General features: G+C 42.8%; 218 protein-coding genes, 2 tRNA genes, 1 other RNA gene and 7 pseudogenes (2 of these 228 only partly in view). 31 read left to right on the top strand and 197 right to left on the bottom strand.

Going from position 1 to position 230,686, the window contains the following annotated elements; genetic code table 11:
* The 4 genes from ELZ47_RS01775 to ELZ47_RS01760 all read right to left on the bottom strand — a co-directional run.
* Positions 1 to 3,946: the 5' portion of a GH32 C-terminal domain-containing protein gene (locus ELZ47_RS01775; RefSeq protein WP_126435097.1), read on the bottom strand. The gene continues 272 nt to the left of window position 1, outside the view; only the first 3,946 of its 4,218 coding nucleotides appear in the window; the start codon lies at positions 3,944 to 3,946; its stop codon lies off the left edge, out of view.
* 282 nt (positions 3,947 to 4,228) lie between these two features.
* Entirely contained in the window at positions 4,229 to 5,167 is a 939-nt protein-coding gene (locus tag ELZ47_RS11850) for an ATP-grasp domain-containing protein (protein ID WP_002893738.1), read from the bottom strand.
* Positions 5,168 to 5,181: 14 nt separating this feature from the next.
* Positions 5,182 to 6,432: a dicarboxylate/amino acid:cation symporter gene (locus ELZ47_RS01765; RefSeq protein WP_126435095.1), complete on the bottom strand. Its 1,251-nt coding sequence runs from the start codon at positions 6,430 to 6,432 to the stop codon at positions 5,182 to 5,184.
* 217 nt (positions 6,433 to 6,649) lie between these two features.
* A complete protein-coding gene (locus tag ELZ47_RS01760) occupies positions 6,650 to 7,018 on the bottom strand; it encodes a hypothetical protein (protein ID WP_126435093.1) in 369 nt (122 codons plus the stop codon).
* Between the two features lie 488 nt (positions 7,019 to 7,506).
* Between ELZ47_RS01760 and ELZ47_RS01755 the strand changes: the two genes are divergently transcribed.
* Both ELZ47_RS01755 and ELZ47_RS01750 read left to right on the top strand, forming a co-directional pair.
* A complete protein-coding gene (locus ELZ47_RS01755) occupies positions 7,507 to 7,734 on the top strand; it encodes a hypothetical protein (RefSeq protein ID WP_126435092.1) in 228 nt (75 codons plus the stop codon).
* Complete coding sequence (locus tag ELZ47_RS01750) at positions 7,734 to 8,870, top strand: YcjF family protein (RefSeq protein ID WP_126435090.1); 1,137 nt, start codon at positions 7,734 to 7,736, stop codon at positions 8,868 to 8,870. The genes ELZ47_RS01755 and ELZ47_RS01750 overlap by 1 nt, the downstream gene beginning before the upstream one ends.
* A 140-nt stretch (positions 8,871 to 9,010) precedes the next feature.
* On the opposite strand, the pseudogene ELZ47_RS01745 reads toward ELZ47_RS01750, so the two are convergent.
* The 3 genes and pseudogenes from ELZ47_RS01745 to ELZ47_RS01730 form a co-directional block, all read right to left on the bottom strand.
* A pseudogene (locus ELZ47_RS01745) lies at positions 9,011 to 9,523 on the bottom strand (GNAT family N-acetyltransferase).
* 598 nt (positions 9,524 to 10,121) lie between these two features.
* Positions 10,122 to 11,069 carry an AEC family transporter gene (locus ELZ47_RS01735; RefSeq protein ID WP_126435088.1) on the bottom strand — a complete coding sequence of 316 codons (948 nt, stop codon included), beginning with the start codon at positions 11,067 to 11,069 and terminating at the stop codon, positions 10,122 to 10,124.
* Between the two features lie 83 nt (positions 11,070 to 11,152).
* Positions 11,153 to 12,778, bottom strand: a complete 1,626-nt coding sequence (locus tag ELZ47_RS01730; protein ID WP_126435087.1) for a malolactic enzyme — start codon at positions 12,776 to 12,778, stop codon at positions 11,153 to 11,155.
* Between the two features lie 370 nt (positions 12,779 to 13,148).
* Here ELZ47_RS01730 and ELZ47_RS01725 point away from each other — a divergent pair, with 370 nt between their 5' ends.
* Both ELZ47_RS01725 and ELZ47_RS01720 read left to right on the top strand, forming a co-directional pair.
* Positions 13,149 to 13,499, top strand: coding sequence for a helix-turn-helix domain-containing protein (locus tag ELZ47_RS01725; RefSeq protein ID WP_004185387.1), 351 nt, complete (start codon positions 13,149 to 13,151; stop codon positions 13,497 to 13,499).
* Between the two features lie 127 nt (positions 13,500 to 13,626).
* Entirely contained in the window at positions 13,627 to 14,505 is an 879-nt protein-coding gene (locus ELZ47_RS01720; RefSeq protein ID WP_126435083.1) for a LysR family transcriptional regulator, read from the top strand.
* A 605-nt stretch (positions 14,506 to 15,110) separates the two neighbouring features.
* On the opposite strand, the gene ELZ47_RS01715 is transcribed toward ELZ47_RS01720, so the two are convergent.
* From ELZ47_RS01715 to rlmB, 6 genes are all read right to left on the bottom strand, one after another.
* On the bottom strand, positions 15,111 to 15,500 hold the full coding sequence (locus tag ELZ47_RS01715) for a hypothetical protein (RefSeq protein WP_232011365.1): 390 nt from the start codon (positions 15,498 to 15,500) through the stop codon (positions 15,111 to 15,113).
* Positions 15,501 to 16,041: 541 nt separating this feature from the next.
* Positions 16,042 to 16,434 (bottom strand): 30S ribosomal protein S9, encoded by a 393-nt coding sequence (gene rpsI, locus ELZ47_RS01710; protein ID WP_002902303.1) that lies wholly within the window; start codon positions 16,432 to 16,434, stop codon positions 16,042 to 16,044.
* Between the two features lie 19 nt (positions 16,435 to 16,453).
* Positions 16,454 to 16,900, bottom strand: a complete 447-nt coding sequence (gene rplM / locus ELZ47_RS01705; protein ID WP_002962718.1) for a 50S ribosomal protein L13 — start codon at positions 16,898 to 16,900, stop codon at positions 16,454 to 16,456.
* A gap of 180 nt (positions 16,901 to 17,080) precedes the next feature.
* Positions 17,081 to 17,944, bottom strand: a complete 864-nt coding sequence (locus ELZ47_RS01700; protein ID WP_126435081.1) for a DegV family protein — start codon at positions 17,942 to 17,944, stop codon at positions 17,081 to 17,083.
* Positions 17,934 to 18,455 (bottom strand): NYN domain-containing protein, encoded by a 522-nt coding sequence (locus ELZ47_RS01695; protein WP_126435079.1) that lies wholly within the window; start codon positions 18,453 to 18,455, stop codon positions 17,934 to 17,936. Before ELZ47_RS01695 ends, ELZ47_RS01700 begins: the two co-directional genes overlap by 11 nt.
* Positions 18,452 to 19,180, bottom strand: a complete 729-nt coding sequence (gene rlmB, locus ELZ47_RS01690; RefSeq protein ID WP_126435077.1) for a 23S rRNA (guanosine(2251)-2'-O)-methyltransferase RlmB — start codon at positions 19,178 to 19,180, stop codon at positions 18,452 to 18,454. Before rlmB ends, ELZ47_RS01695 begins: the two co-directional genes overlap by 4 nt.
* Positions 19,181 to 19,332: 152 nt before the next feature.
* Here rlmB and ELZ47_RS01685 point away from each other — a divergent pair, with 152 nt between their 5' ends.
* A complete protein-coding gene (locus tag ELZ47_RS01685) occupies positions 19,333 to 20,298 on the top strand; it encodes an aromatic acid exporter family protein (RefSeq protein WP_126435070.1) in 966 nt (321 codons plus the stop codon).
* Between the two features lie 78 nt (positions 20,299 to 20,376).
* Here the strand turns inward: ELZ47_RS01685 and ELZ47_RS01680 are convergent, their stop codons facing one another.
* From ELZ47_RS01680 to pnp, 12 genes and pseudogenes are all read right to left on the bottom strand, one after another.
* The gene (locus ELZ47_RS01680; protein ID WP_125332112.1) at positions 20,377 to 22,224 is read right to left on the bottom strand and encodes an APC family permease; all 1,848 of its coding nucleotides are present in this window, start codon (positions 22,222 to 22,224) and stop codon (positions 20,377 to 20,379) included.
* Between the two features lie 525 nt (positions 22,225 to 22,749).
* On the bottom strand, positions 22,750 to 23,127 hold the full coding sequence (locus ELZ47_RS01675; RefSeq protein ID WP_223323578.1) for a protein-export chaperone SecB: 378 nt from the start codon (positions 23,125 to 23,127) through the stop codon (positions 22,750 to 22,752).
* Positions 23,128 to 23,151: 24 nt separating this feature from the next.
* Positions 23,152 to 23,484, bottom strand: coding sequence for a hypothetical protein (locus ELZ47_RS01670; RefSeq protein ID WP_002916470.1), 333 nt, complete (start codon positions 23,482 to 23,484; stop codon positions 23,152 to 23,154).
* Positions 23,485 to 23,497: 13 nt separating this feature from the next.
* The gene (locus ELZ47_RS01665; protein ID WP_126435068.1) at positions 23,498 to 24,091 is read right to left on the bottom strand and encodes a hypothetical protein; all 594 of its coding nucleotides are present in this window, start codon (positions 24,089 to 24,091) and stop codon (positions 23,498 to 23,500) included.
* Between the two features lie 138 nt (positions 24,092 to 24,229).
* Positions 24,230 to 24,661: pseudogene (locus tag ELZ47_RS01660) on the bottom strand (DUF6892 domain-containing protein).
* Between the two features lie 19 nt (positions 24,662 to 24,680).
* Positions 24,681 to 25,073, bottom strand: coding sequence for a Mini-ribonuclease 3 (locus tag ELZ47_RS01655; RefSeq protein ID WP_062201056.1), 393 nt, complete (start codon positions 25,071 to 25,073; stop codon positions 24,681 to 24,683).
* Positions 25,066 to 26,409, bottom strand: a complete 1,344-nt coding sequence (gene cysS, locus ELZ47_RS01650; protein ID WP_126435067.1) for a cysteine--tRNA ligase — start codon at positions 26,407 to 26,409, stop codon at positions 25,066 to 25,068. The genes ELZ47_RS01655 and cysS overlap by 8 nt, the downstream gene beginning before the upstream one ends.
* Before the next feature lie 17 nt (positions 26,410 to 26,426).
* Complete coding sequence (locus ELZ47_RS01645; RefSeq protein ID WP_126435066.1) at positions 26,427 to 26,948, bottom strand: dihydrofolate reductase family protein; 522 nt, start codon at positions 26,946 to 26,948, stop codon at positions 26,427 to 26,429.
* A gap of 8 nt (positions 26,949 to 26,956) precedes the next feature.
* Positions 26,957 to 27,721, bottom strand: a complete 765-nt coding sequence (locus ELZ47_RS01640) for a nucleoside phosphorylase (protein WP_126435065.1) — start codon at positions 27,719 to 27,721, stop codon at positions 26,957 to 26,959.
* A 13-nt stretch (positions 27,722 to 27,734) separates the two neighbouring features.
* Entirely contained in the window at positions 27,735 to 27,953 is a 219-nt protein-coding gene (locus ELZ47_RS01635) for a YdeI/OmpD-associated family protein (RefSeq protein WP_126435063.1), read from the bottom strand.
* A 30-nt stretch (positions 27,954 to 27,983) separates the two neighbouring features.
* Positions 27,984 to 28,601 carry a serine O-acetyltransferase gene (gene cysE, locus ELZ47_RS01630; protein ID WP_126435061.1) on the bottom strand — a complete coding sequence of 206 codons (618 nt, stop codon included), beginning with the start codon at positions 28,599 to 28,601 and terminating at the stop codon, positions 27,984 to 27,986.
* Between the two features lie 90 nt (positions 28,602 to 28,691).
* Positions 28,692 to 30,893 carry a polyribonucleotide nucleotidyltransferase gene (gene pnp, locus ELZ47_RS01625; RefSeq protein ID WP_125332124.1) on the bottom strand — a complete coding sequence of 734 codons (2,202 nt, stop codon included), beginning with the start codon at positions 30,891 to 30,893 and terminating at the stop codon, positions 28,692 to 28,694.
* A 425-nt stretch (positions 30,894 to 31,318) separates the two neighbouring features.
* Between pnp and ELZ47_RS01620 the strand changes: the two genes are divergently transcribed.
* Both ELZ47_RS01620 and pepF read left to right on the top strand, forming a co-directional pair.
* Positions 31,319 to 32,680 (top strand): MFS transporter, encoded by a 1,362-nt coding sequence (locus tag ELZ47_RS01620; RefSeq protein ID WP_125332126.1) that lies wholly within the window; start codon positions 31,319 to 31,321, stop codon positions 32,678 to 32,680.
* Positions 32,681 to 32,794: 114 nt separating this feature from the next.
* The gene (pepF, locus tag ELZ47_RS01615; RefSeq protein WP_125332128.1) at positions 32,795 to 34,591 is read left to right on the top strand and encodes an oligoendopeptidase F; all 1,797 of its coding nucleotides are present in this window, start codon (positions 32,795 to 32,797) and stop codon (positions 34,589 to 34,591) included.
* Between the two features lie 49 nt (positions 34,592 to 34,640).
* On the opposite strand, the gene ELZ47_RS11945 is transcribed toward pepF, so the two are convergent.
* The 4 genes from ELZ47_RS11945 to ELZ47_RS01590 form a co-directional block, all read right to left on the bottom strand.
* Positions 34,641 to 35,051 (bottom strand): hypothetical protein, encoded by a 411-nt coding sequence (locus ELZ47_RS11945; protein ID WP_125332130.1) that lies wholly within the window; start codon positions 35,049 to 35,051, stop codon positions 34,641 to 34,643.
* A gap of 156 nt (positions 35,052 to 35,207) precedes the next feature.
* Positions 35,208 to 35,522: a thioredoxin gene (trxA, locus tag ELZ47_RS01605; RefSeq protein WP_125332132.1), complete on the bottom strand. Its 315-nt coding sequence runs from the start codon at positions 35,520 to 35,522 to the stop codon at positions 35,208 to 35,210.
* 18 nt (positions 35,523 to 35,540) lie between these two features.
* A complete protein-coding gene (locus ELZ47_RS01600) occupies positions 35,541 to 35,762 on the bottom strand; it encodes a DUF4649 family protein (protein WP_002899027.1) in 222 nt (73 codons plus the stop codon).
* Positions 35,763 to 35,950: 188 nt separating this feature from the next.
* The gene (locus tag ELZ47_RS01590; protein ID WP_002926055.1) at positions 35,951 to 36,364 is read right to left on the bottom strand and encodes a YjdF family protein; all 414 of its coding nucleotides are present in this window, start codon (positions 36,362 to 36,364) and stop codon (positions 35,951 to 35,953) included.
* Between the two features lie 287 nt (positions 36,365 to 36,651).
* Between ELZ47_RS01590 and ELZ47_RS01585 the strand changes: the two genes are divergently transcribed.
* A complete protein-coding gene (locus tag ELZ47_RS01585; RefSeq protein ID WP_125332134.1) occupies positions 36,652 to 37,578 on the top strand; it encodes an alpha/beta hydrolase family protein in 927 nt (308 codons plus the stop codon).
* 297 nt (positions 37,579 to 37,875) lie between these two features.
* Here ELZ47_RS01585 and rpsO read toward each other — a convergent pair whose 3' ends face one another.
* The 3 genes from rpsO to ELZ47_RS01565 all read right to left on the bottom strand — a co-directional run bounded on the left by rpsO (position 37,876) and on the right by ELZ47_RS01565 (position 40,221).
* Entirely contained in the window at positions 37,876 to 38,145 is a 270-nt protein-coding gene (gene rpsO, locus ELZ47_RS01580; RefSeq protein ID WP_004193424.1) for a 30S ribosomal protein S15, read from the bottom strand.
* 166 nt (positions 38,146 to 38,311) lie between these two features.
* Positions 38,312 to 39,040: a pseudouridine synthase gene (locus ELZ47_RS01570; protein WP_126435057.1), complete on the bottom strand. Its 729-nt coding sequence runs from the start codon at positions 39,038 to 39,040 to the stop codon at positions 38,312 to 38,314.
* An 11-nt stretch (positions 39,041 to 39,051) separates the two neighbouring features.
* Positions 39,052 to 40,221 carry an MFS transporter gene (locus tag ELZ47_RS01565; protein WP_002914064.1) on the bottom strand — a complete coding sequence of 390 codons (1,170 nt, stop codon included), beginning with the start codon at positions 40,219 to 40,221 and terminating at the stop codon, positions 39,052 to 39,054.
* Positions 40,222 to 40,414: 193 nt separating this feature from the next.
* On the opposite strand from ELZ47_RS01565, the gene def reads away from it, so the two are divergent.
* Positions 40,415 to 41,047 (top strand): peptide deformylase, encoded by a 633-nt coding sequence (gene def / locus ELZ47_RS01560; protein WP_002917754.1) that lies wholly within the window; start codon positions 40,415 to 40,417, stop codon positions 41,045 to 41,047.
* Between the two features lie 60 nt (positions 41,048 to 41,107).
* Here the strand turns inward: def and ELZ47_RS01555 are convergent, their stop codons facing one another.
* The 11 genes from ELZ47_RS01555 to ELZ47_RS01515 all read right to left on the bottom strand — a co-directional run bounded on the left by ELZ47_RS01555 (position 41,108) and on the right by ELZ47_RS01515 (position 54,358).
* Positions 41,108 to 41,338: a GlsB/YeaQ/YmgE family stress response membrane protein gene (locus ELZ47_RS01555; RefSeq protein ID WP_002893807.1), complete on the bottom strand. Its 231-nt coding sequence runs from the start codon at positions 41,336 to 41,338 to the stop codon at positions 41,108 to 41,110.
* 94 nt (positions 41,339 to 41,432) lie between these two features.
* Positions 41,433 to 42,674, bottom strand: a complete 1,242-nt coding sequence (locus ELZ47_RS01550; RefSeq protein WP_126435055.1) for an aminopeptidase — start codon at positions 42,672 to 42,674, stop codon at positions 41,433 to 41,435.
* Between the two features lie 21 nt (positions 42,675 to 42,695).
* A complete protein-coding gene (locus tag ELZ47_RS11845; protein WP_049552879.1) occupies positions 42,696 to 42,848 on the bottom strand; it encodes a hypothetical protein in 153 nt (50 codons plus the stop codon).
* Positions 42,849 to 42,928: 80 nt separating this feature from the next.
* Positions 42,929 to 43,207 (bottom strand): type II toxin-antitoxin system YafQ family toxin, encoded by a 279-nt coding sequence (locus ELZ47_RS01545; protein ID WP_002902247.1) that lies wholly within the window; start codon positions 43,205 to 43,207, stop codon positions 42,929 to 42,931.
* Positions 43,200 to 43,463, bottom strand: a complete 264-nt coding sequence (locus ELZ47_RS01540) for a type II toxin-antitoxin system RelB/DinJ family antitoxin (protein ID WP_126435053.1) — start codon at positions 43,461 to 43,463, stop codon at positions 43,200 to 43,202. Before ELZ47_RS01540 ends, ELZ47_RS01545 begins: the two co-directional genes overlap by 8 nt.
* Positions 43,464 to 43,571: 108 nt before the next feature.
* Positions 43,572 to 45,428 carry a DUF262 domain-containing protein gene (locus ELZ47_RS01535; protein WP_126435052.1) on the bottom strand — a complete coding sequence of 619 codons (1,857 nt, stop codon included), beginning with the start codon at positions 45,426 to 45,428 and terminating at the stop codon, positions 43,572 to 43,574.
* A complete protein-coding gene (locus tag ELZ47_RS01530) occupies positions 45,422 to 46,750 on the bottom strand; it encodes a DUF262 domain-containing protein (RefSeq protein ID WP_126435050.1) in 1,329 nt (442 codons plus the stop codon). The genes ELZ47_RS01535 and ELZ47_RS01530 overlap by 7 nt, the downstream gene beginning before the upstream one ends.
* Before the next feature lie 40 nt (positions 46,751 to 46,790).
* On the bottom strand, positions 46,791 to 46,913 hold the full coding sequence (locus ELZ47_RS12045; RefSeq protein ID WP_268688782.1) for a hypothetical protein: 123 nt from the start codon (positions 46,911 to 46,913) through the stop codon (positions 46,791 to 46,793).
* An 86-nt stretch (positions 46,914 to 46,999) separates the two neighbouring features.
* Positions 47,000 to 47,947, bottom strand: a complete 948-nt coding sequence (locus tag ELZ47_RS01525; protein WP_126435048.1) for a helix-turn-helix transcriptional regulator — start codon at positions 47,945 to 47,947, stop codon at positions 47,000 to 47,002.
* Between the two features lie 37 nt (positions 47,948 to 47,984).
* A complete protein-coding gene (locus ELZ47_RS01520; protein WP_232011364.1) occupies positions 47,985 to 49,883 on the bottom strand; it encodes an AAA family ATPase in 1,899 nt (632 codons plus the stop codon).
* A gap of 86 nt (positions 49,884 to 49,969) precedes the next feature.
* Positions 49,970 to 54,358 (bottom strand): PolC-type DNA polymerase III, encoded by a 4,389-nt coding sequence (locus ELZ47_RS01515; RefSeq protein WP_126435046.1) that lies wholly within the window; start codon positions 54,356 to 54,358, stop codon positions 49,970 to 49,972.
* Between the two features lie 166 nt (positions 54,359 to 54,524).
* Between ELZ47_RS01515 and ELZ47_RS01510 the strand changes: the two genes are divergently transcribed.
* Positions 54,525 to 55,064 (top strand): DUF1307 domain-containing protein, encoded by a 540-nt coding sequence (locus ELZ47_RS01510; RefSeq protein ID WP_126435045.1) that lies wholly within the window; start codon positions 54,525 to 54,527, stop codon positions 55,062 to 55,064.
* Positions 55,065 to 55,119: 55 nt separating this feature from the next.
* Here ELZ47_RS01510 and ELZ47_RS01505 read toward each other — a convergent pair whose 3' ends face one another.
* From ELZ47_RS01505 to ELZ47_RS01400, 21 genes are all read right to left on the bottom strand, one after another.
* Complete coding sequence (locus tag ELZ47_RS01505) at positions 55,120 to 55,500, bottom strand: PH domain-containing protein (RefSeq protein ID WP_023916976.1); 381 nt, start codon at positions 55,498 to 55,500, stop codon at positions 55,120 to 55,122.
* Positions 55,501 to 55,590: 90 nt separating this feature from the next.
* A complete protein-coding gene (locus ELZ47_RS01500) occupies positions 55,591 to 57,441 on the bottom strand; it encodes a proline--tRNA ligase (RefSeq protein WP_126435044.1) in 1,851 nt (616 codons plus the stop codon).
* A gap of 65 nt (positions 57,442 to 57,506) precedes the next feature.
* Positions 57,507 to 58,763, bottom strand: coding sequence for an RIP metalloprotease RseP (gene rseP / locus ELZ47_RS01495; RefSeq protein WP_126435043.1), 1,257 nt, complete (start codon positions 58,761 to 58,763; stop codon positions 57,507 to 57,509).
* Positions 58,764 to 58,989: 226 nt separating this feature from the next.
* Entirely contained in the window at positions 58,990 to 59,793 is an 804-nt protein-coding gene (locus ELZ47_RS01485; RefSeq protein ID WP_126435042.1) for a phosphatidate cytidylyltransferase, read from the bottom strand.
* An 18-nt stretch (positions 59,794 to 59,811) separates the two neighbouring features.
* Positions 59,812 to 60,561, bottom strand: coding sequence for an isoprenyl transferase (locus ELZ47_RS01480; protein ID WP_126435041.1), 750 nt, complete (start codon positions 60,559 to 60,561; stop codon positions 59,812 to 59,814).
* A 231-nt stretch (positions 60,562 to 60,792) separates the two neighbouring features.
* Complete coding sequence (gene yajC / locus ELZ47_RS01475; RefSeq protein WP_126435040.1) at positions 60,793 to 61,128, bottom strand: preprotein translocase subunit YajC; 336 nt, start codon at positions 61,126 to 61,128, stop codon at positions 60,793 to 60,795.
* Positions 61,129 to 61,305: 177 nt separating this feature from the next.
* Positions 61,306 to 63,282, bottom strand: coding sequence for a transketolase (gene tkt / locus ELZ47_RS01470; protein WP_126435039.1), 1,977 nt, complete (start codon positions 63,280 to 63,282; stop codon positions 61,306 to 61,308).
* Positions 63,283 to 63,832: 550 nt separating this feature from the next.
* Positions 63,833 to 64,090: a hypothetical protein gene (locus ELZ47_RS01465; protein WP_002893837.1), complete on the bottom strand. Its 258-nt coding sequence runs from the start codon at positions 64,088 to 64,090 to the stop codon at positions 63,833 to 63,835.
* Positions 64,091 to 64,298: 208 nt separating this feature from the next.
* Positions 64,299 to 65,177: a CPBP family intramembrane glutamic endopeptidase gene (locus ELZ47_RS01460; protein WP_126435038.1), complete on the bottom strand. Its 879-nt coding sequence runs from the start codon at positions 65,175 to 65,177 to the stop codon at positions 64,299 to 64,301.
* A 30-nt stretch (positions 65,178 to 65,207) separates the two neighbouring features.
* Positions 65,208 to 66,212, bottom strand: a complete 1,005-nt coding sequence (locus ELZ47_RS01455) for a serine hydrolase domain-containing protein (protein WP_125331584.1) — start codon at positions 66,210 to 66,212, stop codon at positions 65,208 to 65,210.
* 366 nt (positions 66,213 to 66,578) lie between these two features.
* Entirely contained in the window at positions 66,579 to 68,717 is a 2,139-nt protein-coding gene (locus ELZ47_RS01450) for an ATP-dependent Clp protease ATP-binding subunit (RefSeq protein ID WP_125331582.1), read from the bottom strand.
* Positions 68,718 to 69,196: 479 nt separating this feature from the next.
* A complete protein-coding gene (locus ELZ47_RS01445; protein WP_125331580.1) occupies positions 69,197 to 70,348 on the bottom strand; it encodes an iron-containing alcohol dehydrogenase in 1,152 nt (383 codons plus the stop codon).
* A 186-nt stretch (positions 70,349 to 70,534) separates the two neighbouring features.
* Positions 70,535 to 70,963 (bottom strand): RbsD/FucU family protein, encoded by a 429-nt coding sequence (locus ELZ47_RS01440; protein WP_125331578.1) that lies wholly within the window; start codon positions 70,961 to 70,963, stop codon positions 70,535 to 70,537.
* Positions 70,964 to 72,448, bottom strand: a complete 1,485-nt coding sequence (locus tag ELZ47_RS01435) for a rhamnulokinase (RefSeq protein ID WP_126435037.1) — start codon at positions 72,446 to 72,448, stop codon at positions 70,964 to 70,966.
* Positions 72,449 to 72,490: 42 nt separating this feature from the next.
* Entirely contained in the window at positions 72,491 to 73,573 is a 1,083-nt protein-coding gene (locus ELZ47_RS01430; protein WP_125331574.1) for an ABC transporter substrate-binding protein, read from the bottom strand.
* A 56-nt stretch (positions 73,574 to 73,629) separates the two neighbouring features.
* Positions 73,630 to 74,589, bottom strand: coding sequence for an ABC transporter permease (locus ELZ47_RS01425; protein WP_223313787.1), 960 nt, complete (start codon positions 74,587 to 74,589; stop codon positions 73,630 to 73,632).
* Between the two features lie 48 nt (positions 74,590 to 74,637).
* A complete protein-coding gene (locus tag ELZ47_RS01420; protein WP_124765743.1) occupies positions 74,638 to 76,134 on the bottom strand; it encodes a sugar ABC transporter ATP-binding protein in 1,497 nt (498 codons plus the stop codon).
* Position 76,135: 1 nt separating this feature from the next.
* A complete protein-coding gene (locus tag ELZ47_RS01415) occupies positions 76,136 to 76,498 on the bottom strand; it encodes a PTS lactose/cellobiose transporter subunit IIA (protein ID WP_125331572.1) in 363 nt (120 codons plus the stop codon).
* Positions 76,499 to 76,502: 4 nt separating this feature from the next.
* Entirely contained in the window at positions 76,503 to 76,799 is a 297-nt protein-coding gene (locus ELZ47_RS01410; protein ID WP_002916544.1) for a PTS sugar transporter subunit IIB, read from the bottom strand.
* A 65-nt stretch (positions 76,800 to 76,864) separates the two neighbouring features.
* Positions 76,865 to 78,631, bottom strand: a complete 1,767-nt coding sequence (locus ELZ47_RS01405; RefSeq protein WP_126435036.1) for an L-fucose isomerase — start codon at positions 78,629 to 78,631, stop codon at positions 76,865 to 76,867.
* Positions 78,632 to 78,652: 21 nt separating this feature from the next.
* A complete protein-coding gene (locus ELZ47_RS01400; RefSeq protein ID WP_126435035.1) occupies positions 78,653 to 79,372 on the bottom strand; it encodes a class II aldolase/adducin family protein in 720 nt (239 codons plus the stop codon).
* A 212-nt stretch (positions 79,373 to 79,584) separates the two neighbouring features.
* Between ELZ47_RS01400 and ELZ47_RS01395 the strand changes: the two genes are divergently transcribed.
* Entirely contained in the window at positions 79,585 to 80,337 is a 753-nt protein-coding gene (locus ELZ47_RS01395; protein WP_004185304.1) for a DeoR/GlpR family DNA-binding transcription regulator, read from the top strand.
* A 134-nt stretch (positions 80,338 to 80,471) separates the two neighbouring features.
* Here the strand turns inward: ELZ47_RS01395 and ELZ47_RS01390 are convergent, their stop codons facing one another.
* The 20 genes from ELZ47_RS01390 to ELZ47_RS01290 form a co-directional block, all read right to left on the bottom strand.
* A complete protein-coding gene (locus ELZ47_RS01390; RefSeq protein WP_002902206.1) occupies positions 80,472 to 81,236 on the bottom strand; it encodes an amino acid ABC transporter ATP-binding protein in 765 nt (254 codons plus the stop codon).
* A gap of 12 nt (positions 81,237 to 81,248) precedes the next feature.
* Positions 81,249 to 81,935 carry an amino acid ABC transporter permease gene (locus tag ELZ47_RS01385; protein WP_125331568.1) on the bottom strand — a complete coding sequence of 229 codons (687 nt, stop codon included), beginning with the start codon at positions 81,933 to 81,935 and terminating at the stop codon, positions 81,249 to 81,251.
* Positions 81,936 to 81,938: 3 nt separating this feature from the next.
* The gene (locus ELZ47_RS01380) at positions 81,939 to 82,631 is read right to left on the bottom strand and encodes an amino acid ABC transporter permease (RefSeq protein WP_002916549.1); all 693 of its coding nucleotides are present in this window, start codon (positions 82,629 to 82,631) and stop codon (positions 81,939 to 81,941) included.
* 194 nt (positions 82,632 to 82,825) lie between these two features.
* Entirely contained in the window at positions 82,826 to 83,710 is an 885-nt protein-coding gene (locus tag ELZ47_RS01375; protein WP_126435034.1) for a transporter substrate-binding domain-containing protein, read from the bottom strand.
* 15 nt (positions 83,711 to 83,725) lie between these two features.
* Positions 83,726 to 84,727 (bottom strand): uroporphyrinogen decarboxylase family protein, encoded by a 1,002-nt coding sequence (locus tag ELZ47_RS01370; RefSeq protein WP_126435033.1) that lies wholly within the window; start codon positions 84,725 to 84,727, stop codon positions 83,726 to 83,728.
* Positions 84,728 to 84,814: 87 nt separating this feature from the next.
* Complete coding sequence (locus ELZ47_RS01365) at positions 84,815 to 85,015, bottom strand: hypothetical protein (protein ID WP_125331562.1); 201 nt, start codon at positions 85,013 to 85,015, stop codon at positions 84,815 to 84,817.
* 55 nt (positions 85,016 to 85,070) lie between these two features.
* Positions 85,071 to 86,117 (bottom strand): uroporphyrinogen decarboxylase family protein, encoded by a 1,047-nt coding sequence (locus ELZ47_RS01360; RefSeq protein WP_125331560.1) that lies wholly within the window; start codon positions 86,115 to 86,117, stop codon positions 85,071 to 85,073.
* 209 nt (positions 86,118 to 86,326) lie between these two features.
* Entirely contained in the window at positions 86,327 to 88,138 is a 1,812-nt protein-coding gene (glmS, locus tag ELZ47_RS01355) for a glutamine--fructose-6-phosphate transaminase (isomerizing) (RefSeq protein WP_126435032.1), read from the bottom strand.
* A 352-nt stretch (positions 88,139 to 88,490) separates the two neighbouring features.
* Positions 88,491 to 89,498 carry a type I glyceraldehyde-3-phosphate dehydrogenase gene (gap, locus tag ELZ47_RS01350; protein ID WP_002893859.1) on the bottom strand — a complete coding sequence of 336 codons (1,008 nt, stop codon included), beginning with the start codon at positions 89,496 to 89,498 and terminating at the stop codon, positions 88,491 to 88,493.
* Between the two features lie 319 nt (positions 89,499 to 89,817).
* The gene (gene fusA / locus ELZ47_RS01345; RefSeq protein WP_002893862.1) at positions 89,818 to 91,899 is read right to left on the bottom strand and encodes an elongation factor G; all 2,082 of its coding nucleotides are present in this window, start codon (positions 91,897 to 91,899) and stop codon (positions 89,818 to 89,820) included.
* 243 nt (positions 91,900 to 92,142) lie between these two features.
* Positions 92,143 to 92,613 (bottom strand): 30S ribosomal protein S7, encoded by a 471-nt coding sequence (rpsG, locus tag ELZ47_RS01340; RefSeq protein ID WP_002893865.1) that lies wholly within the window; start codon positions 92,611 to 92,613, stop codon positions 92,143 to 92,145.
* Positions 92,614 to 92,632: 19 nt separating this feature from the next.
* Positions 92,633 to 93,046 carry a 30S ribosomal protein S12 gene (gene rpsL, locus ELZ47_RS01335; RefSeq protein WP_002893867.1) on the bottom strand — a complete coding sequence of 138 codons (414 nt, stop codon included), beginning with the start codon at positions 93,044 to 93,046 and terminating at the stop codon, positions 92,633 to 92,635.
* Positions 93,047 to 93,261: 215 nt separating this feature from the next.
* Positions 93,262 to 93,726: a hypothetical protein gene (locus ELZ47_RS01325; RefSeq protein WP_002893869.1), complete on the bottom strand. Its 465-nt coding sequence runs from the start codon at positions 93,724 to 93,726 to the stop codon at positions 93,262 to 93,264.
* A gap of 21 nt (positions 93,727 to 93,747) precedes the next feature.
* Complete coding sequence (gene purR / locus ELZ47_RS01320) at positions 93,748 to 94,563, bottom strand: pur operon repressor (RefSeq protein WP_032906175.1); 816 nt, start codon at positions 94,561 to 94,563, stop codon at positions 93,748 to 93,750.
* Positions 94,564 to 94,655: 92 nt separating this feature from the next.
* Positions 94,656 to 95,600: a 3'-5' exoribonuclease YhaM family protein gene (locus ELZ47_RS01315; RefSeq protein ID WP_061595329.1), complete on the bottom strand. Its 945-nt coding sequence runs from the start codon at positions 95,598 to 95,600 to the stop codon at positions 94,656 to 94,658.
* The gene (gene rmuC, locus ELZ47_RS01310) at positions 95,590 to 96,846 is read right to left on the bottom strand and encodes a DNA recombination protein RmuC (RefSeq protein WP_061595330.1); all 1,257 of its coding nucleotides are present in this window, start codon (positions 96,844 to 96,846) and stop codon (positions 95,590 to 95,592) included. The genes ELZ47_RS01315 and rmuC overlap by 11 nt, the downstream gene beginning before the upstream one ends.
* Position 96,847: 1 nt before the next feature.
* Complete coding sequence (locus ELZ47_RS01305; RefSeq protein ID WP_061595331.1) at positions 96,848 to 97,480, bottom strand: thiamine diphosphokinase; 633 nt, start codon at positions 97,478 to 97,480, stop codon at positions 96,848 to 96,850.
* The gene (gene rpe / locus ELZ47_RS01300; RefSeq protein WP_049552868.1) at positions 97,473 to 98,132 is read right to left on the bottom strand and encodes a ribulose-phosphate 3-epimerase; all 660 of its coding nucleotides are present in this window, start codon (positions 98,130 to 98,132) and stop codon (positions 97,473 to 97,475) included. Before rpe ends, ELZ47_RS01305 begins: the two co-directional genes overlap by 8 nt.
* Positions 98,133 to 98,143: 11 nt before the next feature.
* The gene (gene rsgA, locus ELZ47_RS01295) at positions 98,144 to 99,022 is read right to left on the bottom strand and encodes a ribosome small subunit-dependent GTPase A (protein ID WP_061595332.1); all 879 of its coding nucleotides are present in this window, start codon (positions 99,020 to 99,022) and stop codon (positions 98,144 to 98,146) included.
* Between the two features lie 234 nt (positions 99,023 to 99,256).
* Positions 99,257 to 103,942, bottom strand: coding sequence for a Cna B-type domain-containing protein (locus tag ELZ47_RS01290; RefSeq protein ID WP_126435031.1), 4,686 nt, complete (start codon positions 103,940 to 103,942; stop codon positions 99,257 to 99,259).
* A gap of 194 nt (positions 103,943 to 104,136) precedes the next feature.
* Between ELZ47_RS01290 and ELZ47_RS01285 the strand changes: the two genes are divergently transcribed.
* Positions 104,137 to 104,219 (top strand) — tRNA-Leu (locus ELZ47_RS01285).
* A gap of 145 nt (positions 104,220 to 104,364) precedes the next feature.
* Here the strand turns inward: ELZ47_RS01285 and rsmA are convergent.
* From rsmA to ELZ47_RS01245, 8 genes and pseudogenes are all read right to left on the bottom strand, one after another.
* Positions 104,365 to 105,237, bottom strand: a complete 873-nt coding sequence (gene rsmA, locus ELZ47_RS01280; protein WP_126435030.1) for a 16S rRNA (adenine(1518)-N(6)/adenine(1519)-N(6))-dimethyltransferase RsmA — start codon at positions 105,235 to 105,237, stop codon at positions 104,365 to 104,367.
* Positions 105,238 to 105,311: 74 nt separating this feature from the next.
* A complete protein-coding gene (locus ELZ47_RS01275) occupies positions 105,312 to 106,100 on the bottom strand; it encodes a hypothetical protein (RefSeq protein ID WP_126435029.1) in 789 nt (262 codons plus the stop codon).
* Positions 106,101 to 106,460: 360 nt separating this feature from the next.
* A complete protein-coding gene (locus ELZ47_RS01270; RefSeq protein ID WP_126435028.1) occupies positions 106,461 to 108,557 on the bottom strand; it encodes a retron Ec67 family RNA-directed DNA polymerase/endonuclease in 2,097 nt (698 codons plus the stop codon).
* Positions 108,558 to 108,862: 305 nt separating this feature from the next.
* Positions 108,863 to 108,997, bottom strand: a pseudogene (locus ELZ47_RS01265) (SDR family NAD(P)-dependent oxidoreductase); the annotation flags it as partial.
* An 11-nt stretch (positions 108,998 to 109,008) separates the two neighbouring features.
* A complete protein-coding gene (gene rnmV / locus ELZ47_RS01260; RefSeq protein ID WP_369008099.1) occupies positions 109,009 to 109,578 on the bottom strand; it encodes a ribonuclease M5 in 570 nt (189 codons plus the stop codon).
* Complete coding sequence (locus ELZ47_RS01255) at positions 109,571 to 110,341, bottom strand: TatD family hydrolase (RefSeq protein ID WP_126435026.1); 771 nt, start codon at positions 110,339 to 110,341, stop codon at positions 109,571 to 109,573. Before ELZ47_RS01255 ends, rnmV begins: the two co-directional genes overlap by 8 nt.
* A 96-nt stretch (positions 110,342 to 110,437) precedes the next feature.
* The gene (locus tag ELZ47_RS01250) at positions 110,438 to 111,679 is read right to left on the bottom strand and encodes an MFS transporter (protein WP_125330812.1); all 1,242 of its coding nucleotides are present in this window, start codon (positions 111,677 to 111,679) and stop codon (positions 110,438 to 110,440) included.
* A 130-nt stretch (positions 111,680 to 111,809) separates the two neighbouring features.
* Positions 111,810 to 112,896, bottom strand: a pseudogene (locus tag ELZ47_RS01245) (ArsR/SmtB family transcription factor).
* A 205-nt stretch (positions 112,897 to 113,101) separates the two neighbouring features.
* Here ELZ47_RS01245 and ELZ47_RS01240 point away from each other — a divergent pair.
* Genes ELZ47_RS01240 through ELZ47_RS01230 form a run of 3 tightly spaced genes read left to right on the top strand, consistent with a single transcriptional unit; the run spans position 113,102 to position 115,220 of the window.
* Complete coding sequence (locus ELZ47_RS01240) at positions 113,102 to 113,578, top strand: DUF2975 domain-containing protein (protein WP_002917772.1); 477 nt, start codon at positions 113,102 to 113,104, stop codon at positions 113,576 to 113,578.
* A gap of 8 nt (positions 113,579 to 113,586) precedes the next feature.
* On the top strand, positions 113,587 to 113,805 hold the full coding sequence (locus tag ELZ47_RS01235; RefSeq protein WP_002899126.1) for a helix-turn-helix domain-containing protein: 219 nt from the start codon (positions 113,587 to 113,589) through the stop codon (positions 113,803 to 113,805).
* Between the two features lie 2 nt (positions 113,806 to 113,807).
* Positions 113,808 to 115,220 (top strand): DUF4153 domain-containing protein, encoded by a 1,413-nt coding sequence (locus ELZ47_RS01230; protein ID WP_125330810.1) that lies wholly within the window; start codon positions 113,808 to 113,810, stop codon positions 115,218 to 115,220.
* A 269-nt stretch (positions 115,221 to 115,489) separates the two neighbouring features.
* Here the strand turns inward: ELZ47_RS01230 and rpmH are convergent, their stop codons facing one another.
* From rpmH to ELZ47_RS01165, 13 genes are all read right to left on the bottom strand, one after another.
* The gene (rpmH, locus tag ELZ47_RS01225) at positions 115,490 to 115,624 is read right to left on the bottom strand and encodes a 50S ribosomal protein L34 (protein WP_002893904.1); all 135 of its coding nucleotides are present in this window, start codon (positions 115,622 to 115,624) and stop codon (positions 115,490 to 115,492) included.
* Between the two features lie 138 nt (positions 115,625 to 115,762).
* Positions 115,763 to 116,395, bottom strand: coding sequence for a ribonuclease P (locus tag ELZ47_RS01220; RefSeq protein WP_125330809.1), 633 nt, complete (start codon positions 116,393 to 116,395; stop codon positions 115,763 to 115,765).
* A 48-nt stretch (positions 116,396 to 116,443) separates the two neighbouring features.
* Positions 116,444 to 117,469 carry an RNA-binding cell elongation regulator Jag/EloR gene (gene jag, locus ELZ47_RS01215; protein ID WP_125330808.1) on the bottom strand — a complete coding sequence of 342 codons (1,026 nt, stop codon included), beginning with the start codon at positions 117,467 to 117,469 and terminating at the stop codon, positions 116,444 to 116,446.
* Between the two features lie 21 nt (positions 117,470 to 117,490).
* Positions 117,491 to 118,306, bottom strand: coding sequence for a YidC/Oxa1 family membrane protein insertase (locus ELZ47_RS01210; RefSeq protein ID WP_125330807.1), 816 nt, complete (start codon positions 118,304 to 118,306; stop codon positions 117,491 to 117,493).
* Positions 118,290 to 118,649, bottom strand: a complete 360-nt coding sequence (gene rnpA, locus ELZ47_RS01205; protein WP_002917781.1) for a ribonuclease P protein component — start codon at positions 118,647 to 118,649, stop codon at positions 118,290 to 118,292. The genes ELZ47_RS01210 and rnpA overlap by 17 nt, the downstream gene beginning before the upstream one ends.
* Positions 118,650 to 118,797: 148 nt before the next feature.
* Positions 118,798 to 120,183 (bottom strand): argininosuccinate lyase, encoded by a 1,386-nt coding sequence (gene argH, locus ELZ47_RS01200; RefSeq protein ID WP_125330806.1) that lies wholly within the window; start codon positions 120,181 to 120,183, stop codon positions 118,798 to 118,800.
* Positions 120,184 to 120,197: 14 nt separating this feature from the next.
* A complete protein-coding gene (locus tag ELZ47_RS01195; protein WP_125330805.1) occupies positions 120,198 to 121,397 on the bottom strand; it encodes an argininosuccinate synthase in 1,200 nt (399 codons plus the stop codon).
* Positions 121,398 to 121,572: 175 nt separating this feature from the next.
* Positions 121,573 to 122,208, bottom strand: a complete 636-nt coding sequence (locus ELZ47_RS01190; protein WP_125330804.1) for a DUF6287 domain-containing protein — start codon at positions 122,206 to 122,208, stop codon at positions 121,573 to 121,575.
* An 89-nt stretch (positions 122,209 to 122,297) separates the two neighbouring features.
* A complete protein-coding gene (gene gltX / locus ELZ47_RS01185) occupies positions 122,298 to 123,755 on the bottom strand; it encodes a glutamate--tRNA ligase (protein WP_126435024.1) in 1,458 nt (485 codons plus the stop codon).
* 106 nt (positions 123,756 to 123,861) lie between these two features.
* Positions 123,862 to 124,641, bottom strand: coding sequence for an alpha/beta hydrolase (locus ELZ47_RS01180; RefSeq protein ID WP_126435023.1), 780 nt, complete (start codon positions 124,639 to 124,641; stop codon positions 123,862 to 123,864).
* A gap of 74 nt (positions 124,642 to 124,715) precedes the next feature.
* Positions 124,716 to 126,383: a ribonuclease J gene (locus ELZ47_RS01175; protein ID WP_126435022.1), complete on the bottom strand. Its 1,668-nt coding sequence runs from the start codon at positions 126,381 to 126,383 to the stop codon at positions 124,716 to 124,718.
* 647 nt (positions 126,384 to 127,030) lie between these two features.
* Positions 127,031 to 127,171: a hypothetical protein gene (locus ELZ47_RS11910; protein WP_172455808.1), complete on the bottom strand. Its 141-nt coding sequence runs from the start codon at positions 127,169 to 127,171 to the stop codon at positions 127,031 to 127,033.
* Positions 127,172 to 127,192: 21 nt separating this feature from the next.
* Complete coding sequence (locus ELZ47_RS01165) at positions 127,193 to 127,894, bottom strand: hypothetical protein (protein WP_002908613.1); 702 nt, start codon at positions 127,892 to 127,894, stop codon at positions 127,193 to 127,195.
* 1,213 nt (positions 127,895 to 129,107) lie between these two features.
* Here ELZ47_RS01165 and ELZ47_RS01160 point away from each other — a divergent pair.
* Positions 129,108 to 130,160, top strand: coding sequence for a TIGR00341 family protein (locus ELZ47_RS01160; protein WP_126435021.1), 1,053 nt, complete (start codon positions 129,108 to 129,110; stop codon positions 130,158 to 130,160).
* A 112-nt stretch (positions 130,161 to 130,272) separates the two neighbouring features.
* Here the strand turns inward: ELZ47_RS01160 and ELZ47_RS01155 are convergent, their stop codons facing one another.
* The 5 genes from ELZ47_RS01155 to ELZ47_RS01135 all read right to left on the bottom strand — a co-directional run bounded on the left by ELZ47_RS01155 (position 130,273) and on the right by ELZ47_RS01135 (position 132,230).
* On the bottom strand, positions 130,273 to 130,476 hold the full coding sequence (locus tag ELZ47_RS01155; protein ID WP_126435020.1) for a CsbD family protein: 204 nt from the start codon (positions 130,474 to 130,476) through the stop codon (positions 130,273 to 130,275).
* Positions 130,477 to 130,557: 81 nt separating this feature from the next.
* A complete protein-coding gene (locus tag ELZ47_RS01150; protein ID WP_125330797.1) occupies positions 130,558 to 131,157 on the bottom strand; it encodes an Asp23/Gls24 family envelope stress response protein in 600 nt (199 codons plus the stop codon).
* Positions 131,158 to 131,171: 14 nt separating this feature from the next.
* Positions 131,172 to 131,342 (bottom strand): DUF2273 domain-containing protein, encoded by a 171-nt coding sequence (locus ELZ47_RS01145; protein WP_125330796.1) that lies wholly within the window; start codon positions 131,340 to 131,342, stop codon positions 131,172 to 131,174.
* A gap of 11 nt (positions 131,343 to 131,353) precedes the next feature.
* The gene (gene amaP / locus ELZ47_RS01140; RefSeq protein ID WP_125330795.1) at positions 131,354 to 131,935 is read right to left on the bottom strand and encodes an alkaline shock response membrane anchor protein AmaP; all 582 of its coding nucleotides are present in this window, start codon (positions 131,933 to 131,935) and stop codon (positions 131,354 to 131,356) included.
* A gap of 55 nt (positions 131,936 to 131,990) precedes the next feature.
* Positions 131,991 to 132,230 (bottom strand): GlsB/YeaQ/YmgE family stress response membrane protein, encoded by a 240-nt coding sequence (locus tag ELZ47_RS01135; RefSeq protein ID WP_125330794.1) that lies wholly within the window; start codon positions 132,228 to 132,230, stop codon positions 131,991 to 131,993.
* 305 nt (positions 132,231 to 132,535) lie between these two features.
* Here ELZ47_RS01135 and ELZ47_RS01130 point away from each other — a divergent pair, with 305 nt between their 5' ends.
* Positions 132,536 to 134,017 carry a M protein trans-acting positive regulator PRD domain-containing protein gene (locus ELZ47_RS01130; RefSeq protein WP_126435019.1) on the top strand — a complete coding sequence of 494 codons (1,482 nt, stop codon included), beginning with the start codon at positions 132,536 to 132,538 and terminating at the stop codon, positions 134,015 to 134,017.
* A gap of 196 nt (positions 134,018 to 134,213) precedes the next feature.
* On the opposite strand, the gene ELZ47_RS01125 is transcribed toward ELZ47_RS01130, so the two are convergent.
* The 13 genes and pseudogenes from ELZ47_RS01125 to ELZ47_RS01075 all read right to left on the bottom strand — a co-directional run bounded on the left by ELZ47_RS01125 (position 134,214) and on the right by ELZ47_RS01075 (position 145,117).
* Positions 134,214 to 134,972, bottom strand: a complete 759-nt coding sequence (locus ELZ47_RS01125; protein ID WP_126435018.1) for an ABC transporter ATP-binding protein — start codon at positions 134,970 to 134,972, stop codon at positions 134,214 to 134,216.
* Positions 134,969 to 135,835 (bottom strand): ABC transporter permease, encoded by an 867-nt coding sequence (locus tag ELZ47_RS01120; RefSeq protein WP_126435017.1) that lies wholly within the window; start codon positions 135,833 to 135,835, stop codon positions 134,969 to 134,971. Before ELZ47_RS01120 ends, ELZ47_RS01125 begins: the two co-directional genes overlap by 4 nt.
* A gap of 97 nt (positions 135,836 to 135,932) precedes the next feature.
* Positions 135,933 to 136,430 (bottom strand): beta-class carbonic anhydrase, encoded by a 498-nt coding sequence (locus tag ELZ47_RS01115; protein ID WP_126435016.1) that lies wholly within the window; start codon positions 136,428 to 136,430, stop codon positions 135,933 to 135,935.
* 148 nt (positions 136,431 to 136,578) lie between these two features.
* Positions 136,579 to 137,273: pseudogene (locus ELZ47_RS01110) on the bottom strand (TIGR00266 family protein).
* A gap of 113 nt (positions 137,274 to 137,386) precedes the next feature.
* Positions 137,387 to 138,103 carry a TIGR00266 family protein gene (locus tag ELZ47_RS01105; protein WP_126435015.1) on the bottom strand — a complete coding sequence of 239 codons (717 nt, stop codon included), beginning with the start codon at positions 138,101 to 138,103 and terminating at the stop codon, positions 137,387 to 137,389.
* 114 nt (positions 138,104 to 138,217) lie between these two features.
* Entirely contained in the window at positions 138,218 to 139,579 is a 1,362-nt protein-coding gene (gene radA / locus ELZ47_RS01100; protein ID WP_126435014.1) for a DNA repair protein RadA, read from the bottom strand.
* Positions 139,580 to 139,591: 12 nt separating this feature from the next.
* Positions 139,592 to 140,107 (bottom strand): histidine phosphatase family protein, encoded by a 516-nt coding sequence (locus ELZ47_RS01095; RefSeq protein WP_126435013.1) that lies wholly within the window; start codon positions 140,105 to 140,107, stop codon positions 139,592 to 139,594.
* Between the two features lies 1 nt (position 140,108).
* Positions 140,109 to 140,552: a dUTP diphosphatase gene (locus tag ELZ47_RS01090; protein ID WP_126435012.1), complete on the bottom strand. Its 444-nt coding sequence runs from the start codon at positions 140,550 to 140,552 to the stop codon at positions 140,109 to 140,111.
* A 217-nt stretch (positions 140,553 to 140,769) separates the two neighbouring features.
* Positions 140,770 to 141,459 (bottom strand): gamma-glutamyl-gamma-aminobutyrate hydrolase family protein, encoded by a 690-nt coding sequence (locus ELZ47_RS01085; protein ID WP_002907876.1) that lies wholly within the window; start codon positions 141,457 to 141,459, stop codon positions 140,770 to 140,772.
* 180 nt (positions 141,460 to 141,639) lie between these two features.
* Positions 141,640 to 142,428 carry an ABC transporter ATP-binding protein gene (locus tag ELZ47_RS12085; RefSeq protein ID WP_420031188.1) on the bottom strand — a complete coding sequence of 263 codons (789 nt, stop codon included), beginning with the start codon at positions 142,426 to 142,428 and terminating at the stop codon, positions 141,640 to 141,642.
* A gap of 135 nt (positions 142,429 to 142,563) precedes the next feature.
* Positions 142,564 to 143,295, bottom strand: a pseudogene (locus tag ELZ47_RS12080) (ABC transporter ATP-binding protein); the annotation flags it as partial.
* Positions 143,271 to 143,409: pseudogene (locus tag ELZ47_RS12075) on the bottom strand (ABC transporter ATP-binding protein); the annotation flags it as partial. The pseudogenes ELZ47_RS12080 and ELZ47_RS12075, both read right to left, overlap by 25 nt.
* 1 nt (position 143,410) lies before the next feature.
* Positions 143,411 to 145,117, bottom strand: a complete 1,707-nt coding sequence (locus tag ELZ47_RS01075) for an ABC transporter ATP-binding protein (RefSeq protein WP_164549536.1) — start codon at positions 145,115 to 145,117, stop codon at positions 143,411 to 143,413.
* Positions 145,118 to 145,277: 160 nt separating this feature from the next.
* Here ELZ47_RS01075 and ELZ47_RS01070 point away from each other — a divergent pair, with 160 nt between their 5' ends.
* A complete protein-coding gene (locus tag ELZ47_RS01070) occupies positions 145,278 to 146,300 on the top strand; it encodes an NAD(P)H-dependent glycerol-3-phosphate dehydrogenase (protein ID WP_126435009.1) in 1,023 nt (340 codons plus the stop codon).
* 16 nt (positions 146,301 to 146,316) lie between these two features.
* On the top strand, positions 146,317 to 147,222 hold the full coding sequence (galU, locus tag ELZ47_RS01065) for a UTP--glucose-1-phosphate uridylyltransferase GalU (RefSeq protein ID WP_164549535.1): 906 nt from the start codon (positions 146,317 to 146,319) through the stop codon (positions 147,220 to 147,222).
* A gap of 96 nt (positions 147,223 to 147,318) precedes the next feature.
* Here the strand turns inward: galU and ELZ47_RS01060 are convergent, their stop codons facing one another.
* From ELZ47_RS01060 to ELZ47_RS00975, 18 genes are all read right to left on the bottom strand, one after another.
* Positions 147,319 to 148,002, bottom strand: a complete 684-nt coding sequence (locus ELZ47_RS01060; RefSeq protein ID WP_126435007.1) for a rhomboid family protein — start codon at positions 148,000 to 148,002, stop codon at positions 147,319 to 147,321.
* Positions 147,983 to 148,522, bottom strand: a complete 540-nt coding sequence (locus ELZ47_RS01055) for a 5-formyltetrahydrofolate cyclo-ligase (RefSeq protein ID WP_126435006.1) — start codon at positions 148,520 to 148,522, stop codon at positions 147,983 to 147,985. Before ELZ47_RS01055 ends, ELZ47_RS01060 begins: the two co-directional genes overlap by 20 nt.
* 20 nt (positions 148,523 to 148,542) lie before the next feature.
* Positions 148,543 to 149,676: an N-acetyldiaminopimelate deacetylase gene (locus ELZ47_RS01050; protein WP_125330768.1), complete on the bottom strand. Its 1,134-nt coding sequence runs from the start codon at positions 149,674 to 149,676 to the stop codon at positions 148,543 to 148,545.
* Between the two features lie 76 nt (positions 149,677 to 149,752).
* Positions 149,753 to 150,451 carry a 2,3,4,5-tetrahydropyridine-2,6-dicarboxylate N-acetyltransferase gene (gene dapD, locus ELZ47_RS01045; protein WP_042763054.1) on the bottom strand — a complete coding sequence of 233 codons (699 nt, stop codon included), beginning with the start codon at positions 150,449 to 150,451 and terminating at the stop codon, positions 149,753 to 149,755.
* Positions 150,452 to 150,897: 446 nt separating this feature from the next.
* Positions 150,898 to 151,794: a hypothetical protein gene (locus ELZ47_RS01040; protein ID WP_125434005.1), complete on the bottom strand. Its 897-nt coding sequence runs from the start codon at positions 151,792 to 151,794 to the stop codon at positions 150,898 to 150,900.
* Positions 151,795 to 152,020: 226 nt separating this feature from the next.
* The gene (locus ELZ47_RS01035) at positions 152,021 to 152,911 is read right to left on the bottom strand and encodes a hypothetical protein (protein WP_126435005.1); all 891 of its coding nucleotides are present in this window, start codon (positions 152,909 to 152,911) and stop codon (positions 152,021 to 152,023) included.
* Positions 152,912 to 152,983: 72 nt separating this feature from the next.
* A complete protein-coding gene (locus tag ELZ47_RS01030; protein WP_126435004.1) occupies positions 152,984 to 153,967 on the bottom strand; it encodes a hypothetical protein in 984 nt (327 codons plus the stop codon).
* 72 nt (positions 153,968 to 154,039) lie between these two features.
* The gene (locus ELZ47_RS01025; protein ID WP_126435003.1) at positions 154,040 to 155,284 is read right to left on the bottom strand and encodes a hypothetical protein; all 1,245 of its coding nucleotides are present in this window, start codon (positions 155,282 to 155,284) and stop codon (positions 154,040 to 154,042) included.
* A 393-nt stretch (positions 155,285 to 155,677) separates the two neighbouring features.
* Complete coding sequence (locus ELZ47_RS01020; RefSeq protein WP_072074704.1) at positions 155,678 to 156,217, bottom strand: PepSY domain-containing protein; 540 nt, start codon at positions 156,215 to 156,217, stop codon at positions 155,678 to 155,680.
* A gap of 206 nt (positions 156,218 to 156,423) precedes the next feature.
* A complete protein-coding gene (locus ELZ47_RS01015) occupies positions 156,424 to 157,764 on the bottom strand; it encodes a HAMP domain-containing sensor histidine kinase (protein WP_126435002.1) in 1,341 nt (446 codons plus the stop codon).
* On the bottom strand, positions 157,742 to 158,419 hold the full coding sequence (locus tag ELZ47_RS01010; RefSeq protein ID WP_126435001.1) for a response regulator transcription factor: 678 nt from the start codon (positions 158,417 to 158,419) through the stop codon (positions 157,742 to 157,744). The genes ELZ47_RS01015 and ELZ47_RS01010 overlap by 23 nt, the downstream gene beginning before the upstream one ends.
* Positions 158,420 to 158,711: 292 nt before the next feature.
* Positions 158,712 to 159,725 carry a hypothetical protein gene (locus ELZ47_RS01005; protein WP_125434010.1) on the bottom strand — a complete coding sequence of 338 codons (1,014 nt, stop codon included), beginning with the start codon at positions 159,723 to 159,725 and terminating at the stop codon, positions 158,712 to 158,714.
* 30 nt (positions 159,726 to 159,755) lie between these two features.
* On the bottom strand, positions 159,756 to 160,691 hold the full coding sequence (locus ELZ47_RS01000; RefSeq protein WP_126435000.1) for a hypothetical protein: 936 nt from the start codon (positions 160,689 to 160,691) through the stop codon (positions 159,756 to 159,758).
* Between the two features lie 78 nt (positions 160,692 to 160,769).
* A complete protein-coding gene (locus ELZ47_RS00995) occupies positions 160,770 to 161,627 on the bottom strand; it encodes a hypothetical protein (protein WP_126434999.1) in 858 nt (285 codons plus the stop codon).
* A 134-nt stretch (positions 161,628 to 161,761) separates the two neighbouring features.
* Entirely contained in the window at positions 161,762 to 163,111 is a 1,350-nt protein-coding gene (locus tag ELZ47_RS00990) for a glucose-6-phosphate isomerase (RefSeq protein WP_126434998.1), read from the bottom strand.
* A gap of 384 nt (positions 163,112 to 163,495) precedes the next feature.
* Positions 163,496 to 163,593: signal recognition particle sRNA small type (gene ffs / locus ELZ47_RS00985), an RNA gene on the bottom strand.
* A gap of 12 nt (positions 163,594 to 163,605) precedes the next feature.
* Entirely contained in the window at positions 163,606 to 164,076 is a 471-nt protein-coding gene (gene tadA / locus ELZ47_RS00980; protein ID WP_126434997.1) for a tRNA adenosine(34) deaminase TadA, read from the bottom strand.
* Positions 164,077 to 164,319: 243 nt separating this feature from the next.
* Entirely contained in the window at positions 164,320 to 165,612 is a 1,293-nt protein-coding gene (locus tag ELZ47_RS00975; protein WP_002928215.1) for an adenylosuccinate synthase, read from the bottom strand.
* 297 nt (positions 165,613 to 165,909) lie between these two features.
* On the opposite strand from ELZ47_RS00975, the gene gshAB reads away from it, so the two are divergent.
* The 3 genes from gshAB (at position 165,910) to ELZ47_RS00960 (ending at position 170,493) form a co-directional block, all read left to right on the top strand.
* Positions 165,910 to 168,162, top strand: a complete 2,253-nt coding sequence (gshAB, locus tag ELZ47_RS00970) for a bifunctional glutamate--cysteine ligase GshA/glutathione synthetase GshB (protein ID WP_126434996.1) — start codon at positions 165,910 to 165,912, stop codon at positions 168,160 to 168,162.
* Positions 168,163 to 168,366: 204 nt separating this feature from the next.
* A complete protein-coding gene (locus tag ELZ47_RS00965) occupies positions 168,367 to 169,212 on the top strand; it encodes a hypothetical protein (protein ID WP_126434995.1) in 846 nt (281 codons plus the stop codon).
* A gap of 24 nt (positions 169,213 to 169,236) precedes the next feature.
* Complete coding sequence (locus tag ELZ47_RS00960) at positions 169,237 to 170,493, top strand: toxic anion resistance protein (RefSeq protein ID WP_126434994.1); 1,257 nt, start codon at positions 169,237 to 169,239, stop codon at positions 170,491 to 170,493.
* A gap of 75 nt (positions 170,494 to 170,568) precedes the next feature.
* On the opposite strand, the gene ELZ47_RS00955 is transcribed toward ELZ47_RS00960, so the two are convergent.
* Positions 170,569 to 171,387, bottom strand: a complete 819-nt coding sequence (locus ELZ47_RS00955; RefSeq protein WP_125330758.1) for an ADP-ribosylglycohydrolase family protein — start codon at positions 171,385 to 171,387, stop codon at positions 170,569 to 170,571.
* Positions 171,388 to 171,497: 110 nt separating this feature from the next.
* On the opposite strand from ELZ47_RS00955, the gene hslO reads away from it, so the two are divergent.
* The gene (hslO, locus tag ELZ47_RS00950; protein WP_125330757.1) at positions 171,498 to 172,370 is read left to right on the top strand and encodes an Hsp33 family molecular chaperone HslO; all 873 of its coding nucleotides are present in this window, start codon (positions 171,498 to 171,500) and stop codon (positions 172,368 to 172,370) included.
* Positions 172,357 to 173,334, top strand: coding sequence for a tRNA dihydrouridine synthase DusB (gene dusB, locus ELZ47_RS00945; RefSeq protein WP_164549533.1), 978 nt, complete (start codon positions 172,357 to 172,359; stop codon positions 173,332 to 173,334). Before hslO ends, dusB begins: the two co-directional genes overlap by 14 nt.
* A gap of 39 nt (positions 173,335 to 173,373) precedes the next feature.
* Here dusB and ELZ47_RS00940 read toward each other — a convergent pair whose 3' ends face one another.
* The 9 genes from ELZ47_RS00940 to ELZ47_RS00900 all read right to left on the bottom strand — a co-directional run bounded on the left by ELZ47_RS00940 (position 173,374) and on the right by ELZ47_RS00900 (position 181,841).
* Positions 173,374 to 174,123, bottom strand: a complete 750-nt coding sequence (locus tag ELZ47_RS00940) for a DUF6287 domain-containing protein (protein WP_125330756.1) — start codon at positions 174,121 to 174,123, stop codon at positions 173,374 to 173,376.
* Positions 174,124 to 174,277: 154 nt separating this feature from the next.
* On the bottom strand, positions 174,278 to 175,060 hold the full coding sequence (locus tag ELZ47_RS00935) for an NUDIX domain-containing protein (protein ID WP_125330755.1): 783 nt from the start codon (positions 175,058 to 175,060) through the stop codon (positions 174,278 to 174,280).
* Positions 175,061 to 175,116: 56 nt separating this feature from the next.
* Positions 175,117 to 175,932: a nicotinamide riboside transporter PnuC gene (pnuC, locus tag ELZ47_RS00930; protein WP_126434993.1), complete on the bottom strand. Its 816-nt coding sequence runs from the start codon at positions 175,930 to 175,932 to the stop codon at positions 175,117 to 175,119.
* Positions 175,933 to 175,953: 21 nt separating this feature from the next.
* Positions 175,954 to 177,012 carry an AAA family ATPase gene (locus ELZ47_RS00925; RefSeq protein WP_125330753.1) on the bottom strand — a complete coding sequence of 353 codons (1,059 nt, stop codon included), beginning with the start codon at positions 177,010 to 177,012 and terminating at the stop codon, positions 175,954 to 175,956.
* 184 nt (positions 177,013 to 177,196) lie between these two features.
* Positions 177,197 to 177,598 (bottom strand): DUF4430 domain-containing protein, encoded by a 402-nt coding sequence (locus ELZ47_RS00920; RefSeq protein WP_126434992.1) that lies wholly within the window; start codon positions 177,596 to 177,598, stop codon positions 177,197 to 177,199.
* Complete coding sequence (locus tag ELZ47_RS00915) at positions 177,582 to 178,067, bottom strand: ECF transporter S component (protein WP_164549532.1); 486 nt, start codon at positions 178,065 to 178,067, stop codon at positions 177,582 to 177,584. Before ELZ47_RS00915 ends, ELZ47_RS00920 begins: the two co-directional genes overlap by 17 nt.
* Positions 178,068 to 178,108: 41 nt before the next feature.
* Positions 178,109 to 178,819 carry a DUF4272 domain-containing protein gene (locus tag ELZ47_RS00910; protein WP_072074720.1) on the bottom strand — a complete coding sequence of 237 codons (711 nt, stop codon included), beginning with the start codon at positions 178,817 to 178,819 and terminating at the stop codon, positions 178,109 to 178,111.
* A 127-nt stretch (positions 178,820 to 178,946) separates the two neighbouring features.
* Positions 178,947 to 181,376 (bottom strand): ATP-dependent Clp protease ATP-binding subunit, encoded by a 2,430-nt coding sequence (locus tag ELZ47_RS00905; RefSeq protein ID WP_126434991.1) that lies wholly within the window; start codon positions 181,374 to 181,376, stop codon positions 178,947 to 178,949.
* Entirely contained in the window at positions 181,377 to 181,841 is a 465-nt protein-coding gene (locus ELZ47_RS00900) for a CtsR family transcriptional regulator (RefSeq protein WP_126434990.1), read from the bottom strand.
* Positions 181,842 to 182,047: 206 nt separating this feature from the next.
* Here ELZ47_RS00900 and ELZ47_RS00895 point away from each other — a divergent pair, with 206 nt between their 5' ends.
* Entirely contained in the window at positions 182,048 to 182,476 is a 429-nt protein-coding gene (locus ELZ47_RS00895; protein WP_164549625.1) for a hypothetical protein, read from the top strand.
* Positions 182,477 to 182,580: 104 nt separating this feature from the next.
* Here ELZ47_RS00895 and tsf read toward each other — a convergent pair whose 3' ends face one another.
* A complete protein-coding gene (tsf, locus tag ELZ47_RS00890) occupies positions 182,581 to 183,624 on the bottom strand; it encodes a translation elongation factor Ts (RefSeq protein ID WP_002928238.1) in 1,044 nt (347 codons plus the stop codon).
* A gap of 71 nt (positions 183,625 to 183,695) precedes the next feature.
* Complete coding sequence (gene rpsB, locus ELZ47_RS00885; RefSeq protein ID WP_126434988.1) at positions 183,696 to 184,478, bottom strand: 30S ribosomal protein S2; 783 nt, start codon at positions 184,476 to 184,478, stop codon at positions 183,696 to 183,698.
* Between the two features lie 306 nt (positions 184,479 to 184,784).
* Between rpsB and ELZ47_RS00880 the strand changes: the two genes are divergently transcribed.
* Positions 184,785 to 184,855: transfer RNA gene (locus tag ELZ47_RS00880), tRNA-Cys, on the top strand.
* A 129-nt stretch (positions 184,856 to 184,984) separates the two neighbouring features.
* Complete coding sequence (locus ELZ47_RS00875; protein WP_125330752.1) at positions 184,985 to 185,749, top strand: hypothetical protein; 765 nt, start codon at positions 184,985 to 184,987, stop codon at positions 185,747 to 185,749.
* Positions 185,750 to 185,834: 85 nt separating this feature from the next.
* On the opposite strand, the gene nusG is transcribed toward ELZ47_RS00875, so the two are convergent.
* The 4 genes from nusG to pbp2a all read right to left on the bottom strand — a co-directional run bounded on the left by nusG (position 185,835) and on the right by pbp2a (position 189,345).
* Complete coding sequence (gene nusG / locus ELZ47_RS00870; RefSeq protein ID WP_002894018.1) at positions 185,835 to 186,371, bottom strand: transcription termination/antitermination protein NusG; 537 nt, start codon at positions 186,369 to 186,371, stop codon at positions 185,835 to 185,837.
* Between the two features lie 335 nt (positions 186,372 to 186,706).
* Positions 186,707 to 186,886, bottom strand: a complete 180-nt coding sequence (gene secE, locus ELZ47_RS00865) for a preprotein translocase subunit SecE (RefSeq protein ID WP_002894022.1) — start codon at positions 186,884 to 186,886, stop codon at positions 186,707 to 186,709.
* A 9-nt stretch (positions 186,887 to 186,895) separates the two neighbouring features.
* Positions 186,896 to 187,048 (bottom strand): 50S ribosomal protein L33, encoded by a 153-nt coding sequence (gene rpmG, locus ELZ47_RS00860; protein ID WP_002894024.1) that lies wholly within the window; start codon positions 187,046 to 187,048, stop codon positions 186,896 to 186,898.
* Between the two features lie 68 nt (positions 187,049 to 187,116).
* Positions 187,117 to 189,345, bottom strand: coding sequence for a penicillin-binding protein PBP2A (gene pbp2a / locus ELZ47_RS00855; RefSeq protein ID WP_125330751.1), 2,229 nt, complete (start codon positions 189,343 to 189,345; stop codon positions 187,117 to 187,119).
* Between the two features lie 176 nt (positions 189,346 to 189,521).
* On the opposite strand from pbp2a, the gene ELZ47_RS00850 reads away from it, so the two are divergent.
* Entirely contained in the window at positions 189,522 to 190,397 is an 876-nt protein-coding gene (locus tag ELZ47_RS00850; protein ID WP_164549531.1) for an RluA family pseudouridine synthase, read from the top strand.
* 74 nt (positions 190,398 to 190,471) lie between these two features.
* Here ELZ47_RS00850 and ELZ47_RS00845 read toward each other — a convergent pair whose 3' ends face one another.
* The 36 genes from ELZ47_RS00845 to ELZ47_RS00665 all read right to left on the bottom strand — a co-directional run bounded on the left by ELZ47_RS00845 (position 190,472) and on the right by ELZ47_RS00665 (position 224,166).
* Entirely contained in the window at positions 190,472 to 191,452 is a 981-nt protein-coding gene (locus ELZ47_RS00845) for an acyltransferase family protein (RefSeq protein WP_126434987.1), read from the bottom strand.
* A 184-nt stretch (positions 191,453 to 191,636) separates the two neighbouring features.
* A complete protein-coding gene (galE, locus tag ELZ47_RS00840) occupies positions 191,637 to 192,653 on the bottom strand; it encodes a UDP-glucose 4-epimerase GalE (RefSeq protein WP_126434986.1) in 1,017 nt (338 codons plus the stop codon).
* Between the two features lie 451 nt (positions 192,654 to 193,104).
* Positions 193,105 to 194,514, bottom strand: coding sequence for a lipopolysaccharide biosynthesis protein (locus tag ELZ47_RS00835; RefSeq protein WP_125330747.1), 1,410 nt, complete (start codon positions 194,512 to 194,514; stop codon positions 193,105 to 193,107).
* 10 nt (positions 194,515 to 194,524) lie between these two features.
* On the bottom strand, positions 194,525 to 195,610 hold the full coding sequence (locus ELZ47_RS00830) for an NAD-dependent epimerase/dehydratase family protein (RefSeq protein ID WP_164549530.1): 1,086 nt from the start codon (positions 195,608 to 195,610) through the stop codon (positions 194,525 to 194,527).
* The gene (gene ispD / locus ELZ47_RS00825; protein ID WP_072074728.1) at positions 195,591 to 196,313 is read right to left on the bottom strand and encodes a 2-C-methyl-D-erythritol 4-phosphate cytidylyltransferase; all 723 of its coding nucleotides are present in this window, start codon (positions 196,311 to 196,313) and stop codon (positions 195,591 to 195,593) included. The genes ELZ47_RS00830 and ispD overlap by 20 nt, the downstream gene beginning before the upstream one ends.
* Positions 196,310 to 197,635 (bottom strand): O-antigen polymerase, encoded by a 1,326-nt coding sequence (locus ELZ47_RS00820; RefSeq protein ID WP_126434985.1) that lies wholly within the window; start codon positions 197,633 to 197,635, stop codon positions 196,310 to 196,312. The genes ispD and ELZ47_RS00820 overlap by 4 nt, the downstream gene beginning before the upstream one ends.
* On the bottom strand, positions 197,635 to 198,558 hold the full coding sequence (locus ELZ47_RS00815) for a LicD family protein (protein ID WP_002907804.1): 924 nt from the start codon (positions 198,556 to 198,558) through the stop codon (positions 197,635 to 197,637). Before ELZ47_RS00815 ends, ELZ47_RS00820 begins: the two co-directional genes overlap by 1 nt.
* 5 nt (positions 198,559 to 198,563) lie before the next feature.
* Positions 198,564 to 199,523 (bottom strand): glycosyltransferase family 2 protein, encoded by a 960-nt coding sequence (locus tag ELZ47_RS00810; protein WP_125330744.1) that lies wholly within the window; start codon positions 199,521 to 199,523, stop codon positions 198,564 to 198,566.
* Between the two features lie 91 nt (positions 199,524 to 199,614).
* Positions 199,615 to 200,448, bottom strand: a complete 834-nt coding sequence (locus tag ELZ47_RS00805; RefSeq protein WP_185758645.1) for a glycosyltransferase — start codon at positions 200,446 to 200,448, stop codon at positions 199,615 to 199,617.
* A gap of 10 nt (positions 200,449 to 200,458) precedes the next feature.
* Positions 200,459 to 201,319 carry an NAD-dependent epimerase/dehydratase family protein gene (locus tag ELZ47_RS00800; RefSeq protein WP_125330742.1) on the bottom strand — a complete coding sequence of 287 codons (861 nt, stop codon included), beginning with the start codon at positions 201,317 to 201,319 and terminating at the stop codon, positions 200,459 to 200,461.
* Between the two features lie 6 nt (positions 201,320 to 201,325).
* Positions 201,326 to 201,931, bottom strand: coding sequence for a sugar transferase (locus ELZ47_RS00795; RefSeq protein ID WP_125330741.1), 606 nt, complete (start codon positions 201,929 to 201,931; stop codon positions 201,326 to 201,328).
* A 15-nt stretch (positions 201,932 to 201,946) separates the two neighbouring features.
* Positions 201,947 to 203,749, bottom strand: coding sequence for a polysaccharide biosynthesis protein (locus tag ELZ47_RS00790; RefSeq protein WP_125330740.1), 1,803 nt, complete (start codon positions 203,747 to 203,749; stop codon positions 201,947 to 201,949).
* Positions 203,750 to 203,787: 38 nt separating this feature from the next.
* Positions 203,788 to 204,486 (bottom strand): polysaccharide biosynthesis tyrosine autokinase, encoded by a 699-nt coding sequence (locus ELZ47_RS00785; RefSeq protein WP_002905547.1) that lies wholly within the window; start codon positions 204,484 to 204,486, stop codon positions 203,788 to 203,790.
* Between the two features lie 10 nt (positions 204,487 to 204,496).
* A complete protein-coding gene (locus tag ELZ47_RS00780) occupies positions 204,497 to 205,192 on the bottom strand; it encodes a Wzz/FepE/Etk N-terminal domain-containing protein (RefSeq protein WP_002894051.1) in 696 nt (231 codons plus the stop codon).
* 7 nt (positions 205,193 to 205,199) lie between these two features.
* Positions 205,200 to 205,931 carry a capsular polysaccharide biosynthesis protein Cps4B gene (gene cps4B / locus ELZ47_RS00775; protein ID WP_125330739.1) on the bottom strand — a complete coding sequence of 244 codons (732 nt, stop codon included), beginning with the start codon at positions 205,929 to 205,931 and terminating at the stop codon, positions 205,200 to 205,202.
* Positions 205,928 to 207,436: an LCP family protein gene (locus ELZ47_RS00770; RefSeq protein ID WP_125330738.1), complete on the bottom strand. Its 1,509-nt coding sequence runs from the start codon at positions 207,434 to 207,436 to the stop codon at positions 205,928 to 205,930. The genes cps4B and ELZ47_RS00770 overlap by 4 nt, the downstream gene beginning before the upstream one ends.
* Positions 207,437 to 207,640: 204 nt before the next feature.
* Positions 207,641 to 208,240: an anaerobic ribonucleoside-triphosphate reductase activating protein gene (nrdG, locus tag ELZ47_RS00765; protein WP_125330737.1), complete on the bottom strand. Its 600-nt coding sequence runs from the start codon at positions 208,238 to 208,240 to the stop codon at positions 207,641 to 207,643.
* Positions 208,237 to 208,755 (bottom strand): GNAT family N-acetyltransferase, encoded by a 519-nt coding sequence (locus tag ELZ47_RS00760; RefSeq protein WP_125330736.1) that lies wholly within the window; start codon positions 208,753 to 208,755, stop codon positions 208,237 to 208,239. Before ELZ47_RS00760 ends, nrdG begins: the two co-directional genes overlap by 4 nt.
* Positions 208,756 to 208,764: 9 nt before the next feature.
* Positions 208,765 to 209,271, bottom strand: a complete 507-nt coding sequence (locus ELZ47_RS00755) for a GNAT family N-acetyltransferase (RefSeq protein WP_126434984.1) — start codon at positions 209,269 to 209,271, stop codon at positions 208,765 to 208,767.
* A 9-nt stretch (positions 209,272 to 209,280) separates the two neighbouring features.
* Positions 209,281 to 209,778, bottom strand: a complete 498-nt coding sequence (locus ELZ47_RS00750; RefSeq protein WP_126434983.1) for a GNAT family N-acetyltransferase — start codon at positions 209,776 to 209,778, stop codon at positions 209,281 to 209,283.
* A 52-nt stretch (positions 209,779 to 209,830) separates the two neighbouring features.
* Positions 209,831 to 209,971, bottom strand: coding sequence for a hypothetical protein (locus ELZ47_RS00745; RefSeq protein ID WP_002911455.1), 141 nt, complete (start codon positions 209,969 to 209,971; stop codon positions 209,831 to 209,833).
* A gap of 1 nt (position 209,972) precedes the next feature.
* The gene (gene nrdD / locus ELZ47_RS00740) at positions 209,973 to 212,168 is read right to left on the bottom strand and encodes an anaerobic ribonucleoside-triphosphate reductase (protein WP_126436092.1); all 2,196 of its coding nucleotides are present in this window, start codon (positions 212,166 to 212,168) and stop codon (positions 209,973 to 209,975) included.
* Between the two features lie 219 nt (positions 212,169 to 212,387).
* Positions 212,388 to 213,935, bottom strand: coding sequence for a heme transporter CcmD (locus ELZ47_RS00735; RefSeq protein ID WP_126434982.1), 1,548 nt, complete (start codon positions 213,933 to 213,935; stop codon positions 212,388 to 212,390).
* Between the two features lie 38 nt (positions 213,936 to 213,973).
* Complete coding sequence (locus ELZ47_RS00730) at positions 213,974 to 214,117, bottom strand: hypothetical protein (RefSeq protein WP_126434981.1); 144 nt, start codon at positions 214,115 to 214,117, stop codon at positions 213,974 to 213,976.
* Between the two features lie 177 nt (positions 214,118 to 214,294).
* Positions 214,295 to 215,830, bottom strand: a complete 1,536-nt coding sequence (gene cls / locus ELZ47_RS00725) for a cardiolipin synthase (RefSeq protein ID WP_126434980.1) — start codon at positions 215,828 to 215,830, stop codon at positions 214,295 to 214,297.
* 194 nt (positions 215,831 to 216,024) lie between these two features.
* The gene (locus ELZ47_RS00720; RefSeq protein ID WP_125330732.1) at positions 216,025 to 216,504 is read right to left on the bottom strand and encodes an SP_0198 family lipoprotein; all 480 of its coding nucleotides are present in this window, start codon (positions 216,502 to 216,504) and stop codon (positions 216,025 to 216,027) included.
* Between the two features lie 57 nt (positions 216,505 to 216,561).
* Complete coding sequence (locus tag ELZ47_RS00715; protein ID WP_125330731.1) at positions 216,562 to 217,794, bottom strand: bifunctional folylpolyglutamate synthase/dihydrofolate synthase; 1,233 nt, start codon at positions 217,792 to 217,794, stop codon at positions 216,562 to 216,564.
* A gap of 181 nt (positions 217,795 to 217,975) precedes the next feature.
* Entirely contained in the window at positions 217,976 to 218,287 is a 312-nt protein-coding gene (locus ELZ47_RS00710; RefSeq protein ID WP_002894073.1) for a DUF1292 domain-containing protein, read from the bottom strand.
* A gap of 24 nt (positions 218,288 to 218,311) precedes the next feature.
* Positions 218,312 to 218,731 (bottom strand): Holliday junction resolvase RuvX, encoded by a 420-nt coding sequence (gene ruvX / locus ELZ47_RS00705; RefSeq protein WP_002911439.1) that lies wholly within the window; start codon positions 218,729 to 218,731, stop codon positions 218,312 to 218,314.
* Positions 218,731 to 218,997, bottom strand: coding sequence for an IreB family regulatory phosphoprotein (locus ELZ47_RS00700; RefSeq protein ID WP_002894075.1), 267 nt, complete (start codon positions 218,995 to 218,997; stop codon positions 218,731 to 218,733). The genes ruvX and ELZ47_RS00700 overlap by 1 nt, the downstream gene beginning before the upstream one ends.
* 177 nt (positions 218,998 to 219,174) lie before the next feature.
* The gene (locus ELZ47_RS00695) at positions 219,175 to 219,717 is read right to left on the bottom strand and encodes a hypothetical protein (RefSeq protein WP_125330730.1); all 543 of its coding nucleotides are present in this window, start codon (positions 219,715 to 219,717) and stop codon (positions 219,175 to 219,177) included.
* A gap of 105 nt (positions 219,718 to 219,822) precedes the next feature.
* Positions 219,823 to 220,395: an SP0191 family lipoprotein gene (locus ELZ47_RS00690; RefSeq protein WP_125330729.1), complete on the bottom strand. Its 573-nt coding sequence runs from the start codon at positions 220,393 to 220,395 to the stop codon at positions 219,823 to 219,825.
* A gap of 135 nt (positions 220,396 to 220,530) precedes the next feature.
* Positions 220,531 to 220,929 carry a transcriptional regulator Spx gene (gene spx / locus ELZ47_RS00685; RefSeq protein WP_002894078.1) on the bottom strand — a complete coding sequence of 133 codons (399 nt, stop codon included), beginning with the start codon at positions 220,927 to 220,929 and terminating at the stop codon, positions 220,531 to 220,533.
* Between the two features lie 85 nt (positions 220,930 to 221,014).
* Positions 221,015 to 222,163: a recombinase RecA gene (gene recA / locus ELZ47_RS00680; RefSeq protein ID WP_002899282.1), complete on the bottom strand. Its 1,149-nt coding sequence runs from the start codon at positions 222,161 to 222,163 to the stop codon at positions 221,015 to 221,017.
* A gap of 58 nt (positions 222,164 to 222,221) precedes the next feature.
* The gene (locus ELZ47_RS00675) at positions 222,222 to 223,478 is read right to left on the bottom strand and encodes a competence/damage-inducible protein A (protein ID WP_164549529.1); all 1,257 of its coding nucleotides are present in this window, start codon (positions 223,476 to 223,478) and stop codon (positions 222,222 to 222,224) included.
* Between the two features lie 409 nt (positions 223,479 to 223,887).
* Positions 223,888 to 224,166 carry a bacteriocin immunity protein gene (locus ELZ47_RS00665; protein ID WP_223310420.1) on the bottom strand — a complete coding sequence of 93 codons (279 nt, stop codon included), beginning with the start codon at positions 224,164 to 224,166 and terminating at the stop codon, positions 223,888 to 223,890.
* A 598-nt stretch (positions 224,167 to 224,764) separates the two neighbouring features.
* On the opposite strand from ELZ47_RS00665, the gene ELZ47_RS00655 reads away from it, so the two are divergent.
* Complete coding sequence (locus ELZ47_RS00655; protein ID WP_002917851.1) at positions 224,765 to 225,613, top strand: helix-turn-helix domain-containing protein; 849 nt, start codon at positions 224,765 to 224,767, stop codon at positions 225,611 to 225,613.
* A gap of 9 nt (positions 225,614 to 225,622) precedes the next feature.
* Here the strand turns inward: ELZ47_RS00655 and ELZ47_RS00650 are convergent, their stop codons facing one another.
* Both ELZ47_RS00650 and ruvA read right to left on the bottom strand, forming a co-directional pair.
* Entirely contained in the window at positions 225,623 to 226,195 is a 573-nt protein-coding gene (locus tag ELZ47_RS00650) for a DNA-3-methyladenine glycosylase I (RefSeq protein WP_126434979.1), read from the bottom strand.
* A gap of 10 nt (positions 226,196 to 226,205) precedes the next feature.
* Positions 226,206 to 226,796 carry a Holliday junction branch migration protein RuvA gene (gene ruvA, locus ELZ47_RS00645; RefSeq protein WP_126434978.1) on the bottom strand — a complete coding sequence of 197 codons (591 nt, stop codon included), beginning with the start codon at positions 226,794 to 226,796 and terminating at the stop codon, positions 226,206 to 226,208.
* A gap of 169 nt (positions 226,797 to 226,965) precedes the next feature.
* Between ruvA and ELZ47_RS00640 the strand changes: the two genes are divergently transcribed.
* Together ELZ47_RS00640 and ELZ47_RS00635 are read left to right on the top strand one after the other, a co-directional pair.
* The gene (locus ELZ47_RS00640; RefSeq protein WP_126434977.1) at positions 226,966 to 227,469 is read left to right on the top strand and encodes a helix-turn-helix domain-containing protein; all 504 of its coding nucleotides are present in this window, start codon (positions 226,966 to 226,968) and stop codon (positions 227,467 to 227,469) included.
* Complete coding sequence (locus ELZ47_RS00635) at positions 227,453 to 227,962, top strand: RDD family protein (RefSeq protein WP_164549528.1); 510 nt, start codon at positions 227,453 to 227,455, stop codon at positions 227,960 to 227,962. The genes ELZ47_RS00640 and ELZ47_RS00635 overlap by 17 nt, the downstream gene beginning before the upstream one ends.
* 48 nt (positions 227,963 to 228,010) lie before the next feature.
* Here the strand turns inward: ELZ47_RS00635 and mutL are convergent, their stop codons facing one another.
* Together mutL and ELZ47_RS00625 are read right to left on the bottom strand one after the other, a co-directional pair.
* On the bottom strand, positions 228,011 to 229,954 hold the full coding sequence (gene mutL / locus ELZ47_RS00630) for a DNA mismatch repair endonuclease MutL (protein ID WP_126434975.1): 1,944 nt from the start codon (positions 229,952 to 229,954) through the stop codon (positions 228,011 to 228,013).
* 203 nt (positions 229,955 to 230,157) lie between these two features.
* A protein-coding gene (locus ELZ47_RS00625; protein ID WP_126434974.1) for an SPFH domain-containing protein crosses the window boundary here: on the bottom strand, positions 230,158 to 230,686 show its end. Its footprint extends 782 nt past the window's final position; only the last 529 of its 1,311 coding nucleotides appear in the window; its start codon lies off the right edge, out of view; the stop codon is at positions 230,158 to 230,160.

Below are 230,686 nucleotides of genomic sequence, written 5' to 3'. Positions count from 1 at the left end.
CGAGGACGGTTCGCTGACCGTTCAAGACTTCTACAAAGACTCGCTTTTGACCCTTTTGGCCAGCTACAAGTATCCGCCGCTGCCCTTGTTCCAGTTCTGGATTTTCCTGTTCTCGAGTCTGATATGCAATCTCTTCCATTACGATTTCTAAGAAAGGCTTTTCTTCCACTAGGTCCTTTATCCCTTCTTCCGGAGTGACCTGATGACTTGGTTTCAGATCCAGGGCAGCTAAAGCTGTCCTCAGATCCTTCTCTGCTCTATCTAAATCTGCCTGCTCCGCTTTTTCATCTGCCAAGAGAGACTGAGCTCGAGCCAAGGCTGCCTGGTAAGCCTGAACTGTCTCATCTGAGTAGAGGCTCGGATCTAGACTAGCCGTACTGTCTACCACTTTCTGCAGAGAAGCCTTATTAACTGCTGGGGCATGAAGATTGGTCACAAAGAAATTGCGCGCTTCCAAGTCCCCATCCCAGAGTCCCAGACCGACGTAGGCATCATTATAATAAGGCTCAACCTTATCAAATTGGTGGTTCAGGTATTCTACACCGTCCACAGATACACTGACACCATTTTTAGTTTTCACTAGCTTAACATGGTGGAACTGGCCGTCATTAAGATGCTTGCCATTCATGCTACTTTCTGCAATCGTCTCTCCCATAAAGCGGTAAAGTCGAATCTTATCATTATCGCCAAATTGAATAGAATAAGCATTGCGAGGGTCAACATTTTCAGACGCATAGAAAATATTAATCAAGCCTTTTTGATACTTGAGATCCACATCCAAGTTATACTCAGGGAAAGGAATCTTCTGACCTCCCATATAATAATCATTGGCGCTGGTATTCTGATTATAGAGACTTTCACCGTCGACATACCACTTACCGGAAACAGCTTTTAGATTTGGAACATTGGTCTTAAAGTCATTACGGCTGATATTGATGGTGAAGACCTTGGAAAGACTTGGATTTTCCTTAGAGGTCGCCGTTACCTTGACCACACCCCTTTGCAGAGCAGTCACTCGCAGCTTATTGCCATCTTCCGTGACAAAGACCAGGTCTGGCTGATCCACATTCCAGCTGATCGCTTGAGAGACACTTGCTGGCATGACATATGCCTTCAAATCCAAGGTATCGCCGACATAAATATTATTTGTTACAGGAGAAGCCTGCACTAGTTCCAGTGGTTTGGTCACTGCCTGTTTGTCTTTCCAGATGCCCTTCAGCGGATAAAGAGCAATGTCAGCCTTAGCAGCACCACCTTTTACAAAAACACTAGCCGCAAGGCTATTTGGCGCAGGGAATATCTGATTGGCACCCGCCACAGTATATCCTTTGGCAAAGACTTCTAGGCTGGAGCGATCTACATAGAGATGCAGATCTATGCTGCCATCCGCATTGCGTTTGACGGACTGACTATCCACCTGAGCAAATTTATTACTGAGAAGAATCCCAGACTGACTGCGGTCAATAGAAAGAGTTTCCTTTTCTAAATCATAGATAACTCTAGTCACTTCTCCATCTCCAACCCGCAGGTTAAAACCGACTTTCTTGGTCGTTTCACTCGGCCGGAAAGTAGAGACAATTTCATACTGATCACCGGAAAAATCTTTCAACAGCTCATTCTTCTCACTAACTTCCACGTCTTTATATAACACAGCCTTGTCTTCCTGACGCAGAGACTGATAGGCTGCTATTGGCGTCTGAGTCAGCCGATAGCTGCCGTCTTGCTTGATAAGGCCTAGTTTGAGGTTAAGATTGAAGGTTCCGTTGAACTTCTGACCGACGGTATCGGCTACCAGATTACAGTAGTCTTCCCAGGTATTCATCCAGTTAGACTCGATAATGTCAGGTAGGGTTGGATTAGCCTTGCTGCCAAAGTCCTGAACGTAGTAAGTCATGGCTGCATAAGAGTCTTTACCAAAGTTCATAACCTGATCAGCCTGAGCAAACTCAGCATCTGGGACGAAGGTCCACTTGCCCTCCACCTGTCTAAAATCACCGACCTTATAGGAGCGACCGCCACGAGACAGGACCCACTTAAGGCTACCATCGTCTGCCAGTAAAGGATAGAGATCTGGACACTCCGTATGGAGATCCACATAAGTTGACTCCACCTTCCAATTACGCAGATTATCAGAGGAATAAATTCTCAGCGGTCCGCCTGCGACGACCATAAACCATTTACCCTCCCAACGGAAGACCTTGGGATCACGAAAATCCTGAGATTGCAGTGGATCGTCCGTCCAGTCAGCTGCAATTTGATCAAGCTTCGTCCAAGTCCGGCCCTCATCTTTACTGTAGGCCAGCTTGATGCGCTGACCGTTTCCGTCGGCAGTAATCAGTGCGACTAAACCGCCCTGGTCATTTTCAAATAAACCAGAGGAATTGGTAGTATCTGCTACGATAGAGCCTGAGAACATAGCCCCATTAGCATCCGGATAAAAGGCAATCGGCTGTTCTTCCCAATGAATCAAATCCTTGCTGGTCGCATGACCCCAGTGCATAGGCCCCCATTTGGTATCGTCATAAAACTGATAGAAGAAATGATAGACTCCCTTATAATAAACCAGCCCGTTGGGATCATTGGCCCAACCGTCCTTGACCGAATAATGATACTGACCGCGATAGAGCTCATTGTAGTATACCTCATCTGCCTGCCGACGATGGACATTGAGCCGGTAAGTCAGGCTGACCTCCTGCCCATCCGCATCCGTCACAGTGCTGGTCACAGTCAGATAGTTTGCCCCCACTACCAGCGGAATATTCTTCAAATCACTATAAACCCTACCTGCAGCATCGGTCACGCTTACCTTGGCAGCAGGATTTTTCGCTACGACAGTCAAGTCTACATTCTCAGCATCATGTTTGACATACTGGATAGTAATAGGGGCACTAAACTGACCTTTCTGCTCCACTTTCCCAACCGAAGAAGTCACCCTTATATCCTCCAACTCGGGATTAGACTGAGGAGTGATTTCTTTGTAAAAGGTGTTTTGAAAAAGCAGCTCGCTATTCCAGTTTAGTAAGCCAAAATAACCTTCTGACAGATAAGTATTCTGCCCCTTATCATCTCTCTGAAGCGTGTAATCTCCTGAGCTGGCCACTAGAATATCATTGACATAGTAGGATACCCAAGAGCCAATTGAAACGACCTTGAGCCGATATTTATTATCATCCGTTGGCTCGATATGCTTTTCATTGATAAACTGATAATCACGCCCGCCTTGCCAACGCCAAAACTTCACATTGTTGCTGCCACCATCAATATTAACTGCATAGCTGCTCTTGTCATCTGGATTATTATTACTGCGGAAAATGAGGGCTGCCGCCCCTTCCTTACTGAGGAAAGTTACATCCGTTGAGTAAACAAAATCCTTGCCCTGACTTTGAGAGTAAAGGAAACTATCACCTTTGCCTCTGGCATCACTATAAAGTCCTTGCTCTCGGACTTCCCAAACTCCATTTTTGTCTCCCTTGGCTTCTGCCAAATTAGTATTGAAGCCTGGTTGCTTATCTACAGTCTCTACGGCAGGGAGTTTTTCCGCAGCAACTTCCTTCGCTGCTGGCTGTTCATCTTCTTCCTGTTTGATCTCTTTGGCATTTGCTGTGACTTGTTCTTCCTTATCGGCCTTTTGATTGGCTGACTCTACTGCTGCATCCTGACTACTTGCTTCTGTCGCTGCAGTCTCCCCGGCTACAAGGTTCTCTGTCTTATCAGCATTCCTTGTAGAAGCAGCTATTTGTCCGCTCTCAGGCTTCGAGACAGCTGATGAATCAGCCTGCAAGACCTGCGCAGGAGCTGGATTAGCCTTACCCTCATCTGCATAAACAACTCCACCGCCATCTAACAAGAAAGCTCCAAAAGCCAGCAAGGCACACCCAAAAACCCAACGCTTTCCGCTTTTTCTCATAAACCAATTTTTACACACTTTTTCCTGATGATTTTTCATGACACACCTCAATATTCTAAAAATAAAATCAGACTCCTCACAACCAAATCACTGTTACATAACACACTCCTTTCAACTTTTCTTGTTCAAAATGAACACCTCGTTTAACACTTAACTCCCTTATAAAAAAGAAGCAATCTCAATAATCTAAATATAACAAATTTTTGTAAGCGCTTCACCTAACGTTTGTCACAAAAACAAAATGACAGATGTCATATTTTAGAAATAATGAAGAAAAAAACAAAAAGCCTCCTAAACGGAAAGCTCTTGTTTGTTTTAAATTTATTCTGGATAGGATGCTGCCAGCTCGTTCTTTAGATATTCTGCCAGATGCTGATGAGCAAAAATTCCTGCTTTTTCTTCTGCTGTCGGATTATAGTTGGTATTGGTGTTCACATCATAGACATAGATCTGACCTGCCTCCGACTCTACCCACTCAATAGCCGCCACATCAATACCAGCCTGAGCTAGAAATGTCTCATAAGCCTGTCTTTGACTAGCAGGCAGCGGCTCCGTGATTTGAAACTTATCCGAGGTCTCTAGCTGATCAGGCCTTTGTCCAATCTGACACCCATCTGCCGGACAAAGCTGAAAGCCATCTGATGAATCAATGGACACAGTATAAAGAAACTTCTGGTTGATAAACTCCGAACGACGAATGCGACCATCCGCAGGCTTGATATAGGCCTGAAGCAGAGTGATTCCATCCACAGAAGGCTCAAAAGCAGGACTGTCTACATAGGCTTCTAACTCTTCCTCACTATTGAAGAGCTGCACTCCCAAACCTTTCCCAGCCCGATTATGCTTGGTAATCAAGGGATAAATATTAAGCTTTCTAGCTGCCTCAAGAATATTCTCCTGTCCCAAAACGGCTACTGTCTCTGGATAAGCAATTCCAACCTCAGAAAGCTTCAAATACTGTTTAATTTTGCTAATTTCCAGATTAATAGCTCCGCTTCCGTTGATGACCTTGCGACCGTGAGCTTCCAGCCAAGTTAGAACCTGCTCTGTAAATTCTGGTGCATAGCGGTGTCCACGCGTATGAGAAGAAGCAGACATCCGATTGTAGAAAATTCCTGTTGGGGGCGGACTCTGCAGATCTAAGATCCCACTTGACAAATCCCACAGTTCATAAGGCACCTTGTCTTTCTCTAGCCATTTGACCAAGTGCTGGGTCCACTCCAAATTTTCATGAATAACATAAACTTTTGCTTGACTCATAATTCTTCTCTCCTTTAGGAATATCGAACAGCCAGCTTACTGCTTTTCGATTCTTCTACTACATTGACTTCCGTTTTTTCAATGACACTGACAGCCAAGACCTGACCTAGAACATTGAGGGCAGTACGACCAGCATTGACAAAGAAATCAACTGCAAAAATCAAAGCAACTCCTTCCACCGGCAGGCCTAGCTGAGGTGCAGCTGCCAGCAAGACAACAATCGCTCCAGAAGGCACTGTTGCAGCTGTTTTACCAATCAAAGTCAAAAGCAAAACAGTAAAGAAAAGTCCTGATACAGAAAAAGCAATCCCATAAGCATGGGCAATAAAAACAGTTGCTACAGAGAAGTAGACAGCAGCCCCTTCAAGATTAAAAGTATAACCCAAAGGCACAACCAAATCTATGACATGCTCATCATGCCCCTGCTTCTTTAAATCTTTCAACAGTGGCGGAAGGACAACACTGGAACTGCCAGAGACAAAAGCCAAAGTCAGAAGACTCCAAATCCGTTGCAAGCTTGTCAGATAAGGAATTCTGAAAGCAAAAGCAATCAAAGGAAAAATCACTAAAGCTAGCACCGCATAAGCCAGATAAGTCCCTGCTACAAATTGCCCCAAACCGACCAACTTGTCAACTCCTGTCGTAGCCACATCCTTAGCAATAAAACCAAAAATACCAATCGGAGACAGCTTCACAATCACACCGACAATTTTATAAATAGCCTCAATCCAAATCTGCAGCAGCTCAACAGCTTTCTGAGTCTTTTCTTCCTTGAGACTTCCAAGCCCAAATCCTAAAAATATAGCAAAAACAATAATAGGAAGAAGAGCTCCTTCTGAAAGCGACTTGACAATATTAGAGGGAATGAAGCTAAGCAAAAACTCATCCAGCTGAATACTTTTGGCAAGCCCGTCAATGCTTGCTCCCTCCTGACCGATATTGACTCCTTGGCCAAAGCCCAGATAATAAGATGCAAAGACAAAAATAAAGGTAATCGCCGTCGTGACCCCAAAGAAATAGAGCAGACTCTTTGTCAAGAGCTTTCCAAAAGATTTCTTGCCGATCACACCAGCAACAGCTACGACCACAATCGGAAAGACCAGCGGAATAATCACCATATTAATCAAACTGATAAAAGCTTGACCCAAAAACTGGTAAAAAGCCGAAAACTGTGGCCAGATAAGAGCAACAAGAACACCCAAAATTAAAGCAATCAAGAGTTGCAAGCCCAGAGAAACCTTTGACCATAAAGAAACGATTTTCATTCCAAACTCCTTTAGTCTATTTTGATAGCTATTTTACTATGATTGCCCCTATCTGGCTAATATATATTTTCTATGAAAGCAATAGAAGAATTTTATAGGTGAGTTGAATAGCGTAAAAAAGCCATCCAAGAAATGACTCCTGAATGTCTATTAGTTTTATCCCTATAGAATGATTCCTCTAACGAAGCATATATTATTAAAACTTTTCAAATTCCAATTAGTCAAATAATCTACCTTTTATTCTAATATCGGATCCTAAATACATATCATCTATATTTACTGTATTATCATCATCAATCGGTATATCCACTCCCCAACCCGATTCTTCAATATTATTGATACGCCCAAAAACATTAATGTAATACTCGGGATTTGTAAGACCGCCATCACTCCATTGCGTCTCTTCCCAATCAATCTGAACTGATTCAACTTTTGGATTTTGAGCTTTCACATAATCTATAATTTCTTGTTCATGCTGTTTGAGATAAGCGAGCTGTTTTTGCTTGATGGCTTCTTTATCATCTTTGATAGCCTTTTTTGAGGAAGCAACTTTCTTATCTTGTTTATTGTTTTCTTTTTGAGCCATGGCACATCCTCCTATGCTTGCTAGTGCTACGATTTATGCGACGGTTGCAAGTATGATTTTCGTTCGTTTTTTCATAACGTCTCCTTAAATTTTTTGATACCACACTAATTTTCTAAAACAGTTGGTAACATCCATACTAATTTTTCAGTCACTCAAAACTCAATATTACACATCTAGTGTACTATATAAATTTTTAAAAATCTATAAATTACTAAATCTATGAACCACACCCGCAAAGCTGTTGGTTTATTTTTCTTGTACCTTGGAGAGCGAGAGAGGCTGAAAACCACATAACTACTTTTCTATCTTCAATATCTTTGCCCCCTCTTCATTACACCTAATAGATCTCTGCTAACATTACTTCAATTTCTATCAAAGAAGTTGTTCTAAAAGCTTTAAAAAAAAGAGATAAACAAAATCATTAAATTGACTCTTTTAATTTCTTATATGATATAATTATTTAAAAAATCATATTAGTGAGAAATATTATGTCAAAGAAAAAAGGCACGAGAAAGAGAAAATCATCTACTGCAAAATACATCTTCGTAAGCGGAGCTTTAATTTTAGCCTCTACAGTTCTTCTGCCTAGAGTATTGAAAAAAACTAGAAATTATGTATATAAAAAACAAGTAACACTAACCAATCATCTAAAAACTAGTTTTGATGGGAAGGACACGTTAGTTAAAAAATCTGACTATAACAAAGGTAGAAGATAATGCAAATCAATACAGATAATATTGCGCAGCAATGTCTCAACGCGATTAATGATAAAATTAATAATTTAAAAAGATTAAACATCATCGTCATTGGCAAATCAGGTGTTGGCAAAAGCACACTAATTAACAGTTTGTTTAGAGGGAATTTTGCTGATACTGGATTGGGTAGACCGATTACTCAGGAAATTCGCAAAATTGAAAAAAACGGGTATCCTTTGGCTATTTACGATACACCTGGCTTTGAATTATCATATACCCAACAGGAGAGTGTCAAAGATGAAGTGATTAAACTAATTAACGACGGTTACGCTTCTAATGACATCAACGAGGTCATTCACTGTATTTGGTACTGTATTAATGTCGGTTCAAACCGTACTTTCGATAGTTCGGAAGTGGAATGGCTCAGAGAGTTTTCCGAGAAGAATAAACAGTCTAAGGTCCCAATCATCGTTGTCCTTACTCAATCTGTACCTAAGAAGAAAGCATTAGAAATGAAAGCTCATGTTGAGCAGGAGAACTTAGACGTCTGTAAAGTTGTGCCTATTCTAGCTCAGGATATGGATTTTGACGAGGAATATGTCGCTAAAGCTTTTGGATTAGATACTTTGATTGATGTAATGTCTGAGGTCTTGCCAACTGAACTGCAGGATACACTGCAAAACATCCAAAAAGTATCTCTGGAATCTAAAAAAAAACATGCTAGGGCAGTCATTGCGACTGCAGTAGCAGCAAGTTTTGGTGAAGGTTTCGCACCAGTTCCATTTGCGGATGCCTTCATGCTCGTGCCGACCCAGATAAGCATGATTACTGGCATTACTGTAATTTTTGGGCTTGATATAAATAAAACCTTTCTAACCGCCTTTGTATCCTCAACTTTAGGATCTGGGGGAGCAACATTCCTTGGAAAAACAATTGTTTCTAATATACTCAAATTTATTCCCGGAGTAGGAACGGCAGTTGGTGGAACAATTTCCGGTACTACCGCTGGATTAATTACAACAGCTTTGGGCGAGGCTTACCTATTTTTAATGGAACAAATATTTAAAGGAGAAATAAGCAAAGAAGCGCTAGTTACTCCTGCCGGACAAAAACAAATGACAAAACTCTTTAGAGAACAATTATCTAAAAAAAGATAATACACCAAGATTTTGAATCTTGGTGTATTTTTAGGTTAAATGACTTTTTACATCAAAAAAGACATCCAAGAGCAAACTCTTGAATATCTGTAAAGGTTGATAACTCCATCAGTCCTATCAACAAACTGGGAATGATGATGTTATTGATTCGTTATCTCAAATACTGCTGTATGCACCCACTCATTATTAATCTGTAAATCATTTTCTATGATCCTAATAAAAGTGAAACCATTTTTCAAAAGCACTCTCTTAGAGGACAGATTATCCGTTGCTGTTCCCGCAATGATTCTATTTAAACCATAAGTATGAAATGCCTTGTCTAAAACGAGTTTAACCGCTTCGCTTGCATAGCCTAAATTAGTAACATTTTCTCCAATCCTATATCCAAGTTCTGCTATTTTTCTATCACTACCTAAAACACTTAAATTGATTCTTCCGACCATAACGTCTTGCACATCTCTAATAATATGCATGTAGGCGTCATGATTATCTTGTTCCATTAACAATTCCCTTGTAATTTCCTTAAAACCTTCTGGATCAAAATAGTTACCTGGTCTAGGAGGTAAATTTCGCTCAAAATACTCTTGATTTTCTTTTTCAAAAGTTTATACATCTATACTATTTTCTTCAGACATCAACTCTAAACTTATCATTGCAAAACATCTCCCATCATTATCTACATTCAAATTTTCTCATCTTTACACAAAGTGAAATTTACAGAATTTAAACCAATACTTTTGTTTTGTCATATCTTTTCTACATTATAACACAAAAGAATATTCAAGATTAAGGTAAAACTAAGGTGGATTTTGAGGTGAATTTTTCAAAAAAAATGGAAAAAGCACCCATGAGGTAAACTCTTGAGTGTTTTGAAGCGTTGATAGTATCGTATTGATTAACGTTTTGAGGCAACTGACTCTGTCAGTTTGCAGCCACATTTGTAAGCGACTAAAGTCGCAACAACTTTGTCAATTTCACCAATTTAGTATAGAAATATAAAAAAGAACACCAAGAAAGGTGCTCTTTGTAAGTATAGTAATTCTTTCGAATTAACGTTTACTAAATTGTGATGCTTTACGAGCTTTCTTAAGACCTGGCTTGGAAAGTATGGGTTTCAGTTGGACTAAAAACAGCGTAATATCAAGGCTGTTCAAAACGATATCTACTGATTAATTTCATAAAATTTGAATCAATATTTTTTAAATAGGGGAATTTCTTAACGCATAACTTTCAATCCTATCCTCTTCCTTCTTATCCTAATAAAGTTTGTAATATTGGAATAACAACGATAAATAGAACCGTACTTAGAGTCACTACATTCGTAGAGAATTCCACATCTCCTTTTCCTTGATTAGCAATGATTGGGAGAACAGCCAGAGCTGGTGTAGCGGACTGAATCATAAAGGTCTTAAATTCTACTGTTGCCATATTTGGGGAAAAGAACTTCAATACAAGAAGCATGATTAGAGGAGCTAGGATAAAGCGTCCAACTAAAGTGACAATTGTATCTTTATCAAAACGAATAGACTTAAGACCAGCCTTAGCTAGAACAATACCAATGTATATAAGTGATAAAGGTGTGGTGAGACTTCCAATATAAGTCAGTGTGCTATCAGCAAAACTTGGGACAGGAAGACGGAGCACTAAAAATACGAGGGCTACGAGAAATCCCAATAAAGGTGCTGGGAAGAGCTTCTTCCAATTGAATTTTTGAGCTTGCTTTGAAGCCCCTTCTTTGCTATCCGAGGTCATTAGATAGACACCTAATGTCCAAGTAGATACCGTATTTGTAATATAATACACCAAGAAGTAGGGAAGAGCTTGATTTCCAAACAGAGCTATGTTTAAAGGCAAACCAATAAAAATGGTATTGGCATTAACAAAGGTATTAATCATGGTTCCTTGACGGCCTGGGCGCACTTTAAAAAGTTTCACTGCTATAAAGGCCATTAGGTAACCGAGAATGAAGGCGATAAACGTATACAATAAACCGCCAGACAGGCTAATCAATTTATCTAAAGTTAAATATTTAAGGACAGAGGTAAAAATTGCCACTGGCATGGCCATATTCATAATGAGTTTAGATAAATCATTTCCAAAACTCTCTTGAAACCAACCACGGACTTGTAAGAAGTAACCTAGAATGATAATGACGATAATAGGTACAATACTCTGAATTGAAGTTAAAAAGATTCCCATAGTCTCCCTTTCTACATGATATAGCGTATATTTAAAGGTGTACGGAACATCCAGTCATACTCGTACACCCTATTTCCATTCACTTATTTATACGTTGGATACCATTTCAAATCACGCACTGCTTTGGCCATATCTGTTTCCTTGGCGCGTGCAAGACCTTGCTCTTGCGCTTTTTTAGCGACTGCTTCCGCTACTTTAATAGAAACATCTGCTACATACTTGAATGGTGGCAAGACAGGAGCTCCTGGTCGGCCTGGATTGATAATACCACTCAACGAATGAGCCGCTGCTCCAATCATTTCATCTGTCAAAAGACTTGCTTCAGAAGCTAACATACCTAGACCAAGACCTGGGTAAATCAAGGCATTATTGGCTTGACCAATCACATAGTCTACACCTTTATAAGAGACCGTGTCAGCAGGAATTCCTGTTGCGACAAAAGCTTTGCCATCTGACCATTCGATCAAATCTTTGGCGCTTGCTTCGGCCAGCTTGGTTGGATTTGATAATGGGAAGATCATTGGACGTTCAGTATTTTCGCACATAGCTTCTACTATTTCTTTAGTGAAGGTATTAGGTTGAGTTGAAGTTCCTACAAGAATGGTTGGCTTCACAGTCTTCACTACTTCAAGCAGGTCAGTCAACTTGTCTGCGTTACTAAAGTCGGCACGTTTCTTAGCAAACGGTTTTTGTTCAGGAGTCAGGTCATCCATGTCATCAAAGAGAAGACCTTGTTTATCAACCATAAAGAAACGTTTATAGGCTTCTTCTTCAGAAAGACCTTCACTCACCATTTCACGAAGAACACGAGAGGCAATTCCTGCACCCGCAGTACCACCACCATAGCAGAGATAAACTTGATCTGTTAATTTTTCACCACTAATATCCAGTGAACCAAAGATTCCACCTAAGGTAACGATTCCTGTACCTTGAATATCATCATTAAAGGTTGGAATTTGTTTCCGGTATTTTTCAAGAATATTGGCAGCATTCAAGCGGCCGAAGTCTTCCCAGTGAAGGTAGAGTTTAGGAAAGAGACGTTCTGCTGTTTGAACAAATTGGTCAACGAAGTCGTAGTAACGATCTCCGCGAACCCGTTCGTGACGATTCCCTAAGTAATTAGGATTGTTACGAAGTTCTTCACGGTTAGTCCCTGCATCAATAACTAAAGGAAGGACCATAGAAGGATCGATTCCAGCAGCACCCGTGTAGACCATCAATTTTCCAACAGAAATATCGACACCATTTGTTCCCCAGTCACCGATTCCAAGAATTCCTTCTGCATCTGTTACAACAATGAGACGAATCTCGCAATCCCCAGCAGCATTTTTCAAAGTGGCTTCAATATTTTCAGGATGATTAATATCAAGATACCCCGCATATTGCGGATCTACAAAGAGGTCACTGTAGCCTTCAATGGTATCTGCAATGGTTGGGTCATATACAATTGGATTGAATTCTTCCAAATGTTGAGAAAAGAGATAATAGAAGAGAGTACGGTTGGTATTAAAAATTTCCATTAGGAAAAGACGTTTTTCCAAATCATTTACTTTTGTTTGCATTTGCTCATAAGTTTGTGTCGCTTGTTCTTCAATGGTTTGAACATAAGGTGGCAATAAACCAATAAGACCTAGTTCCTTCCGTTCCTCTAAGGTAAAGGCAGTCCCTTTATTAAGGAAAGGGTTGTTTAAAATATCATGTGCAGTCATAGTGCAACCTCCTTTTTGATAATATTATACCACTTAATATGTATTTTTAGGCGAACTTTGTTATTTAAAAAATACAATCGTTAGTGTATATGTTATAATGAGTCTAGAAGTAAAGCGTTATTGAAAACTCTTTATTCTGTAGATTATTACTCAAAGCACCATTTTGTGATTCTTTAACCTCTTTATGTTATAAATTTCTATACTCATAAGATTTTCGGTAATCGCTCTTTACCATCGGACAAATAAAGCCATACTAAAATATAAATCCATAAGGCAAATTACAATAGATAAATATCATTTAAGTTTTTTATACAATACTTCGTATTTTTTAAGGTGTTTTTTTGTCATACAAAACTTGTATTCTATTTATATGACAACTAAAAACTATTTACAACAATATATTTCCAAAAAAGTGAAATATTTTCGAACACAAAACAAAATGAGCCAGGAAGAACTTTCGGAACAAGCGGGACTTGGGCTTAAGTATATCAACCAACTCGAAAACCAAAATGTGAATCTGACCATTCACAGTCTTGAAAAAGTGATTGACGCCCTAGAGATGACCCCAGAGGAATTTTTCAATTTTGATAGCCTTGAATCAACCTCTGATAAGACTGACAATCTTTCACTCAAAAGAATCAACATGAAGATTAAACAGCTCCCTATTGATAAACGAGAAAAGATCTTGGTCATTTTTGAAAGTATCTTAGATAATCTTTAATATCCCTGACTCACTTACATTTTAACCAGAGAATACTCGTATAGTCAAATTGTAGGATACGGATAAAATTTATTTATCTGGTAATTTCCACTTATTTTCCTTCTCCAACTATTGAAAGTGAGCCCATATGAATTTAAAAGATCTACAATATTTTTATGACCTCTGCCAGCTTCAATCCTATACGGAAGTGGCAAAACAACACAATGTCAGCCAACCATCTATTTCTTATGCCATCAAGCGCTTAGAGGACTCCTTTAATTGCAAATTGATTCACCATGATCCCTCACATCGCTCCTTTAAATTAACTAATCAAGGACAAATCCTTCTGAAGCATACAGAACTGATTTTACCTGAGGTCATTTCTACTCACAAAGAAATTAATCGCTCTTTGGCGCATTACTCTACTGTAGGATTCCCTCCTATTATCATTCAGTATCTTTTCTCTGTCTTACATAAAGAAACTGAATTTGATTTTTTAAAAAAGGTACGTCCTATTCGCGGTGGCTCCGTGGAGTTATTAAACCTTCTCCTCAAGGGAGACCTTGATGCAAGCCTACTTGGTTTGATTGAACCACTCAATCATTCTTCAATAGAGACGCATGAACTATTTCATAAAGAATTGTATGTCGTTTTATCTAAGAACCATCCTCTTGCTACTGCTTCTTCCCTCACTTTTGAAGATTTAGTAGATCAATCCTTCATCCTTTTAGATGAACACTTTGTCCACCTGAAAGCTTTTGAACTACTTAATCAGAAGTATCAAAACAGGGCAGAAATATTTTTTAAGAGTGACGACATTGTCATTCTTAAAGAACTTTTAAAGAAAGGGATTGGAGTTAGTTTACTAGCTGATATCGCCCTTTCTGATGAAGATGATGATTTAATAAAAATCCCTCTAATACCGGAGGACCAAATCACATTTACAGTTTATTACGCTTACCTTAAATCAGCTACACCGTCATCAGAAGTAGAGGACTTATTTAATCTAATTAAATCATATGAATAGAAAAAACTCTAACTATCAACTACCTGATAGCTAGAGTTTTTTACATTATAGGTATTAGACTAAAGTACGAAGAAATAGGATATTATCAACGAATCTTTTCATTTACCTGATACCATTCAACGAGATTCCCAATTATAAATCTACAAAGTGTCGATAAAAAAGAACACCCTGAAAGGTGCTCTTTGTATGTATTGTAATTCTCTCGAATTAACGTTTACTAAATTGTGATGCTTTACGAGCTTTCTTAAGACCTGGTTGAAAAAACTATTATTTGAATAACTTTCAATATGTGCTTAAAATCAATGCTTTCCGACATTCTCAGAAAAAACAATTTCATCAAATTTGAATAACTTTCTTTTGATTGGTGTGAAATTTACCCTAAAAATATACGAATTGAGCTAGATTTTACCGAAAAGTTCACACAATTATTTAAATCTATATTAGTTAATAGTCATTATATTTGATTAGTAGTTTTTTTATACCCTCTATAACTACTTTAATTCATTTAGATTATCAGTATATTAAACTACATATTAAAAAGTAATTATAAAATAAAAGAAAGTTCTTTAGCAATATACCCAAAAGATTTTCCAGACGCTCTTAATTTAATATATTCTATTTTTATTTCTTGTCTTTTCATTTATCCGATTTTTTTCTATTCTTTTTTTATATTCATCTAGCATTTTAAACCCTCTCTCAAAAGCAAAGAAACCAAATCCTAAAGAAAACGGCCCTCCTACTATTTCCAAAACTTTTGTCCATTTTTTCCCCAAACATTCATAGTTATATGCTAATATTCCGATAACAATAACTATAATAAATAAAAAGCATGCCCCCCAATCTGCGATTTCAAAAATTGAATTTTTTTCTATTCTACTTTTTTTACTCATAATCTTTATTACCTTTTCTTTTTTGTTTTTTCTGCTTTCTCTAATACTAATTTCCAAAAATAGAGATATTTCAGTTAAGTTGTTGTAAATGTTTTTACTTAACATTTTTCTTTGTTCCGTGTTCTATAAAATCTTGTAAATTAGTTTCACTTACGCGCCAATATTTACCATTCTTTACAGCTTTTAAATCGCAGTTTTGACCTATTTTTTAAAAGTATTAAAATAGTAGTTATTAATGATAGTTACTCAACCATTTTCCATTTTTTATAAATTGCAGACTTTGGTAAGTCTGAAGTTAAATCCGTATTCAGATGTAGATGACCTCCTGCATCTGAAAATACTCCACCAACCCTAGTCAATTCTCGAATATCTTCAATAGAGACTATTACTGTTTCGAATGATGATATATTCCCTTTTGTAAAACTATAAGCAATACAAGGATTTAGCAATCCAGGATAAGATTCTACAAAGTGTATCAACTTAGTTAAAGCTTTCCCATTTGCTTTAAAAGTGGGACTTTCATTTGAAGAAAATTGTTTACTTACACAATAAATTAATAATGGTGTAAATTTTGCTAAAAATCATCAAAAAAACACCCCATGGTGTGAACCATGAAGTGTTGTAAATGCTGTATTGTAGCTGGTTCTTAACGTTTTGAGAATTGTGATGCTTTACGAGCTTTCTTAAGACCTGGTTTCTTACGTTCTACCATACGGGCATCACGAGTAAGAAGTCCTGCGCGTTTCAATGAATCGCGGAAGTCTGGGTCTACTTGAAGAAGGGCACGAGCGATACCGTGACGGATCGCACCTGATTGACCAGCGTAGCCACCACCATCAACGTTTACGAAAACGTCGTATTGACCAACAGTTGAAGTAACTGCGAATGGTTGGTTGATAACCAAGCGAAGGTCAGCGTGTGGGATGTACTCTTCAACATCTTTTTTGTTTACAGTGATTTTACCAGTTCCTGGAACAAGGCGAACGCGTGCAACAGCGTTTTTACGACGTCCAGTACCTGCATATTGTGCTTGTGACATAGCTTATTTGTTCCTTTCCTTAGATAAGTCCTGAAATATCAAGAACTTCTGGTTGTTGTGCAGCGTGAGTGTGCTCAGAGCCTACAAATACTTTCAGCTTCATACCTTGAGCGCGGCCAAGAGTATTGTGCGGAAGCATACCTTTAACTGATTTTTCGATCAAACGAACAGCGTTCTTAGAGCGAAGCTCACCTGCTGAGATTTGTTTCAATCCACCTGGGTACATAGAGTGAGTGTAGTAGATCTTATCAGTCGCTTTTTTACCAGTCAATTTTACTTTTTCAGCGTTGATAACGATTACGAAGTCACCTGTATCAGTGTGTGGTGTAAAGGTTGGTTTGTTTTTTCCGCGAAGTACGCTTGCTACAACAGCAGAAAGGCGTCCAAGAGGGACATCAGTAGCGTCCACTACATACCATTTGCGTTCAACTTCACCTGGCTTAGCCATGTATGTTGTTTTGTTCATGATTTCTCCTATGAATATCGTTTTTGTTTACAGGGCGGATGTTCCGGTCCGCGAGTTATTTGAAAGGTTCCGGGGCCTTACAAATGGGGTAAACAATACCGCCTACTATCATATCAAAAATAGTAGGCAAAAGCAATAGATTTGAAGCAATTATTTATGAAATAGCGATTTCATGTTTTCTTAGTCTTGAATGTCTTGGGCAATACTGAAGAGTCCCAAAGTTCCAGGACCAGTATGGCTAGAAATGACAGGTCCCAGAGGCATGAGGAGGACTTCCTCCACTTGGTCGCTTTCCAGCAGCTGGGCTTTTAGACTCTCAGCAATCTCTTTGGCACCTGCATAGGCGATGACCACCCGTGGGTCAGCAACTCCCTCCAGAGTCATGCGGACTACTTCGGCCTGTGCCTTCTTCTTACCGCGAACCTTAGCGACCGAGTCCAGAGTCCCATCTACCTTGACAGCGATAATCGGCTTGATATTAACTAAGCTCCCCATAAGCGCAGCAGTTTTGGAAATCCGACCTCCCCGCATGAGGTGATTGAGATCATCAACCAGAAAATATGTCTTAACCTTAGGCACCAAGCTCTCAATCAAGTCTGCTGTCTGCTCCAAGCTCTGACCTGCGGCTCTAGCTTCTGCCGCCTTCATGACTAAAAGTCCTTCACCCATAGAAGCTGCCTTGGTATCAATGATACGAATCAGTGCATCTGGAAAATCTTCCATGACGATTTCTCGCGCCATAACTGCACTCTGATAAGTACCAGACAAGGCCGAAGCAAAGGCTACATAGAGAACTGGCATTCCTTCCTTAGCATAGTCGCGAAAGACATCTTCAAACTGGCCGACATTGATCTGGCTGGTAGTCGGCTTGCTGCCGGACTCCATCTTATCCAGAAGTTCTTGGCTGGTCAGCTTGCCTGCGCCAACTGTCTCATAGGTTTGACCATCCAGCTGAATGGTCAGGCCTAGGACCTGCACATCATTTTCCTGGGTCCAGTTTTCTGGCAGGTCTGCTGTTGAATCGGTTAAAATTTTAAAGGTCATCTTTTTTCTCCATCATTTTTTGTAAATCGCGCAAAGATTGGCTGTCCATCGGTCGCAAGGGTGGTCTTTGCAGGTTGATTTGTCCGCTCAGTTTATTGAGGTCTGATTTGGTAACAGACACTCGCTTCTCTAGCTCTCTAGCGGACACTCTCAAAGCCCCTTGGGCGAAGACAGTCCACTGCTCATTGAGATCGCTGGTCGCAACCGACACCTGATTTTTGGGTGTATTAAGTTCAGCTGCCATGCGCTCGATATAGTCATCCGCCGTTTCCTCTTCCTCGGTGAAAACGACCGTCACATTAAACTCCTCATAGGTCTGCCGAACTCCCGGCATATACTGGGCATCAAAGACGCAGATAACTTCCAATCCTTCAAAGCTGGCATAATTACTGAGCTTCTGGAGCAGAATCGTTCGCGCGGCATCTAGTTCTCCGCGGTTAAAGTAAGGACGAGTCTCCCGCCAAAAGGCCGTCATATTGTAGCCGTCCACCAGTAAGATTTTTCTTTTCATAGGCGATTGCGAAAGACTTCATACATGAGAATAGCCGCTGCGACACTGGCATTGAGGCTCTGGACATGGCCATTCATAGGAATGGAAATCATCTCGTCCACCTGCTTTTTAATATTGCTTGAAATCCCCTTACCTTCGTTACCGATGATGAGGGCCAGCTTGCCTGCTGTATTCCACTTATGAGAAGGCGTCCCCTGCATATCTGTACCGAAAATCCAGAAACCAGCTTCCTTGAGCTTGTCCAGTGTCTGGCTGAGGTTGGTCACACGGGCAATGGGAATATGCTCAATGGCACCCGTTGAGGTCTTGGCAACGACTGGTGTCACACCGACTGCCCGGTGCTTGGGAATGATGACTCCAGCCACATTGGTCGCGTCAGCCGTCCGCAAGATAGAGCCCAGATTATGCGGGTCAGTCAGCCCGTCCAAAATCAACAAGAGAGGATTGTCTTCCTGCTCTGCTTTTTTCAACAGCACCTCGAAGTCAGTATAGGCGAACTCCGCCACCCGCAGAACAAAGCCCTGATGAACAGCTCCGTCAGTCATTTCCTGCAAATTCTTCTTAGGCGTCCATGAGATGGAGACCTTTTTTTCCGCTGCTAAATCTTTGATTTTATCGACCTTTTTACCACGCAGGTCGTCTTGAATATAGAGTTTATTTCCAGTGTTAGCTGCGAGAGCCTCTGTCACCGCATGCACACCGTAGACAATATCGTTTTTTTCCATAGGACTAGTATAACACAAAGGCGAAAAAATGGCGGCAGGATTTACTCGGGCGAGACAGAATTCTGCTCTGATAAAAAGCAATCAGCAGTCCCTAAGATTCCCCGCTAGTCATGCTATAATAGAAAGAAGTCTAAAAAAGGAAACTCTTACTCATGTCTCTCCTCCAACGCACCATCAAGCTGGTATTAGCTACCTGTCTCGCTGCTTGGCTGGCTGACTTTTTAGGTCTGGCCTACTCAACTTCAGCTGGAATTATTGCTATCCTCAGCGTGACTGATACCCGCCGCAGCACTGCAAAGCTAGCTGGCAATCGCTTTTTATCTACCCTGCTGGCTCTGGCTATCGGAAGTCTGGCCTTTCACTTCCTAGGTTTTCATCTCGGAGCATTGGCCATCTATATCGCAATCTATGTGCCTCTGGCCTTTCGTCTAGGCTGGGAAATCGGCATCACACCCAGCACCGTCCTGGTCACCCATCTGCTCTTAGAAAAATCCACTTCCTGGTCTCTGCTTGGAAATGAGCTAGCTCTATTTCTTATTGGAACTGGCTTTGCTCTCCTAGCCAATCTCTATATGCCCTCGCGCCAGCAAGAAATTGACAGCTACCACGAGCAAGTGGAAGAACAGCTGAAAAAGATTTTGCTGCGCTTTGAATATTTCTTAAAAGCTGGAGACGGCCGAAATGATGCAGCTCTAATCAAGGATCTGGACAAGATTCTGCAGCAGGCCTTGCAGCTGGTCTATCTTGACCACTCCAACCACCTCTTTCACCAGACCAACTACCATATCCACTATTTTGAAATGCGGCAGGCCCAAAACCACATCCTGCAAGACATGGCCAGCAATATCAACCACTGCCATCTAGCAGCCAGTGAAAGCTTGATTTTAGCCCGCCTCTTCTCCCAAACCGCTAAGCAACTGAGCCAAAAAAATCCCGCCCTAGACCTCTTGGACGAGATTGACAACTATTTGACCGTATTTCGTGAGAGGCCTCTCCCTAAGACCCGCCAGGAATTTGAAACCCGCGCCATGCTCCTGCAGCTCCTGCGAGACTTGGAAACCTTTATTAGAATTAAGGTGGAATTTTACGAAAATTACCAAAAGGTGCAAGCAAATTAGCTCTGCGCTATTTCCAATAAATAATAAAAGGAGTTGAAAAATCTTCAACTCTTTTTCTCATTAATCAAAAGCGATCGCTCATTCTTTTAAGTGATAAGAATAGCTTGCAACCACAACATCCTCATACCATTTCAGATAGTATTTCAATTTCAAGCTCATCTGGTTATGCAGGACATTTTGCCATCTCTTTTTAGGTATAAACTGAGGTACTAGGACCGTCACTGTTTGGCCTTCTTTTTTGGCTCGCTTGGCCACCTTAATCACATACTGGACTGTGGGACTGATGATATTGCGGTAGCTAGTCGTGACTGTCTCAAAGCGAATATCTGGGAAGTAGTCAGCAAACTCCTCGGCGACTTCGGCATCCTTTTCAGCAGTCTCCGCTGTTGAAACGTGCATTGCTACGACTTCATCCCCGATACTGCGAGCATAGCTCATCGCACCAACACTGACTCGGGTGACATTCCCGACTAGGACAATTACTGTATTGCCAGTGTAGTTCTGACGCTCGATGTGATCCTGCAATCTCAGCTGTTTTGCAACTCTATTATAGTGCTGTTTAATAGATAAGAACAGCCAAGTCAAGACGATGATAATAGGGAAGAAGGGCCAGATATCTCTGAGACGAAATAAGAGCAAAATAAGAACAATCCCGTAGCAAATGATCGCACCAAGGATATTTGCAATCGAATGACCCAAGAAATTATTTCCATATTTTTTCTTCCAATGGACAACCATACCAGTCTGTGAGAGAGCAAAGGGTACGAATACACCAATGGTGTACAGGGGAATCAAGCGCTCTGTATTTCCCTCAAAGATACACAAAAGAGCAATCGCTCCAAACGCCAAAGTGAAAATGCCATTAGAATAGCTCAGACGATCTCCTTTTTCCATGTACATATGTGGCATATATTTGTTCTTAGCCATATTATAGGAGAGCATAGGAAAGGCTGAGAAGCCTGTATTGGCTGCCACTGCTAAGATCAAAGCTGTTGACAATTGGAAAGCATAGAACAAGATGCGACCAAGGGGAGAGTTTCCCAAAATCGCTTGTGCCATCTGAGCCAATATCGTTACACCTTTGACAGGCACGATGCCAATCCAATAATTCAAGAAGGTAATGCCCGCAAACATGATTCCTAGGATTAAAGCCATAATCGATAAGGTGGTTGCAGCATTATGAGCCTTCGGTTTCTTGAAAAAGGGGACCGAATTGGAAATAGCTTCCACTCCTGTCAAGGAAGCAGAGCCGCTGGTGAAGGCACGGAGCAATAAGATCAAACTCACTCCAGTAATCGGCGTACCAATCTGCGCGGTTGCATGATAGTCTAGGTTTCCTGTCAGGATTTGCACAAAACCAAAAGCAATCAATAGCAAGGTGCTGACAATAAAAAGATAGACAGGAATCATCAAGGAAGTAGCCGACTCTTTTAGTCCTCGAAGATTCATTAGCATCAACAAGAGAACTAAGAAAATGGAAATATGTAAATTGTAAGGATGTAAAATGGGAATTGCAGAGGTAATCGCATCCGCTCCAGAAGCGACCGAAACAGCCACTGTCAACATGTAGTCTACCAATAAACTTCCGCCGGCAATCAAACCTGCCGTTGGAGATAGATTTTCTGTCGTCACCATATAGGCTCCACCTCCTTGAGGGTAAGCATGGATAACCTGACGATAGGAAACCGTTAAGCTCGCTAGTAGCACCAATACGACAATTCCTATGGGAAGCGACCACCAAATGGCGCCAATAGAAACAGAAGTTAAGACCAAAACAACCTGTTCTGGTCCATAAGCAATAGAAGATAAGGCGTCACTGGAGAGCATAGCCAAGGCTTGCATCTTGGTCAATAAATGACCATCCTCTCCTTCTTTACCGGATTTTAATGGGCGCCCAATAAAAAATCCTTTTAACTTGGAAAACATAAGTTCCTCCTTTAAAAACATGAGCCATTCTACTCCTTTTCAGAAAACATGTCAACACTTTTCTGAAAATAAGTTTTTAGAAATTTCAATCTCCCGCTTTTTACTAAAATGTTTGACGAACGCTATCTCAGTAGATATCAACTTCATTCCCCAATCTTACTAGCAAAAATTAAGTTGAAGTCTGGGTGCTCATAGCCTTAACTCAAGCATCTATTGAATGCTTTCCCACAATCGAGCAGAATACCATGCATGATTTAACTAGCAGGTCAGGAACCACGAAAACGGAGATGAGCTAATCCCGAGCAAGGTAGCTGGAAAGAACTCAAACAATATATTTAAAGTTTTAAACACACTCTTCTACAAAATTTACCTGTTTTCTGGAGACATCGTGCTTGTGTATATGGGAATTACCAAGCCAATATACGTATCAAAAAACGGCTCTATAATTCCTACAATGGTTTTACCCACTACAGAAATTATAGAGCCCTTCTTACTATCTGTAATTTATATATTTATAAGGAAACTTTACTCAGATGATGGTTTCGTGAAATTTATAGTAGGTAAAACAACCGCATTTTCATTATCCAATGATGTGATTATAGATACAACGCTTCGTACATAAGGAAAAAGAATAGCTACTCCATTTACGCTCAAGAACTCTTCGGCACGTTCTATATCATGAACAGTAAAAAATCCTGACAATTCTATTATCAATTTCCTGTTATTATTCTCATCATTTACTGTTGTTTTTATAATTAATTGTGCATTTTTTCTATCTTCTGTCAACAAAGACTTAACTTGTAACTTCCCCTTATCTTTGTCTTCACTTAACCCTTCTTCATATACAGAATAATCAATACTATTAATTCTATATCCTTCAAATTCGATAGGTACCCGTTCCATTATTAATCCCTTCATTTTCTATTACTATGCGGCCAAACCAGTATTATGATCTCTCATTTCACAATGTGTCTCAAATTCAGTAACTTGAACAAATTCCGCTTCTAATTTACGATGATTAATTTGGATAGAATTTTCGTACTCCAGAACAGAACCCCCAAGCTCAACAAATGATTTATCAAAAGTATAATCTTGACCAGTGGATGTTTTAAATGTAAGATTTTTTTCAAAACATTCAATTTCTTCATACTGCTCCTCAGAGTATTCCTTAATAAGGCCATCAACGTACTCTTCCGTTATTAAGTCATCCAAGAAGCTTTTATAAGCCTCTTTATCTATAATTTTACTCAATTTTATCATCTTTACCTCTCCACTACATCAACGAGACCGTCTTTAATACCTGATTGTCTCTAATACAATATTCAAAACCATTTGCAACATATGAACGATTTGATCCTTTTATTTGCGAAACAGTCATTGCTCTAACCAATATAGCATGTTGCGAAGTGCTTTGCGCATTGATAACATCCTTAATAAAATGTTCAACAAGCGCCCCTTCTAAGGAAGACTGATTATCATTACGAAAAACTTTTTCTAAATCTTGATAATTAGGCTGAGAAACTATTCTCTCCTTATATTCTAAAAAATAGTCAAGTGTTTCTTCATCAGTTAAATCAAGAACGCACTTTTCCTGATTATCATCCAATACCAAAGAAACGGTCAATATACAAGAACCCTCTACCAATATTTTTTCTTTTCTATATAATTCTGTAAGAACTTTTGAAGAAAAAAAATAGGAACCATAGCCTAAGCTTCCGGGCTTCTTTTTAACCCTAGAAACCATTCTTGGGTTTGCACCTTCTCTTTTTACCAATGGAAATCGAATTTCTGGCTTAGGACAAAATCCTTCATCCTTTATTTTATCAGCATTCACTTTATTTGTTGCATGATACAAAAGATACTTCATATATACTCCTAGCTAAATATAATTTTAGCGTAAAAAAACTTTTTTTACAAGTAGTACACCGTTAAGATTTAAAAATTTGCTAAATATTAAAACTTTCATAGTAATTTTTAAAAAATTTAGCATAGGAAAATTTAGAAATTATTCTTCAATCCCAATTCCTTTGGATTCAAATAAATCACGTACTTCTTTAGAAAATGGAAAGATCGTTCCGTCGATGGTTTTTAAATTCGAAAACTGTGATAGCTCTTTTTCACTCACATTTTCCAAATCAAATTGATCATCTTCACCATCCCATAAAGGGATTAATTGCGCATAGATATCATTGCCTCCATCAAAGAAGAGACTTTCCACATTCTGCGCATACTCTTTAGGTATTTCCAACTGTTTGAAATAAGTCTCTACTTCAGGAATTGGTGTCTCATCAAAGTCTTCTGGATCTACAGATAATTTCTCAGATTAACAAAAACTGTAAACGTTAAATCGTGGCTCAAGCACGTTTTGTTCATACATTAACTCCTGAATAATAGCCAACTTGAAATTAAAATTATCAAATTGTAAGAAATCACTCATAAATTAGTTCCTTTCAGAATCAGAACGAAGCCTCTATCTTCCGAATACACCAACCAATCAACTCTTCCAGTCGCTCAATAGATTCAGTCATATGCAGATAGCCCATGACTGCCTCAAAGCCGGTTGACATACGGTATGTGACGATGTCCGTATTCTTAGCCTTGGTGTGGCTGTTGGCATTGCGGCCACGCTTGTAAATATCCTCTTCCTTTTCCGTCAGAATCCCTTCTTCCAGCATGAGAGAGATAAGATTGGCCTGAGCCTTGGCAGAAACGTACTTGGTTGCTTCCCTGTGCAGCTGATTTGGCTTGGTCAGACCTTGAAAAATCAGGTGACGCCGGATATACATGGAGTAGACAGCATCTCCCTCAAAGGCGAGGGCAATGCCGTTAATCAGGTTGACATCAGTCACGTGTCCACCTCACTCCGTCCTTAGTATCCAAAAGCTTGATGCCCTGAGCGGCCAGTTCATCCCGAATACGGTCTGCAGTCGCAAAGTCCCGATTAGCACGCGCTTCTTGGCGTTCCTCAATCAAGCGCTCAATGTCCGCATCCAAGACTTCTTCTACAAAGACGATACCAAAAACTTCTAAGAGCTTGGCAAAGGCTGCCTTAACTTCAGCGGTGTAGTTGCCAGAGTTGATCCACTTGGCTAACTCGAAGACAACCGTGATACCGTTAGCCGCATTGAAATCTTCGTCCATAGCAGCGGTGAACTTGTCTAGAAAGGCTTGAAGCTGAGCCGAATCTGCCTGACCAGTAAATGGCTGCTCATAGGTGTTCTTCAAATACTTGAGATTAGTCGCTGCATCATGAACTGCTTTTTCCGTGAAATTAATCGGCTTGCGATAATGCTGGGTCGCAAAGAAGAAACGCAGCACCTGACCATCAATGGTCTTGAGGGCATCATGAACGGTGATAAAATTGCCTAGAGATTTGGACATCTTGACGTCGTCGATGTTGACAAAGCCATTGTGCATCCAGTAGTTGGCAAAAGTCTGACCAGTCTTGGCTTCTGACTGAGCGATTTCATTGGTATGGTGAGGAAACTCTAGGTCCGCCCCGCCACCGTGGATATCAATGGTATCACCTAAAATCTCCGTCGACATGACCGAACACTCGATGTGCCAGCCTGGACGACCTGCTCCCCAAGGACTATCCCAGGAAATCTCGCCCGGCTTGGCTGCCTTCCAGAGGGCAAAGTCCACTGGATTTTCTTTGCGAGCGGTCTCTTCATCTGTCCGACCAGAAGCTCCTAGCTCCAAGTCTGCCAAGGTTTTGTTAGCTAGTTTGGCATAATTGTGAGACTTTTCGACTCGGAAGTAGACATCGCCTTCTGACTCATAGGCGTAGCCCTTGTCCACCAAAGTCTGCACAAAGTCAATAATTGCCTCCATAAAGTCAATCACGCGCGGATGCTGAGTAGCCGACTTGACTCCTAAGGCCGTCACATCCTCATGAAAAGCTGCGATATACTTGTCAGCCACTTCTTTGGGAGTAATGCCCTCTTTCTTAGCTCGATGGATAATCTTATCATCTACATCTGTAAAATTGGAAATATAGTTGACCTCAAATCCCCGATACTCAAAATAGCGACGAACCGTGTCAAAAGCTACTGTTGAGCGGGCATTGCCGACATGGATATAGTTATAAACCGTCGGACCGCAGACATACATGCGAACCTTGCCCTCTTCAATGGGCACAAATTCACGTAGGCTGCGGGTCATGGTGTCGTAAATTTTAATCATGCGGTCCACTCCCTTCTCTATTTCTGACTTTTTCGGCTGAAAACCAGCTCTGCAAAAGGGCCAAATTGTCTGAGGCTATCCAGTTGGTAAAAGCGCTGCCCTTCCTCTTGGGTAAAGAGGGGAACCCCCTTTCCTAGGATAAGGGGCGCTATCTGAATAATGAGGTGGTCGAAAAGATCCGCATCCATGAGCGGTCCTACCAAGGAATTACCACCAATCACAAAGACATTTTTGCCTTTGTCAATCTGGTGAATAAAGTCCACCACATCCCCAGCTACTGGCTGGTAATTGCTGACAGGCAGGTGCCTATCATGCGTAAAGACATAGTTTTCCGTAGCTTGATAAAAACTTTCTACATCTTGCAAATCTTGGATTTCCTCAAAGGTCCGCTTGCCCATGATGGTGATATCCATTTGCCTGTAAAAGTCATCATAGCCTGTATCCTCTACAGAACCAAGCTGATGCAGCCAGTCTATCCTGTGCTGGCTGTCTGCCAAGTAGCCATCCATGGTGATACAGCCGTAAAAATATACTGCCATTCTTGTAGTTACCTTTCTAGTTCCTTTGCTATTGTCAAAGCGATAGTGAAAAAAGTCATGGCATCAGCTGTCCGCTCTTCATGGCGGGCATCCCAGGTTCGGTTATGATGATCCACATAGTCAGCTGTGTAGAAGAACTGATAGACTTTACTCTTGCGAAATTGACTCCAAGCCATGATAGCTGAAGCTTCCATGTCCACCACTTTGGCTCCAGCAGCCAAGCGACGCTTGACCTTATCAGGCGTTTCTCGATAAAAGGCATCAGTCGTCCAAGACTTGGTGCGGATATGCTCGATATTGTGCTTGTCAAAGATGGCTTCCAGCTCGATCAGCAGAGACTCGTCATAGGCTACTTCGTCACCCGGTGGGGCATAGTGATAGCTAGTCCCTTCATCTCGCAAAGCAGCAGCCGGCAGGATGATTTTATCCGCCTCAATTGAGCGATCCAAAACGCCACAGGAACCTAGAATAATGAAATTCTTGAAGCCTCTAGCCGCCAACTCCTCCAGCTGGCCAACTATCATGGGAGCCCCAATTGGAGCCAACATAACTGCTAGCTTGCTAGGTCCTTGGCCATAAATATACCATGGATGCTGTCCGTTTATGCTTTTCAAATAGCCTCCTGGATAGACTTCCTCTGACTCAATCAAACGTTTCAGAATTTCTCCATTAAAGGACAGGATGATGGTTTCGCACACCTCACCCTTGTCAATAATCTGCCTATCTGTTGGCTCAATGACTGCTGCTACATCTTCAAATTCCTCTAATAGCATAACTTCTCTTTCTTTAAGGCTTCAGCAAATCCACCTTCATCTTTTCTATGCGACGCAGTTTGGTCTCATCTTTTTTAGCTTCACTGATATAGCGAGCCCATTCGCGCTGGTGGCTAAGCGGTAGTTTGATAAAGCGCTCCTTGGCAGGACCGTCCAAGCGCTCTTTCAGTTCAAGGACTACCTGGTTCAAAATAGCATCTGATAAATCTGACATGTCGGTTCCTCCTGTCATATTTCACTTCGATAACTTTGCCAACCTTTTCTAAAGACTTGATGAATGGTGACTGGCTTCGCGGGCATGCTCTAGCTTGTCTAGATAATATTCCCGCTTCTCTTCTACCTCGTGAATGGTTGGCTCGTCTTTCTTACCGTGGACACGAACAATCTTCGCTGGTACACCAACAACTGTCACATCACTTGGAACATCTGCCACTACAACTGCACCGGCTCCAACCTTGGCTTTTTCACCAATCTCAATCGGTCCAATGACTTGGGCATGAGCAGAGACCAAGGCACCTCGACGCACGGTCGGATGTCGCTTGCCTGTATCCTTGCCCGTACCGCCTAGGGTCACGCCGTGATAAAGCATGGCCCCCTTCTCCACAATGGCTGTCTCTCCGATCACCAGCCCACTGCCATGGTCAATGAAGACACCTGACTCAATCTGAGCGCCGGGATGAATCTCAATCTGGGTCCAGAAACGCCAGAATTGACTGTGCATACGCGCCAGCAGCTTGAAGCCGTGCCGCCACAAAAAATGCGAGAGGCGGTGGGCCGCCAAAGCTTTGATGCCTGGATAGGTTAGCAAGACTTCTAACGACGTTCGTGCCGCCGGGTCATTTTCTTTTACAATATCAATGGATTCCTTCCACCAACCCATGCTGGCCTCCTTCCTTCTCTAAACAAGGAGAGACGAGAACTAGGCTCGTCTCTGCCGATTTCTGATGAGGTCTACAGGGTAAGCGACCTCTTATTTTTCTATTTTAGGGCTTTCTTGATGGTCCTTATGGCCCTTGTGCTCCTTGCGCGGATGATGTCCCTTGTCATGATGATGTTTCAGTTTATCAGACTTTGGTGGACGCGGCAGCAATACTTTCATGGAAGCATCTACCCGGCCTTTGGCATCAATCTTGATCACCTTGACATCCACTTCATCACCGATTTGTACGACATCTTCGACGTTGTTGGTCCGAGTCCAAGCCAGCTCTGAAATGTGAACCAGAGCATCCGTCTTGTCAAAGAGATTGACAAAGGCACCGAATTTCTCAATTCGAACAACCTTGGCATGGTAAACTTCGTCCACTTTTGCTTCGCGAACCAAGCCAGCAATGATTTCCTTAGCACGATTAATCGCATCTTGATCACTGGAGTAGATGGATACATTTCCTTCTTCATCAATGTCAATCTTAACGCCGGTCTCAGCGATGATCTTATCGATGGTTTCCCCGCCTTTTCCGATGACAATCTTAATCTTGTCCACATCAATCTTGATAGTGTCGATTTTCGGAGCAGTTGGAGCTAGCTCAGGACGAGGAGCTGGAATTGTCGCTTCAATCAAGTCCAGAATTTCAAAGCGGGCTTTCTTAGCCTGAGCCAGAGCTTCTGTCAGGATTTCCGCTGTAATTCCTTCAATCTTAATATCCATCTGCAGGGCGGTAATCCCTTCGCGGGTACCAGCTACCTTAAAGTCCATGTCGCCAAAATGGTCTTCCAAACCTTGAATGTCCGTCAGAACTGTGTAGTTGCTGCCATCTGAAATCAAGCCCATAGCAATTCCGGCAACCGGTGCCTTAATCGGCACACCACCTGCCATCAGAGCCAAAGTCCCCGCACAGATAGAGGCCTGTGAGGAAGAACCGTTTGACTCCAAGACTTCTGCCACCAAGCGGATAGCGTAAGGAAACTCTTCCAAGCTAGGCAAAACTTGCTCCAAGGCACGTTCCCCAAGAGCACCGTGTCCAATTTCACGACGGCCAGGAGCCCCATAACGGCCTGTCTCACCGACAGAGTATTGTGGGAAATTATAGTGGTGCATGAAACGTTTCTTGTATTCTGGATCCAAGCCGTCCACGATTTGCGTTTCGCCCATTGGTGCCAGAGTCAGGACAGACAAGGCTTGGGTTTGACCACGAGTAAAGAGACCAGAACCGTGAACTCGCGGCAGATAATCCACTTCCGCATCCAGCGGACGGATTTCATCAACCTTACGGCCGTCAGGACGGACCTTATCTTCAGTAATCAAACGGCGCACTTCTGCATGCTCCATTTGCTCCAAGATTTCAGCCACATCCCGCATAATGCGGTCGAATTCTTCGTGATCCGCGTATTTCTCTTCATAAACTGCTGTGACTTGGTCTTTGACAGCCTGAGTTGCGGCTTCGCGCGCCAGCTTTTCTTCTACCTGAACAGCCTTTTGCAAGTCACTGTTGTAGGCTGCGACAATCTCTGCCTGCAGCTCTTCATCAACATGCAGCAATTCTACTTCTGCTTTTTCCTTGCCGACTGCTGCGACAATTTCTTCCTGGAAGGCGATCAATTCTTTAACCGCTTCGTGCCCTTTGAGAAGGGCTTCTAACATGATATCTTCAGTCAGTTCCTTGGCTCCAGACTCTACCATGTTGATAGCATCTTTGGTACCAGCCACTGTCAGTTCCAAAAGTGAAACTTCTTTTTGTTCCTTGCTAGGATTGATGATAAATTCACCGTCTACATAGCCGACCTGAACTCCTGCGATAGGGCCGTTAAAAGGAATATCTGAGATAGAAAGAGCCAGAGAGCTACCGAACATAGCAGCCATTTGAGGCGAAGCATCTTCGTCATAAGAAAGAACAGTATTGATAACCTGAACTTCATTGCGGAAGCCTTCCGCAAACATAGGACGAATTGGGCGGTCAATCAAGCGGGCAGTCAAAGTCGCATCTGTTGACGGACGGCCTTCGCGCTTGTTAAAGCCACCAGGATATTTTCCAGCCGCATACATTTTTTCCTCATAGTTGACCTGCAATGGGAAAAAGTCACCAGTAGCCATCTTTTTGGACATAGTAGCCGCAGTTAAAACGGTACTTTCTCCATAGCGAACAACGGCGCTGCCATTTGCCTGCTTTGCAACCTGACCGGTTTCAACTACCAGCTCACGACCTGCAAAAACGGTTTTAAAAACTTGTTTTGTCATAAAGACTCCTTGCCGAGCACATGCTCAAATTTTTTCATACGCCTTGGCTACAAAGATCAAGATATTAAGACCGTCAAAAGCTCATAGTATAATCACAGCTGACAACTAACCTTCTCAGAATTTTAGCTTTGATATCATGGTCTTAGCAACTTATTATATCCTCATCTTTGTATCAAGCACGTACAGACCTTATTTTACCACAATTTCAGGCAAAAGAAAAAGACTGGAAATGGCTTTTTTCTATAAAAGTACTGAAAATCTATTTTTCTTTTCTATAGCTGATTATAGTTGGCTGTCAGAGTTCGTTTTTTCCCTTTCGATTCGTCAAATAGGATGGCGGTATAGCCACTATTCACTTTTCAAAGAGGACTTCTTGCTTTATAATAAATACAGTGACTCATTTCAAACATGTAAAGGAGACAATCGTGCCAGAACATCAAACAGTTGAAAAGAAAGATTTTTTTTCGCTCCTTGCGACAGCCTTAGTCAGCTTTGCAGGCATCTTATCTGAAACTAGTATGAATGTAACCTTCCCGCACCTAAGCAAGGTCTTTGGGTTAGGATTGGGAACGCTGCAATGGATTACAACAGGGTATTTGTTAGCAGTGGCCATTACGATTACTTTAGGAGCGACCTTAGCCCACAATTGGAAAGAGAGAACCATTCTCTTTACCGCTTTGGCCAACTTTTGCTTGGGAACGCTGATTGCCATGCTGGCTTCCAGCTTTCCCATCTTGATGGTAGGGAGAATCTTGCAAGGAGGAGCTACTGGATTAGCCATTCCTTTGCTCTTTAACTTGATTGTTGAGCGTGTTCCTAAGCAAAAAATTGGAACCTATATGGGCTTGTCTGGGATGGTGGTCAGCCTAGCACCAGCAATTGGGCCGACTTACGGTGGTTTTATGATTAGTCGTTTTGACTGGCATATGATTTATACCTTTATTCTTCCTGTCCCAATCATTTCCTTTATTCTTGGCTTTTTCTTTTTAAGAAATTCCGAGAAGTCTAGGAAACGCGCCTTTGATCTCCTCTCATTTCTTCTCCTAGCAAGCTCACTCGTCTTTGCCATTGTAGCCATCTCTAGCTTAGAAGAAGGACATATCGATTGGCTCTATCTTGCTCTCTGCCTACTGCCACTAGCTTGCTTCATCTATCGGAGCTTGAAAATCGATCATCCATTCCTAGATATTCGTATCTTAAGGCAACCAACGGTCTTATTGGCTATTTTACCCTTCTTTATTTTTCAATTTATCAACCTATCGGCCAACTTTCTGATTCCCAACTTCCTGGTCATAGAAAAAGACATTTCAACCGCTCAGGCAGGCTTCGCACTACTTCCAGGAACCATGCTCGGAGCCTTTCTCTCTCCTGTATTTGGTAAACTCTATGATAGAAAAGGTCCGAAACCAACCCTTTTTACAGGAAATTCTCTTCTTTTCCTTGCTGTACTCTTGCTCCTTATCTTTACAAAAGAACTCACCTTAACAGCTGTTATTGCGATTTATATTTGCTTTACCTTGGGGCGAAACATGGCCTTTAATAACACACTTGCCCTAGCGACGACTCAAGTTGATAAAGGAAAGACTGCAGATACGACCGCGCTGTTTCAACTGGCCCAAACCTTTGCGGGCGCTATAGGTACTGCAGTCACAGCTGTCATCGCCAATCAAGCTCCCAATATGACAAAAGGAACTCAAAACGTCTTTACCCTTTTATTGGGCTTGGTTATTTTCGTATTCTTATCTTATCTACTGCTTTTTAAAAAGATTGCCGCAAAGAAACTTTGACTTTTATACTCAAATGACAAACATCTAAAAATTACTGACTTATCCTTCTCCCCCAAAGACATTTTGGGGGATTTTTTGCTATACTATTTCTATATACGACAAAAGGAGTAGACTATGGAACAAAAACATCGTTCTGAATTTCCAGAAAATGAACTCTGGGACCTAACAGCCCTTTACCAAGACCAGGAGGACTTCCTACGAGCCATTGAAAAGGCCAGAGAGGACATCCAGAAATTTGTCCGTGATTATCAAGGCAAGCTTAGCACTTTCGAAGATTTTGAACGGGCTTTTGCTGAGTTAGAGCAGATTTATATCCAAATCAGCCACATCGGCAACTACGGCTTTATGCCTCAGACTACTGACTTTGGTAACGAGAGCTTTGCGCAGATTGCCCAAGCAGCTATGGAGTTTGAGACGGAAGCCAATGTCGCACTCAACTTCTTTGACGACGCCCTGGTCGGTGCAGATGAAGCTGTCTTAGAAAAACTAGGCCAAGAGCCCCATCTGACTTCAGCCATTCGCCAGGCTAAAATCAAAAAAGCCCACTATCTGGGAGCGGATGTCGAAAAAGCTTTGACCAATCTAGGTGAAGTCTTTTACAGTCCACAGGATATTTACACCAAGATGCGGGCCGGCGACTTTGCTATGGCTGACTTTGAAGTAGACGGCAAGGTTTACAAAAACAGCTTTGTCACCTATGAGAATTTCTATCAAAACCATGAAAATGCAGAAATCCGCGAAAAAGCTTTTCGCTCTTTCTCAGAAGGACTTCGTCAGCACCAAAACACTGCCGCTGCTGCCTATCTGGCTCAGGTCAAGTCCGAAAAATTGCTGGCTGACATGAAGGGCTATGACTCTGTCTTTGACTACTTACTGGCAGAGCAAGAAGTTGATCGCTCTATGTTTGACCGGCAGATCGACTTGATTATGAGCGAATTTGCCCCAGTAGCTCAGAAATACCTCAAGCATGTCGCTAAGGTAAACGGACTTGAAAAAATGACTCTTGCCGACTGGAAGCTAGACTTGGACAGCGAGCTCAATCCCGAAGTCAGCATTGACGATGCCTATGACCTGGTCATGAAGTCAGTCAAGCCACTCGGGCAAGAGTATTGTCAAGAAGTTGCTCGCTATAAGGAAGAACGCTGGGTAGACTTTGCAGCCAATGCCGGAAAAGACTCTGGAGGCTATGCTGCGGATCCTTATCGGGTTCACCCTTATGTCCTTATGAGCTGGACTGGCCGTATGAGTGATGTCTACACTCTGATTCACGAGATTGGCCACTCTGGTCAGTTTATCTTCTCAGACAATCACCAAAGCTATTTCAACGCCCACATGTCCACCTACTATGTGGAAGCACCATCTACCTTTAATGAGCTCCTGCTCAGTGATTATCTGGAGCGCCAATTTGATAACCCACGCCAGAAACGCTTTGCCCTGGCTCACCGTCTGACGGATACTTACTTCCACAACTTCATTACTCACTTGCTGGAAGCTGCCTTCCAACGCAAGGTCTATACTTTGATTGAAGAAGGCGGAACCTTTGGCGCAAGCAAACTCAACGCTATCATGAAAGAAGTCTTGACAGAGTTCTGGGGGGATGCCGTTGAGATTGACGACGATGCTGCCCTGACCTGGATGCGTCAAGCCCACTACTACATGGGGCTTTACAGCTACACTTACTCAGCAGGCTTAGTCATCTCTACTGCTGGCTACCTACATTTGAAAAATGACGAAAATGGTGCCCGTGACTGGCTGGAACTACTCAAATCTGGCGGCAGCAAGACTCCGCTTGAGTCAGCTATGATTATCGGAGCGGATATCTCAACAGACAAACCACTCCGTGATACCATCCAATTCTTGTCTGACACAGTTGATCAGATTATTGCATACAGCGAGGAGTTGGGGGAATAAAGAATAAACAAAATCAGCTTGAAGCAAATCTTCAAGCTGATTTTTAAGTTTAATAAAAATAAAGCGATCCAAAAAAGCGGAGATAAAGTAAAATATAGGCACTAAAACAAGCGATAAATATAAGCCATCTTGTCCAGTACTGTGACTTAGTATAATTCTTCATTCGCAGCAGCCCGATGAAAAACCAAATCAGACTCCAAAAAACCAGTCCTAAAATCTGAGGAGCACAATAGGAAATCAAAAGCAAAATTGGAATCAACAAGGCTAGTACTAGTATGATTCTTTTTTGCGTTATCTGCTCTCTAGGAATCATCCACCCCACAAAGAAACAAAAAACAGCTGGGGCAACAAATGGTGTAAAAATCATAAAAACAAATAAAAGATGTTTTAGCAACTCAATCATTAACATTACCACATTCCCATCATGTTTTAAATAACCCGACTCCCTAACGAGACCCATTGGAAAAAATACTTCTACTTATTATACCTTAAAATGTGAATTTTCGAACAAATTTTTTAAATTGACTTCTTATTGTTACAATCGCAATAAAAAAGACCACTCTATAACCAGAGCAGCCTCAATTTTAAATAGGTCTAATTTAATCTTCCACTCACCTTATCCCAAGTCTGCCACAATCGCTTTAATCTGCTGGGCTGTATGGACACCCGCTAGCTGCTTGACGACTTGACCGTCTTTTTTAAAGAGCAAGGTTGGGATAGACATGATACCAAAGGCGCGTGCTGTAGCTGGATTTTCATCCACATCCATCTTGACAATCTTGAGCTCATCTTCGGAAAGTTCCTCTGAGAGTTTGTCAAGGATTGGCCCCTGCATCCGACAAGGTCCGCACCAAGTCGCCCAAAAGTCAATGAGCACCAATCCGTCTTTTGTTTCTTGCTCAAATGTTGCATCTGTGATTGCTTTTACCATTATTTTTCTCCTTTATTCTTAGTCAAACTTTGTCAAATCCTGCTTCATCAGGAAAAAGAAGACGTCGCCGTAAGTACCCTGATAGTTCAAATCATGGCCTTTATAAGTCAATTTTTTAACTGGGTAATAATCTGCCACTCCAATCAAGCAGGCTTGCTGGGACTGCTCAAACTCCTGATAAGACTCAAAGGTCATCTTCCGCTCTTGCTTGACAGCATCCAAATATGTAATTTCAATCATAAACTCTCCTTTTTAAAACTACTCTTGTAATTTTTATTTTATGATTATATTGTAATAACTTTTGTTACATCTGTCAAATAAAACGACTTGGAGAAATCAATTCACTTTTCAAGCCACTCACCGATTGCCTGACAAATGAAAAAGCCTCCCTACGGAAGACTTTCCCATATAAATAAGAAAAACCAGGCTCAATGCCCCTTGTGCTTTTCCAATCGTTTTTGCTGTTTGAGTTCGAATTTCCTTTGCTTAGCCAGTTCTTTCTGCTGCTTGCGCTTGACTCGAGCGATTTTTTTTTGCTCTTCTAATTGCAGACTCAGCGCTTCCTGAGACTTTGAAGAACGTGAAGCCATCTGCTCCTTTTTAGCCTGTCTCTGCAGGCGTTTAGGACTGACCGACTTCGTCTTCTCCTTCACCCTGATGCTAGGACTAAACTGCAACCGATGATAATAACGGTTTAGAAAATCCAACAATTCCTGCGTACTAGGCTCTGCACCAAAGGTGACTCGGCAAACTCTATAAGATTGAGCATGTTCCTGCTCGAAAAGACCGTGCCAAAATCCCTCTTCAAAATAAACTGTCAGCGTCATTGAAATCTTATCCATGACAGCCCCTCCTTTAAAAATTCCTAAGAATGGACAACCAAGGAGGAAGGTTACTGACAAAAAATGGATTTTTTGCGTCTGGACTACCAACCAGAACTGTGTTTTTATCTTAGTAGCTACAGTTTAGCAAGATTTTCTAAAAAACTCAAGGTTATCGGAATCTCGCTTAGATGACTGAATTAGATTTTCTTGTATGAAATCCAGAAAAATCAAAAACAAGAAATCTCTCTCCTTGTAAAACAGTTTCATTTCCGCTATAATACTACAAATACTGAAAGGAGAGAACTATGAAGTATATTTGGGTTTTCTTAGCAGCCTTGTGCTTGGCTGGACTAGGTCTTTTCTTCTGGCACTCCCAGACCAAACCAAATCCTACCCCTTCTACGCCAGAAACCACTCAGACAAGTTCTAGCGAGAAGAGCGACAAGCAACCAACTCCGACAGAAGACATCGTGTCTGAAGAGTACAGTATTTCATACGATGACAAGCAACTCTACGGAAAGATTACTGCTTCTCGTGACTACAAGAGTAAAAAATTGCCGACTATTGTTATCGCGCATGGATTGAACAACACCCTTGAGCAATATGAAATGTACAGCCAGCTGCTGGCAAAGCAAGGTTATCTGGTTTACAGCTTTGATTTCTACGGCGGCAGTCGCCAATCGAAAAGCGGTGGACAAGACATGCTTAATATGTCGGTCAAGACCGAACTCACAGACTTGACTCAAGTCATGGAAAAGCTGAGTTCTGAGACCTTTGTAGATAAGAGCAAAATGAGCTTATTCGGTGCTAGCCAAGGTGGTGTCGTTGCCAGTCTCTATGCTGCTACTTATCCGGACCGCGTACACAAACTCTTGCTCATCTTTCCAGCTTTCGTTCTTTTTGACGATGCCAAGGAAACCTACCGCGAGCTTGGAAGTCCCGACTTCGATCAACTTCCAGACAGCCTGACACACCACAATACCACTCTGGGCAAGATTTACCTAATCGATGCCTTAGACATTGACATCCAAGCAGAGCAGGCCAACATCACAGCTCCAACCCTCATTATCCACGGAACTGATGATGCAGTCGTGCCCTACCAGTATGCTGTTCAAGCGAGTCAGACTATTCCAAATGCAGAGCTGGTCACAGTAGAAGGTGGAGAGCACCGTATCGACGAAAGATTTGCTATCACTGCCGCTCCTGCCATCCAAAAATTCTTGAAAGAGTAAAATTTCTGATATAAAAAGTTCTTCTAAAATAATAGAAGGGCTTTTTTGGACCACAAAAAGAGTCTGACTGAGTTAGAATCAAGACTAAGGAAAAGCCCTCTGAATCCAGAGAGCTGATTTGAGATCGGACTAAGATCCTAGTGAAAACAAAAAAATCTCCCCGAAGGGAGATCATTCTGGTTTATTTTACCTTACAGTGCTAGGAACCGTACCCGAAGATAATACTTGAGTATGAAGATAATACTTGAGTATATCGAGGTAAGGTGACAAGGCAATGTAAGTGGAAAATAAAGCAGATTAGCGACGAAGTCCAAGAGAGTTGATCAACTCACGGTAACGGTTAACGTCGTTCTTACGAAGGTAAGCCAAGAGGTTACGACGGCGACCGATTTTCTTCATCAAGCCACGGTAAGTAGCGTGGTCTTTTTTGTGTTGTTTGATGTGGTCGTTGAGGTGGTTGATTTCCCAAGTAAGGACAGCAACTTGTACCTCTACTGAACCAGTGTCACCTTCGTGACGTGCGTATTGTGCAATGATTTCATTTTTTTTCTCTTTTGAGATTGCCATGATATACTCCTTTTCTTTACGCTTCATCCGAGTGGCAGGTTTGGCATGTCCTGCAACCAAGAAGAAGTTATTTGTCTTTACGACATACTTATTCTACCAAGAAGGGCTACCTTTGTCAAATGATTCTGTTTCAAATCTTTTGTATGAGGAATTCAGGCTCTTTCATTTACAATTCAACCCCAAAGATTTCTAAAGAAAGCATTTCTATCTCGGTCAGCCTCCGCCATTCTCCAAGAGCTAGTGCGGGATCCAACTGTAGGGGCCCCATCGTGAGACGCTGAAGATCCGTAACTTCTTTTCCGCAGGCAGCCACCATGCGCTTGACCTGGTGAAATTTTCCTTCAGCTAGAGTAATTTCTACGAGAGAAGTCTCTTTTGCCTCGTCCAGCTCTAAAATCTTGAGCTGAGCTGGCTGACAGGTGAAGTCTTTCAGTTCTATTCCTGCAGCAAAGCGCTCTACATCTGCTTGGTTCATCAGGCCTGCCACTTGAGCTCGGTAGATTTTTTCGACGTGCTTTTTGGGTGACAGCATGGCATGGGCTAGCTTGCCATTATTGGTCAGAAGGAGAAGGCCGTGGGTATCAATATCCAAACGGCCGACAGGAAAAACTTCTTTCTGACGGGCAGTCTCGTCTAGCAAGTCCAGAACTGTCTTATGACGGTCATCCTCTGTCGCCGAAATGACTCCCTGCGGCTTGTTGAGAAGGTAGTAAACGAATTTTTCATAGGTCAACCTTTGGCCAGAAACGACAATCTCATCTGCTGTCTCATCAATCTGGGTCTTAGGTGATTTCTCTACTCTGCCATTGACCAAAACCAGCCCTTTCTTTAGAAGCTGCTTGACCTGAGCGCGTGAGCCCAGACCATTTTCTGCTAAAAATTTATCCAGACGCATCGTATAACCTCCTAACTTTCTGAAGCCATTCCGCTCTTTTCTTTGCTAAATCTTAGCACAAAGAGCGAGGTCAAAATCATAGCCAGCCCCAAAACGCTGAAGATAAAGGCTGGGGCGTTAGAGAATCTCCCAATGAAACTGAGGACAAATGTAGTGGCCGTTGCTCCAATACTGCAACCTAAAATCACGATAGAAGTGGCTTGATTGAGGAGGTGGGCGGAAATGCGCTCGGACAGGGTGTAAAAAATGGTCGTCAGACCGACACTATAGACAAAGCCGGCGCTAATAGTAGCCATGCTGAGTGACAAGAGATTAGGTGAGAAGCCAATGATAATCTGACTCAGTCCAAAAACCAGACCAGAAAGCATCAGCAGTTTATCTCTAAAAAGACGGGTCAAACTAGCAAAGCTGATGCCCGCTGCAATCCCAATCAACTGCATTAAGGAAAGAATCACGCCTGCAGTTTGGGCTGTCCCCATGCCAGACTTCTCTACAATCCCCGGCACCCGCACATTGATGGCAATATAGGTCAGCACAATAACCCCCGCCACAAAGGCAAAAGCTAGACTCAGCTGCCAATTCTGACTGCTTAGCTTGGGAGTCGATTCAAACTGTTCTTGCTGCTTTTCAGAGACCTTGTTATAAGGGACAAAAAGCAGATATAGCACCAAGACCACCAGTCCGAAGCTATAGACGAGAAAGGCAGCCTGCCAACCGAGAGGAAGAAGCCGACTGACGCCAAAAGTCAAGAGGGCTGTCCCGACTACTTCTGCTGATCCCCTCAGTCCTAAAAGCCGAACGCGTTCCTGCCCCTTGTAGCGCTCGCTCACAATCGAAATCGCCTTGGCATTGAGCAGACCAATTCCCATCCCAAAGACAAGCCGAGATACAAACATAAGCCAGTAAGACTGATTAAGAAGAGGAAGAAGTCCGCAAAGTGAAAAGATCAGAAGCCCGCTCACAATCATCTGACGCTCTGTCAGGTATTTTTCAATGACCCTATTAAACAGCAACATCAGCATAATCCCAGCCGAAGGCAAAGAAACTAGAAGTTCTACCCAACTTTCTGGAATCCCCTTATAAAAAGCAAACATGGCCGACTGGGCACTGGAAATCGAAAAAGCCGTCGTCAGAATCAAAGAAAGCGAGAGGATACTCACCTTTTCCATCAATTTTTTCATTCTATTTTCCTTTAAAATTCACACTACCTCTATCATACAGTTTTTTGGGTCAAGACGCAATTTCTTTGTCAGGAATATTATGGGTCGCTGTCGCTCCATTCAAAATCAGGCACCGCCAGCCAGTCAAAACCGCTCCCGCCTTTATTTCTTGCAGGTTTTATGTTATGATGAAGGATAGAAAAAGGAGAGAATCATGTCTGTGAGTGAAAAAACATCTGTTATTGAAAGATTAACCAAACCAGCCCATTTAATTGATATGAAGGACATTATCCGCGAGGGCAATCCGACCCTGCGCGCTGTCGCTGAGGAAGTCAGCTTCCCTCTGTCTGATCAGGACATCATTCTGGGCGAGAAGATGATGCAATTTCTCAAGCATTCCCAGGATCCAGTCATGGCAGAAAAAATGGGGCTTCGCGGCGGTGTTGGTCTAGCTGCTCCCCAGCTGGACATTTCCAAACGCTTAATTGCTGTTTTGGTCCCAAATCCTGAGGACGAAGAGGGCAATCCGCCTAAGGAAGCTTATAGTCTGCAAACGCTGATGTACAATCCTAAGATTGTAGCTCACTCCGTTCAGGATGCAGCTTTAGCTGATGGTGAAGGCTGTCTGTCAGTCGATCGAGAAGTACCGGGCTACGTGGTTCGGCATGCGCGAGTGACCGTGGATTACTTTGACAAAGACGGTCAAAAGCATCGTATCAAGCTCAAGGGCTATAACGCAATTGTTGTTCAACATGAAATCGACCATATTAACGGCATCATGTTTTACGACCGCATCAATGAAAAAGACCCATTTGCAGTCAAAGACGGCATGTTGGTGATTGAGTAAACAACTTGCATATCATTATCAAAAATACCTAGATAGAAACTATCTAGGTATTTTTCTATTCTAACTATCCCGTCTCCAGAAAATAGCCAAGAGGATAACTGCTCCTAGCACTGATGGAACAATAGCTGTATCAGCAAGCATTGGTCCCCAATGGCCAAAGAGAAATTGACCAATCAAGGAACCAAACCAACCCAAGAGGATCTTTCCGATACAGCCCATGCGCTCCCCACGGCTAGTAATAGCCCCGGCGATAAGACCGATGATAAAACCGACAAACATACTACCAATCATATATTCCCCTTCTTTCTATATTTCTAGCAAGGCTTCTCAAGAAGCAAGTGGAAGCCGTCATTATGGAATGCGCCATTCAAGGCAGCTCAAAATCTTAAATCACCCAGTCTCCATTGCGGAAGATTGGCACACGGCTGCCGTCTTCGCGGATACCGTCAATATCCATCTGGTTAGAACCAATCATAAAGTCCACATGGACATCCGAGCGGTTGAGACCCGCTGCTTCTAGCTCTTCTTCGGAGAAATTCTCTCCACCGACCACACTAGTCGCATAAGCTGCACCGATAGCCAAGTGGTTAGAGGCATTTTCATCAAAGAGGGTATTGAAGAAAGTAATACCTGACTGAGAAATCGGACTCGGATCTGGAACCAAGGCACACTCACCTAAAGCACGCGCGCCAGCATTTTCAAAGACAAGATCCTTCATAACCTGATCGCCCTTTTCAGCGGTAACATCCACAATCTGGCCATCCTTGAAGGTCACCTTGATGCCCTCAATGATGTTGCCATTATAGCTAAGAGGCTTGGTACTGGTTACATAACCATCTGCTCGGCGGAAGTCCGGTGCTGTAAAGACCTCTTCTGTCGGCATGTTGGCAATGAAATACTCGCCCTGAGCATTTAGACTACCAGCTGATTCCCAGTGGTGGTTCTTGGGCAAGCCCAGTGTCAAGTCTGTTCCAGGAGCTGTGTAGTGGAGAGCAGTGAATTGCTCTTCATTTAAAACCTTCGCTTTTGAGCTAAGTTTTTCTTCATGAGCTTTCCAAGCGGCTACTGGGTCATCCTCATAGACACGACAGGTTTTGAAAATCTGATCCCATAGAAGATCTACTGCTTCCTCATCGCTGGCTGCATTTGGAAAGACCTTCTTAGCCCACTCTGTACCCGCTGCTGCAGCGACTGTCCAGCTGACTTTATTGGATTGGGTTGCGATTCGCATCGGCTTCATGGCTATCCCCATAGCCTTAGCAGAAGCCGATAATTTCTCAGCATCCACGCCATTTAAAGCTCCTGGGTCAGATGAACGAACACCCAAGCGACTGGCTTTCTTTTCGAGGAGATAGTTCATCTCAGCCACCTTATAGTCTGGGACATTGTCCAAGCGCCCCATCGGTGCATGGAGGAATTTTTCCCGCGTACTCAAATCATCCACCCACTGGACGATGACCTCGTGAGCTCCCAGAGCATAGGCCTCCTTGACAATCAAGTGAGCCAGCTCACGCTGCTCCACATCAATATTGAGCGCTACCGTGTGACCCGGCTGCACATTAATACCAATGGCAACCAATAGTTTAGCGTATTTTTCTAAGTTTTCTTTAAAATTTGGCAGAACCATTCTGCTTCTCCTTTTCTTTTGTTATTTCTCTTTAAACAGGGACAGTAGGCTAACCGCTGCCACAGTGCCGCAAATCAAAGCGGTCATTTTCAAAATCGTATCTGGATCAAGATCCAGCTGGTAATCCAACACTTTTTGCGCTGGCTTATCCTGAGCGGAAATGGTAAGCTTCATGAGCAAGTCCTTTCTAAAACATAATTCTAAGGTATAAATTTCTAATCGTGCTGGAGTCTTCAGAATCCTCAATTAATAGATTAAAACAAATCACTATGACTGCCTGTCCTAAGCAAGTTTAAAATCAATTCTTCCTTGTCTACTTTATAGACCAGGAGCCAATCCGGCTGGATATGGCATTCACGCACTCCTTTAAAGTGCTTGGATGCTGTCAGTTGATGATCTCGATATTTGGCAGGAAGTTCCTTTTCCTGAATCAAAAACTCCAATACTTCTTCTAACAAGTTTGCCTTAAGTCCACGCTTCATAGCCAACTTAAAATCTTTTTTAAACTGTTTATGATAACGAATCTTAAGCACGCAAATCCTCCATCAAGTCTGAGACACTTACAAAAGACTGACTCATATTCCGATTTTGATCTAAATCTGCCAATACTTCCACTAGCTTCCGACTTTCATCCAGTCTGACATCAAAGGGTAGCCCTTGGTATTGAATAGCCTGACGAAGAAAAATATTGATAGCCGTTGTCATATCCATTCCCAAGCTGTTGAAAACCTGCTGAGCCTGCTCCTTGATCTCACTGTCCAAGCGGATGCTCATACTAGTCTTTGACATACTCTCACCTTCTTTCTATAGACTATTTTAACAAAAAAGAAAGCCGATGTAAATCTATTAGATATACATCGGCTTCTCAAATTTCCTATATATGATAAATCTTATAACTTACTTTTTACTTCCTATAAATTCGTTAACCATAGGTAAAATCTCGTTTTCCAGTCCTACAATCTGATCTGATTTCCATTTAGTCTTTTCCGTTATGGCAGCCATTATTTGCAATTTTAGACTCTGACGACTAAAAATTCCTTCCCACTGTTTATATTTTGCACTCGGATCCAAATTTCCAAACTTGGAATTCTGGCTATCTGTAATGATACAAAGGTTCCCAAAGGAGTGCAAAAATTCATCATCCATTTTCTCAATTCTTTCATCACTATTGGGATTCTGAGGATGCCAATGCTCTATGGAACGGCGATATGCAAATTTGAAATTATCAAATTTAATATTCTCGTACTCTTTCTCTAATTCGGCACGATTTTCCCATAAAACATAATCCACAAAGTTAAATGCATAAACAGGAATATCCCCGTATTTCTTTATACTTCCATCCTCGGTAAACAATCTTTCTTCTGCATATCTCACTGCCATTTTTTCAAGAAAATCCTTAAACTGACTAGCAAATTCTGCTTGATTTAACTCTTCAATATGGTTAAAGAGAAATTGCAAGATTTCATATAACCAACGACTATCTCGATTGGCAGTAAAGGTTACAGCAAACATGGATTGGAGGAGGATAATGTTTTTGTTTAAATTGTAAAAAGTGTTTTTTTGAAAATTAATTCGAACATATCTCCATCCACCGTTTTGATTTTGCTGGTATGTTTCGTACTTACCTCGTTTGATTTGCCATTCTGTTTCATTTTCTAATTGGACATTTTTTACAATAAGCGTATCAAATATATGCTTCATAGTCAGAAGTAGTTGCCCAAATTGTTGGACCCATTCTCTATCTCGTCGTTCAATTTCAAAAATTTTCAATAATTTTTTATCATCAAATGTAGTTTCATTACTTCCTTCCATGATGAAAAACACTTGAAGCAAAAACGTTGGAAAATCAATTACAGTTGTATAGTTTGAAATATCTGACTCTTTACTTACTGCTATTCCCCTCTCAGATTTGTTCCCAGAAATAACCTCTAGTAAACTTTTTTTCTCTAACTTTTCAACTTCTATCTTATCAAATACATCTAGCAATTTGAAATCAGCATATTCTTTTCCAAAAATTTTCTCCCCCTCTTCATCAGGATTGTTTGGTCTACTTCGGATTTGAAAAGCTTTTAACACCGGCTTATCAAACTCTGCGCAGGCATCCCAGATTCTCGCAAATTTATGTGCCATTTCTTGATCTTCACCAAACTTAGCCATCATTTGTGCTTTAAGAATTTCATGGGCCTCTAGTTGCTCTCCTCGAGAGTTGAAACGTTCGAAATAGAGATTCAAATCTAAATCATTAGGCAAAATACTACGAAAAATAATGACATTATCAAATAGATATTCAAAGAAAGATTGAGAGTCAAATTGTCGCTCCTCTAGCACTTTTTTCAAGGCGTCTTTAGCATGTCCGTAACCTCTAGTCAGCTCATTTTCATCGTCCTCAGAAATTTTTTGCTTGGTAAATAGCTTTTGAATGTTCTCATTTGACTTCTTCCTAGCTGGGAAAGTAAGATTGATAGCTTTCAATCTATCAAAACCAATCTCATTTTTCAAAGCTAAGGCAATCAAATTAAAGGCAGTTGTCCGCTGTTGCCCATCTATGATTTTGAAAAGACCATTCTCTTCATTAACGACTAATGTTCCAATATAGTAATTTTCTCTTTGTTCTTGACAAGCATCTGCTACATCGTTCAATAATTGCTCAATTTCATCATAAGTCCAGGCAAAATTTCTCTGGTAAAGAGGAATAGCATAGCTATCTTCATTTAACAAACGATTAACTGATAAGCTTATATGTGTTTCTACCATTTCCCTTTTTCCTCCTCTATAATTTGCTCCACAGTATAATTTTCAAATAATTCTCGATCTATCTTGACCATGAAATCATTTGGAGTTACAGCATGGGCTAAAAGTTGGAATAGTTTTTGAACATCTTTTTGTCTGAACCTTCCACCACCAGCATAGTTTCCAACAGTTGCATCATATATCGCTCGAGATTTAACACGGGGGTAGTAAGACCAAATAAATAAGGTCTCTACTATTTCCTTTGATAGCTTTTCTTTTCCAAATCTCTCTGCAAAAAGCGAGCAAATATTCAGAAACATATTTTGGCACTTGAGATAACGTCCCTTTGAACTATTATATATTTTAACCATACCTTCTGGGTAAGTTAAGTTTTTTTCTTCCCCCTCAGGCTCATCAGAAAATCCTAACTTTTCATTTAAAAAATCTTTATGATCTTTAATAGTTTCATGGGCCGATTCAATATACTCAAAAAATTTTTTTCCATCAATAATAGGCACGGTAATTGACATAGGGAACTCTTCAATATGACGATATAATTCTAGGTATGGAAAGTTCTGATTTAAATCAACACCTTTAAAATCATCAATGAAATCCTCTGTAAAACGTAGATAAGAGCCATAACGCTTATTTGTTAATCCAGTTTCTCCTCGAGACCAACGTCTCATACGAAAAAGATGCCTATCAAATAGCTCTTTGAGACTTAAATCTTTGTCTTCCACAAACTGCTCCCATTTTTCAACAATCTTTTCATCTTCTGAATCTTGCTTACGAAGATGATAAGCTTTGAGCAAATCATGAGGCTCTAAAGATTTTCCACGATTATTTTGAGAATCAAACAGCTGAAAGGCCTCTGATAATCGTTCCTGTGGCATAGTAATCACCGAGATAGAACAATTTTCAAGTAGAAAACTACACACCTGTTCAGCTTCTTTTTCGCCTACGAGTTGGATTAAATTCTTCCATTCATTAAAATTTTCGTAAGCATTATAGCAAGACAGTTCTCCAAAGTCAGCTTCAAGTAAATATTTTGCTCCTTTAAATTCATCATATCTTTCCAAAGCACAAAGAAATAGCGAAATAGAAACCAATCGTTGCTGGCCATCTACAATATCTAGGCATCCATCATTCTCATGCAAGATAACAGAGCCAATTTGATATTCCTTTTTTAAAATAGTATCTCGTAAATCATAAAAAAGATTACGAATATGCTTTCTGTTCCATTTATAAGGTCTTTGATAATTTGGTATTCTTAGCCTATCCCATTTCAATATTTCTGATACTTTTTTACTTTCAAACCCTATTTCTTTTTCATTGACATTCATCATTATCTCCTAAAAATCTTATCAGCATAGAATCTTTGGTCGATTAATGCTTTGGAATAATAGTAGCATTAGGAATTGCTTTTGCAACGTTTTCTGCTACTATTTTATCAAAATATGGTCCTGCAATTTGATTACCAAACCAATCTACAACAATCCATTCAATCATTTTTCCATCCTTTATTTCTCAATATAAAAATTCTACACCTTTCAGTGGATATTTTTTGTCCACCCGGGTTCAATTATCGAAAATATTTATTGATAGTAACCTAAAATTTCTTTCATCGTCTTCTGAATATCATCAACCAAAGACTGTGGCGACAAAATTCTAACTGCTTCTCCTTGACCGAGCAGCCAACGTTTAAGACCCGGTGTATATTGACTCTCAAATTTAAATCGTGTCCATCCTTCGTCAGCTGATAAGCGCTGTGCATTAGGAAATTGGTCTAAAATAATAGTTGGATCATAACGGAATTCCAATTCAACTGTGATTTTTCTTCCTAGAAAAGCGTCTACTCGCTGATTACGAATATCTCCATCTCTGAATTTTCTGCCATAAGAGATGTTGGGTTTAGATTCCTTTGTGGCCTTCCAAGTGTGTATTCTGTCCAAACGCAAGGTCATGTAATGCTCATTCTTAAGATTGTAAGCTACAATATAGAAATAATGAATGTCATAATACAGAGAAACTGGAAAAATTAAATGTTCTTTTTTATCTTGATATGGACTCTTGTAGACAATTTCTAGCACCTTCTCCTTGCGAATCATTTCTGACCATTCCCAAATCTTTTGAATACGACTTTGCTCGTCTGTAATTGGGGCGTAGTTCAGTCTTTCGCTGTTGATAATCATTTCTATTTCTTTTTGTTCCTCTTTTGAAACAAGCCTCAACAAACTTTTTAACAAATCCTCATTCTCTAATTTGTTTAAAGCTCTATTTTCCAGTAAAATTTTAGAAATAATTAAAATATCTTTTTTATTAAAGAGTGATTTTCCTTTTAAATATCTTGTATGATGTTTTGAATCGTAAGCCAATTCAGCTGCAATCATGGGCTGAGTCATTAAAAAATCACCTAATAAAGAGAAATCTCTCTGAATCGTTTTTGCACTAACCTCAAACTCATCACTTAATTGATTTTTTGATAGATGAGCTCCTGATTGCAAACGTAACAAAATGGATAAAATACGTTCTTGATCGTTCATAAAACTTCCTCTTTCCCTATATTATAACATGAATATCCTATACATCTGCTCCGAATCCTATTATTTTTGAGTTATTTTCTTTTTTATCTAAATTGTGTATTGCTTTTTCAAAATCTCTGTAAGACAAATAGCTCAATTCTGCATCAGTTAGGGCTGATACTCTCTCTTTTTTCATCAGTCGCTCCGCCTGAATATATAAAACTAACTCAAATAGTTTTCTGACATAGCGAGCATTACCAAAACTTTCTGAGCAAAGACATTTTTCAAAATGAGTCAGGAGGATAGTTTTGCATTTCTTATCTATTATATAACCTTGTTGATCAGCCATTAGAGTCAATATGTCATACAGTTCATACTTGTTATAATTCTCAAAATGAATTTTTCTACTAATTCTAGAAGCTAAACCTGGATTGGTGTTTAAAAACTCCTCCATCATTTCTGTATAACCAGCGAAAATCACAATGACATCATTTCTATTATTTTCCATCTCCTGGATAATTGTAGGAATAGCTTCATTAGCAAAATCACGCTCTCCTTGTGGAATTAGACTATAGGCCTCATCAATAAACAAAATGCCTCCTTTTGCATTATCAAATAATCTTTTAACCTTTGGAGCTGTTTGGCCAACATATTCACCTATTAGATCTGAGCGACCTACTTCAATCAAAACGTTTGATTGAATAATACCATGTTCATAAAAAATTTTTGCCAACAATCTAGCAACGATTGTTTTTCCAGTTCCAGATGCTCCAGAAAACATAAAGTGCATAGAAGGTCGAACGAGTGAAGAATTTATTTTAAGTCTTCTTTGCGATATAGAAAAATAAGCTAAAATTCTATGAATCAGATTTTTAACAGTAGATAAGCCTACCAAACGGTCTAGCTCCTTCAAAGTATCTGAATTTGTGGCTAATTGATTGTTGCAACCTTTCATACAAAACAGATCCAACGGCAAAGAAAAACTTTGTTTCCCAATACTCAAATTACTTTCTATTACATTATATTCAATAATCTTTTGAGCAAAATAACAACTATCGTAACTATTTGTAAGACAATTGTGATTTGAAAGTAATTTTATTTGATCTTCTTTTAAATGATAACCATAATCCCCTAAGCGAAACTTTATAATATTAACAAGTTCGTTATATGAGTAGGGAGGAAAATTCAATTCATAAACGACATAAAATAGAGGAAGAAATTCTCTAGATATTTCATAAGCTATGCTATCTGATTCTGCCAAAAAAATATATATTCTTCCTCCCCTTGTTTCTAAAATATTATTTTTTAATTCCTCTTTTCTTCTAGGATGCATAGTTGAATAGTCCTTTATTATCACTAAACGCTGTTCTGACTCAAAATTAGCTGAAAATCCATCTTTCAAAATAGTCTTACACTTGACATTTAACAACCTCATCAAATATTTTATAGCAAATTTTTTACCAGTTCCTAAAGAACCTTTGAAAATTAAAAACTGATTTTCAACAAGCACCTTTTCATTTTTTCGCCTTCTTTCCTTTTGATTATTTAAAAACATTTTTAGTTTTAAAACATACTCTTGAAATTCATTTAAACCTATAATATTTAAGTCTTCGCATTCTAAATCAGTAAAAGCAAAGCCATCAGAATTTGAAAACTCTTTTTCATCTGAATAAAGAAAAAGCTGACCTATTTGAGCTGAATACTTGTTCCCCACCTCCTTTAAATATTCTATTTTACTGATAGATTTAACTTTAAAATCAGTGCGTTCTTCATCATTAATCCCCAAAGTTTTTAGCTTATCAAACAAATCCTCTTTAGTAGGTTCTGTTACTCCAACAACGTAAAGACATGTCTTGCTTTTAAAACAATAAAACCATTGATTATCTTGGATAAAATTCTCATCTGCTTCTTTAATATTTTTATTCATTTTTCTAAATTCTATTTGATAAAAAAACATCTTTTCCCCCATCCACTATTTACTAAAATAAAGATAGCAAAAAAGATGGACAAAATTCGTCCATCTTTTAACTTTTTTGAATTATTTTAAAAAAACTCATCAAACAGACTCAACTGGTTATCCTCGGGCATATTTCCTAGAATACCCATGTCGTCCATTTTTTCGACTAGGGTGCTAGATAGGCCGCCACGTTTGCGGAGCTCTGTCTTAGAGAGGAATTCGCCTTCTTCCCGCGCTCTGACCACTTGGCGGGCAACGTTGTCACCCAGACCGTCCATAGCAGAGAATGGTGGGATAAGGGTGTCCCCTTCGATGAGAAACTCAGTCGCGTGGCTCTTGTAGAGATCTAGCTTCCCGAACTTGAAGCCCCGCTCCAGCATTTCATTGACGATTTCCAGAGTCGTATAAAGGTCAATTTCTACATTGGAGGCTTCGTTGTTCTTACGCTTCTCAGCGATTTCGTTCATCCGGCGTTTGACGACATCAAGTCCGCCACTCATGGTCTTGATATCAAAGGCCTTAGCCCGGATGGAGAAATAAGCACAGTAGTAATATATCGGATGATGCACCTTGAAGTAGGCCACTCGCAGGGCCATCATAACATAGGCTGCCGCATGGGCCTTGGGGAACATGTACTTGATTTTTCCACAGGACTCGATGTACCATTCTGGCACATTGTTTTCCTTCATGGCTGCGATGTAGCCATTGCGCTCTTCTTCAGAAATTTTCAGCCAAAGGCCCTTCCGCACGCGCTCCATAATCGTAAAGGCCATCTTAGGATCCAAGCCCTTGTGCATGAGGTAAACCATGATGTCGTCCCGACAACCGATAACGGTGGACAGGTCGGCAATCCCTTGCTTGATCAAGTCCTGAGCATTGCCTAGCCAAACGTCCGTACCATGAGAGAGACCAGATAGCTGTAAGAGCTCGGCAAATGTCGTCGGATGGGTCTCATCAACCATACCTCGTACAAAATTGGTCCCAAACTCCGGAATCCCCAGCATACCAGTCGGCGTGCCGATTTGCTCCTGAGTCACACCCAGAATGTCTGTCCCAGAAAAGAGGGCCATGACGCCAGCATCATCCATAGGAATATCATTTGGATCAATGCCAGACAAGTCTTGAAGCTTCCGAATCATGGTCGGATCATCGTGTCCCAGAACGTCTAGCTTGAGGACATTTTCATCGATATCGTGGAAGTTGAAGTGGGTGGTCTGCCACTCAGCCGTCACATCATCAGCTGGATATTGGACCGGTGTAAAGTCATAAACATCCATGTAGTTAGGGATAACAACGATTCCGCCCGGGTGTTGTCCAGTCGTCCGCTTGACTCCGGCAGCTCCCTGCGCCAGACGCTCAACTTCGGCGTCCCGATAGAACTTCCCGTAGTCGCGCTCATAGCCCTTGACAAATCCATAGGCCGTCTTAGCCGCAACGGTACCAACGGTTCCAGCCCGAAAGGCATACTCCGCACCAAAGATATCCCGCACGTCCAAATGGGCGCTCGGCTGATCCTCTCCGGAGAAGTTCAAGTCAATATCGGGTACCTTGTCCCCGTCAAATCCAAGGAAGGTCTCAAATGGAATATCCTGACCGTTCTTGCTCAGCTTGTGGCCGCACTCTGGACAGTCCTTATCAGGCATATCAAAGCCAGAACCATAGGAGCCGTCTGTGATGAACTCGCTGTATTGGCATTTGCCACAGACATAGTGAGGCGACAGAGGATTAACCTCGGTAATCCCAATCATGGTCGCGACAAAGCTGGATCCAACTGACCCCCGTGAACCTACCAGATAGCCCCGCTCATTGGATCGTTGCACTAGCATCTGCGAAGCCAGATAAATCACGGCAAAGCCATTCCCCAAGATGGAGGTCAACTCTTTTTCAATCCGCAAGTCCACGATATCAGGCAGCGGATTGCCATAAATCTCAAAGGCCTTTTGATAGGTCAACTCGGCAACCGTCTCCTCAGCCTTGTCAATGAAAGGTGTATAGAGGTCGCCCTTGACCACTTCTACCGGCTCAAAGGTTTCCGCCAGCTGATTCGGATTGGTAATGACCAGTTTCTTAGCCAAGTCCTCACCCAAAAAGGCAAACTCGTCCAGCATCTCATTGGTGGTCCGGAAGTGAGCCTTAGGAAGAGGAGCCGGCTGGGCATTTTCACCGTGACCAATAGTCCGGTTAATCATGGCTCCCTGACCGAGACTCCGGACGATAATCTCACGGTAGATCTCTTCTTCCGGCTCGATATAGTGGACGTTCCCCGTCGCAAGGACAGGCTTGCCCAAGCGGTCTCCGACCTCAATCAGATTGCGAATAATAGTCTGCAGTTCTTCCTGGTCTTTGATTTGCTCCTTGGCAATCAGTGGCTCATAGATAGCCGGCGGCATGACCTCGATAAAGTCATAATACTTGGCTACTTCGACAGCCGCATCCACTCCCTGAGAGACAACAGCATCATAGACTTCGCCTTCTGAACATGCTGAACCTAGAATCAAGCCTTCACGATGGGTATCCAGCACGGTCCGTGGAATCCGCGGTACGCCTTCAAAATATTTGGTATTAGACAGACTGACTAACTTGAAAATATTTTTTAGTCCCGTCTGATTTTTCACATAAATAGTCGCATGCTTGACCCGAGCTTTCTTATAGGAATTCTCATCGACCAGATCCGTATTGAGATCCTTGAGATTGGTCACACCATGCTTTTCAGCCACATCCTTGATAAAGATAAAGAGGAGACGGCCCGTCGCTTCCGCGTCATAGTTGGCCATGTGGTGGTGCTCCAGAGCAATCTGGAAACGCTTGGTCAAAGGCCCCAGACCATGGCGCTTGTACTCTGGATAGAGGTTGCGGGCAAATTCTAATGTGTCAATGACCGGCTGAGTAATTTTCGGCAAATTATGACGCTCATAGTTGACATTCATAAAACCCACGTCAAAGGTGGCATTATGGGCAACGAGGACACTGTCCTGGCAAAATTCCTGAAATTCTTTCAGCACCTGCTCTAGCGGTTTGGCATTGCGGACATGCTCATCTGTAATCCCGGTCAGATCCGTCGTAAAGGCCGACAGAGGATGACCCGGATTGATAAACTCATCAAACTCAGCGATGATATTGCCCTTGTGCATCTTACTGGCTGCGACCTGAATCAAGTCATTGTAAACAGCTGAAAGTCCCGTCGTCTCCACGTCAAAGACTACATAGGTCGCATCGCCCAGCGCCATGTCCACTTCATTATAAACAATAGGCACTCGATCTTCTACAATATTGGCCTCCATACCGTAAATCAGCTGGATACCAGCTTTCTTGGCAGCCTTGTAGCCATGGGGAAAGCTCTGCACATTGCCATGGTCAGTAATGGCGACAGCCTTGTGGCCCCACTTGGCTGCCGTTGCAACGATTTCCTCTACCTCAGGCAGGGCGTCCATCGTAGACATATTGGTATGGGCATGAAATTCAACCCGCTTCTGGCCCTCAGGCATCAAGTCCTTGCGCTCATAGTGGGTGACGGCCTGCACATCCTGCACATTCATGGTCAGGTCGCGGGTGAAATTGTTCATCTCCACATTTCCCCGCACGCGCAGCCAGGCGCCTTTCTTAATCATGTCAAACTTCTTGGCTTCTTCTTCGTTTTTCATCCATTTCTGCAAGGAGAAGCTGGAAGTGTAGTCTGTCATTTTGAAATTGAGCAAGACCCGGCCAGTCCGAGTAACTTTCTGTTCCAGATCAAAGACCATTCCCTCAAAGACCAGACGGTTTTCCTCAGTCTGAACTTCAATCATCGGGGTAATCTCTGCCTTGTCCAGCTTTGGTTTAGCCGCAGCCTTGCGAGCTTGGAAGTCATAGGCTGGCTTTTCCTCTGGCGGCGGTGCCATCTGCTGCAGGGATTCCATGGCTTTGAGCGCTTCTTCATTAGCCGCCTGAACAATCTTGTCATTCTCCGCCTGGAAATTCTCTGCTTGCTGCTGGGTCAGCTCATCGCTGTGCTGAACCAGACAGGTCAGTTGAGGAAAACCGTACTTGACCAGCTGCTGGCTGAGATTGGGCAGGTGATTCTTGCGAAAATGCTCCGTATCAATGGTCGAAGCCCCCTCAATCAGCAGCTTGTCTCCATCCAAATGAACCCGCAAATCCTGATACAGGCTCTTGAAGCCATGACTGGCACAAGGCCCCTCCTCAAAGGCCAGCTGGTAATAAGCCTGCAAGAGTTCATCCGATACCTGAGGGGCCTCACAGTGAATTTCAAAAACAGCTTGATTGCCCGTCTTAGAAAACTCTTGAGCTAGGCGCTTCTGCAATTCCCGAAAAATCTCAATGGGCAGAATATTCTTAAAAGAAAAATGAAACTCCCAGACCCGACTGACCTTGTGGACCAGAACCTTCTCAATTTCTGCATTCAAAAAGGCCTCTGAATTTCTCATTTCCAGTGGCATATCCAGCTGATGCATTAAAATTTCAAACTTGTTTGACATGATATTTCCTCGTACAGTAGTGACCCTATTTTACCATAAATCAGCACTTTTTTCGACAGAAAAAGAATAGGACAAAACGCGAGTCTCAACACGATTATCAAATCGTTTTTCATGGTGCTAAGTTATGATATAATAGAAAAAACATTTATCAAAAGGAGTCTTAATTGTGAAGAAAATTCTCTTAGCCTGTGCTTGTCTGCTGACCCTGACTGCCTGCAGTATGCCTAATCAGAATAAGCAAGAAAACAAACCCAAACAAAATCAGAGTCAAAACAAAGCTAAAGAAGAAAAGACTGAAAGAAAGACTTTTTCTTACAATATTCCTAACGGTTACAGTAATAAAATTGTTGTTTATTATCAGAAAAATAAGATTCTAGCCTTCGATTTTATGGCTGGTAAACCAACACAAGAGGACGAGCAAAACAAGAGTACTGAAGAAATCAACAACATTTATCAAGAAGAATTGAAAACTGGTGATTTTTATGATAAATTTAGCAAGTTAGACGGAGTCACAGTTGAAGTCAAAGTTTCAGCAGACAGGAAAACTGTTGAACAAATTGCCCACTTTGACCTCAGCAAAGCAAATGAAAAACAAGTGATGGCTGCTTTAGGAGAAACATCTGAAGACAATCTGTTCAAAAAGCTTAAGGAAAAGCCCGAAGATTTCTTCTCTTATCTGCTATCTCAAGGATTCACAGAAGAATAAAAAAGCTTTCTGAGTGATTTAACTTTCCAGTTAATACTCAGAAGGCTTTTTCTGTCTATCTTAACACTGCTTCCGCTAAGGCTTTTTGAATGGCGATGACGCTGCGATCGCTGGTAAATTGCAGGACTTCTGCCGGCTCTTGAGCGCTGGAAACCCAGATTTTCAGCTCGGCATCTAAGTCGAAATGCCCGGCTGTTTCTACTGAGAAGCGACTGATCGAGCGATAAGGAAAAGACTTATAAGAAGTCTTTTTGCCAGTCATTCCCTGCTTGTCGACCAAGATTAAGCGCTTATCTGTGAAGACAATCAAGTCACGAATGAGGCTAAAAGCTAGTTCCACATTCTCTGTTGATGTCAGAATATCCTCCAATTGTCTTTCCGTTTTTTCAATATCTTTCTGAGAGGCATTGCCTAATAAACCGCTGAATAATCCCATCATTCGGTCCTCCAATCTATTTTTTCCTACTATAGCATTTTCAAGACCAATAAGCAAAAGAAAACTGCCAGACAAAACTGGCAGTTTGTTTTATTTTGTCAAAATTGACAAGGTTTCTAGCAGATTATCGGCGTGGACTTCAATGGTATCGCCAGTAGCCTTAATCTTGACTTCGACAATGCCTTCTGCAGCTTTCTTACCAACTGTCACACGGATTGGGAGACCAATCAAATCGCTGTCACTGAACTTGACACCAGCGCGCTCATTGCGATCATCCACCAAGACCTCATAACCAGCACTTAGCAAATTAGCCTCGATTTGGTCAGTTAGCGCCAAGGCTTCCTCATCCTTGACATTGACCGGAATCAAGTGCACATCAAATGGTGCTAGCTCTTTAGGGAAGTTGATGCCCCAAGCATAGCGGAATTCACCCTTAGGAGTTTTATTGACAAAGAGACGGGCATGCTGCTCCATAACAGCAGACAGGAGACGGCTGACGCCTATACCGTAACAACCCATAATCATCGGTACTGCTCGGCCATTTTCGTCCAAGACATTGGCGTTCATGCTGTCAGAGTAACGAGTTCCCAACTTGAAGATGTGTCCAATCTCAATCCCACGAGCAAACTTGAGGACACCTTGGCCGTCCGGTGAAATTTCACCTTCACGAACCTCACGGATATCTACATATTCAGCGGTAAAATCACGGCCTGGATTGACACCAGTCAAGTGATAACCATCTTCGTTAGCACCCACTACAGCGTTAGCCAGGTCTTGCACCTTGCGGTCAGCGATGATTCTCACGCCTTCTGGCAGATTGACTGGCCCTAGTGAGCCAAATCCTGCTCCTAGGAGCTGACGGACTTCATCTTCACTAGCTACGTCAAAGAAATCCGCTGCCAAATGATTTTTCAGCTTGACTTCATTAAGCTGGTCATTGCCGACCAGAAGTGCTACGACAGGAGACTCGTCAGCCATGTAAACCAAGGTCTTAATTGTCTGGCTTTCATCCAGTCCAAGGAAGGCAGCAACTTCGTCAATTGTCTTGCAGTCAGGCGTTGAAACGCGGGCAACTTCTTCCTCAGTCACGACACGTCCTGCAGGCTTGTATTCATCCGTCGCCATTTCAAGGTTGGCAGCATAGCTGGACTCACTGGAGTAGGCAATGGTATCCTCACCAGATACCATCCAGCTGGTCAATTCTGTCCGAATAGCTTCCTGAACATCCTCAGGAATTTCATCAAAGCTGGCTACAGACTTGTCCAAGACAACCCAGCGGTTCAAATCCGTCCGGTCTGGCGTAATGGCCATGAATTCCTGACTGTCCTTGCCCCCCATAGCACCGCCATCACCGATAATGGCTTTGAAATCTAGCTCGCTGCGGGTAAAGATTTTTTCATAGGCAGACTTGTATTCATCATAAGCCGCATCCAAGCTGTCATAGTTAGCGTGGAAACTGTAGGCATCTTTCATGATAAACTCACGCGTCCGCAAGAGTCCGTTACGAGGACGCTTTTCATCGCGGTATTTAGGCTGAATCTGATAGAGATTGAGCGGCAGCTGTTTATAGGATTTAACCGAATCACGGACGATAGCTGTAAAGGTTTCCTCGTGGGTTGGCCCTAGGATAAAGTCTGATTTCTCACGATTTTTCAGTTTGTAGAGGTCTTCACCGTAGGTCTCATAACGGCCAGACTCGCGCCAGAGGTCTGCACTGAGCAGGGCTGGCGCCAGCATCTCTACTGCACCAATCTTGTCAAACTCTTCTCGCATGATTTTTTTTGCTTTTTCAATCACACGATTAGCCAGCGGCAGATAAGAATAAACTCCGGCTGAAACCTGACGGACATAGCCAGCCCGTAGCATGAGAGCGTGGCTGATAACTTGAGCATCGCTAGGCATCTCACGCAGAGTTGGAATTAACATTTTACTTTGTTTCATAAAAACAAAACTCCTTGACTTTCATTGAATAATTTCTTTTTCATAGCTCTATGAGCTTCGGGCTCTTAGAAGAATAATTTCATAATATCGTTCCAGGTAACGGCAATCATTAGGATGACCATAATAGCCACTCCAGACAGAGTGATATAGGTCTCAGTTTCTCTTTTCAGAGGTTTTCTGCGGATAGCCTCCAGAATATTGAGGACGATTTTTCCGCCGTCCAAGGCTGGAATGGGAATCAGGTTGAAAATACCGATATTGAGCGACAGCATGGCCAAAAGACTAAGGACTGCTGGCAAACCTTGCTCGGCTGCCTGGCTACTGAAATTGTAAATAGCGACCGGACCGCCCAGCTTATTGATATTGAAGTTGAAGATGATATCTTTCAGAGCTGACAAAATGCGAACCGTGGTAGACCAAGCTGCAGTAAAGCCGCCAATGACCTTGTCCCAAAAGCCTGTCTTGACTGTTGGGGATACACCCAGAAGATAGCGATTGCCGTCTTTTTTAGGCTGTACGGTAATCTCTTTCGTTTCGCTGCCGTGTTTGTAGGTAACAGACAAGGTCGGCGCTTCCTTGCTCTTGGCTGTGATTTTCGCCAGAGCGCTGGTTAGATCCGCCCAGTTGCTAATCTTATAGTCATTAATTTTAAGGATTTGGTCCTTATTTTGAACCCCAGCAGCTGCTATAGCACTACCATCCATGACTTGAAAATGATTGCTGTTCTCATCACGAACGCCGCCCTGAACAAAGGCTAGTAGCATAAATACCAGCACGCTCAGGATGAAGTTATTCATAGGCCCAGCAAAGTTGGTAATGAGACGACCCCAGATACTAGCATTCTGATACTGAACATCCAGCGGTGCAATCCGCACCTCAGTGCCGTCTTCTTCAACAATCGTTGCATCATGATCTACTGCATAAGTCTTGAGCTCGTCAAGGACTAGACCTGTGATTTCCAGCTTTTCCTCAAAGTCAAAGCCAGTCACATTCATGGGCAGAGCTGTCTGGTCAACCTTTTTGCCAGAGAGATTGATGCGAACCACCTTGCCCTCTGCATCCAAGGTCAGACTAGCCGGTGTCCCCACCTTAATGTCAGTGGAATCTTCCCCCCAGCCGGCCATGCGCACATAGCCCCCCAAGGGTAAAATCCGAATCGTATAGGCCGTCCCATCCTTGCCAATATGGGAGAAAATCTTGGGTCCCATACCGATAGCGAACTCTCTGACCAAAATGCCGGACTTCTTCGCAAAGTAGAAGTGTCCGAACTCATGGACCACCACAATGATCCCAAAAATAATAATAAAGGTTATAAACTGCATGGACTTCTATATTTTACCTTTCCTAGAAATCATATTTTTTCTTTAAATCAAAGAAGGAGCAGAAAACGGCCAAATACCGAGCTTTCCGCCCCTGCATAGCTGACACTTTTGAAAATAGGTTACAAGCTCAACTCAAAATTTTGAGCTCTAAATCCTAGTTCCTTCTCAGATTGTGCGGTCTTTGGACAAACCTACCGTCCCTTACTTTCAGCTATGCTCGACTGTCTTAGAACAAGCCGAAAAAATGCATCAGCGGAAAGACGAAGAGAAGGCTGTCAAAGCGATCCAAGACACCGCCGTGACCAGGAATGAATTTACCAGAATCCTTGACCCCGAAATGGCGCTTGATTGAGCTTTCGACCAAATCACCCAGCTGGCCTGCAATACTAAAGAGCACTGCCAGAATCAAAAAGACGAGGGCATTATAAGTAGCGTACACTTGCGGTCGAACCAACATAAAGATTCCAGTCACTAGAACAGCTGATAGAATGCCGCCTAGGCTTCCTTCAATAGTCTTATTAGGAGAAACTCTCGGCGCCAGCTTTCTTTTACCAAAACGCACTCCGGCCAGATAAGCTCCACTGTCAGTGGCCCAGACGATAAAGAGAGCTAGCAGGACCTTGTCAATATTCATCAAGCGGGCATCAATCAAGGCATTAAAGCCAAGACCGACATAAAAACTCGCTGTAATCGGATAAGCCGCATCTTCAAAAGTGTAGTTGGAACCTAGGACAGTCGAGATCAGCAGAAGGAAGACGACCAAGCCATAGGCCACGACATTGCCATCCACTGGCAGAAACTTCAGATAGTTCTCCAAGGGCAGGGTCAGGACAAAGGCTGCCAGCATGGCCAAGACACCTTCGATGGTCGCTGTTGGCAGGCCTTTCATTTGGAGAAATTCATGCACCGCCAGCATAGCCAACAGCCCTACAAAAATCTGAAAGATAACTCCTCCAGTCAATACCAGAGGAATAAAAATAGCAAGAGCGATTCCTCCAAAGATTAGACGTTTTTGTAAATTTTTACTCATACTTTTTTACTTTCTCCCTTAAACACCGCCAAAACGTCGATTCCGACGGCTGTATTCTGCAATTGCAGCCTTCAAAGCCTTCTCATCAAAGTCAGGCCAGAGAACATCCGTAAAATACAGCTCACTGTAGGCTGACTGCCAAGGCAGAAAATTGCTGAGACGCAGCTCTCCACTGGTCCGAATCACCAGATCCGGATCGCGCAGCATCTTAGGCAAATTGCTGGTATAGAGGTAGTTGCCAATGACTTCCTCAGTAATGTCGCCAGGACTGAGTTTGGCATCCAGAACATCCTGAGCAATCTCTTTAACAGCCTGATTGATCTCATATCGACCACCGTAGTTTAGGGCAAAGTTGAGAATCAAACCTGTATTGAGCTTGGTCAGACTTTCAGCCTTTTCCATAGCTTCAAATGTCGGCTTAGGAAGCTTAGCCGTATCACCAATCATCTGGATTTTTACATTGTTCTTGTGCAGCTCCGGCACATAGCGGTCGTAAAATTCAACCGGCAGATTCATGATAAAGGAAACTTCCTTTTCCGGCCGAGACCAATTTTCCGTTGAAAAGGCATAGACAGTCAAGACCTGAACACCCATTTCCTTGGCAGCAATCGTCACCTTTTGCAGGGTTTCCATGCCAGCCTTATGGCCGAACACGCGCGGCTGCATCCTTTTTTTTGCCCAACGGCCATTGCCGTCCATAATGACAGCAATGTGTTTTGGAACATTCAGCGGTGCGTTCAGCTTTTCTTTTTTCTTAAAACTAAACATACTTTTTATCCTATTTAAAGTTTTGTCAGTTCATTATATCATAAATCCTTGGAATGTGGGCAATTCATCCGCTTTTTCAAACCCGAGGATATAAAATAAGGACAGAATGTCAACCAGAGAATCCAAACTCACCCAGCCTGTCCAAACTGCGAGGCGAATAGGCTTGAAACTAGACACCTCCTAGCCACATGAGTCAAAACAAAAAAAACAGCCCGCAAGCTGTTTATTTCTTTACTCTTCAATCGCTGATTCTTCCTCGGGAACATCAACACTTCCTTCACCGCCAGCAATAGCGGGAGTGCCCTCAGTCAATGGCAGTACAGTTTTAATAGCTGTCAGTTCAAAGGTCAGGTAAACACCGTCCACATCCAGAACAACTGTTTTCTTGTCTGTGTCCACTTCATCTACTGTTCCGTATAAACCGCCAATGGTAATGACTTCATAACCCTTTTGCAGCTTGTTAAGACTTTCCATACGCTGCTGAGCCTGTTTCTTTTGAGTACGCATTTGGAAATAGGTCATCCCTACCAGTACAACCGCAAATACAATAAGCATAGTTGGATTCATATCTTTTCTCCTTCGAATGTCATATATGAACTACTATAGCAGATTTCCCTTATTTTTACAAGACGATTCTGACTTTTCAAGCAAAGTCCGTCTCAAGTCGGATGAAGCATGATTAACCTAACGACATTTTTTTAAAAGCAAAAATCAGGGTGACCGGCACCCTGATTTTATGTCTTTTTATTTAAGATTTTTAACAACTTTTGCTACGTGTTCAACTGTAAAGCCGTATTCTTCCAGCACCTTACCTGCTGGAGCAGATGCACCAAACTGGTCGATTCCGATAACTGCACCGTCCAGACCGACATACTTGTACCAAGGCTGGCTAGCTGCCATCTCAATCGCTACACGGCGACGAACTGCATTTGGCAGAATTTCTTCTTTGTAGGCTGCATCTTGAGCATCAAAAAGCTCTGTTGATGGCACGCTAACCACGCGGATTTTAGCACCTTCTGCTGCAAGTGCTTTAGCAGCTGCAACAGCCAAATTAACCTCAGAACCAGAAGCCAGCAAGATGGTATCGAAATCTGCTCCTGTTTCGTAGACCACATAAGCACCTTTAGCTACCTTGTCAAAGTTTGTTCCTTCTTCAACTGTTAGATTTTGACGGGTCAAGACCAGAGCAGTCGGAGTGGATTGGCTCTTAAGGGCCAAGTACCAAGCTGCCTGAGTTTCACGCGCATCTGCTGGGCGGAAAACAGTCAGGTTTGGAATGGCACGCAGACCAGCCAAGTGCTCAATCGGCTCATGAGTTGGGCCATCTTCACCAACTGCAATAGAATCGTGTGTGAAGACATAAGTCACTGGCAAACCTTGAAGGGCAGACAAACGGACAGCTGCCTTGACATAGTCTGAGAAGACGAAGAAGGTACCACCGTAAACGCGAAGACCACCATGAAGTGCCATACCGTTTAGAATTGTTCCCATAGCAAACTCGCGCACACCAAATTGGATATTGCGGTTGAGACGGTGGGCATCATCCTGCAAGCCGTCTTCCTTGATGTAGGTCATATTGGAGTGAGCCAAGTCAGCAGAACCGCCGAGGAAAGTCGGAAGCACCTTAGCTGCTGCATTGAGGGCATCCTGACTAGAATTACGAGTCGCTTGAGAGAAGCCATTTTCAAGTACTGGGAAATCTTCTGGTTTGATTTCTACTGGATCTTGACCAGCGATGATAGCTGTTACTTCTGCCGCCAATTCTGGATGGGCTTGCTTGTAGTCCTCTACTAGCTGTTTCCAAGCATCGTAAGCTGCTGCACCACGCTCCGCCACATTTTGACGGTAGTCAGCATAGACTTCCTCAGGAATCTCAAATGGCGCATAGTCCCAGCCCAAGGCTTTACGAGTAGCTTCTGCTTCTTCTGCTCCAAGAGGCGCACCGTGAACTGCATTAGTTCCTTGCTTGTTTGGAGAACCGTAACCGATAACGGTCTTAACTTCAATCAAAGATGGTTTGCCGGAAGCCTTAGCTTCATTGATGGCTGCATCAATCGCTGCAAGGTCTGTTCCGTCTTCCACCAAGGCAGTATGCCAACCGTAGGCTTTATAGCGGGCACGAACATCTTCTGTAAAGGAATCCTTAGTCTCTCCATCTAGGTTGATATCATTTGAATCATAGAGAACAACCAACTTGTCCAGCTTTTGCAGGCCAGCATAAGAAGCAGCTTCAGCTGAAACACCCTCCATCAAATCACCATCACCACAGATGACATAAGTGTAATGGTCGAAAATTGGGTAGCCTTCACGGTTATACTTAGCAGCCAAGAAACGCTCTGCCTGAGCAAATCCAGTAGCTGTAGAAATACCCTGTCCCAGTGGGCCAGTAGTGGCATCCACACCAGCTGTGTGCCCAAACTCTGGGTGACCTGGTGTCTTAGAGCCCCATTGGCGGAAGTTTTTGATTTCGTCCATGCTGACATCTTTAAAGCCAGACAGATGAAGCAGGGCATAAAGCAGCATAGAGCCATGTCCTGCAGATAGGACGAAGCGATCGCGGTTAATCCAGTTTGGCTCTTCTGGATTGATACGAAGTTGTTTAGTAAACAAGTCGTAAGCCATCGGCGCAGCGCCCATGACTACACCAGGGTGACCTGACTTAGACTTTTCAATCGCGTCAATCCCTAAAAAGCGAATGGCATTAACTGATAATTGTGACATTGGATTCTCCTTATTTTTACTAAAATCTGTCCTGACATCAGAACAGGATAAACAATGGTCGTAGAAACGATAAAAATTGTCTCATATCTATTATAAGAAAATTATCCCTATATCGCAAGATAGGGATAATCTCATCTTTTTATAGATTTATTATAAATCTTGAAAGCGGTAACAAAAAGACCAAGAATTACACAGGTGACTGTTCACTCTTGGACTGTCAAAAAAATCTGCCCATAAGGACAGAAAAAAAGTAAGAAAGTGAGCATCGCTGCTCCTAAATTCGACTGCGCATGTGGCTTGTCTCATGAAGTTTTTGCGGAACCTAGTTTTCGCTAACGCTCAAACTGCATCTATGCCTCTAAGCTCTTATTGACTCTATGAGCCAGCAATCGCTAAAAAATTAGCGGAACGTAGACTTCGCTTACGCTCAGTCTGCATCAATGCCTCTAAATTCGACTGCGCCCACGGCTTGTCTCATTAAGAGGCATAGAAAAACCCATCTATCCAAATGGTTAGCTGGGTTAGGGTTGAGCTACATCATAGTTTTAGACTATCCTGCGGCCTTTTGATGAATGGTGATGCCGTATTTTTCATGGTTTTCTTCATACCAATTAATTAAGGCCATCGCAGTTTGATAAGTAATGTTCTTAATCTTACTGGTCCCTTTAGTTAAGGTCAGGATACTCATCTTGCTGATGTTTGCATCCGTCGCAATTCGATAACTAGTTAAGGTTCCATTAACTAACAACTGAACAACAGCCTCGACTTTCCTATAGTCAGGCATGGTTGTAATATCCAACTTTTTCATAATTAAATCCTCTCCTAAAATTTAATTTACTAATCCATTATACACTTTTTTCTGACATTTACATATATAAAAACTTGAAAATGTACAAAAAAATTAGAACATAACTCATTAAAATGTCAACTTTTCCCACTTTTATAGACTTATGAGAGCCTTTTGCCTCTATTAAGATAGAAAAAAAGAATTAATATTATCTTCTTTTCTTACTTTGTTAGCTCGCCTTTCCATACTCCTGTTTTTTCCTCCATTTTCGTATAGCTAGACCAACTGTTAAATAAAGAATAGTCGGAATCATCCCCACTGAAAGCGAGAAGATGAAAGCCTGATTTTTTTCTACTGAGACAAATCCTAGTAATAGTAAAGGATTTATAACCGCATCCTCCATAGTGTGCATAATAACTAGAGGCCAAACAGACTTGGTAATTCTAAAAATCTCTGTATACATGACCGTCCAACATGCAACAGTTATCATCCCGATAAGGAAGAATGTAAACCTTCCAACCGGCAAGGTATTTTGGATTTCTCTCTCAGATAGAAACTTCATAATGTAAGGCAGATGCCAAATCCACCAGATAAAGCCAACAAGTAGATATAGTTTTAAGTCGGATAATTTTAATTTGATTAATTGATTGGTAAGATATGCCCTCCAAACAGATTCTTCAAAAATATTTTTTATGAATTGAGTTCCTATCTGTGTTAACAAGATTCCAAGATAGGCCGTGAACTCAACCTTCACATCTGTCACTCTGATGCCTTGTGTCATCAATCCCAAGAATATCACTATCATCGTAACAAGAGGGTAGACTAAAAAACTAACAAGGTATAATTTTTTGTTATTATTAAAATTAATGGAAAAACCTGCCTCTTTCCAGCCGTCTCCGCCAAAGCTTCGAAGAAAGATGGTACAGATTAAGGGAGTTACCAGCCAAATCAGCATCCCTAAAGAGCCGCTTCCTATCTCTGTTCCGATATTTTCGTAATGAGCTTGGCCGGTTACTTTATCAACAACATAACCAATCCAACCACATAGGGTGCTGAAGAATGCAAAGATAATGATATTGCGCTTAATTGTAGTTATGGACTGTTTCATAGCAGTCTCCTTTTGTCAAAAAATTATTCATCACTCTTGTTTTAAATCCTTCTGTCTCTTGACACCGGCCTCAATAGCCCGAAAAATGGTAGGGTAGGGACGTTTTTTTGTCTGGTTGAAGGTACCTGTGACAAAGACATCCTTTTCTGGACAATAAAAGGCGAAACTTCCTGTTATCCCACTATGGCCGCGAATTTCATGCGCGCCACCGAAAAAAAGAGACATGAAGGAGCTGATTGTCAGCTGCATCATACCGCTGCCATACTTGAGAGGGCGGAATTGAATAGGGCGAAAAGCCGGCTGCTGAATATGGGACTTTGCAAACAATCTGCCAGTAAAGAAAGCACGGATAAAGGTCATTAACTCCCTGTTAGTCGCCACAATACCGCCTTGGTAGACTTGACTGGAAAGATAGGCTTGAAAAGCTATAGACTGCTGGCCATTGTATAGGGGAGCAAGTTTCTCATGGCCTGTCGCCCAATGGGTCTGACTAAGCTGAAGCGGCTGGCAAATGATGTGTTCTAAGAGTTGCTCAGCAGTCTGCCCGGTCACTGTTTCAGCCATTTTTCCTAAGAGCATAGCATTGATATCAGCGTAGTAGGCTTTATCTCCATCCAGACATGATCTAGCTGGCAATTCTGCCAAGATTCCCAGCGCTTCCTCAAAAGCTACCCGCCGATCGGCTTTGTACAAGTCTTCTATCAAAATCTTTCCACTAGTTTGACGGTCCATTTCATAATTCGGAAAGCCAGATATTTGATCCAGCAGATGCCGTACAGTGACCTGCTCAGCTTGAGGCAAATGCTTGGTCACTTCTGGCGGTAAAATATCCGTCAAGCTTGTATCATAGGTCAGCTTTCCTTGGTCAATCAGCTGAAAAACAATCGCATCAGTATATAACTTGGAAATACTGGCAATGGCAAAAGGCGTGTCACTCGTCATCTGTCCCTTGTTTTCTTCCAAATAGAGTTGTTCCCCCTGATAGGCTAATATACTGGCTTCATAAAGTTGCCTGCTTTTTAGAAAAGTTGTCATTGCTGCCTTCCTCCAAATTGTCTAAATTTTTCCTTGAAAATCCTACAGCATGCGAGCCTAATCTCTTATTTAAGAAAAGCTAGGTTGATTCGAGTCATTGACTGCTTCGGCAATATCAAAACTTTGTTTCATTTTACCGATACTTCTTAATCAATTCTGGCTTTTCATCAGCATCAGATTCCAATTTTTATATACCTAATAGCAACATTTCTTTTAGGTGTTGTCAAGAAGGATTAAGTTGAGATTTTGGGATAAATGCTAATTAATTTCCAGAAAGGGGATTTATTTGGAATTCCTACTCAACAAAAAAAGACCTACCTTCATCTAAGAAGGAGGTCTTTAAAAACTTAATTAACTTAGTAAGATTTATTCTGCCTGCTTGTCTTCTTCAGATGCGGCAGCGCCTTTTTCCCGGATAACCAAGACACCATCTTCCAAATCGGCCGTCAAGTGCTTAGCATCTAGATTATCCAAGTGGAAGTCAGTCACCTTGTCACGAATTTGCTGCTCGATGACACGACGGAGCGGACGAACACCCATGACTTGGTCATAACCAGCATCGCGCAGGAATTCCTTAGCTGCATCAGATACAGCCAGATCAATTTCTTTCTTGCTCAAGGTTTGATTTACTTCGATCAGCATGAGATTCACAATCTCCATCAAATCTTCTTTCTTGAGATGAGAGAACTCAATAACCGCGTTAAAACGATTGAGAAACTCTGGACGGAAATAAGCTTTGAGTCGATCCATCAGATCAGGCTTTTCTGCATCCTCTTCCAAGCCTGCTTCATAGCCAAAGCCAGCATTGGAAGTCGCAATGATAACCGTGTTCTTGAAGTTGACTGTATTCCCTTGACCGTCCGTCAAACGACCGTCATCCAGAACTTGAAGGAGAAGGGTAATCACCTGTGGATCCGCCTTTTCAATCTCATCCAAGAGGATGATAGAGTAAGGATTGCGGCGCACACGCTCGGTCAAGGTATTGCTGTTATCATCATAGCCGACATAGCCCGCAGTGGTACCAATCAACTTGGAAACGGCAGTCCGGTCGGAGTATTCTGACATATCCAGACGGATGATGGCTTCCTTGGTACCGAACATATCCAAAGCTAATTGCTTAGCCAGCTCAGTCTTGCCGACACCTGTCGGACCAACAAAGAGGAAGCTTCCGATTGGACGGTTGCCTTCATCAAAGCCTGCACGGTTACGGCGGATAGCCCTAGCCACAGCTTCTACAGCCTTGTCTTGACCAATAACCTTGGCTTTGAGACGGTCATTCATGCCCTTGAGGCGCTCAATGTCGCTGGCACCCATCTGTGAGACAGGCACTCCTGTCATCCGCTCAACAGACTCTGCTACATCGTTGACCGTAGCAGTCACCTTCATATCCTCGGTGTGGTTTTGAATTTTCTTTTCCAGCTCTTCAATGCGGGTCTTGGCATTCAGAGCTGCTTCATAATCTTCTTTTTCAACAGCTGCTTCCTGCTTGTCTTTTTGCTCAGCAATCTCATGTTCAACCGCATGAACATCGGTTACTGGATGTTGGGCTGCCAAATGAGCAGCAGTCACATCGACTAGGTCAATGGCCTTGTCTGGCAAGCTCCGCTGTGGAATATACTGAACAGAGTAGTCCACAGCCGCTTTCAGCACTTCATCCGGCAGGATGACATTGTGGTGCTTTTCATACAGGTCCCGAATGCCTCGAAGAATCTGATAAGTATCCTCAGCAGACGGTGCATTGACCTTGACTTCATTGAACCGGCGAGCCAGAGCTGCATTTTTGAGAATGGTGTTACGGTACTCGTCCTGAGTAGTTGCCCCGATAACGGTCAACTCTCCACGAGAAAGTGCTGGTTTGAGAATATCCGCTAGTCCCTTAGAACCGCTGTCTCCACCGATAGATCCTGCTCCTAGGATTTGATGGATTTCATCAAAGAAGAGGATAATGTTGCCGGCTTCCTTAACTTCATTGACTAAGTTTTGAATATTTTCTTCAAAGCTACCGCGATATTGAGTACCAGCTTCCAGACCAGAAATATCAACAGAGATAATTTCCTTGTTCTTGATGGCCGCTGGCACGTCACCATTGACGATAGCCTGAGCCAATCCTTCTACGACAGCTGTCTTACCAACTCCGGCATCTCCAACCAATACAGGATTATTCTTAGTCCGGCGGGAAAGGATTTCGGCAGTTTCTTGGATTTCCTTATTGCGCCCAATGACTGGATCTAACTTACCATCACGCGCTTCCTGAGTCAGATTACGACCCAGCTTGGCCAAGATGCCATCCTGCTTAGGTCCATGACCAGCAGTTTGGCTAGTCTGCTCACCCGCTCCTTGACCAGGGAGCTTGCCAGTAGCCCGGTACTGAGCAAACTCTTCCGGTGTGACCTCTCTACCATTAATCAAGTAGCGCCGGTGTTCGCTGTTGTAGCCGCCCATGCGCCCCATGAGTTGGTTGAAAAGGTCGTCCATATTGTTAAAATTGTTGTAGTTGTTGTTCATAGCATTGCCTCACTTTTCTTCATTTTTCGCTTTACATAATTTTTATTTTTACCAAAATTTCAGATAAGAAATCTCTTCCTTATCCACTATAAATATTCATTTGGGAGATCTTCTCCAATCTATTATTTTACATAACTTATTCGATTCCCAAAAATCAAGACTGAGTCAGTCTCTACTTTTATGAGTGAATCAAATCTCTTTCAGACGAAGATAATTTTACATAATTTATAATCCTCCCAAAAATAATTGCCTTCCGGCTGTATTCATACCTTCTGATTAAATTTACGTAAACTTTTTTGTTTACAGTTGTAATTTTATCATGACAGAATTTATTTGTCAATAGATTTTACATAATTTTTTAAAATAAATTTACGAATGTAATCGAAATTGTCGTTTAGGTCCTTTTCTTTCCTATAAAAAAAGCCCTGCAAGTTAGAGTCATGCAGAGCCTTATTTGTTTCAGCAGAATTTTTTCGTTCTTAGAAGAGTTCTTTATAAAATGCAATCGTTTCTTCTAGAGTTGGCATGAATGGATTGCCTGGCGCACAAGCATCAATCAAAGCGTTTCTAGATAGGTAGTCAAAGTCAAAGTCTTTTTCTTCGATACCAAGTTCAGTGAGTTTCTTCGGAATACCAACCGTTTCAGACAGTTTTTCGATTTCAGAAATAGCATAACTAGCGCATTCTTCGTCAGTCTTGCCTTCGATTTGCAGACCAAGAGCTTTGGCAACATTGCGGAAAGCTTCTGGTACCCGTTTAGCATTTTCACGCTCTACAACTGGCAGGAGCATGGCACAGCAGACACCGTGCGGCAGATTGTAAACTGCCCCAAGCTGGTGAGCCATAGAGTGAACATAACCTAGACCAGCATTGTTAAAGGACATACCGCCAAGGAAGATGGCATTCACCATGCCTTCACGCGCTTCAATATCATGGCCATTTGCAACCGCACGAGGAAGGTATTCCTTGATAAGTTCAATAGCTCCGATAGATAATTTCTTGGTTACACCGTAGGCTCCTGGTGTGACGAGAGCTTCGACCGCGTGAGTCAAAGCATCCATCCCTGTTGCTGCTGTGAGGGCAGCTGGTTTGGATACCATGAGTTCAGGGTCATTGACCGAGATCAGGGCCAAGCTATTCTTGTCCACCATAACCATCTTAACCTTGCGTTCCTCATCTGTGATGACATAGTTAATGGTAATTTCAGCTGAAGTCCCCGCTGTAGTATTGATAGCCACCACCGGCAGACCTTTCTTAGCAGACTTGTGCAAACCTTCGTAGTCTTGTGGTTTGCCACCATTTGTCGCAATAACTGAAATACAGCTAGCCGCATCCTGCGGTGAACCTCCGCCAACACTGATGATGAAGTCACAGTTGTGTTCTTTTAGAGCACCCACACCATCCATGACGTTCTTACAAGTTGGGTTTGGCTCAACATCGCTGAAGACCACATACTGGATGCCTTCCACATCTAGTGGTGCTAGGATTTGGGGCAGGATATCACTGCCTTTGATAAATTTATCCGTCACTAGCAAGGCCTTGCTATAACCCAGCTCCTTAACATAAGGCCCAACTTCCTTGACAACACCTTTGCCAATAAGATTGACAGCGGGTACGTAAAATGTAGACATATATTTTCTCCTTTTAATTTATGTTGTTAATATAACGATACTGCAAAATTTTGCTTTTTGCAAGATTTTTGTGATTTTTTTAACAAGTTAATTGATAAAAAAAGCAAAGAAAGTCCCAGATAAGGATGAGGAACAAGGGCATTCCTTTCCAGAAGCAACCTTGTCCACCTCTTACCTGTTTTTTCATTAGCTGGCAATGACACCTTTTTTCAAAATGATATTGCCGTATAGAGCTCCTTCGCCCGTTTGGATGATCAAATAAGCTTTTTCCGCCTGTTCATAGAAAGCAAAGCGTTCAAATTCTTTGATGGCTGTACCTGGATAGTGCTCTTCTAACAAAGCCTTGTAGTCATCCCAGATGACTGGTACGGTTGGATCTCCCGGCACTACCTGCATAAGACCTGCTTGGTAGTCGCTATAAGTATCCAAGGGCAGCACAGTCAAGATAGCATCCAGCAGCGCTGGAACTCCGTGCCCGTCACAGCGAACAACCCGCTGACCAATCCGATGGGCAGGGAAGTTTGCATCGGCAATGACCACTTCGTCTCCATGCCCCATCTCCATCAGATACTTGACCAATTCTGGACTTAAAATAGTTGGAATATGCTTTAACATCTAGCTTCCTACTTTCATACTTGCTTGAAATTCTTGATAGGATTGAGCCAAGTCTGAGCCTTCTTGAGGCTGGTATTGCTTGGTCTTTTCTGAATCCTTGATGAGCTTTTGGGCAGTCTGCCGATCTTGAATCTCACCTAAGGTCAAAAGCTGTGCCAAGATATTTCCCAAAGCACTGGCTTCAATCGGCCCTGTTAGGACTGGTTTCTGGCTTACATCAGCTGTCAGCTGGCAGAGCAGTTCATTTTGGATACCGCCGCCGACCATGTGAATCTGCTTGATTTTCTGACCGGTCAAGCTCTCAATTTGCTCCACGGTTTGACGGTAGGCAAAAGCGAGACTTTCCAAGACCACTCGGACAACCTCTCCTTTGCTTTGAGGGACAGGCTGGTTGGTCATATGACAACGCTCCTTGACCTTAGCCTCCATGTCTCCTGGGGCTGCAAAAATAGGGTCATTGGGATTGAGCCAAGAGCGATTATTCGTGACGTCTCTTGCCAGATTCACCATTTCAGCAAAGCTGATGTCCTGACCTTGCAAGCGCCAGTCCCGCTGCAGTTCTTGGATAATCCAGAGCCCTGTCGTATTCTTCAAAATCCGATAGCGACCGTCAAAGCAGCCTTCATTGGTCAGATTGGCCGCTAAACCTTCCTGGCTGGTTACAGGATTCTGAGATTCTAGACCGACTAGAGACCAAGTACCGCAAGAGATAAAGGCTGTTGGCTGCTCACTCGCATAAGGAATAGCCAGAACAGCTGCCGCTGTATCATGACCAGCCCCAGCAATGACATCAAAAGGCTCAATTTTCAGCTCTTGTGTGATCCGTGGCGACAGGCTTCTCAGGACTTTTCCTCCCTGTGTCACCTCACCAAACCACTTTTTAGGAATCCCTAGCGTCTCAAAAACGCTGTCAGACCATGTCTGAGAATTGATATTGAGCAAACCACTGCTGCTGGCAATGGTATACTCGCTGGATAAAACACCTGACAAAAGATAGTTAATCAAATCTGGCATGAAGAGCACGCGCTCTGCAACTCTTGCCAAATGGGGCTTTTCCTGCAAATCAGCGAATAGTTGCAGGACAGTGTTAATGCAGGCAGGCTGTACACCTGTCTCCTCAAAAAGCGCCTCTTTGCTGATTTTCTTATAAAAAGTTTCTTCGTATTGGCCCATACGATTGTCACGATAACAATGCGGCTGGTAGAGCAGATCTCCGTTTTGGTCTAGATAGGCATAATCCACTCCCCATGTATCAACGGATATGGATTGAATAGGAATCCCATCTGCTGAAGCTTTCTTAATCCCAATCTTGATTTCTCCAAATAAATGCAAAATATTCCAATAAAGACCGTCATTCACGTTCATCGGCTCGTTTTTGAAGCGATGAACTTCTGATAGCTGGATACTATGGCCATTGTAAATTGCTTGCATGACACGACCTGAACTAGCACCTAGGTCAATGGCCAGTAATTTCATCAATGTCATTCTCATCTCCTCCAATACACCAATCTTTACAAACAATTTTGATTATTGGTAAAGCAATGGTTTGATTTCATCAGAGTCGATGTTCTTGGCATCATACCATTTTGATCCTGTGTCTACATCTTTGACTTCTTTCCCTTGGGCCGCTTCAATAGCTAATTTTACAGATTGATAGCCGATTTGAATCGGGTCTTGCGTAACAGATCCTACAAAGAGACCATTGCGAATCGCATCTTGCTGCAAGGCACCTGAGTCAAAACCGACAGCCAAAATCTTATCTGCACCGAGCTTAGATTCCTTGAAACTGCCATTTGCGTTGATAATAGCTTTAGCTGCAAATTCATTTGAACCGTAAATAGCGACTGTATCTGATTTTTCAAGCACAGTGGATGCTTCTGTCTTACCTGCTGCATCGTCTACTTGTGCTGGTACACGAACTTCAATGATCGCTTTGGCATCTGATTCAGAGACATTGTTTTTGAATTTATCATGACCAACAACAGCCGTTTTGATGCCTTTCTTTTCTAGCAACTCAACCATCTTATCAATGAAACCGGAAGTCCGTTGTGTGATAGAAAGTGAGTTTGCTTCTTGGGAAACCACCCCGATACGAACCGGCTTGTCGCCCAATTTCTTTTCTAACAATGGGAACAAGTGTTCTGCTGCATTGGCACCAGCAGCATGGTTGTCTGTAGAGGCTGTTGCTTTGATTGCTCCGTCTGGGGCACCTGGAACCCCTGAGTCAAAACCAATCAGCGGGATATTCTTGGCTTGGGCTTGTTTAATAGCATCTAGCTCTGATTCGGTATCAAGTGCTGCTAGGGCAATCGCATCTGGATTTTTGTTAATGGCATTATTTAACTGTTCCAATTGTTCTGCGATAGCGGTTTCATTTTGAGGGCCGACAAAAGTAATCTTAGCGCCAAATTCATCTGCAGCTTGTTCAGCACCCTTATTAACGGCTTTCCAGAAATCGTGTTGGAATCCTTTGGCAATTACTTCTACCCGGTAGTCTCCACCCTTGCTATCCGCAGTTTTATTGTCTTTTTTAGAAGAAGAACAAGCAACTAGTCCAATCGCAGCAGCAGCAAGAAGTGCCGCAGTAGCAAATTTAAATGATTTTCTCATGATAAAAGCTCCTATTATGTTTTATACACTCATATATATGATAGCGAGGGCTGTACTTATTTTTTCTTATTCTTGCGAATAAAAATATCAAAGTAAACAGCGACGATAACAACGAAACCAGTAATAAAGAGTTGATAGTGGGGCTGTAGGTCGATATAAGGCAAACCAATTTTCAGGACTGACATGATGAAGACCCCGATAATGGTACCAATAACAGATCCGACACCACCAGCTAGAGAAGTTCCCCCTACTACGACACCGGCAATCGCATCCAGCTCCATACCGTTACCAGTACCTGGCAGAATCGTAGAGTAGGTGGCCGCATAAGCAACGGCAGCAAGCCCTGCTGACAGACCGCCTATGACATAGGCCATGCCTTCCCATTTGACAACATTGACCCCAGACAGACGAGTAGCTTCTTTATTGGAGCCAATCGCGAAGATATAGCGGCCAATTTTTGTCTTGTTCAATACTACCGCAGCAAGGACAGCCACAAGCACCAGCACAATCAAGCCTGTCGGGAAATTATCCTGGGTTCGGAATAAATCTTTGTACCAACCTTCACCTGTTCCACGAAGAGGGAAGGTTACACTTTGGACGTTTGAGACAATGGAGCTCAGACCGCGGGAAATCATCATCGTACCCAGCGTCGCGATAAAAGGCGGCAAACCGAATTTTGCGACCATGATTCCATTGAGCAGGCCGAATAATCCTCCAATGACTAGAATGGCCAGCAAAGACAGCCAGAGCGGCCAGCCCATCTTGGTGTGAAGGACACCCCCGATAATAGCCGAGCACATCATCACCGTACCAATAGAGAGGTCAATACCACCTGTAATGATGACAAATGTGACCCCAATGGCAAGGAAACCAATATAATATGACGCATCTAAGATACTGACTACCGTATCAAACGAACGAAATGATTCGCTGGAGATGGCAAAGAAGGCAAAGATTACCACCAAGGCAATCAAGGCAATCAGCTTTTGTAAACCAACTGTTTTTTCTAATTTCATCCATAAGGATTGTTTCTCTTCCATACGTAAACACCTCTGTTTTCACTTTTAACGGTCAGTCGCTAGCGCCAAGATTCTCTCTTGTGTTGCTTGGCTAATATCCAGCTCACCCGTTTTTCTACCTTCACACATGACTACGATTCGATCGCTCATCCGTAAGATTTCTGTCAGTTCTGACGAAATCATGATAATGGATTTGCCTTGAGCAACCAGATCATTCATCAGTGTGTATATTTCACTTTTTGCTCCGACATCAATCCCTCGTGTCGGCTCATCAAAGATTAAAATATCACTATTTTGTTCCAGCCATTTGGCAATGACCACTTTCTGCTGGTTTCCTCCTGAAAGATTGCGAACTAGCTGTTTGGATGACGGTGTCTTGGTATGTAAAGATTGAACAAACTGATCACTTGCCTTGACAATAGCACCATCATCAATCAAGCCAGCCTTGATATACTTATCAAGATTGGTTATGACCGTATTGTTGGCAATAGTCATGTCCACGATACAGCCAAAGCGCTTGCGGTCTTCAGATAAGTAACCAATCCCTTCCCGGATGGCATCTTGGGGAGAATTGATGCTTACTTCTTTCCCATTTATGAAAATGGAACCGCTTTCTTTTTTGTCTGCACCAAACAGCAAACGGGCAACTTCTGTCCGACCGGCTCCCATCAATCCTGAGAAACCTAGAATTTCACCCTTATGAAGTTTGAAACTCACATCTTTAACGGCTGTTCCTGCACAGAGGTTTTTCACCTCCAGCACTACAGGAGCATCTTCTGCTACTGTTGACGCAGCCTTAGGATCTTCATAAATCGTCCGTCCAACCATCATGGAGATGATTTCATCCTTGGTGGTGTCTTTGGTATTGACCGTGCCTACATACTCACCGTCCCGCATAACAGTCACGCGGTCTGTGATTCGGGCAATCTCATCCATCCGGTGGGAGATGTAGATAATACCGACACCTTTTGCACGCAGGTCGTCAATGATGACAAAGAGCTCATTGATTTCCGATTCAGTCAGAGCTGCTGTCGGTTCGTCAAAGACAATCACCTTGGCATCCATTGAGAGGGCCTTGGCAATTTCGACCATTTGTTGTTTCCCAACTGTCAGATTTCCTACTTTTTCAGTTGGGTTGATGTCTAGTTTTAAGAGACTAAAGAGTTCTTTTGCTTTTTTAATACTGGATGCATCGTTAATGAAGAAGCTGCCTTGGACTTCTTCCCGTCCAATAAAGATATTTTGAGCCACTGTTAGATGGTTCATCATATTCAATTCTTGGTGAACGATAACGATTCCTGCATCCATTGCTTCCTTGGGCTTGGAATAGACCACCTCTTCTTGATTGTAATGAATAGTACCCTCATTTGCTCCGTAGATACCAGTCAAGACCTTCATCAAAGTGGATTTACCAGCCCCATTTTCACCCATTAGAGCATGCACTTCACCAGCCCGCAAGTCAAAATTGACTCCCTTTAAGGCTCGGACTGGACCGAAGCTTTTAACAATGCCCTTCATTTCTAATATGACAGGATGATCCATGCTACTCACCTACCTGTTCCAGTTTTGCAATTCTTGCTTTTAAATCTTCGATTTCTTCTATTTGATTGAGAAATACGGCGGCTAATTCGAGTAATAAATGGCTATTCATAAAATGGTCCTGAGCATGGACCGCCAGCAGACTTGGAGGATTGGCTTTGCCACTCAGTTCAGACTGGATAAGGCTGGTCTGTAAGTTGTGAGCCTCCACGCTGAGTTTTCTCGCTTGTTCCAACTCAGTATTTGCTTCTTCCTTCTGACCTGACTGAGCCAACTCCAAACTCTGCATGACTTGCGCAGTCACTTTACTACTCTTGATAATCAGTCGCATCAGCTCTTGGCTTGAGCCTTTGTCTTGTCCTGCCATAGGCCTAGTCCATCAATACTTCAGCCTGACGAAGCACTTCTTCGCCTCTCATCAACTCGAAATCTTCATCACTAATGACTGCGACCGGCACCTGTAGGCTTGCTTTAGCCTTTTCTTCTAAATAGGCTAATTGCGGACTGAGCAATAAGACATCGATATTCTTCAAGTTATTCATACCCGTAATCCCAATGGAATAAAAGGAATAATCCAATTGGTCACGATGAATAACTTCATTGATTCGCTCTACCAACATGCTGGTTGTTAAGCCACCTACGCAGGCTAGAATAATTGTCTTGGTCATCTAAGCTACTCTCTTTCTATTGGGTAGGCTGCGTGCCTAGAAAGAGGCACGCCCACCCAAAATCTTTATTTATGAATTGGCCCTAATAATTGGCAAGCACGGTAGTCGGCTGATTCCAAATCTTCTGTGCCAAACAGTGACCAGTTCTTGGGACGGAAGATGTCTTCCTCCGGTACATTGTGCATATTGACTGGGATACGCAGCATAGAAGCCAGCGTAATCAAATCCGCTCCGATATGGCCATAGGTAATGGCACCGTGGTTTGCTCCCCAGTTGTTCATAACATCATAGACAGACTTGAAGGCACCTTTTCCTGTCAAACGCGGTGCAAACCAAGTAGTTGGCCAGCCTGGATCTGTCCGATTATCCAAGGTATGATGCACTTCCTCTGGCAATTCCAAAGTATAACCTTCAGCGATTTGTAAGACTGGACCTACGCCTTTCAGGATATTCAAGCGCACCATGGTCACAGGCATATGACCCTTGGTCAAGAATCGAGTAGAGAAGCCACCACCACGGAAGTATTCGCGATTGGCTGGTGGGAAGTCTGTGTTTTCAAGCATGGCATCCACTTCACTCTGTTCCAATTCCCAGAATGGCTTGATGACTGGCTTGCCATCTCGACTGGCTTGCCCCGTTCCATCCAGGGTACAAGAACCAGAGTTAATCAAGTGCAAGAAGCCATCAGCTGCCTGGCCTTCTAACTTGTGTCCTGTCACACGTTCTACCGCTTCTGGACTCCAATAAGTCCGGACATCTGCGAAGATTTGCGGTGTATTTGTCAAGAGATAGTTAAAGAGCATAGACACACCGTTGAGCGAGTCATTTTCTGTCGCAAAAACATAAGGTTTACGGATACCATTCCAATCAAACTGAGTATTGAGGAAGGTTTCCATGAAGTCCCCGTTCGGGAAGTGGTCAGTCCATTGACGCTGACCTTGGAAGCCAGCAACCAAGGCATGATGCCCAATAGCTTCTTCCTCAAAGCCAAGCTCAGCCAAGCGAGGATTGCCTTGCATGAGGTCCCGGCCAATCATGAACATCTTGACCACAAATTCCCATTGTTTTGCTTTTTCTTCTGGAGAAAGAACCAAGTCCTCACGGTTGCGATCCACACCCTCTTTGATGTGCTCTTTGACCCAAACCATGGCCCGTTCAAACTCTTCGTGGTCATAAATGCCTCGGTCAATCCGACGAGTAAACTCCGTCATATCAACTGATTCATTGCGCATACCCAAGTATTCTTGGAAAAAGTCTGGATTGACAATGGAGCCACCGATTCCCATAGAGACGCTGCCCATGGACAAGTAAGCTGTGTCCCGCATCAATCCTGTTGCCAAAGCAGCCCGGCTATAACGCAAAATTTTCTCTTTTACATCTTCTGGAATTTCAGTGTCGCTGGCTTCCTGGACATCCCTGCCATAAATACCAAAAGCCGGAATTCCTTTTTGCGCATGTGAAGCCAGTACTGCAGCGAGATAAACAGCTCCTGGCCGTTCAGTGCCATTGAAGCCCCAGATAGCATGCGGAATATCTGGCGACATATCCATGGTTTCACTACCATAGCACCAGCAGGGTGTCACTGTGATAGTCGCGCAAACATTTGATTTTTTGAATAATTCATGTGACGCGGCTGCCTCAGGTACACGACCGATGGTAGATGGCGAAATAACACATTCAACAGGCTGACCGTCAGGATATTTCAAGGTTGAGCTAATCAAGTCAGCCACACTTTTAGCCATATTCATGGTTTGTACTTCTAGTGATTCCCGAACACCTTGGCGACGTCCGTCAATGGTTGGACGAATCCCAATACGTGGATGTTGAGTCATAATCATTTCCTCCGATGTTTCTTATTCTTTGATGCTTCCGTCACCATTATATTTACGATAACCAGGGTGACGGCCTGTGACTTTATAATTGGCCCGCATGGCAAACAAGCGTTCCAAGGTTGGACGAGAAATTTCTTCCTCCTCAACTCCCTTAGTGGAAAGCAACATGCGTCCGTGGAAGGTGGTCTTAGCAACCAGCTCCAAGGTTTCCATCCGATAGTAAGCTGTGATTACATCGCTTCCCACAGTCAAGGCGCCATGATTTTCAAGTAACATGACATCATGTTCTGGCAAGTATGGGGTGATGGCATCTGGCACTTCCATGGTAGATGGCACACCAAATGGAGTGATTGGAATGGCTCCTACTACAATGGCACTCTCGAACAAGGAATAGGTATCAAGCGGAATATGAGCCAGTGCAAAGCCAGTCGCAATTGGCGGATGCGCGTGGACGACAGCATTCACATCCTCCCGTTCTTCATAGCAGCGAATGTGCATCTTGATTTCACTGGAAGGACGATAGCCGTCCTGAGCCTCAATAATCTCCCCTTTTAGATTGAGCTTGACGAGTTTTTCAGGCGTGATAAAGCTCTTACTGATACCTGTTGGCGTTGCAATAATGGTATCTTGGTCTAGACGGACTGAGACATTGCCGTCATTAGCGGCTACCCAGCCTAATTGCCACATCTTGTGGCATACATCACATATTTGTTCGCGGATTATTTCTTCTTGATGATCCATAATCTCACTCCTTTCTGAATTCATCATAGTATTTTTTGTAAGCGCATTCAATATCTATACCTCTAATTGATAAATAGCCAACTTTTATATAACAATATAGCCAAAACTGTTCATAATCGTTCAATCTAATGGTTACTATATTGATTTTTTTTCGTTTATTGTGTTATAATGTGACCATAAATGTTCAGCTTTGTTCATCGGTGGAGGTCACTATGGTTTCTTTGGAACGAATGAGTCGAATTATAGACATTCTCAGCAAGCGAAAGATTATTGCAACCGCCCAACTTGAAGAACTTTTGTACTGTTCTACATCAACACTTCGACGGGACTTGATTGAGCTAGAAAAAGAGGGGAAAATCATCCGCTCTCATGGTGAGGTCATGCTGATTACGGCCAATAATGTAGAATATGTGTATTCTGCTCGCGCCCGTGAAGAAGAAAAAAGCAAGCAGCAAATTGCTGAAATTGCTTCAACCTTTATCACTCATAACCAATCTATCTTCATTGACAGCTCTACGACTGCAGCCATGCTCATTCCGCATTTGGCACCTTTCCAGAACCTACGTGTCATAACCAATGGTATTGAAGCAGCCCGCCAGCTAAATAACTTTGAAAACGTCACCCTCTTCTTATCAGGCGGACACATTGGCTGTGGGACCAATTCTGCGCTGGGCGATTTTGCTGCCAACTTCATCAACAATTTCCATGCAGACTTACTCTTCTTTAGCTGCCGAGGCTTAGATCGCTACGCTGCCTACGAAGCCAACCACAATCAGGCTCACATCAAGCGAGAAATGATTGCTAATAGCGATAAAGCCATTTTATTAGCTGATCACTCTAAATTTAACACCAGTCATTATTTCAAACTTTCCAACTATTCTAGTCTGGATTGCATTATCACCGACCAGCCACCAGTCGAATCCTTTCAAAATGCTGTCGGGAGCCAGTGCGAAATCCTCTGGTAAGCAACTTTTATAAAACACAAACTAGACCGAGATAAGCTTATCTCGGTCTAGTTTTTTGTCTATCTTTTTCATTATTGAGCCAAAGAATAACAGCTATCTATCAAAAATAAAAAATCTGGACATAATCCAGATTTTTAAATCATATACTCTACACTATAGCTGGCATCTGACAGAATGCGGGACAGAAACTGTTTGGTCCGCTCTTCCTTCGGACTAGAGAAGAATTCCTGAGGAGGATTTTCTTCGACGATATGACCTCCGTCCATAAAGATGACATGGTTAGCCACATCACGGGCAAAGCTCATCTCATGGGTCACAACGACCATGGTCACTCCCTCCTGAGCCAGCTGTTTCATGACGCTGAGAACTTCGCCGACCAGTTCCGGATCTAGAGCCGAAGTTGGTTCATCCAGCAGGATGACATCTGGCTTGACAGCAATGGCACGGGCAATCCCAATCCGCTGCTGCTGGCCGCCTGATAGCTGCGAAGGATAATAGTCCTTGTAGGCCAAGAGTCCCACGCGCTTCAAGGACTCTTCCGCAATCTCAAGCGCTTCTTCCCTCGGTATCTTACGAGCTATCACTAAGCCCTCTAAGATATTTTCAAGGGCAGTTTTATTGGCAAAGAGATTATAATGCTGGAAGACAAAGGCCGTCTTTCTACGAATTTCCAAAATCTCCTTTTTGCTAAGCTTAGCCAAATCATAGTCCTTACCAGACAAAGTCAGCTGGCCGCCATCCGCTTTTTCTAAGTGATTCAGACAGCGTAGAAATGTTGTTTTCCCAGAGCCTGAGGGTCCCAGAATAACCACAACGTCACCTTGATTGACCTTGAGACTGACATCTGCCAGCACCTGGTGCTCTCCAAATCGTTTGGAGATATGTTTTACTTCTAACATAATCTTTCCTTCCTAAGCAAGAGCGTAGCGCTTTTCCAAGCCCCTAAATATCCACTGAATCAAGCCACAAATAATGAGATAAATAACAAAAATCACCAAGTAAGACTCTGAATACTGGTAAGAGTGGGATGCCTCTATTTTAGCCAGGGCTGTGATATCCTTGACCGTCATGACAAATACCAGCGAGGTTCCCTTGACTAGATTGATAACCAGATTGGCCAGATTGGGCAGGGCAGAGCGCAGAGCCTGAGGAAAAACAATTCTCCGATAAGCTTGAAAATTCGTTAAACCAATCGCTTGAGCCGCCTCCAACTGACCTTTATCCACTGTCAAAATGGCAGAGCGCAGTATTTCCGACAAACTCCCTGTTGTCATCAGGCTATAAATAATGAAAGCATAGTAAAGAGGATTGAACTTAAAGACGTCTACCTGACTGCCCAGACTTTTGAATATTTGATTCAGTAAACTTGGAAAAAGACTATAGAAAAAGAGAATGAGCAAAATAGGAGGCGTTGCACGAATAAAGGCCAGATAAACCACTGAAAAAGTCCGAACACCCCGAACTTTATAAATCTGTCCCAGAGCTAGAAGCAGAGCCGGAATAAAGCTGAGCAGAATAGCCACCGCCATAATGATTAAGGTTACCGGTATGCCTTTCAACGTTACCAGAAAGGTATTTACAATATAATTCAAATCCATGCTTCACCTCTCCTTGACTGTCAGACTTTTTTCCAGAAGCTGGGAAGCCAACGAAACCACTAGGGCAATCCCCCAGTAAATCAAGGCCACCGCTGTATAGGTTTCGAGGGAATAATTTCCCAGATTCCGGCTGATGAGATTTTGTCCTGCTCCCATGACATCAACTGCCCCAATCGTATAAGCCAGCGCAGCATCCCGCATGAGATTAAGAAGGGCAGTAGTCAGATTGGGCAGGGCGATGCGAAAAGCCTGTGGCAGGACGATGCGCAGAAAAGTCTGCACCGGTGTCAAGCCAATACTGAGACCTGCCTCAGTCTGTCCCTTGGGAACAGCAAGATAAGCTGCCTTGAAGACTTCCGCAATCATAGCCGCAAAGAGCAGAATCATGGTGATGATAACAAAAACAGTCCGCGACCAATTATTGATATCCAGCCCCAGCCACCATTCTAAAAACTCTGGAATGCCATAAAAAACCAAGAAAAGTAAGACAATAGGCGGTGTACATCTAAGAATAAATATATATCCTCTAGCCAGACCAGCAAAAGATTGCTCCTCAGCAATCTGAGCCCAAGCCAACAGACCACCCAGCAAGGAGCCAATCAATGCTGTCACAAACATAATCCATAAAGTGGTCGGCAGAGCCTGCAGCAGACTAGGCAGCAGGCCAAAGACACGGGATAAGTCATACGAGACCATAATTTTCTTCTCCTTCGACAGTGATTAGATAGAATAAGCTTCTCTTAGACGGGCACTTTCAGATTGGAGCAGCCTTGCTCTCTCTTTTAAAATTCCTTCACACAGCATCAAGGTCAGCTTAGAAGCCACCAGCTCTTTATTCAGCTAGCTTCTCAGTCAGTCTTTGATTTTCCATGATCAGCAGACAACAGCCACTAATCCTTGTCCACATAAGAGAAGACATCTTCTCCGAAATACTTTTCAGATAGTTTAGCCAAGGTTCCTTCTTTTTCCAGTTCCTTAATTGCCTTCTCGTATGCCTTGGCAAACTCTTCATTTTTTTCGTTTTTATGAAGCAGGGGATAGGTCGGAATCCCCTTGTAAGGGAACCAAGTCAGTTGATCCGCATACTGATGGTAAGAACCTTCCTTGTCCGTCACTGCTTTTTCAAACGACAGCTTGATGTCAAAGAAAGCATCGTAGCGCCCTTCCAGAACCCAAGCATAAGCATCAGCTACCTTGAAGGACTCTGCTGCAGTCAAATCAATAGGAGCACCGCTATGCTTTTTGTTATACTCTTCGATAACGGCCCATTGAGCATTCTGCGGAGAGATTGGTACCAGCTTACCCTTTTCCTTGGCAAAATCATCAATGGTCTTGAATTTTTCAGCGTCTTCCTTGCGGATCGTGAAACCGATAATGCTGGCCCCGATTGGGCTTTCTGGAATGATGAACTTCTTCGCCCGCTCTTCGGTGTACCATGCTCCCTTGGTTCCAATATCATATTTCCCAGATTCCAGACCGACTAAAAGATCCTCGTCACTAGTACCAGTATATTCAAACTGATAGTCTGGCAGCTTTTCATCAATAGCCTTGAGAACAGCAACCTCATAGCCATCTGATTCTCCCTTTTCATCCACAAAGTCATAAGGAACATAGTTCTGTGTATGTGCTACTTTCAAAGTTGTGACCTTGCCAGTGCCTGATGCAGAGCTGCTCGTCTTGCTAGATGAAGCTCCTGTCAAGGTCCGACCCAAATAAGTCGCTGCTACAATAGCAATCACTGCTGCTCCACCAATAATCCATTTTTTCTTGCTCATTCTTTCGTCTCCTTCTTATGCTAACCTTGCTGCTTGGCGAACCCACTGAATCCGCTCTGCCTTAATATCACTTGGAATAGTACAGTCAGCCCCGATAATCAAAGCTTCCTTGCCAGCCTCTGCTATCAGCCGCTTGGTCTCGTCTTTAATAGCCACTTGGCTGCCCGTGTATAGCAGGCCGTCCTTGCCATTTTCAAAACCACCGAGAACAGTGCGACCGCCAAACAATTTTCGTCCCTCCGCTAGGCTGATACCTTCTGGCCCCACTGCCCAGTTGATGACTTGAGCTGGATAATCTGTGAAAAGATGAACATCGTTTCGCGCGCCTTCGTAACCGCAAATGTGCAGGATATTTACTCCGCCAGCCGCGTTGGCTGCTTCCAGCACCGACAATTCACTAGGAGCAATAAAAGTCTTATAGTCTTCAGCCGACACCCGCGCATCCTGAATGCTCTGAACGCTGAGGTAAATTCCATCCGCACCAGCTTCCTTGATAATTCGCTCTGTCAGAACCGCAATATCTTGAGCAATCACATCCAGCACCCGCTTCGTGAGTGCCGCATCCTCCGCCAGGAAATCTGCAATGATGTCATCTCCACCGGCAACCTTGCCGACCAACCATTTGAAGTAGGTCACTGGCGCAAAAATATTGTAAATAGCGACCAAATCCTCTGTAAAGCTAGCCTTAATCTTCTGAACCAGCTCCACCTGCTCACTAATCCAAGGGTGATCAGCACCTAGCGGCTCAATATCTACCAACTCCTTGATAGATTGGACTTTTTTCAAGCGCTCGTTAGGATAGGCAAAATAACCATCACTCATCAGCTTGATAAAGTCAGGCTCAACTTCTGCCAGAAAAGCCTGATGACCAGCCAGATTTTTCTCAATAATGGCCTGATTTCCAAAACCACCCAGCAACTCCTCCTCGCTGGTAAAATGATGCCAGAAACCAACTGGCACTCGGTCAACGGGCTCTCCTCTGAAAGCTTTCAGTACTAATTCTCTTTTTGAAGTCATCTTCTCTCCTTTTTCTATTATTCCTATCTAGCCAATGAGTTGTTTTTAGCTTTCTCATTGTGTTAGTCTAAAATTTAAGCAAAAATTCTAATCCGACAAGAGCAGAGCCGCGATATCATTGGGCTGCATCAATCCAGTTGACTGCTCTGGCAGTTTCTTGAGCACCTGCAAATTATCTTCTTTTTTGTCTGAAGACTGATGAGCATAAATCTGACTGATGCTCAGAAAGGTTCCTATTATCAAGAATATCAGAGCAAGAGCAGCAAGCTTTTTTTGATACCTATTCATCTATCTTCCTCCTTGAAAGAGTTGAAAATTACCCTTTATGGCTTTAGCAAGTCCGTCAGAATTGACTAGCTGCCTGACGGATCCAGTCCAGTCTTTCTATTTCGAAATCATCTGGTACTGTGCAGTCGGCCCCTAGAATCACTCCCTGGTTGCCAGCTGCAGCCAGCAGCCGCTTGGTCTCAGCCTCTAATTCTGCACGACTGCCCGTATTTAGAAGAGCTGCTCTGCCATTTTCAAAGCCGCCCAGGACAGTCTGACCGCCAAAGAGCCTGCGCCCTTCCGCTAAGCTGACTCCCTCATGATGGGTTGCCCAGTTAAAGACTTGAGCTGGATAGTCTTTGAACAGCTCCAAATCATTGCTGGCCCCTTCAAAGCCGCAGATGTGGAGAATATTCTGACCGCCAGCCGCATTGGCCGCTTCCAGGACCTTAACCGTACTAGGCTCAATATAACGACGATAACTGGCCCCATCGACCCGACCGTCTTGGATTTGCTGGGTACTGAGATAAATCCCCTCAATGCCCGCTTCCTCAATGATCCGCCTAGTCAAAATAGCAATATCACCGGCAATGACATCTAAAATATGTCTTGTCAGCTCGGAATCCTCTGCCAGAAAATCTGCAATTTCTCTATCTCCTCGCGACCCTTCCCGGCGGAACCAGCGCTTGAGATAGGAGACCGGCGCAAAAATATTGTAGAAGGAAGCGAGGTTCTCCGGATAGCTTTCTTTCACAGCCTTCACCATCTCAATCTGCTGCTCAATCCAAGGATGTTCCTCACCGATAGACTGAATAGCAGACAAGTCCCGAATGGACTCAACATAATCCGAATAAAGCGTGCTGGGATACTTAAAGAAGCCATCGCTCATAATCTTGACAAAGTCTGGCCGTGCAGCTCGAACATAAGCAGTATGCCCCTCAACACTTTTATTGAAAATCACTGGATTGTCCAGGCCTAGCATCTTTTCCTCTTGGCTTACAAAGTGAAACCAGAATCCAACAGGCACTCGGTCAACTTCTTCACCCCGAAAAGCTCTCAGCACTAATTCTTTCTTGCTGACCATTACTTCCTCCTTCTTTGAATTTGTAATATATCTTACCATCCTCTCCTTCTCCTGGGAAATATATTTTCCCTATCAGCCTGATTAAAAATATTTATCAAAGCAAAATAAAAAAGCTAGACTAAGCTAGCTTTTTCAAGGCTTTTCAGACTCTGCTGAATAACCTTATTTTTCGTACCCTTTTTAGATAAGGACCATATATATTTTCTATAGACGAGATAGGTAAATTTTATAGGTAAACCCTGCTGCGCTTACTCTACAGTGACAGACTTAGCCAGATTACGCGGTTTGTCTACATCCAGACCACGGTGCAAGGTTGCAAAGTAAGCAATGAGCTGTGTCGGTACCACCATAGAGATTGGTGACAGATATGGGTGAACCTGATTGAGTACGATATCGTCACCTTCTTTGGTAACATTTTCCTCAGCGATGGTCAGCACCTTGGCACCCCGAGCTACGACTTCTGAAATATTGCCTCGTGTATGACTAGCCAAGACTTCATCAGAAAGCAGAGCCAAAACTGGTGTCCCGTCTTCAATCAGAGAGATTGTACCATGTTTGAGCTCACCAGCCGCGAAGCCTTCACACTGAATATAAGAAATTTCTTTGAGTTTCAGGCTGGCTTCCATCGCCACATAGTAGTCTTGACCACGGCCGATATAGAAAGCATTGCGGGTTGTTTCCAGAAGGCCACGGACCTTATTGTCAATCAACTCTTTTTCTGACAAAGTGGACTCAATAGACTGCGCAACTAAGGACAGCTCGTGAACCAAGTCAAAGGCTGCCGCTTTTTCAGAAGCATTGGCATCACCAACAGCTTTAGCCAAGAAAGCCAAGGTTGCAATTTGAGCTGTATAGGCCTTAGTAGAAGCAACCGCAATTTCAGGACCTGCATGTAGCAGCATGGTATGATTGGCTTCCCGAGAAAGCGTAGAACCTGGAACATTGGTCACGGTCAAACTTGGAATACCCATCTGATTCGCCTTCACCAAAACCTGGCGGCTATCAGCTGTCTCACCAGATTGGCTGATAAAGATAAAGAGAGGCTTCTTGCTAAGGAGCGGCATAGCATAGCCCCACTCAGAGGCAATTCCCAGCTCAACTGGTGTATCCGTCAGCTCTTCCAGCATACGCTTAGAAGCATAGCCAGCATGGTAAGAAGTTCCAGCTGCAAGGATATAGATACGGTCAGCTTCCTGAACAGCCTTGACAATATCCGCATCAACCGATACTTGCCCCTTATCATCTGTATAAGCGCTGATTAGCTTACGCATCACAGTTGGCTGCTCATCGATTTCTTTGAGCATATAGTATGGATAAGTCCCCTTACCGATATCGGACAGATCTAGCTCAGCAGTATAGCTTTCACGCTCCAGAGTATGCCCGTCATAATCCTGCACTTCCACACTGTCTTTACGGACGATAACCAGCTCTTGGTCATGAATTTCCATAAACTGACTTGTCTCGCGAATCATGGCCATAGCATCTGAGCAGACCATATTGTAGCCCTCACCCAGTCCGACTAAAAGCGGAGATTTATTTTTAGCAACATAGATAACATCTGCATCTTCTGAATCCACCAAAGCAAAGGCATAAGAACCACGTATAATGTGAAGAGCTTTTTTAAAGGCTTCTAAAAGAGACAAGCTTTCTTCTTCAGCAAATTTGCCAATCAAGTGCACTGCAATCTCTGTATCTGTCTGCCCCTTGAAGTCATGACCAGCTAGATAAGTATTCTTAATATCAAGGTAGTTCTCAATCACACCATTATGAACCAAGACAAAACGGCCGGTCTGTGAAGTATGAGGATGGGCATTGTTTTCACTTGGTTTTCCATGAGTAGCCCAACGAGTATGTCCGATACCAGTAGTCCCAGCAACATCAATGCCAATTTTAGCATGTAGGTCAGCGATACGACCGACCGACTTGATCAGACTAGAAGTTTTCCCTGTTGTTACAAAAATTCCAGCTGAGTCATAACCTCGGTATTCCAGCTTTTCCAAGCCCTGCATCAAAATATCTGTTGCGTTGCGATTTCCGACAACTCCGACAATTCCACACATAATGTTACTTCTGGTTTCTAGCCTTAGAAACCAGCCCTTCTTATTAAAAATTGGTATAGTCTTCTTGGAATCTAAAAACTCCAACAAAGCTAGTATACACACAGTTTTTCACTTTGTCAAGCATGAAATTGGTATAGTTTTCTTTAAGGAAAGTATGCTTAGATTCTCTCTTCACTAAACAGCTCCCTTGAAGCATTTAGAAAAATGGACAGATGTAGTAAAAATGACTTTCTATATGACTAAAAATTTGGAAAATAGAAGTACAACATACCACAGCCCTGTCTTTGATGATTCTCACAAAGCAAGGTACAGAAAAAGAGACTCAAATGAGCCTCTTTCTTTTACCATTGAATTATTTAGCGATTTTCGCGAAGTATTCAAGAGTACGTACAAGTTGTGCAGTGTATGACATTTCGTTGTCGTACCATGATACAACTTTAACCAATTGTTTGCCGTCAACATCAAGAACTTTAGTTTGAGTTGCGTCGAACAATGAACCGTAAGACATACCTACGATATCTGAAGATACGATTGGATCTTCTGTGTAACCGTATGATTCGTTAGCTGCTGCTTTCATAGCTGCGTTTACTTCATCAACTGTTACGTTCTTTTCAAGAACAGCAACCAATTCAGTAACTGATCCAGTTGGAGTTGGAACGCGTTGTGCAGATCCGTCCAATTTACCGTTCAATTCTGGGATAACCAAACCGATAGCTTTAGCAGCACCAGTTGAGTTAGGAACGATGTTTGCAGCACCAGCACGAGCACGACGAAGGTCACCACCACGGTGTGGTCCGTCAAGGATCATTTGGTCACCAGTGTAAGCGTGGATAGTAGTCATCAATCCTTCAACAACACCGAAGTTGTCTTGAAGTGCTTTAGCCATTGGAGCCAAGCAGTTTGTAGTACATGAAGCACCTGAGATAACTGTTTCAGTACCGTCAAGAACGTCGTGGTTAGTGTTAAATACAACTGTCTTAACGTCATTTCCACCAGGAGCAGTGATAACAACTTTCTTAGCACCACCTTTAAGGTGTTTTTCAGCAGCATCTTTCTTAGCAAAGAAACCAGTTGCTTCAAGAACGATTTCTACACCGTCAGTAGCCCAGTCAATTTGTTCTGGGTCACGTTCAGCAGAAACTTTAACGAATTTACCGTTAACTTCGAATCCACCTTCTTTAACTTCAACAGTACCATCGAAACGACCTTGAGTTGTGTCATATTTCAACAGATGTGCAAGCATTACTGGATCTGTAAGGTCGTTGATGCGAGTAACTTCAACACCTTCTACGTTTTGGATACGACGGAAAGCAAGACGACCGATACGACCGAAACCGTTAATACCAACTTTAACTACCATTCGTGATTTCCTCCTTATGAAAATCAAAAAATTTTTATGTGAAAAGAGTAACTTGAGTTGCTACAAATCACCTTTCAACATTTCTATTATATACTTAATTGAGGTAAAATGCAACTGATTTCATTGTTATTAACAAGTATTACGAATTCTTTCACTAACTTTCATTTCGACTTTCATTGATTTGAAAAAGCAAAGCAGTATCTTTTGAAAATGTAGAAATAGAACTTACAAGATAGATGATTCCCCTTTTTATTAAAGCGCGAGTTTTCCAAAATAGAAAAAGCACCCGCAAACGCGAGTGCCAAGGTTTGCTCAAAGCTTAAGCTTCACCTTTGTTTTTCTTAATGATTTCTTCTTGTACTGACTTAGGTACATCTTCGTAGTGGTCAAATACCATCATGAAGGTACCGCGTCCTTGTGATGCTGAACGAAGAACTGTTGCATAACCGAACATTTCAGCAAGTGGAACATAAGCACGAACGATTTGGCTGTTACCATGCGCTTCCATACCATCAACACGTCCACGACGAGCTGTTACGTGCCCCATAACGTCACCAAGGTTTTCTTCAGGAACAGTGATTGTTACCAACATCATTGGCTCAAGGATAGCAGGCTGAGCAGTCTTAGCAGCTTCTTTCAATGCAAGTGAAGCCGCAACCTTGAAGGCTGTTTCAGATGAGTCAACATCGTGGTATGAACCATCGTAAAGTTTAGCTTTCACGTCAACGATTGGGTAACCAGCAAGGACACCATTAGCCATTGACTCAACCAAACCTTTTTCTACCGCTGGAATGAATTCACGTGGAACCACACCACCGACGATAGCATTTTCAAACTCGAAGCCTTTTCCTTCTTCGTTTGGTGTAAACTCGATCCATACGTCACCGAATTGACCTTTACCACCAGATTGGCGTTTGAAGAATCCACGAGCTTGAGTAGAAGCACGGAAAGTTTCACGGTAAGATACTTGAGGAGCACCTACGTTTGCTTCAACCTTGAACTCACGACGCATACGGTCAACAAGGACATCCAAGTGAAGTTCACCCATACCAGAGATAACTGTTTCACCAGTTTCAACGTTTGTTTCAACGCGGAAAGTTGGATCTTCTTCAGCCAGTTTTTGCAGGGCAATACCCATCTTGTCTTGGTCAGCCTTAGACTTAGGCTCAACCATCAATTGGATAACTGGTTCTGGAACGTTGATAGACTCAAGGATGATTTTAGCTTTTTCATCAGTCAGTGAGTCACCAGTAGTTGTATCTTTCAAACCTACGGCAGCAGCGATATCACCAGCGTATACTGTTTCGATTTCGTTACGGCTGTTGGCATGCATTTGCAGGATACGTCCGATACGCTCACGTTTACCTTTAGAAGTGTTCAATACGTATGAACCGCTGTTCAAGACACCTGAGTAAACACGGAAGAAAGTCAAACGACCTACGAATGGGTCAGTCATAATCTTGAAGGCAAGAGCTGCAAATGGCTCTTCATCAGATGCAGGACGAGTTTCTTCTTCTTCAGTGTCTGGGTTGATACCTTTGATTGCTGGGATGTCAAGTGGGCTTGGCAAGTAGTCAATAACTGCATCAAGCATCAATTGAACACCTTTGTTCTTGAAGGCTGAACCACACAATACTGGGAAGAATTCAACGTTGATAGTCGCTTTACGGATACCAGCTTTCAATTCTTCGTTAGTGATTTCTTCACCTTCAAGGTATTTCATCATCAAGTCTTCATCAGTTTCCGCAACTGCTTCCACCAATTTTTCACGGTATTCTTGAGCTTGCTCAAGGTATTCAGCTGGGATATCTTCTTCCAAAATATCTGTACCAAGGTCGTTAGTATAGATTTCAGCCTTCATCTTGATCAAGTCGATAATTCCGCGGAAGTCATCTTCTGAACCAATTGGCAATTGGATTGGATGAGCATTTGCTTGAAGACGATCATGCAAAGTGCTTACTGAGTAAAGGAAGTCAGCACCAATCTTGTCCATCTTGTTAGCAAATACGATACGAGGAACTCCGTACTCAGTTGCTTGGCGCCAAACTGTTTCAGTTTGAGGCTCAACACCTGATTGTGAGTCAAGAACGGTAACCGCACCATCCAAGACACGAAGAGAACGTTGTACTTCGATTGTAAAGTCCACGTGTCCTGGTGTGTCGATGATGTTTACACGGTGGTTGTTCCATTGAGCAGTTGTCGCAGCAGATGTGATAGTGATACCACGCTCTTGCTCTTGCTCCATCCAGTCCATTTGTGACGCACCTTCGTGAGTTTCACCGATTTTGTGGATTTTACCAGTGTAGTAAAGAATACGCTCAGTTGTTGTTGTTTTACCAGCATCGACGTGGGCCATGATACCGATATTACGAGTTTTTTCAAGTGAAAATTCGCGAGCCATTTGGTTATTTCTCCTATTAATTTATTTTACAGTTTATTATAACATTATTTAGCAAAAACGGATAGGCAGGACCTACCCGTTCTCAATGCTTATCTTGTTTTTGTTGGTCTCAACTTGTGAGACAATCAGTTGAATTATAGCTAAGAGCTGACTGAGCTCAATTGAACTCGGGCTAAAAGCTCGGAAAATAGATAAACTTTCCTAATTTTCAGTCGCTTTTTTAACGCCCTTAGTATCTTATTCTTACCAACGGAAGTGTGCGAAGGCACGGTTAGCTTCTGCCATACGGTGAGTGTCTTCACGTTTCTTAACAGCTGCACCAGTGTTGTTAGATGCATCCAAGATTTCTTTTGCAAGGCGGTCAACCATTGTGTGCTCACCACGTTGACGAGCAATAGTTACCAACCAGCGAAGTCCAAGTGTTGTACGACGTTCTGGACGAACTTCAACCGGAACTTGGTAGTTTGAACCACCGACACGGCGAGCACGAACTTCAAGTACAGGCATGATGTTTTCCATAGCTGTTTCAAATACTTCCAGCGCATCGTTTCCAGTTGCTTCTTTGATTTGGTCAAAAGCTCCGTAAACGATAGAAGCCGCTGTACCACGCTTACCATCAAGCATAACGCGGTTGATAAGACGAGTAACTAATTTTGAATTGTAAAGCGGATCTGGCAATACTTCGCGCTTAGGCGCTTGGTTTTTACGACTCATTTATCTTTCTCCCCTTTCCTTATGCTTTTGGTTTTTTAGTACCGTATTTAGAACGGCCTTGTTTACGATCAGTAACACCTGCTGTATCAAGTGCACCGCGGACGATATGGTAACGTACCCCTGGAAGGTCTTTTACACGTCCACCACGAAGAAGCACCACGCTGTGCTCTTGCAGGTTGTGTCCGATACCTGGGATGTAAGCTGTAACTTCAATCAAGTTGCTCAGACGTACACGGGCAAACTTACGAAGGGCAGAGTTCGGTTTTTTAGGTGTCATAGTTCCGACACGAGTTGCAACTCCACGTTTTTGTGGTGAAGATACGTTTGTTTGAACTTTTTTATGGCTGTTGTAACCAACGTTCAAAGCTGGTGATTTAGATTTTTCTACTTTTGATTTACGCGGTTTGCGAACCAATTGGTTAATTGTAGGCATCTACATTCTCCTGTATTTTTTTAATTTTGGTGATGATACACTTGGTGACAGCTACCATCTGCGTGTACTTTTGCAACATTTGTCAGCACGTCTCTGTACACTTTTGAGAGACCAAAAGTAAAAAGTACCGTCTATCATTATAGCACGACGATACTTTTGTGTCAATACATTTTTTCTATTTTAAGCTTATCTCTGCTTATTAGATTGCTGCCAACTTATTGCTGCGGCTGAGCTACTGCTTCTTCTGATGCAGCAGCTGGATTTTCATAAACACCAGCCTGAGCCCCTTCTGGGTCAATCAGGACAGCTATTGCATGAATACGGCTTTGGAATCTAGCCTTAGTAGCTGCATCCTTGACCTTCTCTGCTGCAGTCTTAGCTAGCTGCAAATCTTCCAAAGTTTGCATGGTTTCAAGCTGTTTAACTGCTGCTTCTCCGTCCTGAACTGCTTGCTCCTCTTCCTGAATTTCTTTTTCCTGTGCTTCTTTTTGCGCAGAAGACAGTTGTAAGGAAGAGCTGCTTGATGCGATGCTGGCAGCTGAACTAACAGAATTCCTGTTGGAATTAGACTGTCCCTGCACAAAAATCATGCCAGTAATTAGAATCCCAAATAAAATCGACAATACTCCTAAACGAATCCACAGCGGACTGTGGTCAAACTTTTCTAAAACTGTTTTCATCTATAATCTCCGCCCTTTTCCCTAATCAAATATATTTCCAATTTCCACATCAATGGTATTCGCCTTGACATCAATATTGGTTACTTTCAAGAGCGATTTATAGTCTAGATAATCGCGATTGGCCTGCGCATTGTCCGCAAAGACAGCTACACCTGCCAACTCAGAGTCAAACTCAGATAAGAGGCTAATCATCCCTGTAATGGTTCCCCCACCTTTGAGGAAGTCATCCACAATCAAGACGCGACTGCCAGCCTTGAGACTGCGCTTGGACAAGAACATCTTTTCAATACGATCTCCGCTGGAGCCCGATACGTAGTTGACACTGACCGTCGATCCTTCTGTAATCTTTAAATCCCGACGAACGATGACAAAAGGTACATTAAGTACGTTGGCTACGGCATTGGCCAAAGGAACCCCCTTAGTCGCAACCGTCATGACAGCATCAATCTGTTGATCTTTAAAGCTTTTGGCAATGATCCGTCCGATATTATTCAAAATGGATGGAGTACTGAGCAGGTCCGATAGGTAAATGTAGCCCCCCGGAAGAATCCGATTACTTTCAGACAGCTGATCACAAAGACCTTGCACAATGGTCTTAGCTTCTGCATCTGAGATAGACGGGCTGAAAATGACTCCTCCACCGGCACCAGTAATCGTTTCAATGGTCCCAATTTCAATCTCTTCAAAGGCTCGCTTAATAATGACAATATCTTCTGAAATAGAAGATTTGGCAGATTCATATTTTTCTGCAAATGTATTTAAGCTCGTTAATTCATAAGGATGGTTAATCAAATAATTAGAAATAACCACCATACGCTCACTTCTTCTTAATTTCATTTTTTCACCAATTAAAGTTATTTTATTCATTATACCATAACAGAAACAAAAAAACGAACATTCTTTTCCAAGTAATGTCCATTTTTCGTATTTTACTGTTCAAGTTTTGGTTTGTAGAAGGAACGACCTTCAAGAGCGAATATTTTATTGCTCATTTGACCTGGATCAACAAGTCCCAAGGCAGCAGTCATCATCATCATTTCCGCATCCAGATTATCAATCATGTGCAGAATTTCTGCCTCCATAATCTTAGGTCGTACAGGACTGCCATATTCCAAGAGACCGTGGTGGCTGAGAAGCACATGCCGCAGGACGATTACTTCTTCTTTGCTGTCATCAATTTTCAGCTCCATCAGGGTCTTGGTCAATTCTTCATCAATCAAAGCAATGTGACCAATCAGATTGCCTCGCACAGTATACTCGGTATTTTCCGGACCGCTGAGCTCAATAACCTTGGCCAAGTCATGAAGCATGATCCCTGCGAATAACAAGCTTTTATTAAGCTGAGGATAAATGTCTCCGATAGCATCTGCCAGCTTGACCATAGTAGCGGTATGAAAGGCCAGACCCGACTCAAAAGCATGGTGATTGGTCTTAGCAGCTGGATAAGAATAAAACTCCTTGTCATACTTGCTATAAAGCGAGCGCACCACGCGCTGCCAGACCGAATTCTCAATCTTGAAAATCATCTGAGATAAATAGTCTCGGATTTCTTTCTGGTCTACTGGCGGTTTTTCCTTGAAATCTGCTGGGTCATTGGGCTCTCCAGCCTTAGGAAGGCGCAGGGTAAGTTGATTGACTTGGGGCGTGTTATTGTAAACTTCCCGTCGGCCTTGCATGTGCACAACCTTGCCAGCAGTGAATTCTTCAACATTATGTGGCTGAGCATCCCAAAGTTTACCCTCGATCACTCCAGTATCGTCTTGGAAGGTAAAAGCCAGATAATTTTTCCCAGCCCTTGTCTGACGGACTTCTGCTGACTTGATCAGATAGAAACCTTCAAACAGTTCATCTTTTTTCATTTGATTAATCTTCATTGTTTTCCCTTTCTTCTGAAAAATCAAGTAAGGTCAAATCGAGGTCTTGGTCAGACAGCTCAATATGGCGTAAGGTTCTTTCGATAGCTCCTGTCCTACGGGTTAAGAGTTCATCAATATTGCCCGAAGCATGCTGCAAATGTTTCTGCGCCTTGGTAAGAATGCCACCGAACTTATTAAACTCGGATTTGACAGAACCCAGAACCTTACTGATGTCGTCCGCACTTTTTTGGATATTGAGCGTTTTAAAACCGACAGACAGTGAATTGAGCAAGGCAGATAGGGTTGATGGTCCCGCTACCACAATCTGCTCCTCACGTCGCAAACTGTCAAAAAAGGCTGGATTGCGGACAACTTCCGAATAGAGACCTTCCGTTGGCAGAAACATAATTCCAAAATTGGTCGTAGCTGGTGGTGCCAGATATTTACTCTTAATATCCTTGGCAAAGCGTTTAACACTTGCTAAGAGAGACTTGCGATAGAGCTCAATCTCTTCCTTGCTACCAGACTCATAAGCATCTTCCAAACGGTAGTAATCAGCCAGAGGAAACTTAGAATCAATAGGCAGATAGACATATTCATGCTCTGTCTGTCCCGGCAGTTTAATAGCATATTCGACACGCTCACTGGAACCGGCCACCGTCACAAACTCTCGCTCATACTGACTGGCCGTCATGATGTCCTCGATAATCTGACCAAGCTGCAGCTCCCCTAGAATCCCTCGGGTCTTGGTGTTGGAAAGAACCTTGTTCAGCGTGCCGACATCTCGAGCAACACTCTGCATTTCTCCCAGACCGCGATTGACAGACTCCAACTGCTTAGAAACGGTCTCAAAAGAAGTCTGAAGACGAGTCTGAAGTGTTTTCTCCAGTTTTTCTTCCACGGTCTGCCGCATCTGTTCTAAACGGGTTTCATTGGACTCTTGGATCTGCCGCATACGCTCGTCAGTTTTATCCCGATTCTTGGTCAGGTTGTCACTGATTTCCAAGCGCAGCTCTGTCAAGTTGCGGTGCAAATCTGTCCTGACCTCGCTCAAACGGTCTCCCAGAGCTAATTCCAGCTCTTTCTGAGCCGTTTGCTTTTTCTGGCTTTCTTGCTCCAAGCGATAGTCCAACTGATCCGATAGATGATCTGCCTGATTTTCCAAGACTTGCTTTAGCGTCTCGGTCTGCTGACTAAGCTTTTGCCATAGGAGAAAGGTCAGCACTAGGTTTCCCAAAAGAATGAGGATAATTATAAACTCCATATCAGCTCCTGTCTTTGCTGTAAATGACGACTGTATATCCGCTATCAAAGTCCAAATAAATGGGCCTATCTATAAATTCGTTAGAAGCATATACTTTTTTGAAAAAAAAGTTATCTTTATTGAGCGGATATTTGGCGCCCTCAATCGTTAGGTCAACGTCATCCGATGGCAGAAAGGCCAGATAGCGCATGCCAGGTACTGGTTTGATTTCATGGCGCCCCTTGGGAACATAGGTCAGCAGATTCTGCTCATCTTCCAGAAAAATCTTCTCCATATAAGGTGCAATTTTTTCATTACTGGGCAGGAAGACATTGGCCAAGGCATGATCCAGACGGCCCCCAAAGGCGCCGAAAATGGTCAAACGGGCATCTGGATACCGTTCAAAACAAGCCAGAACAGCTAACTCCAAGTCCGTATCATCCTTTTCAGGATGGGCCTGAACGACTTCCTTCGCTCTATCTTTTATGCGCAGCAATTCTTCCTTGCTCACAGAGTCAAAATCCCCGACAGCCAAATCCGGACAAACTCCTTGCTCAAGCAGAAAGAGGCTCCCGCGGTCTACTCCGACCAACACATCAAAATCCAAGCTAAAATGCTCCAAGTTCCCACCAGCAAACAGTGCAACCTTAGTCATGCAGGGCATCCCGTAAGGTCTGAACTTGATGATTGACATCACCCTTGAAAACATAGCTACCAGCCACGAAGACATTGGCGCCAGCTTCTTTAGCAATCCCAATAGTCTTATCGTCAATACCGCCATCCACTTCAATATCAAAATTCAGCTGATTGACTTCGCGCAGAACCACCAGTTCACGAATCTTATCCATGGTTTCTGGCAGAAAGGCCTGGCCGCCAAATCCTGGATTAACTGTCATCACAAGGACTTGGTCAACCAGATTTAAGACATTTTTGACTGCTTCGACTGGTGTTCCCGGATTAATCACAACACTAGGCTTGACTCCTGCTGCTCGAATCTTCTGCAGCGCTCCGTGGATATGAGGTGTCGCTTCGGCATGGATGCTGATAATATCTGCACCGGCACGAGCGAATTCTTCGATATGATGTTCAGGATTGGAAACCATCAAATGGCAGTCAAAGACTAGCTTGCTGTGAGGACGCATACTGGCAACAACCCCAGCCCCAAAGCTGATATTGGGTACAAAATGACCATCCATAATATCGATATGGGCATACTCAGCACCTGTCGCTTCTAACTTCTTCAATTCTGCTTCAAAATTAGCATAGTCCGCACTTAGAATTGAAGGGGCAATTTTGAATGATGTCATAGTTCTTCTCCTTATTTAGAATTTTTTTTGGCAACTTTTTTATAGGTTTCCCGACGATTTTCAATCTCGCTGAGAAACTGCAGATAATTATCAAAGCGGAATGAAGCTATCTGGCCGGACTCAACTGCTGGCTTGACAGCACAAGCCGGCTCGTGAGTATGAGTGCAAGTACGAAACTTACAGGACTGGCTGAACTCAGCAATTTCTGGAAAAGCTTGATTGAGATCTTCAGCTGTACTCACCTCGTAATCCAAAGACGAAAATCCTGGCGTATCGGCAATCTTACCGCCGTTTAGATTGTAAAAGCTGACGGCCCGTGTCGTATGGCGGCCACGACCCAAACTTTCGGAAATCTCTCCTGTTTCCAATTGCAGGTCTGGAGCGATTTTATTGAGCAGAGTGGACTTTCCAACCCCGGTCTGTCCCATAAAAACAGTGATTTTCCCTGTCAGCAGCGGCAGCAACTCCTCAGTAGCCTTAAGAACCTCATACTCTATATCCTGATAGGCCTGTACATAGATATCCAAACTCTGCTCATCTTCAAGCAGGTCTAACTTGCTGATGTAGATAATAGGATGAATCTGTTTATGCTCTAAAAGCACCAGAAAACGATCCAATAGATTAGCATTGAAATCTGGCTCTTTCGCGCTCATGATTACAACTGCCTGGTCAATGTTGACAATCGGCGGCCGTACAAGACTGTTCTTTCGCTCTGCTATTTTTAAAATATAGCCTTCCGAGTCTTTTTCTGCTGAAAATTCGACATCATCACCAACATAGGGTGTCTGCCCTTTTTTGCGAAAATTACCCCGCGCTCTGGTCTGATAAACCTGTCCGTCTGACTCTACATAATAAAAGCCAGCCAGAGCCTTAATTATTTTTCCTTGCAAGATTGCTCCTTAAAAGTTAATACACTCATTATAACAAAAAATGCGAGATTTAGCTTGCTTGTTTTGTATAGAAAGCATTTCTTAAGGTTAGGTTCATTTTTCATAGAAAACAACTGCTTTAAAATATTTGTAATAAAACTGGCATGATAAAAGCGAACAAGTCCAAAAGAACCTGTTCGCTTTTTTATATCGTATGAGATGCTCACTGTAATTTTCAGTAAGTCATAAAACTGATTAGCTGCGTTTTGCCTTAGCCATCAGCATTCCTCCTGCGAGAAGCGCTGCTAGGAAGCCAAGAATAGTAACAAGAAGACTTTCTTCCTGTCCAGTACGAGGAAGAGCTTTTCCTCCGCCTTTCGGAGCTTGACCGCCTGGCTTATTAGTTGAAACCTTATCTTCAACACTCTCTTTCTTAGCAGGGATATGACTGAAGGTCAGCTGAGTACCGTTGATCTCAAGCTTGTAGCCATCTACTGGATCAGCAGCAACGCTATAGACAATTTCCTTGCCATCCTTGTACTTAGGAAGGTCGCTAAAGTTATACTGCCAACCATTTTCTTCTGATACAACCAGTTCTTTGATTGGTTTGCCATCTGCCAAGAGTCGAACAGTAATCTTAGAAGGTCGAACCTTATCTTGATTTTCAGCATCTGACCATACCGCAGTTCCCTTAACAGCAATCTGTGTTGGTTTATAACTGTTGGTCAAGGTGTAGCTACCGTCTGTTGCTTGTTCCTGGCTGCTGCTATAACCCTCAACTGTCACTTCTTCAAGGACTGTATAGTTGATTTTCTTGCCCTTCTTATTCTTAGGCAGATCCTTAGACTCAAACTTCCAGTCAGTAGCAGCTGTTACTTCCAGCTCATCTACCACCTTATCTCCGTCCAAAATCTTGACCTTGATAGATGCTGGGCGCTTGCCATCTTGGTTATTGGCATCATCCCAAACCTTTTGACCAGAGACTTTAACGGTTTCTGGAGTGTAGGAGTTGGTAACAGTGAACTTATCAATCTTCGTTTCATACTGAGCAACGGCATCTTCAGTAAGTGTGTAAGCAATCTCTTGACCATTTCTATATTTAGGCAGGTCTTTAGATTCAAACTTCCATCCATTAGCAGCTGTTACTTCAAGTCTATCAACAACTGTGCTTCCATCCATTACTTTTACTGTAATAGATGTTGGGCGTTTGCCGTCTTGATCGTCTGCATCATCCCAGACTTTCTGACCAGAAACTTTCACCTGCTCTGGAGTATGAGAGTTAGTGATTGTCTGACCTTCTACTTTCGGACTGTAACCTTTTTCTTTCAAAACGGCTACTGTTGCATCATCCTCTTTGACAGAGTAGGTGATCTCCTGTCCCTTGTCAAACTGAGGCAGATTAGTGAAGCTTGCTTTCCAAGTATTAGCAGCTGTCTCATTATCAGCTGTCAAGGTCAATGTCTTACCTGCGACAGCAATTGGCTCTTGACCATTTACTGAGCGATACAGCTGCACTGTGATAGAAGCTGGACGCTTACCGTCTTGGTTATCAGCATCATCCCAGACCTTCGTAACAGCATATTCTGTACTTTGAGGAGTGTAAGAATTAGTAATGGTAAACTTATCAATCTTAGTTTGATAGTCCGCAACTGCTTCTTCAGTAACAGTATAGGCAATCTCTTGACCTGCTGCATACTTAGGAAGGGCTTTAGACTCAAACTTCCAATCGTTAGCAGCTGTTACTTCCAACTCATCTACGACAGTATCGCCATTTTTCACCTTAACCTTAACAGAAGCTGGACGCTTGCCATCTTGGTTATCAGCGTCATCCCAGACTTTTTGACCGGAAATCTTAATCATCTCTGGAGTGTAAGAGTTGGTAACTGTGAAATCTTTGATTTCTTTAGTGTAGCCAGCCACATCATCTTCCTCGATAGAGTAATCAATCTTCTGACCATTTTCATAAACTGGCAGATTTTCAAATTTGGTTTGCCATTGATCAGCAGCTGTCACTTCCTTGCTAGCGACTTCTGTCTTGACACCGCCGACGGTCTTCATCAGCTTAATGCTAATCTTAGTTGGACGCTTGCCGTCTTGATTGTCGCTGTCATTCCAAGTCTTGCTGGCAGTGATTTCTGCCTTTTCTGGTGTATAAGAGTTAGTGATATTGTAGCCGTTGAGATTGGTTGAATAACCTGGTACAACTTCTTCCGTCACTGTATAGGTAATTCGTTGGCCATCCTTGTAGACTGGCAAGCCAGTAAAGTTGTAAGACCAGCCTTCTGCCTCTCCGACTGTTTGAGTATTGACTTTTTGACCGTCAGCTAGCAGATTAACTGTGATAGAAGCTGGACGTTTGCCATCCTGGTTATCGCCATCCTCCCAAGTCTTGCTTCCAGACACAGTCGTTGTCTCTGGAGTGTAAGAGTTGGTAATGTTGTAACCATCCACTTTGCTATCATAACCTGGTACAGCTTCCTCACTTACGGTATAAGTAATTTCTTGACCTGCTGCATATTTAGGCAGGGCCTTAGACTCATACTTCCAGTCGTTAGCGGAAGTAACATTTTGCTCATCAACAACCGTATCACCATTCAGAATTTTAACCTTAACAGAAGCTGGGCGCTTACCATCTTGGTTGTCCGCATCATCCCATTTCTTCTGACCGGAAACCTTGACCGCTTCTGGAGTGTAAGAGTTGGTGATATTGTAGCCGTCCACTTTGCTCGTGTAGCCTGAGACAGCTTCTTCTGCAACAGTATAAGCAATTTCTTGGCCAGCTGCATATTTAGGAAGAGGATTAGATTCATATTTCCAACCGTTGGCAGCCGTCACTTCCTGTACATCGACAATATCTTGGCCTTTCAAGATCTTGACTCTAACAGCATTTGGACGCTTGCCGTCTTGATTGTCCGCATCATCCCACTTCTTCTGACCGGAAATCTTGGTGGTTTCTGGCTTGTAAGTGTTGGTCACTACAAAGCCATCAGCAGCATTGCCAGTTACCTGAGATTGATAGTGAGGGACCGCGTCTTCTTCCAGAGAATAAACAACTTCTTGTCCCTTTTCATATTTGTTCAAGTTGGCGAACTCGGTTGCCCACTGGTCAGCTTCAGTCAGAGTTCGGTTCGCAACTTCTGATTTCTGACCGCCGACTTCTTTATAAAGTTTGACAACAACATTGGCAGGACGTTTGCCGTCTTGATTCTCGGCATCATCCCATTTCTTGCTGGCTTTGATAGCGATTTTCTCTGGCGTACGAGTATTGGTAACAGTGAGATTCCCCTGATCTACTTCTGGAGCATCGTAGCCATCAAGCTGATCTTCACCGATTGTATAGGTGATTTTTTGACCATTTGTATCAAAGATTGGTAAATCAGTTGTCTGAGCTGTCCACTCCGCATCTGTACTTCCGCCAGTTACAGTCACTGTCTTATCAGCCAACTTTTGACCGTTAGCGTAGACATCTACAGCAATAGAAGCCGGACGCTTGCCATCTTGATTGTTTTCATCTTTCCAAACTTTCTTGACTGTCAGCTTTTTGCTGGCATTTGGATCCACCGTATTCTTGACTGTCTTAACCGCTCCATCAGCCTTGATAGTCACCTTCATCGGATTGCTGTCCAGTACATAGCCTTCCGGAGCTGTTACTTCTTCTACTGTGAATTGACCTTTCTTGATTTCTTCACTTGAGAAAGGCTGTGTAGAAACCCGACCGTTAGCATCTGTCGGCGGCAGAGTAATCTCTTCACCGCTAGGAGTTGTCACCTTAAAGACAGCACCTTCCAGCATTTTGCCAGTCTTAGAATCTTGCTTGTAGAGAACCAGACTGTTGCTGATGTCAGCTGTAATGACACCGCCCTCTGTAATCCGGCTACTACGTTCTATTGTAGAAGACGTAACACCAGGACGATCATCTCTGAATGGCAGTTTTTCATTATTAACTTCCATCTCAGCCGTATTCGACACCAAAGAACCATCAGCTGGTGAAGTTGTCATATAGTTCAACATAAAGGCGTGGTTGCCTGGGTTATTGATGGTTAGAGTAAATTCTGTATAAGTGTCATTATAGGCAACCGTATAATCTTGACCTTCTTTCAAGATAACAGAATTCGCAATACTTGATAAACTCTGTGTGTACTCCCCTTGGCGAAGGACAAATTGCTCCGGAACGAATTGCATTGGCGCACTGCTATCTGGAATTACATCCTTGATAACAATCGGAGAATTATAAGTCTTTTGCTGAGTATTGATACGAACAGTCCAGTTATGGGAGTAGTCTCCGCTCTTGCCAAGAATAGCCGAATTATATGGCTTCTTAGCAATGACCCCTCCAATCTTAGCGTAGTTTTCACCGGCTGTTGAAAAACTGCTTTGTTTGCGCTCGTTAATGGTTACCTTATGGCTCATCGCGCCTTGAGTTTCCTCGGGATTATAATTCCAGTCCTGATCAGCGCCTACTGTCGTCGCCTGAAAGTCAAAGAAGAAGCTCCCTCTTACTCCACTAGCAGTTGTCTTAGACTTGTAATCTGCCAAATTCTGAATAGTAACCGTGATCAGACCGCCCTTACCTGAACCATTCGATGTCATCTTAGCAGCTCCGAGCTGGACCTGCGTTTCATTATCCGTCAGAGTAAAAGTTGTACCATCAGCAATGGTTGCACCGTTCGGTACTGTAAAGGTAAAGGTATCCCCATCCTTGAGCTGGTTATCGTAAGCAGACAAATCAAAAACTAGCTCATAGCGATAATTTCCCCCTTGAACCAAATTGTAAGCACCATTAACCTTAGTTGCTTCGCGGCCATTAGAATGGTCCCAGATTTTAATATCTGTGATTGCATTCTTCAAAGCATCGGCTTGAGCAGTTGCTGTAAATAGCTTCAAATCCAGCAAAAACAGAAGGGGCAGCATCAAAAACAGCAGCCATTTTTTCAGTTTCATAACATTCTCCTTTTTTATTTCGTTACCTAAATAAGTAATTAATTTAATTGTAACAAATACTTGCTATAATGGCAATATCATAGAACTATTTTAGTAAAGAAAAAATAGAAATTTTTCTGCTTTTTTCACTGTATGAAAAAAACTGATATTCTCTATTGGCATTTTCACAAAAATAAGTTATAATAGAATCTCAAGCGGAGGTGGTGGAACGGCAGACACGCATGCTTCAGGCGCATGTGCCCGTACGGGTGTGAGGGTTCAAATCCCTTCCTCCGCATAAAAGATAATCCTATCAATCATGATAGGATTTTTTGTTATTATGAAATAGAATTACACTGCTGAGAAAAGCCAGAAATTTCACTTTCATATGTACCTCATTAGTAAAATAGAAGACCAGCTATATAGAGCAGATTTTCTATTTTTTATAATCCCTCAGACTTCAAAGCGTCTGCCAAGCGCGCAAATTCCTCTAAACTAAGAGCTTCTCCCCGAACACTTGGAGATAAGTTAGCTCGTTCTAAAGCTGCTGTCAGTTTGCCTTTAATCTCCTCAGACTTTCCAAAACAACTGGTCAAGTTATTCCAGAGAGTCTTCCGGCGGTGGACAAAGCTGGCCTTGGAGACCTTGAAAAAGAATTTCTCGTCCTGTACCTCAACAGCTGGCTGGTCTCTGCGCACCATCTTGAGAATCGCCGAATCCACATTAGGCGCTGGCACAAAGACTGTCCTCGGCACGATAAAGGCAACCTTGGCCGTCATGTAATACTGCACCGCAATTGACAAACTGCCGTAGGCCTTGGTATTAGGCTGAGCTGATATCCGATCGGCCACTTCTCGCTGCATCATAACGACAAACTCACTAAAAGGAATCCCACTCTCAATCAAATGCATGAGAATCGGCGTCGTGATGTAGTAGGGCAGATTTGCCACTACCTTGATAGGTAGGTCTGGATTCTTAAACTCTGCTATGTACTGGGCCAAATCAACCTTGAGAATATCCTGATTGACCACTGTTACATTGTCAAAATCGCGCAGAGTATCCGCCAAAATCGGCACCAACCGATCATCAATCTCAAAGGCCATGACCTCTGCGGCACTTTCCGCTAAAAATTCTGTCAATGCCCCAATTCCAGGCCCAATTTCAATGACATTGACCTTTTTGTCAATCTCCGCTGTATCCACAATCTTCTGGAGGATATTGGTATCCGTCAGGAAATTCTGACCGAAAGATTTTTTAAAAGTGAAACCGTGACGCTCCAGAATGGCACGGGTCACACTATGGTCTGCAATTCGCATGCATCGTCTCCAAATCTTTGTATCCGTATAGAAATTCAATATATTTTCTAGTTATACTTGTTAAATAACCAAACCTAAATATTTTGACTTGCCCGACATCTATTACGTTTATTTTCAAAGCCTTTTACACATCTCTCAATATATTTATCATAGTCTTTGTTGTCCACTCTAGAACCAGTATTATTTATTCTGTCAACAATACTATGTACTTTTTGTTCAAAATCCGAGGTATCCTTTTCTTTATAGATTACAAACAACTCTAAGAACTCTGCTAGGCCTTTTAATTTATTGTAAAACTCTACAGCTTGTTGCATATTTAATACTTTTACAAGTAATTCAGGTGTCCTTTCAGTTTTTCCAGAACTAGCTAATTGAATATCCCACTGACCATGGGCTAGTCTATTTCTAGCCGTAATAACGTCTTGAATTTCTTTAATATATTCATCTTGAAACATTTTGTCAATATAATCTCGAGTAATTTCCTCCCAACTTTCTGTACTAGATATATGATTAATTGCAATTTTAAAAGACTTTTTCCATTTATCACCAATACTTTTCTCCTGATTAATCTCATCTAGTTCCATTTCATTAAAACTCACTCGCGAACTTTCATACAATATCTTATACAGACGTAGCTCGAACCAGTTTCCTAACAAGAACATGTATAGCCTTTGAGATGCCTGTAGTTCTAACTTCAATCTATCTAACCTACTATTTTGGGGGTTATTTTGCAAGTTCCAATAATATTCTCCAATAATTTTATTAGTGTTTTTTTTGATGATATCAATTTGAATCTCACACATAATCAAATTAGATTGATAAATCCCATATAATTGTTGTTTAGTCAAAAATGTATTTGTCATTAAATGACCTCCAGACAAAAAAATTCTGCTTCCGAAAAAAATTGAATGGTGTTTCCTCCAATTCCTTTCGGAAGCAGGATTCGAACCTGCTATACTCCAAGTAGCCTTGGCGTGTTTACCAATTCACACCATTTCCGCTCTTCACATTATAACAAAGACAATAACATTAGTCAATATTTTTGTTATAATTTAAATGTAGCATTTCCCGTAGGCAGCCAACTGATTGTCAATACAAATTTAAAACTAGATGTCACCTATCAGAAAAAAGAAAATCTCTACAAAGATTTAGTTCCTTTTAGAAAATATCATATCAGATTTTCCGATAATAACAGTTTGATCTCATATTTTAAAAAGGTATATTTACCAATAATTTAAAATATTATCTCTTATTCCATCCAGCAATGGGATAAATTCTGCGAAATCAAACTCCGTGAAATTTTTTAGGACATGCTTTGAAAAAATTTCTTTTCCGTAATGATTATCACCACCACTTTTGGAGAATGTTTTCCCATTTAAAATGGGTGGCAAATTACGTGACAATAATAGGTCTTCAATATCGGAGGAATTCCCATTATTTCTATTGGATAATAACGGCGTTGCCATTATGTACAAATTATCTTTTTTGGTAATCCTATTAAATGATGTACCTCTAACTTGATCTAGATCATTGCTACTAACTTTTAAATCAACAGCATGGTTACAAAATTTAAAAAGTGGATTATCCGAAGGCTCGTTATCAAATAAAAATATAGTAGGATTTTTGGGTTTTCTTGTTGTTAAATTAGAAAAATACTCTATATAATTAGGATACAGTTCCTTGTAGATATCTTTTCCATCATTTTTTGTAGGAAAACGCTGCTTAAAAAAATTTGAAGGTATTTGATTAGAAAAATAATTATACCAATATTTAAAACCTTCTCCTCCTTCTGGTACATTGAAAAGGTACTCTAGCGTATTGGTATGGTTTAGAAATTCAATTTTAAATGTAAATCTATCACCATCTTTTTCAATAAGTTCTGGATATTTTTGATAAAGATGTTTTAAAGCTGCTTTAATATATCGTGGATCAGTTTTTCCCTCTGTTATAATTATAGGTTTGTCATTTCCGAAAAAATATTTATAAAACAGATATTTTTTATATTCTTTTTCTTTGGAATTAAATAAAGACATATAAACTTCTTTTTCGTTTTCTGGGATACTGTAGAACTCTTTAGGTAAATTATATGTATTATGTTTTTTATTATCGAATAATTCTTTTTGTAAATCTTTATTATAAAAGATATACTTCCAATAATATTTCGACTCAGATTTTCTTGACGAATTTCTTCCTAATAAATATTTTTGTGAATCTAGATTATTTTGTATCAGGGATTTTTTATAAAGCAAGTAGTTGTTATATTGATCTATTTGAAAAATAAAAGCAAATCGTCCCGTTAATTGATTCAGCGTTCCTGGTTTTGTATCTATTTCAAAAGCTCCATCTTTATATAATTGAAAGGCCATTGCACGAGTATTTTTTACGTATTCTCTTTTTACACTTATCTTTTTGTTGACAACTAGTCCAGTAACTTCTTGGCGTTGCATGTTATTACTCAATCGTGTTTTTTTAGGATTGATTTCAAAACCAGATGAGATGATTAACTCCTCTAATTCAGCTAAAAAGTTCTCTAACTCTTTGCTTGCTCTCAATTTATTAGAGTTTAATTCACGATTTGTCGAAAAAGTCATATCATCGGCATATCTAGAATATGTAAAACGATATTTTTTAGCAATTTTGACAATCCGATAATCTAAAATTCTAGTAATTAAATTTGTGATGATAGGAGAAGACGGGGCTCCTTGCGGCAATTTACCTTGATAACACGCAATTTGCGCAATTACAGTAGCAATTTCTGGAGAGATACCAAAATCTCTATCTTTTATAAAGAAACCTCGTACTCTACCAAAATTAAAAGAGCCAAAAAAATCTTTCAAATCAATGTTAAGAATGTATTTCTTGTTTCGATGTATCTGAGAATTGGTAATAATACTCTTTCCCTTTTCGAATGCATGAGATAGTACTGGTGTTTTTATTTCTTTAGGTTTAAATCCTAGAACTTTCATAAAACACTCCCACAAAAAATCTGATAAATTATTTTTTATATAATTAATTTCTAGGCTTTTAAGATAGCACTTCCATAAAATACCAGCTAGTCTTTTCTGAAGGAAATTTTTAGATTCTAAACTTTCAAGGTAACATTCCCATAAAACATTTGCTAATTTTTTCTGAAGGAATTTTAGCTCTTTTTTCGGGGCATTTATAATTCTTTCTCCACCATTCTTTTTAGATATGGTAAAAGACTCATATAAATTATCAGTTTGTTTATCGTATAACAAATAGTTGATATATCTAGCATTTTTAAAACCAAGAAGCCTTGCTAAGTCATCCTTGGTTTTTAATTGGTTTAATTTATTCATTATCTTATCCTTAGTAAAAAGCGCATGAAAACTCTTATGCGAACGACAGTATAGAAATCTTCCTAAGACTTCAATTGATGAAAGTTGGGAATAATTCTCGAAAAAATCTAACTGTCACTATTGTCGGAAATTACTGGAGTGAGCTGAACACTCTAGTAACATTGCTCTTAATACTTGCGAACACACAAGTCAAAAATCTAATCATGCGCTATCATATAATACCATAAAAGCTTTGTTTTTTCCAACAATTATACTATTAATACGTTGTGCAATCTCAATATCAACAAAAACATAACTCTAACCCAGATTTTTTCACAGGCTTGCTCAGCAGCTTCTTTTCGCCGGCAAAATAGGGTCACTGACCACCCCTTTTCAGCTAACTGTTTAGCAGCCTGGTAGCCAATACCACTATTGCCGCCCGTAATAATTACTTTTTTCATTTCGGACTCCGTTAGACTGAATACTTGCGCATCGCTTCTTCCACTTCCGCCAAGGTCACCCCAAACAATTCCAAGCGTTTAAGCAACTGCTTCCCGTTAGAATAGCCGATACGGAGTTGCTCACCCAGATACTCTCGACGCTGACGGCTGTCGCTTCCCATAAGCAGACCTAGTCGCACAAGATCGCTTTTGCTAATATCAAAATTATCCTCATCATCAAAATATCCGACCAGCCCAGCCAATGCCTGCTGCAAATCCTCAAACGAAGCGTGCTCTACTCCAAGCGATTTTCCTTTGTTCTTAGACTTGGGAGCTGCCTCGTCACGGCGGAGAAAGGCATGCTGAGCAGTTGGCACTGCCTCCATAATCATTCGACGGATACGCTCGCCATTGTAGTCTGGATCGGTAAAGACAATCACACCTCGCAGCTGGTGCAGTTTCTCAATCCGCTCTAAGTCTTCTTCATTGATAGCGGAACCTCTCGTCTCGTAAGTGTCAACCTCATAAAATCGCTGCAGATTAGCTGTGTCATCCTTGCCCTCAACGACGATTACCTGAGGGATTTTTATCTTCTCAGTCAAGCCCAAACACCTTCTTTGCATTTTCATAGGTCGCCTGCGCTACTTCTTCGACAGTCAGCCCACGAAGTTCTGCAATTTTCTCTACAACATAGCGGGTATAGGCTGTTTTGTTTTCTCGACCACGCTTTGGAACAGGCGCCAAGTAAGGTGCATCCGTCTCAACGAGGATTTTATCCAAAGGCAAGTTCTGCGCAGCCTCCTGAATATCTGTCGCTTTCTTAAAGGTCACAACTCCAGAAAAGGAAATCATCATCCCTAGCTCGATAAAGCGCTCTGCCATTTCCAAAGAACCCGAATAAGAGTGCATAATACCGCCTCGAGGACCAACTCCCTCACTCTTGATAATCTCATAAGTATCTTCCAAAGCATCACGTGTGTGAACGACAAAGGGTAGATTCAGCTTTTTAGAGAGCTGGATTTGGCGTCGAAACACCCGCTCCTGAACATCCTTGGGCGCTGTCATCCAGTGATAGTCCAGCCCAATTTCGCCCAAAGCCACCACCTTGGGGTGACGAAGCTTGTCCAACAGATAGGCTTCCACCGCCTCGTCATAAGTCCCCGCCTCAGTCGGATGCCAGCCAATCGTAGCATAAAGCTGATCATAGCTATCTGCCAGCTCCAAGGCGCGCTCAATGGTCGGTCGGTCAAAACCGACAATATTTATTTTGCTGACGCCCATTTCTGCAGCCAGCTGCAGTTCCTCTTCCTCTCGACCAGCAAATTCTTCCACATTTAAATGCGTGTGTGTATCAAAAATCTTCATGGTTTACTTCCTTGTATTTCCTGTCCTTTATTATACCAAAAATGACCTGAAAAATCAGAAGACTCTTCAAAGCAGAAAAAATAAGATGGCTGCCATTCAACAGCTATCCGAATCCGTCTTCAAGTTCTCCATTGGAATAATTAAGTAGAAAGACAGTGCTAGCATTAACACAAGCGGGAGGAGAATATAAATAATTCCCATGCTGCTGGCAAGAGCTATTAACAGCATGGATAAAACACTCGGAACAGCCATGCTAAATAGATTAATAGCTGACTGGATGGCTCCCATGGACTCTTCTGGAATCATACTGAATACAGATTTCTGCAATCTTGGACTCAGCAGACCAGCTGTAACTGAGCAAGCAAAGCTTGCTATCAGTACAAGTAAAAAGTTTTGCCAGAAAAAACCGCAAAGAATAAAGCCCTCAAATACTTGGCTTGCATACATAGCAAGCTTAGTCGAAAAGTTTTTCAGCAAACTGCCACTCAAAATGTTCCCTAAGATCAGACCAGCGGAACTTAGAATAATTAACACGGCAATGGACTGACCGATCTGCAGATTCCAAAAAGGCCTTTTCAGCAATAAAAGAGTCGCTACTGGCGTCAGAATATTCAGAGTGACTTGCCCAAAGGTTGAAACCAATAACAACCTCACAACGTTTTTCAATCCCAGTAAGACCTTAAGAGAATCCAATAAATGCTGCCAATAATTCTCTTTATTTAGCTCCTTGGCACTGCTAAACTCCGGTTCTAAGTTCTGTAAGCTTTTACTAATATGCCAAAAACCAAGGTAAGCTAGCAAGAATGTCAGAGCATTCAGTCCCGCCAAAGCTCCAATACTCATCCAAGAAATGAGAAAACCGCCAGCTAGATTCCCCAAAATATGAACCAGACTCATACTAGCCTGCCGAAAGCCCATAGCAGAGGTCATATCTTGCTCAATCACTTTTACATAAACTGGGGTCAGCATGGCACCTGAAAAATAACTCAGACTATCCGACAGAAAGTTAATCAAGCAAATCACAAGCAGAGTCAAGAAAGAGAAATCTTGTCCAAGAAGCAAAAATGTTACCAAGCTATATAAGAGTACCTTACTAAACTGTATAAGCAGGTATTTATGGATACGATTCTTCTGAAAGTCCGCCGCAACTCCGGTAAAAACTTGAATTAACTGAGGTAGCGTTTCAGAAAGAGAAATCAATAAAACCGCAAGTGGAGCAAAAGAATAAACAGAAACATAGTTCATCAAAGCCAAATAAAAAACAATGTCCCCAAAACCTGAAATCCATTGATTGATGAGCAACTGGCGAAAATTTTTGTTTTTTGCAAAAACAATCATACGACATCTCCTTTACTCTTGTTAGATTTTTGTTTAACAAATCATAACAATAAATTAGGTGTTTGTCAAATTTTTGTTAGATTGTTATTTTACAATAGAAAAACCTAGAATGAATCTAGGTCTTCTGAAACTATGTTAGGTCCTGTTTGAACTTCTCTATAATCTTTCGAATCAGTTCTTTATTGACCGTGTATTTAACAGAATCATCATCCACCACAAGCTCCAGCAAGCCAGAATTTAGCAGCTTCTGCGTATGGAATGAGATAGAGGCTCTTGTAAGCCCCAGTTTTTTAGCTATATCTTTATTCTTGGCATGCGGCTGAATCAATTCAATCAAGACTTTATAGCGGGTTTCATCACCAAGAGTTTTTAAGGTCAGAGCAAATGTTTCATCGTTAAGCTCCGATTCCGCCTTTGATAACTGGGAATTTCTCGTCGAGAGGATTAAGGAATAGGATGTGAAATCAGGAACCTTTTCGAGAAAAGAGTCAATGAACATAGGTGACAGGACAAAGACTTGTGTGTCCTTCTCAAGAAGCTTGGCATTCTGCTCATCATCATTCATCACATCAGATAGGCTAAATTCTTGTTCAAAAGCTAGAACTTCCTGCTCAAACTGCTTATAAATAGGCTGATAGAGCTCGAACACTCTTTCCAACAAGGAAACTAATTGGTCCCGAAGCTTCTCTGGATGCTGAATAGCTTGGTACCAGTACCATTTATTTTCCGGAGACTTGTCACTATTCTCTATAAAAGCCAGCAGATCTTCAGGATGTCCCTTAATGACTTCCCCTTTAGAAAGCTTAAGTGATAAGCAATAGATGATTTGCTCTGCATCTAGTTTTTTCAGACATTCTAACAAGTCATGCGGACTGGCCGGATCTTCTCCTTTTTCTAGCAAGTAGAGGTAGAGGAGCGGAGCCAGTCCCACCGTAGCTCCTTCAAACAAACTAACCGCAACAAGCTCGTTTTTCAAAGGAAGTAAATCCTGATAGAGCTTATCATAATGCGGCTGTACATCAAGAAGCAGCTCCTTTTGATTCTGCCGTAAATCCCTCCACATATGTTTATCATCCCTTGAAACGATGGCAGGCACCATGAGAAATTCATATAACTTACTACGATAATGAACAAGCTTTACACCCACAGGCTCTTCCCTCCTTACATACACATACTCCGCTTCTAACCAGAAAGAGTATACAATTCCTGTTTTTCATTATACCAAAAATCAGGTGAAATATTCATCGTCTTCTGCTCTGTTCATCTTCTGACAAGAAATCCAACTCTATACAATAAGAACTTTTTAGAAACTTCCATCTAGTTCTTAAGACTGATTTTATCTTTTTTCGATAGTTTTTTATTGATTATCGATAATATCCGTGTTATAGTTACTAAGAAATGAAACGTTAGTCGGAGGAAATTATGACAGACAAAATGAAAAAGACTGCTGAAGATATGAGCATTACTCTTACAAAAATCAGTATCAGCCTTTTATTTATTGCTTCCATTATCCTGATAGCTCTTGGACCTTGGGTCGTCAACCTAGTTATCGAATTCCCCTCTCCTTTCTTTCAAGGAGAGACACGCTTTTGGATCTTGCTGCTGCTCGGCTATGTCCTAGGCTGCCTGGCTCTAGCCTGCATTGTCCATCTCTATCGACTCCTTAGCCGCATTGGTAAAAATCAGGTCTTTATCACACAAAATGTTCAGTACATGCGCTATCTTGGTTGGGAAGTCGGCACTGTCGCTCTTATCTCCCTCTTTATGGGACTGACAGCCTATTTGCCCATGCTTTTAGTCACTGTTTCTTGCAGTATCTTGACCCTGATTATCCGTGTTATCCGTAATGCCTTTGGCAAGGCCATTGAGCTGCAGGATCAAGTGGACTACACTATTTAGGAGGTCTTATGATTCAGATAAATTTAGACCTTGTCATGGCGCAAAAGCGCATCAGCGCTGGCCGTTTAGCAGAGTTGATTGACCTAACACCAGCCAATCTATCTATCCTAAAAAATAATCGAGCCAAGGCTGTCCGCTTTTCAACACTCAACGCTCTCTGTCGTGAACTAGACTGCCAGCCTGGCGATATTTTGGAGTATATCCCTGACGATGAGGAGGAGAAATAATTATGGAATATCCAGCACAAGAACAGATGAATGTCCAGTCTTGTCTGCCCGCAGAAGCAGAACGACAGACCATCTTCACAGGCCTAGAGGACAAGCAACTGCGATTCTTTAAAATCAGCTATCCAATCCTCTATCTCTTAACCTACTTTTACTCTGCTGTATTTTTTAATTATCAAACTGCATCCTTTTTCCCTTTTGCAATTGGTCTTATATTGCTAAGCGAAACTCTAATCAGGAAATTGGCCTATCCATCACTGCAGATAAAAAATCTTGACAGCAAGTTAGAGGCTAGAAGCTTTCTGATCATGACGTTAGCTCAAGCTCTGGCTTTAAGTCTCTGGGGGCTTCATCGCCAGCTAGAATTTTTCCAATTTCTAGCCATCCACATCTCATTCGCTTTCTATATTTTGTCCCGCACCGGCTGGTTAAGCCAGGGGCGTTTGGGGATCTTGGTCTGGTTTGATGCCATTCAAGCCTTCTGCATCCTGCCCTTTAAAAATTTCATTGCTGCTATTCTAGTCTTTATTGAAGGCAAGCAGCAGGACTCTTTTGACAGCTCTGACAGTCTATCTTCAAAGAAAGCCCAACAGCTTGCTATTATTATCAGCAGCTTCTTTGTCGCAGGAATATTGGTCTACTTTGTCTGGTCCCAGCTGAGTCAGGTTTCAGACAGCTTTGCCTCTTTCTTCAGCAATACCGCTGATGTTATTGAAAATCTACTTGACTCCCTCTTTTCAAGTCTTGATAGCAGCATGATTTTCTTCAAGGCCTGCCTGGCTGTCCCTGTCAGTCTGTACTTATACGGCCTCCTAGCCGGCAGTCTGTTAGGCAAAAAAGATACTAAACTTAGCTACAAAAAATTTCAAGCAAGCATCCGCCCTTTGCGAGTAGCACCTGCTTTCGCAGCCTACATTATCATCGGCAGCCTCTGCCTGACCTATGCTCTCTTCTTCCTGACTGGCCTGACTGAGCTCGGTCAGCTCCTTAGCGCTGGAACAGTAGCTCAGGCTATTTCTCCGCAGAATGCTTCGACCGTTGCCGTAGCTGGCTTCTGGCAGCTGGTTCGGGTATCTATCCTTAACTTTGCAGTCCTAGGCGTCTTCTATCTGATTGCCAAAAAGCCACTCTGGGATCAGAAAGGGACGCGATTCGCAGCTACTATCCTCTTTATCTTTACCGGTCTGCTGGCCTTGCTAGCTGGCTGGAAATTATTTGGCATCTACATCTACCTCTACGGACCAACACCGCTGCGCTTGATTTCAGCATGGTTCATCCTAGTTCTCTTGGTTTGGTGCCTACTGACCCTGATTCGTTTCTACAAACCTATCCAAGCCATTCGCATCGGCGTCTTTTACGCCCTAATAAGCTTTACCTTGCTCTGCTATCTGTATCCAATGCTTTTACCAGCAGGATAAGGAGCAATGGATCTTAACGACATTCAAAAACCAGAAAGTAGATTATGAACCGCACCCCAAAAGTTAGACACAAAAAATCTAACTTTTGGGTTTTTTTAAAATGAAATTAACTTATGAGGACAAAGTTCAAATCTATGAACTCAGAAAACAAGGACAAAATTGCTACCACCTCTCAAGTACTGAACTTCGTTCTATAGAGTCCTCTCGTTAAAAGCGCAAAAAAACCAGCGGTCTCGAGTCTCCGCTGGTTTCTTGATAAATCGTTTGGATTAAGCAGCCAAAACTTTGCGTCCTTTACGACGGCGAGCTGCCAATACACGACGACCGTTTTTAGTTGACATACGGTGGCGGAAACCATGTTTACGCGCACGACGGATTTTACTTGGTTGATAAGTACGTTTCACGATGAATACCTCCTCTTAGATTCTTGTATTCGTTTAGCCGGCTAGTTGTGATCAGTTACTAAACATACTTTACTATTCTATATGATTCTGGGGCTTTTGTCAATACTTACTTAAATAACTTTCTCTTTGTAAACGTAATCATAAAGTCCGAGTCGCTTCATAAAAGGGAATCAAAGCTGTCATGGCCTCCTGCAGCTGAGACAGCACCTGCTCTCTTGAAGCAGCCTGAGAAAGGGGAATATCGTATTTGATCAAGACCTTACGAACCTGACCAACTGCCAGCTGCTGAGTAAGGAACTGGCGATTTTCCTCTGTGCCTTCAAAGCGCTGACTCACACCATCTATCTGAGCAAAATAGTAAGCTGGCGGCTGAATAGGTAGCTCCAAGACCCGATTTTGCTTGCTGAGGCTGCGCTCATCTTTCTTGCGCTCCATGAAGCTCACCTCCAACGACACCCCAAAATCTTCTGCAGTTCCATACAAGCGCAAAGCAAACATCGGTTCTGTAATTTCCCCATAACCTTTAAGATAATTCCAAAAATGGGGCCGCAGTATCTGTGCCTGATTCATCCACTGGCTGGTTCGCTCCAAGGTCAGCTTGGGATAGAGACTCTGAAAATCCTTGACCAAGTCCGCAAACTCCTTGCGTGCCGCCTGACCTTTAGCTCTCAACTCCAACATAGACTCACGCAGCTGCCCTGCCTTGTCTGGAGATATATACTTAGCCCCTTGATGAGGCAGATAACTTTCAATAGCTGGAAAAAGTGACATAAAAATCCTTTCTATATGCAAAAACCAGCATCTCTGCTGGCTTTCTTTTTATTCGCTGTCAATATCCACAACGACATAGCGGTTAGGCTCGTCGCCTTCGGAATAGCTAGTCACGCCATCGATGCGAGATATGATGCGGTGGATAATTTTGCGCTCGCTGTTAGACATAGGGTCTGTGTGCTGACCACGTCGGTCTTCCAAAGCCCGCTGAGCCAGTTTCTGCGCATAGCTTTGCAGCACTTCTGCCCGATGCTCAACATAATCATTGACATTAATGGAAATATAGAAGCTCTTAGAATATTGGTTATAAAGATAGTTTTGCGCCAAGAGCTGCAGAGCTTTCAAGACTTTTCCATGGTAGCCAATCACACGCCCTGGTTCATTGGTATCAATCTGCATGTTAATGGTTCTGCGGTTGTGGCTGCTGGAAATACCCGCTTCAACATCCATCTCATCAACGATTTTCTGAACATAGTTCGTTACGTTTTCAACTACTTCTTCAATATCGTAGTCTGCTTCGACTTGGATGCCTAACTCAGCAAAAGAGCTTTCTTCTGTTTCTGTCGGGTCAGCCTTGTCTTTAGCCGCTTGTTCAAAAGAGATAACCTTGCTATCGTCCGCTTCTGCTTGAGCAACTGCCTCATCAATAGCTTGGTTGGTCTTGAGAAGATCAATAGTGCCAGTCTCTTCTAAAATCGTATTGGCTTGCTTGTCATTTTTGAGAATTTCAGCCTTGACCTCATCTGAGATAACTTCGCCTTCGCCTTCGACCTTCTTGATGGCCGCTACCACACGGCCCAAATCAACCGTCGCTTCACTGACAGACTGCACAGGCTCATTCTGAGCATTAATCTCTTCGGGAACACCTTTTACAGCCTTTTGATTGGCCTTGACAACTGTCGTCTCAGCAATAGGCTCGACATCCACCTGAGCTGGCTTCTTGCCAAACAAGCCTAAAAAGCCTTTTTTCTCACGAGAAATAACAGTGATATGCGCTCTCATACGTGGAATATCCAACGTTTTCAAACCATTTTGAATGGCTTCTTCAACACTTGCTCCTGTAAAAATAACCATTGCAAGAGTCCTCCTTCTTACTTACTTTTTCTTTTTCTGTGCTTTTTTCAGGGCACGTTTCTTTTTCTGTTCCAATTGACGCTCTGACCGTTCCTTGGCTTCCCGCTCGGCGATAATTTTAAAAGGATTGCTCAGCAGCAAGGTCTGAACCACCTGATAAGCATTTGAGACCGCCCAGTAGAGGGCTACCCCGCTCGCCGCATAGAGGGCAAAAAAGAAAATCATCACTGGCATTAGGTACATCATGACTGTCATCCCGCCATTTCTCTCAGGCAAGGCTTTGTTTGAAAGCCACGTACTGAGGAAAGTGAAGAGAGCCGCCAACAGCGGAAGAATAAAGGTCGGATCTGTCGCTCCTAGATTGAGCCAGAGGAAGTGACCTGTCTTCATAAAATCAACCCGAGTCAGGGCTTGAAACAGAGCCAAGAGCACTGGCATCTGGATAAAGAGCGGAATGAATGAGGCATAAGGATTGACACCCTTTTCTTTGTAGAGCTTTTGAGTTTCCTCAGCCAAGGCTGTTCTGCTCTCCATATCCTTACCAGGATACTTTTCCTGCAGGCGCTTGATATGCGGCTGTACTTCCTGCAGCTTGCGCGAAGAAGTCGTCTGGAATTGGAAGACCGGCAGGAGAACTGTCCGGATAATCAAGGTAAAGAGAATAATCCCAATCCCCTTGCTTCCACCAAAGGATAGAAAACGAATGGTGTCGGCAAAGAAATAGACCAGCTTCTCCCAGAAGCCATTTGAATCGGCTGTTACTTGACTGGTTCCGCAGGCTGTGAGAAAGAGCAGAGAGGCAACCAGCAAAATCCCTAATTTACTTTTCTGTTTCACAAATGAATCCTTCCTGATAAAGTTTAGCAATTTTTAATACATGCAATAAATTTTGTTCAACTTGGTGGTAGTCCAGCTCTTCCACTCCTTTGCGAGCAATAACGACGAAGTCTGCCTGGACTAACTGTTTCTGATGCTGCATCAAGACATGGCGGATTTTTCTTTTAATACGATTGCGAACCACTGCATTCCCCAGCTTTTTACTGACAGAAATTCCTACCCGAAAATGCTTTTGCTCTTTTTCTAACATGTAAACGACAAATTTTCGATTAGCAAAACTCTGTCCTCTTTTAAAAATCGCATTAAAATCTTTTTCGCTCTTGACGCGATAGTTTTTTCTCAAAACTCAACTCCATCCACCAAAATTATATCTATTATACCATATTTTTCGAAAATGCCAATAAGTCCTGCTATGACGCTGTTTTTGCAAATATTTAAAAGGTCAATTCACATTAAAAACACCGCAATTCCCTTGCGATGTCCCTTATATCCTATTCCTTTTCCAGCTGTTTCTTCGCTCTTTCCAACTCCTGACGGATCTGTGCAAATCCCGTTCCGCTAAGGGAATTCCGCTTTTGTACAGCAGTCTGCGACTCAAGAGCTTGATAAATATCTTCCTCAATCAGCGACGACACTTCCTGATAGCGGTTCAGCGGGATATCCTGTAGATAATAGCCTGCCTTGCTGCATTCCAGCACCAACTTTCCGACAATCTCATGGGCTTCCCGGAAAGGCAGTCCTTTCTTGGCCAGGTAGTCAGCCAATTCCGTCGCATTGGAGAAGTCTTGCTGAGTTGAAACCAGCATTCTTTCCTTATTGACCGTCATGCTAGACAGCATACCCGCCATAATATCCAGCGATTTTTGGATGGTATCAACTGTATCGAACATGCCTTCCTTGTCTTCCTGCAGGTCCTTATTGTAAGCTAAGGGCAGGGATTTCATAACCGTCAGAAGACTGAAGAGATGGCCATAGACCCGGCCACTCTTACCCCGAATCAGCTCCGCCATGTCCGGATTTTTCTTTTGCGGCATAATGGAAGACCCGGTGCTAAAGGTATCTGACAGGCTGACAAAGCCGTATTCATAGCTGCACCAGTTAATCAGCTCCTCGCAGAGACGAGACAAATGCATGATGAGAATGCTGCTGTTAGATAGAAACTCCAAGATAAAATCTCGATCACTGACCGCATCCAAGGAATTGTGGTAAAGTCCTTTGAAACCCAATAAATCAGCCGTCAGCTCCCGGTCAATCGGAAACGTTGTCCCCGCCAGAGCCGCTGCTCCTAAAGGAGACAAATCCGTATGCTCCAGATTAAAGGCAAAGCGCTGACTATCCCGGCTGAACATCTGATAATAGGCCAGCAGATGATGAGCAAAACTAATCGGCTGGGCATGCTGCAGATGGGTATAGCCTGGCATGATGGTCTCTACATGCTCTTCTGCCAAGTCCAGCAGCACCTGTCGCAAATTCAAGAGTTTATCCGCAATCTGACCGAGCTGATCCTTGAGATAAAGGTGCATATCTGTCGCCACCTGGTCATTACGGGAGCGAGCCGTATGGAGCTTACCAGCTACTGGCCCAATCTCCTCGGTCAGAAGAGCCTCCATATTCATATGAATATCTTCATTAGCAACATCAAACTCAAGCTCTCCAGCTTGATAGCGCGCCAACAGCTTTTCCAATCCTGCCTGAATAGCAGCCGCTTCCTCTGGAGCAATGATTCCTGTCTGCCCCAACATTTTGACATGGGCTAGGCTGCCCTGCAGATCATAAGGAGCCAGACGATAGTCAAAGCCAATGCTAGCACCAAACTCTTCTACCCAGCCTTCCAGAGAGGCTTCAAAACGTCCGCCCCACAGTTTATGATTCGCCATAGGAAAGCCCCTTTCTATTTGTCTTTGTGAGCCTGAACCTCTGCGTGAACCTTAGATGGAAGCCCCCACAGCTTGATAAAGCCAATCGCAGCATCCTGGTCAAAAGTATCTGCACTGGTATAAGTGGCCAGACTTTCATCGTAAAGAGAATTGTCAGACTTACGCGCTACGACTGTCGCAAATCCCTTATAAAGCTTCACCTTAGCTGTGCCATTGACCACCTGCTGGGTGGACTTAAGGTAGGCAATCAGGGCTTCTGTCGCTGGATTAAACCAGAGACCATTATAGATGAGATTAGACAGCTCGTTTTCGATAATCGGCTTGAAATGGGCCAGTTCTCTGACTAGAGTCAAATCCTCGATTTCTTTGTGGGCAGCCAAGAGAGTCACAGCACCAGGGCATTCATAGATTTCCCGAGACTTAATCCCAACCAGACGGTTTTCCACATGGTCAATCCGCCCAACACCGTGTTGTCCTGCTATGTCATTTAGCTCAAGAATCAAGTCCGCCAGCTTCATCTTTTTGCCATCTAAAGCAACTGGGACACCTGCCTCAAATTCAATATTTACATAGACTGGGCTGTCTGGTGCTGCTTCTGGCGCAACTGTCAAATCATAGGCGTCTTCCGGTGCTTCATTCCAAGGATTTTCCAAGACACCACACTCATTGGCTCGTCCCCAAAGGTTTTGATCGACTGAGTATGGACTATCTAGATCCGCAGGAATTGGCACACCATTAGCTTTGGCATAATTGATTTCTTCTTCCCGAGACCATTTCCACTCCCGAACCGGAGCAATGACCTTGAGACTGGGATCCAAGGAGGCGATAGCCACTTCAAAACGAACCTGATCGTTTCCTTTTCCGGTACAGCCATGGGCAATGGTTGTCGCCCCTGTCTTGTGAGCAATTTCAACCAATTTCTTAGAAATCAAAGGTCGGCTCAGAGCGGACACTAGAGGATATTTTCGTTCGTAGAAGGTGTGTCCTTGCAGAGCAACCAAGACGTAGTCTTCCGCAAACTCGTCTTTAACATCAATAACATGTGATTCGATAGCGCCAACTTTCAGCGCCTTGTCATGAATGAAATCTAAATCATTTCCTTCACCTACGTCCATGCAGACTGCGATCACATCATAATCCTTGTCCAGCCAAGTAATAGCCACCGAAGTGTCCAAGCCGCCGGAATAAGCTAAAATGACTTTCTCTTTAACCATGCGATTACCTCTATCCTTCTACATTTTATTTTTAAACATTCTACTGTATGAAAATGCGAATGTCAAGAGGAAATTTAATATTTATTAAAATAAAAACGTTTTATCAATTTTTATTCAAAATCAATATATTATATACTGGACTCAAAATAAGAAAAAAAGAGTCTGTCAAGACTCCTTATTTTACACGGTAAAAAACATCGGGATGTTCGGAAACGCTCTGGGTGATGATGAAACGATCTTGACTGGTATCAGTCGGATCCGTCCCATTGACAGTCTCCCCAGCTGGCAGACTCTTTCCTGCTGGAATTATAAGAAAGGCAGCACCGGTTTGGTTTTTCCAACGAATCCCTGCTCGGTAAATCCCATTTTCATCTGGCCCAGAGTAATCTCCTGTCTCAAGCTTGGCAACATCTGACTCAATACCTGACGCATCAAATGTATAACTGTTCCCTTTGGCATCCTGCCAAGTACCAATCATGCTGGAAAAATCTCCAGAAGCAATAGCCTTCATATCCAAACTAGAAGTTGATGCCGTCTCTTTCTCTCCTTTGCTAGTTTCCTTGGCAGACTTTTCAGCTTCAGTTTCCGAATTCTGCTGAGGGCCTGTATCAGAAGTTTCCTGATTATCCGCTTGACCATCAAGTTCGCTCGAACCGGTCCCTCTTTCAGACTTTTTAGAATATGCAGAGCTAGTCGAACTTACTTTAGAATTGTTGGAAGCAGGAGTCGTCTGCTCTTTCTTTTGGTTACAGGTTACCAGCACGAGTAAGGCTACTAGTCCTCCAATCAAGATGATGATCCATTTTTTCATTTTTCTCTCCTTAAGGTATTTTCTTATTACAATTGTGACATAAAAATAAAAATTTGCAAAGTAAAAACCAGCTTTCAAGCTGGTTCATCTTATTGAATTTGATTCAGCATGTTTTCGATATGCTGGATAGATTTTTCTCGGCCTAGCAGGTAAATCGTATCTGGTAGCTCTGGTCCATGCATTTCACCCGAAACGGCAATCCGGATCGGCATAAAGAGGTTTTTGCCCTTGATTCCTGTCTCTTTTTGGACAGCCTTGATTTGCGGGAAAATATTCTCCGTCACAAAATCTGCATCAGACATAGCTTCTAACTTTTCTTTGAAAGCTGTCAGCACGGTCGGTACCGTTTCACCAGCCATGACCTCACGCTCCGCATCTGTCAACTCTGGGAAGTCCGCAAAGAAGAGGTCTGTCAGTGGCACAATTTCGTCTACAGACTTCATTTGCGGTTTGTAGAGCTCTACAAGCTTTTCTGCCTTATCTGTCAAACGGCCCGCTTCTTCCAAGTACGGCTTAGCCAGAGCGAAGATTGTGTCAAAATCCGCATTCTTGATGTATTCATTGTTCATCCAGTCCAGCTTCTTCTGGTCAAAGGCAGCTGGGGACTTGCTGAGACGTTTTTCATCAAAGAGCTCAATCAATTCTTGACGAGAGAAAATCTCATGCTCTCCACCAGGATTCCAGCCCAGCAGTGCAATAAAGTTAAAGACTGCTTCTGCTAGGTAGCCCTTCTTGCGATAATCCTCGATAAACTGCAAGGTATTGGTATCGCGCTTGGACAGTTTCTTGCCTGTTTCAGAGTTGATAATCAGGGTCATATGCCCAAATTCTGGAGCTTCCCAGCCTAGAGCTTCATAAACCATGAGTTGCTTAGGCGTGTTGGCAATGTGGTCATCTCCACGAATAACATGTGAAATTTCCATCAGATGGTCATCAACAACCACAGCAAAGTTGTAGGTTGGGTAGCCGTCTTTCTTCTGGATAACCCAGTCACCACCGATATTGCCACCTTCAAACTCAATTTCGCCCTTGACCATGTCAGTCCACTTATAGACACCAGCTTCATTGACAGCCAGACGAACCGTTGGAATGATGCCCGCTGCTTCACGCTCAGCAATATAGGCTACCTTTTCTTCCTCTGACATGCCTAGAAACTCATTGATATAACGCGGTGTTTCACCAGCTGCTTCCTGACGTTCCCGTTCAGCCGCTAATTCTTCCTCAGTCACATAGGACTTGTAAGCTAAGCCCTTGTCCAAAAGTTCATTAACGTATTTTTGGTAAATATCCAAGCGCTCAGACTGGCGGTAGTTTTCGTGAGTCTCAGGGCTTTCATCCCAGTCAATACCCAACCAGCGTAAGTTTTCAAGCTGTGAGCGTTCTCCGTCTTCTACATGGCGCTTGCGGTCTGTATCCTCGATACGGATAATGAAGGTCCCGCCATGATGACGAGCATAGAGGTAGTTAAAGAGCGCAGTCCGCGCATTTCCGATGTGTAAAAGTCCAGTCGGACTTGGTGCATAACGCACTCGAATCGCTTTTGTCAAAGTTCCATTCTCCTATTTGTGTTTCGGGGAATTATTCCCACTCCGATTTTCAAACGTAATCATTATATCATACTCTGAGGGCAGAATACGACTTTACAGTCTATTTTTACGACAGGCGCTCTTCCAGCTGGAAGTCGATAGGAAGCCAAGCCAGCACATTCTCCATCTGCTTTTCCCAGTAATACCACTCATGCTTACCTGGACTGTGGCTATAAGTAATCTCCAAACCTAAGTCTTGCAAGTTTTTTACTGCCTTCTGATTAGCCTCGTAGAGAAAGTCCTCTTCGCCACACCATGCCCAAAGCTTAGTCTTTTTATCAGATTGCTTGGCTATACTTTCCAGCGAATGAGGGCTGCTGGTCCAGTCTTTATAGTCTCCAAAAACTCCCCGCCAATAGGCCGGTGTTGCCATTTCAGCATTATCTGGACGAGCATCAAGAAAACTCAAAGCCCCAGAAAGACTAGCCGCGTATGAAAAGCGGTTAGACTTGAGAGCCAGCTTAAAGGCTCCGTATCCGCCCATGGAAAGGCCTGCGATAAAATTCTTCTCCCGCTTATCTGACATATTTGGGAAAAAGCGCTTGAGCACCCGAGGCAGCTCCTCAGCGATGGCTTCGTAATAGTTAAAACCGTACTGAGTATCGGTGTACCAGCCATTGCTGGTATTAGGCATGACAACAATCAAGTTGGTCGAGCGAACCAGACGCTCAATATTTGAGCGCTTGAGCCAGCTATTGTGATTCCCATTCATACCATGAAGCAGGTACAAAACAGGAATGTCCTTATCGTCCGGCTTGTCCACGCGAGCCGCGTCTGGATAGAGGACATTGACGCCCCATTCCATCTCCAAAGCTTCAGAATAATACTCTATTTTCATCACTGCCATTCGCATTTCTCCTTCGTATCTTTCTGACAAGAAAAAGCCGAAGCCCGACTTTTCTTGTATTTGTGTTCAGATTTTTACCGCACTTCCATAACAACCGGCAAAATAGCTGGGCGACGCTTGGTTTGGTCAAAGAGATATTTGGCCAAACTGTCACGGACAGCTCCTTTCAGCTCACCCCAGTCAAAGCTATCCTGCGCCAGATAGTCTTCCACTGTTTTATTGATAATGTCAGAGCTTTCGCGCAAAATATCTCTGCTCTTCTTGACATAGACAAATCCCCGGGTGTGTACTTTAGCCTTGGAAATGATTTTCTTTTCCTTCCGGTTAACTGTGAGTGCCACAATGAAAATACCATCTTCAGACAAGACCTTGCGGTCGCGCAGGACGATATTGCCCACGTCACCAATCGCATTCCCATCAATCATGACATCTCCTGCTGACACAGCACCAGCTGGCAAAAAATCACCATGGTCGTATTCCATGATGCTGCCCCGCTTAGGAATGAAGATATTTTCCGGCAGCATGCCAATTTCCATGGCAGCCTTAGCATGAGCATCCAAGCCACGGTACTCACCCTGAATAGGGAAGAGGTACTTAGGCTGCAGCAGGTTAATCATGAGCTGCAAATCACGCGCATTTGCGTGACCTGAAACCCGCAGGTTTTGGGTAATCAGCTTGACAATACCACCCGCTTGATAAATCATATTTTCTACACGAGCCACGACCGCTTCCTTGGCAATAGACGGCGTCGTTACGATGTAGATTAAATCGCCTTCCTTGATTTCCACATAGCGGTGGCGGCCGATTGACATCTTACGCAGACCATTGATAGGCTCACCCATCCGGCCAGTCTCCAAGATAATCAGCTCATGGTCTTCAAACTTAGACATTTCCTTAGGCTTGATCAAAAGGCGTTCGTCCACCAAGGACAGCTTCTTGAGGCGGATAGCCGTACGGACGATATTTTCAATGTCAAAGCCTGTCAAAACAACTCGACGACCAGTCTCAGCAGCTGCATCAAAGACCTGCTGGATACGAGACAAGTTGCTGGCAACCGCCGCAACAATCACGCGGCCATCCCAGTCGGCAATCGTATCTTCGATTTCCTTGCCAACCTCGCTCTCACTAGCCACCTGAACACTACTGTCTGCATTGGCTGAATCACTGAGCAAGGCCAGAACACCCTCGCGGCCAATTTCAGCTAAACGGCCAAAGTCTGTCGCATAGGACGGGCTGGCAGACTGGTCAAACTTGAAATCACCTGTATAAACGATGCTGCCTTTTCTGGTCTTGATGACAATTCCCAAACTCTCAGGAATCGAGTGAGTCGTCCGGAAGAAGGAAACCACGGTTTTGCCAAATTCAATCTCGGTATTCTCATCAATCACATGGAAATCATTGAATTTCTTAACTGCATCGTTATTTTTAACAAAAAGCTTAGCTAGCTCAATCGTCAATTCTGATCCAAAAACCGGCACCTTAGCATCTGCCAAAAGATTAGGCAGAGCACCAATCGCATCCGCGTGCCCGTGCGTCAGAAAGACACCCGCAATCCGCTTCTTGTTTTCAAACAAATAGTCCATGTTGGGAACGACATAATCCACGCCCAACTGCTCATTTTCTGGGTACTTCAGCCCAACATCCAATACAAAAATGGAATCATCCACTTCGACAACGTAAAGATTTTTCCCATTTTCACGTACGCCGCCCAAAGCAATCAGTTTAATATTGCTCTTGCTCATTTTTTCTCCTATTCAATTTTCAGAACCTCACTTTTATCAAAGATTCTTTATTTTATTACTAACGGTCCTTGGCTAGCCAAGTCGAATTACAGTCTTGCAAACTTAAGGTTCGCATATCTAACCTATTATAGCATTTTTTCAGCTTTTTTCAAAACAAAGAAAAATTGTTTTTCCATTGTCACTTAGAATGGAGCTATTTTTCTAACCACGAAAAAACACACCGACAACAAAAAAGAAACAGCCGCAAACTGTCCCTTTTTAGGGTTAGGCTTTGCCAGTCAGATTAAAACGGACAAAATAAACCATTATCGCAGCTATAACCAAGAAAGCCAGCCCGACCGTTGCCAGAGCATGAGCAGAAAAGAACAGCAGGCTAGCTATCAAGCTTAGAATCGGAAGCGCTACCTCTATAAGCAGAAACCTCATTGAGAATCTACGTTCTAGCTTATTACAAGGAGTTTAGGGCAGAAGGACAGACAGGGGGAGAAATTTTCATTTCCGAAATACTCGGAAAGCCCAATCAACTTCTACCCAAAAGTGATAATGTCCAAAAGAAACAGCCGCTCAATCAAATGAGGAAAATCGATAGGGCTGAGATCAGCCGAGACAAAACTGTGATTGGGATTACTGAGAAAGCCGGGCAGGATTTAGGTCGTCAAAATTCCAATCACTGCTACCCAAAGACCGATATGGCAAGGAAAGATCAGAGGCAGAAAGAGGCAGGCCGTACAAATGACATAGTCGGCTTCATAGTCAAACAGTTGGTGGCGGCATTTTTCTTTTTTCATATTCATACTCTTTCATAAATCCTAAAAACGATTCACCCATATAGCCAAGCGCTGGTAGAAAAAGAGCCAGCAGTCTGCAAGAAAATTAAGGCCCAGCACAATGTAGAGGCCGCGAAGATTTTCCTTAGCATAGACCGCGCTAGCGTAAATCAGTTCCTGACCACCTAAGTGATAATTCAACAAGTCCATCTCTTCTAAATAAATAAGCTTACTCCAAAATTCACTGCCTAGATAAATTAACAGAATATAATTTGCTACTCTGATTACTGGATACAGATATGATGCCAAATAGTAATGTGCATGCTTTTGAAGATGCCAGCGTCTCAGCCATTCTCGTCTATCAAGCTGAGGTCCTGCAAGAATAAAAGTGAGGACGGCCGCTGTCTCTACAACATCTTTGAAGGGATAGAAGCTCCATTTGAGAATAGGCTCAAAAGAATCAATACCTGTAATCCCGTAGCTTTTAATCACTAAACTATCCAAGAATTGATAATTGAAGATAATGAATAACATTAAAAATAATATTAAAAACAAGAAAAAGAAATAACCTTTTTTCCATCTTAAGAATATTTTATACTTCCGACTCCTCCGAATCATCTGCAGCTTGAAATTGGGATTATTCGGTATATTCTCCGCAATAGGCTCACCGCATGCCGGGCAGATGACATAGTCGGTCTCATAGTCAAACAGCTGGTGCCGACATTTTTCTTTTTTCAGCTTCATTTTCTCTTTACCTTTCCAAAAACCCGAATATCAAGCTGTATGATATTCGGGTTTCTCACCTTTTATTGGCTCACTTGGTCTTGCAAATTGCTTATCACCAGTCAACACCATAGTATCGGAGCATCCGTTTGCTGACCCGCATGCCATTGTACTGAATCAGCGAAATCCAGCGGTATTTGTCAATCAAATCTTTAGACACCATTCTGCGACTGTTCCGCAAAGACAATCTGACTTGGCAAGACACTGTTCAAAGAGAAAAACAGAAGCAAAAGATACATTTGAACTTTTCTTATAATCGACATAATCATACCCTCCTAACTGCTAATTGTTTTCCAATCACCATCCCTAATATAAATATACAATGAAAACCCTTTCCCGTCAACGGTATCTTATACTTGCAAAGCACAAGAAAACAGGCCCCAGAGGGCTCTCACCCCAGATACACGGCATGCCAATCGTAGCAAAAAAAAACGACCTCTAGCTTTACTCGGCTAGAGGTCTGGTTTACTTCGCTGGTATGAGAGCAATCAGTTCATCCAAGGTGTAACTGAATAACAATTTTTTATTTATTGTTTTTATTATTTTTTATAAACTTTTAATTCCTTCAACCGCTAATGATTTTCTTTTTATCTTAGCATTGGAAATCTCTATAACATAATAAAGCACTATTGATTGAATTCTCGAAGTTTGAAAACCATCTAAAAGCTTCTACTTTCTATACTATCGTTACAATCAGGCAAGCTAAGCAGGCCTGTCTGACAATTCAACCAATATGTCAAGTAAAGCAACTACTTATGTATTACAAACAACTATACCAACAAAGTAAACTTAAAAGCGAATGACTTTGGTTTCCTTTCTTTCTATTTCTTTAACTCTATTATAGTACTCTATCCAGAATTTTGCAAGCGTTTACACATTAAAAATACAAAAATATTTTAAGAATTTTGAAAAAGTAGTTACACAAAGAAAAAAGGCTGTCAAACTAGATGCTGTTTTGTTATTCGATTAATAATTCAGTATGTGTTGCTTTTTTAATCCAGTAAGAATGTTAAGAAACCTCTTCTCAGAAATTAGATTCTAATCGTAATTTTTTATGTTAAAATAAATAACGGTTGTATACTTCTTCCGGTATTTCATTTGGAATATTACTTATTTCATTCATTGCTTTGCATGAATTTATAATTTAGAGGACTTTAATAAGGGGAATACTATTATGAGAAAAATTTTAAAAGAGGATAAACTTTATTCTTTAGTTGAATTTAGAGATAGGCTCTACGATGATTTAGATTTATCAAGAAGCGATTTAGCTACCTTGTTATGTGCAATGTTGATTGCATCTATTGGCTTAAACATGGATTCCACTCCAGTTATCATTGGGGCAATGTTGATTTCTCCATTAATGACACCTATTATTGGAATTGGTTTTTCATTAGCAATACTAGATATGAAACTGCTCAGAAAGTCGTTTAAAATTCTTTCTATTCAAGTTTTGTTAAGCCTCTTAGCATCTACGGTTTATTTTTTTATTTCTCCAATTTCTTATGCAAGTTCAGAAATTATTGCCAGAACTTCACCAACAATTTGGGATGTAGTTATAGCTTTTGTGGGTGGGGTAGCTGGAGTTATTGGAGCACGTAAAAAAGAAGCAAATAACATTGTACCTGGAGTAGCTATCGCAACAGCTCTTATGCCCCCAGTATGTACTGTCGGCTATGCTATAGCAACGGGAAACTTTGAGTTTATGTTAGGAGCATCCTACTTATTTTTCATTAACTGTAGTTTTATTATGCTTGCTACATACATAGGGACGAGCTTAACTATGGTGAAAAATCATTACATTAAACACAATCAAGAAGCCTATAAAATGCGAAAAATATTAATTCTAGTTTCGCTTATTCTTATTATTCCAAGTTTGGTTTCAGCGACTACCTTAGTGAGAGAGACCTTAATCAATGAATCTATAAATAAATACTTATCTGATCAGTTTAAAGAGAACACAATCCTAAAAAAGAACTATGATAAAGAAGGCAATACTTTAAAGTTAACTATTTCAGGAAACTATCTTTCAGATGAGGAAGTAAAAGAAATTCTTAGTAAACAAAACGATTATGGTTTGAAACATATTTCAATTCAAATTTCACAATTATCCAATGATCGATTGACCGAAAAAGACATAGTCGAGTATATTATTCAATATAAAAATGACCATGAACTTCAAAAAATTGATAAGGAGAAGAAAGAAACTCCAACTAAAAACAAGGAATAGGAACAATTTTTCTAGCCAAATACACAAAAAAGAGAGAACAGGATTAAATGTTCTCTCTTTTTAGTTACTATAGTTAACAAAAACTTTTTATAAGGAAAATCAACTATTGGTTTTATTTATCGTCTTTTTTAACCATGTTTTTAACGCCTTCGATTGCGCCTTCAACAGCATCTTTGGCATCTTCTGCAACTTCTTTAACTTTAGAAACTACTTTTTCAGCAGCTCCTTCTTTTTCTGTTTTTTTATCACCAGTTAATTTGCCAAAGCCTTCTTTAACAGAACCTTTAGCTTGGTTGAATTTTTCTTCTGTAGACATAATTGATACCTCCATTATTCATTCGCTTCAATTGTTTGAAGAAATCAAACAAGATAAGTATTCCTAATCCTGATTACTAGATTAACGAACGCGAGAGTTTTCCTTTGATGTAGCATCTTTAACAGCATCTACTCCATCGCCAACTTTTTCTTGAACAGCTGAGAAGCCACCGCTAATGCCAGATTTTGCTTTTTCAAATTGCTCTGAAGCAAATTCACCTGTTGATTCAGCGACATCTGTCACTCGGTCTTGAAGGCTTACTGAATCCGCTTCGTGTTGTTCTTTCGTTTTAATATCAACAACATTGACATTTACTTCAACAACTTCCAAATCAGTCATCTTAGATACTTCTTCTACAACAACTTTTTTGATTTCTTCATACAATGCAGGAACATTCTTTTGATATTCCACGACTACATTCAAGTCAACTGCTACTTGTTCTTTACCAACTTCAACATTGACACCATGAGTGACATTGTCAGAATTGACAATTTTATCTTTTAAGTTAGAGAAGAAGCCACCGTCAACAGCCAGCAAACCTGAAACTTTCTCTAAAGAGATACCAATAATTTTTTGAATGACTTTATCATCGTAAGTCAATTCACCTTTTACTTCATGAGTTGCTTGAGCAACTTCCTTCTTTGCAACATCTTTTACTTCTTTAACATCTTTATGTGACATATTAAACTCCTTTATTATTTAAATATATTATTTTTTTGAATATAATATCCAATTCCTGCTCCTAGAGTAGCGCAAATCAAGACAAAGAGAGTCTTAAAGAAGCCAAAGGATAGGATAAAACAGGCTAGAATAACTCCTGCTAATCCAGACAAGATTGGATATTGATATTTTTTAAACAATTCCATTTTTTACTTCCTTACTTTACACGGCTAGTAGTTTTTTTAGCCGGTGCTTTTGGCTTGAAGTCTGATACAGAGATTTTAAGCTTGACAGTATGATTGAGACCGAAGAATTGCTTCAATCCAGTCTCAATTTCTTCTTGAATCAACTGACTTCTCTTGATTATGTTTTCTGAAGGAACGATTGCTCCTTTAACAGAAACCATACATTTGTTTTTTCGGCTATTGACGGAAACGGTAGGATCTTTTATCAGATCGTGGTCTGTTACCAGACTACGAACAAATCCTTCAATGGCTGAATTTTTCAGCATCAGTTTACCGTCCCCATCAGCTAGCTGAATTTCCATAGGTCTCTTAGGATAAAACAGAATCACTAAGATCAAGAGTAAGATTAAGCTTGCTAAAACCACTGTGCCCCAGAAAACATATCGAGAAAGAAAGTATCCTACAAAAGGAATCTGCTTCCAAGTGAATAGTTTCCAACCGAACATCTGGAGCCCCAGACCGCTGACTTTATGAAAATCTAGTAAAACAGGAATCAAAATTGTCAAGATTAAAATACAGAAAATAATGGAAAGTATTTTTCTTGATTTTGACATATTGAATCCCCTCATCATTAAATTTTAAATTGTATTTTGAATATAAAAAGAAAAATTACGCCTTTTTACCCAAAATAAATGATACAACAGCTACTACAATAACTGCGCCAATTATAGAAGGAATCAGAGCCATACCAGCCAAACTAGGACCCCAAGCTCCCAAAAGTGACTGACCGACAGCAGAACCAACTAAACCTGCAACAACGTTTGCAATAATGCCCATTGAGCCGCCTTTTTTAGTGATTGATCCAGCAATAAGACCAATAAGACCTCCAACAATAATAGACCAAAGCATATTGATTCTCCTTTCTAATTTTTTCTAAATCAAAATTGTTTAATAATAATTTTTACTATTATTTTTTGATTAACATAATTATATAATTTTTTGACATAAAAAAGCAACTTTTATGCTTATTTTCTTTGCTTTATTTCTGTACAAAAAGTACATATATTTAGTAAAAGGCCTATATTAAAGCGTTTGCAGTTCTTTTTGTAACATAATTGATGTTTAAAAAATTTCTTTACTTAAGATAAACGAATAAAAAATGGTATAATTATGTGATAATTAAAACACCATGTAATGAAGGATAATATGTTAAAATGAGAGAATTATTGTCTAAAAAAAGCCACAGACAATTAGAACTATTAGAACTACTATTTAAAAACAAACGCTGGTTTCATATTTCTGAGTTGGCTGAACTATTGAATTGTACAGAACGTTCAGTAAAAGATGATTTAGCCCATGTCAAGTCCTCTTTTCCTGAATTGATTTTTCACTCTTCCACTAATGGCATACGTATCATTAATACCGATGATAGCGATATTGAGATGGTCTATCACTATTTTTTTAAGCACTCAAGATATTTTTCAATTTTAGAATTCATCTTCTTTAACGAAGGATATGAAACCGAGAGTATTTGCAAAGAGTTTTATATAAGCTCTTCCTCACTCTATCGTATAATCAGTCACATTAACAAAATTATAAAAAAACAATATAATTTTAAAATTAGTCTCAATCCTGCTCGGATTATTGGAGATGAGATTGATATCCGTTATTTTTTTGCACAATATTTTTCAGAAAAATATTATTTTCTTGAATGGCCCTTTACAGATTTTTCAGTAGAACCTTTGTGTAAGCTGTTAGAACTGGTCTATCAAGAAACTGCATTTCCTGTCAATTTCGCAACTCAACGAATGTTAAAATTGCTCCTGGTTACAAATTTATATCGAATAAAGTTTGGTCATTTCTTGGAAGTTGAGAAAGATTCTTTTAACAATCAATTGTTAGAATCTCTCATGCAAGCAGAAGGAATCGAAGACATTGTAGCGAGCTTTGATTCTGAATATCATATCTCTTTGAATAAAGAAGTGATAGGCCAACTATTTGTCTCCTATTTTCAAAAAATGTTTTTCATTGATGAAAATCTATTTATGAGCTGCGCAAAAACAGATAGCTATGTAAAAAATTCGTATCAATTATTAAGTGATTTAATTGATCAGATAGAAAGCAATTATAATCTTAAAATTGACAATAAGGACAATCTGATTTGGCATCTGCATAATACAGCACATCTGCATCGTCAGGAATTATCTACAGAATTTATTCTGTTTGATCAAAAAGGGAATACAATCAAGAACTTTCAAAATATTTTCCCTCAATTTGTTTCAGATGTTAAAAAAGGGATTGAACATTATCTAGAGACTTTGGATATCCATAGCACACCAATGAAAGTCAACCATCTATCCTATACCTTTATCACTCACAGCAAACATTTAGTGCTGAATCTTTTACAAAATCAGCCTAAATTAAAGGTTTTAGTCATGAGTAATTTTGATCAGTATCATGCAAGATCAGTAGCAGAGACACTTTCTTATTATTGCAGCAACAATTTTGAACTTGAAGTTTGGAATGAATTAGAACTATCAATCGATTCTTTAAAAGAATCACCTTACGATATCATCATTTCTAATTTTATTATTCCCCCTATTGAGAACAAGAGACTGATCTATTCCAATAATATTAATACGGTCGCACTCATCTCCTTACTTAACGCAATGATGTTTATTCGCTTAGATGAGTGATTTGGACCATTTTGATAACAAAAAAACCGCAATCTAGCGGTTTTTATTCATCTATTAGGGCAATTTGAAGAAAAAGGACATAGTCCTATTTAACAGAGAACCAGAGCCTTTTGAATATTAATTGTCTAACTTTGTGGGAGCAGTACATTATTTAGTACATATTCTTTCTCTTGTTTTTACAAAACTCTTAGCAAGCCTATTCAAACAAGCCATAGTAATCTGCAATAGTCATCTTGGCTTTCTCATCTTTGTTTAAGTCCTGAATAATTTGCCCGTCTTTCATAACGATTAGTCGGTTGCCGTATTTGAGGGCATCCTCCATGTGATGGGTAATCATAAGAGCTGTAAGGCGGTCACGATTGACAAATTCATTGGTCAGCTCCATCAAGGCTACACTGGTCTTGGGATCCAGCGCCGCAGTATGCTCATCCAGAAGCAAAAGCTCTGGACGCTTGAGCGTTGCCATGAGCAAACTCAAGGCCTGTCTTTGCCCACCAGAAAGAAATTCAATCGGTGTATCCAGATGCTTGTCCAGGCCATTGCCGATTTTCTCAATCGTCGCCTGAAATTCTTCCCTGTAACTGTTGAGCCCACGGGGCACCAAGCCACGCTTTTCGCCTCGGAATTTGGCAATGAGAAGATTTTCCGCCACTGTCATCCGCGGAGCCGTTCCCATCTTAGGATCCTGAAAGACACGGGACAGGTACTTGGCTCGCTTTTCTGGTGAAAAATGAGTGACATTTTCCCCCAAGATATGAATGCTGCCGCTGGTTAGGGGGAGAGTGCCGGCAATGACATTGAACAGGGTTGACTTTCCTGCACCGTTCCCGCCTAAAATTGTAATAAAATCATGCTCGTGAATGTCTAAAGAAACATCATTTAGGATGATTTTTTCTTCATCAAAGCCGCTCTTTACAAACTTGGTTGCATTTCTTAATTCTACAATCGCTGTCATTTGCTTAACTTGGCTCCTTTAAAGAATTTATTTTTCAGGGTTGGAATCATGAGACAGACGGCCAGAATCACCGCACTGTAAAGACGGAGATAGTTGGTATTAAAGCCGAGAGCAATAACGCCCCAGATCAAGAACTGATAGGCAATCGCACCAACTACAATGGTAATCAGACGCTCTGCCAAGGTCAGACTCTGGAAGAGCACCTCACCGATGATAAGACTAGCCAGACCAACTACGATTACTCCAATCCCGCGGGACACATCTGCATAGCCTTCCTGCTGGGCAATCAGCGCTCCAGCCAGAGCAATCAAGCCATTTGACAGAATCAGTCCCATCAACTCCATACGGTCGGTATTGATACCAAAACTGCGAGCCATATCCGGATTATCTCCGGTCGCGATATAAGCCTGCCCTAGCTTAGTATCCAAGAAAAAGAGAAGAGCTGCAATCACCAGACTGACAAAAATCAAACCAGTCAAGAGGTCATTGACTTCCCCTGAAAAGGGCAGAACATCCTGAATTTTACTGCTGCCTAAAAGCCCTAGATTGGCACGGCCCATCAGCATCAGCATGATAGAGTGGCAGGAGGTCATAACCAAAATCCCAGAAAGTAAGGTCGGAATTTTCCCCTTGGTATAAAGCAGACCTGTCACGGCACCCGCAGCACAGCCCGCTAAAACAGCCGCTGCTGTTGCCAGAAAAGGATTGACTCCCTTGGTAATCAAGGTAACTGCCACCGCCCCGCCCAAGGGGAAGGAGCCTTCTGTCGTCATATCAGGAAAGCCCAGAATCCGGAAGGTCATAAAAATACCTAGACCTAAAACGGCCCAAACCAGTCCCTGAGAAATAATGGAAAGAATCATAACATTGTCCTAACTAATTAAAATCATTTCTCTATTTTAACATAAAAAAGGAGCCAATTTCAATGCCGATGCGCAGACAAAGAAATTGACTTCCCAACTATTCCTCAACAACTGTCATCCGACCAGTATCTACATCATAAACCGCTCCAGAGATTTCTACATCAGCTGGGATCAGCGGTGACTGCCGCAGCAAGGCCATATCCTCGCGCACACTTTCCTCTACATCTGTAAAGGGCAAAAAGTCCTGATCGCTGACATCGACTCCCAGTTCTTTATGAAGATAGGCGGTAAAATCCTCATTCTTAAAGGTCTGTGCTCCGCAGTCTGTATGATGCAAAACTACGATTTCTCGCGTTCCTAGCTGCTGCTGAGAGATGACCAGTGAGCGAATCATGTCCTTCGTCACCCGACCGCCGGCATTGCGCAAGATATGGGCGTCTCCTAGTGCTAGTCCCAGAGCCTGAGCCACGTGGAGCCTAGAGTCCATGCAGGTCACAATAGCTACCTTGGTCTTGGGCTTGATCGGCAGATGTGCCGTTCCATGCAGATCGACATAAGCTTGATTGGCCTTCATAAAATTTTCAAAATATGACATTCTTTCCCCTTGCTAATACTTTGATATTCAAATAATTTTATATTATCTTACCATCTTTTCTACTATTTGTCAGTTCTCGACTTTGTTATAAAAAAATAGGACAGGTAAATCCAGCATATAGCCTGATCTTCTGTCCTAGTTTTATTTGTTATGAGCTTCTTGGAATATACTTGCTGAGTGAGCCTGCAAAGGTTTGAAGATTGAGACTTTGCACATAGACTTCACCAGTTCCTTGGAAAGTGTTGACGACTCCTTCACCCGTTCCAATAGACTGCCAGAAGCCATTTTCCAGATGGATATTATAATTCAAAGACTGGCTCCAAGCTACTACATGGGCATTGTCAATAGTCACTTCTTGGTTATGAAGCTCAATTTTCTTAATAGAACCAAAGGCATTAGCCAAAAGAGTGCCCTGTCCTTGGGTCGTCATAACGAAGAGACCGCCTTGACCGCCAAAGAGAGCCTTGCCAACAGACTGACGCTCCATGGTATAGTAAGCCGTACCATCAAGAGCCAGAAAGCACCGTCATTTAGGCGATATTGCTTTTCACCTAGCTGAAGAGGAATGACTTGACCAGGAGCGTCTGGTGCCAAAGCAAGGTAACCATTATCAGACTGGGCAACAGCCTGGGTAATGAAGGTACTTTCACCAGAAACCATCGAACGCCCTACAGCCTTGACAAAACGTCCCAAACCAGAACCGCTTGCATTGAGCTGGGTATTCAGGGTCACATTCGGCGTGTGGTAGACCATGCTGCCACGCTGGATAAAGACGGTTTCTCCTTGATTGAGCGACAACTCAACCAAAGGAAACTGCATATTACTGTCCATAGAAAATCGCATAAGAAATGCCTCCTTCTTATTATGACTTGATTATAACATTTTCATATATTTTGGACAAAGGAAAACTGAAGCATCAAAAAAGAAGAGACTGCCTGAGTCTCTCCTAGAAATTTTCAAGAATTGTCAATATTCAGGTGTGGGCGAAGAACATTTGCAAAGGTTTCAATATTGAGACTTTGGATGTAAATTTCCCCAGTTCCATGAAAGGTATTGACTACTCCTTCGCCAGTCCCCATAGACTGCCAGAAACCATTTTCTAAATGAATATCATATTCCAGCTCTCGACTCCATGCTACTACGTGGGCATTGTCAATCGTTATCCTATCATTATGTAGCTCGACCTTTTGAATCGAGCCAAAGGAATTTACCAAGAGTGTCCCCTGACCTTGGGTACTCATCACATAAAAGCCTCCTTGGCCACCAAAGAGAGCTCGACCTACCGACTGCCTCTCCAAAGTATAAGAGGCAGAACCATCCATAGCCAGAAAAGCTCCATCATTAAGGCGGTATTGCTTTTCGCCTAGTTCCAGAGTAACAATCTGACCAGGTACATTAGGCGCTAAGGCTAGACGACCGTTATTTGATTGAGCAGTTGCTTCAGTGATAAACACTCCTTCGCCAGAAGCCATAGAACGACCCACAGCTTGGATTGCCATGCCAAAGATTGATTGAGACTCTGCATTCACTTTAGCATTTAAGACAACGTTGGGAGTGTGGTATATCATGCTCCCGGTCTGAATACGAACAGACTCTGATGCATCTAAGGCAATCTCCGCCAAGGGAAATTGAGCATTATTGGTAATAGAAACATTCATACGATGATCTACCATGGTTGATTATCCTCCTAAAAAATCTGGAAAAATAACTTATAGGAATTTCCAGACAAATCCTGTTTTTCTAGCAATATTATAGCACGCACAACAACTTTTCGCAATACTGTTAAATCAGGAAAATACTTTCTTTAAGACTTCCCCAATCGTCGTCACACCGATGACTTGGATATTGTCTGGAACTTTGAGACCGTTCAGAGAGTTTTTAGGAGCGTAGACTTTGGTGAAACCCAGCTTTGCTGCTTCGTTGATGCGCTGCTCGATGCGGTTGACCCGGCGGATTTCACCAGTCAGGCCAATTTCACCGATAAAGCACTCTTGGGGATTGGTAGGTAAATCCTTGTAACTGGAAGCAATGGCTACTGCTACTGCCAAATCAATCGCTGGCTCATCTAGCTTGACGCCGCCAGCAGACTTGAGGTAGGCATCTTGATTTTGCAGGAGGAGTCCTGCCCTCTTTTCCAGAACTGCCATGATGAGGCTGGCTCGGTTAAAGTCTAGACCAGTCGTGGTCCTCTTGGCATTGCCGAACATGGTCGGTGTCACCAAAGCCTGTACCTCTGCTAAAATCGGCCGTGTTCCTTCCATAGTCACGACGATAGAAGAGCCTGTCGCACCATCCAGCCGTTCTTCCAGAAAGACTTCACTGGGGTTGATAACCTCAACTAGTCCGCCAGACTGCATTTCAAAAATACCAATCTCATTGGTCGAACCAAAGCGGTTCTTGACTGCTCTCAAGATACGGAAAGTGTGCTGACGTTCGCCCTCAAAATAAAGCACTGTGTCCACCATGTGCTCTAGCGTTCGGGGGCCAGCTAAGGTTCCTTCCTTGGTCATGTGACCAACGATAAAGGTCGCGATATTGTTGGTCTTGGCCAGCTGCATGAGCTCCGCGGTCACCTCACGGACCTGAGAAACAGAGCCTTGAACGCTGGAAATTTCCGGCGACATAACCGTCTGGATGGAGTCAATAATCAGAAAATCTGGCTTGATTTTCTCAATCTCCGTGCGGATGTTTTGCATATTGGTCTCAGCATAGAGATAAAATTCACTGTCAATATCACCGAGGCGTTCCGCCCGCAGCTTAATCTGCTCAGCTGATTCCTCCCCGCTGACATAAAGGACTGTGCCCTGATGAGAAAGCTGGGTGGATACCTGCAGAAGCAGGGTGGACTTCCCGATACCAGGATCCCCGCCAATCAGAACCAGACTGCCAAGCACTACGCCACCACCCAGCACACGATTGAACTCGTCCATTTCTGTCTTGGTACGGTTGACATCGATCGAAGTGACCTCAGCCAGCTTCATAGGCCGAGTCTTTTCGCCAGTCAAGGAAACACGGGCATGCTTGACTTCTGCAGCCTCTACTTCCTCAATAAAAGAAGACCAAGAGCCACAATTGGGACAGCGGCCTAGATACTTGGGCGAATGATATTCACAATTTTGACAGACAAAGGTCGTTTTTTTCTTAGCGATGAGATATCTCCTTTATATTTCTAATTCACATTCAATAAACTGGCAGAAATCAATAGTTTCATCTGGAACAAACTGGCGGATGAGCATGCGATGGGCTACAAGAGCTACCGCCTCATAGTCTCTGTATTTGCTTAAGGCACGGAAAAAGCGGGCTTTCATCTGCTCAGCCGTTTCATACTGGACAGGACTTCTTGCAGGAAGACAACCATTATTTTCAAAAAACAACTCCCGAGCCTGCTCAAACTTTTCTATCCCACTCTCATATACCTGCCATTCATGCAGCAAAGGCTCCACAAAAAGCGGCAGTTGGCGGTCTCGAATCAGATAGGAAGCTGTCTCCAAAGCCCGCGTCACAGAAGAGGAAATCAGAATTTCCACCTGTTCCAGCAAAGGATTAGTAGCAGCCTCTGTCGCCATCCGACGACCAGCAGCTGACAAGGGAGCCAAATCTAGTCCAAAGCCAGTATAGCCAGCCTCTTCCAAAAGTGAATAATCTGGCTCCCCATGACGGATAAAAATGATTTTCATACTAATGTCCTGTCGATCCAAATCCGCCGGTCCGCACGCCCTCAGCTTCATCTCCATCCGCAATCAGAAATGGTGCAAAGACAGCCTGCACCATACGTTCGCCAACTTCGAGGATCACTTCCTGATCAGTGATGTTTTTCATCTGGGCAAAGATATGGCCTTCGTTTCCAGGATTGCCATAGTAGTCGCCGTCAATGACCCCAACGGAGTTAATCAAGACCAGACCTTTTTTCCGAGGATTGGACGAGCGGTCGTAAAGATAAAGCACCTCGCCAGGCTGCATATAGGCCTTGACACCAGTCGGAACCAGCTTAATCTCCCCTGGCGCAATAGGGGTGCGCTCTGCCACTTTCAAATCGTAGCCAGCTGCGTGAGCCGTCTCTCTCTTAGGCAGTAAATCTTCATTTGTAAAGCTGGAAACCAGCTCGAACCCACGAATTTTCATGTATTTCTCTTTTCTATTTTTGCTGTCCCTATTATACTAAATTCGCAAAGAACAAGCAAAAAAACCGCCAATTGGGCGGTTCTTATAGGGAGATTATTATGAAAAAGAAAAGTTTTAGGATTTCTAAACAAAGTTAGGAGGTCTTTGTTTATGGTCTTAGTATAGAACACTTATCTTAAATTTTCCTAAAAGTAACTTAAAAAAATGAAATAATTTTTTACAGCTCTTGCAAGAGATACTGAAACAGCTCCAAATTGCCCTTTTCTTCGTTTATTAAAAACTCCGGATGCCATTGAAGACCGATGATACGATGATTGTCAACCGATTCAATCGCTTCGATGGTATTGTCTCTTGGATCAAAAGCTGTCGCGCGGAAATTAGGCGCCAAGTCCTTGATGCTTTGGCGATGAACCGAATTAATCTGGCTGGCCTGACCAAACAAACGCTCCACAACGCTGTCTTTCTCCGTGCGAATGGAGTGCGAAGTACCAAATGGCAAGCCCTGCCAGTGATTATCAATGTGCTGATTGAGAGTGCCGCCAAAAGCAACATTTACCAACTGCAGACCGCGGCAAATAGCCATGACTGGCTTGTTTTGGCGCAGGGCTTCTTTCAAGAGTGCCAACTCAAACTCATCTCGAACAATATTGTAGTCGTCACTGTCGATGGTCTTCTCTTCCCCATAAAACTGCGGGTGAACATTTTGCCCACCTGACAAAATCAGCTTGTCAATCGTTTCCACATAATCCTGAACTAAACTTTTATCCCCAACGGGAATCACCATCGGCAGGCCACCAACCATTCGTACGCCGTCCACAAACTTGCGTGAAACAGAGGTGTGAATATTCTTTCCAGCTTCATCAACTGGACAAAGATTGGCTGAAATTCCAACAATCGTTCTGCACATACCGTGATTCCTCCTTATTTGATATAGTATATCTTACCACGCCTTTTCTCAGTCGTCCAATAGATTTTTTTTAAGCTGCTTATAAAAATTTTTTATCAAAGACTCTGCATGTCTCTCAAATAAAAAACTCTCGAATGGACTATAAGCACAAACGAGAGTCTAAAAATTCATTTCGGTTTCCTACTCAAACACAAACTGGTTATGATAAAGTTCTGAGTAGAAACCGCCGAGTTTGAGGAGCTGGTGATGATCGCCCTGTTCAATGACCTCTCCATCTTTGAGGACGATAATCTGGTCAGCATTTAGGATAGTTTTGAGGCGGTGAGCAATAACAAAGCTAGTCCGGCCAGCTACAACGGCTTCCATAGCCTGCTGAATCTTGCTTTCTGTTACCGTATCGACATTGGAAGTCGCTTCGTCCAAAATCAAGACTTGCGGATCCGTCAGCAGAGTTCTAGCAATGGAAATCAGCTGTTTCTGCCCAGTTGAGAAAATATTCTGGTCATCATCTACCAGGGTATCATATTTTTCCGGCAGACTTTCGATATAGTCATGAATATGAGTCGCACGCGCAGCCGTTTCGACCATTTCCTGACTGGCATCCGGCACACCGAAGCGGATATTGTCCCGAATCGTGCCACTAAAGAGCACCGAATCCTGCAGGACAATGCCCACATGACTCCGTAAGCTATCCAGCTCATAGTCCCGAATATCGCGACCGTCAAACTCAATGCTGCCATTATCCACATCATAAAAGCGATTGAGCAGGTTCATAATGGTCGTCTTACCTGATCCAGTAGGGCCAACAACAGCTGTCATCTTGCCCTTAGGAGCTAAAATAGATACGTCTTTGAGAATAGGCTTGCCTTCTACATAAGAGAAGTCCACATGCTTGATCTCCACGGAGTCTGTAAGCTCTGTGAAAGCAGGTGCATTCTCTGGCCGGACTTCCTCTGGTGCATCAAACATCTCCTGAATCCGGTCAGCCCCTGTAAAGGCCAACTGCAAACTGCCCCAGCTGGCTGCAATCTGGATGATGGGCTGATAATACTGCTGAGAAAACTGAGTAAAAGTGGTAATCAGGCCAACTGCAACTGCCGTTTCGACATTGGGATCGCTCAGTAAGACAGCCGAACCAACAAAAATAACAATAGCTGTATTAATCAAATTCATCCCGTTCATGATAGGGAAGAGAAGGCCTGAAAAGGTCCGGCCTTTAAAAGTTGCTGAGCGTACTCGGTCATTCTGCTCAATGAACCCTTTGATGACCTTCTCCTGCATTCCCTGAACGATAACAGCCTTCTGACCGGAAATGGTCTCGTCCATATAAGCATTGAGGCGGCCGACTTCTTTTTGCTGAAGATTGGTGTACTTTCTGGCCAGCCTGACAATGACCACTAGAAGAAGAAAAGCAACCGGTGTGCTGGCTACCGTTATCCAGGCCAATCTAGCATTTTGGACAAACATGATAATCACGAGGCCCAGATAGAGTAAGGCATTGCTCATAACCTGGATCATACTCTCGTTTAGAGCTTGCAGGATATTGTCCAAGTCACTGGTAAAGCGCGATAAAATGTCGCCGTCCTGATGGCGGTCAAAGAAAGCAACTGTCATCTTGGATAGCTTGCCAAACAAGCCCTTGCGCATCTCATTGGTCGAATGGGCAATAACTCGGGTCATCAAAAGCATGTAAATCAGGCTGGAAACAGACAGGCAGACAAAGGACACCAATACACTGCCCATGACGCTGCCAAAAGTTGACAGAATCTGATCAGTCTCACCCTTCTCAGCAAAAGCCCGGCCTAACTCAACCAAATGCTGGACAGCCTGACCGACATAAACCGGAAAAAGGACCTGAAAAACAGTCGCTGTTACCATCATCAAAAGGACAATGACAAAGGATAATTTGTAACGCTTAAAATATTGCCAAAAAAATGCAATCGTCCGCATCTTAGTCCTCCTTTCCTTTCTGAGTTTCGTAAATTTCGCGGTAGACATCGTTAGTGGCGACCAATTCCGCATGCGTCCCTTGGCCAATCAGCCGACCCTGATCCAAGACCAGAATCTTATCTGCATGAACAACGGAGCTAATCTTTTGAGCAATGATAATCGTCGTCGTTCCTTGCAGATCTTTGTTCAAGGCTTCTTGAACCAGCTTTTCTGATTTGGCATCCAAGGCTGAGGTCGAATCATCTAAAATCAAAATATTGGGATTATTGACAACACCTCTGGCAATGGACATCCGCTGCTTCTGACCACCAGAGAAGTTGCTGCCACGCTCCTCCACTGCACTGTCAAAACTCTCTTCCATACGGCTGATAAATTCACTGGCTTGGGCAATACGAGCCGCTCGCTCCATCTCAGGCAGTGAAGCATTGAGCTTGCCCTGACGGAGATTATCCGCAATAGTCCCGCTAAATAGAATCGCCCGCTGCAGAACGATAGAAACATTTTTTCGAAGAGTTCCCTGGCTAAGCTCTCGCAGATCCCGGCCGCCAATCTTGACAGAACCTTCCTGCGGGTCAAAAAGACGGGGAATCAGCTGGGCCAAGGTAGATTTACCAGCACCTGTCGCACCGACAACACCAATCATTTGCCCCGGCTCAACCTCAAAGCTGATATCCTTTAGCATTGGTTCGTCATCATTGGGATAGGAAAAAGTCACATGCTCAAAGCTGAGGCTGCCTTCTAGTTCTTCATCTGTTGAGTCTGGGAAAACCATGGCTGGTTCCGTCGCTAATACTTCCTTGATCCGACGGACAGAAATTATTCCCCTCGTCACGCCGTTACCCAAGAAACCAACCATAATGATAGTGAAAATAATCTGGCTAAGATAACCAATAAAAGAAGCGATAGAGCTAACCAGCCCTGGCTCCGCCTGAATCATGCCAGATAGAGTCCAGATAGCCAGGTAAACAGAGCTATAGCCGACCAACATCATCATCGGCTCAATGATTGAAAAAGCATAGCCAATATAGAGATTCTCTGACAAAAGTTCATCAGACACCTGACTGAACTTATGAAACTGGTCTTCCTCCCGAACAAAGGACTTGACCACTCGTACACCACGAAGATTTTCCTTGGCAATGGCATTAATCTTATCCAAAAGAGTCTGAAATTTCTTAAAACGAGGCCCCATCATGCCCATCATGATAGCCGTCAGACCAGCTATGAGCACGATTAGCAAGAAAATAATCCACCAGAGAGAGGGCATGGTCACAATGGCCAGGATGACTGAACCGATAAAAAGGATGGGCAAGCGAAGAAGAATTTGAAAGAGCATCATAGTCACATTTTGAATCTGATTGATGTCATTCGTCATACGCACGACTAGATTACCAGCGTTGAATTCCTCGATATTGGCATAAGAAAAGGTCTGAATCTTGCGGAAAGTCTCCTCACGGAGATCTGATGAGACAGCCTGGGCAATGTAAGCTGCCAAGGTCACATTAATCCCTCCTGCCACCAGCCCGACAAAACCGATGCCAATTAGCCAACCGCCCATACTGTAGATGGTCTGGCTATTTTGCTCCTGCAGAGCATCTAAGATGTGCTTTAAAAACCAGGGCAGTAAAAGAGAGCTAGCAATCATCAATGAGGTCATTAAAAACGAACTCAGGGCATACCATTTATACCGTAATAGACTTTTAAAAAACATGCTTCCTCCTACTTTTTTCATATTTGGCTTAGTTTCCTTACTATATCACAGATAAAAACAATGTCAAGTAAGAAATTTCTTATATTATATGGTAAAATGAGATATAGAACTCTAAAACTGATTTAAATTCAGACTCGGAATTTCATCATAAGGAGAAGATATGGATAAACAACGAGTTTCTGTGATTGGTCCTGGTTCTTGGGGAACGGCCCTATCACAAGTGCTAAATGACAACGGACACGAGGTTCGTATTTGGGGAAATATCGCTGAGCAAATCAACGAAATCAACGACGAGCACACCAATAAACGCTATTTCAAAGATATTGTACTGGACGAAAAGATCAAGGCTTATCATGACCTAGAAGAAGCTTTAAAAGATGCGGATGCTGTGCTTTTTGTTGTGCCGACCAAGGTAACCCGTCTGGTAGCCAAACAAGTAGCTCAGGCTCTAGACCACAAGGTGAAAATCATGCACGCCTCCAAGGGACTGGAACCCAATACTCACGAACGGATTTCAACTATCCTAGAAGAAGAAATCCCTGCAGAGCTTCGCAGCGAGATTGTCGTTGTCTCAGGTCCCAGCCATGCTGAGGAAACCATTGTACGCGATATTACCCTGATTACTGCTGCTTCCAAGGATCTGGAAACAGCTAAGTATGTGCAGGAGCTCTTCAGCAATCACTACTTCCGTCTCTACACTAATACCGACGTCATCGGAGTGGAGACTGCTGGCGCTCTGAAAAATATCATCGCAGTCGGAGCCGGTGCTCTCCACGGATTAGGCTATGGTGACAACGCCAAGGCAGCTATTATCACACGCGGTCTGGCCGAAATCACACGTCTAGGTGTCAAGTTAGGAGCCAATCCTCTGACCTACAGCGGCCTATCTGGTGTAGGTGACCTGATTGTCACAGGGACCTCTGTCCACTCTCGCAACTGGCGGGCCGGCAATGCTCTCGGACGCGGTGAGAAATTAGCTGATATTGAAGCCAATATGGGCATGGTTATCGAAGGAATTTCCACCACCAAGGCTGCCTATGAACTGGCCCAAGAGCTGGATGTTTATATGCCGATTACCCAAGCTATCTACAAGGTTATTTATCAAAATTGTAATATCAAAGATGCCATTTATGAAATCATGAACAATGAATTCAAGGCTGAGAACGAATGGACTTCGTTCTAATAGAAAGGAAATAATTATGTCAAAAGTTAAGAAAGCCGTCATCCCTGCAGCTGGTCTCGGAACCCGCTTCCTGCCAGCCACTAAAGCTCTAGCCAAGGAAATGTTGCCGATTGTCGACAAGCCAACCATCCAGTTTATCGTTGAGGAAGCTCTCAAATCTGGAATTGAAGATATTCTAGTTGTCACAGGTAAGTCAAAACGCTCAATCGAAGACCACTTTGACTCAAACTTTGAATTGGAATACAACCTCAAAGAAAAGGGTAAAGACGACTTGCTCAAATTGGTCGATGAAACCACTGGTATCGGTCTGCATTTCATCCGTCAGAGCCATCCGCGCGGACTGGGAGATGCTGTCCTTCAAGCTAAGGCTTTCGTAGGAAACGAGCCTTTCGTTGTCATGCTGGGCGATGACCTTATGGACATCACCAATGATAAGGCTGTGCCGCTAACCAAGCAATTGATTGATGACTACGAAGCAACTCATGCTTCTACCATAGCTGTCATGCAGGTCCCTCATGATGAAGTCTCCTCTTACGGGGTCATTGCTCCTCAAGGTGAAGGCGTCAAAGGTCTCTACAGCGTGGAAACTTTCGTCGAAAAACCAAAGCCTGAAGATGCACCGAGTGATTTGGCTATTATCGGCCGCTACCTGCTGACACCAGAAATTTTTGAAATCTTGGAAAATCAAGCTCCTGGCGCTGGGAACGAAGTCCAGCTGACCGATGCGATTGATACCCTCAACAAGACGCAACGCGTGTTCGCTCGTGAATTCAAGGGAGATCGCTATGATGTCGGTGACAAGTTCGGCTTTATGAAGACTTCTATCGACTACGCTCTCAAGCATCCGCAGGTCAAAGACTCCTTGAAGCAGTATATCATTGGCTTGGGCCATAAACTAGAGAAAAAACAAGAGAAAAAATAATTGATTCAAACAACTAACGTTGAAAATAAAATTTTAGCTATAAAAAAGAGGTTGATAAACCTCTTTTTTATGTCGTTAGTTATTTATACATACTTGTTAAATCAAGGAATGATGAAAGCCTAGAAAAATCAGAAGGGCAGCTAAGGCTAGATAGCCAAACAAGACTAGCCAGCGCTGAGCAGGTTTAAAGGCATTGCTTGAGCCTTTGACAGGTAAAATGACCGCGCAGAGTATGCCGCCAATCAAACCGCCCAAATGCCCCGCCAGGCTGATACCAGGCATGAAACTAAAGATGATATTGACCACAATCAAGGTCATATAAGACTGCCCCAGCTGCTGAATATAGCTGTCGCGAACGACATAGTGCAGGGTCACGATAGAGGCAAAAAGGCCAAACAAGGCTGTAGAGGCCCCTGCTGACAGAGTATCTGGACTGAAAAAGAAGACAAAGATGTTTCCCATCAGGCCAGACATCATATAGAGCAGAAAGAAATTTCGCGAGCCAAAAATATCTTCTGCCTGCCGTCCAATAAAATAAAGAGTAACAGCATTTACCACAAAGTGCTCCAAGCCAATATGCACAAAAATAGCAGAAATGAGACGCCATATCTGAGCAGGATACATGATAATGGTTGGAGAAAACACTGCTCCAAATTCAAAGACCGTTTGTGCTTCAGCATAAGAAAAACCTCGTAAAATAAGCATCCCCACAAAGACAAGTGTTGTTAGAATTAACAAAACACTGGTCACAGGATATTTTTTATCGTAGATGTAATTCATAAATCAGTACTTCCTTTACTGCTATATCGTGATAATTAGGCTCAAAATCAGACTGTTGAAAACTATAGATGCTGCTGATGGATGCTCCTGTAAAATCAGCCAGATAACGGTCATAGTAGCCACCGCCGTAACCAATCCGAAACCCTTGAGAATTGAAGACCACGCCCGGCACATGAATCAGATTGATCTCCGCCTTCTCCACAGCCTCTTCGCTCGTCGGCTCCATAAGACCGAAAGAGCTTTTTTGAAGGCGACTTTCATCATAATCCACAAATATCATCCGACCCTGGCCATAGGTTTTGGGCACTAAAACCCTCTTGCCATCCAACTGAGCCTGCTTAATAAAGGATGCAGTAGAGACTTCATGCGGCATTGAAAGATAAGTAGCCATAACCTGAGCTTCTTGATAAGCTGCTGAACTAAGCAAGCGCTGGGTCAGCCAGCTATCTGCCTGCTCTTTTTCTTTTCCTGACAGTTTCTTCATCTGGTTCAGTACAGTTTGTCTTAGCTCTTTTTTCATGCAGCTCGTCCACCTTTTTCTTATCTTTCGTTGATTTTATAATCTAGGAATTTCCCAATCTTTTCAATAGCAAAGGGCAGTGCGGCCTCATCCGGTGTCATCTTGGGATGATGAAGGGCGTAGGGACTATCCACTCCCAGCCAGAACATGACGCCCTTGACCTTGCTGAGCAGATAGCCGAAGTCCTCGCCTGTCATAGCCGGCGCAATATCAATCAGCTGCACTCCTTCTTCCTTCTGGAAGAAGTCCATCAATTCGTCTGCTAAGCCAGGATGATTTTCCACAGGCAGATAGCCACCTTGTTTAAGCTCCAAGTCCAATTCCAGACCGAAACTTTGGGCTAGACCCTCTGCTATTTCTCGTAAGCGCTTCTGAGTCAAGAGGTTCATCTCCTGAGTCAGAGTCCGAATGGTGCCATGCAAAAAGGCCCTTTCTGCGATGACATTGTTGGTCGTGCCAGCATGGAGAGAACCAAAGGTCACAACTGCTCCCTCGATAGGATCGACATTGCGGCTGACAATAGTCTGCACCTGAGTGATAAAGTAGCTAGCCGCCACCAAAGCATCATTGGCTTCATGAGGAAAGGCCGCATGCCCCCCCTTCCCCTTAAAAGTCAGCTTAACTTCACAGGTACCAGCAAAGAGGGTTCCTCTATTAGTGGCAATATCGCCGACCTTGAGGTCCGGTCGCACATGGAGACTGTAAAATTCATCTGGCAGCCAGTCACCAAAAGCATCATCTTCGTACATGAGCATACCGCCAGCTTCATTTTCCTCTGCAGGCTGAAAGAGAAAGAGCAGATTGTGGGTAGGCTGAGCGCTCACAGCTTGTTCCAGCAGGCCTAGAGCAACCGTCATGTGCATATCGTGTCCGCAAGCATGCATCCGGCCTTCATGAGTGCTGGCAAAGTCTAGTCCTGTATCCTCAACAATCGGCAAACCATCAATATCTGTTCGCCAGCCAATCGTCTTATCCGGTGAACTTCCCTTGATAAAGACCAAAATACCAGTCCGCCAAGTTCGGATTTCCACAAAGTCTAGACCTGCTGTCAGTCCATCAATGACCTGCATCAGGTAGGCATGAGTCTTGTATTCTTCCAGACCGATTTCTGGTATCTGGTGTAAATCACGGCGAATTTTCAGATAATCAAGCATTTTTCTTTCCTTTAAAATCTTGTAAGATCTGTCAAAGTTTTGGGCCACACCCAATCAATTCAAATTTATGCTATTTTTAAAGAGTACGCAGGGCATCTTCTAGAGCTGTCTTCTGCTGGGTCTTCTCGTCAATGGTCTTGATAACTCGTGCCGGAACGCCAGCAACCACTACGTTTTCCGGAACATCCTGGGTCACAATCGCACCAGCGGCAACAACCGAACCACTGCCAATTTGTACTCCTTCAATAACAACCGCATTGGCACCAATCAGCACGTTATCGCCAACCCGAACTGGCTCCGCACTAGCTGGCTCAATAACTCCTGCCAGAACCGCACCAGCACCGACGTGGCTGTTTTTGCCGACAATAGCTCGACCGCCCAGAATAGCACCCATATCAATCATGGTCCCAGCACCAATTTCCGCACCGATATTGATGACTGCCCCCATCATGATGACAGCATTATCACCAATTTCGACTTGGTCACGGATAATAGCACCTGGCTCAATACGGGCATTGATGTCGCGCTTGTCCAAAAGCGGAACCGCTGAGTTGCGGGCATCCTGCTCTACTACATAGGTCTTATTTTCCTCTAAGTTCACTAGGAGTGGCTTGATTTCTTCCCAGTCCCCAAAAAGAACATTGCCTAACTTCACAACAGACCAAGGGATTGATCCGTGCAATTCTCCATTAAAGGTCACCTTGACCGGAGTTTTTTTCTTGGCATCAGCGATAAATTTGATAATTTCTTGAGCGTTCATTTTAGTAGCAGACATAGCTTTACCTCTTTGTTCTTTTTATTTCTTCATTTAGAGAAAGATACACTCTCTCCTAGCCATCTAATATTTATCTATTATAACACAATTCCGGTGTTTAGTTTGCACTTTCTTAGGACGATATTATTATTCCCTATTCAGAGGATTGGATATTTTTCAAATAAAGTCTCCTATCTTTATCCTCCTCAAATTCCAAATGACAGTAGATTCTATCTAACATAGACTCAGATTAATGTCCACTTTGCAATATGTATTTGGAAGCTCCAAATGTTTTAGGACTTCCCAGATACCCGATTGTGATAAGACCCATTGCGATTGGTTCCATCTATTCCTTAGACTTTCACTTCCCCAATGCCTTTCTGATACTCTCATCAGGATTTTTTTAGTTCTATTTTCGCCAGCCTCTTGATTTTTAAAGAAGATTCTGCCGTTTCTAGTCTATTTTCTCAGACCGTGCTTGTCATCATACTTTTCAGACGGTAAAGCCCATTCACTTCGTCAAAAAACAAAGAAACTGTCATATTGTCCGTGGTTGAATATTCAAGAAAAAGTGAATCAACTTGCCACTTAACTGGTTTAGAAGCATAAATAGTTTTAGGCATACCCAGTTCTGCTATGGCCTGTTTTACTTCCACTCCTTCTTGCTTATCTTGAGGAATAAGGGTTCGGTAATCATCGACCGATTTCGTAACTGGTCCCCAAGCATCACGGAATAGTCTAACGTATACCGTTGAGAGCTCTGTTCGACCTTCAATATCCCTAAACCTTAAGGTAATAGCTCCTTTTTCTCCTATTAATTTATATGTCAAATCTACTAGTTGGCTGCCTTTCACGCGATTATCTATACTACCAGAACTGGCTTTTCCATACTTCGCGACAATATCCTGTGGAAATACATTAGGTTCTTTCATCGTTTTTACCATCTGGAGTATATCTTCTATTTGAAAGTCTATTTGTCGATTCTCGTCAACAAGATCAGAATCTGCCTCAGTCAGCTGCTTTATCTTGTTTTCTGATTCATTCTGAACTGTGCTAGTTGAGGCTAGCGATGATTGATTTCGTGCTTGCTTAGACCTTGGCCACGTATATGATACAAGGATTGCAAAACAAGTAATTAGCACTAGACCTGTAGAAACTACTAACAAAGAGGCGTATCTAGACTGACCTAAACTTGATATAAGTTTAGATTTTCGATTCTCAGCCAACTTTTTTTGCTGTTTTTCTTTAGCTGTAGCCTCAAAGACTTCCCCTTGAGGACTGTTATCAGAGAACACACTAGTTGCTTGCTTGTTTAATCCTGGCTTCTTTGACCACTCCCGTTGAACTTTTCGTCCTCTTCCCATGCTCTTCTCCTTAAATAAACCAAATTCCTTTTTTTCTAGCAATTATTTTTTCAAAACAAAGAATATCGTCTATCCACTTTTTCTTAATCTGACAAATACTATCCATTCAATAAAATGAACCTTGGTCGCACAGTAAGAGATAGCTTCAGTTTTCCCCAATAATGAATATTCATAAGCATCTTCAATCATTGCCTACTGATACTTTTAGCTCTCAAGATAGCTAACATCAGGTGATATGTTTTTCGTAAAGAAGATAGTCACCGGCCTGAGAAACGGTAAACCAGAGACTTACATATTTCCCATCCTCCAACTTATATAAAACATTCAGCTTTTGACCACTCTCGCCACCGGAATCAATTTCTATGTATTTTGATAGACCAAACTTCTCTAAAATTTCCTGATAGCTAGTTCCATCTTCGTTTTGAAACTCTTTACCAAGAACAAGATGTTCAAAATCTTCCTCTTTTAGATCCGTTCGGCTTTGAACATGCTGCGAACTAGCAAGATTATAAGAATAAATACCTGACAATTGATATTCATTATTTATTTTTTCAAAGTAGAAAGACAAACGCTGCCGCGGTTCTTCTCGAGAATAGAAAAGACTCATGCGCCCATCAGTCTGATTCAGGAAAGGAGCTAGATTACCTGACTGCGCTTTACCAAATTTCTTAACAATATCCTTGGGTGTTAGTCCAGACCCGCTTCGCTCATCAACAGCACTTGTTTTCTGTAGTTGAAGCTGGCTAATATCCTCATAAGTCCAGTCAAAATGATTGTTCCCCTTATCCACATATTCGTCCAATACTCTCTGAGGGGATAAGAAATATTCAAACCGTTCCACCAAATAAGGAACTGATAAAAGCAAGAGGATGGACAAGAAACCTACTGATAACCACAGCACTTGTTTATTAAAAAGCTTACGTCCAAGAATTCCTTTCCTGTCTCTCTCAACCGTAGTAGAGCTCTTGTTTTCCACCCTATTCTTCGCAAATTCTTGGTACTCTGCTTCAGTAATAGCTAGATTCTGTTCTCCTTGAACTTTTCCTGCTCTCTTCTGACCCTGTTGAAATTTAGTTTGACGCTTCTGACGCAGACTCTCCCAGTCTTTTCTTGCCATCCTTCTCTCCTTTATGAACCAACTATCATCCCCAAACAAATAATTCTAAACCATAGAATAAGAATCTTCTTATCAATAAACATACTTCCGAGTCAGTCGATAATCTCCTGTCTTTGATAAGGCAAAGTCTAAGTAAAGATAGCTTTTATTCGTCAGCTTATATTTGAGATAGACAATCGTTCTGTCTTTATAGTCTACAGACTTGTTGATAACTTGTGGCAAACCAAAACGCGACACCACATCTTGAATGTGGGCACCTTGTCCAAATTCGTCTGCTTTCAAGTCCTGGAAATCTGCTTCAGTCAGCGTTTCTGAGCCACTTGAGTAAAGCGAACTGCTCAGTTGGTTACCACGAATTGTGCTCAGTCGGTACTTGCCGTCAATTTTTTTTAACAAAAGACTAGCTGTTTGTTGTCCACTCGATTCACTATAAAAAAGATAAAGTGTATCGTCGCTACCGTTATTGCTTTCTCCTCCAGAAGTTGCTTTCCCAAACCGTTCGATAATTTCTTCGGCAGTTGGAGCGTCTTGTCCACTTCCTTGCTGTTCAGATGAATAGACTTGAAGAGCTAAGATATCATCAAATGTCCAAGCGAAGTTAGCTGCTTTCTTATCAACATAAGCTGTCGCTTCTTGAGAAGTCTCATCCTCAGGAACCTCCCATGAGCGAGATGATGTTTCCGAAAAAGAGTAACTCTCACTTTCCTTACTAGAGGACCAACTAGATTGATAGGTGTTGCGTTCCTGACTTCCCTTATTTGAAGAAACATATCGAAAAATAGGAATAAGCACCAATATCACTAAAAGAATTGACCCGCTTGTCCAGACCCACTTTAAATTTTTTCTCCTCTTCTCTACAAACTCCCCTTGCTTCCAATCAGTTTTTGTTTCGAGTTTCTTCTCTCCTGTTGGTAACTGTTGTGATTCTTCTTTCGTTTTATCAATATCAGGACTTATTTGAGGTTGTCGCTGCTCTTTTTTAGCTGACGCCGATTTACCTCCTGTAAATTTAGCCTTGTGCTGTTGTCTCAATGACTCTAAATCTCTTTTTTTCATCCATTCTCCTATTGTATTTTTTAAACTCTATGCTTTTAGCACCTTGAACAAAATTAGCTTCTACATCAAGCACTAAGTGTTTGTTTCTCCTACTCCATCCTCTAAGTCAGGACTTTTTTCTAATATATAATCTTGAGAATCAGAGACTTCAAAAGAAAGATTAACTATTTGTCCATCAGATAACTGGTAACTAATAGACACTTTGCTAGAAGATATGTAATTTGTATAGATAGAAAGACTATCTGGCAATCCCAATTGACCGACAACTTCTTGGTAGGATTTTCCTTTCTCTATACCAGAAAAATCTTGACGAGTTAATTGAGAATTTCGATTTGGCAAACTGTTGCTGCTAAGATGATGACTAAACAGAGAATCTAATTTAGGCGTTCCCACACTACCGTAACTAGAAAAAGAAATTGAAACCGAAGCATTTGATCCTGCATCAGGATAATCTAAATTCAGTGTTATTATTTGATTATCATAATTATGTTCTCTCCCAGATTTCGCTTTTCCTAACTTAGCAACCACTTCATCTGCTGTTAAACGAGAGGCAGTTCCTTTAAAATCCGCAAACAAAAGTGCGATATCATCATAAGTGATATGGAACTGATAGTCTTCTCCAGCAATCAATTCTGAACGATTAGTAGAAGTTAAATCCTTTTCGCTGTTAGATGACGTTCCCCCCTGATAAATATCAAAAGAATCATTATAAATATTATTTGTTTTAGAGCTCGGATTGGAAACTAGCCCTGCAGCTCCTAGTCCTATGAGTAACATAAAAAACGCCCACATAAGTTTCCAACCCATAGAACTATCAGATGAAGTCTCCGAATTTTCCTTCCAAAAAGCCTCATTCTCTTCTTTTTTAGCGAGCTCCTCAGCACTAAATCTCGGACGCAGCTCATACTCTTCTGCTTCAGATACAAGTTCTGAGTCTGGACGATTAGTTTCATCCTTAAAATAGAGTGATTCTTTCTTCTTAGATTTCAAGGATTCTAAAGCAAAAATAAGGCGAGATAACTCCCTCCGCCTCAGGTACAAGAAGTCATCTGACTCAGCCGTTGAAACTCGTTTAATCTCTGTTTCAGTTCTCAAACCGTCTGGAGTCTCTGAAACATCCTGATAGCTTAACTGAGCTCCACTATCTTTGTCGCTTACATTAATTGCTGTATTAGAAGAGGGTTCATTGTACTCAATGTTTTCTACAGATTTTTTGGATGGGGATACAGAATGATTGACGCCCCCTCTTTTAGGCTGAACCTTGTTAAATTTTGATTTATGTTCCCGTCTTAAGGCTTCCAGATTTCTTTTTTCCATATATTCTCCCAATCATATTTTTTTAACTAATCAGCATTAATAAGATAGCATTTGTCATTCATTTCGATAGAACTACTCGGAAAGACAGACACTAACTTCTCTTTCTTCAATAAGCTAAAAATACTATATCTGTATCAATAACTTTTTTAAAATATCATTTACTCTTTAGATTATTTTGCAATAAAATAACTGATATGAGACTTAAAATGAATAGTCCCTTTAACATCTTAGTTCAGACTTTCCCTAAAGACTCTGAAAAGGCAGTTCTTCGCTAAGACAGTCTTGTTCCAGTATATCATATTTTGAACAGGTTTAGCTCTAAATCTACAAGGAAAAAGGCACGAACTCTCGTTCGTGCCCAACAAAGCAATTCCAAACTATATACCAACGATATTATTTAATTCTTTCGTTCAAAATGTTCCCACTGTTGGCATCAATGGTCATTTTGATCTTTTGCGTACCGTTCAGAGCTTCTACCTTGTAGACTACCTGACCGCTCCAAATATCCAGCTCTTCGTCATAAACATGGGCTTGAGGATATTTTTGCTGCAAGATCTTCTCAGCATCTTCAAAGGTCAATTGCACATTAGTCTGAGTCAGTTGCATGTCCTCATTGTCATCAATTGGCTCTTCCTTGGCTTTGAGAATGCTTCCTGTTCGAGCATCAATCTTGTACTCTTTTTCTGTAAAGCCGTCCAATACCGTTACATCATAGTATACAGCACCAGCTTTATTTCCGTCTAAATCAATAGAAACGACTTTCCCTGAACCAGCTGTCTGCAAGGCAATCGCCTTAGCGTCTGAAAGAGTTACGGTTGCTGCCTGAATCCGAGTAGCTTGCTTATACGAATCCGCTGAAACAACAGTTGCTGCTCCACCTGCTAAAATTCCTACTGCCAAACCGGCTAATAAGATTCCTTTTAGTTTTTTCATGGCTCGTCCTTCCTTTCTAAAACTTGACCCTAGAAATCAAAATCAGGCGAGGAAAACACCGTTCCAGTTAATGCATCCTAGACCATTCTTTTCATTTCAAAGGGGAGAGCTATCAAATGTTATTCATTTGATACTTATATTGTACAAGGACTAAATGAATCTAAAATGAATTTTGAGGAAAATTAAAAAATAATTCGAAAAATCTTTTATTTCTTCTCCAGCTGGAAAGTCAGGATAAAGCGACTTCCCTGGCCAAGCTCTGATACCAGCTCTATCTGAACCTGATGCAAATCAGCGATTTTTCGAACCAAGGCTAGTCCCAAGCCACTTCCCTCTCGGCTGTTTTTATTTCTGGCTTGGTCAACTTGATAAAACCGATTCCAGATTTTATCGGCCTCAGACGGAGCAATACCAGCACCATTATCCGCCACCGTCAGCTGACAAACGCCATCTAGCTTACGTAAGGAAAGCTCAATGCGGTCCTTCGTAAATTTCAAGGCATTGCTAATCAGATTATCCAAGAGACGGTGAAGCAGAAGCTCATCAGCAACAATCCAGCAATCCTCATCTATGGAAGCTTCTAAAACAAGCCCACGCTCCTGACTTAGCTTCTGGAAGTCTGTCATCTTATCCGTCAGTAAGTCAGACAGAGACAGGGATTTTTTGACGAGAGCTGGCTGATTCTCAAGCCTGGACAGATCCAAGATATGGCTAATCATCTCCTTCATGCGCTTGGTCTGACGGTTTATGATTTCAAAAGATTCCTTGGATTCATCCAGATTTTCTGCATAACGAAGGCCATACTCACTCTCCGATAGAACAACCGCCACCGGTGTCCGCAGCTCATGAGAGACATCATGGTTAAACTGCTTTTCCCGCTGGAAGGAAGTCTCCAGCGAATCCAGCATGAGATTAAAAGCCTTTCCCAGACGATGCAGCTCATCATCCTTATCTTTCAGAGCCAGCCGCTTGGAAAAGTCTCCGCTCTCGCGAATTTCTAATGCCGTCTGAGATAGCTGATCTACCGGCCTCAGGGCTTTTTTGAGAATCCAGCAACCACCAGCAATAATCAAGATTAATAGAAATGGGGAAATGAAGACCAGGGACGTCAAATAATCAATCCATTCATGATTACTATGACTGCTCAGAGTTACCGCCCGTAGCCACTGACCGCCATTTTTCATCTCAATGTCAAAATAGAGATAGGTCTTTTGATCAACTGTCGCCGTCGTTACAACAGATTGGTTAAAAGGAAGAGTCTCATCAAAGCCAGATGGCAGACTTTTTCTGACAAGGTTTCCCGAACTATCATAGATTGAATAAAAAATTCCATCATCCATAGCCTCGTACTCACTGGGCTGCTGGCTTATTTCCGTGGCTGACTCAATCAGCTCCCGCTTGGCTGCTGCATCTGCCAGATTGCTGGATAACAGAAAGGCCAGACCCAGCAGCACTAGAATAAAGACAAAGAGAAAACTGCTGTACCAAAGAGTAATGCGTAGAACAATGCTGCCTTTTTTCTCCTTATTCCGAGCTCCAGATAACATAGCCTACTCCCCTCTTGGTGTGAATAATGGACTGCTTCTTGTCCTGATCAATCTTGCGGCGAATATTTTTAATCAGAACATCAATAATATTGGATTCTCCTTCATAGTCAAAATTCCAGACATGGTCTCGAATCTGCTCCCGCGACAGAATATGATCTTGATTGCGAGCTAGGTATTCCAGCACTTCGTATTCCTTGGCTGTCAGCTCCAAGACTTGATCATCTTTCAGGACAGCTTTTTTAGTCAGATCCAAGATGACATCTCCTAGATCAATCTTCTGGTTGACCAGCTCACGTTGCTGTCGCCGCAAAAGAGCCCGCAGCCGCGCCAAGAGTTCTTCAAACTCAAAAGGCTTGACCAGATAATCATCTGCCCCCAAGTCCAAGCCCCTAATCTTATCTTCCAAGCTGTCACGGGCAGTCAGGACCAAGACAATGACTTGCTTTCCAGCCTGACGGATCTTCTCCAGAAAGGCAAAGCCGTCCATACGAGGCATCATAATATCTAGAATGATTAAGTCATAGTCCACCATTTCCAAAAATTCCAGAGCTTCCTCTCCATCAAAAGCACTGTCCACACTAAAATGCTCTTTCTTGAGAAGCTTGGTCAAACTGCGATTTAGATCCGCTTCATCTTCCACCAACAATAACTTCATCAGGACTCCTTTCCAATCTTGGTCTTTCGTTTTTCAAAACCATCACAAGAATAGCAATCACATCTAAAAAAACTGAGCTAATTGAGTTTCTAGCAGCTAGATGAAAGTCTAGCATAATACTGCTACATCTCCTCCGATTGTAACATATAATCAGGGAAAGGAAAACTGCTGCTGTTCAAGGGTCAACAAGCCAAGGATAGATTAATTGACTACGAATTTCTTGGAGTCACAAAAAGAGCGCAGATCTACAAGCCTCAACCAGCTGTAAGATAAGCACTCCTATTCATTTATTCTATTTAGAAAGATTACTCAATAGGTACTGTCCGTTTTCCTGACGGATAAAAGTCAAAGTTATCTCCTTATTTGAAGAAGTTTCATAGTTTATAAGCATCTTCGGCTCTGATTCACCATCCCCATAAACTGAGATATGTTGATATTCTGGGTATTCCTTGATTACTTCTTTAAAGGAAGAACCGCCCTCGCCTGTTTCCGCATCACCCATCTTTAAGCTCTCTGTAATCTGGCTAGATACATTTTTATTATAGTCGTCACTACCGGGCATAATACTCATACCCTGAAGATGATAGCTGCCATCCTCGTGTTTCATAAAGGTCAGAGTGGTATAACTAGAGTCAGGTAACCAAGACAATGAGAGCCCTTCTTCCTGAAACGTCACACTGCTGGCCAAGCCAAAATCTTTGACTACTTGTTCTGGGGTCAATCCTTCATCATCCGCACTAACAATGTTCAGCTTTTCAAGGTCTTTCACTTCCCACTCATATACATCCTCTTTTGACGGAGCCACAAAAGAAGCAACATCGCTTTGATGTCCCTTTCGAGACAGACTTGGCACACTTCCACCACCCATAAAATCATTTAGGAAATAGCCGCCAAGACCTCCTAATAATAGTCCCGCTGCCAGACCTATTCCTAAAAATCCTATCAGCTTGCCCGTACTATTTTTCTTTGGCTCTGGACTTGGCTGGCCAGCGAAGTTTGCAGCTTGCTGTGGTCCGGTAAAGTTCTGACCAGCTGGATTAAATCCCTGAGGAATTTCTTTTTGAAAAGCAGGATTTCCCCAATTATCCTGCTGAGGCATCTGCTGCTGAGGAGCATCAAAAATGGGTTGCTGAACACCAAAATCTTGATTAGGATTCGGCATTTCAGGACTGCCCCCTTCTACTGGGAGAGGCTGCCCCTCTGTTGAGTTAGCTGCAAATTGTCCTGGGTCTGATGACTGGGGTTGCTGTGGATAGGGAGCTAATCCTTCTAAAGATTGTTCCTGCGGTTTATTTTGTTCTGACATCGTTTCTCCTTTTATTATTTGAGTTCTATTTTATTTATTGGCAGTAGCGGACAAAAGATAGTTTCCATCCTCCTGCTGAACGAAGAACAACCTATAAGTACCATCATTAGGAGCATCATAAGCCGCCTCCATAATGGTTTGACTAGTATCCTCACTGAAATCTTCATCTACACGAATATAGATACTCCTCGGACTGCCATATTCCTTAAAAACTTCCTTATAGGAAATGCCGTCCTTACCAGTCTTTGCATCGCCTTTTTTCAGTTTTTCAAAGTAATCAGCCGCCATCGCTTCGTCCTCAGCATTATGCTTGCTTCCTTCAAAGCGAATATTGTAGATATGAAGGCTATTCAGATAGAAACCATCTTTTTTCTTCTCGAAATGCAGAGAAGCGGTTTGATCTGTATAATAAATCGGCCACTCTTCCTCATCATCAGAAGTTTGAAACGTTCCCCACTCTAAATCCAGACTCTTGCTAGAGATCTCCTCTTTTAAGGCCTTGCCATGCTTATCGAGAATATCTTCCACAGAAGTACCATTCGTATCTGTCTGAATAGTATTGAACCGTAACTCTGACAAACTATCAATATCCCACTTGAATTCAGTAGTATCTGGGTCAATGTACTGATCTGATTGATCTCTCTTTGATGCTCCGGCATCAGCCAAAGGATGCAGCACAGGATATTCCCCTTTGATGACATCCGCCACTCCTATGCCATAGCCCCAGATTCCACCTCCGATTAGTCCAAGACCAAGAGAGAGCAGGGCTCCGCCTATCAGGATTCCTTTCCAAGATTTATTCTTGGTCAAAGGTGGGGTTGGTCCCTGCGGACTTGAAACATGGCCTTGCTGAGGTTGAAAATGATGCGGGAATTTCTCTTGCGACTGAGCATTCCTTGAAGGCTCAAAAGAATGCTGTGTTTGCTGTTCTGTCAATCTTCTTTCCTCTTTTTTGTTTTTTTCCAATATTCTTATCAGTTCTCTTTTAATAACGAAATGCTTTGAAAGCAGTCAGTCACAAAAGATAAACTAAATAACTAAAACTTACATTTCCTCTGACTTTATATATAAGAAATTTCCATCTGGCTGGCCTACAAACAGAAGATAGTTATAACTATCTTCTGTTTTATAAGTCACCTCAGCAATCAGACGGTTGGAGATAATCTTATTATCCACGTCACGTTCGGTTGTGATGACAATTTCTGACGGAACAGGATGCTTCTTCAGGACCTCTGATAAAGCAGTTCCTCCTTCACCCGTTTCCTTGTCTCCTTCTTTCAAACGTTCAAGGTCTTTGGGAGATAATACGCTCCAATCTGTCGTTTCCTTCCCTTTTCTATATTCTTTAAAAGAATCTCCAACTACCACTTGTCTCAGATAGTAGTTCTGGTCAACTTTATCAAATTGAAAAGAAATATTTTGCTCCTTATCCCTGACAGAAGGGCCCCATCGGAGTAACAGACGATTGCGATCATATTCTGCTGAACTAGCCAAGCCATAAGTTTCAACGATTTGATCAGCCGTCAGACCTAATCCCTCATCATTTGTATAGCTCAACCGTCCCAAGTCTTTCAAAGTCCAATTAAACTGAACCGACTGCCCGTCTGTAGTAAAGCTGTCACTCTTGTCTTTGGCTTCTTCCTGAGCCTTACTCAGACGCTTAATCCTTTGTATATCCTTATTTGTCTGCGCCTGCTTGCCGATAAAATAAGCTGAACCGCTGCCAATCAAAAGACCAATTATGAGAGCAAAAACTGAAAGTCCTATGACTTTTCCGATATTGCCCTTCTTATCAGGCACTCCTTGTGGTTGCATCTGCTGGAAATTCCCTTGCATTGGCTGGCTAGTTTGATTGACTTGCCAAGCCCCTTGCGCTTGACCTTGACCGTCTTTTTCTGGCATGCTTTTCTCCTTATAAGTTTTGTTGATTTGTCATATTGCAAAAACATTGAAAAGCAATGACAAATTTTACAATATTATAACATAAATTATTCTTCCAATCAAAAAACCTCCCCTAAGGGAGGCTCCATTTCCTATTACAAACGTGCATTCAATTCTTTGCTCAATTCTTCAAATCCTGGTTTACCAAGAAGAGCAAACATATTTCTCTTGTAGGCTTCAACCCCTGGTTGGTCAAATGGATTGATGGCATTCAAGTAACCTGAAAGGGCAATGGCCAATTCAAAGAAGTAGATGGTGTAGCCAAGAGTGAAAGCATCTTGCTTTGGAAGAGTCACATACATATTTGGTACGTCACCATCTGTGTGGGCAAGAAGAACACCGTCAGTCGCTTTTTTGTTTACAAAGTCAACGTCTTTTCCTTGAAGGTAACCAAGTCCGTCAAGGTCTTCTTCCAAGCTAGGAATAATCACGTTCTTACGGGGTTTGTCAACACGGACAACTGTTTCAAACATGATGCGAGTTCCTTCTTGGATAAATTGACCCAATGAGTGCAAGTCAGTTGAGAAGTTAGCTGAAGTTGGGTAGATACCTTTTTGGTCTTTCCCTTCTGATTCACCAGCCAATTGTTTCCACCATTCTGAAAAATATTGAAGTGATGGCTCGTAGTTTACCAAGATTTCAGTTGCATAGCCTTTACGATAAAGGATGTTACGAACGGCTGCGTATTGGTAAGCTTCATTTTCAGCAATCTTGTCTGAAGTATAATCTTTACGAGCTGCATTTGCACCTTCCATAAGGGCTTTGATGTCAGCACCTGATGCAGCGATCGGAAGCAATCCAACTGCTGTCAAGACTGAGAAACGTCCACCGATATCATCTGGCACCACAAATGTTTCCCAACCGTTGGCATCTGCTTCAACCTTAACAGCACCTTTTTGGCGGTCAGTTGTTGCATAGATCCGTTTGTTGGCTTCTTCTTGACCGTATTTCTTAACCAAAAGTTCTTTGAAGACACGGAAAGCGATAGCTGGTTCAGTTGTTGTACCAGATTTAGAAATCACGTTTACTGAGAAATCTTTGTCTGCTACATACTCTACCAGGTCAGCAAGATAAGTAGATGAAATTGAGTTTCCAGCGTAAAGGATTTGTGGCGCTTTGCGCTCTTCTTTTGTTTGCAAGTTTGCAAAGTGGTGGTTCAAGAAGTCGATAGCCGCTTTGGCACCAAGGTAAGAGCCACCGATACCGATAACAACCAAAACATCGCTGTCTGATTTGATTTGCTCAGCAGCCTTCAAGATGCGGTCGAATTCTTCGCGGTCGTAGTTTTCAGGAAGGTCCAACCAACCTAAAAAGTCGCTTCCAGCACCAGTTCCTTTGCGAATCAATTCATCTGCTGCTGTTACTTGTGCTTGCATGTATTCCACTTCATGTGGGGCAACAAATTTATCTAAAACTTTTGAATAATCAAATTTAATATGTGACATGATATTCCTCCATTTTTTATTCCACTCTATCATATCGCTTTCATACTTATTTAGCAAGTAATTTATTGTTTTAAAGCGTTTCCAATTTATTTTTTTATAAATGGGCTGACGCTAGTAGCCATCTGAAAGCAATCGTTTGCGTAAGTCAACAAATTTTAGCCTTATATTGAGAAGAATAATTTTGATTTACAAGAAAACCAATATGCTTCTTAAAATTGGATGTCAGCTGAATTCATTTCAGGTCCGTTCAAACTAGATTCACTGCTCCAATATTCATCTGCGCCTTGCAGGTTTGATTCATTATACTTCGGAACCTAGTTCTCGCTTCGCTCAAACTGCGTCAATGTGCCTAAGTTCTTCTGCGTCCTTTGAACTTGATTCACTAAGGTACATAGAAAAAGAGCACACAGTTTACATCGCTTAGGGCTGCTGGATTCCTCCCCTGACCCGCTTCGCGCAAAACTGTTGCTCCATGAATAGTATATCACATTTTTTTACTTTTGGCGACGATTTCTAAAAAAATCTTGCATGATTTGAGCACAATCTTCTTGAAGGATACCTGTTTCCACCTCTACTCGGTGGTTAAGTCGCTCATCTGTCAGAATATCATAAAGGCTTCCAGCTGCTCCAAACTTTTGATTTGCTGCTCCATAGACAACTTGAGGAATGCGCGCTAGACCGATTGCTCCGCTACACATGACACAAGGCTCGATGGTCACAAAAAGCGTTGTATCCAGCAAGCGCCAGCTATTTTCATGCCGATTCGCCTCTTCAATAGCCATAATTTCCGCATGCATAACAGCCCGCTGCAGCTCCTCACGTGCATTGTGACCGCGGCCGATAATCTTACCTTCTTTAACCAATACACAGCCGATGGGAATTTCATCATGAGCCAGAGCAATCTCCGCCTCCTTTAAAGCTTCCCGCATAAATGCTTTTTTTTCTTCAATCGTATAATTCATCATTATCTTTCTAAATCTCTAGTCGTCTATCTCATTATACCACAAGCCTGCCGAACTTCTAAGAAAAAGTAAAAGCCACCGCTGGGGTGACTTTTAGGAGATTATTATGAAAAAGTTTAGGATTTTTAAACAAAGTTAGGAGGTCTTTGTTTATGCTGTTAGTATAAAATATATATCTTAAATGAATCTTAAGATGAAATTTTCTTACAAAAAAGCACAAGAAGCAATTTCCTTGTGCTGACTTTTTTATAAATTAGACCAGACGCTTTCCAAGATATTGGTCTGCTCGCGGCCAGGACCAACTGAGAAGGTAGAAATACGAACACCAACCAACTCACTCACTCGGCGAACATAGTTGCGGGCATTTTCTGGTAATTCTTCCAGACTGCGGACACCGGTGATGTCCTCTGACCAGCCTGGCAGCTCTTCGTAAATCGGCTTGCAGCGCTTGAGCTGTTCCAGACTAGCGGGGTAATGGTCAATTCGCTGCCCATCCAAGTCATAGGCTACACAGATTTTCACTGTATCCAGACCGCTCAAAACATCGATGGAGTTAAGCGAAAGATTGGTAATCCCTGATACACGGCGGCTATGGCGCATGACAACAGAGTCAAACCAGCCTACCCGACGCGGACGACCAGTGGTGGTGCCATATTCATGGCCGATATCACGAATGCGGTCACCAACTTCATCGAAAAGCTCTGTTGGGAATGGTCCATCTCCGACCCGACTGGTGTAGGCCTTGCAGACACCAACTACCTTGTCAATTTTGCTCGGACCAACACCAGAACCGATGGTGACTCCCCCTGCAACTGGATTAGAAGAAGTTACAAATGGATAAGTACCTTGATCAATATCCAGCATAACCCCTTGAGCCCCTTCAAAGAGCACTCGCTTGCCTTGATCCAGCGCATCGTTGAGGATGACAGAGGTATCGGTCACATACTGCTTAATTTGCTGTCCATATTCATAGTATTCTTCAAAAATATCATCAAAGTTGATTGCTGTACTATCGTATAATTTCTCAAAGAGGCGGTTTTTCTCAGCTAGATTCCGCTCCAAGCGCTCTCTGAAAATATCTTTATCCAAAAGGTCAGCGATGCGGATACCGACACGAGCAGCCTTGTCCATATAGGCAGGGCCGATTCCCTTGATTGTCGTCCCGATTTTATTGTCACCTTTTGCTTCTTCCTGCAGACGATCCAGCTCGATATGGTAAGGCAAGATGACATGCGCTCGATCAGAGATACGAAGGTTATCCGTCGTCACACCCTCTTCATGCAGGTAGTTCAATTCTTTGACCAGAGATTTGGGATTGACCACCATTCCATTTCCAATGACAGAGATTTTTTCTGGGAAGAAAATCCCTGACGGAATCAGGTGCAGCTTGTACTTCTTGCCGTCAATCACAATAGTGTGGCCGGCATTATCACCACCCTGATAGCGGGCAATCACTTCGGCATTAGCTGAAAGGAAGTCCGTAATCTTCCCTTTTCCTTCATCTCCCCACTGGGTCCCTACAACAACTACTGATGTCATGATTTTGTCTGAGCTGAAGCAGCTCTTCCTTTCTTGAAAAGCAGGCAGGAATCTCACCTGCGATTATATTTTATACCTCATTATATGAAAAATTTAACAATTTTTCAAGATGGGACCCATTCTTGATTTGCTTTTTCCCTTTTGAAAACGAATTAAATTTTCACAAAATCTGTATTTTCTGAAATTTAGCAGTTTATTAAAAATAAAAGTTCGGAATTTTTGTAAAATCGTAGCGGAAATTTGTTTTCTTTTTCCGTTTGTAATAGACTAAAATTACTACCATAGGACGGTGAAACGATGACGATTAATCAATTACTGCAGAAACTGGATACAGCAAGCCCTATTCTCCAAGCGACCTTTGGTCTGGAGAGGGAAAATCTGCGGGTGACAACTGACGGACACTTAGCTCAAACTGCTCATCCGAGTCAGCTTGGTTCCCGCAATTTCCACCCGACCATCCAAACAGACTTCAGCGAGCAACAACTGGAACTAATTACACCTATTGCTCACTCGACTAAGGAAGCACGGCGCTTACTGGGAGCTATCAGCGATGTGGCAGGCCGCTCGATTGACCAGAGTGAACGCCTCTGGCCTCTGTCCATGCCACCGCAGCTGACTGAAGAAGAGATTGTCATCGCCCGCCTGGAAAACGAATACGAACGCCACTATCGAGAGGGGTTAGCGAAAAAATATGGCAAAAAACTACAGGCCATCTCCGGCATCCACTACAACATGGAGCTAGGAAAAGATCTGGTCACTGCTCTCTTTCAGGTCAGCTCCCACCATTCACTCAAGGACTTTAAAAATGACCTCTATCTCAAGCTGGCTCGAAACTTTCTGCGTTTCCGCTGGATTTTAACCTATCTCTACGGGGCAGCCCCTTTGGCAGAAGCTGGTTTCTACAGTCAGGACATTTCCCAGCCTATCCGCTCTTTTCGTAACAGCGACTATGGCTATGTCAATGAAGAGAATATTCAAGTATCCTACGCTTCTTTGGAGCAATATGTAACCGATATTGAAAACTACGTTCAGTCAGGCGAGCTCAGTGCTGAAAAAGAATTTTACTCAGCCGTTCGCTTCCGTGGACAGAAGCACAATCGTGCCTATCTGGAGCAGGGTATCACCTATCTGGAATTTCGCTGCTTTGACCTCAATCCTTTTGACCATTTAGGCATTAGCCAAGAGACCTTAGATACTGTCCATTTCTTTTTACTGAGCCTGCTCTGGCTAGATGATGTAGAAAATGTTGATGTAGTATTAAAAGCTGCCCATGACTTGAACCAAAAAATTGCTTGCAGCCACCCGCTGACTGCCCTGCCAGATGAGGCAGACAGCTCAGCAATTCTCCAAGCCATGGAAGAGCTCATCCAGCATTTTGAACTGCCAACTTACTACCAAAACTTGCTTGAGCAGCTTAAGGAGGCACTACTAAATCCTCAGCTAACCCTATCTGGTCAGCTCCTGCCTCATATTCAGCAGGATTCCTTAATAGCCTTTGGACTAGAAAAAGCAGAGGAGTATCACAGCTACGCTTGGACAGCTCCTTATGCCCTCAAAGGCTATGAAAATATGGAATTATCCACTCAGATGCTGCTCTTTGATGCTATTCAGAAGGGGCTGAATGTCGACATCTTAGATGAAAACGATCAATTTCTCAAGCTTTGGCATGGTCACCATGTGGAGTATGTCAAGAATGGCAATATGACCTCCAAGGATAACTATGTCATCCCTCTGGCCATGGCCAATAAAACGGTCACTAAAAAGATTTTGGCTGCAGCTGATTTTCCCGTTCCGGCTGGAGCAGAATTTTCTTCCCTAGAGGATGGACTGGCCTACTACCCTTTGATTAAGGACCGACAAATTGTTGTCAAACCAAAATCGACCAACTTCGGATTGGGCATCTCCATCTTCCAAGAACCGGCTAGTCTGGAATCTTATTGCAAGGCTTTGGAGATTGCTTTTTCAGAAGATACTGCTGTCTTGGTGGAGGAATTTATCGCTGGAACGGAGTACCGTTTCTTTGTCTTAGACGGTCAGTGCCAAGCAGTCCTCTTGCGGGTGGCGGCCAATGTCGTCGGAGACGGTCAGCATACCGTGAGAGAATTGATTGCCATCAAAAATGACAATCCTCTGCGGGGCCGAGATCATCGTTCACCGCTTGAAATCATTGAACTGGGGGACATTGAACTGCTCATGCTGGACCAGCAAGGCTATGGACCAGATGATATCCTTCCTGCTGGAGTCAAGGTTGACTTGCGGCGTAATTCCAACATTTCTACTGGCGGAGACTCGATCGATGTCACAGACAGCATGCACCCATCTTATAAGGAACTCGCTGCTGACATGGCAAAGGCTATGGGAGCTTGGGCTTGTGGCGTTGACCTCATCATCCCTGACAGCTCTGCTATCTCCACAAAGGAAAATCCCAACTGTACCTGCATTGAGCTCAACTTCAACCCCTCTATGTATATGCACACCTATTGTGCTGAGGGGCCGGGACAAAGCATCACCCCTAAAATATTGGCCAAACTTTTCCCAGAAATGGACTGATAACATAAGAATCGCAGGGCATTCCCTGCGATTTTTGTTTGCAGGTTAGGATTCCTAATCTTTAAGCCGAGCTTACTTTCACGATAAAATCAAATCGCACCAGAAAAACCAAGCTTATCATAGAAACTTTTCAATCTTTATCCTTCAAAAACCAGCTTTTATGTTAAAATAGAGATATCACATTGATAAGAAAGAGAAACGTCCATGTCGAGGAGAAATGATGATTCCAACCAGCAACCAGAATGGTTTAGCTGGATTTGGATACTTATATTTGTATTTGGTTCTGGAGCTGTAGCCAGCTATCTAATTCCCATAGCTATTCTGGGGGCTATTGGTTACGGAATCTATCGCCACCAAAGCCAGAAAAAAGTTCGGATTGAAGCAAAGCAAGCCAGCATTGGCCGTATTGAAGATTTGAAATCAGAGATTGGTCATGCTGACCGCCGCATTAAAGAATTGGAAGGCTACCAAGAAGATGGGGACCAAGAAAGCTATCAGAATTTAGCTCTAGAAATTCTTCCCCAGCTAACCTATATCAAAAATGCTGCTAACGACCTACGCGGAGAAATTCCTACTTCAGTCTACCAGCGAATCCAGACCAAAATTCGTACTGTCACGGATGAAATCGATGAGCAACTGAAAAAGATTGAACGAGAGAAAAAACGAAAAGAAGCGCAGCCCAAGAAAACTAGTCTAGAAGAGCTAGCCCCAGAATTGGTCGCTACGGTTCGCAATATTCAGATTGACCATGAGGCCATTCTGCAAAAAATCTCTCAATCCGAAAGCAACAATAAGGAAGAGCTGACTGCCATTCATCAGTCCCAAATGGAGCACTACGAAGATATTTTAGAAGGCTACCTCAAAATCAAAGCTTCTCCCAAAGATTTTTACAATGCAGAGGAGCGGCTAGCCAAGGCCAAAGCAGCTATAGAGCAGTTTGACTTGGACCTAGACGAAGCGCTGCGTCAGTTAAATGAAGCTGATTTGAGGGACTTTGACATTAGCCTGCGTATCTTAGACAAAGAAAAGCAAACAGACACTGGCTTTTAAGCTAGATAAACCAAAGGAGAAACTATGAGCCAAGAATTTAATTTTGACATTGATAAAATTGCTAACAATGCCATCAGCAAAAGCGACAAAACAACAGAAATCATCGAAGCCACTACGACTCAAGAAAATGGCCAGCTAACTTTTCTGGAAAAACTGACTCCTGAGCAACAGAGTGCGATTACGGCTAAAGCTCCACAGCTGGTGGATAATTTCGTATCGGACCAAAATGCCTTGCTGGACTTTGGCCAATCTGCTGTAGAAGAAGTCAACGGTACTGTCAATCGTATCTTGGCCGAGCAGAAAAAATTACAAATTCCCCAGGTAGATGAGCTTTTAAAAAATACCAACAAAGAACTCAATGGCTTTGTCGCAAAATACAAGGATGCTCAAGTAGCAGAACTGGACAAGAAGCCTAATTTCCTGGAAAAGCTCTTCAAACAGAGCAAAAACACCCTTCAAGAATTCTATTTTGACTCACAAAATATTGAGCAGAAAATGGACGGCATGGCTGCAACAGTCGTCAAACAAGAAGATGTTCTGGCTCGCAATATTGTTTCTGCTGAAATGCTGATTGAGGACAATACCAAATCGATTGAAAATTTGGTCGGAGTCATTTCCTTTATCGAAGCTGCTCAGCAGGAATCCGGCAAACGAGCCCTGAACTTGCAGGCTGAAGTCGCTCAGCTAGATATGACTACCGTTGATTACCAAGTAAAATCACAGGATTTGGCTCGGATGACAGAGGTGGTCAATACCCTAGAGCAGCAACACACTGAATATGTCAGCCGTCTCTATGTGGCTTGGGCGACAACGCCTCAAATGCGTAATCTGGTCAAGGTTTCCTCTGATATGCGCCAAAAACTTGGAATGCTCCGCCGCAATACCATTCCAACTATGAAACTGTCTATCGCTCAGTTAGGCATTCTCCAGCAATCCATGAAGTCTGGTCAGGTGGCTGACGCCATCTCGAATGCCAATAACGCTGCCCTGCAAATGCTCGCCGAAACGAGCAAGGAAGTCATTCCTCAGCTGGAGCGGATTTCTCAAAGTCCTACTATCGCTGTTGAGTCTGTCACTAAGCTGGCAGAAAGCCTTGTCGCACAAAACCAAGGCATTATCGAAGCTATTGATAAAGGGCGGGAAAAACGCGCTCTGCTAGAAGCCACTGTTATCCAGTCTGCAGAGACCATCAACAACTCTGTCAAACTGCGTGATCAAAAGATTATCCAAGCCCTGTTGGACCAAGGCAAGGAAGCCCAGAAGGAATTAACGACAGAATAATAAAAGAGCCTAGGTGGCTCTTTTAATGTTTTACTTTTTAAATGATCAATACAGTCCTGTCTTCCGATTATCCCTTTAAAACAAGCAATTTTCCAACAGTTCTTTATTGCGCAGCTGGGCTAACCAGTTATCAGGAATCCCTTCCAAACCATAGATGATACCAACCAAGCCGCCAGCAACTGCTGCTACTGTATCAGTGTCATCGCCCAAATTAACAGCTTTCAGGACCGTTTCCGGATAAGAAGTGCTAGTCAGCAGACACCACAGTGCTGCTTCCAAGGTATCCACCACATAGCCACTAGAACGAATGTCATCTTCGGTCAGCTCTGCTAAAGTTTGCAAACGAGCATAGGTTTTGCTAGTCTCTAAGCCTGATAGTATTTCCGATAGTTGCTGGCCTTTTAAGAGCCTACGAGCAATATCCACATAAAGCTGGCAAGCCTCTACGGAAGTCGCATGTGCATGAGTAATACTGGAAACAGCTTCAATATCAGACGGACTGGCTTCCGTAAAGGCAAGGGGCAGAATCCGCATCAAAGAACCATTTCCGTTGGAATATTCATCAGACAGACCGTGTCCTCTTGTCAAGGCTTCGCGAGTCGCATTTCCTACATCAAAGGTCAGACCATCTGGCGTGTAGACTCCCTCGAAGAGCCAATGTTTAAACCGCTGCTGCATATCATTAGGATCAATCTTACCTTTTTCCCTGATAGAATCACAGGTCGCCAAAACAAGGCTGGTATCATCTGACCAAGTGCCAGCTGGTTGCTGATGGCTGCCATAGCCCACCATCTCAACTGCTTCAAAACTGCCACGGGTCAAGAATTCATACGGAACTCCTAATGCATCAGCCACTGCCAGACCATAGATAGCCGCTTTCAAAAATTGGTTCATGCTAGCCTCCTTTGTTTTATTATACTATTTTTGATCTTAAAATGCTTCCTAACCCAAAAAACAAGCGCAGTCGCGCGCTTGTTTTTCTATTTTGTGTTAAAATAAAAGGTATGGACAAAATTATCAAAACTATCTCAGAAAATGGTTCTTTCCGAGCTTATGTGCTGGATAGCACAGAGACGGTTCGGACCGCTCAAGAAAAACATCAAACTCAAGCAAGCTCTACCGTTGCACTTGGCCGCACACTGATTGCCAGTCAAATTTTAGCTGCAAATGAAAAAGGCCAAACCAAGATTACCGTCAAGGTCCTCGGGACTAGTTCACTAGGCGCGATTATCACAGTGGCAGATACAAAGGGTAATGTCAAAGGTTATGTACAGAATCCCGGTGTAGATATCAAAAAGACTGCGACCGGCGAGGTTCTAGTTGGTCCTTTTGTCGGCCAAGGAGAATTCCTCGTCATCACGGACTATGGTACGGGCAACCCGTATAACTCTATGACTCCTCTCATCTCTGGAGAAATCGGCGAAGACCTAGCCTTCTACCTGACCGAAAGCCAGCAAACACCTTCCGCAGTTGGCCTCAATGTCCTCTTGGATGAGAATGATAAAGTCAAGGTTGCCGGTGGTTTCTTGGTACAAGTTCTGCCTGGTGCCAAGGAAGCTGAAATCGCCCGCTTTGAGAAGCGGATCCAAGAAATGCCTGCTATCTCAAGACTGCTGGAATCCGATAATCATATCGAAGCTCTGCTGGCTGCCATCTATGGTGATGAGCCATACAAACGCCTGTCTGAAGAGGAAATCCGCTTCCAGTGCGACTGTAGAAAAGAGCGCTTTATGAATGCCTTGGCTACCCTGCCAAAGGCTGACTTAGAAGAGATGCGTGACCAAGACCAAGGGGCTGAAATCGTCTGCCAATTCTGCCAGACAGCCTATCACTTTGACCAAAACGACCTGGAGGAACTGATTCGTGACAAATCTTAATACCCCTTTTATGATTGGGAATGTTGAAATCCCCAACCGGACCGTTCTGGCTCCTATGGCCGGCGTAACCAACTCTGCTTTTCGGACCATTGCCAAAGAGCTAGGAGCAGGATTGGTCGTGATGGAAATGGTCTCTGACAAGGGCATCCAGTATAACAACGAAAAAACCCTCCACATGCTACACATTGATGAAGGAGAAAATCCCGTTTCTATCCAGCTTTTCGGAAGCGACGAGGACAGTTTGGCACGCGCAGCGGAATTTATCCAAGAAAATACCAAGACCGATATTGTCGATATCAATATGGGCTGCCCGGTCAATAAAATTGTCAAAAACGAAGCTGGAGCTAAATGGCTCAAGGACCCTGAGAAAATCTATAAAATCATCAACAAGGTCCAGTCCGTTCTGGATATTCCTCTGACAGTCAAGATGCGAACTGGCTGGTCTGACAGCTCACTAGCTGTAGAAAATGCTCTAGCAGCTGAAGCCGCTGGCGTCTCAGCCCTGGCTATGCATGGGCGGACCCGTGAGCAAATGTATACTGGTCATGCTGACCTTGAGACTTTGCATGACGTAGCCCATGCTCTGACTAAGATTCCTTTCATCGCTAACGGAGATATTCGCAGCGTGCAAGACGCCAAGCAGCGTATCGAGGAAGTCGGTGCCGATGCCGTCATGGTAGGCCGATCTGCTATGGGAAATCCTTATCTCTTTAACCAAATCAACCATTATTTTGAAACCGGCGAAATTCTTCCAGACCTCAGCTTCGAGGACAAGATGAAAATCGCCCACGACCACCTCTCCCGCTTGGTCAATCTCAAAGGAGAATATGTGGCCATTCGCGAATTCCGGGGTCTAGCTCCGCACTATCTGCGCGGTACTGCCGGAGCAGCCAAACTCCGCGGTGCTATTTCGCAAGCTGAAAGTCTGGCTGAAATCGAAGAACTCTTACAAATTCAAAAATAAAAACGAAAGGAAGCCCATTGGACTTCCTTTTCCTTATGTTTAGGGTTGGGTCACCACAACGCTTGTTACTGAACCATCCGCTCCTGTTGTAATCTGCAGATTTGCATTGCCTTGCCCGCTTAATTGAGCATTGTATTTGCCATCATCCAGCGTATAAGAGTAGGAAGCGATGGAATAATTATCTGTTTTTCCATCTGCAGACTGGACTGTGAATTGACCATTACCTGATACAGTCACAGTATTTCCATTGGCATCCTTCCAAGTACCAGCAGCCGCTGAGAAATCCCCATCCACCATAGTCAAGACACCTTTATAGCGAGCATTGCTGGCTGCCTGTTTATTCTGAAGCTGGCGATTGCTTTCGGGAGCTTGGGCTGGTTGAGTTGCTTGATTCTGAGTGTTTTGTCGACCTGAGGCTTGCTGTGGCTGCGTTTGTTGGGCTTGAGGAGCTTCGACAGTAGACTGTTGCTGACTGGCAGGAGCTTGGGCTTGTCCAGGCTGGCTAACTGCTCCTTCTGAAGAAGCGCTATTGCTAACCTTAGGAGAAGCGCTGGCCTTGCTGGAAGACGCAGCTTTTGAGCTAGAGGAAGTCTGAACAGTCTTGCTAGAACTAGCACTTGTTGTACTTTCTTCTTTCTTACCACATGCCCCTAAAAGCAAACTAGAAGCCAGAACTGCAGCTGCCATCAATTTTGTATAAGTACGTGTTTTCATCTTTTGCCTCCTTGTAATATTAAGAAATCTTTTTGTAACATTATTGTAACACTGAGATTTTGCTATGTCAATCATTTATAAAAAAATTTTCAAAAATTTTTTACACAAGCGAAGTTCTGTTTCTTTTATCATGAGAAACTCGCCCCTACTTATCTATTCGTAATTAAAAATGAAAAAAAAGGACAAATTTGTCCTGCAAGAGAAATATATGATCAACTTTCTTTTAAATTTATTTTTCTACCTTAAGCCGATAAACTTTTCTCGGCTTCTTCTTTGGCACGCGCTTAACGCCAGCCTCCTCTAGGTATTCTCCAAATTTTACTAGAAAATTATTGCTGACAATAGGTCGTCTAGGAGTGATGAGATTGACCAACTCAGTCCCTTCATAAACAGTAAACGGTGATTCCAGCAGATGGAGAAAAGTTGGATTCCAGTCCAGTCTTCCCTGAATCCGCTTGATAGATTCCAGCAGGATTTGGTAGTGGTCAAAGGCAAAGTCCTCTGCTGTCAGGAGCCGCTCACCGTCTCTAAAACTCCTTGTCTTAAAGTCTACATCAAGAAAGGTGACTTCGTTAGCATCATCCCCAGCTTGTGCTTGATCTACTGCTATGGCCGGCAGATAGACCAGATGGGCAATGGTGATGACCCATCCGCGTGGATCACGCCCTGGAGTAGATACCGTCATCAGCTGTTCCACCTTTTCCAGCGGTATCTCCAGCCCCACCTCTTCCTTGACTTCCCGAATGCAGGCCTGATAAGCATCCTCATGCTTGTCCACAAAACCTCCGACTAAGGCATATTTATTCTGATAAGGATGAGCCTTACGCTTGATGACCAAGAGTTTCACCTGACCATCCACAAAACAGTAAGCCACCATATCTGCTGTTACGCTGGGCGTCTCATACTTGGGTAAATCCTGTGTCTTGTACCATGTCAAAAAGGCGGACTCATCCGCCATGGTTTCGTAGTACTCTTTTTCCGACATTCCCGCTGGGATATCCTGTTTGGTCATGAGTTTCTTCCTTTCCTAAGCTATCTTTTTCTATCAAAAATCCTCCAAATCTTGCTCTAAGCTTTCTTCACGGCCTTAGTCCACTGATACCATCCGACGATACTATTGAGAGTATATACCCAGTACATGGCCTGGATATGGAGATTGCTACCCCACCAGAGATAGATACTGAAGAGATTGGTTGCAATCCAGAAAAGCCATTGCTCGCGGTAGAGACCAGTCATAAGAAGCTGACCGATACCATTGGTCGCATCTGTCACACTATCGCGGAAAGGCCGGTGACTGTGAATACTCTTATAAGCAAAGCCCATACCAATCCAAATCAAAGCCGTCAAGGCCAGATATTTAAGCCAACCACGCCAGTCTAGCTTCTTAGCCTCAAAATGAGAAGGCTCTTCCTTATCTTGCTCATTGACCCGGTTGGACAGCCAAGTATAAAGACCGATCGGCTGCATGATAAAGAAGTAGACCGTAGTCAGTACTTCGCCATAAAAGCTAGCATTGAAGGACAATATAAGGTAAATTGCCGAATTAACAGCTCCGAAGAGATAATTGCTGGCCCGCCCCTCGGCTACTAGAATAACGCAGACGATTCCTGTCCAGGATGCAAAGAGTCCCAGCCAATCATGCTTCGCCTGGCCACTGGTGAACTCCAGAATGAAAGGCAGACTGGAAAGAGCAATCAAGTAGAGCCATTGAGTCAAGCTGCGCCCGGCAAATAAATCCTGCCAAAGTAAGTTTGCAATACCGACAAAGCCTTCTTTTTTAGCGGCCGCACAGACATTGCGGAAATTCTGAACAAAGGTTTGAGATTTTTGTTTTAGTCCTGCGTAAAGAGCTGCAGGAGAGAGTTTTTGATTTTTTACTACCATTCTATTTTACCACTTTCTTTTTTAATCCGCTTTATAAATCATGTCGATCGCTTCTTTGGCCGCCTGATAATTGTCCAAATAACTGCCAGCCAGATAGACAGTCTGAATATGAGCCAAACACCGTTCTTTCAATTCCTTTAGATAGCCAGAAAAATCGCTTCGTATAGCCTCGTCTGCCATACTCATATCGCGAAAACCATCGTTGACATAGGCCCCAACCGGCTCAGCAAAGAGAATCAAATCCCATTTTTCCTTAGACAAGATGCTAGCAAAGAGATTGTCAAAGGTATCTGTTTCCTCGTCTTGAACCGGACTTTCTTTCAGATAATAATCATAGTAAGCCTTAGTTACCAGCGAATTTGTATCAGCTACGACTAGACCACGGTTGGCACTGCTGTCAATCAAGCGAGAAGTCTGAGCATATTGTCCTAAGAGCAGGTAATAGTAGTCTTTAGGAGTCAGCTCATCGTCTCGCACATTGTTTTGAATCTGGTATTCCCGAGCATATTCTAGACTAACCGGAGCATCATAGTAGCGAGCTAAATCTTTGGCCAAGGTTGTTTTACCATTGCTGGCGCTGCCCATAATCAGCACTTTCTTAGTAAAGTGACGGCGGAAAGGTTGGGCGATATATTTCCAATAACGACTAGGATTTTCCCGAATCATCGTAGCTGAGATACCAAACTGGCGCTTCTGCAAGGAAGTTTTGAAGTCACGCTTTTCTAACTCCTTCTGATAGTCAGCCTCACCAACAAAGAAAACCAGTTCCTCGCGTTCTGAATCATAGCCCACCAACTCCAATAAAGCCGGCAGCCACTTGTCCCAACCCAGAGGATAGCGAGGAAAAGAAGTTTCGTCCAGTTTGTAAACCTGGGTCAGTTCATCATCTGCGAAAGTCTCCCGCGTATATCGAAAACGCTTCTGCAGAGACAGACCCACTTCCTGCCCACGGTCTTTCTGATAACCAGAAACCACCACACGCACCTTATCATAAGAACGCTTAGCTTTCTGAATCAAATCGATATGTCCCTGATGCAAGGGAGCAAATGTTCCAAATATGATTGCAATTTTTTCTTTCATAGGCCTATCCTTTTTATTGTTTTTTATATTTTGTTTTCTGTGTTTTTATTATAAACTATATTTTCTTTTTGTCAATAGTTTTTTATAGAATTTTATAAAAATATTTTTCAGAAACTTTAAGACTGCTCCAAGGATACAAAAAAGAACCTAATGCCTTAAGCATCAGATTCTTTTTATAAAAGATTTATTGCTGATAGACTTCTTGGTAGAATTCCAGCTTGTCTCCATCCTTGACAGTGATTTGATTGGCTGCCTTAGGAGCCATTTCTCCATTGACCTTAAACATCCAGTAGAGGCCCTTTGCTTCATCCTGAGCATGACCGTCAATAGAAGTGATAAAACCATCTTTTTCTTCGACCTTATAGGCCTTCTTCAAAGCATCCATCGCTGTCTTTCCTTCTTCAACAGTCACCGTTTTCTCGCTCTTCTCCTGACCTTCTGGTGCAATACTGATGCTGATTTTCAGTTCCTTTTTGACAGAAGAATCAGCTGAGCTAGAGCTCTTGTCAGTATTTGTCTGGCTGCTGCCGCAACCAACAAGGAGAAGGGCCAAAGCAAGTGTGAGCAAACTAAAGATTTTTTTCATTATAGAGCCTCCTTAAAATAGGGTACAAGAGTGGGTAAAAAAACAAGGTTGACAGTCCGTGCGCTATATTGAAAGTCAAAGCGTTGATAATCGCATAAGACCACCAGTGATAGTTGTACAGCAAGGCTGTCAGTGTATCGATGGCAATGCCATAGCCAAAGGATAGGAGAGCTGCTGCTATTCCCTGTCCCACTAGATTTAACCGAGGATAGAGCAGCCGCCAAAGGCAAAGAATCAGTCCAAAGGACAGCAACTGAAAGAGGACGATCGGACTCATTCCCAAAAGAAAGGCTGACGTAAACATCGTCACAGCCATCACTAGGAGTGAAGTCTGCAAATCCTCAAAGATAACTATCAGGAAAAAGATAGCTGAGATAGGCTGCACATTGGGCAAAAAGGAAAATGCATAGCGAAAGGCCACACATAGAGCCGATAGGATGGCAATTTTAGCCATTTTACGAGCGGACAAAGGTACCTCCTTTCTAATTGAGTGAATCAAGAGAAGTTGGACTAGGTATGCAGTTCAACAGCATCCCAGTCTTGGGCCGTATTCAGCCCCAACAGCCAGTCAAGGCCAGACCGCCTCTCCAGAACAACACTTTCATCAAGGCCTGCCGGTGCTGGCTGGTCATGAATCCGAGCATCAACACAGGCCCAGTGATAACGATAAATCAAATCATCTTCATCCAGTAACTCTTCTAAGCTGCGCGGTTGGCATTTACCTAGAAATTCCTGAAAGTCAACTGCACTAGCGACTGCGTCAATGGCAGCATCACAATCACAAATCTTATCTGGAAAAGGTAAAGTATCTACTAGACCCAAGGACCAAATCAAGGACCAATAGGCCTCGTATTTCCAGACCATATTGACGATAGCTGCCGGGTCGGCACGATCTTCCAAGACCGCCCTTTCTTTGGGCGTCAGCTCTTCCTGCACCCCGTATTGCTGCAGTTTATCCTGCAGCCACTGGCGGCTCTCCTCATTATAATTATTATTTTCGATATCCAAGGCCGCCTGAATAATCAAGAGGCTGGTAATAGCCCGACGCGCAATTTCTTCTAGCGAGCGCGGCCGTACCTGCTCAGCACTTTCGATAACCGGCAAGTGCTCAAGGTAAGGAATTCCCTCCTTTTTCAAGCGCTGGATACTAGCCGCCTTGCGCTCTTCTGGTGTTTTCACTCTGGCTTTCTTGCCAGCAAACAAATCTTTAAAAAACGACATATCAGTCTCCAATCCTTCAATTTTCCAGTTTCATTGAATGATGAAATAACTGTTCGGTATCTATAGGTATGATTGCTATCAGGGATTAACCGCGAACACACAACTTTCCATTGAAAAACTGCGCTTTCTAAGCCACTTCGAACTTGAGCTGGCCAGCCTTGACACCAACCTTAAGTGTTTGGCCAGCAGCCAAATCTCCTGTCAGGAGCAGCTCTGACAGCTTGTCCTCCACCTGCGTCTGCAGAGTTCGGCGCAATGGCCGTGCTCCCATTTCCACATCGTATCCTTCCTGAGCCAGCAGCTTAAGTGCACTAGACTGAAACTTCAGCTCAATTCCCTTCTCAGCAAGACTGGCAATGAGCGGTTTGACCATAACCTTGACCACTTCCTGCATATCTTCTGCAGATAAGCTGTGGAAGACTACCTTCTCGTCAATACGGTTGATAAACTCTGGTCTATATGCTTTCTTGAGTTCTTCCAGCATCCGTTTTTCCATATTGGCATGGTCCAAGCGAATGTCACGCGCCCCAAAGCCCACCGTCTTATCATCCCGCAAACTGGTTGCCCCCAGATTGCTGGTCATGATAATAATCGTGTTGGAGAAGTCCACCTTGCGGCCCTTGCTGTCAGTCAGCTGACCATCATCCAAGACCTGCAGGAGAACATTGAAAATATCTGGATGCGCCTTTTCTACCTCGTCAAAGAGCAGGACAGAATAAGGTCTGTTGCGCACCTTCTCCGTCAGCTCCCCTCCCTCTTCATAGCCTACATAGCCTGGAGGCGCTCCGTTGAGGCGGCTAGCCGCGAATTTCTCCATGTACTCACTCATATCAAAGCGGATGAGTGCAGACTCATCATCAAAGAGACTTTCGGCCAAGGCCTTGGCTAGCTCTGTCTTCCCGACCCCTGTCGGACCTAGGAACATAAAGGAGCCAATCGGCCGCTTACTGCTGCGGATACCAGACTGGTTTCGTCGGATAGCTCGGCTGATAGCTGAAATCGCCTCGTCCTGCCCAATAACACGTTTATGCAGTTCTGTTTCCAAATTGAGGTATTTCTTGGCATCTGTCTGAGTCAGCTTCTGCACTGGAATACCAGATAAAGCACTAAGAGTAGCCAAGACATCGCCTTCTTCCACTTTCAGCTTATAAAGCTTGGGTTGCTGCTCTTGCTTAAGCAACTTCGAGACTTTTTTGAAATCCGCTACCATCAAGGCCTGATCAACTGGCGTCAAATCCGACTGCTCGTAATTCTGCGGTCCTCTATTCTGTACTGTCGCACTGGCCTCATCCAAAAGATCAATGGCAGAGTCTGGCAGGTGCTTACTGGTCAGATAGCGATGGGCATATTTGACCGCTGTCTCGATAGCCTGATCACTGATCTGCACCTTGTGATGGTCCTCATAACTCTTTCTCAAACCTTGTAAAATAGCAATGCTGTCAGCCACATTCGGCTCTTCTATGCTGACCTTGGCAAAACGCCGAGAGAGAGCAGCATCTTTTTCAATATGTTTCTGGTACTCTTCCTGGGTCGTAGCACCAACTGTCCGCAATGTTCCGCGAGCCAGAGCCGGTTTCAGGATATTGGCCGCATCCAAGGTCGAGTCAATACCGCTGCCAGAGCCCATGATAGTATGCAGCTCATCGATGAAGAGAATGACATGACCATCTTCTTCAATGTCATTGATGATGTTGTTCATCCGCTCCTCGAAATCTCCGCGAAAGCGAGTGCCAGCGACTACATTCATCAAGTCCAGCTCCAAGACCCGCATCTTGGCCAGTTCAGCTGGAACCTGACCAGCTGCCACACGCTGGGCCAGACCTAAAGCCAGAGCTGTCTTACCAACCCCAGCATCTCCAACCAGCACTGGATTATTTTTGGTCTTGCGACTGAGAATCTGAACTATCCGTGAAATTTCCTGATCACGGCCAATGACGGGTTCCAATCGGCCATCTCTAGCCAGCTCCGTCAGATCACGAGTGTAATCTTCCAGCCCCCCGCTGGTAGAAGCCGGCATTCCCATCATATTAGCCATGGTCTGCTTAGCAGCCATTACTCCCTTATTCAGACTGCGGATAGCCTTGATATCTTCCTTGCCCCAGCCAGCTCGCTGCTCCAAGACCTTACGCAAATCACTGATTTTCGGCCCCTGCTCCTTGTCCTCGTAGTTAAAGCCGGTAAATTCCAGGATACGAGAAGCCAAGGTCCCCCGGTCAAATAGCATGGCCAGCAGCACATGTTCAGTACCTACATGCTTAGCGCGAACAGCTTCTGCAATTTGGCCCGCTTCCTCAAACAGCTCCTCTAAGCGATAAGAAAAAGGCAGCAGCTCGAAGTGACCGTCTTTCTGATAAGCCTGACCAGTAATCTGAAAAGCTGCTTCTTCAAATCCATCAACTTCCACAGGAAACTCATTGAGGACTGAGCCAGCAACGCTGTAGGGATTATTAGCCAGAGCAATCAACAGATGCCATGATTCCAGATAATCTGTCGTAAAATGGCCGGCCAAGAGCTGGGCTGCTTCCAAGCTTTCTATTAAGGCTTTTGAGTATTTCATTTATGATTCCATTCCTTTTCTGTCTAGTTGTTGCAAAATCCTTTTTAATATCCGGGCACGAATAACCGCAGCTCCATCACCCAAAATCGAGTCAGAAGCTGTTGACAAGATTAGATTGCCCTCACGTTCAGTCATAATCTTTTCATCAAAAAGAAGCTGAATAACATCTGTAAAAACCTGCTGGCTGACACGCTCTCCCACACTGTCGTACAGGCCGCAAAGCATCTGATGCTGGTCGGAAAATTCAATCTTTCCAATCCGAATATAGCCGCCGCCACCACGCTTACTCTCGACGATATAGCCCCGACTTTCCGTAAAACGCGTCTTAATCACATAGTTAATCTGACTGGGAACCACCTGAAAAACATCAGCCAGTTCACTGCGTTTCAGTTCAACCATCCCAGCCTGAGCCAGAATAGACTTGATATATGCTTCAATACTGTCCGATGTGTTTTTTGCACCCATGACTTCCCTTTCCAGTTGAGAATTTCAGAATAAATCTCTTCTTTCCTTGCTTCTCTAACATTGACTATCTTTGACTAATATTATACCGGAAAAGTCTCTATTTTAAAAGAAAAAGGGGTGACTGAAAGGTCTGACAATTCAAACTAGTGAAAAAGCTTTGCTAGACTTGTGTAACCGCTTGCTTTTTTCTTTTAAAGCGTTATAATATAGGTGAAAATCCACAAGGAAAAGACAAGCAGAAACTCCTGCCTGCCAACTATCATCTAAACAAGGAGGATAATCCAATGAAAATGGATTGGCTCAACTATTCTCGTCATGTGCTCAAATGGCTCTTTGTAGCTCTGAGTATTTTTACCATCTTTTCTGCTGATTACGTTGATATTCCTATCGGAGTTCTCATCGCCTGTCTTTATGCTCCCTTGCTCTTCGAACAGGAGCTGGTCAGCAACCGAGTCAAATGGTATAGCTTTCTGATTATGATGGTGGTTACTCTGCCCCTTTTATTTATTACCAAAGTCTACCAGTTTAGCTTGACTTACCCCCAAACGACAATGCTTCTCTTCCTCTTAGCAGTGTTGATTTTTACCAACGGCTTGATTGCTCATAAGGAAGAAAGAGAAAAAGCAGCTAAGTGATGCTGCTTAGCATTCTAAACTTGATGTTTCAAAATGCTACAAATGAAAAGGCCTGAGGCAAATTCTCAGACCTTTTTATCATTCTATTTCTAAGCTAAAAACGATTAGTTTTGACCAAGAGCAGCAGCCATTGTTGCAGCTACTTCGTTTTCAAAGTCGTTAGCAGCTTTCTCAATACCTTCACCAACTTCAAAGCGAGCGAACTCAACTACTGAAGCATTTACTGATTCAAGGTAAGCTTCAACTGTCTTGCTATCATCCATGATGTACACTTGTGCAAGAAGTGTGTATGCTTGGTCAACTTTAGTGTTGTCAAGCATGAAGCGATCCATTTTACCTGGGATGATCTTGTCCCAGATCTTTTCTGGTTTGCCTTCAGCAGCCAACTCAGCCTTGATGTCTTCTTCAGCTTGTGCAACAACTGCATCAGTCAATTGAGCTTTAGAACCGTATTTCAAGTGTGGAAGGGCTGGCTTACCAACCATTGCACGGCTTTCGTTGTCTTGATCGATGACGTGGTTCAATTGGGCCAATTCATCTTTGACAAATTGCTCATCCAATTCTTTGTATGAAAGAACAGTTGGTTTCATCGCAGCGATGTGCATAGAGATTTGCTTAGCAAGAGCATCGTCTCCACCGTCAATAACTGAGATAACTCCGATACGGCCACCGTTGTGTTGGTATGCACCAAAGTGTTGAGCATCTGTCTTTTCAATCAAAGCAAAGCGACGGAAAGAGATTTTTTCTCCGATAGTTGCAGTTGCAGATACGTATGCAGCTTCAAGAGTTTCACCTGAAGGCATTGTCAAAGCAAGTGCTTCTTCGTTGTTAGCTGGTTTGCCTTCAGCGATTACTTTCGCAGTAGCATTTACCAAGTCAACAAATTGAGCATTTTTCGCAACGAAGTCAGTTTCAGCATTTACTTCAACAACAGCGGCAACATTACCGTTTACGTAAACACCTGTCAGACCTTCAGCGGCAACACGATCAGCTTTCTTAGCTGCTTTTGCCATACCTTTTTCGCGAAGCAATTCAATCGCTTTTTCGATGTCACCATCAGTTTCAACAAGTGCTTTCTTAGCGTCCATGACACCAGCACCAGATTTTTCACGCAATTCTTTGACAAGCTTAGCTGTAATTTCTGCCATTTTTCTTCTCCTATTTTTTATTTAAATAAAGGAGCTGGGCTGAGCCCCGCCCCTTTAGGTTAGTTTACTGATTATTCGTTTGAACCTTCAACAACTTCAACGATTTCTTCGATAGAATCTGATTGAGTTTCAGTTGCAGCCAATTCTGCTTCTACTGATTCAACGCTATCTTCACCTTGACGGCCTTCGATAACAGCATCAGCCATTTTCGCAGTGATCAATTTAACCGCACGGATTGCATCGTCGTTAGCTGGGATGATCACATCGATATCATCAGGATCAGTGTTAGTATCAACCATAGCAACCACTGGGATACCTAATTTCTTAGCTTCCTTAACAGCGATTTGCTCTTTATGAGGGTCAACTACGTACATCACATCTGGGATACGTGGCATATCTTCGATACCGCCCAAGAATTTTTCAAGACGAGCACGTTGTTTGTTGAGAAGAGCGACTTCTTTCTTAGGAAGAACTTCGAAAGTTCCGTCTTCTTCCATACGTTTGATTTCTTTCAAACGAGCTACACGTTTTTGGATAGTAGACCAGTTTGTAAGAGTTCCACCCAACCAACGGTGGTTGATGAAGTATTGACCTGAACGTTCTGCTTCTTCTTTGACAGCGTCAGCAGCTTGCTTCTTAGTACCAACGAAGAGGATAACTGCATCGTTAGCAGCAGCATCACGCATAAAATCGTAAGCTTGGTCAGCATATTTTACAGTTTGCTGCAAGTCGATTACGTGGATGCCATTACGCTCAGTGAAGATGTACTTAGCCATCTTAGGGTTCCAGCGACGAGTTTGGTGACCAAAGTGAACACCAGCCTCAAGAAGTTGTTTCATTGAAATTACTGCCATGAGTAAATTCTCCTTTTTGTTTTTTTCCTCTTTTAGATTTCAGCTCGCAAGACCACCCGAGGGCAACAGTCCCACAATTCATCTAAAATGAGTATTTTGCCATTTACACGGCACCCTCTATTATAACAAAAGCGCAGCTCTTTGACAAGGTGTTTGCCAGATTTTCTGCCACTAAGTACGAATTCTACTTCTCAGCTGAACATTTGTTCCTGAAGCGTTCAGAATGGCAGCGTCTAACATTTTCTGATTTGACTTTGAAAGACTCTTGACGAAAGCAAGTATTTACGATAGAATAATAAGAGTTGCGGCGGTATAGCCAAGTGGTAAGGCACGGCTCTGCAAAAGCTTGATCGTCGGTTCAAATCCGTCTACCGCCTTCAAAACTATATTTCTAGAAGCCCACCAAAGGGCTTTTTTATTTCATTTCCTATTGTTTCTAGCAAATTTTGCTGATATAATATTATAAAAATATCATTCATCATCAGCGAAAGGAAAAAAGATTGATTATGAAAAAAGTCAGCTTCTATGCCCTCAGCCTTCTCTCTCTGCTAGCTCTCTCAGCCTGCATGCCTGCCAAGCAGACGCAGCAAAGAAAAAAGACACCTAGCTCCCTCAAAGCTTCGAAAAGTTCATCCTCTAAGGAAACATCCAGCAAATCATCTAGCAGTAGCTCTAGCACCTATGAAAGTAGTGATGAGGTATTTCAGAAACGTGCTACCTTTGATCCAGATGATGCTTCTGCACTACAATACATACCAGATGCAGCTTCTATTCCTGAATTAGAGAAAATAAGAAATTTCCATATTTCCACTGGCTTTGTCATTCAGGTAAACGGAGAGGATATCAATGGTGACAAACCTAAAACGTCTTACGATGAGGTAACAGCCGCTCTAGGACAACCTACCTACAGCACAGATGAGAATGACCCTGGCAACTCTGTTAACATCTGGCACACAGACAACGGAGACATTATGTGCTACTTTACCAATAATGTCCTGACGAATTTGAGTTTTAGCCTAAAAGACGCTCAGCCGGCTAAAAGCAGTTACTCTAGCATCACCACATCCGACACTCCCAAGACAGCTTTCGACAAGCTTGGTCGTCCGGAAATGATTATGCGTTCAGAACGCGATACAACCTTTGTCTATAAAAATTCTAATGACGAACAGTTTAGTTTCTCTACTCAGAACAATCAAATCGTTGGAGTAATGTCTACCTATCAAATGAAACAAACCAAAGACATTATTGACTCTGTCATTAAGCATAAGTAATTTCACACTCCGTTCCAAAAACATAAAAATCCAAGATCTTTTCAGTCTTGGATTTTATTTTTGACGAGGATAATAACTTCGTCGATTAAAGCTCTGCAATTTGGCTGAGATTAACTTCGGCCACGGTGTCATTGCCAAACATGGAAATAATCATCTTGACCTTGTTATTATCAATTTCCGTAATCTTACCTGTATAGTCAGTAAAGGCACCATCAATGATACGAACGGTATCCCCAACCTTGACATCCAAGTCAAATTCCTGCACTGTTTGACCCATGGAGATGAGAATGTTACGAATCTCTTCTTCCAAGAGTGGCGTTGGTTTAGAGCGGTTTCCGTGTGAACCAACAAATCCTGTTACATTCGGAGTGTTCCGAACGACAAACCAGGCTTCATCTGTCATTACCATTTCTACCAAGACATAACCAGGGAAGCGATTTTCTTCGATTTCCTTGGTCTTGCCATTTTTCTCTACTTGCACGGTCTGAGTAGGGATTTCCACGCGCAAGATATTTTCCAGCATGTTATAAGTCTGAGCGCGCTGCAAAAGATTTTCTTTTACCTTGTTTTCATAGCCTGAGTAGGTCTGCAGTACAAACCAGCCTTTGTCAAAACTGTCCATGAGTTCATCCTTTCCTAAATAAAAAAGCCTGTGGGCTTCTGCTTCTTTCTAGCCCTATTATACCATAATTTCCTTAAATGCAAAGGAATTTATTAACTATTTTCCTGACAAATCAAAGTCTTGCAATTCTGCCCAAAAATTCTTGAATCAGTGTTGTCTAGTATGAGAAATTTTTATTTCAAACGATGAATTATAGATAGATTTGATTTTTTGAAGCTGACTGAAATTGTCGGCTAGCAAATAAGGACATACGCCAAAATCCCACCTACTCACAATAGGTGGGACTTTGAATGATATACCTGTCGCAGGATTCTTTTCTATTTCCTCTACAGTTATTAAGAGAAAATATTCAGAATCTGGAAAAGACCGCTTGCCACTACTTTGTCAAAGATGTAGATGATTACCACAAAGAATGCAGTGTATTCCATGACAGAGATAAAATCTGTCCATCTCTCTTTTCGGGTAGGCCAAGTTGTATCTTTCAATAGTTTAAAAACATCTTTAAAGAATTTCACAACAATCTCCTATCTAGTTTCTTTATGCAGCGTATATTTACTGCAATGCTTACAAAATTTATTAACTTCTAAACGCGTTGGTTTTGGAGTGCTACTGAGCTTAACCGAGTAGTTCCTAGAACCACAGACTGTACACGCTAGACTCGCTTTTTTTAATGCCATAACGCCTCCATCTTTCTTATTATAGCAGGATTCTATGCTTTTGACAAGCCGTTCAGCTCTTTTAAATCCTATTGAAACCAGCTGGTAACAGTATCCCAGAGATTTTTCGCTTTCTCAGGAATACCAGTGTCATCAATAGCCTTCTTGGCTTCATCCACCAGATTTTGAGCTCGGTCCTGAACGTCCTGCAGGAAGTCTTTGTTTTCAGTTGTAGTACCCGTTTCCTCCGTACCATAGGTGTCCACAGGGGCAATACCGTTGGCAGCATAGGCATTCTTCTGCCCTTCAAAGGAAGTTCCTTCTGTATATGGCAGGATGCTATTGGCAACATTTCGGAAAACCGCCGAGGCTTCATTCGCACTGGTCCCAGTTAGATAGTGGGTTTCATCAGTTTTTGGAAAGCCTAGCCACTGGCTGATAACCACATCCGGCGTATAGCCAATGACCCATTGGTCGCCTGATAGATCTGGGTTAAAGTCCGTTTCAGTCGTACCGGTCTTACCAGCCATAGTATAACCATACGGAGCCGCATAGATACCTGTACCGTTCGAGAAGGTCCCCAGCATCATGCTGTTCATCTTGTCAGTAGTTGAGCCATTAAGAACCCGAGTAGAGGTTTGACGGTGGGTCTTGACGACCTGACCACTGGCATTTTCAATTTTTGTAATGAGATGGGCATCATTCATCACGCCGCCGTTGGCAAAGACTGAGTAGGCCTGAGCCATCTGCATTGGATTGGTCGTGACTCCGCTTCCTAGGGCTACTCCCAAAGTCTTATCAACCTTGTCCATATTCAGACCAAACTTTTTCCCGTATTCAAAGGCCTTATTGATGCCCAGTTCGTCGACAGTTGAAACAGCCGGAATGTTCAGAGATTCTGCCAAGGCTTGATACATTGGAACTGTAGGGGAGCTTTGGATATTGCCGTAGTTGTTGATGGTATAGTCGCCAAAGGTGGTTCTGGTATTATCCAGCTCCTTATCTGTCGGCCAACCAGCAGCAACGGCCGGACTGTAAGCAACCAAGGGCTTGATAGTAGATCCGGGACTACGGGAAGACTGGGTTGCATAGTTAAAGCTTCTGAAGGTCGAACCTTCTGCACTATTGACTCGTCCAACTAATGCCCGGACACCGCCAGTTTTTGGATCCAAAGCAACACTGCCTGATTCAGCCATAGTGCCATCTTCTGCCACAGGAAAGAGAGAGACATTGCTGTAAATAACCTGCATGCTGGCTTGGTAGTTCTGATCCAACTCAGTGTAAATGCGGTAGCCATTATTAACAATCTCTTCTTCAGTTAAGCCGTAGTCATTGACCGCTTCATTGATGACCGCATCGAAATAGGATGGATAGCGATAGTCTTCTGACTTACCGGCATAAGCATCAACCAGCTGACCACCGATTCCTACAGCGGCAGCCTGATCGGCCGTCCCCTGATCAATGAAACCCGCAGCAACCATATTTTGCAGCACCGTATCACGGCGATTGGTCGCATTTTCAACCGAATACAGCGGATTATATATCTCTGGTCCCTTGAGCATACCAGCCAGAACAGCCGACTGGTCCAGACTGAGCTGGCTAGCCGAAACTCCGAAGTATTTCTTAGAGGCATCTTCCACACCCCAGACCCCATTTCCAAAGTAGGAGTTATTGAGGTACATGGTCAGGATTTCCTGCTTGCTGTATTTCTTATTGATTTCCAGAGCCAGGAAAAATTCCTTGGCTTTCCGCTCGATGGTCTGATCCTGAGACAGATAAGCATTCTTGGCCAACTGCTGGGTAATGGTAGACCCCCCACCCGAGCGCCCGGCTGTCAGGATAGCCAGAATAAACCGACTGTAGTTAATACCGCCATTCTCATAAAAAGTCCGATCCTCTGTTGCGATGACAGCATTCTGCAGGTCTTGACTAATCTCAGTCAGCTCGACATAAGTTCCTTTCTGACCAGACAGGCTCCCTGCTTCATTGCCATCCTTGTCAAAGATGAGCGTGGTAGCTTTGAGGGCATTCTGCAAATCCTTGACATTGGTCGTCTTAGCAACATAAAAGAGATAGCCACCGACTACCAGACCAAAGGTCAAGCCGAGAATCAGGAATATCTTGGTCAGATGAAACCTGCGCCAAAAACGGCGGATAGGGTGCTGAGAGAGAGGTTTCTTCTTGGTCTTGCCCGAACGGCTGAGACCAGACTTAGCCTGCTCTTCTGTCAGCTCTACCTCCTCTGCTGCTTCTTTTTGAGGTTTCTGTATAGTAAAATAATCTACTAATTTTTCAAACAAATCTTTTAAATTCTTCATAAACCTTATTTTATCACCTTATTTAGGTGCAGACAAGAAAGTACCCTATTTCCCTTCTGATTTTTAGTTATTTTTAAGAAAAAGAGTATATTAAATAGCCTTTTAAAGCCCTCTGCAGCAAGTCTTATCCGACACTGCCTATTTCCAAAGTTCTGGCTTTCTGCTACAATAAATGTATGAAATTTACACTCACTATCCCAGATGGACTGCCCGCCATGACAGTCAAAGAGCTGCTGGAAGAACAATTTCTCATTCCACGAAAAATCCGGCACTTTCTACGGACCAAGAAGCATGTGTCCGTCAACGGCCTAGCTATCAACTGGCAGACTGTAGTCAAACCTGGAGATGATATCCGACTGATATTTGATGAAGAAGATTATCCTCAAAAGACAATCTTGTTTGGAAATGGCGAACTCATAGAGGAGCTCTATCAGGACCAACATCTCATCATCGTCAATAAACCTGAGGGTATGAAAACCCATGCTAATGAACCAACAGAGCTAGCTCTGCTTAATCATGTTTCTGCCTATGTCGGCGAGACCTGCTATGTCGTTCACCGGCTGGATAAAGAAACCAGTGGTGCTGTCCTCTTTGCCAAGAATCCCTTTGTCCTGCCCATCCTCAATCGATTGCTGGAAAAGCGAGAAATCAGCCGCGCATATTGGGCTCTGGTCCAAGGCAAGTTCCCAAGCAAAAAGCTTATCTATAAAGACAAGATTGGCCGCAACCGCCATGACCGCAGGAAACGGCTGGTCGACCCCCGAAAAGGACTCTATGCAGAGACTCATGTGACTCGGCTCAAGCAGTTTGGGCAGGCTGCCTTGGTCCAATGCCAACTCAAGACTGGCCGCACCCATCAGATCCGTGTCCATCTGGCTCACCACGGACACCCTCTGATCGGCGACCCACTCTATCATCCGCAACCCCAAGGGCGGCTTATGCTCCACGCCCATCGGCTGACTTTCACCCACCCTTTTACGCTAGAAAAAATCACCGTCGAAGCCCGCTCTGACAGTTTTGAAAAAGTATTGAGCAGTCTAAACCCAAGATAGACCAAGAAAAGCAACAGAATTACCTGTTGCTTTTAGTTTGGAGTGAAAGCGAGGATAAGCTCTGCCAGCTTACATCACTGAGCCTGAGCCGGAAGTGTACTGATAAGTCTGGGCCTGATGGCTTTCTGAAAAGCTATGCTCAGAAAGTAAGACAGTAAGAAAATGATAAAAAAGCCAAAACTATAAATGGTATTCCGAGGCATTATCGACCTGAAAATGAAGATAATGAAGGGATGAATGATATAAATCATGGTGGCATATCTCTTGGCGATATTATTCAAAATCGGAATATCAATATCAGTCCCATTTCTGACCGCATAGAAGAAAATTGCACTGGACGAGAAAAGGGTGCTGGGATAGAGGTCATATTCCGTACCCATGAAACAGTACTCAAGTAAAATCAAGCCTGCTATTCCCAAACCAATAGCCCATTTCCTGACAGACGACAAGTCGTAGGCTAAAATCCGATCCCGATGCTTAGCAAACTGCATCCCTAGAATGAAAAAAGGGAGACCCATAAACAGGAAATTTCGGTAGTAGAGGGTGCCACTAATATTGAACTCAATGTAAAAGGCCAGAACCAACAAGAACAGAGACACACCAAAGCTAGTTAAGCGGTGAAAATGCTTATAAAAAACCAAATAAAGCGTGTAGATATAGGAAATAGCCAGCAAATACCAGGTCGGTGTAGCGGCCGAGCCAATCAAGTCTCTGGGACTGTTAAAGAGGAAAAAGTCCGCAAAATCAGATAAATCTATAGATGCCATCTTTTCTGTTAGCTCTCTGGTCAGCAGCAAGTTGACAAAATGCACAATCGTGTAAAAAAGCAGACTGGCAGCTGTCAAAAGGAGCATCTGCTTGAGACGAAACTTGACCTTATCTTTGGAAATATTATAGGAAAAATAGCCCGACAGCATCATGAAAAAGGGAACTGCAAAGCGGGCCACAATTTGATAAAAAACGCCAAATTGCCCCGGCAGCAGAAAGTGTAGGGAAACAATACTAAAGCAAGCTAGGGCCTTGAAAGCGTGCAAAGTTGTGTTTTCAGTCTTCATGCAGACATTATAGCATGTTTATTATTACAGCTCATCAAGACCAGATTACACGCCCATTAAAAAACATATCAATTGATGACATTCTTTAAAAAGTTTTGCATCTGTAGGAGAAAACAGCTCTTATATAGAAAAACTCTTCTGCATTATTGCAGAAGAGTTTTATTCATCTAGCGGATATTCTACATTAGCCTTCATAGCCATTAGGATTTGAACTTTGCCATCTCCAAGAATCTCGCATCATATCTTGGAGAGTTTTCTCAGCTTTCCAGCCCAAAATGTCATTAGCTTTACTTGCATCGGCATAGCAAGTCGCCACATCTCCAGGTCGCCTATCCTTTATAGTATAAGGAATTTTCACACCATTGACATTTTCAAAGACTTCAACCATATCCAGTACACTATAACCAATCCCTGTACCAAGATTGAAAACAGCGACCCCCTTGTTTTCTAAATTATGTTTCAAAGCCAAAACATGGCCCTTGGCTAAATCGACTACATGGATATAATCCCGCACCCCTGTACCGTCATGCGTATCATAATCATTTCCGAAAACGCTAAGCTCTTGCAATTTACCGACCGCAACCTGAGTAATATAAGGCATGAGGTTATGAGGAATTCCATTTGGAGCCTCACCAATCAGACCAGACTCGTGAGCACCAATTGGATTGAAGTAACGAAGATTGGTTACAGACCAATCTGAATGTGCAAGAGCTAGATCTGTTAGAACCTGCTCCATCATCAGCTTGGTGTAACTATATAGATTCGTCGCTGAAGTTGGCAAATCTTCTGTCAATGGAGATAGATTATTCATGCCATAGACCGTGGCACTGGAGCTAAAGATGATATGTTCTACCTTGTGCTCTTTCATAACTTCAAGAAGAGCAATACCAGCACTGACATTATTTTCGTAATATTTAAGTGGTTCCCGCACCGATTCTTCTACTGACTTATAGGCCGCTAAATGAATGACTGCATCAATGTGATTGTCTTTGAAAATCTGGTCCATCAGATTTTTATCAGAAATCGAACCCTTGAAAAACGGAATATTCTTACCAGTGATAGTTTCTAAGCGCTCTAGCACTTCTGGAGAGCTATTCGAAAAGTTATCCACGATAATGGCTTCATAGCCTGCTACGACTAGTTCAACCACTGTATGACTTCCTATATACCCCGTTCCGCCTGTAACTAAAATTTTTTTCATAGGACACCTCTTCTTGCTATTCCTCGAGTTCTCTTTAATTTTACTATTGCAACTAACAGATACTTCTCTTCTCAAAGTTGACTGCCAAATTCTGCACTTACTAAAAACATCAAAACTTAGTCCACTTTGCTCCCCTATTGCTCTGCTCTCTTGATGATTTTTGAAGTCTCTTCATGATAAAACAACTTGCAAAATCATTTATATTTAGAGGCATAAAGAACAGAATTATTTTAGCTAATTTCTAGTTATTCTAAAAAATACCATAATCCGCAATAAGTTACTGGAAAAATTGTCTTTCATCTCCACTATATACAATATATAGTTCAGCAAACTGATTGTAGCCAGAGTAACTTTATAAGTTACTTTGTTTGCTAAACCTACATTACAAACGTAAAAAGCCCAGACAGGGCTTAGTATTTAGATTGTTAAACTATTTATAATTTCTCAAACATCAACGAGTCCGCAATTGCTGGAGCAGGCCTTTTAAACTTTGGTATTTGTATATGCTGTAGGTCAGATAGACAAAACCATAGGCTGCTGCAGCTAGATAAACTGATAAAAACCAATTCGAAGCAATAAACACAAGTGTCATTAGCAACTCAACCCAGATATCTTTGACGACCTCGATCTGCATCCTCTTGGCTAAGATTAGCTCTGCCAATATACTCCTAGTCGCCAGCAGCAGTACGATAGACAGCACTGTAGCATTCAGATTGCGCAGAAAAACTGCAAAAATAAAGGTAGTAGCGAAACTTAAGAGCATGGCAATTACATTTACTTTAAAAATCTGCCTCTCCATTCGTAAGGCTTTTAAGTAGGTATTGATAAGCAGAGCCATTTTACCCTCGTAGACAGACATAGGAAAGACTAGAGCCATAAATATCAAGGACTCTCTGTAAGCCGGCAGCCAGCTGTCCAAAGCTATTTTCAGGGGATAATACAGCAAAAGCACACCAAACATAAGAACCATAAGGACATTCCGCAACTGATTGTAAATCTTAGGCAACTTGCTTTCGTCCGTCCGTTTCAAAATCGGAAAGATGACTAAACCGATAGCGTTGATAAAGGTCATGAGCAGATTGGAAATGCTCAGGGTCAAGGATACTTTCCCAAATGTAGCAATGTTCCATACCTTTTGAATCCCCATTCGAACGGTCCCGATAATGAGCATACTGGCTACATTTGATAGCATCAGATTGATACCGACAGCAATATTGCGAACCGTTTCCTGTATATCAAGCTTAAATTGATTGAGAGGTCGCAGGGCCATCTCTCGGCACAGATACATGGCATAAAAAAGAGAAACAACTCTACCAATCAAATCTGCATAGACCATAATCTTGAAATCTCGAAAGCCCACGAAAATAAAGACCAGTAAAAGCAGTAAATAGAGGAGTCGGTCTCCACTGACAACATAGGAACTCTCCTTTAGTCGATTAGTCATCTGCAGAACGTAAACAAAAAGAAAACGCAGATTGGTGACCAACGTGGTATAAACCAAAAGTGTAAAAACAAACTGACTGCTCTCATCTCTAATAAAGGCAGAAATCCCTAGTAAAAATAAAATTCCAATCCCTGTCAGATAGATCAAAAGCATGAGAAACTGAGAGAAAAACTTTTCTTTATCCAGATCAGCATACTCCAAACCACCGTAGCGAAGGTAGATTCCGTCCACCCAGCCCAGATGAACAAAACCAGCATAGGATAAATAAAAAATATAGAGTTGCCAGTATCCATACTCCTCTACACCCATAATCTTAGGCAAAATCAAGACAACCAGAGAAGAAACTATTACTGTCAGCAAATTGGACAAGACGACATAGGAAAAATTAGCTACTATTTTTTTAAATCCACCAGACAAATTTGCCCTCCTATTTCTTCCTATCTGCTGCCATGCTCTCAATCAAACGTAAAAACATGGTTTCTAAATCAGTATGAGCTTGCCAGCCCAAACTCTCAAGCTTGTCCGTATTGAGACGAATCTTAACTGTCGGATTATATCCTAGCTTTTCCACATCCTCTGCCAAATCAAAGACCAACTTCGATTCATTGCTACCGCTTAGTTCAATAACCATTTCCGCCATCTCACGAATGGAAATCGCCGTCTCTTTATTGGCGACATTATAAGCTTGACCTGCTTGACCTTTCAGCAGAATGTAAAATATGGCTTCAATAGCATCTTTGGTATAGCAATAGTTCCGAACAGTTTCCCCTTTAGTCCGGAGAATAATATCTCTCTTTTCAAGGACAGCACGCGCAAACTGTGCAAAAACTCTGTTGTCTTCATAGCTCACACCTGGGCCAAAAGTTTGTGACAAACGAGCCATTCTAACCGGCACCTGATACTGATGACAATAGCCTACACACAAGGACTCTGTCATGCGCTTGCTTTCCGAATAACTGCTACGGACACTGGTTGAATCTAAATAACCGTAATCTTTCTCGCTAATGCTGGAAGCATCAGGACTTGTCGTCCCATAGACTTCCAGAGAAGAGAGGTAAACCATACTGTGAACTTTCTTATTTTTAGCCAGCTCAAGCATTTTTTTCGTTCCATTTACGGCTAGATCAATTGTCTCCACAGGATGCTTAACGAAAAAAGAGGAGTCCGTTGCACTGGCTCCATGGATAATATAATCCAAATCTTCCTCTATCTGCCAATCTGACAGCAAGTCAGCATACACTAGCTGCAGATTCTCACTATGTAAAAAATCTTTAAATAGATCCTCCACTTTTTTCTGATTTCGTGCTAAAGCCACTACTCTGACATTGGCATCGTACAAATCGTTTAAAGCCATCAAGGCGGAAATACAGTGTCTGCCTATAAGTCCGGTTGCTCCAGTTACCAAGACTGTAACATTTCTCAGTTCTCTGAGAATAGGACTGACAGCAGCTAGGTCTTCCATATCCTTTTGTAAAATCGTATTATTTGCCATATCAACCAAAAATTTGTGCATTTTCACGCGCTTCGTAAATCGCTCTAAAGATATAAAAATCAGATGGAGTCGTAATTTTGATATTTTCGCTGCCCCCCATGACTGTATGCAGAGGGAGTCCAAAATAACGAGCCAGTGTCGCAGAATCCGTCATATCAAATTGATTCTCTGCCTGAGCTTTTAAATGCAGGGAGTGAATCTTTGAAAGCGCAAAGGTTTGAGGGGCGACAGCTGTCTGGCAAGTGGAACGCTCGATAACCTGATTAATAACATCCGCCTCATCGACCTGAATAACTGTTTCGATAACCGGCTTAACCGTAATAGCTGCCCCATACTTTTTTGCTGCCTCAATATTTTTAGAAATGATTCCCCCGTCAATCAAAGGGCGAACACCATCATGAATCAACACATAGTCGTCATCATTCTTGTACTTTTCCCGTAAAACAGCGAGACCATTAAAGATAGACATTTGTCCAGTCTCTCCACCAGGAACCACTTGACTGACTTTTTTAATATTGAATCGAGCTAATAAATCTCTGCAGTAGTCCAGCCAGCCGTCTACACAGACAACCACAATGTCCGATACTGCCGGATGGTCTTCAAAGTGCTCAATCGTATGAATAATAATAGGCTTACCATGCAACTCTAAAAACTGCTTGGGCAAGGTCTTAGTATTCATGCGGCTGCCTGTGCCGCCTGCAAATATCAGAGCCGATGTCGTCATACCGATACTTTCCTTCCTCTCGTTGTAAATCGTACTCTACTCAGTAAATCAGCTGCCATATAAATCACAAAAGCATAGATAATCCGATTAATATGGGTTGTCAGCAATGACAGCAAAGTTTCCTGAAAGAATGAAATGACTAAAGGATACGCAAATAAAGCGAAAACAATAACCTTTAGCGGGGTGAAATAGCGTTTTTTGATAGAATAGTAGAAACTTCCGTAAAAGAAGCCATATAAAAGCTGAAAGATAAGGACTGAGAAATAGCCAAAATCCTTGATAAAGTAGTAATAAATTGTGTAAACATTGGTTTTATCGTCGTTAAAATGAACAACAGGCAAGAAAGGTGTCAGATCATGGCTAGACAGACCGAGGGATTTCAATGTTCCATAGATAGCAATAAGAGTATTTTCTCCAAAGACTTGATTATCGCTATAAAGAGTAGGATTTTTCAGATAATAGTCTAAAGCCTGAATGGGTGAACCCATATATTTAACCAAATTATCTAAAATTCCGAACTCTGCCCGACTATCCACTCGATTGAGAACAAAGGTTCCAACCGCCATGAATAAGACAAGGAATACAAATCCAATTATCAGCAAAGATCGAAAAAGCTTCACACCATACCTGCTGTCTTTCCACGAATAATACTTCGAGAAAAACAACATATACACAATAGCATAGCCTGCAACCAAGCCCAGCAACTCCGTACGTCCGGTAGACAAGAGGGAAACACCTAAAGAAATCAGACTAACCAGCAGTAACTTTCCCTTGTAAAAAATGCCATCTTTTCCCGAAAAAAGAGACTCACAGAAAAAATAGAAGAAAACAATTCCTAAGGAAAAGTTAACCCGCAACAAATTGAGGCTAAGACGACTAAGAGAGAAATCATAATTTGTAGTCATATGCCGAGCCAATTCAATAGTTTTAAACAATCCCCCCGGTACCTGCTTACTCTGCGCCGCCAAATAAAGCAAATCGGAATAAATAAACCTGACCGCATAAGCCAAAAATAAGAGAACTAAAATAATGAAAAAATTACTCACCTTTATTTGACTAGGTTTGGCGTCCAACTTCCTCTCAGCAAACAAATTCGATGACAACAGGACTCCCATTAAAAAAATGGCATTTCCAACAAAGATAACTGTGACCGTTATCAGAGAAAGTCCCTCTCCCCATTTGGATGAATAAAATGCAGTAAAAATGCTTGCTATCATCCATATTGCCAGATATATAAAAGCCGGGTTAGCGTAGTCTCTTCCTACTGTTTTGATTGTCAAAAACAATAGGAAAAGGCCTCCCAAAATTAGTAAAAAAACCATTATCTTCCTTCTATTAATTCAACCCAATTATCTCTCAGTCTGACATGACGTTCTGTCTGTTCTTTTCTTTCAGGCGGTGTCATGTAATCACCGTAGCGATTAGTCAGATACTTGTCCGCATCATTAGGTCCATCGAACTCATAGCCTTCAAAGGAATACTTCTTAGCTGGATAGAAACTTTCATAATCGATTGTCTCTCCCAAATAGCCTTTGACACCATAAGCAATTGTTATTTTTGAAGTCTTCTTATTAGACTGGATGAGTTTTTCCATCAACTTATACATATTAGCCGGCCCCATGATAAAAGAAGGGAAGCCTATCAGTCTTCTAATCCAAAGATTTTGTCTGAGTTCTTTGGATTCTTTAGCCATATAGGTCAGATGCGGAGTAAACTTCGTATAGCAGCGCGAGCTGTTGTGTGACAAATCCAAGGCTCTGAATAGAAGACCTTTGAGCTTGCGAAGCATGTTATTCTCTGGGACAAAGTCAATTGGCAGCATATCAAGATAAAGATGTTTCTTTTTACTGAAACCTTCTCCTAAAACATCATAGTAGGTCAGTGACTTGCTCTGCAGCTTTAGAACCTTAAAGACACTGTCTGTCGCATCCGCAGGCGAGATCAGCTCGAAGTCCTCGCTGTCCGCAAAGATTTCCTGCAAACGATTGTAGTCCTCTCGGAACATCACTAAGTCGATATCATCGTCCCAAGGGATATAGCCCCCATGTCGCAAAGAACCAATCAAGGTCCCTGCAACCATGTAGGAATGAATATGATGCCGACGACACTCTGCATCAAATTTTTTATACATTTGTAAATAGGCTTTTTGCAAAACCTTTAATTTATCATCCGTAATTTTCTGATACATGGGGCTGAAGCGTTCTCCCAAAGCCAACTCCCATTCAATCTTACTGGTTCCTCTCATTTTTCTTACCTCCCAAACTTTTTCAATAATCTCCTAGCAAGTCCATTCAGTGAGTAGGTGTATACCAAATCACTGATGAAATCTTTTATTGTTCGATACTCCCTTATTTGAAACATTAGGCCCAAAGCCCAAAATGGATTTCTAGACTGTAATAATTTCAGTCTAAGATTGGTCAAGGCCAAAGCCCTAGTAACCTGGCGATGATCCGCCTCAGAAATCTGTCGCTCCTCTGCGATTTTTTTCACAGACTCATAGCGACTGATGACCTTCTGTAAATAGTTAATCCTAGATAACCTTGTTTTGTTAAAACTAAGCGACGACGCAGACTGGGTTACATTCGCCTGATGAATGCGATGCTGATCTAGAAGCTGGTCCAAGCAAACAACTTTTCCATACAATGGAGCCAGCATACCAAATAAAACGTCATGATAATCAAATCCAGGATAATCCGTATATTGCTGCTGCAAGATATCAGCCAGTACCGACTTTCTAAAAGCTGTCTGATAACCTGACGGCCATTTTTTCAGAAGCCAAGCTAGATTTCTTTCTTGCCTGTCTCCTGAAACCTTGGGCTCCTTGATGACCTGACCATTTTGATCAATCAAGTAAGACTGGCCATACACCATAGCAGCGTCTGTTTCTAACAGCACTTTCTGCAAGGCAGCTGTTTTATCAGGCAGCCATTTATCATCCTGATCAGCGAAAAAAACAATATCGTGCTCAGCTAAACTCGCTAATTTTATAAAAGTTCGATAATGGCCCAAATTTTCCTGATTTTCAATCAACTGCCAATCAGTCAGTTGGTGCTTGGTGACGTAGTCCTTGATTAGTGCCACTGTCTGATCTGTCGAACAGTCATCACAGATAATGACCTGATCAGGCTTCAGCTTTTGAGTGCGGATAGAGTCTAGTTGCTCCAAAATAAAATCCGCCCCATTATAGGTCGCCATCACGACAGAAATCATTTCTCCCTCCTTCCTAAACTTTTCATCCTATATCCCCCTAACTCCTAGCTTTCTCCCTGTCTAAGCTAGACTGCTCTGTCTGTAAAGAAGATTACTTTCTTCTAAGCAGATACTTATAAATAAACGCTTTTATCCAAATAGGCGTTCCCACAAAAGCGCGAATCATCAACATATTTTGATAATATTGCCCTTGGTTCAACATACCATGTGACAGCAAAAAAGTGTTGACTACTTTCCAGCTGGCAATCTGCTCTGTCTGGCTTCTTCTCGTATGCATGCCGTTTCCGACGCGAGCATAAACCAAGACCCGATTAAGATTGGCGAAACGACAGCCCTGAGCAGCCATTCTCGCCCAAAGATAATAGTCTTCCACTAAAGGCAAGGGCTTGTAATTGCCTGCTTTTAAAACAGATGATTTCTTAAAAAAGACCGTCATGTGACAGAAAGGATTTCTCCGTTGCAACCTTTTTATAATCTCTTCATGGGAAAGCGGCATTTGTTTCTCTGCCACTATTTGATCTGGTTCCGTGTCAAATTCTATGATATTGCCACCCAAAACATCTAACTGCGGATGCTGCTCAATATAGTCCACTTGTTGCTGGAAACGGTCCGGTGTCGCAATGTCATCTGTATCCATTCTAGCAATCCAATCATAAGAGCAAGCCTCAACTCCCCGATGCAAAGCTTCTCCCAATCCGACATTTTCCTTTAAGAGTAGAACTTTCATCTCTGGAAATGTTTCCTTGAAATCTTGAATCGTCTGATAAAGCTCTTCTGTCAGCGACCCATCCTCTACCAGGACAAGCTCATCTGGCTTTCGGCTCTGCTCTATAAGAACGCTATTTAGACTCTTTCTTAAGAAATCCGGATTCTCCCTCTGATAGACAGACATCAATACCGAAAACTTCACTAACAATCCCCCCATTCATCCTAAACTAGTTTCCCTTCTCCGTCTTCTCAATAGACCTCCTAAAATCTGCCACCTGATAAGACTGAGAATAGCTAGACATCTCTTTTTCATAAGTTAAATCTGAAAACAGCTTATTTAGAGTCGAAACATAGCGGGACAATCTTTTTAAAATCCAGTTAAATGCAGGCAGCAAGACTACTCTCTGACCATGAGTCCGTTTTATTTCTTTGACTAGCTGAGAGGTATTGACATAGTCCTGATTTTGAGGATAGAAAACACCGCTGTCTTGATTCTGAACAATCAGTCTGATAAACTCACAAAGGTTATCAATATAAATCATACTACGTTCATTCTGAACCAAAGGGAAGACTGGTAGCTTCTGAGCCAACTTTGACAGTCGCTTATAATTTCCCTTAGTTTGATGACCATAAACCATGGGCGGCCGTAAAACTGCTAATTTGAAATCTTCGCTCTCCAATTCCGCTAGAAGTTGCTCAGCAGCTAGTTTGCTTTTGCCATAAAAAGAATCAGGACTCTCTTGTGTCTCCTTTGTGATAACCCGATCTCCCAAAATTTCGCCATAGACGCTCATGCTGCTCATAAAGATAAACTGTTTGACACCTTCGCGTTTAGCCTTTTGAGCCAATTCATAAGGTAGCTGAGTATTGACTTGATTATATACCGATTCCATCTCTTTTGATGGGTTGGAGATATGGACAATCGCCGCCAAATGCAAAATTACATCAAAAGACGAAAAATCTTTCTCCTTCCAGGTTTCCCCGCGGACGTCTAGCTCATCAACCTGAACATCCTCCCGTGAGGAAACATACCTCTTAAAGCTCCGGCCGATATAGCTACCCTCTCCCGTAATTAATATTCTTTTCATCAGCCTTTAATCTTTCTTTTCCATATTTCCCGTGCCGCCTTCGACAACACCTTCGCTCTTAGCAACACTCTTAATGGTTCCAAAGAAACAGCGGACATCTAATCCAAAAGACAAATGCTGGACGTAGTAGCCGTCCAATTCAGCTTTCTTGGCAATCGGCAACTCATCTCGCCCATGAATCTGAGCCCATCCTGTCAGACCTGGCAAAACATCATTTGCTCCATAGCGGTCTCGCTCTTCAATCAAATCATACTGATTCCAAAGAGCCGGTCTTGGACCTATGATACTCATATCACCCACAAAAATATTCCAAATCTGAGGCAACTCATCCAGAGATGTCTTCCTAAGAAATTTCCCAACCTTTGTAATCCATTGCTCAGGATTTTCAAGTAAATGAGTTGGAGTATCCTTAGGTGTGTCAATTCGCATCGTTCTGAATTTCAAAATATAGAAGTGTTTCTTATGCAGACCGACCCGCTTCTGTTTGAACAAAACTGGTCCTTTTGAATCCAATTTAATAGCAAGTACTAGAAACAGAAAAAATGGTGATAGGACAAACATTCCTAAGAATGACAAGACTATATCTAATGTTCGTTTAAAAAATTTATACATGATTATCCTAAAAACTTATTGCTGTGCAAACTTTACCAGGCTATCCTTGAGGTCATTTGCACCAAGAGTCAGAAGGGAGTCCACATAGGAATCCACCTCTATCTTAGGCAGTGACTGAACATTCCCTACAAAAATCTTTTCATAGACTTGATCATTAACCTTTTCCTTGGCAGACAAGAGCTCCTCATAAAGCTTTTCACCTGGTCGAATGCCTGCTTCCTGAATCTGAATCTCCTCTTCAGTATGGCCGCTGAGCGTAATCATCTTTTTAGCTAGGTCCAAAATTTTCACAGGCTCGCCCATATCCAAGACAAAAACCTCTCCCCCTTGCATCAAGGCCCCAGCCTGAATCACCAAGCGGCTGGCTTCTGGTATCGTCATGAAATAGCGTGTCATTCGAAAGTCCGTTACGGTGATAGGACCTCCCTTGGCAATCTGCTCCTTGAACAAAGGAACAACACTACCTCGGCTGCCCAAAACATTCCCAAAGCGGACAGCTGAGAAAAGAGTCTTTCCTTCTTCATTTAAACTGGTCACGACCATTTCGGCCACACGCTTAGTTGCCCCCATAACATTAGGCGGGTTGACTGCCTTATCTGTAGAGATCATGACAAATTTCGCGACACCAGCTGCCTTTGCTGCTTCTGCTACATTTCGCGTGCCATAGATATTGTTTTTGACCGCTTCTGTCGGATTGTACTCCATCAAAGGAACATGCTTGTGAGCTGCTGCATGGTACACTCGATCAGGACGATAGGTTTCCATAATATGGAAAATCCTCTCTCTATCTTGAATATCTGCAATGATTGGAATCAACTCAATATCATCTTTATAACGGCTTGACAGCTCCTTGTGAATCAAATAAATTGAATTTTCTCCATGACCTAGAAGCAGGAGCCTAGCTGGGCAGAATTGAGCAATCTGACGGCAAAGTTCCGAGCCGATAGACCCACCGGCCCCCGTAACTAGTACTGTCTTGCATTTAATATTGGACTTCAAACTTTGCTGATCCAGCTTAACTTCTTTACGCCCCAACAGATCTGCAATGTCAATTTCCTGAAGTTTGCTGACAGATAGTTTCCCCGTAATTACCTGTTCATACTTAGGCATGGCATTGACCTTGACCTCCGTCTGTTGGCAATACTCTACGATTCGCTCGTAATCATCCGGAGCCAACGAAGGAATGGCAATGACAATTTGTTCGACTTCATAATTCCCTACAATTTCAGGTATCTGCTCAGTTGTTCCTACAACTTTTACTCCATGAAGATACGTATTTTGCTTATTCTTATCATCATCTACAATCGCGACTATCTTTAAATCTTTTGATTTTTGCTGGGCTGTCTTGATAAAGAGACTGGCACCATCCCCTGAACCAACAACAAGGGTCTTCGTCCCATCTACTTTCTTACCCAGTAAGGCTGAAGGGTGCTGCACGAATTCATGAATCTCCCGCCAAGTCAGCCTTGAAGCAATAACCAACAAAAACGATAGCAGCATAGAAAGGACAATATATCTACTGTTTGTGGATTCGTAAAAAATTTTCTCTACAATGTATACAATCGAGTAAGCTCCCAAAATTGAGCCCCCTACTCGAAACATTGTTTTGTAATCTGTATACCTTGTAATGGTAGAAAAGACATTCGACAGTGTTGCAAATGTCAAATATAGTACAATAATCCCCATTAAAATAGAGATAAAAGACAAATCCGTTATCCCGACATATTTTGCTAAGAAGAATTTTGAAATCCCCTGACTTATACTGAGCAAAATAATATCAACAATAATTAAGATGACTCTTTTTCTCGCTCTTGTCATGTTCCTAATCTCCCAATTATCCTAAAACTCTTTATTCCCTATTTCCCATAATTGCCATAGCTGCCATATCCCCCATAAGTTCCGTAGGCACCATAGCGTTCCAAATCAATGTTATATTTATTGAGGACAACACCCAAAAAAGGAGTTCCCGTTTGTTCCAACTGCTCTTTAGCCTTCATGACCGCTTTTCGTTTAATATGGCCTGCTTGCGTCACCAAGAAGCTAGCATCGCATTTCTGGGCGATGATAGCCGCATCAATGACCAGACCAATCGGTGAAGTATCTACGATGATGTAGTCATAGCGGACACGCAAGTCAGTCAAAAGCGCTTCAAACTGCTTGCTTTGCAAAAGCCCCGTCGGATTAGGTGATACTGGACCAGATAAGATCACATCTAGGTTGTCCAGATCTGTATCGTTGATGACTTCATGCAGGGCAGCCTGTCCTGACAAATAGTCCGTCAGTCCTGATACTTTTCTCTGACTGCTAAACACACCGGACATGACTGAGTTGCGGATATCCGCATCGATCATCAAGGTCTTATGACCAGCTCTGGCAAAGGCGGCCGCGAGATTCACTGAGGTTGTAGACTTTCCTTCATTTGCCGTCACCGAGCTTATTTCGACCATCTTGATATTGGCGCCACTCAGCTGTACATTAGTACTTAGAGCATTGTAGTATTCCTCGGTTAGTTTGACAAGGTTCCTTTTTTTCCTAACTAATTCTAAGGTTGCCATTTTCTCTCCCTTACATTCTGTTCATATCTGGGATAACGCCCAACAGCGTCAAGCCCATGACTTCTTCAATGTCCTCTGGCTTCTTCACCCGATCATCCAGGATTTCTACAGCGATGATAAAGATTGACATCAGGACGCTGCCCCCTAAAAATCCTAAGATAACATTACGCCGAATATTTGGTGAAGAAGGCTCTGCTGGGACTGTTGCTTCTTCCAAAGTTGTCACATCAGAAACTTTTGTCACCTCGATAATTTTCTCAGCAGCAATATTACGGAAGGCATTGGCAATGCGAGCCGCTTCCTCTGGGTTGTCATCTTTAACCGTAATCGAAACGATACGAGTATCCGCCGGAACGGAAACGGTGATGTGACGCGTCAGCTCTCTTGGTGACGTTTGCAGTTTCAACTCACTAATTGCCTGTGACAGAACCGCCTGTGACAGAATGATTTCCTTAAAGTCCTTAACGAGGTATGAACCCGCCTGCAGGTCCTGATTAGTCAAAGCTGCCTGCGTTTCATTCTGACGGCTAACCACATAGATGCGTGTGGTGCTCTGATACATTTTCTTAGCAATAAACACGCTGTAGCCAAAAGCCAGTAAAGAAAAGAGCACCGCTCCCAATACAATGGTAAATTTCTTCAGCCATAAGGCTCTCAGCAAGGACAAAATATCGATTTCTACGATTTGCTTTTCTTGTTTTTCCATTTTTCCCCTAAATCAATTCATTTTTCAATAATAAAGCTTGGTTGCCACCAAAGAGGGCCTCTGCCCGGCGAGAACCGTATTTCTTAGCGACGATGTCAAAGGCCTCTTTCATAAAGGGCGGTCTCTGGCTTAGATTGTGCATGTCGCTGGCAACAAAGTGGACCAAGTCCTTTTCCAAAAAGAACTGAGCCCGTTTTTTCATAAATTTATGCGAGTCTCCAAGCAGCTTAGGCTTCAGAACACTGGAGCTGTTAATCTGAGTATAGCAGCCCATATTAATGAGTTCCTGCACCTTCTTTTCATCATTTTCCAGGCAGTGATAGCGCTCAATATGAGCCACGACTGGGGTTAGACCTAAGCGCAAAATCTGAGCTAGACCTGTATGGATGTCTTTATAAGGCGTCGCCATGCTAAACTCAATCAGCACATAGCGTGTGCCTGCTAGACTGGGGAAAATCCCCTTTTCCAACTTATCCGCCACATCGCTAGTGTAGTAAACCTCTGCCCCATAGAGAACCGTCAAGTCAGGCGCTACAAGCTCTGCCAGTTCTTTTACCATTTTAAAATTAGCGCTAATGGTCTCTTCAGGCGTTTCAAACATACCCTTTCTGCGATGAGAAGTAGAGATGATGGTCCGAACTCCCTGTCGATAACTTTCTTCCAGCAGTTTTTTAGAATCCTCAAAATTCTTAGGACCATCGTCCACATCAAAGATAATATGAGAATGGATATCAATCATGGTGTTTTCCCTTCCATTACCTGCTGAATCGCTGCCTTAGCATTATCAAGGCTTTCCGGTTGGATTTCCATCATATAGAGATTGGAATCTGGCATAGCATAGGATGGTAAATCCATACGACCGTTTCCGCTGATGGCTTGTGATTGAACTTGATAGCTTCCCCCTGATTCCAGTTGGGTATTGACCAGATTCATAAGAACAGGCAGCTCCATATTGGTCTGGATAGAGTCCTGCAAGCCGGAAATAATCTCGTTGTAGTTCTTCAAAGCACTGGTTGAAGTCAGCTTTTTAATGACTGCTTCGATAACCTTTTCTTGATTTTTTCCGCGGTCATTGTCGCCCCCCTGAAGAGAGTAACGCTCGCGAACAAAGCCAAGTGCCTGATCTGAGTTCATATGGACTTTCCCTACTGGGAAATGATGATTGCCGTGTCGGCTGGTAAATTCTTGGTCATTTTCAACATCAATCCCTCCCAGTAGGTCTACCAGCTTGAGGAAGGAAGTGAAGTTCAAACGAACATAGTAGTCAATGCGAATACCATAAAGATTTTCCAGCGTGTGGACAGAAGCATCTACTCCGTAAATCCCTGCATGGGTCAGCTTGTCCATCTGTCCGCCTCCTCCATCTGCAATGGCTACATAAGAATCACGCGGAGTTGTAGTCAAGAGGACTTTCTTGGTCTTGCGATTAACCGTCATGATGATATTGACATCTGAGCGTGAGACAGATGAGATAGTTCCATAAGTGTCAATACCGCTGACATAGATATTGAAGACATCCGCATTGGCATCATCCCTGCGCTTGCCTGTCTCTACTTGACGGGTGATTTTATAAGTATAGATTTTCTTTATCTTTGAAGCATAATCAGCATCGTGAGAAGCCAGCATATCTCCAAATGAACTATTGAGGGCAATAGCTTCCGCCTCTTGATTGATGAGGGCCTTGTAGGCTGCAATATATGAAGAGCTGTTTTCCACTGTGAGCTCTGTCTTTTTAGTCTTCTTGATGTGGTCCAGAAGAGCCGTTACATTGTCCTTGTCTCCATTTTCAGTCGGAGCTGTCAGCTTCTGCAGTTGAGTCACATCTGATTTATCGCTGTCCGCCCGGACATAAACGGCCATTTCAATTTCAGAGTAATTTGAAGTGGAGTTCACACCTCTAGATAAGTCCATCAATTCCTTGACCCCGTACATGGCTCCTGAAGATACCAGCAAGGTCACAAACAAAAGCACCGTGGTCAGAACTTTGAACTTATTTTTCCATATAAAGAAGGCTGCCAGTAAAATAACAGCCGCCAAAAAAGCAGACAAAATAAGGTTCAGGTGATGAAACGCCAGAACATTATTTTTAAATATAGAAAAAACCAGCAAACCTGAAACCAAGCTTACCAATGTCAGTAAAGCTGCATTAAAGAGCCTAAGCTTCTTCCCCTTTTTAGAAGCAGGCACATTTCTCCTATGATGATTCATAATTCTCCCTTTTTCTCCCCTGAGATATAAATACATTTTATTATATCATAAATGCATTATGATACACTAAAATATTTAAAAATATTTTAGTTTTTTTCAAATTTTGTTGACAAAAAAGGACAGTCTGTATTAATTTTCAGTAAATTCCTTCTTCATTCTCGAAAAACCGATATTTTATACTGTTTTTGGCAACAGAAAAAAGAGGTAAAACCTCTTTTATATCAGTATGTTGCTTGTTTTTTAAAGCATCTTGTCTCTGTCAACTTGCTCATAGGCCTGGAGGCCATCATTCAGCTTGTCCCAGATGACTACCTGGCCTGACTGAAGCGACTTCTGCACATCAATGATGCGCTGATTGGAAGATCCGCGGAACTGCAGCATGAGATTCTTCTTGGTAAGGTCAAAACGACCGTCCACCAGGATATCAATCAGACTCAGCAGCTCCAACTTATCCTCCGTTTCCAGCATCATCTCCTCCCAGGCGTAGCCCGTCCAGGACCAGATATCCTTGTCCGGAAGCTCTCTCCGAATCCGCTTGACTAAGGGCAGGAGAATACCTGTATTGAGAAAAGGCTCACCGCCTAGGAGGGTCAGCCCCTGCACATAGGGTTCCGCCAAGTCTTTCATAATCTGCTCCTCCAACTCTTGGGTATAAGGAATGCCAGCGTTGAAAGACCAGGTTGCTGCATTATAGCAGCCCTCACAGTGAAACATACAGCCACTGACATAGAGGGAGTTACGGACACCTTCGCCATCTACAAAGTTAAAAGCCTTATAGTCAATGATTCTCCCCTTGCTCAGCTCCTCACTTTTCCATTCTTGAGGTTTGGGATTATTCATGACACCTCCCCATCTAGCTCTATCCAGTAACGCTGACTTCTGTCGATTGTATTTTCGTAAACACCGCCAGCGGAGAGAATCGTGCGTCGGCTGGCTTCGTTGTCTTCATCGCAGGTAATCAGCACTCGTTCTAGTCCTTGCTTTCTAGCCTCTGCTAGTCCTAACTCTAGCTGCAACTTAGCCAATCCCTTCCTGCGTTGACTGGGCCGGATAGAATAGCCAATATGCCCACCCTCTACAAATAATTTCTCATTTAAGGATAGGCGTAGGGCTAAAAAGCCCAGAGCCAAGCCAGTCTCATCAAAGGATAAAAATTTGATGGCAGGAACCCAGCCTACTGGCAGGTTGGCAGCATCCTCCTGCTGCTCTACAATCTTTAACCAATCCTCATAATCCTTTGCTTGCTTCCAAGCGGAGCCCATGCCACCGTGCATATAGGATTTTGCAGCATCGAACTCAGCAATCATCTCTAATATCGCGTCTTTATCCTCCAAAGTTGGTCGTCTTAGCTCCATGGTCCCTCCTTAATCGACATCAATCCAGTAGCGCTGACTTCTATCGATTGTATTTTCGTAAACACCGCCAGCAGAGAGAATGGTGCGACGACTGGCTTCGTTGTCTTCATCGCAGGTAATCAGTACTCGTTCCAGTCCTTGCTTTCGAGCCGCTGCTAGTCCTAATCTCAACTGCTCCTTCCCATATCCTTTGCCTCGTTGGCTGGGCCGGATAGAATAGCCAATGTGGCCACCCTCTACAAATAATTTGTCATTCAAGGATAGGCGCAGAGCTAAAAATCCTAGAGGCAGGACAGTCTCATCAAAGGATAAAAATTGAATGGCAGGAACCCAACCTGCTGGCAGCGTGGTAGCATCCTCCTGCCGTTCTACAATTTTCAACCAATCCTCATAATCCTTTGCTCGCTTCCAAGTGGAGCCCATGCCACCGTGCATATAGGATTTTGCAGCATCAAACTCCGCAATCATCTCTAATATCGCTTCTTTATCTTCCAAAGTTGGTCGTCTTAGCTCCATGCTCCCTCCTTAATCGACATCAATCCAATAACGCTCTTTCCCGCCTCGAATATCCTCTAAAGCTCCGCCATTAGCCAGAATCACTGACCGACTGGCAGCATTATCACAATCGCAAGTCACTAGGACTCGTTTTATATTTTTACTTTTGGCTACTTGCAAGCCTTGTCGCAGCTGCTCTTTTGCCAATCCTTTCCCACGCGCAGAGGGACGAATACTGTAACCGATATGCCCGCCTTCTTGGAGCAAATAGTCATTGAGCCGCAAGCGCAGATTGAGAAAGCCCACAGCCCGACCATCCGCAGCAAAAGAGATTAGTTGGATGTAGGGCACAAAACCTTGTGGCAAGCCTAGACCTGCCTCAGCTAGCTGAATAGTCTCCAGCCATTCCTCGTAGACAAAATCCGCTCCGCCAAAGAAGCCGTCCTGCCGGCTGCCAACCGCTTCAAAGTCAGCCAGCATCTCTAAAATCTTTTCCTTGTCTTCTAGTTTCGGTCGTCTCAGCTCCATAGTGCCTCCTGATACGAAGAGAGTGAGACCGCCTTGCGCCCCACTCTGACTTCTATTCTTTCTTGTTCTTTTCTAAAAATTGCTGACGCAGTTTGGCCAATCGTTCTTTCTTACCGCTGCCACCCTGCGAATGTTTTTCATGGAAACGCTGCACCTGAGCCTTTCCTTTGTCGTCCAATTGATACTTTCCCATCTTAATTTCCTTCGTACTTAATAGTCGAGCCATTCATGTGCTTGACCCGAGCTGATATTTCCTTGTGTCGGCCATTGACCATTGGGCGGGCTTGCGGATTTCCTAAGTAGCCGCAGGTCCGCTTGACCACATCGACCGTCTTGGGATCGCTGTTGCCACAGTTTGGACAGGCGAAGCCCCGCTCGGTCGGCGTGAAATCTCCCTCAAAGTTACACTTGTAACAGCGGTCAATCGGCGTATTTGTACCTAAGTAACCAACTCGGTCATAGGCATAGTCCCAGACAGCTTCCAGTGCCTTTGGATTTTGCTGAAGAACAGGATATTCACAGTAATGGATAAAGCCGCCTGAAGCACCCACTTCAGGATAAATCTTCTCAAAGTCCAGCTTTTCAAAAGGCGTTGGATTCTTGCGCACATCGTAGTGGAAGGAGTTAGTATAGTATTCCTTGTCAGTAATATCCGGAACGACCCCAAACTTCTCTGTATCCAAACGACAGAAACGGTCGGTCAGGCTTTCAGACGGCGTCGAGTAGACGGAGAAATGATAGTCATACTGATCTGACCACTCTTGCACCCGACGCTTCATATCTTTGACAATAGCAACCGTAAAGTCCTTGGCTTCTGGATTAGTTTCCCAGTCGCCGCCGTAAAAGACTGCTGCCACTTCATACAGACCGATATAGCCTAGGGAAACCGTTGCACGACGGTGAGTAAAGAGCTGGTCCACCTGATCATACTTGCCCAAGCGTTGGCCAAAAGCCCCATACTGATAAAGAATCGGTGCATTGGCTGGACTGGCTTCCTTAGTCCGCTCCACTCGGTAAACCAAAGCATCCTCAGCGATATTCATCCGCTCGTTAAAGAGTTCCCAGAATTTATCTAAATCCCCCTCGGATTCAAGCGCAATCCGCGGCAGATTGACAGTAACGACACCTAGATTCATACGGCCGGAGTTGACTTCCTGACCATTTTCATCCTTCCAGCCTTGCAGGAAAGAACGGCAGCCCATCGGTACCTTGAACGATCCAGTCAAGTCGATAATCTTGTCATAGGAAAGCACATCTGGATACATGCGCTTAGTGGCACACTCCAGAGCCAGTTCTTTGATGTCGTAGTTAGGCGTTCCCAGCTCAAGATTGAGCCCACGCTTAAGGGTGAAAATCAGCTTAGGGAAAATTGCTGTGCGGTGCTCGCTTCCCAGTCCCTTGATACGGATATTGAGAATGGCCTTCTGAATTTCCCGCTCAAAACGATTGGTCCCAAGACCAAAGCCCAGCGAGGTAAAAGGAGTTTGACCGTTAGAGGTAAAGAGAGTATTAATCTCATACTCCAGTGACTGCATGGCATCGTAGATGTCCTTCTTGGTCTTCGCCCAGGCGTACTCTTCCTGCTTATCCAGCAAAACCCATTGCTCCGCATCCTTGAGATGCTTTTGATAATTAAGTTCAGCATAAGGCGCCAAAACTTCATCAATGCGGTCCGCAGAGCAACCTCCGTACTGACTAGAAGCTACATTGGCAATGATTTGCGAGATTTGCGCTGTCGCAGTCTGGATAGACTTGGGACTCTCTACTTCTGCATTCCCAATCTTGAAGCCATTTTTCAGCATGCCGTCAAAGTCAATCAGACAGCAGTTAGTCATCGGTGTATAAGGGCTGTAGTCCAAATCATGGTAGTGGATGTCCCCCTTCTGGTGGGCGTTGGCCACATGAGGCGGCAACATCTTAAGCCCAATGGATTTGCCGACAATCCCAGCTGTCAAATCCCGTTGGGTATTGAAAACATCACTGTCTTTATTAGCATTCTCATTGACTACCGTACGATCTTTGTTGAGAAGCTTGTCAATAGTAAAGTTGATATCAGTCGCTTTTGAGCGCTCAAAATCCCGTTGGGTGCGGTAAGTGATGTAGTTCTCCGCAATAGCGTATTCCTTGGCATTTAAAAGCTCATGCTCAACGATGTTCTGAATCTCATAGATTTTGACATACTTAGCGAAACGACTGCTGATTTCTGCCACAATGCGGTCTGTGATAGCTTCTAATTTGGCTTCCAGCATCGGATTCAGAGGACCGACTTCTTGAGCTGCCCGCACCATAGCCTTATAGATCTTTGACACATCAAAAGCCACCCTGCGGCCATCCCGCTTCTCCACATAAATCGCTGGAGCAGTTTCAAACTTCTCTTCCCGTAAAATCATCATGAACACTTCCTTTTCCTGCCCTTAGGACAAATCAAGTCTCTTCAGACTAGCCGCCTGCTAAGAAATTCCCAAGAAATCTCCGACAGCGGTTTATCCAAAGAACAGTATTTTTTAAATCAGTCGATATAAGTCTCATTATAGCACGTTAAAATTAAAAATCAATATGTTGTGGCAAAAAAGTTATTTTTTCTTTTTATACACAACATATTGATTTTACTACTTAAGTTGATAAAGCTTGAAATGCTTGAGCTTGAGGTCAGCTTCCTTGTAATTTTGGGAAATTAGCTGCTTCACATCTGATAGCAATTTGACATCATTGTTAACCAAAATATACTTGGGCTGACTGTTTTCCAGTCCCTTCTGAAGACCTAGACGATTTTCAGCCGTTCCCACATACAAAGTTGGAGTCAAGAGAGAGACAGCAGATAAGCGGCCGCTCTTTTGATACAGACTAGCCGAGGTATCCCAGGCATAGATAGTATCCCCATCCTTGGTCTTTTCCTTAATATACTGAGCCGCCTCACTTCTTTCAGCAGATACACCGCTGGAAAGGATATACTCATTGACCAAAGGATAGCCAATCAGATAAAAGATGGCTAAGAGCGGCAGAAAGAACTGGCCTGAGAGATAGGAAGTCCACATGGTAGGACGACGGCGATCTCGGCGGTGACGCCCCGGTGCCTGCTGCTTGCCTTTATTGAACCACAAAGCAAAAAGAATCATGGCAAAAGGCAGGGCCGGAAGCAGTTGATAACTGCCTTGATCTGGCAGGATAAAAGCTGCAAAGACAGTAATGAAGAGTCCTAGCAGACCGATAAAGCGCAAGACGCGCAAGCTAGTTGCTTGCCCCTTTTCTCTTGGAAAGAGATTGACACCCAAAGCAGAAATAAAACCTAGACCGACCGTCAGCAAGCCATAATAAACCAAATTAGAAATACTATGACTGCCAATCAAGCTGATGGAATCCCAAGAATAGGTCACCTGACTAATCGCCTGGCCAAAGGTTCGATTGGCAACAGTAAAGTAGCCGATAGGATAAAAAATCACTGAGAAGCCAAAGAGACCAGCTAAAAGCTGATAGAAGCCTCGAGCCGCACGCTTGGCTGCGATATTGTAGACCAAAAGCACCAGAGCAGTCAAAGAGTAGAAGACTAGGCTGGAAACCGGATCAATCATAAAAGCGAGGGCTCCAAAAGCTCCATAGGCAATGAACTTTTCATCCTTGATTGAATCCTGCAGATAGCGCACCAAAAAAGATAGATTCCAAAAAATAAAGGGCAGGACAAAAATACTAGAGTAAAGACCGCCAAATCCAAGGGCAAAGACTAGCAGGTAAAAGAGCAGCAGGAGGCTGCGCGATAGATCCTGTTTAGGCTGTAAGAGCACCAAGGTCTTGTGCAGAAAAAGTCCGGCCATCCACAGAGCCAGCGTCTGAAAGACCATCCACAAAAGCTGGCCAAAAGCCAGACTGCTGGTCCAAGCCATCAGATAATAAAGCAGGCCACTAGTCCCATATATTTGCGAATAAGGAACCTGCCCCTGAGTCATGGCCCAGCCGGCATAGAGATTCTGACTTTGTAAATTCGTTGCTAGATTGGTCAACAAAGGATTGACCACACTTAGCAGGCTGATAGCCAAACTGCATAAGAGGGTCAAAAAATAGGGCGTCGGCTCTGGCTTGGTAAATTTTTGCTCAGACCTTTCAGCCCTAGTCAGCTGCTCCTCTGAAACCTCTAAAACTTTTTCTTCCGTTGTATCATGCATATAAAATATTCTCCTTGATATCAGTCCCATCTAGTATATCAAATTCCTGTCCTCCTGTCAGCTTTCTCTTGACTCTTCTTCTGAGCATTATAGTTCCTAGCCAGCTCCTCCAATTCCCGAAAACAGCGATATTCTCTCGTTTCATAAGCAAGCGGCTGACTGGAAATTTTCTCCATTGTCATCTTAAAAAATTCCTTTATTTTTTACATTCGTAAAAACAGAGCAAAAATCCGTACCCATATAAAAGTGAGAACAACAAGAACATCTCTCAGCGCGATTCGCAAAAGCACAAGCAAAAAATCTGAGACTTCTGCCTCAGATTTTCTGTATATTGCTGCAGAATTTGCCCACCTCTGGCCTTAGAGCATAGGTGCAAAGAGCTGCATGATTTCTTTGATAAAGCGACGATACCAGCTGCTATCGAGATTTTCAGGAAGAATTTCCTCAGAAGCCTCAAAAATTGCTTCAAAATCTTCCTTGATAGCTGGGATACTCTCCGTATGGTACATCAGGACTGCATTTTCATAATGGTGCACCAGACTGCGGTAGTCAAAGTTAATCGTCCCTACCACAGCAAATTCATCATCAGCCACCACATTCTTGCTATGGATAAACCCTGGCGTGTACTCAAAGATTTTAACCCCTGCCTCCATCAGATCTGGGTAGGCTCCACGGGTAACAATCTGAATCAGCTTCTTGTCCGGAATGAAAGGTGTCACGATGCGGACATCCACTCCCCGCATAGCAGCATTCTTAATATCCTCCGTCAGGTCATAATCAATAATCAGATAAGGCGTGGTAATGTAGACATAGTCCGTAGCCTGACTGATAATATTTTGATAGACTGTTTTGCCAACCTGACCCTTATAAATGGGCTTAGGCCCGCTGCCATAGGGAATGTAAAGACCTCTGCCTTCGACAGCTTTATTTTCCAGATGGTACTTGTCAAAGTCTGTGATTTCCCCGCGGTTGATATACCAGTTCATGAGAAAGAGCCGCGTCAGTGCCTTGACCGCCCGACCTTCCAAGCGCACACCGCCATCTTTCCAGTGTCCAAAACGAACGATATGATTGATGTACTCGTCAGCCAGATTGATACCGCCAGTATAGCCAACCTGGCCGTCAATGACCAAAATCTTGCGGTGGTCACGGTTGTTATAGGATACCGTCATTCGCGGAATCACCTTGTTAAACTTATAAGCCTCTATGCCCATCTTGCGCAGCTTACGCGTATAATCACCAGGCAAAGTAGCCATGCAGCCAATATCATCATAGAGCAGCTTGACTTCAACGCCTTGCGCAGCTTTTTCGACCAAGATTTCTAGAACACTGTCCCACATCAGCCCTTCATCGATGATATAAAATTCCAGAAAAATGAATTTCTCAGCAGCCCGCAGGTCAGCCAGCATGGCCTCAAACATCTCCTCACCGATGGGAAAATAGCGAGAAGCTGTACCGTCATAGACATCCGCATTATTGTCCATACTCAGCAGTGATTTGATAATACCGTAGGCTGACTTGTTTTCCTGTTTCAGCTGGACACGTAGATCATAGCTATTGTCCTCTCGAAATTTCATAGAGTCCATATTTTCCAGCTGAATCATTTCTTTTTTAGACAGTCGTCGCTCGCCAAACATCAGATAGAGCAGGAAACCAAAGACCGGCACCACGGCAATCAAAAGCCAGGTCACCTTACTCTCGGGCGGCATATTGCGGTTGACAATAGCTAAAATGGTCCCAATATACAGGAAAACAATCATCGCCACTGACAGCCAGTTGGGTGCAATCTCATTAAAATAGAAAAACGCAACAAAGACAAAGACCAGCTCCAATAGCATAATAATGATGCTGAAACCGTATTTTGACATTAATAAGCGGAATTTCCTGAAAGTCATACACTCTCCTATCTCATTGCATATATTCTAGTATAGCAGTAAAACTGCCTTAAAACAACGTTTATATCAATGCAAACTATATTTCTAACCGATGAAAATCTAAGCACAGCTTTTGAATACTACTATCCTAAGAATTTCACTGAAAGATTAGAACCGATAAAAGGAAAAGCCCTATTCAAGACAGGGCTCTTTCATCATTGTTTTGTAAAGATCAGTGTGTCATCATCATAAGGCTCTTGGGAAAGGTCCTCGATAGTCAACTGATTGCCCTCAATTCGATAGCGCTTGACATCATCTCCAATGACCATCGTCTGGTTGGTAGCATCAATTTGAACCTGTTCAATTTCCTGCTCACCATCCGCCTCGACCTTGGTCAGCTGGCCAGTAGTTCCTGAAATCTGTAAGGTCAGTTGATCGCCTTCATGACTTGTCTGATAGCTGCCATCAAGCTCGCCATTGGCTGCTTGCTCAGAAGAGGATGCTGAAGCAGATGAGCTACTATTGGCAGCACTAGACGAGCTAGCTACCGACGAAGACTCCGCTGGCTTGCTGGAAGCAACTGACTGAGACTGAGAGGAAGGTGACGTCTGGTTCTGATTAGAACCGCAAGCTGCCAAGGCCAAAATAACCGTAGCAGTTAGACCTGAAAAGATTAACTTTTTAGAAATTGCCATAGTATTCTCCTTTTTCTTCTGTCTTTATTGTACCAAAGCGGGACTCTGGCGGTCAATTTATAAACTTGTCAAATAAGCTCTGACTTCTGCAATAAAATAGAGAGAGCCCGTAATGAAAAGCAGCTGATTATCGTTTTGCCTCTCCTTAAAATTCTGAATAAGCTGCCGATAATCCTCTATGTAGAAGAAGCCTTCCACTTCAGCTCGACTAAGGGAATCTCCATCAGAAAAGGAAGTAACCGTCAACTTAACATCTGGCAGAGCCTCTCGCAGATAAGCCAGCATAGCGCTATAGTCCTTACGCTTGAGAGCACCGAAAAGAAGCAGGCACTCTTTGTCATTCTGGCTCTGGATAAACTCTACTAACCTTTTCAGCGCAGGTAGATTATGAGCCCCATCTAGATAAATACCTGGACTGGCTTCTTCCAAACGCCCTGCCCAACAAGTCTCCTGCAAGGCTGTCCGAATCCTAGCAGAATCTATTTCCCAGCCTTGCTGCTGCATGAAGAGCAGGAATGCCTGCAGGGCCAGCGCTGCATTTTCCTCCTGATAGCCTCCCTTAAGTCCCAGTTCAAGATTGGATAGGGTCATAGTCGAATTGGAAAAAGACTGATTTGCCAGAGAAAAATCGCGACCATACTGATAGAGTTCTATTCCCAGCTCCTGTGCTCGCTGCTCACAAACCAATCGCGCTTCCTCTGGCAGTGGTCCGATGACCGCTGGCTGCCCCGGCTTGAAAATCCCTGCCTTTTGCTCCGCAATCGCCGTCAAGCTCCTTCCCAGAGTCTCCTGATGGTCCAAGCCCACAGAGCTGATGACCGCAATATCTCCCCTAATGACATTAGTCGTGTCCAAGAGTCCGCCAATCCCCACCTCAATCAAGGCCAAATCCACTGCCTGCTCCTTGAAATAGAGAAAAGCAATCAAGGTCAGAATTTCAAAATAGGACAGCTGGTCATGGCTTTTGAGCAGTTCTTGCTCCATCTTTTGCACTTGCTGACCTAGACGGATAAAGTCAGCCGAAGCAATCGGTTGACCGTTGATACAAATCCGATCATGAATACTAATCATGTGAGGCGAGGTAAAACTTCCTGTCTTGCGACCATGCCCCGCAAACAGCTGACGCATAAAAGCAATAGTAGAACCTTTGCCATTTGTACCAGTTACATGAATCGTTGGATAGCTCCGCTCAGGATTCCCCAAAAGAGTCACCGCCTGCTGCATGCGCCCTAGACCCGAACGAAAGTTTAGACCAATTCGGCTGTTCAGCCATTCTTCAATTTCATTCATTTTCTTACCCAAAAAAGAGCAGCGAAGCAGAACTCAAATCTGAATTGCAACTCGCTCCTCTTTCTAATGTTTATGATACGAGATAGAAAATAGCCGAGCCTTGGCTACTTCCTTCTTCTGTCAAGTTTAGCTAGCTTTTCGCCCACACTTGTCCATTTCTGGAAACGAGACTAGGCCAGTCTTACTCTTCCATAAAGCTGTTGAAGACTTCCTCAATCATATCCCATTCAGCATCTGAGTCTTCTGGGATTGGCTGCAGGTCGCCTTCTGTGCCATCTTCATTTTCAGTAAAGGAATAAGCTTGAATCTCTACTTCACCGTTCTCATCTTCTTCCGCATTAGCCGGAATCAAAAGAACATAATTCTTGCCAAACTCTTCCTTACCATCAATGGTCAAAAGAATTTCAAATAAAGTTTCGTTCCCTTGCTCGTCAACCAAGGTGATTAATTCACGCTCTTCATGCTCGTGGTCATGGTTATGATCATGTGTCATACTAGTGTCTCCTTCATTTCTTTTCTAAAAATTTCGATCCAGATAATTCTGCAAAATCAGCTGTGCGGCTAGCTTATCAATAACTTTCTTGCGCTTGCTGCGGCTAATGTCCGCCTGCTCCACCAGCATGCGCTCAGCAGCCACCGTCGTCAGACGCTCATCCTGATAGTCAACCGGCAGACCAAAAAGCTCAGCAACCCGCTGGCCATAAGCCTGACTGGCCTCCACTCGAGGTCCGCTGGTATTGTTCATATTCTTAGGCAGGCCAATAACAAACTTATCAACCTTATACTCTTTAACCAGCTCGCCCAAGCGCTCTAGGCCAAATTCGCCCTTATCTTCATGAATCGGAATAATCTCCAGTCCTTGAGCCGTAAAACCAAGAGGATCACTAATGGCAACCCCAACCGTTTTCGAGCCCACATCTAATCCCATAATTCTCATTAGAGATCGACGCCTTGTCCTTTCAAATAATAACGAACCAACTCCTCGACAATCTCATCGCGCTCATATTTGCGGATTTGATTGCGGGCGTTGTTATAGCGAGGTACGTACGCAGGATCGCCACTGAGTACGTATCCCACGATTTGATTGATTGGATTGTATCCTTTTTCATTGAGCGACTTGTAGACATCGGTCAAAGTCTCGCTAATTTCCTTTTTATTTGAATCATCGAGATTAAAACGTACTGTTTCATCTGTAAATCCCACAATTACACCCTCTTTCTTTAGAATATCCCTATTATAGCATAATTATAGGCTTTTCACAAATTTAATTCACCCGAATTCTCCTAATTCTTCAATAAACTTTAGCTAATATTTGTCCGAAGTCTGGCTCTGAAATCCAGCAAAAATCCAGCTCTCTTCAGAGAACTGGATGGAAACTTCCTAATTTGAAGACGGCACTTCCACACCGTCGCTTCCCTTAAACTTGTTCAGCAATTCTTCTGGACTCAGGGTCTCGATTTGCTCAAACAGCTGCGCATAGTTTGGAAGCTTTTTGGCTGCTTCGTAGTCTAGATTCTCAGGATCGATAGTCATCTCCAGAGAAATCTCTTCCGCAGTCATATCTGTTTTCAAGTCAAGACCGGTGATATTCACCACTTCTTTCAGACCCAGTGCTTCCTCGATCAAAGACAGCATTTCTTTCTTCACAGTGGAAACATCCTGCTTTGACAAAGCTTCCTTGATATTGTCAGGAATAGCCTTGCTGACATGCAAGATAACCTTATCATACTTCTGTCCGCTGTAGCTGACTGTTAAGATTCTGGTTTCTTTTCCATGTTCCAATTGCTTCTCAGTTTTATAGGACTTAGTGACAATATCTCCTTTTCCAGCCCCTCCCTGTGAGGATGAACTGTTATTTGACTGCTGACTGCAAGCTGTTAAGATTGCCAAAGCTGCCAGCAAAAAGACAATTAATTTTCTCATGTCTTATCTCCTTCAATATTGAGCTGATTTTATCATATCATTATAAAAACGGCGCTGTCAAACTGATTGTCACTCTGTCATTAAAATGTAATAAAAAAGAGCAGCTTATTTCTGCTCTTCTGCTCCATTCATCAGGAGATTGTTGATATATTCTTCTGGCGTCAGCTTAATCATTTCTTTGAGCTTGAGATTTTGAAAATAAGGCATAGACGCTGCTTTTTCGATATCCAAACTCTCAAAGTCATAGGTGGAAGTCATTTTCAGCTCGTTCTCATTCAAAATTGTCACTGAGCCGCTGAAGCCTTGAAGTCCACGAGCCTGCACATAGTCTGCATCCTGCTCCAGTGACTCATTGAGCGACTTCTGCGCTTCCTCCAGCCCCATTTGCTTGATGGCTTCTTTCATCTCATCATCAGTCGCAGTCAGCCTTTCAATAACCAAGCGTTTAAAATGCTCTCCCTGATAAGTCACTGTCTGACTCTGCTGGTTTCCTCGTTCATCCTTTGGAAAAACAAGTGTCCGAGTAATCACTTCCTGCTGCTTGGCATTATCAATGATAGGCAGATTATTGCTGATTTCTTTCTTGTCAGTCGCATTCGAATTCGTCTCTGTCTTTTTATGTCCACAGCCTGCTAACAGTGCCACACTCAATCCCAGTCCTAATAAAATTTTCTTCATCTTCCATCCTCCTCAGAGATATTGTATCACAGTTCTGCTCCTTGTCAATCCATCCAGTCGCCAAAGTCCTCTGTCAACCTAAACAAAAAGAAGAGCCGAGATTCTCTTCCCGACTCTTTCAGTTATATTCAAAGATTAGAGAGCTGCCCGCAGACGAGCTTCTGCATTTTCAACATTGCGAACAGAACGTGGCAGAAAAGCACGGATATCATCTTCTTTGTAACCAACTTGGAGACGTTTATCATCCACTAAGATAGGACTTTTCAAAATACGCGGGGTCTCCATGATGATGTCAAGAACTTCATTGACACTCAACTCTTCAATGTCAACACCCAAACCTTTAGCATAGCGGTTTTTTGATGAAACAATGCTCGCGATACCATTTTCTGTTTTGGTTAAAATATCCAGAAGTTCCTCTTTGGTGATGCCTTCTTTTCCTAAATTTTGTTCTTTATAAGTTAATTGATGAGCGTTTAGCCAGGTTTTTGCTTTTTTACAACTAGTACAACTTGAGACAGTATAGATTGTGATCATGTAAGTACTCCTTTCGCTACACGATACTAATATCGTAGTCTATTATATCACAAAAACCATCGGTCTTGCGACCTATTTTGCAAAATTACTCTTCAATTTCAATGGCATCGTCCAAATCTAGAGTCACTTCTTCCAGCGTTTCTACTGGGCTGTCAGCCTTATTGCCAACCGCTTCTGCCATATCGTCTCCATCAATCAAACCGTAGCGGACACGAACCTGACGGTCAATTTCATCAAAGACTTCTGGATGATCAGCTAAGTACTTCTTAGCATTTTCAGAACCTTGGCCGATTTTTTCATCATTGTAGGAGTACCAAGCACCAGCTTTTTTGATGATATCCAAATCAGTCGCAATCTTAATCAGCTCACCTGTCTTAGAAATACCTTCTCCGTACATGATTTCCACGAAGGCTTCTTTGAATGGCGGAGCTACCTTGTTTTTAACGACCTTGATCTTGGTTTCTTTACCGACATTGGTATCCTTCTCATCACCAGTTCCTTTGATTTGAGTATTACCACGGACATCCAGACGGACAGAAGCATAGAACTTCAGTGCACGGCCACCTGGTGTTGTTTCAGGATTACCAAACATAACGCCAACTTTTTCGCGCAGCTGGTTAATGAAAATCGCAATCGTCTTCGTTTTGTTGATAGAAGCAGACAGTTTGCGCATAGCCTGGCTCATCATCCGAGCCTGCAAGCCGACATGACTGTCACCGATATCGCCATCGATTTCTGCACGCGGTACAAGGGCTGCAACTGAGTCCACAACCACCAAGTCCACCGCCCCTGAGTCAATCAGCTTGCCAGCAATTTCCAGTCCCTGTTCTCCAGAATCAGGTTGAGACAGCAGCAACTCATCAATATTAACACCCAGAGCAGCCGCGTATGACGGATCCAAAGCATGCTCAGCGTCGATAAAGGCTGCGATACCACCTTCTTTTTGCGCTTGAGCAACAGCGTGAAGAGCAACGGTTGTCTTACCAGAAGACTCTGGACCATAGATTTCAATAATCCGTCCCTTAGGGTAACCACCAGCACCAAGGGCAATATCCAAGGCCAAAGAGCCAGAACTCATAACTTGAACCTTTTGCTCTGCCCGCTCGCCAAGACGCATAATGGCTCCCTTACCAAAATCCTTTTCAATGTTTTTAAGAGCATTATCCAAGGCTTTTTGGCGCTCATCGCCGAATTTCTTTGAGATTTCGTCTAATTTTTTTTGTTTCTTTGCCATTTATTTCTCCTGTTTTTTCTAAAATGTCTTTTGGCCATCTTCGTCATTATACCAAAAATCAGCTATTTAATAAAGTTTTTCGTACTAGGTTGAAGGCGTGCAGAACAGCAATTTTCCGCACATCACGCCGACTTCGTCCAGCAATATTGACCTTAATAGTTTCTGTTCCAGCAGCACTATCTAAGCCGATAAAAACAGTCCCTGCTGGATGGTCTTCCAGCGACTCTGGGCCTGCCACACCTGTCAGACTGATAGCTAAGTCGCTTTCAGTCAGCTTTCTAGCCTGCTCTGCCATTTTCCCAGCCGTAAAAGCCGAAACAACACCGTGCTTCTCCAGGTCTCCCAACGGTATATCTAGCATCCGGCTCTTTTCCTCCATGCTGTAGGTGACAAAGCCACCTGAAAAAATGGAAGAGGCTCCAGCAAAATCTGCCAAAGTCGCTTGAAAGAGGCCAGCTGTCAGACTCTCTGCCGCTGAAATCGTCTTCCCTTGACCCTTCAGCAACTCAAAAGCCACCTGAGCCAAGGAATTGTCATCTCCATAACCATAGAAAATCTCTGACAGCGACTGACCTTCAAAAGTCTTATGTGCCAAAATTTCCTTTTCCACAGCCTCAAACTTGGTGTCAGCTTCTGCCTGACTCAGAGCCTTGGTGGACAGTCGCAGGGTAACCTCTCCCGTCTTTGCATAAGGAGCAATGGTGGGGTCACTCTGCTGCTCAATCATCTCTGACAAAATAGTCACTAGCTGACTCTCGCCGATACCAAAGAAGCGTAGCACCCTCGAATATAGCTTTTGACCTGTGGATAAGAGGGGAACCAGCTCGTTGTTGACCATAGGCTTGAGCTCGCTAGGCGGACCAGGCAGGACTACATAAGTCACTCCATCAACTTCCAATAAACCGCCAACAGCTAAACCAGTCGCATTTAGTAACGGAGTCGAGCCTTCAACTAGCTGGGCCTGACGCTCATTGTTGGGCGTTCGAGCATAATCTGGCCGGCTGGCAAAAAAGCGATCCAGCTTTTCCACAGCCTGTGAGTCAAAATTAAGCTCACGCCCTAAGAACTTAGCCAAGGTCTGCTTGGTCAAATCATCCTCTGTTGGGCCCAAGCCTCCTGTCAGGATAATTAGATTACTGCGTCCTTGAGCAATTTCCAAAACAGAGAGGAGACGATTTTCATTGTCCCCTACTGCTGTCTGAAAATAGACATCAATCCCCAGACTCGCCAGTTTTTCAGATAAAAATTGGGCATTGGTATTGACAATCTGACCGGTCAGAATCTCAGTGCCCACAGCAATAATTTCTGCTTTCATAGAACCTCCTACCTTACTATTCGGAATTGGCTTTATTTTATCACAAAAAATCTTAAAAAAGTTGATTTTCATTCCAGGAAATAAAAAGAGCTGTCAAGTTCCTTGACAAACTTGTCAACATGCTGTGGAAAACTTTTAAGAATGACTGGTGTTATGCAGAATAACTAGATTGTTAGGAAAATGCTATTGGCAAATGGTTTGAATCTTTTTATAATGGAGAGATAAATTCCAATAAAAAGAGTTTGGGACAAAAAGATTTCAATTTTTAAAAATCTTAATTATTAAGCCCTTCAAATCTATAATTAAATACGAAAAGCGAACAAAGCAGAATTCTGATTACCAGAAAACTAGTTTTGTTCGCTTTTTATATTTGAGGTTGGACTTTTGTCCCAGGTTCTTTTAAATACAACTAAAACCAGCTAAAAAAACTAATCCAGCCCCTGTAAAAATTACTTTCCCTTTGCAAGAAGGTCTGTAAGTCTACTAATTCTTTTGAAGGGGCAGACAATAGATACTGATTTAAAAAAGGGATTAGACGGACACACTCAATTGAAGCATTCTTACCATTTTCAATCTTATAAACAGTAGATAAGATTAGCTGTGAAAATTTCTCATCCTTTTTAGTCGTATCTAAATGGTATACTTCTTGCAATAGATGTAAAAGCTCTTTTTCTTTAGCTTTTCTCACAGCAGCTACCTCCTTATCTATAAACACGCGGTACCCACGGTCCGTATCTAGCCCAACCATCAAACATAACATTTACCATGTGCTGTAAAGTGGGTATTACTTGAACCATTTTCCACTCACCTGTATAAGGATTATAATAAAAATCATAAGGTTTCGCTGTATATCTATAGTAAAACTGATTGGCCGGGTCAGTATATCGTGGAACCTCTCCTTGTATTTTTACCTCTCCGCTGTTCACTATATCAGCTCTGATACTTGCTACAGGTGCAAATAAAACAAATACCAACAAAACAACGGAATAAAACCATTTTATTCTGCTTTTCCTCATTTTTAGTACCTCACTGACTACTTGTTTTCAAAGGTAATATAATTTAATGTAAAGTCTTATTTAGCCTTTTGGGCTCACCCTCCTCTCTTTCATATTTAGACCTATTCCCAAGGCCACCACCATGGAAATACATTAACAATAATCATTACTAGCAAAATAAATTTGCGCTTTGTTTTTCCCACCTTTGCCCTCCTTTCTATTTCATGATATACTATTTTAAAACATTTTTTCAAAACGTAGCTTTTAGTAACATTTTCAAAGAGGGTTCTTATGCGCTGGGATTATGGAAAAATCTATAAAGAAATTAGAAAATCAAAAGGGCTGACTCAAGAAGAAATTTGTGGGGATTTTTTAGCTCGCTCAACTTTGGCACGAATTGAAAGTGGACAAGTCGTGCCAAAGTTCGATACCATGATTTTTTTACTTCGCCAGATAGATATGACACTAGAAGAATTTAAATACATTTGTGATTATTATCAACCTAGTCAGAGACAGAAAATTTTAAATTCTCTTTATAACCAAGGTGAGACTATTGTAGGGACGAAAGGTTTGTTACAATTAAAGAGAGAATGCGAGGCATATCTATGTAAACATTCCGATATTCCGATTAAACATGCTTTAGATATCATCAATATTACTATTCATCTGAGACAAAATGGAATTTCTGAGACAAAAGAAATTAATGCTACTACCAATAAAATTTGGGCGTATTTAGAAAAACAGGACACTTGGTATGAAAGTGATTTTCGACTTCTTTCTACTATCCTTTATTTCTTCCCTTTAGAAAATATCAAACAATTTACCCAAAAGATTTTAAATAGTATAAAGAAATACCAATCATTTCGCTATGGGAATAATGTACAAATCGGTCTTTTAGTCAACCTTTCTACCATCTATCTTTATAATGGATTAAAGAGAGAATGCGCTGAAATTACTAAGTACATTTACGATTTGTCAAAAAAAGAAAAACGTTATGATTCCCTCGGGCTTTCACAGATTCGACTTGGAATTTGCAAAAATGATAACGAATTAATAAAAAAAGGGATTGCTCTACTACAACTTGCCGATGAAAAAGAGCTAGTAAAATCTCTAAAAGAAGAAATTGAAAAATACCGTTGAGAATCTTTCTCAAACGGTATTTTTACGTGGATTAAAATCACAATCATTTTCATGATCGTTGATAAGGCCAGCTGCTTCTAGGAATGAATAGACACAAACGGGACCGACAAATTTGAAGCCTTGCTTTTTCAGCGCCTTGGACATAGTTTCTGACAGCTCTGTCTTAGTAGGTGCTTCCTTGTAATGGACAATCTGATTGTTAATCGTTTTGAAATCTACAAAGGACCAGATATAGTCATTAAAAGAGCCAAACTGCTTTTGAACAGCCAAAAAAGCTTGGGCATTAGCTCTGGTTGCATAAATCTTCATCTTGTTACGGATGATGTCGGGATTGCCCAACAAACCATCCAGATCTGCATCCGTCATCTGAGCAATTTTCTGGGCATCATAGAAATGAAAAGCTTCCCGAAAAGCTTGACGTTTATTGAGAATGGTCTCCCAAGAAAGTCCAGCCTGATAGGTCTCCATGCAGAGCAATTCAAATAACTTCTGATCATCATGGAGGGGCTTGCCCCACTCCTCATCATGATAGGCCACATATAAAGGGTTGTTCATCTTTACCCAACCGCAGCGTTTGGTCATATTTGGTCTCCTATTTCACCAACATCTTAAGAGCAGACTTGATATAGTTTTCTGCTGTATCCGTCGTTCCTTCAAAGAATTTCTTGATTTTCTTGAGTTCAGTAGCTTTGTAGCCCAGAGCCAGCATGGCTTCCATGGCTTCTTCCAGCTCCTGATTATCCACAGTCTGGACAGGTGCCTTGCTTTCTGCCAGACCATCCGCCGCCACTACCTTGCCTTCCAAGTCCAGCACCATCTGCTGGGCAGTTTTCTTGCCAATCTTAGGAAACTTGGTCAGATAGGTGATGTTTTTCTGCTCAATGGCCTGCACTAAGCCAGCATTATCATCCGCCGCAATAATAGCCAGAGCAGACACTGGGCCGATGCCTGAGACTGAAATCAAGCTGAGAAAGAGTTGCTTCTCCTCCTCGGTCGCAAAGCCGTAAAGGAGCTCCGTGTCTTCTCTCACCACCTGGTGCACATAGACCTTGGCTTCCTGATGGAGATGTCCTGAGTAAGCATAAGGATTAGCTACATGAAGAATATAGCCGATAGAGTTGACTTCCAACACAATGTACTTGGCTGTTATTTTACTGATGATTCCTTTAAAATATTCGTACATAATCTTCCTTCTTTTTGTATCATTTTGCCTATCTAGTATATCATATTTTCTGTTTGGAAACTGCAAACAGAAGTGCAACCAGCGGTTGACAAAATGTACAGGAAGCTGTATTCTCAAGATAACTAAAAGCTGTTAGGATAGAGTTAGCAAAGAAAAGGAGGCTGTCACGATGAAACTCGCTGATAAATTATTTGAACTAAGAAAAGAAAAAGGCTGGTCACAAGAAAAACTAGCTGAACAAATCAATGTCTCTCGCCAGAGCATTTCCAAGTGGGAATCTGGCCAAGCACTGCCAGAGCTGGAAAAAATTGTAGAGCTGAGCAAGATTTTCCAGGTGACGACAGATTATCTGCTTTTAGAAGAAAGCGACAAACCAGAAATAAACCCCGTCCTCTCAGAAGACGAAAAAGATCGCTACTATAAGGAAGTGAAATCTTATGGCTTTTGGCAGGTTCTGTATATTTTTATATCTGCCCTAGCTATCTTTCTCTTCTTTGCAGGTTCTAGCTTTCCAGCAACATTCACTGCCCTAGTCTGGTTGACCTTCTTCCTCTTAATCGCATCAGCAATAGCTATTAACAATGCGCTAAAGATTAAGAAAAAGTACTTGGACAAGGTGATTGGCCTTGATGATTCTGAGAAAGAAGGTGCTAAAGATGAAACTAAAAACTGACAATCCCATACCAGTCAAAACTCGTCTGAAAGAACTGCTTGGAGACTGGCTCTTCATCTCATTCTATCTCATTTCTCTTTTTTTACTAGCTATGGGTTTTTACAATCTGGTTCTAGGAGGCATTCCTGTATTCACTGAAGCCCAGAGCCAGCTTCTGGCTTTTTCTACCTCAGTCCTGCCTCTAACTATCATCTTTGCTTGGCTAGACTATAGAAAAGGCAGTTTTGGCAAGCGTTGGGCAGGTTTACAGTTGATTTACAAGCATAGGAGCTTTGCCCAAAGCCTTTTGCGCTCTGCTATCAAGTTTTTCCCTTGGCAGCTGGGACATATGGGAGCTATCCGTAGTGCTTATCAAGCAGATGCCCTGTCAATTTTCTTGTCAACTTCAGCAGGTATTCTCTTCTTGATTTTTCTGCTGACGGGACTGCTTCGCAAGGACAAACGCCATCCAGCTGATTTGCTTGCTGGAACACAAGTTCAGCTCAAACATTAAAAAACAGCTCTAGTTCGATGACTAGGGCTGTTTGATCTTCTATAGAGTTTAGTATTTCCCCAACTCCCGCAGGCTAGTATGATTTTCCTGAATGCGGCGGAACATTTTTTCCATATCCGACTTGGTAAAGTTGACCAAGACTGGTCGGCCGTGTGGGCAGTTGTAAGGATTGTCACACTGGGACAGCTGAAAGAGCAAGTCACGCGCAGAGTAGTCATCCAGACTGTGATTGGCCTTGATGGAGCGTTTGCAGCTCATCATAATGGCCAGCTCTGCTCGATATTTCTTGATGGAAACTTCCTTGGTCAGGAGAAGCATATCACACATCTCATAGATGCCGGCCTCAATCTCCTCTTCCTTGAACCAAATGGGATGCTCGCGGAGAATAAATTGATTGGCTCCGTACTCTTCTAAAAAGATGCCAGCATCTTCTAACAGCTCCATCCGCTGCTTGATTCGCAACATATCGTCTGCTGGAAATTCAAAGATATAGGGCACTAAGAGCTGCTGCTGGCTATTGTCCACATCCCCTATCTTCTCCCGATAATACTCATACTTGACCCGCTCTTGGGCAGCATGCTGGTCAATAATGTAAAGACCGCCCTTGCCCTGAGCAAAGAGATAGGTACCATGCATCTGGCCGAAATATTCTAACTCTGGGAAGCTTGACTTCTCTTCCTGTTCCAACTTATCCACAGCCCGCTCCAGACTGGCCTGGTCTAGCTCTGGATGGTCTAGCTGGTCATAGCTGACCGGCTTTCTCTCTGCGAATTTGACCGAAGTCGATTGCGGTTCTGCTTTTTCATCTGTCGCTTCATGGCCAGGCTTTGCTGACTCTTCAAAGGATACCTGCTGCTCTGCCACCTGTGGCTTGAGTAAGAAGTCATTCTGCTCCTTATCGTAGTAGAGGCGATTTTCCTTCAGCGGAAGACTGGTCTGTTCAGGCTTACTGGCACGCTTAACAGTTGATTTGGCTAGGTTTCCCAAAGCATCCGGGATAAGGTCTTGCTCCTTGAGACTGGTCGCAATGGCTTGCGAAACCAAGGCCATGAGTTCCCGCTCTTTAGAAATCCGCACCTCTTGCTTGGTCGGATGGACATTGACATCAGCCAGATAGGGGTCAATCTGAATATTGATGACCGCGAGTGGAAAGCGGCCTACCATAAGCTTGCTGCCGTAGCCGTCCAAAATAGCACGATTGAGCAGGAAATTCTTAATATAGCGGCCGTTGATAAGGATCGTAATATAATTCCGATTTGCACGAGTCAGCTCAGGCAAGCTGACATAGCCACTCACCTCAAAGTCCAAATCCGAAGCAGAGATTTCCACCATTTTCTTAGCTGTTGCCAAACCATAGATGCCTGCAATAGCCTGCCGAAGATTGCCACTGCCGGCAGTCCGTGTCATTTCGCGGCTGTCGCTGATAAGGGTGAAAGCCACTTCTGGATGGGCCAGACTGAGCCGATTAATCACATCAACGATATGGGACAGCTCAGCCTGCTGGCTCTTCATATACTTGAGTCGGGCTGGAGTATTAAAGAAAAGATCTTCTATCTTGATTTTCGTTCCCACCGGACTGCTGGTAGGCTCATGCTCTTCAATCTCACCGCCTTGGGCAATTAGTAGAGTCCCGTGCTGGCCAGTCTCTGTTGCAGTCTCAATGGTAAAACGTGAGACAGAAGCAATGGAAGGAATGGCCTCACCACGAAAACCCAGCGTCCGAATTCGAAAGAGATCCGCCTGCTTCTTGATTTTACTGGTAGCATGGCGTCGAAGAGCCAGAGGAACATCTTCGTGGTCAATGCCCTCGCCATTGTCCGTCACTTGAATACTCTTAAGTCCAGCTTCTTCGATTTCGATAGTAATCTGACTGGCACCCGCATCAATTGAATTTTCCACCAGCTCCTTGACCACGCTGCTAGGCCGCTCAATGACCTCACCGGCCGCAATCTGATTGGCTAGAATTTCTGGAAGTTCGATAATTTTTGACATCATTTTCTCCGTATTTGTTCTGCTATCTATTATAACACATTGGGCTCTTTCTATCAGAAGGCAGCCTTGTATTAACCATTCTGCCCGCAAGCCAAACCAGATAGACACAAATAACTACCACACCTACCGTAAAATTCAAAAAATAAATAGCGGCTTGTCTAGCAAATCGTGATAAATAAAAACAGTTCGAGTTCGAACTGTTTTTATTCTACTGGCGGAACGGGAGGCATAAACAGCCCTTTCAAATCATCAACTGTATCTGCTCTCATCCATTCTGCCATTCCTGGTTTCCAGACTAAGGTTGAAGGGAGGAACTGCCCTGATAGAGACATTTGTGTTAGAGTATTTTTATCATAAGGCCCAGATGCTTGTCCGTTGACAGCAATATGGTAAGCAGTTGTTGGAATCGGAGGAGGTGAAACAACTGACTGTTTTTGGGAGTTGCCTGACATCATATTATTCATAGCTCCAGCAATATTTTGGCCTACAGCACCTCCTACTGCCATTCCTGCCATCATAGCAGCGGGGTTGAAGCCTGCATCGCCTCCCAGAGAAACTGTTCCCGAACCATTAGCGCCCATTTGGCCCAATGCATCAGCGCCAGCAATACCAACTTCGGACTGCTTTTCGACTTGAAATGCACCTAAGTTTGCAGATTGTGTTTGCTTGTGCTGAGCATATTGTCCTTCTTCACGTTGGATACGTATCCGTTCAACATAGTCAGTAGTTTCC

This window comes from Streptococcus sanguinis, from assembly GCF_900635155.1.
GTDB classification, from domain to species: domain Bacteria; phylum Bacillota; class Bacilli; order Lactobacillales; family Streptococcaceae; genus Streptococcus; species Streptococcus sanguinis_G.
This window is presented reverse-complemented; position numbering and strand designations above follow the sequence as displayed.

Bases quoted from the DNA above. Each gene is read 5' to 3' on its own strand.
- rplM (WP_002962718.1), bottom strand. From the start codon at position 16,900: ATGAACAAAACAACATACATGGCTAAGCCAGGTGAAGTTGAACGCAAA.
- ELZ47_RS00695 (WP_125330730.1), bottom strand. From the start codon at position 219,717: ATGAGAAAATTAATTGTCTTTTTGCTGGCAGCTTTGGCAATCTTAACA.
- ELZ47_RS01420 (WP_124765743.1), bottom strand. From the start codon at position 76,134: ATGGATCATCCTGTCATATTAGAAATGAAGGGCATTGTTAAAAGCTTC.
- ELZ47_RS01425 (WP_223313787.1), bottom strand. From the start codon at position 74,589: ATGAAATTAGAAAAAACAGTTGGTTTACAAAAGCTGATTGCCTTGATT.
- ELZ47_RS01405 (WP_126435036.1), bottom strand. From the start codon at position 78,631: ATGACTCAACATCCACGTATTGGGATTCGTCCAACCATTGACGGACGT.
- galU (WP_164549535.1), top strand. From the start codon at position 146,317: ATGTCAAAAGTTAAGAAAGCCGTCATCCCTGCAGCTGGTCTCGGAACC.
- ELZ47_RS01530 (WP_126435050.1), bottom strand. From the start codon at position 46,750: ATGATGAATGTCAATGAAAAAGAAATAGGGTTTGAAAGTAAAAAAGTA.
- ELZ47_RS00655 (WP_002917851.1), top strand. From the start codon at position 224,765: ATGCGCTGGGATTATGGAAAAATCTATAAAGAAATTAGAAAATCAAAA.
- ELZ47_RS01370 (WP_126435033.1), bottom strand. From the start codon at position 84,727: ATGACTTCAAAAAGAGAATTAGTACTGAAAGCTTTCAGAGGAGAGCCC.
- ELZ47_RS01395 (WP_004185304.1), top strand. From the start codon at position 79,585: ATGGTTTCTTTGGAACGAATGAGTCGAATTATAGACATTCTCAGCAAG.
- ELZ47_RS01400 (WP_126435035.1), bottom strand. From the start codon at position 79,372: ATGGATCATCAAGAAGAAATAATCCGCGAACAAATATGTGATGTATGC.
- ELZ47_RS01305 (WP_061595331.1), bottom strand. From the start codon at position 97,480: ATGACTAAGGTTGCACTGTTTGCTGGTGGGAACTTGGAGCATTTTAGC.
- ELZ47_RS00785 (WP_002905547.1), bottom strand. From the start codon at position 204,486: ATGGCAACCTTAGAATTAGTTAGGAAAAAAAGGAACCTTGTCAAACTA.
- ELZ47_RS01485 (WP_126435042.1), bottom strand. From the start codon at position 59,793: ATGAGTAAAAATTTACAAAAACGTCTAATCTTTGGAGGAATCGCTCTT.
- ELZ47_RS00745 (WP_002911455.1), bottom strand. From the start codon at position 209,971: ATGGGAAAGTATCAATTGGACGACAAAGGAAAGGCTCAGGTGCAGCGT.
- ELZ47_RS11850 (WP_002893738.1), bottom strand. From the start codon at position 5,167: ATGAGTCAAGCAAAAGTTTATGTTATTCATGAAAATTTGGAGTGGACC.
- pbp2a (WP_125330751.1), bottom strand. From the start codon at position 189,345: ATGAAGAATTTAAAAGATTTGTTTGAAAAATTAGTAGATTATTTTACT.
- ELZ47_RS01500 (WP_126435044.1), bottom strand. From the start codon at position 57,441: ATGAAACAAAGTAAAATGTTAATTCCAACTCTGCGTGAGATGCCTAGC.
- rpsL (WP_002893867.1), bottom strand. From the start codon at position 93,046: ATGCCTACAATTAACCAATTGGTTCGCAAACCGCGTAAATCAAAAGTA.
- ELZ47_RS00795 (WP_125330741.1), bottom strand. From the start codon at position 201,931: ATGTATAAATTTTTTAAACGAACATTAGATATAGTCTTGTCATTCTTA.
- ELZ47_RS01415 (WP_125331572.1), bottom strand. From the start codon at position 76,498: ATGGCAGGACAAGACAAAGGCTCAAGCCAAGAGCTGATGCGACTGATT.
- ELZ47_RS01010 (WP_126435001.1), bottom strand. From the start codon at position 158,419: ATGAAGTTATTGTTGGTGGAAGATGAAGCGGATCTAAATCGCAGTTTG.
- ELZ47_RS01180 (WP_126435023.1), bottom strand. From the start codon at position 124,641: ATGGCAGTGATGAAAATAGAGTATTATTCTGAAGCTTTGGAGATGGAA.
- ELZ47_RS01220 (WP_125330809.1), bottom strand. From the start codon at position 116,395: ATGTCACTTTTTCCAGCTATTGAAAGTTATCTGCCTCATCAAGGGGCT.
- ELZ47_RS01230 (WP_125330810.1), top strand. From the start codon at position 113,808: ATGGAATATCCAGCACAAGAACAGATGAATGTCCAGTCTTGTCTGCCC.
- hslO (WP_125330757.1), top strand. From the start codon at position 171,498: ATGGACAAAATTATCAAAACTATCTCAGAAAATGGTTCTTTCCGAGCT.
- ELZ47_RS01240 (WP_002917772.1), top strand. From the start codon at position 113,102: ATGACAGACAAAATGAAAAAGACTGCTGAAGATATGAGCATTACTCTT.
- cls (WP_126434980.1), bottom strand. From the start codon at position 215,830: ATGACTTTCAGGAAATTCCGCTTATTAATGTCAAAATACGGTTTCAGC.
- ELZ47_RS00800 (WP_125330742.1), bottom strand. From the start codon at position 201,319: ATGAAAAGAATATTAATTACGGGAGAGGGTAGCTATATCGGCCGGAGC.
- ELZ47_RS01325 (WP_002893869.1), bottom strand. From the start codon at position 93,726: ATGAAAACAGTTTTAGAAAAGTTTGACCACAGTCCGCTGTGGATTCGT.
- ELZ47_RS00780 (WP_002894051.1), bottom strand. From the start codon at position 205,192: ATGGAAAAACAAGAAAAGCAAATCGTAGAAATCGATATTTTGTCCTTG.
- ELZ47_RS00755 (WP_126434984.1), bottom strand. From the start codon at position 209,271: ATGGAGCTAAGACGACCAACTTTGGAAGATAAAGAAGCGATATTAGAG.
- ELZ47_RS01120 (WP_126435017.1), bottom strand. From the start codon at position 135,835: ATGATTCTTTCCATTATTTCTCAGGGACTGGTTTGGGCCGTTTTAGGT.
- spx (WP_002894078.1), bottom strand. From the start codon at position 220,929: ATGATCACAATCTATACTGTCTCAAGTTGTACTAGTTGTAAAAAAGCA.
- glmS (WP_126435032.1), bottom strand. From the start codon at position 88,138: ATGTGTGGAATTGTCGGAGTTGTCGGAAATCGCAACGCAACAGATATT.
- ELZ47_RS01585 (WP_125332134.1), top strand. From the start codon at position 36,652: ATGAAGTATATTTGGGTTTTCTTAGCAGCCTTGTGCTTGGCTGGACTA.
- ELZ47_RS12045 (WP_268688782.1), bottom strand. From the start codon at position 46,913: ATGATTGAATGGATTGTTGTAGATTGGTTTGGTAATCAAATTGCAGGA.
- rpe (WP_049552868.1), bottom strand. From the start codon at position 98,132: ATGACATCATTCAAAATTGCCCCTTCAATTCTAAGTGCGGACTATGCT.
- ELZ47_RS01435 (WP_126435037.1), bottom strand. From the start codon at position 72,448: ATGACATTGATGAAATTACTGGCCATTGACCTAGGTGCTAGTTCAGGT.
- ELZ47_RS01535 (WP_126435052.1), bottom strand. From the start codon at position 45,428: ATGGTAGAAACACATATAAGCTTATCAGTTAATCGTTTGTTAAATGAA.
- ELZ47_RS01235 (WP_002899126.1), top strand. From the start codon at position 113,587: ATGATTCAGATAAATTTAGACCTTGTCATGGCGCAAAAGCGCATCAGC.
- ELZ47_RS01760 (WP_126435093.1), bottom strand. From the start codon at position 7,018: ATGGCTCAAAAAGAAAACAATAAACAAGATAAGAAAGTTGCTTCCTCA.
- ELZ47_RS01040 (WP_125434005.1), bottom strand. From the start codon at position 151,794: ATGGGAAGAGGACGAAAAGTTCAACGGGAGTGGTCAAAGAAGCCAGGA.
- rpsB (WP_126434988.1), bottom strand. From the start codon at position 184,478: ATGGCAGTAATTTCAATGAAACAACTTCTTGAGGCTGGTGTTCACTTT.
- cysS (WP_126435067.1), bottom strand. From the start codon at position 26,409: ATGATTAAAATTTACGACACCATGACCCGCAGCCTACGTGAATTTGTG.
- ELZ47_RS01520 (WP_232011364.1), bottom strand. From the start codon at position 49,883: ATGTTTTTTTATCAAATAGAATTTAGAAAAATGAATAAAAATATTAAA.
- ELZ47_RS00845 (WP_126434987.1), bottom strand. From the start codon at position 191,452: ATGAAGACTGAAAACACAACTTTGCACGCTTTCAAGGCCCTAGCTTGC.
- ELZ47_RS01070 (WP_126435009.1), top strand. From the start codon at position 145,278: ATGGATAAACAACGAGTTTCTGTGATTGGTCCTGGTTCTTGGGGAACG.
- jag (WP_125330808.1), bottom strand. From the start codon at position 117,469: ATGGTTATTTTTACAGGAGCAAGTGTTGAAGAAGCCATTCAAAATGGT.
- ELZ47_RS01365 (WP_125331562.1), bottom strand. From the start codon at position 85,015: ATGAATAGGTATCAAAAAAAGCTTGCTGCTCTTGCTCTGATATTCTTG.
- ELZ47_RS00995 (WP_126434999.1), bottom strand. From the start codon at position 161,627: ATGCCAGAAAAAGACGGTCAAGGTCAAGCGCAAGGGGCTTGGCAAGTC.
- ELZ47_RS00955 (WP_125330758.1), bottom strand. From the start codon at position 171,387: ATGAACCAATTTTTGAAAGCGGCTATCTATGGTCTGGCAGTGGCTGAT.
- ELZ47_RS01480 (WP_126435041.1), bottom strand. From the start codon at position 60,561: ATGTTTAGTTTTAAGAAAAAAGAAAAGCTGAACGCACCGCTGAATGTT.
- ELZ47_RS01450 (WP_125331582.1), bottom strand. From the start codon at position 68,717: ATGAACAACAACTACAACAATTTTAACAATATGGACGACCTTTTCAAC.
- ELZ47_RS00710 (WP_002894073.1), bottom strand. From the start codon at position 218,287: ATGACACATGATCATAACCATGACCACGAGCATGAAGAGCGTGAATTA.
- ELZ47_RS01645 (WP_126435066.1), bottom strand. From the start codon at position 26,948: ATGGCAGTATATTTTTACGGCTGTATCACCATGGATGGCTACTTGGCA.
- ELZ47_RS01175 (WP_126435022.1), bottom strand. From the start codon at position 126,383: ATGAGCAAGAGCAATATTAAACTGATTGCTTTGGGCGGCGTACGTGAA.
- ispD (WP_072074728.1), bottom strand. From the start codon at position 196,313: ATGACGACATCGGCTCTGATATTTGCAGGCGGCACAGGCAGCCGCATG.
- ELZ47_RS01135 (WP_125330794.1), bottom strand. From the start codon at position 132,230: ATGCTTTGGTCTATTATTGTTGGAGGTCTTATTGGTCTTATTGCTGGA.
- cps4B (WP_125330739.1), bottom strand. From the start codon at position 205,931: ATGATTGATATCCATTCTCATATTATCTTTGATGTGGACGATGGTCCT.
- ELZ47_RS00760 (WP_125330736.1), bottom strand. From the start codon at position 208,755: ATGGAGCTAAGACGACCAACTTTGGAGGATAAAGACGCGATATTAGAG.
- ELZ47_RS00635 (WP_164549528.1), top strand. From the start codon at position 227,453: ATGAAACTAAAAACTGACAATCCCATACCAGTCAAAACTCGTCTGAAA.
- ELZ47_RS01460 (WP_126435038.1), bottom strand. From the start codon at position 65,177: ATGAAACAGTCCATAACTACAATTAAGCGCAATATCATTATCTTTGCA.
- ELZ47_RS01315 (WP_061595329.1), bottom strand. From the start codon at position 95,600: ATGAAGATTAATCAAATGAAAAAAGATGAACTGTTTGAAGGTTTCTAT.
- ELZ47_RS01150 (WP_125330797.1), bottom strand. From the start codon at position 131,157: ATGTCACATAAAGATGTTAAAGAAGTAAAAGATGTTGCAAAGAAGGAA.
- ELZ47_RS01275 (WP_126435029.1), bottom strand. From the start codon at position 106,100: ATGACAAATACATTTTTGACTAAACAACAATTATATGGGATTTATCAA.
- ELZ47_RS01190 (WP_125330804.1), bottom strand. From the start codon at position 122,208: ATGAAAAAATGGATCATCATCTTGATTGGAGGACTAGTAGCCTTACTC.
- ELZ47_RS01060 (WP_126435007.1), bottom strand. From the start codon at position 148,002: ATGAATTACATCTACGATAAAAAATATCCTGTGACCAGTGTTTTGTTA.
- ELZ47_RS01075 (WP_164549536.1), bottom strand. From the start codon at position 145,117: ATGTTTTTTAAAAGTCTATTACGGTATAAATGGTATGCCCTGAGTTCG.
- ELZ47_RS01675 (WP_223323578.1), bottom strand. From the start codon at position 23,127: ATGGAACGGGTACCTATCGAATTTGAAGGATATAGAATTAATAGTATT.
- tsf (WP_002928238.1), bottom strand. From the start codon at position 183,624: ATGGCAGAAATTACAGCTAAGCTTGTCAAAGAATTGCGTGAAAAATCT.
- ELZ47_RS01115 (WP_126435016.1), bottom strand. From the start codon at position 136,430: ATGTCATATTTTGAAAATTTTATGAAGGCCAATCAAGCTTATGTCGAT.
- ELZ47_RS00850 (WP_164549531.1), top strand. From the start codon at position 189,522: ATGAAATTTACACTCACTATCCCAGATGGACTGCCCGCCATGACAGTC.
- ELZ47_RS11845 (WP_049552879.1), bottom strand. From the start codon at position 42,848: ATGAAGCTTACCATTTCCGCTCAGGATAAGCCAGCGCAAAAAGTGTTG.
- ELZ47_RS00790 (WP_125330740.1), bottom strand. From the start codon at position 203,749: ATGACAAGAGCGAGAAAAAGAGTCATCTTAATTATTGTTGATATTATT.
- ELZ47_RS00675 (WP_164549529.1), bottom strand. From the start codon at position 223,478: ATGAAAGCAGAAATTATTGCTGTGGGCACTGAGATTCTGACCGGTCAG.
- ELZ47_RS01600 (WP_002899027.1), bottom strand. From the start codon at position 35,762: ATGATTGAAATTACATATTTGGATGCTGTCAAGCAAGAGCGGAAGATG.
- ELZ47_RS01540 (WP_126435053.1), bottom strand. From the start codon at position 43,463: ATGTCAAAGACTAGTATGAGCATCCGCTTGGACAGTGAGATCAAGGAG.
- ELZ47_RS01015 (WP_126435002.1), bottom strand. From the start codon at position 157,764: ATGTTATCTGGAGCTCGGAATAAGGAGAAAAAAGGCAGCATTGTTCTA.
- fusA (WP_002893862.1), bottom strand. From the start codon at position 91,899: ATGGCTCGCGAATTTTCACTTGAAAAAACTCGTAATATCGGTATCATG.
- rpsO (WP_004193424.1), bottom strand. From the start codon at position 38,145: ATGGCAATCTCAAAAGAGAAAAAAAATGAAATCATTGCACAATACGCA.
- ELZ47_RS11910 (WP_172455808.1), bottom strand. From the start codon at position 127,171: ATGAAAAAAGAAAAATGCCGCCACCAACTGTTTGACTATGAAGCCGAC.
- rsmA (WP_126435030.1), bottom strand. From the start codon at position 105,237: ATGCGAATTGCAGACCATAGTGTGACCCGTGCCATTCTGGAGCGTCAC.
- ELZ47_RS01635 (WP_126435063.1), bottom strand. From the start codon at position 27,953: ATGACAGGAGGAACCGACATGTCAGATTTATCAGATGCTATTTTGAAC.
- ELZ47_RS01445 (WP_125331580.1), bottom strand. From the start codon at position 70,348: ATGTCTACATTTTACGTACCCGCTGTCAATCTTATTGGCAAAGGTGTT.
- ELZ47_RS01685 (WP_126435070.1), top strand. From the start codon at position 19,333: ATGTCTCTCCTCCAACGCACCATCAAGCTGGTATTAGCTACCTGTCTC.
- ELZ47_RS01020 (WP_072074704.1), bottom strand. From the start codon at position 156,217: ATGAAAAAACTAAAAGGAATCTTATTAGCCGGTTTGGCAGTAGGAATT.
- ELZ47_RS00650 (WP_126434979.1), bottom strand. From the start codon at position 226,195: ATGACCAAACGCTGCGGTTGGGTAAAGATGAACAACCCTTTATATGTG.
- ELZ47_RS00975 (WP_002928215.1), bottom strand. From the start codon at position 165,612: ATGACATCAGTAGTTGTTGTAGGGACCCAGTGGGGAGATGAAGGAAAA.
- ELZ47_RS00965 (WP_126434995.1), top strand. From the start codon at position 168,367: ATGTCGAGGAGAAATGATGATTCCAACCAGCAACCAGAATGGTTTAGC.
- pepF (WP_125332128.1), top strand. From the start codon at position 32,795: ATGGAACAAAAACATCGTTCTGAATTTCCAGAAAATGAACTCTGGGAC.
- dapD (WP_042763054.1), bottom strand. From the start codon at position 150,451: ATGTCTGCTACTAAAATGAACGCTCAAGAAATTATCAAATTTATCGCT.
- pnp (WP_125332124.1), bottom strand. From the start codon at position 30,893: ATGACAAAACAAGTTTTTAAAACCGTTTTTGCAGGTCGTGAGCTGGTA.
- nrdG (WP_125330737.1), bottom strand. From the start codon at position 208,240: ATGAATAATCCCAAACCTCAAGAATGGAAAAGTGAGGAGCTGAGCAAG.
- ELZ47_RS11945 (WP_125332130.1), bottom strand. From the start codon at position 35,051: ATGGGTCTCGTTAGGGAGTCGGGTTATTTAAAACATGATGGGAATGTG.
- rpsG (WP_002893865.1), bottom strand. From the start codon at position 92,613: ATGAGTCGTAAAAACCAAGCGCCTAAGCGCGAAGTATTGCCAGATCCG.
- argH (WP_125330806.1), bottom strand. From the start codon at position 120,183: ATGGCGAATCATAAACTGTGGGGCGGACGTTTTGAAGCCTCTCTGGAA.
- ELZ47_RS01360 (WP_125331560.1), bottom strand. From the start codon at position 86,117: ATGGTAAGATATATTACAAATTCAAAGAAGGAGGAAGTAATGGTCAGC.
- nusG (WP_002894018.1), bottom strand. From the start codon at position 186,371: ATGGACAGTTTTGACAAAGGCTGGTTTGTACTGCAGACCTACTCAGGC.
- ELZ47_RS01730 (WP_126435087.1), bottom strand. From the start codon at position 12,778: ATGACTGCACATGATATTTTAAACAACCCTTTCCTTAATAAAGGGACT.
- ELZ47_RS01385 (WP_125331568.1), bottom strand. From the start codon at position 81,935: ATGGATTTGAATTATATTGTAAATACCTTTCTGGTAACGTTGAAAGGC.
- ELZ47_RS00875 (WP_125330752.1), top strand. From the start codon at position 184,985: ATGAAAAAAGTCAGCTTCTATGCCCTCAGCCTTCTCTCTCTGCTAGCT.
- ELZ47_RS01250 (WP_125330812.1), bottom strand. From the start codon at position 111,679: ATGATTGTTTTTGCAAAAAACAAAAATTTTCGCCAGTTGCTCATCAAT.
- ELZ47_RS00640 (WP_126434977.1), top strand. From the start codon at position 226,966: ATGAAACTCGCTGATAAATTATTTGAACTAAGAAAAGAAAAAGGCTGG.
- ELZ47_RS00735 (WP_126434982.1), bottom strand. From the start codon at position 213,935: ATGCATGATACAACGGAAGAAAAAGTTTTAGAGGTTTCAGAGGAGCAG.
- ELZ47_RS01665 (WP_126435068.1), bottom strand. From the start codon at position 24,091: ATGAAGTATCTTTTGTATCATGCAACAAATAAAGTGAATGCTGATAAA.
- ELZ47_RS01195 (WP_125330805.1), bottom strand. From the start codon at position 121,397: ATGGTTAAAGAGAAAGTCATTTTAGCTTATTCCGGCGGCTTGGACACT.
- ELZ47_RS00910 (WP_072074720.1), bottom strand. From the start codon at position 178,819: ATGTCGTTTTTTAAAGATTTGTTTGCTGGCAAGAAAGCCAGAGTGAAA.
- ELZ47_RS01750 (WP_126435090.1), top strand. From the start codon at position 7,734: ATGCAAATCAATACAGATAATATTGCGCAGCAATGTCTCAACGCGATT.
- yajC (WP_126435040.1), bottom strand. From the start codon at position 61,128: ATGAATCCAACTATGCTTATTGTATTTGCGGTTGTACTGGTAGGGATG.
- ELZ47_RS01455 (WP_125331584.1), bottom strand. From the start codon at position 66,212: ATGACAACTTTTCTAAAAAGCAGGCAACTTTATGAAGCCAGTATATTA.
- pnuC (WP_126434993.1), bottom strand. From the start codon at position 175,932: ATGGTAGTAAAAAATCAAAAACTCTCTCCTGCAGCTCTTTACGCAGGA.
- ELZ47_RS01055 (WP_126435006.1), bottom strand. From the start codon at position 148,522: ATGAAAAAAGAGCTAAGACAAACTGTACTGAACCAGATGAAGAAACTG.
- gshAB (WP_126434996.1), top strand. From the start codon at position 165,910: ATGACGATTAATCAATTACTGCAGAAACTGGATACAGCAAGCCCTATT.
- ELZ47_RS00905 (WP_126434991.1), bottom strand. From the start codon at position 181,376: ATGAAATACTCAAAAGCCTTAATAGAAAGCTTGGAAGCAGCCCAGCTC.
- ELZ47_RS01465 (WP_002893837.1), bottom strand. From the start codon at position 64,090: ATGAAAAAGTTGGATATTACAACCATGCCTGACTATAGGAAAGTCGAG.
- trxA (WP_125332132.1), bottom strand. From the start codon at position 35,522: ATGGTAAAAGCAATCACAGATGCAACATTTGAGCAAGAAACAAAAGAC.
- ELZ47_RS01005 (WP_125434010.1), bottom strand. From the start codon at position 159,725: ATGTCAGAACAAAATAAACCGCAGGAACAATCTTTAGAAGGATTAGCT.
- ELZ47_RS01765 (WP_126435095.1), bottom strand. From the start codon at position 6,432: ATGAAAATCGTTTCTTTATGGTCAAAGGTTTCTCTGGGCTTGCAACTC.
- ELZ47_RS01720 (WP_126435083.1), top strand. From the start codon at position 13,627: ATGAATTTAAAAGATCTACAATATTTTTATGACCTCTGCCAGCTTCAA.
- ELZ47_RS01270 (WP_126435028.1), bottom strand. From the start codon at position 108,557: ATGAATAAATTAAACCAATTAAAAACCAAGGATGACTTAGCAAGGCTT.
- ELZ47_RS01145 (WP_125330796.1), bottom strand. From the start codon at position 131,342: ATGGAATTGTTTAAAAAATATCAATATCCAATCTTGTCTGGATTAGCA.
- ELZ47_RS01670 (WP_002916470.1), bottom strand. From the start codon at position 23,484: ATGATAAAATTGAGTAAAATTATAGATAAAGAGGCTTATAAAAGCTTC.
- ELZ47_RS01255 (WP_126435026.1), bottom strand. From the start codon at position 110,341: ATGAAGATTTTTGATACACACACGCATTTAAATGTGGAAGAATTTGCT.
- ELZ47_RS00815 (WP_002907804.1), bottom strand. From the start codon at position 198,558: ATGAGAGGAACCAGTAAGATTGAATGGGAGTTGGCTTTGGGAGAACGC.
- ELZ47_RS01025 (WP_126435003.1), bottom strand. From the start codon at position 155,284: ATGGAAAAAAGAAATCTGGAAGCCTTAAGACGGGAACATAAATCAAAA.
- ELZ47_RS01290 (WP_126435031.1), bottom strand. From the start codon at position 103,942: ATGAAACTGAAAAAATGGCTGCTGTTTTTGATGCTGCCCCTTCTGTTT.
- tadA (WP_126434997.1), bottom strand. From the start codon at position 164,076: ATGATGAATTATACGATTGAAGAAAAAAAAGCATTTATGCGGGAAGCT.
- ELZ47_RS01565 (WP_002914064.1), bottom strand. From the start codon at position 40,221: ATGAAAAAATTGATGGAAAAGGTGAGTATCCTCTCGCTTTCTTTGATT.
- ELZ47_RS00940 (WP_125330756.1), bottom strand. From the start codon at position 174,123: ATGATTGACATAGCAAAATCTCAGTGTTACAATAATGTTACAAAAAGA.
- recA (WP_002899282.1), bottom strand. From the start codon at position 222,163: ATGGCAAAGAAACAAAAAAAATTAGACGAAATCTCAAAGAAATTCGGC.
- ELZ47_RS01375 (WP_126435034.1), bottom strand. From the start codon at position 83,710: ATGAGCAAGAAAAAATGGATTATTGGTGGAGCAGCAGTGATTGCTATT.
- ELZ47_RS01515 (WP_126435046.1), bottom strand. From the start codon at position 54,358: ATGTCAAACAAGTTTGAAATTTTAATGCATCAGCTGGATATGCCACTG.
- ruvA (WP_126434978.1), bottom strand. From the start codon at position 226,796: ATGTACGAATATTTTAAAGGAATCATCAGTAAAATAACAGCCAAGTAC.
- ELZ47_RS00720 (WP_125330732.1), bottom strand. From the start codon at position 216,504: ATGGCAATTTCTAAAAAGTTAATCTTTTCAGGTCTAACTGCTACGGTT.
- ELZ47_RS00810 (WP_125330744.1), bottom strand. From the start codon at position 199,523: ATGATTTCTGTCGTGATGGCGACCTATAATGGGGCGGATTTTATTTTG.
- ELZ47_RS01155 (WP_126435020.1), bottom strand. From the start codon at position 130,476: ATGTCTACAGAAGAAAAATTCAACCAAGCTAAAGGTTCTGTTAAAGAA.
- rlmB (WP_126435077.1), bottom strand. From the start codon at position 19,180: ATGGAAAAAAACGATATTGTCTACGGTGTGCATGCGGTGACAGAGGCT.
- ELZ47_RS01505 (WP_023916976.1), bottom strand. From the start codon at position 55,500: ATGGGATTATTCAGCGGTTTATTAGGCAATGCCTCTCAGAAAGATATT.
- ELZ47_RS01165 (WP_002908613.1), bottom strand. From the start codon at position 127,894: ATGAAGCTGAAAAAAGAAAAATGTCGGCACCAGCTGTTTGACTATGAG.
- ELZ47_RS01085 (WP_002907876.1), bottom strand. From the start codon at position 141,459: ATGTGCAGAACGATTGTTGGAATTTCAGCCAATCTTTGTCCAGTTGAT.
- ELZ47_RS00820 (WP_126434985.1), bottom strand. From the start codon at position 197,635: ATGGTTTTTTTACTAATTTTGGGAGGCCTTTTCCTATTGTTTTTGACA.
- ruvX (WP_002911439.1), bottom strand. From the start codon at position 218,731: ATGAGAATTATGGGATTAGATGTGGGCTCGAAAACGGTTGGGGTTGCC.
- ELZ47_RS00715 (WP_125330731.1), bottom strand. From the start codon at position 217,794: ATGAATGAAATTGAAGAATGGCTGAACAGCCGAATTGGTCTAAACTTT.
- ELZ47_RS01390 (WP_002902206.1), bottom strand. From the start codon at position 81,236: ATGTTAGAAGTAAAACATATCTCCAAACGATTTGGAGAGCACCAGGTG.
- ELZ47_RS00900 (WP_126434990.1), bottom strand. From the start codon at position 181,841: ATGGGTGCAAAAAACACATCGGACAGTATTGAAGCATATATCAAGTCT.
- rpmG (WP_002894024.1), bottom strand. From the start codon at position 187,048: ATGGCATTAAAAAAAGCGAGTCTAGCGTGTACAGTCTGTGGTTCTAGG.
- ELZ47_RS01735 (WP_126435088.1), bottom strand. From the start codon at position 11,069: ATGGGAATCTTTTTAACTTCAATTCAGAGTATTGTACCTATTATCGTC.
- ELZ47_RS01725 (WP_004185387.1), top strand. From the start codon at position 13,149: ATGACAACTAAAAACTATTTACAACAATATATTTCCAAAAAAGTGAAA.
- ELZ47_RS00750 (WP_126434983.1), bottom strand. From the start codon at position 209,778: ATGGAGCTGAGACGACCGAAACTAGAAGACAAGGAAAAGATTTTAGAG.
- ELZ47_RS00690 (WP_125330729.1), bottom strand. From the start codon at position 220,395: ATGAAGAAAATTTTATTAGGACTGGGATTGAGTGTGGCACTGTTAGCA.
- ELZ47_RS00935 (WP_125330755.1), bottom strand. From the start codon at position 175,060: ATGACCAAACAGGATATCCCAGCGGGAATGTCGGAAAAAGAGTACTAC.
- ELZ47_RS01680 (WP_125332112.1), bottom strand. From the start codon at position 22,224: ATGTTTTCCAAGTTAAAAGGATTTTTTATTGGGCGCCCATTAAAATCC.
- def (WP_002917754.1), top strand. From the start codon at position 40,415: ATGTCTGTGAGTGAAAAAACATCTGTTATTGAAAGATTAACCAAACCA.
- ELZ47_RS12085 (WP_420031188.1), bottom strand. From the start codon at position 142,428: ATGTTTGATGCACCAGAGGAAGTCCGGCCAGAGAATGCACCTGCTTTC.
- nrdD (WP_126436092.1), bottom strand. From the start codon at position 212,168: ATGATTTTACGGGAAGAGAAGTTTGAAACTGCTCCAGCGATTTATGTG.
- ELZ47_RS00830 (WP_164549530.1), bottom strand. From the start codon at position 195,610: ATGCACAAATTTTTGGTTGATATGGCAAATAATACGATTTTACAAAAG.
- ELZ47_RS01030 (WP_126435004.1), bottom strand. From the start codon at position 153,967: ATGAAAAAAAGAGATTTAGAGTCATTGAGACAACAGCACAAGGCTAAA.
- ELZ47_RS00805 (WP_185758645.1), bottom strand. From the start codon at position 200,448: ATGGGGGGATTGTTAGTGAAGTTTTCGGTATTGATGTCTGTCTATCAG.
- galE (WP_126434986.1), bottom strand. From the start codon at position 192,653: ATGAAAAAAATTTTAGTTACAGGCGGAACGGGGTATATAGGAAGTCAT.
- ELZ47_RS00920 (WP_126434992.1), bottom strand. From the start codon at position 177,598: ATGAAAAAAATCTTTAGTTTGCTCACACTTGCTTTGGCCCTTCTCCTT.
- ELZ47_RS01160 (WP_126435021.1), top strand. From the start codon at position 129,108: ATGAGAAAAATTTTAAAAGAGGATAAACTTTATTCTTTAGTTGAATTT.
- purR (WP_032906175.1), bottom strand. From the start codon at position 94,563: ATGAAATTAAGAAGAAGTGAGCGTATGGTGGTTATTTCTAATTATTTG.
- amaP (WP_125330795.1), bottom strand. From the start codon at position 131,935: ATGTCAAAATCAAGAAAAATACTTTCCATTATTTTCTGTATTTTAATC.
- tkt (WP_126435039.1), bottom strand. From the start codon at position 63,282: ATGTCACAATTATCAGTTAATGCCATTCGCTTTTTAGGGATTGACGCG.
- ELZ47_RS01105 (WP_126435015.1), bottom strand. From the start codon at position 138,103: ATGGTAGATCATCGTATGAATGTTTCTATTACCAATAATGCTCAATTT.
- ELZ47_RS01550 (WP_126435055.1), bottom strand. From the start codon at position 42,674: ATGGTTCTGCCAAATTTTAAAGAAAACTTAGAAAAATACGCTAAACTA.
- ELZ47_RS01125 (WP_126435018.1), bottom strand. From the start codon at position 134,972: ATGACAGCGATTGTAGAATTAAGAAATGCAACCAAGTTTGTAAAGAGC.
- ELZ47_RS01035 (WP_126435005.1), bottom strand. From the start codon at position 152,911: ATGGCAAGAAAAGACTGGGAGAGTCTGCGTCAGAAGCGTCAAACTAAA.
- mutL (WP_126434975.1), bottom strand. From the start codon at position 229,954: ATGTCAAAAATTATCGAACTTCCAGAAATTCTAGCCAATCAGATTGCG.
- ELZ47_RS01590 (WP_002926055.1), bottom strand. From the start codon at position 36,364: ATGGATAAGATTTCAATGACGCTGACAGTTTATTTTGAAGAGGGATTT.
- ELZ47_RS01440 (WP_125331578.1), bottom strand. From the start codon at position 70,963: ATGTTAAAGCATATTCCAACTATTTTAAGTCCAGAATTGGTCAAGTAT.
- ELZ47_RS01755 (WP_126435092.1), top strand. From the start codon at position 7,507: ATGTCAAAGAAAAAAGGCACGAGAAAGAGAAAATCATCTACTGCAAAA.
- ELZ47_RS01715 (WP_232011365.1), bottom strand. From the start codon at position 15,500: ATGTTAAGTAAAAACATTTACAACAACTTAACTGAAATATCTCTATTT.
- ELZ47_RS01380 (WP_002916549.1), bottom strand. From the start codon at position 82,631: ATGGTCTCGTATGACTTATCCCGTGTCTTTGGCCTGCTGCCTAGTCTG.
- rseP (WP_126435043.1), bottom strand. From the start codon at position 58,763: ATGCAGTTTATAACCTTTATTATTATTTTTGGGATCATTGTGGTGGTC.
- ELZ47_RS01700 (WP_126435081.1), bottom strand. From the start codon at position 17,944: ATGACCTTTAAAATTTTAACCGATTCAACAGCAGACCTGCCAGAAAAC.
- ELZ47_RS01410 (WP_002916544.1), bottom strand. From the start codon at position 76,799: ATGACCAAGACAATTATTCTAGCCTGCGTAGGTGGCTTAACAACCAGC.
- ELZ47_RS01130 (WP_126435019.1), top strand. From the start codon at position 132,536: ATGAGAGAATTATTGTCTAAAAAAAGCCACAGACAATTAGAACTATTA.
- ELZ47_RS01695 (WP_126435079.1), bottom strand. From the start codon at position 18,455: ATGAAAAGAAAAATCTTACTGGTGGACGGCTACAATATGACGGCCTTT.
- ELZ47_RS01570 (WP_126435057.1), bottom strand. From the start codon at position 39,040: ATGCGTCTGGATAAATTTTTAGCAGAAAATGGTCTGGGCTCACGCGCT.
- ELZ47_RS00730 (WP_126434981.1), bottom strand. From the start codon at position 214,117: ATGACAATGGAGAAAATTTCCAGTCAGCCGCTTGCTTATGAAACGAGA.
- cysE (WP_126435061.1), bottom strand. From the start codon at position 28,601: ATGGGTTGGTGGAAGGAATCCATTGATATTGTAAAAGAAAATGACCCG.
- gap (WP_002893859.1), bottom strand. From the start codon at position 89,498: ATGGTAGTTAAAGTTGGTATTAACGGTTTCGGTCGTATCGGTCGTCTT.
- ELZ47_RS01095 (WP_126435013.1), bottom strand. From the start codon at position 140,107: ATGAAAATCATTTTTATCCGTCATGGGGAGCCAGATTATTCACTTTTG.
- ELZ47_RS01050 (WP_125330768.1), bottom strand. From the start codon at position 149,676: ATGCTTGATTATCTGAAAATTCGCCGTGATTTACACCAGATACCAGAA.
- ELZ47_RS00990 (WP_126434998.1), bottom strand. From the start codon at position 163,111: ATGTCACATATTAAATTTGATTATTCAAAAGTTTTAGATAAATTTGTT.
- ELZ47_RS01525 (WP_126435048.1), bottom strand. From the start codon at position 47,947: ATGAACGATCAAGAACGTATTTTATCCATTTTGTTACGTTTGCAATCA.
- ELZ47_RS01090 (WP_126435012.1), bottom strand. From the start codon at position 140,552: ATGAAAATTCGTGGGTTCGAGCTGGTTTCCAGCTTTACAAATGAAGAT.
- rmuC (WP_061595330.1), bottom strand. From the start codon at position 96,846: ATGGAGTTTATAATTATCCTCATTCTTTTGGGAAACCTAGTGCTGACC.
- ELZ47_RS00770 (WP_125330738.1), bottom strand. From the start codon at position 207,436: ATGTATTTATATCTCAGGGGAGAAAAAGGGAGAATTATGAATCATCAT.
- ELZ47_RS00925 (WP_125330753.1), bottom strand. From the start codon at position 177,012: ATGAAAGAAAAAATTGCAATCATATTTGGAACATTTGCTCCCTTGCAT.
- ELZ47_RS00960 (WP_126434994.1), top strand. From the start codon at position 169,237: ATGAGCCAAGAATTTAATTTTGACATTGATAAAATTGCTAACAATGCC.
- ELZ47_RS01555 (WP_002893807.1), bottom strand. From the start codon at position 41,338: ATGATTGGTAGTATGTTTGTCGGTTTTATCATCGGTCTTATCGCCGGG.
- ELZ47_RS01640 (WP_126435065.1), bottom strand. From the start codon at position 27,721: ATGCTATTAGAGGAATTTGAAGATGTAGCAGCAGTCATTGAGCCAACA.
- rpsI (WP_002902303.1), bottom strand. From the start codon at position 16,434: ATGTCACAAGCACAATATGCAGGTACTGGACGTCGTAAAAACGCTGTT.
- ELZ47_RS01430 (WP_125331574.1), bottom strand. From the start codon at position 73,573: ATGAGAAAATCATTTAAATTTGCTACTGCGGCACTTCTTGCTGCTGCT.